The sequence below is a fragment of the Spirochaeta thermophila DSM 6578 genome (assembly GCF_000184345.1).
Classification (GTDB): domain Bacteria; phylum Spirochaetota; class Spirochaetia; order Winmispirales; family Winmispiraceae; genus Winmispira; species Winmispira thermophila.
In genome coordinates this window covers 1,032,948-1,260,405 of sequence record NC_017583.1, presented here as the reverse complement: position 1 = coordinate 1,260,405, position 227,458 = coordinate 1,032,948, and the positions used below count along the sequence as shown (strand labels likewise).

Below are 227,458 nucleotides of genomic sequence, written 5' to 3'. Positions count from 1 at the left end.
GTCTCTTCAAGAGCTCAAACAGGTCTATGAGACAAACGGACATGGGATCGACCTCTACATCTCCTCCGATGAGGTGTTTCTCTCACCCCACAAGCGCTTCTGGAGCGCGCTTCGCCCTCGATACGGGAAGAAACATCGTTCGAGGTTGAGCCGTGCGGCCCTGGAAACCCTGGCAATCATCGCCTACAGACAACCTATCACCCGGGCGGAAATCGAGGCCATAAGGGGGGTATCCTCCGACGCCATGATCAGGATGCTCCTCTCCCGAGAATTGATAAAGGAAGTGGGCCGTAAAGACCTCCCGGGAAGACCTGCCATGTACGGTACCACCCCAGAATTCCTTCGCATGTTCGGACTCAAGAGCATCGCCGATCTCCCGAAACTCCAGGAAGAAGAGGCGGAACGATTTGAACTCAAATAGTGGACAGAGACATCCCGGCTCATCCTCGCAACTGCGGCTCCACGTCTTCCTCGCACGGTGCGGTGAAGGCTCTCGGCGGGCATGCGAGGAACTCATCAAGAAGGGACGGGTGAGAGTGAACGGCAGGGTGATAACCAATCCCGCCCATCGCGTGGACCCGCAGGAAGACCGCGTGACCCTGGACGGGAGGGATGTCCACCTCGTCGGAAAGTTCCTCTATCTTGCATTTCACAAACCCCCGGGATATCTCTGCACCCGTTCCGATCCGCAGGGAAGGCCGCTCGTCTATGACCTCATAGATCCCGTCCTGCCGTATAAGGTATTCTCCATCGGACGGCTCGACTTCCTCTCTTCCGGTCTCCTGCTTCTCACAAACGACGGTGAGTTTGCGGATATCGTGATGCATCCCAAACACCGGGTCGAGAAAGAGTATCTCGTGGAAACCAAACGACCCATCCCCAGAGCACTCCTCGAATCCTACCTGAAGGGAATACGGATCGAAGGGGAACGATATGTGCTCAAAGCCTATAAATCGAAAAGCCCCCACAAGGTCCATCTCATTCTCGAAGAAGGAAAAAACAGGGAGATAAGGAAGGTCTTCTATTCCTCTCATCTCCCCATCGTGAGGATACACCGCATCAGGATAGGGCCTGTCCGGTTGGGTCGGCTCAGGCCCGGGCACTTCCGGAATCTCACCAAGGAGGAAATCAGACTTCTACGGGAAGGGAGAGGACATGATGATCATAGCCATTGACGGACCAGCCGGGGTGGGCAAGAGCACGGTAGCGAGATGCATCGCAGAGCGGCTCCACCTCCCCCATGTCAACTCGGGAGATCTCTACCGTGCGGTCACGTACCTTGCCATCATGGCGCAATACCTCTCTCCTCTTCGGGAAGAAGCCATCATTCTCCTGGCTCGAGACCTCACCTGCAGGATCGTCGAGGGCGTTCTCGACATCGACGGCATTCCCTCCCTTTCGGAGCTCCATACGGATCAGGTGGACAGGTGGGTGGCTCAGGTCTCTTCACTCCCCGAGGTGAGGAACCACGTCACGGAAAAGTTGAGAACCCTGGTACGAGAATCAGGCGGCGTCGTGGAAGGACGGGATATCGGCACAGTGGTCTTTCCCGATACACCCTACAAGTTCTTCCTTGACGCCACGCCGGAGGAGAGGGCACGAAGACGCTTCCTCCAGGGGACATCCTCGCTCCCCTATGAGGAGCTTGTGAAGGAAATCCGGAGAAGAGACGAGATCGACAGGAACAAACCACTGGGAGCCCTCAAGCAAGCGCCCGGTGCGGTCTATATTGACACCTCCGACTTGACCAGCGAGGCGGTTTGTGAGAAAGTTATACAGATCATTCGGCAGATATCGGAGAACAGGAGTAGGACTGACATGATGAACCATCAGAACTCAACGCTGGACCCCCAGATGAATACCTCCCCCGACCCATCCGTGCCAGAACAGGAGGAACTGCAGGAAATATATCTCAAGACCCTGGAAGAGGTGGAAGAGGGGTCTCTCGTAGAAGGCACAGTGATCGAGATCAACAAAGATTATGTATACCTCGACGTAGGCTATAAATCCGAAGGCCAGGTTCCCATAAGCGATTTCGATACCCTTCCGAAAGTAGGGGATACCGTCCCCGTGGTCATCCTCCGCAAGGAGACGGCCGACGGTCACATTCTCGTGTCCAAGAAAAAGGCGGATCAGCGGCTCTTCTGGAAGACATTGAAAGACGCCTTCCAGGAAAAGAAGCCTATCGAAGGGAAGATAGTACGGGAGATAAAAGGCGGCTTTGAAGTGGACCTGGGACACGGGTTCTCCGGTTTTCTCCCCAGGTCTCAGACCGACATCGAGCGTGTGGAGGACGTGAGCCCCTACATCGGGCTGGAAACCCGCTTTCTCATAGAACGTCTCTTCTCCAACAGAAAGGTGAACATCGTCCTTTCGAGAAGGAGGTGGCTCGAGGAGGAACGGGAAAGGAAGCGGACCGAGTTCTTCGAAACGAGAAAGGAAGGCGACATCGTAGAAGGTGTCGTGAAATCCTTCGCACCCTTTGGAGCCTTCATAGATCTGGGAGGATTCGACGGACTCCTCCATCTTCAGGACATGAGCTGGGGACGGGCCGTACGACCCAAGGATTACGTGAAAAAGGGTGAAAAGGTCAGGGTGAAGATAATCAAGATGGACAGGGAGCAGCAGAAGGTGAATCTCTCCCTCAAGGCACTCAAAGAAGACCCATGGACCCACTTTGAAGAACGTTACCACAGGGGAGATGTGGTAGAGGGGGTGGTGACCAAACTCATGCCCTTCGGGGCCTTCGTGGAAATAGAAGAAGGCATCGAGGGTCTCGTCCATATCTCCGAGATGTCATGGGTGAAGACCATCGAGCATCCCAAAGAAGTCCTCAAACGCGGAGCGAGGATCCAGGCCAAGATCCTCGACTATGACATCGAAGAACGACGACTCTCGCTGGGTATTCGTCAGCTCCAGGCCAACCCATGGGAGACTCTCCACGAACGCTATCCTGTGGGGATGAGGTTGACCCGTCCTATCACGCAGATCTTCCCGCACGGCGCGGTGGTGGAACTCGAAGAGGGAATCGAGGCCTTTCTCCCGGCAGAGAACATCTCCTGGACCGAAAGAGTGGAGGATGTTACAACCCTCTTTCAGCCGGGACAGGAGATCGAATTCTGTATCACCCGTATCGACAAGAAGAGACGCAGGATCCAGATCGGGATAAAACAGCTCTCCGAAGATCCGTGGAAAGCCCTTGCCAAGGCCTTCCCTGAAGGAAGCGAGATCGAGACCAAGATCCTCAGGAAGGAACCTCAGGGAATCGTAGTGGAGGTTCAGGGAGGAATAGAGGGCTTCATCCCCAATCGTCAACTGTGCGATCCGGCTGTGGAGACTCCCGAGAACGTCCGCGATCGGCTCAAGGAAGGCGACACCATACGGGCACTCGTACTCGAGCTCAAACCCTCGAAGAGGCGGCTTATCCTCTCCATCCGGGAGAAGGAGAGGAAAGAGCAGGAACGCGAATTGAGCAAGTACCTCCATGAAGGGGAAGGGGAGACAACCTTCAGCATAGCAGACCTCCTCTCTTCAAGCCAGGAGGACGAGTCGGAATGATATGATCTTTTCCTCGGAGATCATCGACAAGAGGAAATTGGAAAAGCTTCTCGAGATCAACCTGAGGATCAACTCGAGGTATCAGGACGTACATACCCTTCTGGAAGAGATCCTCTCCTCGGCAATGGAGCTCACGGAAGGGGAGGCTGCCTCGCTCCTCGTTTTGAATCGAGAGATGAATCGCCTCTATTTCGAAATCGCTCTCGGTCCCAAAGGGCCGGAGGTGAAACGCTTCTCCCTCAAGCCGGGAGAAGGTATCGCCGGATGGGTGGCGAAACACAATCGTTCACTCATCGTCAACAGCGTGGAAGATGATCCTCGACATTTCCCTGAAATCGATCGTGAGACGGGTTACAGGACGCGCTCGATTCTCGCCGTACCCATGAGGGTCAAGGAAGAGTGCGTGGGGGTCATAGAGGTTCTCAACAAGAAGGGCGACAAAGGATTCACCCAGGAAGATCTCGAGTGGCTCGAAGTCTTCGCGAATCAGGCCGGAATCGCCTTTCAGAACGCGCGCTATCTCCAACGAGTCCACAATGAGATAGAGCACCTCCAGATCCAGATCACCACCGCACAAGGTTTCCACCCTCTCATCGCGGAGAGTCAACTCATCAAGGAAAAACTCCAGCTCGTGGACAAGATAGCCCAGACCGACTCTCCGGTACTCATCCAAGGGGAGAGCGGAGTCGGGAAAGAACTCTTCGCCGAACAGATCCATCTGAGGAGCAAACGCAAAGACGGACCGTTCGTGCGAGTCAATTGCGCGGCACTTCCGGAGAGTCTTCTGGAGAGCGAGCTCTTCGGACATGTGAGGGGGGCCTTCACCGACGCCGTCCAGGATCGCAAAGGCAGATTTGAACTCGCCCATGGAGGCACGATATTCCTCGATGAGATCGGGGAGCTCCCCCTCACACTCCAGGCGAAGTTTCTCAGGGTCCTCCAGTACAAGACCTTCGAGAGACTGGGGTCGAGCGAGCCCATCCAGGTCGACGTGAGAATCATAGCCGCTACCAATCGAAACCTGGAGAAGGCGGTGGCGGAAGGATCATTCAGACAGGACCTCTACTACAGACTCAATGTCATTCCTCTCTATATTCCCTCCCTCAGAGAACGGGTGGAAGATATACCTGTCCTGGCCGAATTCTTCCTGAAGAAATATACCAGAGAGATGAACAAACCCATAAAGGGTTTCACCCCTGAAGCCTTCGAAGTCCTCCTTGGATATACATGGCCAGGCAATGTGAGAGAGCTCGAGAATGTCGTGGAACGTGCGGTGGTGATATCCCAGGAAGAGTACATCACCCCCGAGGATCTCATGATCTCCCGACCGTCCGAGTACTCTGAGCTCTATCAGCAGAAAGGCCTGAAAGAAGCCGTAACCATCTTCAAACGGAACTTCATCCAGAACGCGCTTCGTATGAACAGGGGGAACCAGACCCTCACCGCAAAAAAACTGGGGATCCAAAGAACCTATCTTGCGAAACTCATCAAAGAGTATGATATCAAAATCTAATGCGATGCAAGGAGAGAGACGATGCCACCAGTAGTACAGGAAAGAGAGGTGAGTACCACACCGCGAGTGGAAAGGTTCTTCAGCCGGTTCCGATGGGTGATCCTGGGAACGCTGCTGCTCGTGATCGCCGTGCTCACCGGATTCTTCACCTATCAACAGAGAGAGGCGGCGCTCCTCGATAAGGGAACCTACGAAGTCGAACAATTGGAAGAGCGTTTCGCCCGCCTACAGACGAGTGACAGAGAACAGGTCGGAGATGAGGAGGTGCTATCCCTCGAAGAGGATCTCAAGGGGGTCGTCGACACCTATGGAAAGGCCTATCCCTCCCAACGCGCGATGTACCTCCTTGGACACCTCGCCTTCTGGCAAGAAGACTGGGATGACGCTTCGATCTGGTTCGATCGTCTTGCAAAGGAATTCCCCCGCAGTTATCTTGCTGCAGTCGCACTCCTCGACGCCGCGGCAGCACGAGAAAACCTCGGCGATACAAGCGGCGCCACGACGCGTTATGAGAAAGTGATCGAAGCCGGTTTCTCCGTCCTGAAACCGCGGGCCCTCTTCTCGCTCGGAAGGCTCAAGGAGTCCTCCGGAGACAGAGAGGGAGCCCGACAGATCTATACTCAGCTCTTGGAGGACTATCCCTCATCCCAGTGGAGTCATCTCGCACGTGACAGAATGATATTCCTCCAACTCCAGGAATAACACCCAAAACCACGGAAGGAGGAAGAGGATGAAACGGATCAAAACAGGATGTGCCGGCTTTCTTATCGCCACAGGGATTTTCCTCCTCTTCCTCCTCCTCAAAGAGACCACGGCGATCTTCGACCGATGGGAACTCAAGGTACTCGATACCCATTTCAAGCTCAAGACTTTGACCACCTCCCGGAAGATAAAAGAGGGAGTAGAGGTCCGCGCCCAGAATCCCAACATATCCCCCGACATACTCATCATAGGAATCGATTTCCGAACCTTGAGTGACATCGGCAGGTGGCCTTTCGACAGATCCGTCCATGCGAAACTGGTGAGCAGATTCGCTCGTATCAGGGATCAGCAACAGAGGGAACGGGCGGTGTTCCTCGACATCTTCTTTGTAGAGCCGCAGGAAGAGGCCTTCAACGACGCCCTCCTCGTAAAGAGCATCGAAGAGAACGGCCGCGTCTTCCTCGACACCGTGCTTGAACTCAATCCTCCGCCTCCTGCCTATGAGGAGGTCCTCCACAGACGGCAGGAGACACTTTTCGAGGAATACGGGCTGATCACACGGATCGAGGGAGACTGGGAATCCATCCCTGCCTTCTACGGGCTTCAACCACCTCTCATCCCGTATGGCAAAGCCGCAAAAGGATACGGTCATGCGAATTTCGTGGAAGACTATGACAAAGTGTTTCGTCGCCAGCCGCTCATAGCCAAGCAGAGCCGGCTGGTGAGGCTCATCCCCCTCCCAGAACTCACCACGGATTTCTCGATCGACAGGTCCAAATTCGAACGTCTCGCGTGGGTGGATACGGAGGGGAGGGAACATCCCATCCCTTATCCTCTCACTGAGGAGATTCTGCAGAAATTGCAGGTGGAGATGGAGAAAAAGGCCCCGCCCAAGGAAATAGATCTGGATGGAGACGGCACCATCGACGGAGAATTCTTCGTGGTAAGATACTACAGGGACTATTTCCTGCCGGCGATCACCCTCTCACTCGCCCTCGAGTACATGCACAAACGGCCCTCGGATGTGGAAGTGGTACTCGGCGAATACATCAGGATACCTGATCCTCAGAAGTACAATCCGAAGACAGGGGAGTGGGAGCCCTATACCATCGTAGCGCGTCCTGCGGAGACGGACGAGAACGGCCGGATCGTGAAACCCGCGGAGGAGAAGACGATCCACGAACTTCGGATCCCCATAGATGAATGGGGCAATATGATCATAAACTACATGGGTCCCCCGTCCTCTTCAGATGGATACCAGACATTCCCGGTCCGCCCCTATGTGGGGTACGTCAAAGGTGCCTTACCGGAAGATCCTTCAAAAGGCCCGCGGGCGATAGCTCCGAATAAGATCATCATGGTGGGGCCCTTCGCAAAAGGGATGGCGGCCGATGAGAAGCCCACTCCGCTGGGATTGATGTATGGAGTGGAAATCCATGCAAACGCCCTGAACACCATACTCATGAGTCAGTTCATCGTACCCATTCCCTGGTGGGCGGACATCGTCTTTCTCCTCGGAATCATATATTTCATCGCCTTCCTCAGCAGCCGGAAATCGATCCTCCTTTCAGCGATACTCACCGTTTTGTTCCTCCTCGTCCTGTTCCTTGCGATCACCGTGGCATTCGATCTGTCCGGCGTACTCGTCCCGTTCTCCTCCACGGGTACCGCAGGGCTCTTCACCTTTTTTGCAATCGTCGTATATCGTGTGATGACCGAGGAGCGTGATAAGCGACGGATAAGAGAGATGTTTTCAAAATACGTGAGCCCCCGTGTCGTGGATCAACTCATAGACATGGAATCCCTCCCGGAACTGGGGGGAGTAGACAAGGAACTCACCGTCTTCTTCTCCGATATCAGAGGGTTCACCACGCTCTCTGAGACCATGACCCCTCAGGAGCTCGTAAATCACCTGAACGAATATCTCACGGTGATGACCGACATCATCCTGGACCTCGAAGGAACGCTCGACAAATACGTAGGAGACGAGATCATGTGTTTCTGGGGGGCCCCGATCCCGCAGGAAGATCATGCCCTCAGGGCCTGCATATGTGCCATCAGGCAGATGAAAGCCTTGGAGGAACTCAACGCGAAATGGCCTCCCGAAAAACGACTCAACATCGGGATAGGAATCAACTCGGGGATCATGACGGTGGGCAACATGGGTTCCCCTGGACGGATGAACTATACACTCATGGGCGATAACGTGAATCTCGGAGCACGCCTCGAGGGTACGAACAAAACCTATATGACGAATATCATCATAAGCGAATACACCTACAGCCTCGTAAAGGACAAAGTAATCGTACGAGAACTCGACAATATCAGGGTGAAAGGGAAGAACAAACCGGTACTCATCTATGAACTCATCGACGTACGAGACGATAGCTAGGAAGGCATCTCCCCCCGAACGAGGGAAAAAAAGGAGGAGAGCAGGGGAGTGGACACTCCTGTTGTTCCTGCTCGGCGTATACGCCGGATGTGGGCTTGAGACAGGCGTGATCCTTAATCCCATAGAGAGCGGACACCTTCTCTATCCAGGAGAAGACACCAAAACGGGTTTCAGGTATGACGGAGAGAACAGCGTATATGAAGCCTATTTCAAGGGTGTGGAACTCTACTACAAATTCTACGCGAGCGACATCTCCGATCGACAGACGTTCTTTGTCGACGACGCTTCATTCACATCCGACAAAGAGGACATAGAGGATATCCTGTACAACCCCGTCTCCTCGCTCACGAGCAAAGGGTACCGACGCGTCTATGCTGAAGGCTCTGAAGAGCTTCCTCTCATCCCCTTTGGATACCCCGATGGCACATACACCGTCACCATCACAGTGGACACCAGCAATGGTATCAGCAGGTTCGATGTAACCGGAAAAGAGACGAAGACCTCCACCATCATACGCACCGTCGAAAACGACGAACCATTCTCCTCTGCAGACAGGGACGACATCGACGTCCCCAATTCAGGAACGCATGTCTATCTCGTATTCGTCGCCGTGTGTTTCGGAGTGGACGACGAACTGAACAATCTCTACAGTGCCGCAAGGGTCCTCTATCCCATAAAAGTGGAAGTCCAATGATGAGCGAAATTCTTTTCTATCATACGAAAATGCTTCTCACACACCTTTCGGGAGCAGCGATCCTCACATGGGCCTACTACTTCCTTCACTTGAAAAAAGTCATGAGGTCTCACGAGGTCCGCATATGGTGGTCCTTCCTCGTCGCCTTCATCGGGAGCATTGGAGGAGGGACCCTCCATGTGGTCTTCACCGCGGTCTCCGGACGCATACATCCCATCATCTTCATCCTGGGAGGTGCGGGGGTGGCTCTGCTCATATACCATGCGAGTCGGCAGATACTCCACAAGGAAGACTTCTGATAATATATATTCTGTCTACTTGAACGAATAGCATCGGAGGGTGTATGAAGAACGAACCCCGGAAGACCAAGGAAGCCATCGTAAAGGAAATTCTTGCCATCCCCCTCCAGGAAGGAGCACCTCTCGCATCTCGCGAGGAACTGTCTTCTTTATTATACGACATCATAAAGTTTCTCAGGAGTCCCGAAGGTTGCCCCTGGGATCGCACACAAACCCTCATCTCCGTGCTCCCGAATCTCCTGGAAGAAGTATATGAACTCTGGACCGCTCTCTTTGCCGAACGCACGGAAGAAGTCGAAGAGGAAATCGGAGACGTCTATCTCAACGCCCTGATGTTCATGATCATCGCAGAGGATCTGGGATACTTCTCCTCCGAAGAGGTCTTGTATAGAGTGATCCAGAAACTCTATTCTCGTCATTCACACGTCTTCGGGGAAGCGAAAGCCGCCAATGCCGAAGAAGCTCTCGAGAACTGGAACAGCGAAAAACGTAAGGAACACAAGCCTCCCTCCTCGGTCTCACCGGATGAACTTCCTCCCCTCTCCACTTCCCACGTCAAAGAACATCTCTCCGGCATTCCCCCTTTTGATGCTGCGTACCTTTTGCAGAAGATTCTTGCCGAGTACAACTTCGATTGGCCTACCTACACCGGACCCCTGGAAAAAACAAAAGAGGAGATCAATGAGATCGAGACCGTTCTCGAAAAAGCACCTCATGACAGAGAGAGTCTGAAGAAAGAGGTTGGAGACCTTCTCTTCTCTGTTCTCAATCTCTCACGAAAACTCGACATTCACCCATCCGAAGCCTTACTGTCAACCCTTGAGAGTATTTTCTCCAGACTGGAGTCGATGGAGAGGATGCTCAAGGAAAAAGGGATCTCATTTCAGAAAAGCTCACCAGAGGAACTCGACTCCCTCTGGGAGGCCGCCAAAGCAGAGCTTGAAGGTTGAAACGTCCAGGGAGATCATACACGGAGAAACATCGTCCCGCATCTCGCAGGAGCATGTCCTCACGAAGGATGGCAAGCCCCTCGTGAGGGTGCAGTTCGGACAGCAGGGCCTTCAGATTCACCCCCCCCTCCACGGGAATGTACAGGAGAATGTCGCCCTCGACGAGGGAGAATTCGGGAAGCACCTCCGGAGAAGAGGCACCTCTCTCAGCGTGTTGTATCTTTTCCAAGACATGCTCAAGTTGTTTGTGATCTATGCCGCTCAATCTGTAGAGCTCTCCTGCATAGAGAGGAGTGAGAGATCCGGAAAAATTCTTTTTCACTATACCCCACACATCGATCCCTGGAGGAAAACTGTCTGCCAGGGTCCCATGATCGGGTAGTGTCGAAAGCGCAGCACGAAGTCTCACCACTTCACATAGCGAAGAGACCGCAACCGGAAGAGGCCTCAGGAATTCCATCCTTGGATGCGGGCTGAAACCTCTGGAATACTCTATCCTCATCCCGGCCCTGATAAAGGATCGTTCGAACACTCCAAGCATCGCTCGATGAGGAACATAAGAAAGCCCCCCTTTTTTCTCGAAGAAAATCAACACTTCTTCCAAGTCGTCCGAATGATGAGGCTTGTAGGTGGACGCTATCCCGATGTCTTCCGTTGAAGAGACTCGAGCATTCGAAGAAGGCTGGAGAGGTTCTTCCGGGGTATGTTTCAGATGGACCTTTCGAGAGCACACCCCACACGCATGATCACAAGGCACATCGCAAGGAGCGGTCATCTCACCCTTCTGCGCTCGTTTCCACTCCCTCTTGAGAAAGTGACGACTGACTCCCAGGTCCACGCATCCCCAGGGGAGCTCACCACTTTCCGGACGTCCTCTGAGCACCTCCTCTACAAGCTGTTTTTCCCGTTCGAGGAGGCTCATCCAGAGTTCTTCGTTCAGATACTCATCCCATGCTTCGAAGCGGGCACCCCTCTCCCATGCCTCCAGGAAGAGAGCCCCTACCCTTTCATCACCTCTGGAAAGAAGCCCTTCAAGTACTGACTGAAGCGGATTGTGGAAACCCACTTTCACCCACTTGTATCTCTTGAGACGGTCCCTCACCTGGAAGATCCTTCTCTTCGCCTCCTCATAGGAGAGCTGAGGAGCCCATTGGAAAGGTGTATGGGGTTTGGGGACAAAGGTGCCGATGTTCATATGAATGGAAATACGCGTTGCACGAGAGATCGTTTCTATGTATTCCACGATTCGCTCAGCTTCTCTCTCGTCTTCGATCGAATACGGGAGCCCTACCATGAAGTAGAACTTCGCCAACCGCCATCCTTTCTCCTTCGCTCGCTGGAGTATGGAAATCACTTTCTCCAACTCAACCTCTTTGTTGAGCCCCCTCTGTCCCTCAGGATAAGGCGTTTCTACGGCAAACGTGAGTCCACTCTTTTTGCCCTTTCCTATCTCTTCGAGCAGCTCCAGGGCAAATGTACTGACCTTCAAAGAAGGCAGGGAGAAACTGAGATGTCTCCCTGCAAACTCCCGATTGAGTGACCTGACGAGGTCGAAGATCCCGGGATAATCCCCGCTGCTGAGAGAAGCAAGGGTGATCTCCCTGTAACCGAGATTTTCGTGGAGATGTCTCACCTCCTCATGGATCGCGGAAGGAGACTTCACCCTCTGGGGCCTGTAGAAGATCCCTGCATGGCAAAACCTGCATCCCTGTGGGCAACCCCTCATGATTTCCACCACTGCATGATCCTGCACCGCGGGTATATTCGGAACAGGTCGATACGAATAGATCCGGGGTTCTCCGAATCCCATCCAGATCGCACGCTTTGCCTTCTGCTTGCCCGGCATCCACACGTGGGGGTCCTCGCCGAGGACCTGCAGAATGGCATCTCTGTCTCCCCCCTTTCTCTTCTCGTCTCTGAGACGATAGAGGAGATCAGGATAGATGGCCTCGAATTCGCCGATGAACACAGCATCGACCAAGGAAGCAAACGGAAGGGGATTCGTGGCTCCAGGCCCCCCCATGAGTATCACCGGATCTCCGGCAAGACTCCGGCGTGCTCCTTCTACAGCCACACCACCCGCTCGAAGTATGGTAGCTATATTGGTGAAACCGAGTTCGTATCCAACAGATATCGCCACGATATCGAACTCTCGAAGAGGGGTACGTGTCTCGAGGCCGTACAAGAGTAATCCATGATCCGAAAGGGATCGCTCAAAGTCAGGGGCGGGTGCAAAGACCCTCTCACAGTGCACACCCGGGATGCGATTGAGGAGATCATACAGATAGTATATAGCGGTATTGGACATTCCGATCTCATAGAGATCGGGGAAACAGATGGCAATGGTGAGATCATCCGGAGAAAACTCCTCCGTGATTGCACCGTATTCACCACCGACGTATCTCCCAGGCTGCCGCACAGAGTGAAGCGCTTTTCTCAAACGATCGAAGGCATACCCCATGTCAGGCAGTATATCTGTTCCTGTAGATATTGAGAACCATGCCCACAGAGATCAAAGCGGTCCAGAGGGAAGATCCCCCATACGAGACAAGGAACAGAGGGATACCCGTAATGGGCATGATGCCCAATGTCATCCCCACATTGACCATGAAATGGAACAGGAACATCCCCCCGATCCCTGCCGCGATCAACCTCCCAAAAACGTCAGGGGCAAGGACCGCCGTCCTGAAAATCCGTACGAGTATCACGAGGTAGAGGAAAAACAGACCGACCGCTCCCACAAATCCCCACTCCTCCGCAAGGATCGAAAATATGAAATCGGTACTCTGTTGGGGAAGGTATTGATAGTGACTCTGGGTTCCCTGAAGGAATCCCTTGCCCCAGATTCCTCCGGATCCTATGGCGGTCAAGGATTGTATGATATTCCATCCGGCTCCTCGTGCATCGACATAAGGATCGAGAAAAACGATGAGGCGCATGATCTGGTATTCCTTGAGGAATCCTCGGACGGGAAAAGAGAGGACAAGCGGGATCAGCAACAGCGCACAGAAAAAGCTGCCCCAATAGAAGGCCCGCGACTTTGTAATGAAATACCCTGCCAGAAGGAGAAGGAGTACAACTCCTGTTCCGAGGAGAATGAAGGGACTGAGGGACCCTGCGAAGATCTCGGCATAGAGAGGAGAGAGATGGAAGATCTCGACCATCCATGGGAAGACAGTCCAGAACAGGGAAAGCACTCCTACGAGTCCCCAGAATACGATATAACGGATGGGGGTACCCGCTACGAAACTCATCGTGAGGAAGATGGGGATGTACACCATCGCAGTTCCAAAATCGGGCTGCAGCAGTATCACCACGACGGGAATCATCACAATGAGAAACGCCTGTCCGAACACCTTCAACGATGTGACTTCGCCAGCCCTTTCCTCGAGGAAGTGGGCGAGCACAAGGATCGTTGCCACCTTCATGAACTCGGACGGCTGAATCCCCAGATCCCCTATTCCCAACCACGCTTGTGCCCCTTTCACCGATTTTCCTATGAAAAGGGTGAGCACCAAGAGGAACAGCAGACTCAGGAAGATGACGAAGGCGAGATTCTTGTAGATTTGATAGTCAAGCATGGAAAAGACGAGGAGCAGACCAATTCCTGAAACAGCCCATACGATTTGGCGTATATACTCATCGTTGTATCTCTCACCGGTCGAGGTGATCCCGCTCGAATAGATGAAGAGTATACCAATACAGACGAGGATCTGCACCGTAACAAGGAGAACCCAATCGGTATATGCCCACTGTCCCTTTATCAACCTTCTCATCGATCCTCCAACGCGGGAAGATACCATCGGGCAGGACCTTGCCTCAGTTCTCTGACGGTATCTTCATACGACAACCCTGAGAAGATACCATGAAACACGATGTTCGCCGCCTTCGGCGCCCACCATTCCCAGTCATTCGTGGCCTCCACCAGCACCGACACCACGACCACTTCCTCGGGATCCAAGGCATCGTAAGGAGCATAACCTACGAACCAGGAGGTGTATCGGTTCTCCAGGCCCACCTCTCCCGTTCCGGTCTTCCCCGCCACTTCCACAATCGGTGTCGTGATGACAGGGAGGGCGGTTCCATGGGTAACGACTCCCCGCATTGCTGCACGAACAGAGCTGAACACATCTTCCGTGATATTGGACGTTCGCAAGAGGGAGGGGGATATATTCTCCAGGACCTCTCCCGTCGTGGGATCCCGGACCTCCTTCAATACATGAGGCCTCATGATGAAGCCTCCGTTCACCACCGACGCCACTACGTCCGCGAGCTGAAGCGGGGTGACGCTGAGGAAGCCCTGACCTATCGACATGTTGACCGTATCTCCTCCCACCCAGGGATAGTTGTAGGTCTCCATCTTCCATCTGGGTGTGGGGACGATCCCCCTCACCTCTCCTGGAAGGTCGATCCCCGTGGGCTCCCCCAGTCCGAACTCCTTCGCATAGGCCGCTATCCTGTCCACCCCCAGGTATTCCGCCCCGACCGTGTAGAAGTATACATCACACGATTGAGCGAGCGCGTCTTCAAGGGCTAGGGGACCATGCCCTGCTTCCTTCCAGCACTTGAAAACCCTATCTCCATAGCGGTACTCACCCCTGCAGACGATCGTCCTATCCGGAGGAAAGACCTTTTCCATGAGAACAGCTGCAGTCATGACGATCTTGAAGGTGGAAGCCGGGGCATAACTCGACTGGATGGCCCTGTTGATGAAGGGAAACGACTTGTCGAGACTCAATCGAGTGAAGTAGGCCCTCCCCTCCTTGGGATCATAGAGAAGATTGGAGTCATAAGAGGGATACGAATAAAGACCGAGGATCTCCCCTGTGGAAGGCTTCAATACCACGATGGCCCCGTTCCTTGGTCCAAGAGCCTTCTTTATCAACGTCTGTATCGCGGGGTCGAGGGTGAGCACGAGTGTCTTTCCGTTCTCAGGAAAGAACACCACCTGCTCATCGAGGATCTGTCCCGATGCATCGACTATTCTATGTTTCAATCCGGTCTTTCCTCGGAGGAGTTCGTCGTACACCTTCTCCACCCCTGACTTTCCTATGAGGGTCCCCTGGGTATAGCCCTTGTTGTAGAGGGCGGTGAGCTCCTCCTGAGTGATCTCCCCGATGTATCCGACCACATGGGCGAAGAGATCCCCATAGGGATAATACCGGGATGGTTCACGCTGCCATCCGATCCCCGGGAACTCTGACAAATGTTCAGCGATCCCTACGATCTGCTCGTATCCCACGCCCTGAGCGAGCACCACGGGATCCGAGGCCGAGGATTCAATCTTGTCCAAAAGGCTACGTGCTGAAACCCCAAGGTGCCCGCCCAGTCGATCCACAAGAGGCGGGAGTTGTTCTTTTCCCACTTCGGATCTGAAAAAGAGCAGGGTGAAACTGTCTCTGCTCGTGGCCAGGATGCTCCTATAGTCCCTCGCAAAGACGTCTCCCCGCCGGGCCGGGATGAGCACCGCCCGCTGAATCGTCTTCTGCGACTGGGCGGAGAACAGCTCATTCTCCACCACCTGTACGGAAAAGAGACGGCCTATATAGAGAAATACAATCACGACGCTGAGGGCGATGAGAATGGAAATCCTCTGATTCGAGGAGGTTTTGCCGTATTCCTTCACGTTCATGTCTGCTCTTCACTGATGAGGCGAAGCCTTCGTAATCCTCCCCACAGGAGAGGCAGAGAGATCAAGGTGTATACGATATTGAGAAGGTATTCGACAGAGAGGAACTTCATGGATGGTCTCATCTGGACAACGGTACCCAGTCCGAACACGAGGGCCGTGTGCAGCAGAACCGCCAGGAGATAGACCCACACTCGCATCCCACGGGCTATATTCGAGATATTCCTCATGAACAAGAAATAGAGAACCTCAGTGAGGCGGATGATCGCAAAGAATCCCAGAGGGGTGCTGCCAAGGACATCCTCGAGGAGTCCTATACCCACTCCCAGGAGTTGAGCTGCTTTCCATGGATGGGTAAGGGAGAAGGCCCCCAGAAGAACCATCACAAGATCGGGGGTTCCACCGATGACTCCTGCGTATCGATGGAGGATCCCCATGAGAAAGACTCCAAATACTGAAATGAAGGCCCATATGAGATAGTGCCTCATACTCATGACTCGTCCTCATCATCAGGAAGGAGCACAAAGACATCGGTGAGGACATGAGGATCCATCGAAGGCCGAAGATAAAGCAGAAGAGAGGACTCGTGGGGATATGATACGATTTTCTCCACTCTTCCGATCTCGATACCGGGGGGAAACACTGTGGAGCGATGGGAAGTGACAACCACCTCTCCTACACTCACCCTGTGTTTCTCCGTCTTGGGAATGTATTCCATCACCACCGTCCCCTCCCCTGCCCCATGGACGAGCCCCTGTAAGCCAGTCTCCACGAGTTCAGCGGCGACATAGAAATTCCGTCGAAAGAGGGGTATGACCCGGGATGTAGAGCCGCCCACCTCATCGATCTTCCCTATGAGTAACAGTCTGGAACCCTCGAGGGTCACCACGGGAAGCCCCTTCTGTATCCCTGTGGAGCGGCCTCGATCGATTATGAAACCGCTGAAGAGAAGCGAGGGCTCGTCGGCCAGTACCCTTGCCGCCACGGAGCGATAGCCCAATCCCTCCTGAAGTCCAAGCACGGCTCTGCTCTTCATATATTCTTCTTTCAAAGCGAGATATTCGATATACAAACCTCGATATCGGTCGAGCTCCCTTCTCAACGCCTCATTCTCCTTGAGCAACCGGTCTCTGGAGCGGATGTTCGAAAGCGTAGAGGTTACCGTCTCCCCTATTTTCCCTCCAAATCTATATAGATACGAAAAAAAACCAAAGGACAGCGTCTCGCCCATTCCCAGAGAAGACAACAACAACACCAGGAGCACTCCGTAGAGTCCGCCCGTGAAGAAGAGGCGATCCCGCCACTTATCGGTCTTCATGGATTCCCGAGCCTACTCTTCTGCATGGCCTTTTCATATTCAAAATAGAGACCAGCCCCTATCGCCACACATTCGAGAGGGTTCTCCGCCACGAACACCGGAACCCCGGTTTCCTTTGCGACCAGTTTGTCGAATCCTTTGAGGAGAGCCCCCCCACCGGTGAGGACGATCCCTCTCTCCACGATATCTGCGGCCAGCTCAGGAGGAGTCTCACCGAGGGTCTTCTTTATCTCCTCGATGATGGCCACCAGGGGTTCCTGAAGCGACTCTCTCACCTCAACACTGTCGATCTCAAGGCGTCGGGGGAGACCGGTGATCGCATCGGTCCCCTTGATTTCCATCTTTTCTATCTTCCCTTCCGGCATGGCATTACCGATATTCTTCTTCAGGGACTCCGCAGTCTGTTCTCCGATTATGAGGTTGTGCACGTTTCTGATATGCTTGATGATGGCCTCATCGAACTCATCCCCACCTATACGTATGGCATTGGTGACCACCATGCCACCCAGAGAAATCACGGATATTTCGGAAGTCCCTCCCCCGATATCGCATACCATATGGCCTGCAGGTTCATAGATGGGTATATCGGCGCCTATCGCGGCTGCAAGAGACTCCTCGATGACTTTCACTTCACGCGCGCCTGCTTTATAGCCACTCTCCTCGACCGCCTTCCTCTCCACCTCGGTGATACAGGAAGGAACGCCTATGACCATCCGCGGTTTGATGAGCCATCGCTTCGAAAAGACCTTCTCTATGAAGTAACGGATCATCTTCTCGGTGGTCTCGAGATCCGCGATCACCCCATCCCGGAGCGGTCGTATCGCCACGATCTCTCCGGGAGTCTTCCAGAGCATTCTCTTGGCCTCTTCCCCCACCGCCAGAAGTCTCTTCGTTCCCCGTTCCACGGCCACCACGGAGGGTTCGTTGATGACGATCCCCTTCCCCCGCACATAGATCAGCGTGTTACAGGTTCCCAGATCGATTCCGATATCGGGAGAGAGATTCTGAAACAGCCTGGACATTCCCATAGAAAGACCCCCATGTTAATGAGCACTCAACCTCTCAAGAGAGAGGAGGTGGTTAGGATTTATTTGTAACGCTTTTCGCCAAAAAGATCGAGCCTTTATCTGGTCTCCCGCATGCGAGGCTATCTCTCCGAGATAGAAATAGGCCTCCGCGCTTTCCTGTATCTGGACGAGCTTCTCGAGGTAATCCCTCGCGTCCTCGTATCGCTGAGCACGATAGTGCAATTCCCCCAGGAGGAGGAGTGCTTCCACCTGATACTCTCGGTTCGATTGCTCAGCGAGAGGTGAAAGCAGGTCATGCGCACGATCATAGTCACCGAGCTCTATGAGCGATCGAGCGAGTGCGAGGTCGAGGAGTGGGGAATCCTTACCCTGATCCTTCGCGCGAAGGAAGAACTCACTACTTTTCGAATAATCCCCTTCTCGTGCAGCGGAAAGTCCCAGATATTCCAGAAGGTCTGCAGCCTCGTATCCCTTGGCAAGGGCATAATCCAGGTAGTATGAGGAAAGGTCGGCATAGAACTCCCCTTTATGGAAATAGGCCTTGCCGAGCATATAGGCTATTTCAGGGGTGAGGGGCCTCAGGATGAGGAGTTTCCGAAAGGCTACAATCGAGGCGTCAAAAAACTCCTGACGCTGCTCTTCCTCTATCTCACCCATTCCAAGCATGAAGTTCGCATATGCATTGAGGAGAAGTGCATGTTGATCTATCGGATTCTCCTCGAGGATTTCCTCGGTCTCGTCTTTCAGGGCGATATAATCGCCTGCCTCGAGGAGACTCCTCAAGGATTGAGACATCGTTTCTTCATTTTTCCAGAAAAAGAAAGCCCCCCCTGCCAGGATGAGGCTGAGGAAAACCCCTATCCCTATAAAGAAGAACGATCTCCGCCCGCGTCGTCGTCCAGAGGATCCAGATACATACAGCGCACTCATCGGGTGCGCTCATTTAATTACAAAAGCAGAAAAAAGTCAATGAAAAAGCCGGCAGGCCCGTAAGCCGGGTTCTGTTCTAGGCCATCATTTATCTGGTCGCCTTGAGGCTGGAGCGGTCCACCCGCGGGTTGTACGGCCGAGCAAGCCCCCGCTGCTTGACCTTGCTCCGGGTAAGGTTTGCCCTGCGCCCACTGTTACCAGCGTGCCGGTGGGCTCTTACCCCACCATTTCACCCTTACCTGCCAGAGGGGCAGGCGGTATCCTTTCTGTGGCACTTTCTGTCGGAGATGGTATCGCATCTCCGCCCAGATGTTATCTGGTACCCTGCTCTATGGAGCCCGGACTTTCCTCCTCCATGAGATCAGGAGGCGATGGCCCGACCTGCCGGCACTATACAATGTGCTCAGTCTTCGTCATATTCGTCAATATCTTCGTCGATCTCCTCCTCTTCCTCCTCTTCTTCCAACTCGTCCACCTCATCCTCGATATCGATATCTTCCTCCTCGAGTGGATGATCCAGATCTTCCTCGTCCAGATCTTCTTCAATCTCTTCCTCGGGTGCTTCCTTGTGCTTGAGGAGGGTCGAAGGCGCGATGGTTTCTCCTTCTTCCTCCTCCTCTCCGAGAAAGTCGATGGAGTCCTCGTCGTCGATCAGATCATCTTCAAAAAGCTCATCCTCGTCCACAAGATCCGAAAGCTCACCGAAGGACTCCTCCTCCTCCTCTTCCACTTGGGGCACCTCTTCCGGAACCTCCTGGAAAAAGAGAATCCTGGAACAATGGGGACAGAAGATGATCTCCTCTCCCCGACGTATCCTGTTGACGAACTCCCGGGGAAGCAGCATGAAACATCCTTGACACACGTCTTTGATCACCGGAACGATCCCGACCCCCTCTTTGCTCTGGATGATTCGAGAGAATTTGAACACCATATCGGGATCCAGAAGGGGACCGATCTTCTCTTCCTCTCTCTTGAGTTCCTCCAGGACTTTCATCTTCTCCTGTAGGGAGGACTGGATTGCTTCTTCTTCCTTCGAGATCTCCTTCTCCTGTTCCTCGATGAGCAATCTCTCCCGCTCGAGTTCCTGCTTTATCTCCTCCATCCTCGACTCCTCGCGTTGCAGATCCCTGCGGATCTGCTGTTCCTTCTCCGCCGCCATCCTTATCTCTTTGTCCTGCGCCTCGAACTCCCGCTGGGTTTGCAGGAACTCCATCCGGGCCTCCAGCTCCGCCCGTTTCTGTTCGGCTTCGGCGAGCTGTTCCCGGAGCTCCTTGACTTTCGATTTCACCTGTTCGTACCGCTGGTTCTTCTGAAGGAAATCTTCCTTGAGTCGAACCAGCATCTCTTTCTTCGCGGTAAGGGTATGGGGAAGTTCTTTCATTTCCTTTTGCAACTTGAACTTTTTACTGAGAACTGTCTGTAGCTCTTGGAGTGTGCTCAGGATTTCCGTGATGTTCATGTCCACCTCTCCATACAAAGGTTATTCTTCGAGATAGTCTTTGAGACGGCGGCTCCTCTTTGGATGGCGGAGACGCCGGAGGGCTTTCGCTTCTATCTGTCTGATCCTCTCCCTGGTGACGTTGAAGTACAGACCCACCTCTTCCAGGGTGAGGGAGTAACCATCTTCCAGACCGAACCGCATCTTCAACACCTCCTGTTCCCGTGGAGGAAGAGTTGCGAGGACATCCTTGATCTGTTGCTGGAGGAGCGCATAGGCTGTCTGATGGGAAGGATTGACCGCCGTCTTGTCCTCGATGAAGTCCCCCACGCTCGAATCCTCCTCTTCCCCTATGGGACTCTCGAGGGAGATGGGCTCACGAGCCACGTTCTTCACCGACTTCACCCTGCTGAGAGGCCATCCCAGACGGTCGGCGATCTCCTCATCGGTGGGTTCTCGACCGAGTACTTGCATGAGCTGTCGCGCCTCCCTCTGCACCTTGTTGATCTGTTCGATCATGTGTACCGGTACCCTGATGGTTCTCGCCTGATCGGAAATCGAACGTGTGATCGCCTGACGGATCCACCATGTCGCATAGGTGGAGAATTTGTAGCCTTTTCTGTATTCGAACTTCTCCACAGCCTTGATGAGTCCGATGTTTCCCTCTTGGACCAGATCGAAGAAGTGAAGTCCCCTGTTCGTATATTTCTTTGCGATACTCACCACCAACCTGAGATTCGCCTGGATGAGTTTGTCCTTCGCGGTCTTCATCAGATGATGTCCCCGCGCGATCTCTTTGCTCATCTCCAGGATCTGGGGGATGGTGGCCTCAAACTCGATCTCAAAGGCCTTGAGCTTCTTTTCAGTGAGTTGGAATTGGCGGATCGTCTCTTTTATGTCTTCAGCACTCATATTGAGCCGTTCTTCGATCCTCTTTCGTTCATCGGCAGAGGCGAGCCCCCTGCCAAGCAGACGCAGTTCCCGGACATCCTTCACCCCGAGACGGCGTTCGATGGATTCCTGCTCCCGTCGGTATTCCTCTATCTTGCGCGCGGTATCGAGAAACTTCTGCTGAAGTTGCTGTATCTCCTCTTGCTGGAGAGGGATCTCAGCGGCTTTCAGAAGAAGGTTATCCCTTGTCTTCAGGAACTCCTCGTGCTCAAGGATATTTACTCCCCGCTGCAGGAGCCGTCGCTTCTCCTCATGGTATTGTTTGAGGGAGACGGCGATCTTCTTGAGGAAATCCCTGTACGCCTGCTGAAGACGCTTTTTCTCAGCTAGATATTCGGTAAGTTCTTCCTTCGTGAGTCCCAGATCCTCGGGATTCTTTTTCGAAAAGATCTTCTGAGCGACCTGGTAGAAGAGGGAGAGGAGGACACCTGAGTGCTTGAGCACCTCTTTGATGATATTCTCCCCTTCCTCCATCTGTTTGGACAGGGACACCTCTTCTTCGGCGGTGAGCAGGTTCTCCCGTCCTATTTCCCTGAGGTAGAGCCGTATGGGGTCATCCGTACTCCCTTCTCGTTCGGTGATCACCACCCTTCGCCGGTTCTTCGCCTTCGATTCTCCTCCTTCCGAATCATCCTCCTCCACCACCTGGATGTGCGCCTCTTCCAGAACAGCGAGCACCTCCTGAATCTTCTCTTCGGAATCAGAGATCTCCTCCGGGAGGAAATCGGAAAGATCGTCGTATGTGAGGATCCCCTTCCTCTTCCCATATTCTATGAGTTTCTGAACCGAAGGGTGCATGGTCGTGGATGGAGTATTATTCTGATGTTTTTCCATATCGCTCATACCCTCTCAATTTCTCGAGTTCCTTGTCGAGGTACATCTTTTCAAGAAGGAGTTCCTGGATATCCCCTCCCTCTCGCTCGTACAAGGCTATCTTTCGCTCTATCTCCCTTCTTCGTCTGTGGAGCCACTGTTCCCTCCATCTGAACACCGCCTCTCTCACCGCCTCGAGAGGCACCTCGAATTCCCCGGAGAACACGGCCTCCAAGGCGAGCTCCCGGGCCTTCTCGTCGGTCACGTGTTCGAGCACCGCATCCGGCCGATCCATGGTCCCCGCCCTCAGACATTCCTCAAGCGCAAAAAAAAGCTCCTTTGCAGAGGCATCCTCCAGGGCGTCCTCCTGGATGAGAGGTCTCACCACGGTATAGTACTCCGGATGGGCGCAGAGAGCCTGGAAGAGGAAGACCTCGGTGGTCCTCCTGCGATCCCTCCCCATACCCATAGTAGTGGACAAGGGAGCGGAGTTCCTCTCCGACGATTGAAAGCGGTCGAAATCCTCTTTTATGGCCCCCAACGAGACACCCATCGATTCTGCCATTTCCTCCAGAAGCCGTTCCCGCCTCATGGTGCTCTGAACGGAACGAATGTATGAAAACATGGACGTGACGAACTCACGCATATCGGTTTCGGAAGACGTCAGTATACCTTCTTTCACTCTTCTTTCCAAGAGGCACTGAAACACGTCTTTCTCTTCCATAAGGATCTGCCGTACTTCTTCCGCTCCCTTTTTCTGGAGAAAGGATGCAGGATCCTCTCCCTGCGGTGGTACCACCATCCTACATGGGAAGTCCACTGCTTCACATATCATCCCGGCACGCTGGGCAGCTCGTTCCCCGGCAGCGTCACCATCAAAGAAAAAGATAATACTATCGGCGTAACGTTTCAACTGAATCGCCTGTTCTCGGGAAAAGGCCGTTCCCAGGGGAGCGACCACGTTCATGATACCATGCTGGTGGAGAAGGAGGACATCGATATACCCTTCCACGAGGATCACCTTCTTCGTCTTTTTGAGTTCCGGAAGTGCCCGATGGAGCCCGTAGAGGAGTCTCTTCTTCTTGAAAAGAGAGGTTTCCGGGGAATTCAGATACTTGGGCTGCTGATCCTCACGAAGCGCTCTTCCCCCGAATCCCACGACCTTCCCGCTCACATCGTAGATGGGGAAGATGAGTCTATGAGAGAATATGGCGTACCCCTCTCTCTTGGCTGAAAAGAGCCCGGAGACATGGAGGAGCTCCTCCGAATATCCCTTCCTGCGGAGGAAGCGATAGAGCCAGTACGGGTCGTGTGGTGCGTACCCCAGGTGAAAGGTATCTCGTGCCCACGAGAGGTCGATCCCTCGGGAAACACAATACTCCCTCGCGGCTCTCCCCTCCTCCCTCGAATGGAGAAAATGTTCGAACAGGCCCACGAGACGGAGATTGAGATCCTGAAGCGCCCGTTCCTTCTTGAAGGAGGCCTCTTCCTCAGGTGTGACCTTCGCTGTGATCGAGACACCGGCTCTCTCCGCAAGTCGCTCCACCGCCTCGTAGAACGTACAGTGCTCCACCTCCATCACGAACTGAAAGATATTGCCTCCTTTGTGACATCCGAAGCAATAGAAGAGTCCTTTCTCGGGATCCACGGAAAAGGAAGGATCGGAATCCGCATGGAAGGGACAGAGCCCCATGTAGGAGTTGCCGGCTCTTCGAAGAGAAGTGTATTCCCCCACCAGAGAGAGCACATCCACCCTTCTCTGGATTTCTTCGATGATCTCTTGCGGTATTCTCGCCATGGTCTCTCGATATCACCCTAGGGTGAAACGGGCTTGAGATAGAGGTACTTCGCCTCGACGTGTTCTTCGAACGACCGGGAGAAATAATGTCTGCCGTTCTGCGGATCCTTCAACACGAAATACAGATAGTCGGTCTTGGCCGGCTCGAGCGCCGCCCGGATGGCGACAAGGCCGGGGTTGGAGATGGGGTGCGGAGGGAGTCCCATCCGCCGGTACGTATTGAAGGGGGAGTCAACCTGGAGATCGTCATAGGTGAGCACGCTCCGTGGCGGCTGTCCAAGTTCCTCCGTGAGGACGTATTCCACCGTGGCGCACGACTCAAGAGGAATGTACCTCTCGAGACGATTGAGGAACACCGAGGCGATGAGAGGGGCCTCCTCGGGGTCCCTGTACTCCCGTTCCACGATCGAAGCGAGGATGAGACGCCGATAGAACCAGGACGAAGAGATGCTCTCTCCTTCAGGCAAAAGCGGGGTGACACGTCTCTTGAACGTTGTCACCAGAGCCTTCACGATCTCTCTCTGCGAGGTGCCATACGAGAAAAAATAGGTTTCAGGGAAAAGGTATCCCTCCAGCGTGGTCGCATCCACACCCAGCTCCGCAATGAGGCCAGGATCCTCGATGAAACGGAGGAACGCCTCCTCTGTACCGAACCCCTCTCTTTCCAAAAGTCTCCCTATCCGCGAGGCCGTCCATCCCTCGGGGATCGTGATGCGTGCATACGTTTCCCCACCAGATGTCAGCTTCTCGTGGACCTGGAAGAGCGACATGGAGGGAGAGAGAAGGTAGCCCCCGGCCCTGATCCGATGGGCGGTATTCGTGAGATAGAGAAGGAGTTCGAACGCCAGCGCGCTGCGTATGTAGCCCTGATCCGCCAGGCGCGTCGATACACTCTTGCCCGTATCGCCTCGATACACGATGAAGAGTGAAGAGGAGGTATCATCCCGAGTGGTGGGGAGGGAGAGGTATATCGCCCCTCCCCCCACCACGAGAAGCAGGATCATCACGAAAAGGAGCATCAGACCTACCGAGCGGAGGAAACTTCTCACGGTTCTCTTCATGCATCCCTCATTTCATCCCTTCGGTGCCTCACCACGCTATTCCTTGAGAAGGATGAACTCCACCCTTCTGTTCTTCCATCTGTTCTTTTCGTCCGTATGGGGTACGATGGGGAACCTTCCCCCCATGCCGGCGGTGGTAATCCTCCCCGGGTCGAGCCCCATGGCCACCAGGGCCTGCTTGACAGCCTCGGCACGGGCGAGGGAGAGGGGAACGAGCTCTTCCCGTTCCTCACGCTCGGTACCGGAGAGGTTCACGGCATGTCCCTCGATCCTGATCTTGTACCGCCGGTACTTGGTGAAGATCTGAACGAGCCGCTCGATGATCGCGCGGTTCTTCCGACCTTCCTCGCTCTCATCCAAGATGAGGTCCGCCTTGTTCGGTGGGAAGTGGATGCTCGAGATCTTGATCTTGAGTTTGTCACCTTCCCGTATCACAAGGACATCCACGCTCACCTTGGTTTCGAACCGGGCGGTATTTCCGACCCTATCGGTCGCGGTAAAGATGAGGGGATAGTCTTCTGCCGAGGAGACGAGTTCCCCGGAGAGGGATCGGCCGTCCCAGATGATCTGTGGAGCGGGAGAGCCCTGCCCTCCGAACCGGGTGAAGGGATTCCCATACGGATCCGTGATCACGATCTCCCACGTCTGAATCCCGGTCAGGTCACGGGCTCGGATGGAGATGGCGAGCTCATCGTCCACACCGTCATTGTCGGGGGAGAAGGGCGTCGGGGAGAGGGATATCGACAGTTCCGGAGGCTGCACATCGAGCACGAAGGGCGACGATTCCACCGTCATCTCATCACCCCGGAGGTATTTCACCGTATAACGAACCACATAGGTGCCTTCCCGGTAGTCACCCGCATCGCTCCTGCCGTCCCAGTTGAGGGAGTACTCCGAGGCGATCTCCTTCCCGGACAGTCGCTTCTCCACCTTTCCGTCTCTCACGAATTCCAGGGTCCACTCCTCGATCCCATCCGAGGGTGAGGTATAGACCTTGATCGGCTGGACGTCCAGGTTGCCGTCACCGTTGGGGGAGAAGGCCGGGTGGGTCACCGTGAGGAAGACCCTCACCGGTCGGGTGTCGAGAACGATCTCGTCCACCTTCCGCACCACCTCGTTCTCCGCAGCATCCCTTCCTGTGAGGAGGTACGTGTAGGTCCCGTCCTTCACCTTGTTCCCCGCGCTATCGGTGCCATCCCAGAGGAGGTCGGTGACAGTCCCCTCCCATCGGAACTCTCTGAGTATCTTCCCCTGTGTATCACGGATGTGGGCCACCCACACCGCACTGTCAGGGGAGCTCTGTCTGAAGATACACGCATCCTTCTTGCCGTCCCCGTTGGGTGAGAAGATGCGATTCTCCACCGTGAAGGTGAGCGCGGGCGCCTTCGTGTCCACCACGAAGCGAGAGACCTTGGCCGATGCAATGTTCCCATTGGTAAACTCAGCGGTCAGTTCCGCAGTGTACCCTCCATCGGGAACCGTCTCTCCCTTTTCATTCCTGCCGTTCCAGACGATCTGTTCGGGTATTCTGTTTCCCCCGGTGAAACTCCGAACCACCTCCCCCTTCTCTGAGAGCACCTTCAGCGTATAGCTCCTGAGGAGGGAGGTCTCCTTTATCTGAGGATAGAAGATGAGGCTGTCCCGTCGGCCGTCGCCGTTGGGAGAGAAGATGTCATAGTTCACCGAGAGGAGGACCGGTGTCTGCTCCGTGGAGAGCGTGAAAAAGACCCGCTCGGAGGTGAAGGAGTTGCCGGCCTGGTCGGTGGCTTCAACGAGATAGTAGTAACGTCCATCGAGCGCAAGACCCGTGCCCTCGGTACGACCGTCCCACTCGAACCGCTCGGGCAGACCGTTCTGCCAGGAGAAGGTACGCACGAGAACACCATCCTCCCTATGGATCGAGGCCTCCCAGACAGGATCCTTCGTGGCATTCTTGTGGATGATGGGGAGCGTGTCCTTTCTCCCGTCACCGTTTGGAGAGAAGATGGGGTCGGGGATTTCCACCATCACAGAGGGAGGCGTGACATCGAGTACGAACGTGGGCGTTCCCGCCTCGGGGCGGTTGCCGTTCTGATATTCGACCATGAGGAGGGCCTGGTATTCGCCTTCGGGGAGCACCCTTCCGTCGGCGGTCTTGCCATCGAAGACAAACGAGGCAGGAGGAACATCGGTGCCTTCCCGTCTGTACACCGTGTTCCTGGATGGAATCTCCACGATCTGGAGCGACCACCTCACGATACCTCGCTTCACAGGAACATCGAGCTCGAAACGGATCACATCCTTCACCCCGTCCCCGTTCGGAGAGAAATAGGCAGCGTCCACTTTGAGGGCCACGGGAGTCGGCTCGGTACTTATCACGAGGTTCGTGATGGTGGCCTTCACGGCATTTCCGGCCCTGTCCTTCGCAGCGATCTCATAGGAGTAGACACCATCCGGACACAGGGTCCCCTCGTCGTCCTTTCCATCCCACACGATGGTCTGGGGGGCTGCATCCTTCCACTCGAAGCGTCGCACCACCTCCCCTTTCTGGGTGAGGATACGGCCTTCCCAGCGTTCCTCGACAGAGCCTTCCTGGACGATCTCCACCTCGTCCTTGAACCCGTCGCCGTTCGGGGAGAAGATCTTCGCATCCTCACTCGCTACCTTCACGTCCACACGGGGCGGCGTGGCGTCCACCACCACTCTGTAGGGCTCGGTGGAGATGGTGTTCCCGTTGTCGTCCCATGCCTCGAGGTGCACGAAGTACGTCCCATCGGGGACCACCCCTCCGCTCTCGCCGAACCCGTCCCATCTCAGACTCTCCGGAACCGGGATGCCCGATTTGGGCCTCACGAGTTCCTTGAAAAAGGTCTTCACGTCTCGTTCGGTGGGGCGTACTTCCTTGTTCTCTATTCTGCGGACTTCGGATCCCTGTTCATCCTCGACCACGAGCGTATACCCCATCACGAAACGCTCATCCGTGATGGAGAGCGGGAGGAGGAGCTCGTCCTGGACTCCGTCGTTGTTCGGAGAGATGTAGGGGTTCTCAGGATACGAGATCTCGACCTTCGGGGGATTCCTGTCGATCACCCCGAGCGGTACGTTCACCCCTCCGGAGAAAAGCCAGAGTCCCCGGTTGAGCGGGGCGAGGGCGAACCGCGGCCTGAGCTCGCTCTTCGTCCACCCCTGTTCCGCCAGGAGTCCCTTCGACTGCTGGAGCTCGACAGGGAAGCTCGCCCCCACCGAGATCGAGGGGTACACATGCTGAAGAGGGACATCCTCGTCGAGCCATTCCCGGGCATTCACCACGTATCCCGTGTAGATCTCCACCACCTCGCCGAGACCAAGTCGGAAGCCGGTCTTGAGAATCGCATTCTGAAAGGAGGGGAAAGAGAGTCCTGCGCCCACCCGCAGAGAAGCCATCGATCCATCGAAGAGGAGCCCGTCGAAGGTGATCCCCGGCGTAAAGAGAGGGGGAAACGCTGCGATATCAGTAGAAGGCGAATACCCCTTGCCGAGTCCGGCCAAGGTGACTCCGAGCCTCGCATCCTTGAAGAGCCCCACCTGTTGGAGGAGGAAAAGCGCCCCGAGATCGCCCCCTGCTCCCACGTCGTAACGGTCCGCATTGCCGAAGAGGACTCTGAGTCCCATCCCCACCCACACATCCTCGAACACGTCCTTTGCCGCGGTGAGGGACACGCCGAACGTCGATCCCACCGGTATCTCATCCATACCGGAGCCCACGTACATGAGGGCCGGCGAGAAGACACCATATCGTGTAGGAAAGGCCATCCCCAGAGAGAAACCATGAAGCGCATAGCCGTTCTCGGAAGAGATCCCCCCGGTATAGCCAAGCTCCAGGGTGGTGCGCTGTTCTCCCGCCCCCGCGGCCGGGTTCACCATGCCGGTTGAGGGGAGGTCCCCCGAGAGGAGGAGCGCATCCGTTCCCACCAGGACGGGAGAGGAGAACACGGAGAACGACTCTCCAAGAGGAGAGGGCACATATTGGCCCACCAGCGCAAGACCGCTGCAGAGGATGAGGAGCGTGACGGTCCTGACATACTGTTTCATAATTGTTCCCCCTCTTTCAGTGCAAGGTAGACTCTTTCGACATCGCTCATCTCTTCGATGGATAACCGCTCGAAGAGCCACTTCTCCATCCTGTGCTTCACACGGGAGAGCACGGGATCCAGTTCCTCTTCATGTCTCCTCAATAAAATATACAGTGCGAGACGTTCTTTATCATTCAACAGAAACATAATGGATTTCCCCCTCCTGGGCAAGCCGAATATCCAGATCGCCCCCCTGATGGGCCGCATACTCCCTGGCGGCTTCACAGTTGTGGAAGAGGAACTTGTCGTCGTAGAGGGGCTCATGATGGAAGAGGAGTACGCGCGGGATCTTCCAACGAACCGCAAAATCCACCACAAGGGTGAACGAGGAATGCCCCCAGTTGATCTTCTCTATCGCCTCACCAAGGGTATACTGACTGTCGATGATGAGGAGATCCACCCCGGAGAATCTCCTCCGGTTCTCCGGGGTCGGGAGGAAGTCCTCATCCGCCAGTTCCACATCCGTGGCGTAGAGTACCGCCTTTCCCCCTTTCTCGATCCTGTAGGCATAGCTGCCTCCGGGATGCGTCATGGGAATGGGGGTCACGAACCCGCGACCCACCCGATACGGCACGTCCTCCTCCAGCACGATGAACTCCTTGTCCGCCCTCATCGCCTCCATGGTCACCGGGAAGAATGGCGGGCTCATGAGAACCTCCAGATACTCCCGGAAACGACGTACAGGAGAATAGAGACACACCCGCACCCCGGGATCGTAGAGAGGGGTGAAGAACGGGAGACCGATGATGTGATCCCAGTGGAAATGAGAAAAGAACAGATGATACTCCCGCTGCTTCCGGGGCCTCCTCATGATCTCGGTGGCGAAATCCCGGATCCCCGAACCGGCATCGAAGAGGAGGATATCGGCACCGGATCTCACCTCCACACATGCGGTATTCCCCCCCCATGTACCGAAAAGCCACTGAGGAAGGGAGGCGAGGAAACGTTCCTTCGCCTCCATCGAGCGCATGTCTTCGGAGGAGGCACGAGAGATCACGGCGGCTATCTTCTCCCTGACGGTTTCAGGGGCGAGAGGGGTGGGAAGAGATCCCCTCACCCCCCAGCATCTCACCATGAAATCACAGGACGATCGGAGGGTGCTCACGGCGTATTCTTCTCAGCTCCTCTATTTCCTCGAAGGTGTACAGCCTTCCTTTGTTCACCCCCGGGCAGGAGAGCTCGAGCGATCTCCACGTCTCCTCATCTCCGAGGTATTCTTCCCAAAAGGGGTAGGTTCGACACTGGATGGGGCGTGCCCGGTAGATGCTGCATCCTCCATTCTCCCAGAAGATGCAGTCGAAATTGGGTTTCTCCTTGAGGGAAAGCCGTCTGAACCCATTTATGTGGACATCCCTGCAGTATCGATCCACCGTTTCCGAAATATCGAGACCCAGGAAACGCGCGATCTCCTTGAGATCATCCATCGAGAGGAAGACATATCCAGGCTCATGTCGACAGCATCTCGAACAACGAACACAGGAGAATCTCAGGCCGTTTCTGTAGAACTCCGTCTCCATGCGTACTACCCTACTACGGAATCGAAGAATGGGAAAGTATCACCCCATGGACAGCCTAGAGGAAGAGATCCTCCCTCAGGAGATCATCCCCATACTGGCGCCTCCCCAGGGTGAGGATCTCGGTATGATGAGGAAAGACCGCCACGGTGTGTTCGAACTGCGCCGTTTTGGATCCATCCCGCATGCGGAAACCGCCTGTTCCGTCTTTAAACACCTCCGGGCGTCCAAAGGTTACAATGGGCTCTATGGTGAAGACCATCCCAGGCACGATTTTGAGGCCGGTACCGGGGATACCGTGATGATAGATGAGAGGCTCTTCGTGGTAGGCCCTTCCTATACCGTGGCCCGCGAAATCGGGGATCACCGAACACCCCACCCTGGACGCCTCCTCCTCTATCGTCGCCCCTATGTCACGGACGAAGCCGCCAGCCACCGCAGCACGGATCCCCGCCATGGTACACCTCCAGGCGGCACGGACGAGGGCCCTCCCCTCCTCGTCCACCTTCCCCGATAGGTATGTCCAGGCCCCGTCACCATGCCACCCCTCCAGGGCCACCGTGATGTCGATCGTGAGCAGATCGTTATCACGAAGTACATAATCTGCAGGCATGCCGTGGGCCGCCACATCATTGAGGCAAAATGAGACGGGATAGGGGAATCCCGCATCGAGTTCCAACGACGGGCGCACCTTCTTCCTCGCCATGGCCAACTCGCAGATACGCAAGAGCTCTTTCATGTTCACACCGGGACGCACCATCGGCTTGATATGCCTGAAAAGGACCTCGATGAAACGGCAGGACCTACGTATACAGGTGACCTCCACCGGGGTCTTGAGCGGGCCATACGAGAGATGCCGCATCTTCCTCATACTCCTCTGAAAAGGAGATCGAGGAGGAAGAGCCCTCCCAGCATCACGAGCCCCAGAGTGAAGCCAAGGAAGGCCCACACACGCAGGCCGATCGAGTGGTGGGCCCTGGGATGAAAAGAGAAGACGAGCAGGAGAAGACTCGCCGCAACCACCCCGCCGAAAAGCACCTGCATGAGTGCGAGAAGCAAGTTCTGTGTCTCCTCCGCGAGCCCCTGGATTCCCCCTGAGAGGAAAAAGATCCCCGTATAGAACAGAAGCACGAGATCGAGGAGGAGAAGCAGCAGAAGACTCTGTTCGAACAGTCGGCGTATCTTCATATCTCTTGCATTATCGGCGCCTCTATAGTATCACTATCACATGGATCGTGTGGAGGGTAGTCTCTACTCCGAAGGATTGTACCGACGGGCGGAACTGGTCTTCCACAGGTATCTGACCCCGCTCGAGCCACATCCGACGGACAGGGATCCGATTCTCCCCGAGTCCCTCCCGATAAAGGCGCTGCTGTTCGACGTATACGGCACCCTCTTCATCTCGGGAAGCGGCGATATCGGGGTGGTGCAGACACAGAACCCCGAGCATGCCATGCGGCGGGCCATGAGGGAAGCCGGGTTCCCTCTCATGGAGGAAGATGCCTCGTATACCTCGATCTTCTTCTCGCTCATCGAGAAACATCACGAGGCACGCAGGAGGGAAGGCATCCTCTTTCCCGAGGTGGATATCCTGGAGATCTGGAAGGAGTTCATCGAAGCTTTGATCGAAGAAGGACGCTTCGAGGGCGAAAGCCCCTCCGAAGAGGATCTCCCCCTCCTGGCCATCCGGTACGAGCTCATCTCGAATCCGGTCTTCCCCATGCCCGGGGCGGAGGAGCTCCTGTCTTTCCTCCGGGAAGCAGGCTTCACCTTGGGTATCATCTCCAACGCACAGTTCTACACACCCCTCCTCTTCAGGCACTTCTGGAATCACTTCCCCCCCTCTCTGGGATTCAGGAGCGACCTCTGCATCTACTCGTTCCTCTGTGGTGAGGCGAAACCTTCTCGCTCGCTCTTCGAGAAAGCGAGGAGTCTGCTCGAAACCGAAGGTGTCGATCCCGATCAGGTGCTCTATGTCGGAAACGATATGAGGAACGACATCGCCCCTGCCGCCGAGGTCGGGTTCCGGACTGCGCTCTTCGCCGGGGATTCCCGATCACTGAGAACGCGGGAGGAGGATCCGTCGTGCCGGGGAGTGGTTCCGGATTGCGTGATCACGGATCTCAGGGAACTCCTCTCTCCGATAACCGCCACGAAGGAGGTGCCGCGATGAAGAAGTTCATCATCGTGCTCGTCATTCTCTTACTGATCGGAGGGGCGATTTTCTATGCGGGATGGATCCAATTCTCACTGGACGAACATGAATACGGCGTGATCTTCACCAAGACATCCGGATGGGCCTCACGGGTAGTCGCCCCTGGTGAATTCGTGTGGCGGTGGGAACGACTCATCCCCACCAATCTCACGCTCCACGCATATCCCGTGACCACGCGGGCCACGGACATCGTGGTCGAAGGAGGGCTTCCCTCGGCCGATCTCTTCTCGGAAATCCTTCCTACCTCAGCCGAGTTCTCCTACCGGCTGGTCGTCCACCTCTCCTATCGCCTCCGCCCCTCGTACCTGCCCTCCCTCGCCCGAGAGGGGATCCTCCCGGATGATCTGGAGGACTGGTATGAGAACCAAGAGGTTCGAATCCGGGACCTCACGGAACAGACATTCTCCCGGGTGATCTCGGATACATCGCTCGACATGGATGCTTTCGGACCGAAGCTCTCGGAACGTTTCCGGGAAGAGATGCCGGCCTTCGAACTACTCACCCTTTCCGTCGATCTCGAACGCCTTCCGGACCTCGAGATCTACCGTCAGGCCCGACAGCTCTACGAGGAGATCCTCAAGGCCCAGGCAGAGGCACGAAGGGCTGCGGTAAGGGAGCGGGCATTCAGAGAGGAACGGGAGAAGATCCTCCTCGAACGGATGGAACGGTACGGAAAGGTGCTTCAGGAGTATCCCATCCTCATAGAGTACTTCAAACTCGACCCTTCGAATCCCGACCCTTTGGGGATTCTGGAAGGCCTCGAATAGTGGCGTTGCCATGGCCTACTTCTTCGTCTTCAACAAACTCGGTTACGTACAATCACGGACGACGGACAAGGGATGCATCCTCTGTCACATAGCCCAACACGACGGTACGGTACCTGAACTCGTTCTCTGGGAGGACGAGACGTTCATGGTGTCGGTCAATCTCTACCCCTACAATCCCGGACACCTCCTCCTCTTCCCTCGCCACCACACGGAGGACATACGAGACCTCACGGGGGAACAGCAGGTCCGTCTCATCGATCTCACAAGGGCGTGCCTGACACTCCTGGACCACACCTATCATCCCTCCGGCTACAATGTGGGATTCAACATGGGGCTGTGTGCAGGAGCGTCGATCCCCCACCTCCACCAGCACATCATCCCCCGCTTTCCGAACGAAATCGGAATAGGAGAGCTGCTCGGAGGCAACCGTATACTCGTGGAAGACCCGCGGAGGACCCTCGATCGGCTCAAGGAGACGGCGAGAGAGAAAGGACTCTTTCCTCCACCCTCCTGACCTTCGGCCATCCTTCACACGGGGGCGAGGTTCCTCACCCAGAGGTACCGTCCCTCCACCACCATGACCTCCACGACATCCTCCACCGCCTCGTTGCTGATACCCATATCCCCCGGCCGCCACTCGAGGGAGTCCAGCGGCCACCGCAATCCTCTCGTGACGGCACGGCACCTCCTGCAGGAGAGAGGAAAGAGGGAAATGATGTCACCCCTCTGCACGTCGATCCTGTATCTGCATCCTTCCCGGAGCACCCGGATCTCCTCGCGGTGGGTGAGCCACACCTCAGGATGAAAGTCGCGGATGCACAGGGAGACAATGCCGAGGAACTGATCGGCACGTCCCCCTCCCCCTCCAAGGAGAAACCAGCGATGCACCCCTCTCTCCCTGAGAGCCTCTATCGCGAGTTCCGTATCGGTATAGTCCTTGTCCCTGGGGAATATCCTCACCTCGGTACGAGGAAAGGCGTGGAGCACGCTTCTGTCCGGGAGGGAATCGAGGTCTCCCACGAAGAGGTGGGGGGTCAGCCCATACTCTCTGCACAGGAGGAGACCGGAGTCAGCGGCCACCACGAAGATCCGATCCGGATCCTCCGTCCGCGACAGGAGAGATGCGACGAGCTCCTTTTCCGGTCCGAGCCCTCCCGTACAGACGACCCCCACGTCCATGGGTCTATGTAACGAAAAACCAGAGGCATCTGTCAACTACGGGAAAAATGATAAAGCGCCTGCAGAGGCATCCGACAATTGAAGAGAGGTCTCGTCGAGACCAGGGAACAGGGAGGTTCCCACAATCTATCACGGAGGATAGCACATGATTATCAATCACAACATCAGTGCCCTCTTCGCTCATCGTCAGAACAAGTTCAACGGGATTGACATGGACAAGAGCATGGAAAAGCTCTCGTCCGGTCTCCGTATCAACAGGGCCTCTGACGATGCATCAGGCCTTGCCGTCTCCGAGAAGATGCGTTCCCAGATCCGGGGACTCAGGCAGGCCGAGAGAAACGCCGCCGACGGCATCTCGTTCATCCAGACCGCCGAGGGATATCTCCAGGATATCCAGGACATCCTCCAGCGGCTGAGGGAACTGGCAGTTCAGGCCGCCAACGGCATCTACTCGGACGAGGACAGGATGCAGATCCAGGTCGAAGTCTCCCAGCTGGTGGACGAGATCAACAGGATCGCATCCCACGCCCAGTTCAACGGCATGAACCTCCTCACCGGAAGATTCGCGCGGGAGACCGGAGAGAACGTGGTCACCGCCAGCATGTGGTTCCACATCGGAGCCAACATGGATCAGCGCGAGCGAGTCTATATCGGGACCATGACTGCGCAGGGCCTCGGTATCCAGAGCACCAACGGACTCCCCCATACCGCCAGTTTCTTCACCCTCGGCACCCCGGAGGATGCCAACAGGGCCATCGGTCTCATCGACAAGGCCCTCCTCAAGGTGAACAAGCAGAGGGCCGATCTCGGTGCGTATCAGAACAGGCTGGAGTACTCCCGAAAGAGCCTCTCCATAGGCGCCGAGAACCTCCAGGCCGCAGAGTCGAGGATCAGGGACGCGGATATGGCTGCAGAGATGGTGGAGTACGTGAAGAAGCAGATCCTGATTCAGACCTCCACCGCCATGCTCGCCCAGGCCAACCAGAAGCCTCAGTCGGTACTCGAGCTGCTCAGGTAGTCCCGTGACACCTGTATCGAAAGGCCCCGATCCTCGGGGCCTTTTTATTGACAGAACTCCCCCCATCCATATACTTGGCTCCATGGAAGCGCGCAGAGCACCGTTTCCTCTCCCCCGTTTCCCCGGAACGCTCCTGCTCGTCTGCAGGACACTGAGGAAACACGGATTCTCCTGCTATATCGTCGGGGGCGCCCTCAGGAACTTGGCTCTGGGTACTCCCCCCGAAGACTACGATCTTGCCACGGATGCCCCCCCTCGAGAGGTGATGAAGCTCTTCAGGAGGGTCATTCCCACGGGGATCCAACACGGCACCGTCACGATCGTGTTCAGGGATCACTGCTACGAGGTCACCACCTTCCGGGTGGAAACATCCTATTCAGACGGCCGGCACCCCGACGAAGTGCGGTTCACCACATCCCTCGAGGAGGATCTCTCACGGAGAGACTTCACCATCAACGCCATGGCACTCGATCCTCTCACCGGAGAATTCTTCGACCCGTTCGATGGGTACAGCGATATCAAGAGGAGACTCATAAAGGCCATCGGAAACCCTGAGGAGAGGTTCGAGGAGGATGCACTGCGGATTCTCAGGGCCATACGCTTCGCCACCCAGCTCTCATTTTCGATAGAACAGGAGACCTATACAGCCATAGGGAGGCATGTGGAGCACCTGAGACGTATCTCCTGGGAACGGATACGGGACGAGCTCTCCAAGATCATGGAAGCAGTCCGTCCTTCCCGAGGATTTCTGCAGATGGAAGAGACCGGGATACTCTCCATCGTACTCCCGGAGCTCGAGAAGTGCAGAGGTGTGCTTCAGTCTCCTCCCCACAGGTTCGACGTCCTCGATCATCTCCTTCACACCTGTGACGCACTCCCCCCCTCCGATCCGCCACTCAGGTGGGCGGGGCTCCTTCACGACATCGGGAAGCCCGAGACCCTCAGTGAGGACGATCTCGGTGGCATCCACTTCCATCGTCACGAACACGTATCGTCTCATCTGGCTCAACGCATACTGAAGAGGCTGAAGTTCCCCAACGCCGTCATCCAGGATGTGAGCCACCTGATCAGACACCACATGTTCGACTACACACCCGACTGGACGGACGCAGCAGTACGCCGTTTCCTCCACCGTACGGGTCCGGAGTATTTGGAACGACTCATCAAGCTCAGGATCGCGGACCGGATAGGGATGACGGGGGAGACGGCTCCTTCCCACGATCTTGCGGGACTCAAAGCAAGGGCGGAGCGCCTCCTTGCCGAAAACACCCCCCTCAGCATAAAGGACCTTGCGGTGGACGGACACATCCTCCAGGAAGACGCCGGTATCCCTCCCGGTCCCTGGATGGGGAAAACCCTCAGATTTCTCCTGGACGCGGTACTCGAAGACCCCTCTCAGAACACCCGCGCGCGCCTCACAGAGCTCGCACGGAATTTCTATACCCAGAGGGGGAAACAACACGTCTGAACGGATTCAATCCTCGTCACCGACGATGGCCCTGTAGGCGATGGAGGCGGCACTCTGCTCGGCTTCCTTTTTGTTCTTCCCCTCCCCAGGGCCGTACTTCTTGTCACGGATCTGCACCTCGATCCTGAAGGTACGGTTGTGTTCAGGGCCGAGTTTCTCCACCACCCTGTAGCGAGGGTAGGTCTTGAAATTCTTCTGCACGTATTCCTGAAGGAGGGTCTTGTAGTCTTTCTTGTGGCGGTTCTCGACGACTTTCTCGATCTCCGGCACCACCAGCCGGAGGACGAAGTCCCTCGCCGCCTCGAACCCTGCATCGAGGAAATACGCCCCTATGATTGCCTCCATCGCGTCGGCGAGGAGGGCCTTCTTCGTCCTCCCCCCGGCATACTCTTCACCCTTGCTGATGAGGATGAAGTTGTCCACCTTTATCCTTCGGGCGATCTCGTAGAGGGTGTCCTCGCTCACCACGAACGACTTTATGCGGGCGAGTTCCCCTTCCTGTTTCTCGGGAAACGTCCTGTACAGGTAATCGGCGACCGCCAGTCCGAGCACCGCGTCACCAAGGAATTCGAGGCGCTCGTTGTCCCCCATCGAAACACGCTCGTTTGCATAGGAACGATGGGAAAACGCCAGGTTCAGAAGCTCGAGGCTTCTGAACCTGATCCCTACCTGTTTTTCGAAGAGTCGAAGCTCTTTCTTTCGATCGTCAGAAAGGGGAGAATCAGCCCGTTCATTTCTTCCAGATGTCTTAAGAAACCACACAGGTGCTTATTTCTTCTCCAATTCTGCCTTTATGAATTCAAGCGCATCGCGCACCGTCTCAAACTCATTGGCCTTTTCGTCAGGGATGGTGATCCCCAGTTCCTCTTCGATGGCATATACGAGCTCGTACGTATCGAGGCTATCCGCCCCAAGATCCTGACGGAAAGAGGAATCCAGGGTGATCTTGTCTTCCTCGATCTCGAGCTTTTCGGCGATAAGTTTCTTCATCTTTTCAAAGAGTTCGTCCATGATGCGATCTCCCTTCTCCTTTAGGATTGATCAGGCCATCTCCTCTGGCTCTAGGACCTGCTGATCCTTGTAGTGTCCGCACTTCGGACACACCCTGTGCGGCCGCACCTTGCTCCCACAGTTGGGACACACGCTCAGCCCCACTGGCGAGAGCTTCATGTTGATCGACCGACGCCGCCTCGAACGGGCTTTGGAAGTCTTATACTTTGGTACCGCCATCTGTGCTCCTATCTCCTGTACTCGAATGCTTCAACACTATCGTAAGAATGAAAAAAAGTCAACCCTCTTGTGATTTTCTCATATCCTCTTCACTAAAAGTGAGTTAGAAATCGGCTGAGAGCCGAATACTACTGGAACCTGGTGAAATAGAGCAGGACGATGTATCCCGTATAGAGCAGGAGAAACCCTGCCCCCGCTGGTCTCCCCACACGCCCCCTCCGCTTGAGGAGAACCACGAGGAGAGCCGAGGAGAGACACATCATTCCATAGTCGTACCAGAACTCCGGGAGGGAGACATGCAGGGGCGACAGCACGGCACTCACCCCGAGCACACCCATCACATTGAAGATATTGCTCCCCACGATGTTCCCGAGTGAGATCTCGTTCTCGTCCTTCGTACTTGCCACGATCGAGGTGACGAGCTCGGGAAGACTCGTGCCTATCGCGATCACCGTGAGGGAGATGAAACGTTCCGAGACATGCAGCACCTCCCGGGCGAGCCATGTGCTTCCACGGATGAGGGCTTCGGAACCGAGGAGGAGGAAGGAAAGACCGAGAAAGAGGCGGACGACGATGCGGGAAAGGGAGACGGTTCTCTCGTGCACGTCTTCCACGAGACCTTCGGCCTTGAGAAGCTCCTCCTGGAGTCGCTGTTCCTTCTTGCTCTTCCTGTAGAGCAAGGTGAGGTAGGCCGCAAGGGAGAGGAGGAGGAGCCCACCCGCCCACCGTGCAAAGGCGCCATAAGACGAGGGGTAATACACGATCACCCCAATGAAGACGAGCAAGTACGAGAAGAAGAGCCATGGGAAGTCGAAGGTGAAGAGCTGTGCCTCCTTCATGACGGGAGCCAGGAGGGAAGCCACCCCGAGGATGAGCAGGACGTTCGCCACATTGCTCCCCACCACGTTTCCCACGGCGATACTGGGATGACCCTGGAGGGCTGCGAGAAAACTCACGAAGAACTCGGGAGCAGAGGTGCCCATCGCCACCACGGTGAGCCCCACCGCGAGAGGCGAGACCCGCAGACGGGTCGCGAGGAGCGAGGCGCCCCGTACGAATTCGTTCCCCCCGTAATAGAGGGCCCACACCCCTCCCACCACTCCGAGGAGGGCGAACAGGAGGTGGAAGGTCATCGCCTCCCCTCCTCCCCCAATCTCTCGCGGAGTGCTCTTTCCACGGAGGAGGGAACCAGGGAGGAGACATCCCCTCCGAACGAGACGATCTCCTTGATGGCGGACGATCGAAGGACGAAGTATTGCGGGTCGGTGGGTATGAATATGGTCTCGACTTCGGGATCGAGCCCTTTGTTGAGCATGGCGAGTTCGAACTCATGTGCGAAATCACCGAGGGCACGGACCCCTCGTATGATCACCTGTGCACCCGTGGCCTTGGCATAGTCCACCACCAGCCCATCCCACACCACTATGCTCACGTTGGCCATACCGCGCACGAGGTCGTCGAGAAGGGCCTTCCGTTCGTCAGGGGAGAAAGTAGACTTCTTCCGCGGATTCACCGAGATCACCACTTCCACGGACTCGAAGATACGGGCCGCTCGCTCGATGATATTGAGATGCCCGTACGTGGGAGGATCAAACGAACCCGGATATATCACTTTGGGCATAGGGCGAGTATATCCCCCCCTCCTCCGTTTGACAACCGAGAAAAATGGTGTAGAGTGTACAGTAGGGATGAAACGGGAAGGTTTCCTGCTCTGGTGTCTGTTCGTCTCCACGCTGACGGCTCAGACCGAGCCCGACTGGATACTCGAGACCCGCAGGAAGCCGGATTTCCTACTCTTCGAACAGGAGATGCGTTCTGGGGATCCCATACTCACCTCTCATCTCCTCTCCAGCCTCGAGAAGGAGATGGAGGAAACCTCACCCCACTTGAACACCCAAGAGATCCTCTACCTGCTTGAAGGGGTCCTCATGCGAGGTGAGGGAAGAAGGGATCACCTGACTCTCCAGAAGGTGACGAACCTGCTCTCCAGGATCGACCCTCATGAGCGGACCCCTGTCATCCTCCGTATACTCTCCGAAGAAGGAGAAAGGCGCTCCGTGCTCCCCCGTTATCTCCTGCCCCTGATTGCAGACGAGGGTTCCCCACTCACTCCGCAAGGGGTCTCGGTACTGGGGAACCTGCTCGAATACTATGGGGTGATCGAACCCGATCTCTCACTCTTCTCCCTCGTCCTGGCCTGTGCAGAGGTACACGCCCGAAGGACCCCTCTCCTCTTCCAGGATGAATCCTTTCTCTCGCCCCTCATGCTCTCCCTCGAAGGCCCGTTCCCTCGAGGAACGACCGAGAGGGTGTACGCCCTCCTCGAGGGGATCCTCTACGGATGGGAAGAGTGACAATGCTGAGGATCACGGCTCAGGGTGAGAGGTGGAGCTGTTTGCGCCAGTCCTTCCTCTCCTGAGGTTCGAACTCGATGCGCTTTCTCACGAAGAACCGTACGGGACTCGGTGGACTCTTGCGTAATACGATCCCGAAGCTCCCTCCGCCGAGGTAGCAGATTTCCTCTCCTTCCCGAAGCTGTTCCTTTTCCTTTATGAGCGATACGGCGCATTCGAAATGGATGGGGTCTCCCGTATCGGGGTGGGAGATGGCCTGGAGCACGTCGGCGATGGCCTCACCGCAATGGGAGCACGTGAACACAGGTAACGCGTGTTGGGACGTCTTCTCCTGAGGGGGTGATGTCCGGGAACGATTCCCGCTGTCGTCAGGCCTGCGGTTGCCTCTTCTCCGTCTCTTCCTGCTCATGGACCGCCTTTCCTCTCTGGATGAGCTCTATGGTAATGATCGTGGCGATTCGGTCAATAGCCTCCTCCAGATAGTGCTCATCCTGGATCTTCTTCTTGAGATCCTCTATCCTGCGTGGATCAATCTCCCGAGCAATCCGTACCATCTTCCGTCCCGTCAAACGCTGCTGGTATATGACGGACCTCTCCCGAGCGTCCTATGAAGACTACATCGAATCGGATGTCGAACCTCTCCTCATCGAATCCTCCACGCAGGAGGAACTCACGAGCGGTACGCACGATGCGTTCCTTCTTCCTGGGGGAGAGTGCGTATTCAAGATCGGACATCCCGAACCCCTTCCAGGATTTCACTTCGACGAAGACGAGCGTTCGTCCCCTTACAGCTATAATATCGACCTCTCCCGCCGATCCTGTAAAATTTCTTTCCAGAATCCGGTAGCCTTCGGCGAGGAGATAGGAGACTGCCTGTTCCTCCCCACGCGCGCCTTGGGCCCGTCGGTTCATCGCGACACGAGCCGTGACTTGATCTCCTGGGGCTCCACGGCCTTCACGATGAAGAGGGAACGGTTCTTCTCGAGATCACACGCTGCCTCGTCCCTCCCTCCAAGTTCGCGGCCCTCCGCCGACACGAGGAGGCGGAGTCGCGGTCTGAGAGGTGCCCGGGGGTTGGTCTCCACCACCACCCCCACCGCCCCGTTATTGAGGACCACCAGACTCCCCAAGGGGTAGATCCCCACCGTACGGATGAAGGCCTTCAGGATCTCCGGGTCGAAGCGCTTTCCGTTCTCGCTGAGAATCGATCGCATGGCCGTGTACCCGGTGAGAGGGCTCCGATAGGGTCTGTCGCTCACCATGGCCTGGAAGGCATCGGCGACCGAAACGATCCTCGCGAAGGGGGAGATCTCGTCCCCTACCAGACTCTTCGGATACCCACGGCCGTCCCAGCGCTCGTGGTGCTGGAGGGCCACGAGGGCCACTTCCTCGGGATAGCCCAACTCGTTGTGGATGATGCGGTAGGCGTGCACCGGATGCGTCCTCATCAGATGAAGTTCGGTCTCCGTGAGGGAAGAGTCCTTGTGGAGGATGTGTTCGGGGATGCGCAACATGCCCACATCGTGGAGAAGCGCGCCGGTTCCGAGAGAGAGACGCCGATGCCGAGGCACCTGGAGCGTCTCCGCGAGGAGGAGGGAGAGGAGGGTGATGCACACCCCGTTCGCCGGCAGGTCATAGACATCGACACCGCTGTAGAGTACGAAGTGGAGCACCTCCTGTCCAAACCGCTCCACGATGGAAACGAGACCATCCACGATACGGTCGATGTGGTCTCGCTGGACCGATGACATCTCCGCTATACGGTCGAAGACCTCCTTTGTCTCTCCTATGACCCCCTTCAACCGCTCGTAGAGCTCCTTCTGATGCGGGGTGTGGAACGAGGAGAGAAAGAGCATGAGATCCCTCGTGTTGTCGGGATCGATGGCTTCCCCTTCGGAGTAGACCTCCTCTATGTTCCATTTGATGAGTTTCTGGAGGTCCTTTCCCTTGAGGGGCACGTCGGCGGGAAGGAAGAGGCTCTTTTTCTCCTTGTCGAGGTAGACCGGCGAGGTGAAGCGGATCCCCGGTTTCAACTCATTGATCGCTATCACTTTCATCTTTTCGTACACTCCGTTTTTCTATACTATACACAAACGCGAAAATCGTCGCTACCACTTCATAGAGATCCTCTGGAATATACGTCCCCGGGAGGAAGAGGTCATACCCTTCGCGCGCGATACGATGCTCCACTATCGGGATGCGATGTTCCCGGGCAAGCTCCAGTATGAGATCGGCGGTCTTCCCTCTTCCCTTCGCGATCACGAAAGGAGCCGGGAGCTCGGGAGTGTACTTCATGGCGACGGCGGCGGACGCGCTCCGCCTCCTGTCCTGATCCTTCTCCTGTCTCATACCGAGAGATCCACCTGCATCCCCCTGCCGGGAACATGGATCTCGAAGCCGTCGAAGACGTCCCTGGGGAGAGGGTTGACGTGACAGGGAAACCCCTGTCCCTCGAGCCGGCGCTTCAGGCCGGCGATGAGGTCTCCATGGGGCTCGAAGACTTCCGGTGAGAGGAAGACATCGATCCTCCGGGAGGGAGCCCTCCAGAGAATGAAGACGTATTCGGCGTGTCCCTTTAGGTGAAGCGTATAACGCTCGATGGGGGAAGCCGCCTCCCGTCTCTCATAGGAGAGACACCCCTCGATCGAGCGGTCCTGTGCGAGGAAAAAGCGGAACGGGACGATCCAGGCCGTGTGATCGGGGCCTTGGAGGGAGTTGAAGAAGGGCAGCACCCCCGGTCTCTGTTCCTCGTGCCCCCCGAGTGAGGGGAAATAGACACAGGGGGTCTCCATCTCTTTCGGAGCCGGGAAAGGGAGGGAAAGTTCGGAGAGGAGTCGTTCGAGGAGCTCGGGTTCGGGTGCGAGGCCTTTGAGGAGCGCCCTCACGATGAGGCCGAGTTCGCGGGCACCCAAGGCGCCTTCGTCCGCCTTTGTCTCAAGGAACCGAAGGAAACGGGGGGGGATGAGGTATGCGTACTTCGTCAGCAGGAACCGGGAGAGAGGAGAAAACGGGTCCCGAAAGGGGGGGGAGAGGATCCTGAGATAGATCACCCCGTGGCGTCGCTCGACTCTCGCGGTGTAGCGAGCCCCCTCTTCGAGGGGGAGGCTGCTCTTCACCACGTAGTGGTGTGCTCCCACACGGGCTTCCCAGAGCCCGGAGCCAGCCTTTCTCAAAACAAAAAGGGATACGACCGAACCCTGTCGTATCCCCTCTACCCTCGCAAGTGGATGCTGTCGTTGGACGTCCCAGACGAACATCGTCTACTTCTTCGTGGGAAGTTTCTCTTTCACCCGGGTGGCGCGCTTTCCGATGCGATCGCGCAGGAAGTAGAGCTTCGCACGTCGGACCTTTCCTCTCCTCACCACTTCGATCTTCTGAATGCGGGGCGAATGGAGGGGAAAGATGCGCTCCACTCCCACCCCATAGGAAATCTTACGCACGATGAACGTCTCCCTGAGGCCGCCGTGCTTTTTCGCGATGACGATACCTTCGAAGACCTGAATCCGTTCATTCTGGCCCTCGACGATGCGGAAGTGGACACGTACCGTATCCCCCACGTTGAAGTTGTCCCGCTCGTCCACCATCTGCCTCGCTTCAATCGCCTGTAGCTCGTTCATCTCCTCTCTCCTCTAAGATGATCTTGAGAATGCCTTTTTCCTCTTCTGTGAGCGCTTTATTATGCAGTAAATCGGGACGCCTGTCCAGAGTCCTCTCGAGGCTTTTCCTGAGCCTCCACCTGCGGATCTCCGCGTGATGTCCCGAGAGAAGCACCTCGGGAACGGACATCCCTCGGAACTCCACGGGCCTCGTGTAATGCGGATACTCCAGGAGACCGGAGGCATAGCTCTCCTCCTCCAGGGATTCCCGGGTGATGACCCCTTCCCGGAGGCGGATGACGGCGTCGATCATCACGAGCGCGGCGAGTTCCCCGCTGGAGAGCACGTAGTCGCCGATGGAGTACTCCCGCGCTCGATAGAAGTCGAGCACCCGTTGGTCCACCCCTTCGTAACGGCCGCAGATGAAGATGAGGGTCTCCTCGCGGGAGAGGTCCCGAGCGACCTGCTGGGTGAACCGGTATCCCGCGGCACTGGGATATACCACGGTGTGTGAAAGGGCGTCCACGCTGTCGAGTGCCTCGGCGAGAGGTTCGGGTTTGATCACCATTCCCGCTCCCCCGCCGTAGGGTGCATCGTCACATGTCCGATGACGATCGTGGGCGAAGTCCCGGAAGTTCACGAGGGTATAGGAGATGAGTCCTCGTTCCACCGCCTTGGCGGGAATGGAGGTGGTGAAATAGGGCTCCACCAGCTCCGGAAAGAGGGTGAGTACCACGATGTTCATTCGAGGATCCATGGAGTCTTGAGCTCGATTCTTCGCCTCAGGATGTCGACTTCGCCGACGAAGTGATCCTGAAAGGGAATCATGGCCCGCCCTCCGCCCGAGAGGGCCACCTCGAGAAGGAAGGCGTGCGGCGCTTCGATCACGGCGACGATCGTCCCATGGAACACCGAACCCGCTTCTCCCCTGCTGTACACCTCGCACCCTTCGAGATCGGCGATGTAGTACTCCCCTTCCCTGCAGGGGGCGGCCTTCTCACGCGACACCCAGATCTCCCACCCCTGGAGACGCTGGGCGGCTTCCCGGGTATCCACTCCCTTGAGCTTCAGGAGAAGGGTGGGATGTGTGCCGAAGACGCCTTCCACCTCGTACTCGCGTTCGATACCGCGATAACGGAGAGTGAGCCGCTCCAGCTTTCTGAAGTGCTCACTCTCCCCCGAAAAGCTGTGTACTCTGAGGGCACCGTTGGTGCCATGGGCGGACCGGATGTACCCTATGGCAAGCCGATCCTTCATCGACTCAGTCGAGGATCTCGAGGATCACCCGCTTGCCCGTCTTGGTCGCAGCCGCGCCCAGTATGGTACGGATCGCCTTGGCGATGCGGCCGTGTTTGCCGATCACCTTCCCCACGTCGTTGGGATCCACCCTGAGTTCGAGGATGGTGGACTTCTCGCCTTCGATGAGGTTCACCTCGACGCTGTCCGGATTATCGACCAGGGCCTTCGCGATGTAGGCGACGAGTTCCTTTTCCATTACCCACCTCTCATTTCACGGTGATGTTCTTTTTGTTGAGAAGGCGCTTCACCGTTTCGCTCGGCTGTGCACCCTTCTTCAGCCACTCCCGGACCTGCTCTTCTTTCACCACGATCTGCTTCTCCGGGTCCTTTTCGATGGGGTGATAGAGTCCCACCTCATCGAGTACCCGTCCATCGCGCGGGTTCCGAGATTCGGCGACCACAATCCGGTAGTACGGCCGCTTCTTGGTACCGAATCGCTTGAGTCTGATCTTGACCACCGCTATCCTCCTCCTGTGCTAGCTCATCCACGACGTAGGCATGGACTGCTGCATTCCTTTCTGTTTCAGCATCTTCTTCATCATAAGACGCGTTTTTTCAAAATTTTTCAAGAGGCGGTTGACCTCGTAGACCGAGGTGCCGCTCCCTCGGGCGATACGCTTCTTACGGGAGGGGCCTATGATCCGGGGGTTGCGTCGCTCCGCAGGCGTCATGGAAAGGATGATAGCTTCCTCCCTTCGTATGGCCTTCTCGTCGATCTCCTGCCCCCCGAGGGCTGCCTCCATCCCGGGGACGAGTTCGGCGAGCTTCTGTAGACTCCCCATTTTCTTGATTTTCTGGAATTGTTCAAGATAGTCCTCGAGCGTGAAGGTGGCCTTCTTGATCTTCTCCTGAAGCTTCTCGGCCTCCTCCGCCTCGGTGAGCTCCCGAGCCTTCTCCACGAGGGTGACCACGTCACCCATGCCAAGGATACGGGAAGCGATGCGGTCGGGATAGAAGGGTTCGAGGTCGTCGACCTTCTCGCCGACGCCTATGAACTTGATGGGCGCGCCGGTGATGGTTCGTATGGAGAGGGCTGCGCCGCCCCTGGTGTCGGAGTCGAACTTGGTGAGTACGACACCGGTGATGCCCACGGCCTCGTTGAAGGCTTTGGCCACGTCCACGGCCGTCTGACCGGTCATGGCGTCGGCCACGAGGAGGGCCTCGTCGGGGGAAAGGTCTCGGACGAGGCGGGAGAGTTCATCCATGAGCTCCCGGTCGACCTGATGGCGACCCGCGGTGTCCACGATGAGGGTGTCGACGGCCTGCCGCTTCGCGTGCGAGAGGGCGCGCTTCACCACCGCGCGCGGGTCCTTCTGGGACCGGTCGGTATAGACGGGTACGTCGATGGAGGCGCCCAGGGTCTCGAGCTGGTCTATGGCGGCCGGCCTGGCGAGGTCGGCTGCCACCAGAAGGGGGCGCCTCCCCTTCTTCTTGAGATGGAGCGCGAGTTTCGCCGCGGTGGTGGTCTTTCCCGACCCTTGGAGGCCTGCGAGGAGGATGATGCTCAGGGTGTCGGGACCTTTGAGTGTGAGGTCCTGCCGTTCGTCGCCGAGGAAGGAGACGAGCTTGTCGTAGAGGATCTTCACGAATTGCTGGCCCGGGGTGACGGACTTGAGGACGCGTTCTCCGGTGGCTTCCTGGATGGTCTGGTTGACGAATCGTCGTACGACGCGGACATGGACGTCGGCCTCGAGGAGGGCGTACTTTATCTGTTCCACCGCTTCCTCGATGTTTTTCGGGCTTATGGTGGCCTTGCCGGTGATGCTACGGACGATGTCCTGAAAGGTTGCGCTTATGCGATCAAACATGCATCTCCCCTTCTGCCAAAGGCAAGCTCTATGTATAACGAAATCCCCGGGAAAAGTCAAGCAAACTGTTTATCTCACATAGAGATAATGTCGCTCGAGATGGCGCATCCGGGAGAGTATCTCTTTTCTCCTCTGGGTAAGGGGATAGGTCTCGAGGATGCGTCGATAGAGGTCATAGGCATCCTCGATCCGATGGGGAGGGGCTTCCTCGTAGTAGCGGGCGCGGTAGTAGAGGAGGTCTTCGCGCTGGGCGGGAGTGAGGGGGGCCTGGTCGAGGGTCTCGAGAATGGAGGGGATGGGGGGGTAGGTGTGGGTGTCGAGGAGGAGGGTGAGGGCGTCGAGGAGGACGGGGGGGGAAAGGAGGGAGGCGGCTTCGACGTGGCGGGCGATGAGGTCGGGGGTGCGGGTGAGGGTCCCGAGGCGGAAGAGCTGGGCGCGTATGGGGAGGGTGTCGTCGGGAGAGGCGGAGAGGAGGGTCTGGAGGGTGTCGAGGGCCTGGTCGTAGGCGCCTCGATCGATGAGAGCGAGGGCTTCCCGGAGGGTGGGGGAAGGGAGAGGGGATGCCGGGGTGGAGAGAGGGGCAGGGGTGGAGACGGGGGTGGGGCCGGGGGACGCGAGGGGGGTGGTGAGGCCGCGGGGGGTGGAAGGTGGGGTGATCTCGAGGATGAGTTCTTTGATGCGCATGGTGCCGTCGTAGGGGTTCTGTTGCTGGAAGAAGAGGGTGTAGGTGCCGGGGGCCGGGAGGGCGAACTGGAAGATGGTGGTGCTTCCGGTGGAGAGGCGATCCTCGAGGGTCACGGTGCCGCCTTCACGGGCGCCGGCGAATATCCAGCCCGGGCCTTCGAGCACGACAGGGATGATCTCCTGGTAGGGGATGGTCTGGTGGTCGGTTTCGTCGGGCTGGAGGGTGGTGGGGAGGAGGGGGGCGGTGGGGGTGGGGGTGGGAGTGGGAGTGGGGGTGGGTGTGGGTGTGGGGACCGGCGAAGGGCTCGGGGAGGGAGCGATCATGGGAGTCGGAGAATGACCGGTCTCCGGAGAAGATGTCATCCGCTCTGCACTCCTCTCCTCCCCCTCCATGAGATCCGGGAGGGGGTCGAGAAGGAGGAGTTCTTCGAGCTTCATCCAGCCCTGCTCCGGTTCATCCGACGGATCGGCCAGCAGATCAAAGGGGAGATCGAATGCGAGCTGAAGACCTGGGAGAGGGGCCAGGCAGAGGGAAAAAGCGGCGACGATCGTCCTCCAGAACCGATTCAGCATCATGGGATATGCTCCAGAATCGTACGAATTTCACGACGGACACGTGCCCGATAATCCTCGCTTCCTTCGACCATCATCCACCACTCTTCCAATTCATCGGATGTCCAGGCGTCCGCTGCATTCCGAAGGGGGAAAAGCCGGAACTCAGTGATCCTCCGGAAGAGATCGGGTATCAGGAGATCATCAACGCTATAGAATGAAGCGATGGGAGAAGAAGAGACGGGGGCAGGAGACTCCGGTGCCTCGTCTGGACCTGAGGGAATACCGCTCCAGACCCACACTGCGATACCTATGCCCAGGAGTCCACCGGCAAGGAGTGAGAGTAGTACGTGGAGAGGGAGTCTTTTAAACGATATCCTCCGCATATGAGGGCTCTTCCTTCCCCAGAAGTCGTATGGTCACTATCTTGGAGATCCCGGACTCTTCCATGGTGACCCCGAGAAGGTTGTCGGCTCCTGTGATGGTCTTCTTGTTGTGGGTGATCACGATGAACTGGGAACGCTCGCTGAACTCCCTGAGGAGCTCCACGAACCTTCCGATATTGTTCTCATCAAGAGGGGCATCTATCTCATCCAGGATACAGAAGGGAGATGGTTTCACCATATAGATGGCGAACAATAACGCCACCGCGGTGAGCGATCGTTCCCCCCCTGAAAGCAACCCGATGTGCTCGAGCTTTTTACCGGGAGGCTGTGCGAAGATTTCGATACCCGACTCGAGAGGATCGGAGGGATCAAGCAGTTTGAGCTCTGCCCTCCCGCCACCGAACAGACGTCGGAACACCTGATGAAAGTTCACCTTGATCTTCTCATAGGTGGCGAGAAAGAGTTCCCTCGATTCCCTACGGATCTCCTGGAGCACAGTGGTGAGGTTTTCCTTTGCCTTGTTCAGATCGCTGAGTTGGGACACGAGGAATTCATAGCGGTCCTTCACGTCCTTGAATTCCTCCGCAGCCATGAAGTTCACGTTACCCAGTCGCCTCCGTTCCTCTCTCTTCTCCGCCAACACACGGGCGAGATCCCCTGGATTCTCCTGCACTTCCATCTGAAGGAATTCCCTCAGGCTCCTCCCGTGCTGGTCCTCGAAATACGTCTCCAGTCCCTTGATCTCCTCTTCATACCGCGCGACTTCCACCTGGAGCCGCTCCACATCCTCCTGGAGCCGGGAAAGCTCCCCCATCTTTTGTTTTATTTCATTTTCATGAGAAGAGATAGCAGAATTCTTCTCCTTGATGTTACGCTCTATCTGGACGATCTTTTCTCTACAGGAAGCCTCCTCCTGGAGGAGGGCCTTCTGCTCCCGTTCGAGGGCATGGAGGGAAGCCTTCACGGTATCGAGTCGTCGGTTCGAAAGATCCACCTCCTTCTGGATCTGGTTGATCAAGGAGAGCGTCTCCTCCTTGTCCCTCAGGAGGGCATTCACGGTCTCACGGAGGGCTTCCGCCTGAGTCGCGATCCTGGTACTCGTCAATCGCAGGTCCTCGAGGGATTTCCGCCGCTGTTCGTTTCTGGTACGGACCTCACGGATGCGGGTCTGGAGCTCGGCTATCCTTTCCCGAGAAGACTGTATTTTTTTTGTTACATCTTCAAGTAAATTATCAATAGCCCGTTTCTTGGTGATGATCCCCTCGGGAGCGGTGAAGGCCTCGAGAAATGAAGGTTCCGTGGCCAGATACGCGGCATAGAGGTCTCTCGCCTGCTCCACCGCCCGGGCCATCTCTTCCAGCCATTCCTCAAAGGGGGGGTCGGGATTCCCGAGCCGCTTGAAGTCCTGCAGGATCTCCCGTCTGTGACGGATCCTGGCAAGGAGGTGATCGAGGGACTCACGGAGCGCGTGCGAGAGTGAGACTCGTTCCTTTGCGGAGAAATTGCTCCTCTTCAAGCCTTCATCGAGCTCCTTCACAATCTCTTCCGTGAGATTCGCGAGCTCTCCATGGAGGTGTTCTCGTTCCCGTTCCAACTCGCCGATCATGCCTTCAGAATCAGCGATTTCCTGCTCGAAGGCGATGATCTGACGCTCGGAAACAGCGATGCTCTCTTCCCATTCCTGTATCTGGCTCTGGATATGTCGCCGCTCCTCGAGAATGCGTTCGTATTCCTTCTCTTTCTCCACAATACTCGATTCGATACGGAGGAGACGATCACGAAGGTGTTGCTCCCTCACCCGGTCGGTGGAGATCTTTCCTTCGATCTCACTGATCTGTTCAGAGAGGAGGGTCATCTGGGAGGAAAGGCTGTGTCGCTTCACCTCTAGTCCATATACCTCCCTTTGATAACGTGCGAGATCGTGTTCCAACGAGCCCATGGTATCAAGGCTGTCCTCCACCGAATCGTTCAAGCGATGTATCTGCTCTTTCAGCCTGCTTCTCTCCTCCTGTCGCTCCCGGAGCCTCTCCCGGTGACGCACGAGGGCCTTCTCTATGCGCCGATACTTGAGAAGAGACTGTTTTATCTCGATTTGGAAGATCTCCTCCGAGAGTGCACGATACCGTTCCACCTTTTCGGCCTGCGCCTTGAGGGCATGATATCTCTTTTCCACTTCACGAAGTACGGATTCCACGTGAACCATGTTCTCTTCCGTCCGGAGGAGTTTCTGGTTCGCTTCGACTTCCCGCTGGCGGTATCTGGTGATCCCCGCGGCCTCTTCGAATATCTGTCTTCGATCCTCTGGACGTGAGGAGAGGATCTGGTCGATCTTCCCCTGCTCCATGATGGAATACGCGGATTTACCTATCCCCGTATCGAAAAAGAGCTCCTTCACGTCCCTGAGGCGCACAGGAGCATTGTTGATCGCATACTCGCTCTCCCCCGAGCGATACACCCTCCTCCTTATGGCGATCTCATCGAAGTCGAGAGGAAGATGCCCCTCGTTGTTGCTCAGGATGAGCGTCACTTCCGCCACATTGAGAGGTTTTCTGTCCTCGGTTCCATTGAAGATGACCTCCTCCATGGAAGAGGTACGAAGAGTCTTGGTGCTCTGTTCGCCCAACACCCATTTGATCGCATCCACGATATTACTCTTCCCACAACCATTTGGGCCAACGATGGCCGTCACTCCTTCCCGGAACTCTATTCTCGTCTTCTCGCCGAAGGATTTGAAACCGAAAAGCTCAACCGCCTTGAGTATCATGCACCGTCCTGATCAGATAGTAATGATGGGGAATCATAGCAGGAGAAAGGTGGGCTGTAAAGGGAAAGCCTTGCAAGGGGATAGGAACCCCTGGTAAGATGGGACTCACCCCATGGATACGGTATGCGGCATCGACGAGGTAGGCAGAGGCCCTCTCGCCGGCCCGGTGGTGGCTGCAGCGGTGGTTCTCACGCCTGGAACCTCCCTGCCCGGGCTCAAGGACTCAAAAAAACTCTCCCCTGAAGAGAGGGAGCGTCTCTTTCCTCTCATACAGGAAGCGGCAGCAGCCGTCGGGGTGGGATGGGCGTGGCCGCACGAAGTCGATCGTCTCAACATCCACAACGCCACGCTCAAGGCGATGGAACGGGCCTACGAAATGTTGATACAGAAGCTATCGCCGTCCCTCGTTCCCACCGAAGTAGTGATAGACGGGAGGCACGCCCCCCCGTCCATCACTCATGCACGGGCGGTAGTAAAAGCAGACACGTTCGTACCTGAAGTCATGGCTGCATCCATCGTGGCTAAAGTCTTCCGGGATGAATGGATGAAGATCTATCATAGGTTTCTGCCAGAATACACCTTTTCACAGCACAAAGGTTACCCCACCCGGCTTCACAGGGAACGGATTCTCACAATCGGAAGCTGCCCAATTCATCGTCGGACCTTTCTTGTTCGAGCCGCTCGATCTCCTTGAGCGCTTCCCTTAGGCCGTTGAGGAAACGGTAGAGATCTTCCCTGTAGACCACCACCTGATCCCTCTCAAACCCTTCCCCCAGCTCATCCTTTCTGCTCTCCACGATTGCGAGGAAGAGTTCTCCATACCGGTTCTCTTTCACATTGAAGAAGTAGGTCCTCTTGCCTGCGAATACCTTTGATGAAAAGAGTTCTCCTCTTGTCCCCATACTCACTCCTTCTCTACGTATCATTGATGAGGTTATACCTCAAAATCTCTCATCGTGCAAGTGGATATTTCTCCTCGAGCAGGAATTTCCAGATGAGAGTGCGACACCCTTTCCTGGCTGGCGCTCTTGATTGCGTTTCCATTGATAGAAAAAGAGAACTCCTTCTTGATTGTTTCTCCTTCCAAGAAACATTCGCCGAGTGTCGCCGCCTCGAGGGCATGAGCGAGATAGTCGGAGAGATGGACGAGACTGTAGAGCAGTACATCCGACATGCGACCGGATCTGAGGGCATGGAGGAGACATGCATCGACGAACAGAAGGACATCGGCGATTTCTGCACACCCACACTCAAGGAAACACAGGCAGAGCTCTCGGACGATCTTCTGGATCCTGACGAGCACCGCATCCATGCTCGTCGTCGAAGGGGCAAACTCGGTAAGGGCATGAAACGTTCCAACGAGGGTCCTGAGCCGTTTCCTTCGTGGAGCCTCGATCATCCCTCCCCCTGGGAAGCGTTATGTGCTCCTCTTCTCATCCTACTCCTTCCTCCAGGAAAAATCCAGCCTCCGGAAGCTCCTGTGGGGACTACAATATATTGGAGAGAGAGAAGGAGGCTGCGAGCTGAAGATAGGCATCGAGGAATCCTGATGTGCGCTTCTTTATATAGAGTTGAACGGCCAGATATTCGTCCTCTCGATTCACCACCCATTTCTTGAGCGTAAAGGGATCGTTCACGGAGATACTCGCCTCATCTGCGATGCTCCCCGGGTATACCCGAACAACTCTGTAATTCTCCTCCCACGGCAGGCCTCCACCCACCTTTTCCACTCTCATTCCAAAAAGGACCGAAAACACCACGGGACGCGGGGCCCGGTTGAGGATCCATTCCGCCACTCTCTCCGGCCGTTCCCCAAGTGCCGTGATGATACGTCCCGGTTTATCCTCATGCAGGTAGTCGAGAGAGACAAGCGTTCCCGGACCGAGGTCGAGAAGCACCCGCTGGGCCTCCCTGAGTGTGTGCACCCTCCGTCCATCTATCGATGTGATGACGTCGCCTGGGCTCAGGGGAAATCCATCGAGGGGTCCACCGGGGATCACCTCCACGACCTCGATCCCACTCTCCCCTTCGTACAGTGAGAGTCCCAGCCACGGGTACATCACCCTCCCTCCCCCATACAGGCGAGGGATGATGAGAGGAAACCAGTACCCCGGAATGGCGAAGTTGATACCTTCGAAATCCTCCACCCCGGCGAATATCACCCCTACCACCTCCCCTCTCTCGTCCAGGAGCGGACCTCCGCTGTTTCCGGGATTCACTGGTACATCCACCTGAAGGACGTCCCCCAGTTCGAGGAAGGGCCGGTGGAGGGCCGAGATGATCCCCGAGGTGAGGGTGCTCTGAAGACCTCCGGGAGAACCCACTGCAAAGAGCTTCTCTCCCGGGGAGAACCCTTCTCTCAAGGAAAGAGGAAGCACCACAGGGACGTCGACCTCCGTCTTGAGAAGGGCGAGATCGAAGACAGTATCATACGCGAGGACCTTTGCGGGTATCTTCTCCTCCGGTCGTGAAGGGAGACGGACGAAGACCCTCGAATAGCCCTCGTAGGAGGGATCGACCTCCGAGTGGATCACATGATAGTTGGTGAGCAGGTGGCCCCGGTCATCGATGAAAAAACCGCTTCCTATGGCCCGGTCGGGCACTCCAACCCCTTGGCGGATGGAGATTCCTCTGTCCACCCAGATGGTCACCACCCCTCCTACATATCGGGTCAGAAGATCGGAGGATGGGGAAAGGCTCTCACCCCCATCGGGCGAAACCTTTGAAAGCCAATAGGAGTACTTCCACTTTTTCGCCTGTGAGATATATGGTTCAAGGGCCTCACGAGGAGGGGAGTATCCCTCCTCCACCGCTCGATAGAGCATCATCAAGGCGGGAACCCAGCAATGCTCCTCCCGCAGGACTTCCGCCTCCTCGAAGAAAAGGCGTCCTCTGCTCCACTCGGGCAGTTCGACCCCAAGCGTCGTGAGACTCACGAAGAGCTCGCGGGCTTTCCCGAACTCTTTTTCCTCGATGGCCTCCGAAAATCCCGCCTTCATCATCTGGAGGGCCCGCTCCCTCAAATGAACACGATCATCGTCCGAAAGGGCGGCGCCTCCTCCTGCCTCCATGAGGGAGAGAAGCGTAAGCACACGCTCCGGTTTTCCGTCATCGAGGAGGGATTCGAGCATGGAGATCGTCACCTCTTCCACAGGGGGAATGGTCTCCTGCGCCCTTCCGGATTCGGTGACGCAGGACGAAAACACGAAAACCGAGAGAGAAATCCACAGGAGGATCCCCTTGAGATGTTCATTTCCCATGATCATACAGCTCCTCACACATGCTGATGAAATCGAACGAGTCACCCAACAGTGAGGGCGTCCGCAGAGTGGGGGTGGGTCCCCCATTCTCCATGAACCAGCGATATTCCGCCTCTTCGTAGCGATAACCGAGATTTTCTTCCGACACCGTGCTTTCCACGAGATTCCCTTCGGCATCGAAAAGGTCCTCGATCTCGAAGATCCCATCCCCATCGGGATCGCGCTCGCCCTTGAACGGAACGCCCCCACGATACCATATACGAACATCCCATCCCTCTTCCCCGTAGAGGCGAAGCTCCTGTTTGAGTATCTTCCGGCCCTCCAAGGTAAACTTCCGCCAGGGCAACTCATCGGAGATCCTGATTTCCTCAAACGAGACGGCATGGCGCCAGAGCTCATCGAGGGAGAAAGAAAAGGAAGGACGGCTCCCACCCCAATCGGCGAGATACCAGTCGGCACCGCCGTGAGGGATTCCCCTGATGGGCAATTCCTGAGAGAGGCTGGAGAGCGAGAGGATATACTTCCCAGTGTCGGTGTTCCAGGAGCATCGTGAGATGTACGGGTACGGAGCGAACTCCACGGAAAAGAACCGTTCCCTCACAGGATATACAGCGAGGAAGGAAGGATTCCCATTGAGATAGACCACTTCCAGTTCCGGTGCACCGTCCTGATTCTCGTCGTACGAGAGCCGCACAGGACTGCCCCTCTCCATCTGAATCGAATATTCCGGCATGCCGTCCATGTTGGTATCCCAGAAATACCAGGGACTTCCCTCTATGAATGCACGCAGGGAGACACGTTCCTCTTCCGTGAGGGAGGCCCCACGGGTGCAGGACAGGAGGAGTTCCCTCTGCCTATAGCCCCCTTCATGGAGGAAACCTTGCCACAGGAGAGGATCCCGAGGACGTTGTCGTGCCAGCTCGAAGGCCGAGAGGAGGGAGGATGCCTCCCCGTTCCTCCGCCACCGTGTGACCAAAGGACGAAGAAGCTCGACACGCTCCTCTTCAAAGAACAACCGTACGAGACTCTCCAGGTGAGCGATATCCCCACCTTCAGAGAAGACCATCCGCGAAGGGGATCCCACACCCAGGAGTGCGGAACCTATGATGAACCATTCCTCCGAAGGGTACAGGTGCAGCGCTCGCGTGAACCATGCTTCCAGGTCGGGGTCATCCGTCCGTTTCATGGCCATGAGCAGGAGCCTGTACCATTCGGAAGGAACCCTCTCCCGGGAGGCGACTTCATCCCGGAGAAGACGAGCGAGCAGGTGGTACTCCTTCTGCATCCAGAGCACATTGAAATAGAGGGTCTCTATCCGTTGGGGTTCCACGTATACAGGCGCGAGAGGGGCACTCAGGGCTTTCACCAGTGCATCCCGCACCTCCCATCCCCTCCCCGCCCGGTCGAAAAGAACGGCTGCCTTGACGAACCAGAGATCGGGGAGATCCTGGGAGAAGTCCAGGCCCCTCAACGCGATCTGAAGTGCACTCTCCAGATGTCCCTCATCGTAGAGATCGACCGCGGTCCGGGCATATATCTTCGCCACCTTCGAAAAGAGGGGCTCTTCCTCCGAGAAAAGGGAACCACACAACCCTCCCCAGAGCAGGAAGAGGAGCAACGATCTGGATTTCACCCCCGTCCACGGCCTCCTTCGCTCAAGCTTCTCCCGGAACCCGCCGGGGCCTCATATTCAGGAGCTCGCATATATCCTCTTCAGTGAGGGTCTCTCTCTCGATGAGAGTTCTCGCGAGCACGTCGAGTTTTTCCTTGTGTTCCCCCAGGAGATTCATCACCTCGTTCAAGGCAGAGGTGAGGATGTTCCTTATCTCCTCGTCTATCTTGCGGGCGGTCTCCTCCGAATAGTCCTTATGCCGAGCGATCTCCTTGCCGATGAAGATGGGCTCCTCCTCCTGTCCAAGGGCTACGGGCCCAAGGGTTTCACTCATCCCCCACTCGCACACCATCCTTCTGGCGATCTCGGTGGCCTGTCTGATATCCTCTTTCGCCCCCGTGGTCGTCTCATTATACACGATCTTCTCGGCCGCATAACCCCCGAAGGCGACTTTTATGCGATCCATCAGCCAACTCTTACTCTTGGAGTACTCGTCCTTTTCCGGAAGGGAGACCGCCATTCCCAGCGCCCTCCCCCTCGGGACGATGGTCACTTTGTGGAGGGGATCCACGTGCTCGAGAAGGAAATGGAGGAGCGCGTGACCGGACTCGTGATAGGCCGTCTTCTCCTTTTCTTCCCTGCTCAATACTCGAGACTTCCTGGCGACTCCCATGAGGATCTTGTCCCGCGCTTCCTCGAAGTCTTCCATTTCCACCACACCTTTGTTCTTACGAGCGGCGAGGAGGGCTGCCTCATTGACCAGGTTCTCGAGATCGGCCCCGGATGTCCCCGCCGTCCCGCGAGCGATCCGCTCGAAGTCCACATCCTCTCCGAGCGGAACCTTACGGGCATGAATGCGCAATATCGCCTCCCGCTCCTTCACATCGGGCATGTCCACCACAACCTGACGGTCGAAGCGTCCCGGCCTGAGAAGGGCCGGATCGAGGACATCGGGGCGGTTGGTCGCCGCGAGCACGATCACCCCTTCCTTGCTCTCGAATCCATCCATCTCGACGAGAAGCTGGTTGAGGGTCTGTTCGCGTTCATCATGTCCCCCCCCATATCCTGCCCCCCGCACCCTTCCCACGGCATCCAACTCATCGATGAATATGATGCAAGGGGCATGCTTCCGTCCTTGATCGAAGAGGTCCCTCACGCGTGCGGCACCCACTCCCACGAACATCTCCACGAAATCCGAACCGGACATATGGAAGAACGGCACTCCGGCTTCTCCGGCCACCGCACGGGCAAGCAGGGTCTTCCCCGTCCCGGGCATCCCCACGAGCAGCACTCCCTTGGGGATACGGGCGCCCATACGGGTAAACTTGTGAGGATTCTTGAGGAACTCCACCACTTCCTGGAGCTCGTTCTTCGCCTCCTCCTGGCCGGCGACGTCGGCGAACATCACCTTCTTGCCGTCCTGATACTGGCGCGCCCTGCTCTTCCCGAAGGAAAAGGCCTTGTTTCCTCCCACCTGCATCTGTCGGAACATGAACCATATGAACAGAAACCCGATGATCCATGGGATGAGTTCGAGAACGATACGGAGTGGAGAGACCCCCTTCACGTCCCCAGAGACTCGGACCCCTTTCTCCCGGAGCTCGCGCATGAGCATATCGTCATAGTAGGGAATCTTGGTGGTGAACAAGGTCCTCTCACCATCCCTGCTCTGGAGTGTACCACGTATCTCGAACTGGTCGAGAATGGTGACCGAATCGACCCGCCCCTCTTCCAAGTAGGAGAGGAAGGTGGAATACGGGATCTCAAGGCCCGTGTTCTGGCTCGAAAAGAAAAAGCTGATGATAAAGAGGGTAATGAGGGCAAAAAGAAAGATGAGAGCAAAACGATTGCTATTGGGATTGAACTGGAACTGTGGCTGTTTAGGATCGCGTTCTTGATTCACCGCTCAATGCTCCTTCCCACATGGTGTAATCGGATATACAGTACATCCTCGTCTCCTTTGAAAGGGACAGGGTTCGGATCGGCAAAGATATCCTCATATCCCGCCCATCCCCCGAGTATCGCTACGATACCCTTTCCTGGAGCTTCCAATACGGGAATACTACATCTCAAGTGAGGAGGAAGGTTCCACATCTGGAAAACCTTATGCACACTCCTTCTGAGAGACCCCCTCGCCACCGCATCTCCCGCCTTTCTGGATCGGCACACATACGTTCCCACAGGCAGAACCATCTCATTCGCTCCAGGCCTTCCCTTCTCGAAGGGAATGTGTCGACCACATCGGACCTCCATCCTCAACTCGTCGGTAAGTCGAAACTCACCTTCTTTTTCTATCACTACAAAATACCCATTTTCTCCATGAAGGACAACATGGGACCGCACCACGAGATACTCACCCTCCCGCCGCATCATGACCCCTCTCCCCACCACTATCCCGTCCCACAGGGATTCCGGATGCCATACATACGGACGTATGTGCCAGAAAGGCAATTCCTCACCCTCGGATGACCCCTCTCGACTCATGAACACCTGGTACAACCTGTAGAAGAGGAGGTAACGCTCGAGGGGATCGGCCATCGACACGAGGTGGAAGGGAACCCTGAGTCCGGAAGGGATCTCCTCGATGGGGATTTCCCCGACAGGAACTCTTCTCTCCAGATAACGATGATACAACTCGGCCTTCTCGCTCAACGCCACGACGGCCTTCGTCCATCCGGGGAATCGCTTCTCGAGGAGCGGGAGGACATGGATCCTCAAGAAATTGCGATCGTAGGAATCCTTCTCGTTTGAGGAATCCTCGAGATAAGAGAGCCCCTGCTCCTGCAGGAAGGAAAGAACCTCACTCCTCGAACAGGAGAGAAGAGGACGGAGATAGCGGTCGCGTACGGGTGACATCCCCCTCAAGGCGAGAGGATCCGATCCCCGAAGGAAGCGAAAGACGACGGTCTCCACCTGATCATCCCGCGTGTGACCGAGGGCCACGTAGTCTCCTTCGCCTTTCGAGAGGAGTTCCTCGAAGAAGGCATAGCGCTCCTCCCTGGCCACCTCTTCCACACTCTTCTTCGAAGCCTTCGCACGATGGAGGATCCATCCTTCGGGGAGCCGCTTGATATGCGAGGGGAGGTCACGGGTCTCCGCCAGAGACATCACGAACCGATACTCCTGATCCCGCTCCGACCGAGGGCGTATCCCGTGATCGAGATACACCACCTTGAGAGTCAGGTTCAATCGTTGGCGAAGGAGGAAGAGGGAGTGGAGGAGCGCGGTACTATCAGGCCCTCCCGAACAAGCGACGAGGACCACCGCTCCTTCCACGTGATCGAATCCCTTGAAAAAGGTGTACACTTTTTCGAGCATCAGTAGTACCGCCGGTTGAGGACCTCCATGACACTCTCCACCTCTTCCTCGATGAGACGGGGAAGATGCTCCACAAAACGGAGTACCGTTTCCTCGATCCTCTCCCTTTCTTCCCGCGGAGGCACAGAGAGCACATAGTCCGCGAGGTCCTCCCCTTCTGGAGGACGTCCCACCCCCACATAGTACCGGACGAAGTCAGGAGAACCGAGGTGCTGAATGATCGATTTGAGACCGTTGTGTCCTGCGTGTCCCCCTCCGATCCTTAACCTGCCGTTTCCCGGCGTGAGATCGACTTGATCGCACACCACGACGAGATGCCACGGAAGCCACGTTCGATCAACGAGCAGATGTGAGAAGATCGCACCGGATCTGTTCATGTAGGTGAGGGGTTTTATGAGGACCACCTCCCGCCCCTTGATCGTCCCTCGGGCCTCAGCCCACAGAGCTTTCTCCTTGAAAGGGGCATGCAGATGGGTGGACGCTATGCGCTCCACGGTCCACCACCCTACATTGTGCCGTGTGAGCGCATAACGCCTACCGGGATTACCAAGACCGACGATATAGTACGGCGGAGCCAGGGTGCTCGCTCCTCAACTCAGTCCTCGGATTCCTCGGAGACAGCGGCACCGCCCTCTTCCTCGACCGCTTCAGGTGTCTCGACGACGACTTCGCTCACCGCGTGACCGACAGCCACCACCGTCTGATCCGGAGGATTGAGGATCTCCACGCCATCCGGGGCCTGGATATCCTGTACATGGAGGGAATCGCCGACTTCGAGAGACGAGATATCCAGTACAATCGCCTCGGGAAGATCCTTCGGAAGACAGGTGACTTCCAGTTCCTGCACAAAGAATTCCAGGAGTCCTCCCTTCTTCACCCCTTCGGGGGTGCCCTCGAGGTGGATGGGAACATGTGTCTTGAGTTTCTTCTCGGGATTGATCTCCATGAAATCGAGATGAATATACTGCCCTCGGATCGGATCGTACTGATAATCCTTTATGAGGACCTGCCGCGTCTCTTTGCCTTCCAAGGAAAGGTCCACGATGACATTCTCGGCAACGGTTCCGTGAAAAGTCCTATGGAACTCCCTCGCATCGAGCGCTACAGGCACCTGATCCTTTCCCCCATAGATCACGGCAGGGATCTTACCCTCCCGCCGAAGGGCTTTTGCCTCGGTCTTCTTCTGTGCCGTTCGCACGATCGCAGTCAATTTGGTCTTTTTCACGACTCACTCCCTTCTTCGAAATTACATAATTGATTGAGTACTCACATGTACACTACTGCAGAAAGCTGGGACGGCAGGATTCGAACCTGCGAATGCCGGGACCAAAACCCGGTGGCTTACCACTTGCCGACGTCCCAGAGATGAGACACGTATGGAATATAGTCCTATACTCCCGCCTGGGGAGCTTCATCTGCCATCGAGATCTCCTCACGCTCCCCCATCCGCTCGTACATGGAGAGGATATCGGCCTGAAGCTTCTCCCGGAAATCGGCCTTGATCGGATGAGCTACATCCTTATACTCCCCGTTCCGCGTCCTCCTGCTCGGCATGGCGATAAACGTCGCAGTCCTCCCCTCGATGACCTTTATGTTGTGCACCACGAAGCAATCATCAAAGGTGACCGTGACGTACGCCTTGAGTTTCCCTCCCCCCTCCACTCTCTTTATCCGGATGTCAGTAACTTCCATAGAGCCACTCCTTATGCTGGATCATCGCCCGATCACATCAGGCGCACCATACACGAGGCAACCGTTTCAGGGGGTGAGCTCGATAGGTTTCATAACCCTGTCGAACCATCGCAGCATCCGCCCTCACGAGATCGGCAAAGGAGGGGAAAACCCCGTACACCACACTCCCACTACCTGAGACGTTCGCGTAGAGGGCCCCTAACTCACCCAAGCCCTGCACGATATCTTGGAGGAGAGGATATCGGGGAACGAGTACGTCGAAAAACGCATTGCGAAACCCCCATTTTTCTGGAGCGTACATCTCATAGGACTTCACGATCCGCCTCGGGGACAACCCCTCGTGCATCACGACCTCTTTCCGTTCATCGTAAAGTGCGTACGCCTGCACGGTGGATATGGGAAATCCAGGTGCCACACACAGGAGCCAGAAGTCGTCTCTGGGTTTCACCGGACGGATCACCTCCCCCCTTCCCTCCACGAGGGCGGCCGGAGCACGACAAAAGAAGGGAACATCGCTGCCCACCTCCAGTCCGAGTTCAGCGAGTCGCTCTTCTCCCAAACCGACTCCCGTGAGGGTATCGAGCACCCTCAGCACGGCAGCAGCATTGCTCGAAGCCCCGCCGAGACCTGCCCCGGAAGGGATGCGTTTTTCCACCTTGACATGAACATATCCTCTCCACCCCGTCGCCTCTCTGAAGATCCGGACTGCCCTGTGAACAGTACTCTCTTCAGGAGTGGCCGGAACACCATCCACTACATCTTCTTCCGCGTCTGTCAAAGAACGAATCCATATCCTGTCGAATATGGATATCGTCTGGAATATCGATCGTATATTATGATAACCATCCTCCCTCGTGTCAAGTATTTCGAGGTGGAAGTTCACTTTGGCAGGGGAGAGTACCAGGGCATCCCAGAGCTTTCCACCTCTCGTCCTAGTGCTCCACATAGTGGCACCCTACCGATACCTGCTGAGACACCGCCGACTGGGCGATGATTCGAGCCACGAGAACCGCATTCCGCAGTTCGACGATATCCCTTCTCACCTTCGCCTTCTTGTAAAAGCTTTCGACTCGATGCTGGAGGTAGTTGATATCGGCGAGCGCCCTGTTGAGACGCTTGGATGTCCGGATGATCCCCACATAGTGCCACATCAGAGACCTGAGGTACTTGAGATCGCTCTTCACCAGCACCGGATCCACGTCCTCCTCTTGAGGGGGGAACACCCAATCAGGTATGCTCCTCTGAAGGCGTCGAGAGGGGCGGGAATGTCGACGGGCGATGTCCTTACCGGCACGGATGCCGAAGGTGAGCGCCTCCAGGAGCGAAACAGAGGCCAGCCTGTTGGCTCCGTGAACCCCGGTGCAGGCGCACTCCCCCACGGCATAGAGTCCCGGAAGTTCCGTCCGCCCATCGAGATTCACCTTCACTCCTCCACAGAAATAGTGGGCTGCAGGGACCACCGGGATGGGGTCCTTCGAGATGTCCAGTCCGAGCTGCAGACAGGATTGATAGATGTAAGGGAATCGCGTCCTCACATCCACGGAGAGGTCTCTCGCATCGAGGAACACATACTCCGTCCCCTCCCTCTCCATCTCCCGGTAGATGGCCCGGGCCACTTCATCCCTGGGAGCCAGATCCTTGAGCGGATGTATGCGCTCCATGAAGTACTCGCCCGAATGGTTCATCAGGCGGGCACCTTCCCCTCGAAAGGCCTCTGTGATGAGCATTCGCTTGAAGTCCCTATGATACAGCACAGTGGGATGAAACTGGATGAAATGGGCATTGATCACCGGGACTCCCGCACGGGAGGCCATCGCCACTCCATCACCCGTGGCTCCCGGAGGATTCGAGGTGTGAAGAAACAGATTACCGACCCCGCCGGTGGCAAGTACCACCGCCCCGGTGAAGACGAGATCGACCCCACCTTCCGGATTCAGAAGATACACTCCTACCACCCGGGATCTGCGATACCGTTCCTCGGGGTCCAGAGAGTTGTGGCTGTTCGTCACGAGATCGATTGCCGTGTAGCCGGAGAGGAATTTCACGTGCGGATTCGAACCCACATAGGCGAGGAAGTGCTCCTGGATGCTCTTTCCCGTCTCGTCCTTCACATGAAGAATACGCCTCAGAGAATGGGCCCCTTCCTTGGTGAAATCGAATCCGTCCGTTGTGGTGTCGAAAGGAACATCCGCCCGTTTTATGAGATACTCTTCCACCATCTTGGGGCCTTCTTCAGCAACCAACCGGACGGCCTCCTTGAGATTGTAGTAGGCCCCTGCTTCAAGGATATCCCTCATGAGAAGGTCGGGAGAATCGTTCTCCCCCCGGTATACGATCCCCCCCTGCGCCAGGTATGTGTTCGATTCGAGAGGATTATCCTCCTTGGTGACCACAAGGACATCGAGACCTTCCTCGGCGGCAGCCACGGCGGCACTGAGCCCTGCGAGCCCCGATCCCAGCACCACCACATCCACATACTCCCTGTTCCAGACACCCATCCGTACTCCTATCCTGCGGCGACTACTTTCATGGAGAAATCGAACGCAGGGGCTGAATGTGTGATCCTCCCCACCGAGATATAGTCAACTCCCAGTTTCGAGACTTCGGCGATTTTCGGAAGGTCCATATCCCCCGAACACTCGAAGAGGACCTTTCCCCTCCCCCGGCGTATCGATTCCTCCATCTCACTCGGTGACATGTTGTCGAGCATGATGATGTGTACACCGGCACCGAGGGCCTCTTCCACCTCCTCCACGGTACGACACTCCACCTCTATCTTGAAGCGATCCCCCCATCTCTCTCTGACCCGCTCCACCGCCTTGGTGATGGATCCCGCCCCATCTATGTGGTTGTCCTTGATGAGCACCATGTCATAGAGACCCATCCTGTGGTTTTCCCCGCCCCCGATCCTCACCGCGTACTTCGAGAGGCGTCGGAATCCGGGGAGGGTCTTCCGGGTGTCGAGGATCACCGTGTGTCCCGACTTCCCCGCCTCCTTCACGAACTTCGACGTATAGGTGGCGATCCCGGAGAGAAACGCCAGGAAGTTGAGGGCGATCCGCTCCCCCGTGAGGAGGTCCGCCATCGGGCCGGAGAGCTCAGCGACCACATCTCCACGGGAAAGCACATCCCCGTCCTGCCGGAGGAACGAAACCGAGATGCGCTCGTTGATCTTCCGAAAGACCCTCTCGAACACGAAATCACCAGCCAGTATCCCCTCCCCTTTACTCACCACGCGGGCGGCACCCTCCGCCTCGGGAGGAAAGATGGCCTTGCTGGTGACGTCACCTTCCTCTCCCAGGTCCTCCTCCAGGGCGAGGGAAATCAAATCCTCCAACTCTCTTTGGTACATCTCCTGAAGGGACTTCATCCTCGATCGCATGAGGCTATGCTATCGCAATGTATACAAAAAGACAAGAGAAGACATTCAAGAGCCTTTTGCGCTGTACTGCTTTTTTTAGTAACCCAACGGGAATCCTGGGCAACAACGCTCTGTAATGTCTGCTTAGGGTGTCAACGTTACCGTATTCTCATCCGGAATAGTACTCAGAACGGTACACTATGCACGATGGTTTGCTCGCGTTCACTCCACCACGGCGGTTCTGTATCCGAACTGGACACACCTTCCCTCAGGATTCCTCAAGGGAACGTGGATACGGGGGATCGGTTTCGGTAAGACCGCTCGTTAGGCCGCAGGCCTGACCAGGGAGCGCATCTGGTTCGGCTGGTTCTCTCGCACTCGTCCCAGGGCAAGGGCACTCATGACAGAAAACACCAGCGTGAGGTGAACCGACAGTTTCTCCTGCCCCCGGATCGTGTGGAGTTCCAGGCTAAAGCTTCGATCCAGCCGGCTGTGGATCCGCTCCAAGGCCGTTCGCTTGGCATACTCCCGCTTCCACCGATACGAAGATCGGGCGAGAGGCGTGAAGACTCTGCGGTCCGTGGAGAGGGGGATCCGAATACAGGAGGCCAAGGGACAGGAGGCTTTGCCTGCACACTCATACCCATAGTGCACCGCAGGACAGCCGTACTTCAACGTGCCCCGCTTCTCTTCAAATCCCCGGTAGGCCATCTCCCGCTGCGTCCCCGTGGCCATACAGACACAACTCACCGTCCCCTGGTAGTCATACACCACGTTCGGTGTCCCTGCCACCAGCTTCGTCTCCTCTCCATCTTTCCACAGGTTGCGAATATCGATGACCGGTTTGATCCGGTGCTCGTGCCACAACAGATCTATCAACGTGCCATCATCATAGCCCCGGTCGGCCGTGAACACTTCCGCCGCCTTGAGTATATGCGGCCTATGGCGATCCAGGGACCGAATCAGCTTTCGCATCACCGGCACCTCGTGCTTTGAGGCCCGACTCACCGTAAAGGCCACCGGCAGTTCATACTCTGTATCCGCAAGGAGGTGCACCGTAAACCCGAACCATTTCTTTACCGACTTCTGTACCTCCCCCCGTTCATTCTGATACACATACTCATGACACCCCCAGTCCGCATCGTGCTCCCCTCGCCGGTCTCCGGCACCCTTCCCCCTTCGACGGGCAACGCTTGCTATCCCCTTCCCATCGGCTCCCAGCCGCCGCCCAAATCCAGGCAGCTCCCGGTAGCACTGATCCACCAGGCTGGTAAACACCCTTACCAGTGCTTCCCGGATACTCCGCTTCCTCAAGGTGGAAAGAAACCGGCTGTACGCGCTGGCACTGGGTACCGCATCGCTTCCCCGGGTAGGATCACATCCACACAGGTCCCTCAGTTGCCCGTTCCGCAAGAGCTCCCGGCGTAGCTGCTCGATGCTCGGGTGCTGAAACACTATCCCCGCAACGAGCGAGTTCCACATCGCCCGTACCGGATATTCATTCCGGCCTCTCCCCCGCCTCTGTTCCAGCTGCTGCATCAGTTCCTCATCCGGCAGGTTCTCCAACACCAGCCGAAGCCGATGTAAATCCCCCAATGCTTCTACATCGTGCCAGCAAAAAAGTGATTTCTGTGCTATACTTGCCATGGGCCCCTCCGTCGGTTTTCTGCTACCATGATTCTATCATGGAAAAACCCGGGGGCCCTCTTTTTTGGGGTCAATTTTTCAACTCCGACCTCGTTTTCCCCTTACTATCGCACCGTTGGACCGCTTTTTTGGGGTAAAATAAATCCCCACCCGCTTGTAATGTCTTTACCTATCGTTGCGTGAAAACAGCGCAAAAGGCTCGGAAGACATTCAAGGGGTACTTGATTATCACACCCTCTCTCCTGCACACTATGTCCTGTCATGGATCTTACAGAAATCCGTTACGCACTTGAAGATGCGATCAGCGAGTTGTTCCAGGAGATAGGGCCCCTTCACGCGAGTATAGCCGCGGTCTCCTCAAGGGATTGTCAAGGGGGAGTGTTGAAATTGAGCTGGAGCTGATAAGGGGTGCGTCTCCCCACCTCTTGTATCACCTGCATGCCCACCACGTAGAGGCCTACCACCTCATCTGCATGGGCATGGCTCATATACCCAGGATACCTCCGTAGAAAGCTTCTCATGTGCCGAAACATGTTCTCCGCAAGGTTGCTCGTCCTCACCTTCTCCTTCCACTCATAGGGTAACTCCAGATAGGAGAAAAGCCGGTCCTTCCGCCACAGGAGGGAGGCCGTCATCCGGGGAGCCTTCGCCGCCCACTTCTTCACGAATGCCTCCAACGCACGTGCTGCGTCCTCCTTCCCTCCTGCCTCAAAGAGCTTCCAGTACTCCGCTCGAAAAGCTCGCCTCTCCTTCTGGAGGTCTGCGTTCTTCCCCTTCCGTTCCCCCATGTCCTGCAGGAGCTTCTGCTCAAGCGTACCCTGCAGGTGCCAGAGGCATACCTGCTTCTTCGCCTCAGGATACACCGTCTCCACGGCCTGCCGGATCCCCTCAGCCTCATCGGCCACCACCAGCTCCACCTCATGAAGCCCTCGCTCATAGAGCCTGGTAAGGAGTCGCTCGTAGCTCGCCTGGTCCTCCTGCTCCGCAACGACCCAGTCGAGGAGCTCATGAGATCCGTCCTCCTTCACCCCCACGGCACTCAGGACAACCAGCTTCTTCTGACCCCTCCCACGCCTCTTTGCCCACACTCCATCCAGCACAAGGGCCTTCACTCCTCTAAGGGACCTCCTCCGCCACTGCTCCTTCTCCTCACGAAGACGCTTTATGAGCCGCAGGAGTGTCTGCGGGTGAGCCTCGCCTATCCCCAGCTCCCGTAACAGGATGGCCCACGTCCGCGCGCTCATCCCTCCCACATACCCGAGAAGGAGCTGCTCGGCGAGGGCCACGAGCCTCTGCTCGTAGGTCACCAGCTTTACCTCCTTCCCCCCGCCGGTGCGAATGCGGGGCACGCGTACCTCCTCGATCGGCCCCCAGGGGGTCTGCACGCTCTTCCACTTTCTGTAGCCGTACCGGTAGTACTGCCCTTTCTCAGGCTCCCCTCGTGCATATCGTGGTCGTCCTACTGCCTCCTCTCTCAGCGTCTCAAGGAGGTGTTCCAGGTACGTCTTGTAGGTGTGGCGCACCTCCTCCCGTAGCTGGTCTTCCACTTGTTTCATCAGATCAGAGAGGGTATACTGTGTCTCAATCAGTGTGCGTGTGTTACCACGCTTCATGGGGTATCTCCTCCTTGAAAAAAGGATTAGTGTGGTGGGAGATACCCCTTATCTTTTTTCCCCGCCTTTTTCAACACTCGATGTTACAGTCCCTCTCCTCAACCCCGTCGGTGGAGATAGTGAGTTCGCTCGGTCTGGTCGGAGGCATGAAAGGATACGGATTTCTCCTCTTCTCACAGAGAAACGCCCTCCTCTTCACCTCCACCGTCTCACGGGCGCTCGGGTATGCGATAGAGGGGGAGGAGCTCACGGAGCTCCACAGATCGTTTCTCCTCGAGTTCACCAACCAGATCTTCGGAAGGACCGCAGGCAAGTTCTCACGCTTGGGCATCGATGTGCGTATCACCCCCCCCTCCCTGCTATTGGGGAAAGGGGTCTCGCCTCTCTTCTTCCACGAGGCCGCACATCTCCATCTCTCCATACAGGGGACGTTCGGGACCTTTCTCCTGTCTCTCATCCTGAAACATCCTTTGAGATAAAGACACTATTCCCATCCCGGGGGGCCGCCATGGACCGGAGACACGAATACCACGACGACTACGAGACCTTCCTCAACGAGGAGGACGACGAAGAGGATTTCCTCGAAGAGGAGGAAGACGAAGGGGATCTGTTCGAGGATGAGTACGAGGACTTCGAAGACGAAGATCTGGAGGAGGACGACTGGGAGGAGGACTGGGAAGAAGATGCGGAAGAAGATGACCTGGACTACGACGATTTCGAGGAAGATCCGTAGATCACAGGAGCCTCGTGCCAGAGCTTCTCGAGCTGGTAGAATCCTCTCAGTCGCTCGCTCATGAGATGTATCACCAGCACGCCATAGTCGAGCAGGACCCACTCGCTGTAGGACAACCTTCCCGTTCCCGACAACGGGAAGAGGGCCTTCTCCTCGCAAAAGGTCGTGAGCTGCCCCAGCAAGCCTCTGAGATGTCCCTCGCTCTGGAACGTGGCGATCACGAAGAAATCCGCAATCGGGGATATCCCCCTGAGATCGAGGGCCACGACGTCACGTGCCTTGTGGTCTTCCAGGAATTCGGCGATCTCCCGTACATCCAGTTCATTCTTTACAGTACCTTCCATCGAAATCCCTCCCAAGGATGATAGTGATATCCGCTGGTGGATCAGAATCCATGAGCGACTCAACTCTCGTGCAGTGAATAATACGGGCTACGTTCTGAGCCCTTTCGGGATCCCCCCTCCTGTCGATGATCCTCGTATATTCCTCCTGATCGGATTCTGCATTCCCGATACTCACCACCTCATACCCGAACCCTTCAAAGAGGGTTGCGGTACGACGGGCCAAGCCCTGCACCGTGGTACCGTTGAGTATCTGCAGCGTCACCCTCCTCTCGATGGGAGAGAGAGCGGAATCCTCCTTCAAGAGCCCGACAAGATGTTGGACGGTCTGGCGAAGCAGATCCCCCTGGAAGTGGGGAATGAGGAGATCCTGTTCCTCCACGCGCGAGATCTTCCCGAGCACCCGCTGGGTGACGATCCCGGCGAGATGCGCATTCCCCAGGACGTCCCTGAAGTGTCGGAAGGAAGAAGCGTTCATGCTGCTCGAAAAGAGGGAGAGGAACAATCTCACCACCTTGTCATGGTGGAGGAGTGGATGCTGGGCACAGGAAGAGATGAAGGATTGAAAGAACTGCTGACGCAGAGAAGTCGCTTCAGGATCCGATGGGGGTGACCCTTTCCCCCGGGCAGCATAGAGAACCAACTGCCGTGCCTTTGCTCCATCGAGTCGCACATTCCCTGAAGGGAGAAGCACCCTGTGCGGTTCCTTGATGGAGATCTCCTCCGGAATGAAGACCTCGATACCCTCCAGGAGATCCACCACCTTGCCCAGGTTCTCAAGTGAGATCTCAAACACGAAATCCATCTCCACGCCCAGGAGAGATTCCACGTACTTCTTGAGATAGGAGATCCCCCTCTGCCTGTATGCATAATCGAGAGAGTCTATCCGTTCCAATTCGGCGAAGAGCATCCCGGTGTTGAACGGCACGTCGAGAAAGGCGAGGTTGCCACGCGAAGGATCGTAGAAGAGGACTTCCGTCATCAGACCGCCTTCCTCATCGTATACCACCCAGAGGAAAGAGATCACCTCCTTCTGCCCGGCTTTCATCGTGAAATCATCCACCCTCACATGGGAGTAGACGAGGAACCCCACAGCAAGGATCGTGAGGACGATTCCCCCCAGTATGAGCCCTACGACCAGTCGGGAGGAGCGCATACGTGTGTCATACATGAGCATTGACCCTCTCTTCCCTCAACGCTCGATACATCTCCATGGTGACCGGGTGAACCGGGAACCCGGATCGCTCCATGTGCTCGACCACCGCACATACCATGTCGGGAAGGGGAAGAGAAAGGATCCTCCCGGCTTCTTCCCTGGATATGTGCGTACGCTGGGGTTCAAGGTAATCGGCACAGAAGAGTATCTGTCCGAGCGGACCAAGACCGGGAGCCCCGAGGGTATGATGCCGAACGGCCTCCAGGATCTCCGGGATCGGAAGGCCATAGACATGTGCAAGGAGGTGGGCGGCCACAGCTCCATGGAGGAGAACAGGATGTTCCACCTCGTGTTTCCCTACATCCTCGAGGCACGGAACGAACGCGACGAGCACATCCCGGGGAAGGTCCCTCGCGAGATCGTGGGAAAGGCCTGCCACGTGGGCGGAAACGATCGAGACCCCCTCCCTCCGGGCGATCTCCCTGCAGAGGGTCGCCACCCGCAGGGAATGTCGATAACGAGCAGGGCCGACAAGCCGCTTGAGGCCACCGTGGACCTCTCTCATGAGGTGCCTATGATCTATAGAGTCCGTGTTCCACGATATACTCATACACCGGTTCAGGGACAAGATATCGAAAGGCCTTTCCTTGGGCAACCCTTTCACGAATTTCCGAAGAGGAGATGTGAATGATGGTGTTGGTGATATAGGTGTGACGCCATGGCACCTCATAGGGTGAGGAAGAAGTCCTCCGTGCGATCACTATATCGACGAGTTCCGGAAGGATATCGGCATGCTTCCACGAGGAAAAGCCGGGGACCAGGTCGTCTCCTATGAGGAGGCCAAGTTTCCCCGTCAACGGCAGAGTCTCCATGAGATATGTGATCGTGTCGAGAGTATACGAAGTCCCCTGCCGACGTATCTCGCAATCATCCACCGTGAATCGAGGGTTGCCTGCAGTCGCGCGTTCGACCATCTCGTACCTGTGCATGGGATCGTCGTGGTCTGCAAGGACCTTGTGGGCAGGACGGTAGGCAGGCACGAAGATCACCTTCTCATACCCAAGCTCTACACAGGCTTCCTCTGCGACAAAAAGGTGTCCTACGTGAATGGGGTTGAATGTGCCTCCGAAGAGGAGGACCCTCATAGGCCGCCCTCCTCCGCCGCCCGACGCTTGAGATCGAGAAAGGCTTCCCCGAGCTCCCGGAGCCCCTTCCGCTGGACTGCCGAAATCCCGAGTACAGGGATCCCCGGATGCATGGACCTGAGGGCCCTGAGTCGTTCCTCGGTACCGGGGAGATCGATCTTCGTCCCCACGATGATAGAGGGTTTCTCGGCAAGGCCCTGCCCATAGGTCCTGAGTTCGTTCATGAGGATGTCGAATGCACCTTCCCACATCTCATCCGCGAGGTCTATGAGAAACGCGAGACCGGCGGTTCGTGCGATATGCTTGAGGAATCGGAGACCGAGTCCCGCGCCCCTGCTGGCCCCCTCGATGATGCCGGGGATGTCCGCCAGAATGAGCTCGGTCTCGTGGATATACATCACACCGAGGTGGGGGATCCTGGTGGTGAAGGGATACGAGGCGATACGGGGGTGCGCATTGGTCACGACACTGAGGAGGGTGGATTTACCTGCGTTCGGGAAACCGACCAAGCCGATATCGGCGATCAGTCTGAGTTCGAGGATGATCCTCCGTGTCTCACCGGGGCGGCCCGGTTCCGCATGACGGGGAGCCTGATTGGTGGGAGACTTGAAATGGACGTTTCCCCGTCCTCCCCTCCCCCCCCTGAGGAAGACCCACTTCTCCTCAGAGGAGAGAGAGGAAAGATCCTTGAGCACCTCACCGGTGGCGGCATCCCTGACCACCGTGCCGGGAGGCACTTCGATAACCAACTCCTCTCCGTTCTTGCCGTGCTGCTGCTTCCCTCGTCCAGGCTCACCGTTCCCGGCTCGGTAGACAGACCTGCGCCTCAGATGCACGAGGGTTTTCAGATTGGGACGTATAACGAAGACGACATCTCCCCCTTTGCCTCCATCGCCTCCGTCGGGACCGCCCCTGGGGACATACTTCTCCCTCCGGAACGAGACACAACCATCCCCCCCCTTCCCGGAGGATACCTCTATCTCCACCTCATCGACGAAACGTTCCACACCCTCTGCCGCATCCGACATGAAGCTGAAAGAGGATCATACCGAGACGGGAAGCACATCGATGAGCTGCTTCCCCCTGCGGATCCTGAAATTGACTCGTCCCTCGACCTTCGCATAGATGGTGTAATCCTTGCCCAGCCCCACATTGAGTCCGGGGTGGAACTTGGTACCACGCTGTCTCACGATGATCTCCCCGGGTTTCACGATCTGCCCACCGAATCGTTTCACCCCGAGGCGCTTCGACTGAGAATCCCTTCCGTTCTTCGAACTTCCGCCACCCTTCTTATGTGCCATATGTCATTCCTCCCTGTAGTCGATGTCTTCGGGATACTCCCGAGCCAAATCCTCGAAACCCTTTTTCAGGAAGGCGGTCACGCCCTCCAACCACTCGCGATCTGTCGCCACAAAAGGGATCCGGATCCAGAGGCTTCCCTCCTCGCTCGCCTCGCCTTCCAGAAGCCCACCCAACCGCTCTTCCAGGAGTCGGGCCGCCGTCCTCGCAAGTATACTCACCCCCGCACAGGGGATACTCAGGCTCCCCCTCCGTGTCGCATGCCCCTCGACCTCGAGCGTCCGCAGAACTCCTTCCTGCACCTCAAGGAGGACCCGGATCATCCCGCTAGGCCTGTATCTGTTCCACCTTCAGGAGGGTGTACTGCTGCCTGTGGCCCTGTTTCCTCCGGTAGTTCTTCCTCCTCTTATACTTGAAGACGATCACCTTCCGATCTTTCCCGTGCCCGGAGACCACGGCCTTCACCTTTGCACCTGTCACATACGGCGCACCCACTTTTATCCCGGCATCGTCCCGCACCATGAGGACGGTGTCGATATCCACCGGCTGCCCCTCATCTGCATGGAGCCGTTCCACCTTGAGGAACTTCCCCTCTTCAGCCTTGTACTGCTTACCACCGATTTCTACCACTGCGTACATAGTCCTACCCTCTCTGAAATGTCCTGGTGTGTATACCATATAGGCGCTGCATGGTCAAGGTCTCATCCTGGGCAGAACACTCTCTCCCATGAGGAACCGGTCCACTTCGTATGCAGCTTCACGCCCTTCATGGATGGCCCATACCACGAGGGATTGACCCCGCCTGGCGTCACCTGCAGCGAACACCTTAGGATGCGAGGTGAGGAAGGAGCCGTAAGGTGCCGCTATGTTGCTCCTCGGATCCCTCTCAAGGCCGAGGATTCCAGGCACGTCCTCTTCCGGCCCCAGGAAGCCCAGGGCGAGAAGGACGAGATCGGCCTTCCAGATCTCCTCAGTGTCGGGGATCTCTTTCATCACATGACGTCCCTGTTCGTCCTTCTCCCACTCCACCCTGACCGTGCGGACGGCCTTCACATGTCCGCGTCCATCCCCGATGAACTCCTTGGTGAGGATGCAGTATTCCCGCGGATCCCTTCCGAATTTCGCGATGGCCTCGGCATGGCCGTAGTCCACCTTGAACATCCGCGGATAGAGGGGCCACGGCGCCGCTTTCTCCCTCTCTTCCGGAGGCTTGGGGAGAAGCTCGAAGTTCGTCACTCCTGCACAACCGTGGCGGATGGAGGTGCCGATACAATCGTTCCCGGTATCGCCGCCTCCTATGACAATCACGTGCTTGTCCTTGGCCGAAATGTAGGTGCCGTCCGAGAGATTCGAATCGAGGAGGCTCTTGGTGTTGGCCTTGAGGAACTCCATGGCGAAGTGAATCCCCTTGAGATCACGTCCCGGCACGGGGAGATCCCTCGGCCTGGTCGACCCTATGGCGAGGATCACCGCGTCGTATTCGGCCACGAGCTTCTCCGGATCCACATCCCTTCCTACCCACGCGTTCGTGACGATCTCCACCCCCTCCTGGACCATGATGTCGATCCGCCGTTGCACGAGCCCCTTGTCCAGCTTCATGTTGGGGATCCCGTACATGAGAAGCCCACCGGGCCTGTCATCACGCTCGAATACCGTCACCTGATGACCCGCTTGATTGAGCTGGTCTGCGGCGGCGAGTCCCGCCGGTCCGCTCCCCACCACGGCCACCCGCTTCCCGGTGCGTACCTTCGGCGGGCGGGGCACCATCAGCCCCATCTCATAGGCCCGATCGATGATCGTGCACTCGTTGTCCTTGATGGTCACCGCGGGCTCGTTGATCCCGAGCACACAGGCCGTCTCACAGGGGGCGGGACAGACCCGTCCGGTGAATTCGGGGAAGTTGTTGGTGTATTTGAGGCGATAGAAGGCCTCTTCCCATTTCCCCTTGTAGACGAGGTCGTTCCACTCCGGGATGAGGTTGTGGATCGGACATCCATAGGAGGTGTGACAGAAGGGAACACCGCAGTCCATGCAACGGGCCCCCTGCTGTCTCCGCTCCTCCTCGGAAAGGTGGATGTGGAACTCCTCGAAATCCCTTATCCGATCAAGAGGATCTCTATCGACGATCCCCTTGCGGGCATATTCCATGAATCCAGTCGGCTTACCCATGTGTCACCTCCACGAGCGGCAATCCCTTCTTCTTTCTCTCAAGGACTCGTTCGTATTCTGGAGAGATCACCTTGACGAACTCGTTCCTGCGCTCCTCCCATGTCTCGAGGACATGAGCGGCCACCGTGGAACCCGTGTACGAGAGGTGATTCCTCACCAGCCTCAGGATGTTCTCTTCATCCTCGGGGAGGAGATCCCTCACGTTCACCATGTCGTAGTTCACCTTCTCCCTGAACTCACCATCCTTGTCCCACACGTAGGCGATACCTCCACTCATCCCCGCACCGAAGTTCCGACCCGTAGACCCGAGGATCACGGCGGTCCCCCCGGTCATGTACTCACATGCGTGATCGCCCACGCCTTCCACCACGGCGTGGACGCCGGAGTTCCTCACACAGAAACGTTCCGCCGCCATGCCGCGGAAATAGGCTTCACCGTAGACGGCACCGTAAAGCACCACGTTCCCCACGATGATGTTCTCCTCCGGGACGAAATCCGACTCGGCAGGCGGGACGACGACGAGTTTCCCTCCGGAAAGTCCCTTACCCACATAGTCGTTCGCATCACCTTCGAGGATGAAGGTAAGCCCCTTCGCGAGCCACGCTCCGAAGCTCTGACCCGCAGAGCCCTTGAAGCGGACGATGAAGCTGTCGTCCTCCAGGGCATCGGCTCCCAGTTCCTTGGTGAGGGAATGACTGAGCATGGTGCCGGTGGCCCGGTCGGTATTACGGATCTGATAGAAGAGCTCCTTCTTCTCCCCACGTTTCGCCGCAGGGACGATATCCTCGATGAGCCTCCGATCGAGCACCGTATCGATACCATGGTCCTGCGCCTGCATACAGTAGACTCCCACGTCCGGACGAGGCCTGAGGGGCTGAGCAAGCACAGGGGTGAGATCCAGACCTGCCGCCTTCTCGGGGATGGCATCCTCGTCCACCTCCAGCAGGTCGGTGCGTCCGACCAGCTCGTTGAAGGTGCGGACACCGAGTTGGGCCATGATCTCGCGTACTTCTTCGGCCACGAAGTAGAAGTAGCGTTCCACGTATTCGGGTTTGCCCCTGAACTTCGCCCTGAGCCGCTCGTCCTGGGTTGCCACGCCCACCGGGCAGGTGTTCTTGTGGCACTTCCTCATCATGATACAGCCCATCACGATGAGCGGGGCGGTTGCGAACCCGCACTCCTCCGCACCGAGGAGCGCGGCGATCACCACGTCCCGTCCCGTCTTGATCTGACCGTCGGCCTGGAGCACGGTGCGGGAACGCAGATCGTTCATCACCAAGGTCTGGTGCGTCTCTGCGATACCGAGCTCCCACGGGAGGCCTGCGTGCTTGATACCGGTGAGCGGTGACGCCCCGGTGCCCCCGTCGTGTCCAGAGATGAGGACATGATCAGCATGGCCCTTGACCACTCCTGCGGCGATGGTACCCACCCCCACCTCGGAGACGAGCTTCACGCTGATGCGGGCGCCCGGATTCGAGTTCTTGAGGTCGAAGATGAGCTGGGCGAGGTCCTCGATGGAGTAGATGTCGTGGTGAGGGGGAGGACTGATGAGACCGACGCCGGGTGTGGTATACCGGGTTCGGGCGATGATCTCGAAGACCTTGTGCCCGGGAAGCTCTCCCCCCTCCCCGGGCTTGGCCCCTTGGGCGATTTTGATCTGGATATCGTCGGCATTGGTGAGGTAGTTGATGGTCACTCCAAAACGGCCCGATGCCACCTGCTTGATGGCCGAGCGCTTGGAATCCCCGTTGGGGAGAGGGAGGAAACGCTCGGGCAGTTCTCCACCTTCACCCGTATTCGACTTGCCGCCGAGTCTGTTCATCGCGATGGCGAGTGTCTCATGTGCCTCCTGCGAGATGGAACCGAAGCTCATCGCCCCGGTAGCGAAGCGCTTCACGATCTCCGAGGCAGGTTCCACCTCCTCGATAGGGATGGGCGTGGTCTTCTTGAACCTGAGGAGTCCTCTGATCGTGGCCTGTTCCCTGGAACGTTGGTTCTGCCGCTCGGAGAATCGCCGATAGGCCTCCGGATCGTTGTACCAACATGCGTGCTGGAGGTTCGCGATGGACTCGGGATCCCACATGTGCTTCTCACCGGCATAGCGGTAGTGGAAATCCCCGGGATTGGGGAGGTCGTCCCCTATGGGTTTCGGACGGCGGGGATAGCCCAGGCTGTGTCTGAGGAGGGCCTCGTCCGCCAGGGTCTCGTATCCCACCCCGCCGAGTCTGCTCACCGTACCGGCGAAGGAGCGCTCCACCACCTCCTGGGAGAGTCCCACGGCCTCGAAGATCTGGGCACCCTTGTAGCTCTCGAGGGTGGAGATCCCCATCTTACCGAAGACCTTGAGCATTCCCTTCTCGAGGGCCTTGATATAGCGATTGAGAGCAGTCTCATCATCGTACTCGTGTTCTCCCTCGCGTCCCATCTGCCAGATGGCCTCATAGGCCAGATAAGGGTTGATCGCATCGGCTCCATAACCGACCAGCATGCAGAAGTGGTGCACCTCGCGGGGTTCGCCCGACTCCACTACGACGCCGATCTGTGTCCGCAGGGCCTTTCTCACCAGATGATGGTGAACCGTACCCGTGGCGAGGAGAGCGCTCACCGGTACCCTGTCCGGACCCGCGTTCCGATCGGAAAGGATGACAAGGGAGCACCCTTCCCTGATGGCCTCTTCCGCCTCCTTTTCGATACGATCGAGGCATGCGAGGAGACCTGCCCTCCCATCCCGTCTTGGGAAGGTGATATCGATCACCTTCGATCGCCACCCCCGGTAGTCGAGATGCTTGAGTGCCGCGAGTTGCTCGTTGGTGAGAAACGGCGAGGGGAGATGGAGCCTATGACAGTGCTCGGGCGTGGTCTCGAGGAGATTCCGCTCCGGCCCGATGAACGTCTCCAGGCTCATGACCTTCCACTCCCGGATCGAGTCGATGGCCGGATTGGTCACCTGCGCGAACAACTGCTTGAAATAGTCGTACATGAGACGTGGCTTGTTCGAGAGAACCGCGAGCGGTGTATCGTTCCCCATGGACCCCAAAGGCTCCTTCGCATCCTGCACCATGGGCTTGAGGATCATAGAGAGATGCTCTCTCGTGTATCCGAACATCCGGAGCCGCTCTTTGATCGTCTCGGGGTAGAAGCCATGAGGTTCGACTTCGGTCTTGAGCTCATCGAGCTCGATCACCTGATCCTTGAGCCACTCCCCATACGGGCGGGCATTGGAGATCTTCTTCTTGATCTCCTCGTCATCGACGATACGCCCTTCCTGGAAGTCGACGAAGAACATCCGGCCCGGTTGAAGGCGCCCCTTCTTCACCACCTTGGCCGGGTCCACGGGGAGGACGCCCACCTCACTCGCCATGATCACGAGGTCGTCCTCGGTCACGTAGTACCTGCTCGGCCTGAGACCGTTCCGGTCGAGTACCGCACCGATCACGCGTCCGTCTGTGAAGGCGATGGAGGCCGGGCCGTCCCACGGCTCCATGAGGCAGCTCATGTACTTGTAGAAGTCCCTCTTGTCGTCCTCCATCTTGTAGTTCTGCCAGGCCTCGGGAATCATCATCATCACGGCCTCGGGAAGGCTCCTCCCTCCCATCATGAGGAGCTCGAGCACATTGTCGAAGGTTCCCGAGTCGGAGAGATCCGGCTCGATGATGGGGAAGACTTCCTTGAGCCCGTCTCCCAAGAGATCGCTCTTGAGAAGTCCCTCTCTCGACCGCATCTTGTTGATGTTGCCTCTCAGGGTGTTGATCTCTCCGTTATGACTCATGTAGCGACACGGCTGGGCCCGGTCCCAGCTCGGGAAGGTGTTGGTGGAGAACCGGGAATGCACCATGGCGATGTGCGAGGCAAAGTCGGGGGACATGATATCAGGATAGAACCGGAAGAGCTGTTCGGGGGTGAGCATCCCCTTGTAGACGATCACCCGGGGGGAAAGACTGCAGACATAGAAAAAGTCGTCGGGATCGTGCTCCTTTCCCCGGAGCATGTGGGTCGCCTTCTTCCTTATGAGGAAGAGCCTGCGTTCGAAAGTGTCGATATCGATCCCTTCTTCCGCGCCTACGAACAACATCTCGATGACCGGCTCGGAGGCCTTCGCCGTAGGGCCGATCATGTCGTCGACCACCGGCACCCTCCTCCAGCCGAGCACCTTCTGCCCGTAACGAGCGGTCACTTCCTCCATGACGACACGACAGGCCTCCCGTCTCTCTTCCTCCCGGGGGAAAAAGACGAGCCCTGCGGCATAGCTCCCCTCGGGGGGGAGATCGATGCCCAGGTCTTCCTTTGCGACCCGTGCGAGGAAGGGATGAGGGAGGGACACCAGGATGCCGGCGCCATCGCCTGTGTTCTTCTCACTGCCCACCGCACCGCGGTGCGTCATATGGATGAGGATGTCCTTCGCGTGCTCCACGATCGTGTGACTCGGTCGCCCCTTGATGTTGGCGACGAATCCCACACCGCAACTGTCGTGTTCGAACCAGGGGTGGTACAAGCCATGCGGACCCGGTCTCTTCTTGAACGCCATACACCTCTCCATCGCAGAAATTTCGGGACTAATATTTATGCAAAGAACGTACCAGATTTGTAATATTTATACAATACCCGAGAGTAGAATAAGTACCGGGGTGGGAGGGACTACCGAGATACCGATTCACGCCTCCACCCCTCTCACCCTCATGATCCACCAAAATGTAGGTTTTCGAGAGAAATTTTCTACATTTTTGTAGATTCTTACATCTTCTCGAGGAACGGGATGTTCACCAGTCTGAATCCGTTCTCCAACACTTGTCGGATCCCTCGGGCGAGCGCGAGCCTTGCCCGGGCGGTATCTTTATTCGGATGGGTGATGATGGGGTTGTCGTGGTAGAAGCTGCTGAAGGTCTTTCCCAACTCGTAGAGGAAGCCTATGACCAGAGACGGGTTGTACTCCCTGGCAGCCGATTCCACGACCTCGGGGAACTGGGAGAGGAGCACGATGAGCTCCCATGAGGCATCGTCGACAAGCTCGGCCGTCGGCACCTCCTCCACCGGCACCCCGAGGGAAGGATCGGCCTTCCGCTCCATACTACAGATGCGGGCGCCCATATACTGCAGATAGGGTCCGGTGTTGCCGGTGAGGGAGAGCGACTCCTTGGGGTTGAAGATCATGTCCTTGTTGGGCGAGACCTGGAGGAGGAAGTAGTGAAGGGCGCCCAGGGCGATGGCCTCCGCCGTACGATCGATGTCCTCCACCTCGTCCACACGCCCCTTCTCCCTGATCTCCTCGCGGGCCATCTCCACGAGCCGATCGAGGAGGTCGTCCGCATCCACCACCGTCCCCTCACGGGACTTCATCTTCCCTTCGGGGAGATTCACCATCCCGTACGAGAGATGGTAGAGGTTCTTCGCCCAGGAGAAACCGAGCTTTTCGAGGACGTAGAAGAGCACCCTGAAGTGATAGTTCTGTTCGGAGGCCACCACATAGATGAGGAGATCGAAGGCCCAGTCCTGGTACCGGGCCACCGCGGTTCCCAGGTCCTGGGTGAGGTAGAGGGATGTCCCGTCGCTCCGAAGCAGCACCTTCTTGTCCAGACCGATCTCCGAGAGATCCACCCAGACCGAGCCGTCCTCCTCCTGGTAGAAGACCCCATCCTCGAGTCCCTTCAACACCAGGTCTCTGCCGAGCAGATAGGTGTCACTCTCATAGTAGATCTTGTCGAACGAGATCCCGGTGCGACGGTAGGTCTGTTCTATGCCTTCGATCGCCCAGCGGTTCATCTTCTCCCAGAGGGCCCGCACCTCGGCATCCCCATCCTCCCAGGCTCTGAGCATCCTTCGCGCCTGTTCCTCGGCCGTGGAGTCCGTCTTCGCCCACTCGTTGAACTTCACATAGAAGTCGCCTACGAAATGATCCGGCTTCTTCCCCACCTCCTCGGGTGTCTTCCCCTCGCCGAACTTCTTGTAGGCGAGCATGGACTTGCAGATGTGGATCCCCCTGTCGTTGATGAGATTGACCTTGAGGACATCCGCACCCTGGGAGGCGAGGATGCGGGAGACACTCTCTCCCAGGATGTTGTTACGCATGTGCCCCAGATGGAGGGGCTTGTTGGTGTTCGGGCAGGAGAATTCCACCATGATCCGCTTGTCCTGGTGAAGGGTTCCGGCTCCGTACCCGGGTCCGGCATGTGCGATATCGGAGAGCACCGAAAGGGCGAACGCCTCTCTGTCGAGGAAGAGATTCACATATCCCCCCGCTCCCTCAATCTTCCTCACAGCTCCCTCTGGAAGAAGTCGCGCCACGACCTCCTCCGCGATCTTCTGGGGTGCGGTCCTGAAGACCTTCGCGAACCCGAAGAGGGGAAAGGCGACATCGCCGAACTGCGACGAAGGAGGACGCTGGGCCACGAGGCCGACCTCGTCGAGGAGGAGGCCCTTCTCCCGGGCCAGATCGAGGAGCACGGTTCGGATCCGTTCGGTCCACTCTCGTTTCAACTTCGTCAGAGCCCATTCTCTCATCGTACGTCTTCCTCTCCTTACCTGAACGTAATGGGAAACGTCGATCACCCGATGCGTGAGCCATCTAAAGGTGCGCGATTTTTCCGATTATGGCAAGCATGTGCGTAAAGTGCGTTCCCTCCCGCCTGAACGAACCGAAGCGCGTATCACAGGCGGTACATGCATCCACGACGAACACCCTCGCCCCCGCCTCCCTGCAGAGCCTCCGGTTCACCGCAGCCAGGTCCAGATAAGGCCCCTCCTCCCTCCACACCACCGCCCCCTCGCCCCACGCCCGTTCGAACCACCTCGCCCGCTCCTCATCCACCCGGTAGCAGCACGCCCGTATGGACGGCCCCACCACCGCCACCACCCCCTCACCCCCCAACCGCCGCACCAGCTCCCCCGCGATCCCCGTCCCCCGCCACCCCGAGTGCGCCACCCCCCACACCCCCCCATCCATCCGCCACGCCCACACCGGCACGCAATCCGCCACCGTGACTCCGCACACCACCTCCTGCGCCACGAGCCCGTCCGCCTCCACCCCCGCCTCCCCTGCATCCACCACCCGCCGTCCGTGCACCTGCCGCACACACCGCACCTTCCCCACCCCCACCTCCCTGCACCACACCTCCCTCGCCGGCGTCCCCTCAATCCCCGTCCCCATATCCCCCGCCGCAGCCAACGAGATCGCCGCCCTCACCCCACCCACCGGCTCCCCTGCACCATCCTCCACCCACACCCACATCACCCGCTCCCCGGTCTTCACCACGAGCCGCATCGCTCCCCCCCTGGCATCACCCTGCCCACGCCCCATGGCGCCTCACGCCCTCACCTCGTAGTCCACCACGCACCGCCCGGTGAGCCGTTCACCGAGGAAGGCCTTCACCTCCTGGTGGTAGGGGTGCACCTGGTAAGCATCCAGACCCTCCCAATCCGCGTGTCTCGTCACGAGCACCACATCGTACGCATCCGGATCCGGCCTCCCCTGGACCCCCACCTCCACGTCCAGAACCTGTGGGATCCGTCCCTGCATGGAGAGGAGCCGCTCCCGCACCTCCCGGAGCACCTCCTCCCGACGCGAGGCATCGGCCAGCCTCCACATCACGACATGGACCACCATACACACCTCCGCGAACACATACCCTGTGGGTGTACACCGAACCTCCCCGCCCCATCAACCCCTACGGACGAGTCGTCTCCCGGGGGATGATGTGCGTATCCACCACGAAGTGAGGGGGCACGTTCTCCTCCTCGTCGAGGTGGGCGATGAGGAGACGCGCGGCGTGATACCCCAGATCATAGGGATGGATATCCACCGTGGTGAGAGACGGCCGATGGAACTGCCCCTGTACCGTGTTGTTGAACCCCGTCACTCCGATATGGCGGGTGATCCCCAGCTCCTCGATCGCCCTCACCACCCCGATCGCAAGCAGATCGTCCGTGGTGAGAATCCCATCCACGGTGCGGTCCCTCGAGAGAAGTTCACTCGCACACCGATACCCCTCCTCCTCGGAAAACCCCTTTGCATAGAGCACCCTCCCCTCCCTGAGAGGAAGCCCCCTTATCCTGAGCGCCTGTTCGAACCCTGCACACCTATCCTGCGTCACCATCAGTTCGGCAGGCCCCCCAAGGAAGGCCAGCTCGGCGTATCCCTTGTCCACCATCCAGTTCACCAGCCGATACATCGCCTGGAAGTTGTCGTTGTCCACCCAGAGCACGCCCTTGAGCCCCTCAGGGTGCCCTATCACCACGAACGGGATCTGCTGTTGCTTCATGAACGCGAGACAGGCATCGTTCCTCCGCACCGTGAGGGCAACCACCCCATCGATCCTCCGTGACCGATAGAGCTCCTCGATGAAGGAGATCTCCTCCTCCTCGTTGTTCGAGAAGGCGTAGAGGATGAAGTACCCCCGCGACTGGGCGTGGATGCTCAATCCCCGCAAGGCGTGGATGAAAAAGGGATTGAGAAAGAGGTCATCCTCCCCGTTGGGAAGGATGACCCCGAGCGTCATGGTCCGCTTGTGCACCAGGGCCCGGGCCGCCGCATTCGGGTAGTAGCCCAGCTCCTCCATGGCCCGGAAGATCCGCTCCTTGGTCTCGGGCTTGAGCTTCGCGGTCGAATAGATGGCCCGGGACACGGTGGAAGGAGACACCCCGGCTCTCGAGGCCACATCCTTGATCGTCACCTTCTTCCTCATCAGCCTTCATCCAGATCGATCTCGGTACGTCCCCCCCTCACGGGAACCGACAGACTCCTCCACGCTCCCCCGGGGAGAGGAAGGAGGACCCGAACCTCTTCGAACCGCGTCCCGGCCTCCCAGTGTATGATAAGCCGGTTCCGGTCCCTTGTAAATCTGTGCACCAGAGCAGGAGCGGGCGTCTCCCCATCGTCCTCGTGGAAGACCCCCTCGGCCTCGCCATCGGGCCACACCTCGAGAGAGAGAACCCTCACCTCCCTCTCCCCGGTATGAGCCATGGCCGACGGATACACCGGGATGACCGCCCCTGCACGGACGAACACCGGGATGTTGTCGATCGGGGTCTCCACGATCGAATACCCCGACGCCCACCTCTCGTGGGTGTGGTAGTGGAACCACTCACCCGGCGGGAGGTAGACCATTCTCCGCCGCATCCCCCGCTCGAGCGCAGGTGCCACCACCAGGTCCCCCCCCAGGAAGAACTCGTCGTTCCTGAGTGCATCCGGGCTCCTGTCGTACCAGAAGAGAGGACGCCACACCGGCGCACCGGTAGCCGCCATCTCGTGGAAGCGCTCATACACATAGGGGAGGAGGCGGTACCTCAGACGTATGGCCTCCCTGCAGAGATCCGTGACCGAACCATCAAAGGCGAACGGCTCCTGCGGCACGAACCCCTTGGCGTTGTGCCCCCTGAAGAAGGGGTAGAAGGCCCCGAGCTGGTACCACCGTACCAGGAGCTCAGGCGTCACATTCTCACCGAACCCTCCCACATCCGCACCCACGAACCCCACCCCGGAGAGCCCCATGTTGAGGATCTGCGGGATCGACATGCGCAGATGCTCCCAGGTGGAACGGTTATCACCCGTCCAGACCGCCGCATACCGCTGGATCCCCGCAAACCCCGCCCTCGTCAGCAGAAAGGGCCTCCTTCCCGGACGGAACCGCTCAAAGGCCTCTCTCGTCGCCATCGCCTCCAGCAGGGCGTAGAGGTTGTGCATCCTGTCCTGTCCCGACCACCGCCCCTCGTCGTACATCCGCACCTCCTCCGGAACCGTCTTGCTCTCGAAGACATGATCCGAGAGCAGGGCCGGCTCGTTCATGTCGTTCCAGATCCCCTCCACTCCGGCCTCGAAGTAGACCCTGTGGAGCCCGGCCCACCAGGACCGCACCTCCTCCCTCGAGAAGTCGGGAAACTTCACCAGACCGGGCCACACCCTCCCTTCGAACTCCGACCCGTCGGGCCTGCGCAGGAAGAACCCCCTCTCGCTTCCCTCGTCCACCGCCGGATACACACCCGGGGAATCGGCCTTGAGCCCCGGATCCACGATCACCACCGGCCTGAACCCCAGTTCCTTCACGGCCCTGAAGTGTTCCGCCGGATTCGGGAAGCGTCCCCTGTCGAAGGTGAAGACACGGTACCCATCCATGTAGTCGATATCGTACCACAACCCGTCACAGGGGATGTCGAGCTCCCGGAACCGCCTCGCCACTCCGAGTGCCTCCTCCTCCGACATGTAGCTGTACTTGCACTGCTGATACCCGAGGCTCCACAGGGGAGGAACTTCGTGCCTCCCCGTCAGCCCGGTATAGAGGGAGAGCACCTCGTGAGGGGCATCCCCGGACATCACGTACACCGTGAGGTCGTCACGGAAGAGGCGCACCGTGAGTCTCTCGGGATCGGCGTTCCCCACATCGAAGAGCGACCTGTAGGGCGAATCGAGGAAATACCCCCACCACGGGCCGCCCCCCAGCCGCCCTCCCAGCATGAACGGGATGCTGCAGTACATGGGCCGGGATGCCTCGGTATGGGGGAAGTTCGCATCCGTGTTCCAGTTCTCTATCACATAGCCCCGCCGGGAGAGGGGCGTCATCTGTTCACCCAGCCCGAACACCTCGTCCTCCGGCCCGAGTCGGTGCCGATCCTCCATCCACTCCACGTCCCGGAAGACCCCCTCCGACTCCCAGAGGAAGACCTCGCTCCGATACCATGAAGCCGCACCACCATCCTTCACCACCACCCGGAGCATGCCGTCCCCCACCTCCACTCCTCCCTCGAGCTCACGCACCTCGAGCTCCACGGGCCGCGCACTCCCCACCACCGAAAGGCTCCGGTACTCCCGGAGCGGACACGACCTCCCGAACCGTACCCTGAAGATTCCTTTCGCATGCGACGAAATTTCCATGACACCCCGTTCGAATTCGAACCTGACGGTGGAGCCGTCCACCACGACCCACGATTCACACCTTCCTGCAGACACCATACTCTCTCCTTTCCGAACACTCGATGTCACATCCGTAGACCGCTACGACAGACCCCAGGCTAGTCCCCCTTCACCGAACCCAGGGTGAGACCCGAGATCAGATATCTCGAAGTATAGAGGAAAAGCGCTACCACTGGAATCGCCACCATGATGGAAGCCGCGGCGAACATCCCCCACGAGGTCCTGAACTGCCCCTGCAACTGCTGGAGCCCGAGCGGCCAGGTGAAGAGGAAATCCTTCTGGAGCATGATCCTCGCGAGAAGGAAGTCCTTCCACGCGCTCATGAAATTGAAGAGAAAGGCGATGGACAGCCCGGGAAGCGAGAGCGGCAGTATGATCCTGTAGAAGGTCTGCATCCTGGTGGCTCCATCTATCATCGCAGCCTCCTCCAGGGAGGCGGAGATGGAGTCGTAGTAGCCCTTGAGTATCCACACGCTGAACGGAATGGACCCCACCGAGTAGGCCAGGACGAGCCCCCTGTAGGTGTTGAGGAACCCGAGCCGTGCCGCAAGGATGTAGAGAGGGATCATCATCATGCTCGCCGGAATCATCTGGGTGGCGAGGAGGAAGACCAGGCCCGTCTTCTTGCCGGGGAAGTTCCAGCGGGAGAACCCGTAGGCTGCGGTGGAAGCGAGCATGAGCCCGATGAAGGCCGTGGTCACGCTCACCACCAGGCTGTTCCACAGCCACAGGAAGAAGTCCTTCTTGAAGAGCACATTGTAGTAGTTCTCGAGCGTCGCCCCCTCGGGGACGATCCTGAGCGAGGTGGAAAGCAGTCTGTCACCCGGTCGCAGAGACACGGAGACGATCCGCAAGATGGGGAAGAGGGCGATCACACAGGCTACTATGAGCACCGCATGGGTGAACACCCTGAACCACAGAGGATCCCCACCTATGGTAATACGCTTCATGGATCTCTTCATCACATTCATTCCTTCACCCCCTTCAAGCCGCCGGTTATTCTTATGTACCAGAGAGAGAAGAAGAGCAAGATGAGGAACACCACAAAGGCGAAGGCCGCGGCGAATCCGTACTGGTTGTATTCGAACGCAGCTCTGAAGAGCGCGGTCACCAGGAGGTCGGACGATTCCAGCTCGTTCTGATTGATGAAATAGGGGACGTTGAAGTTGTTGAAGGTCCATATCACGCCGAGGATGACCGCCGGCGTGAGGATGGGCTTGAGAAGGGGAAGGGTCACGTACCACAGCTTCTGGGCGCTCGTTGCGCCGTCGATCTGGGCAGCCTCGTAGTATTCCTTGGAGATACTCTGGAGACCTCCGAGCGAAATCACCATCATGAAGGGAACACCGAGCCAGATGTTCGTGATGTTCATGGCGACGAAATTCCAGAGCGGATCCGACTTCCAGGGGATGGGATCCGCACCCAGACGTGTGAGAATGATGTTGAACACCCCGTACTCGTAGTGGAACTCCCCCCGCCACGCCAGTCCTGAGATGATGTCCGGTATCGCCCACGGGAGGATGAGGAAGGCCTTGTAGATGTTCTTGAGGAACATGGGCCGGTTGAGGAGGATCGCAAGCCCCAACCCCAAGGTGACGTGGGCGCTCACCTGGATCACCGTCCACAGTACCGTTCTGAAAAAGATGGGGAAGAAGTACGTCTGCTTGAGTACCGGCCGGGTGAAGACCCGTACGAAATTGTCGATCCCTTCCTTTATCCCGAACGTGGGATGTTTGAACGTGCGAAGACTCATGTTGCTGAAGGCCAGGGCCAATTCGAACACCAGGGGATAGACCACCAACAGGATGAGTCCCACGATACCCGGAGCCAGGAGCATGTAGAGGAGCATGTTCTTCATCCTGAAGGCACGTCCCACCCCCCAGAGAAGCACCTCGAGGAGGAGCACGCCCCCCAGGATGAAGAAGATGGTCCCCCCCACCTGTCCCAGCGAGGTGGCTATGATGCCTGTTCTCATATCGCCTCCATTCGACCAAAAAGGGGGGAGGGTTCCTCCCCCCTTCCTCAGTGTATCACAGGCCTGGAGAAACTCCCTACCTGAGTGCCTCTATGCCTGCCTCCGCGGCCCCCTGCATGGCAGCAGCCGCCTCCTCGGGGGTCTTCTGATCCGCGAGTACCGCATTCATCTCCGGCTTCATCGCATCCCACACCGCCCTCATCTCGACCACGGAGGGCATGGGCGTGCCCACGGCCATCTGGTCGGCGGAGGCCTTGAGAATCTCATCGTTCTTGATGAGGGGATCGTCAAGCGCCGCCTTCAGGCCGGGCAGACGACTCAGCGTCTTCACCATCCGGATCTGGTTGTCATAGTTCGTGGCATACTTTATGAATTCCACCACTGCAGAGAGCTTCGCACCGGAGACTTCCTTGGGGATCATGAAGTACTTTCCACTCGTATAAGGCGCAGGCCAGAGCCCTGTGGCGCTCACCTTGGGGATCCGGGCCACACCGAGCTTCTCACCCATGGCATCCCTGTAGCCGCTCAGCGACCAGTCGCCGTTGATGATCATCGCGGCCTTCCCCTCCTTGAAGAGGGTATCCGCACCGTCGTAGTCGGACTCGGGCGGGAGTAGTCCGTGGGTGAACTTGAGCTCGTGGAGGAACTTCAAGGTCGCCACCATCTCCTTCGTATTGAGGGTCGGGGTCACCCCATCCGAAGCGAAGACCTTTCCACCGAAGCCTCCGAGCCAGGGAACGAGCCAGAACGGCTCGGTCTGGTTGAACACGAGAGGAATCACACCCTTTGCCTTGAGCTGAGAGCCAATCTTGATCAGCTCGTCGGTGGTCTTCGGTGGATTCGGCACGAGGTCCTTGTTGTAGAGGAGCATGAGGTGGTTGCCGCTCGAGATGGGCACTCCCCAGACATGACCTTTCATCTCCACCGAGGGGACATACTTCGAAAGATCCACCAGGTTCTCGACGGGCTGGATGAGATCGGCGACGACGAACGGACCGGCATGGTCGTTCACGGTCCACAGAAGATCGGGTGCAGCCCCGGCGAGACTCGCGGTCTGGAAGTCCTCACGAAGGGCCTCGGTGTCCTTGTTGAGCACCTCGATAGTCACACCCTCATGGGTTTCGGAGAACTCTTGAGCAAGCGTTTGCACAAATTGGAAAGCTCCTTCTGCTTCACCTTCCTGGGTCCAGAGGGTGATGAGCACTTCGCCTGCTTCTCCGGCGGCCTCACCCCCACCTTGTGCCATCAGGAAGGGGGCGCCGACGAGAAGCAACATGAAGAGAGAGGCAACATGACGTCTCATAACGCGACCTCCTCATAAGGTTATACGCTCGCTATGCAAGCGTTTTCACGAAGAGTATACAACATCTTCCCATATCTTGCAAGTTTTTCTTTCACCTACCTGCTAGAACGGAAGCTCGAACTGAAGCGGGGAGGTGCTCGATTCCCCTCGAAGGTCTTTCCTTCCGCGGCCCTCCCCCACAGATCTGCCTCCATGGAGCGGGGCGTTCACTCGTTCGTACTCCATCGCGGCGCTCACATCCGCTTTCGGCTGGAAGGTCTCCTCCACCCAACGTGTGAACGCGTGTAGCTTCTGGAGCGAAGCACGCTTCTCCGAGCGATCCGCCTTCATTCTCCCCACCAGGATGTCGAGCTCTTCTATCACCCTGTCGTAGACCCCGGTGAGTACCGGGAACGGATGGCCGTCCTTTCCTCCGTGTGCGAACGAGAAGCGGGCCGGATCCGTAAAGCGCACCGGCGCACCATAGACCACTTCCGCCACCAGGGCGAGGGCCTGCAGCGTCCGGGGACCCATCCCCTTGAGGAGGAGGAACTCCGAGAACTCCCTGAGTGAGGCCTCATGGGCCACGGCGAGTACGGCCCCCAGCCGAACCGGGTCTACATCCAAAGGAGCGACCTGGTGACGGGATGGCATGCGCACGCAGTCCACGGCCCGGGCGAGCTCCCCGAGCTGGGTCTTCAGGGGTTGGGCCACGAAGTCGAGTATCCCCTCTCGGGCTGGGGCCGCCCCGGAGGCGGCAAGGTTGAGGATCCGGCCCCTGTGCGGCCCCACCACGGCCGTGTGGGGATCGGCGAAGAAGTCGCTCACCTTCTGGGAATACCAGTGGTAGCGCCTCGCCGTCCGTTCCTGGGGATTCATCCCCTGCTGGATCACCACCCACTTTCCCGAGCGGGTTACCACAAAGGCATGGAGGTAGAGCTGATACCCATCCTGCACACAGGTGTTGTCCACCTTGGCAACGAGACGAGATGTCTTCACGAGGACCTCGCCCTCGAGTCCGGTGCGTTCGGCGAAGGCGAGGAGCTGCTCGGGAGTCTCGCGGGAGAATCTCCCCCTCCCGCCGCACACCTCGATACCAAGTTCCGGACGCTCGTCGAGGGCCCGTTTGAGGGCGTAGAGCACGGAAGTGGTCACCCCGGAAGAGTGCCAATCCATACCGAGAAGCGCGCCGAACCCCTGGAACCAAAGAGGATCCGCCAGTCGAGAGAGGAATCCCTCCTCTCCGAACTCGAGGAGGATGAGTTCTGCAAGCGGACCGGCGAGACGCCTCATCCGCTCGGCGAGCCATGCAGGAACGCGTCCCGTGTGGAGAGGAAGGTCGGCACTCCCTGTCTTTCTCATACCGCTCTCATTGACGAAACCTCGATCTTTGCGAGATAGTATATCCCATATGTCCGAAACACACCACCTCTACGAGCATACTTCAGCGAAGGACGTTCAGTGGGAATCGCTCTCCTTCACCGAACGAGCGGTGCTCTGTTTTGTCTTCGAGGGCGAGCGGGTGCTCCTCATCCACAAGAAACGCGGTCTTGGAAAGGGGAAGATCAACGCCCCCGGAGGAAGGATTGAACCAGGGGAGACGGCCCTCGAGGCGGCAGTGAGAGAGACCCAGGAGGAGGTCGGGCTGATCCCGATCCAACCCCAGGAGTGCGCCCGTCTGCACTTCCTGTTCACCGACGGCTACTCCCTTCACGGCACGGTCTTCAGGGCCTTCTCCTATAAGGGTACACTCAGAGAGACAGAAGAAGCCACCCCGCTGTGGAGTCCTGTGTCCTCCATCCCCTACGATCGTATGTGGGAGGACGACAAACTCTGGATTCCCCATCTCCTGGAAGGCCGCTACGTGGAAGGATTCTTCATCTTCGACGGCGATACCATGCTCGACGCTCACGTGGTGACCGGAACGCTTCTCCCGCCGCCCAGATAGCGGGCGAGGACAAAGAGGTAGTCGGAAAGTCGGTTCAGGTATCGCTGTCCCTCCGCGAGATCGGTCATCCCCCGCTCACGGATATAGCGAACGAGCGAACGCTCGACCCGTCTGCAGACCGCCCGGGCGAGGTCGGCATAACCGGAGGCGAGGTTCTCGCCCGGAAGGACGAATCCTCTGAGGGGAGGGATCTTTCTCAGGAGATCCGCTTCCTCTTTCTCGAGTTCTTCCACATCGTCGGGAGAAACCGAGCGTCTGTGATCCCCTTTACCCACTGAAGCAACCTGAGCCCCCAACACGAAGAGCCTGCGTTGAATTTCCTCCAGGACATCTGAGAGCCGGAACTCGCTCCCCGCCAGCGATGCCTTCAATACGCCGAGCCAAGAGACCAGCTCGTCGAGATCGCCGAGCACTTCGAAGACCAGATCGTCTTTCGGCCTTCTTTCCCCAGATGCGAGGGAGGAGACTCCTTCGTCTCCCCCCCGAGTGGTGATCGTTGAAAATTCCATACCGGACCTTCAGGTATAATGACGAAAATCTCTGATGAATCCCATCTCCCTCAGCTTGGCCAGGGCCTTCTCCTGGATCTGCCTCACCCGTTCCCTCGTGATCCCGAGCAACTTCCCGGTCTCTTCCAGGGTGAGCGGTCCTTCACCGTTGAGCCCGAAACGAAGGGAGATGACGTTTCTCTCGCGCTCACTGAGATCGCTGAGCGCCTCGAGGAGGACGTCACGGAGGTACCGATGGAAGACCTTTTCGAAGGGGCCCTGATCCTCGTCGTCGGAAACGAGGTCCCCCAGTGTGGTCATGTTCTCTTCATCGACCGTGATATCCAGGGAGGCCGTTTCCTGTGAGACCTGCATGATTTCCGCCACCCGCCTGTCCGGAAGCCCGGTGTATCGGGAGAGCTCCTCTTCCGTGGGATCACGTCCCAGTTCCTGGGCAAGCTCCTTGGAGAGCATGAACACGTTCTTTATGGTGTTGAGCATGTGGATGGGAATGCGGATCACGCGGCTCTTGTCGGCGAGCGACTTCACGATGGCCTGCCGAATCCACCATGTACCGTAGGTGGAGAACCGGCATCCCTTGGTATAGTCGAACCGTTCCACGGCCTCGATGAGCCCTATGTTCCCTTCATCTATGAGATCGAGAAGGGAAAGGCCTCTGTGCTGGTATTTCTTCGCAATGGACACCACGAGACGCAGGTTGGCCGTTATCATTCTGTTCTTGAGTTCACGGAGGCGTTGATCGAGCCGTCGTTCCTCCTCGAAATGATGAGCCCGTTGCTCCTCGGGGAGCGAGGAGAGCTCCCGCAATCGGAGTTTTATCCTCTGTATTTCCCCCCCGATCCAGTGCTCTTCCTCCGGAGTGAGGAGAGGATACGAGGAGATCTGTTTGAGGTAGAGCGCGAGGGCATCCGCATCGGAGAGTTCATCCTCCCGTGCTGACACATCTCTCGTGCTTCTTCTCTTCGCTGGGTGGTTCACCTGCTGCTGTTCATGGGACATGGAATGGATGTGTTGTTTGTGTTCCATGGGCCTATCTCTAAGAATAATAGCCGGGTACGCTCGAGTCAAGGAAATGGAAGAAATTTCCTCATGAATTTGCACGAGGAGCCTTCTCGGGATCCACCGGTTGTCCGTCCCTGTAGACGAAGAAGAAGACCGACACCGGGTTTCCCAAGGGTGTCTTCCCTGCAGTTCCGAGATTCGTACCCTTCCCTACCATTTCCCCAGGGGATACCTGTACCTCCTCGAGTCCCCCATAGACGTAGATGTACCCCCGGAACTCCACCATCACCACTTTACCGAAACTCCCGTACGGTCCCACCCAGATGATTCGTCCTCCGGTCACCGAGATCACGGGATCCCCCATCGATGCCCTGATGCTCACCCCTCTCACCCTTCCTTCGAGCGGAGATCTCTCTCCCGGATGGGGCCACGTCCCTCCCGCCTCATACACGACAGGGGACGGGGCTTCACCCTCCGGCGTCTCTTGTTCTCGAGAATCTTCATTCCGGAGGACCGGTATCCCCTCCACAGGGAGGTAGAGGAAATCCCCCGCCTTGATCACGTTGGAAGTGAGACCGTTCACCTCCTTCAGGGTTTCGAGAGGCACATTCCACCGTCGTGAAAGGCTGTAGAGGGTATCCCCCTTTTGTACCCTGTAGACCCCCGGGAGGAGGAGTTCCTGTCCCGGCTTGAGATTCCTCTCGTCCACCGTTGGATTGCTCGAGAGGAGGACTTCCAGAGGAATATGAAACGTCCGGGAGATACCGAACAATGTATCCCCCGGACGGACCGCATACCGTGTGACCGGAACATCTTCCGCGGTCATCACCGCGACACACACCAGTATCCATGCTGTGACGCCGAGTGCTCTCTTCACATTCATGCGTTCTCTGTATCGGCACCACGGGGCTAAAATCTTACCACCCTCACTCGAACATGAGAGCCTGGACGGGATCGAGACGGGAGGCCCGATACGCGGGATAGAACCCGAAGAAGATGCCCACGAGTGCGGAGAAGACGAACGCGAAGAATACCGCAGGCACGTTGAGGACGAAGGACCACTTCATCAGGGAAGTGATGAGGAGCCCGAGCCCTATTCCGAGTCCCACCCCCGCTGTGCCGCCTACGGCACAGAGGGCCACCGCCTCCAGGAGAAACTGCCCTCTGATCATGAGAGGTGTGGCTCCCAGGGCCTTCCGAATACCTATCTCCCTCGTTCGTTCAGTCACCGAGACGAGCATGATATTCATGATCCCGATCCCGCCCACGATGAGAGAGATGGCGGCCACCCCGCCGAGGAGGAGGTTGAGGGTGCCGGTGGTCTCGGAGTATACCTCCGCGATGGTGGCGGGAGAGATCACCCGAAAGGCATCGGAATTGCCGGAAGCCTTCTGGGTGAGACGGTTCTCTATCCGATCCGCGAGTTCCACCACGTCCTCTCCCTCCTTCACCAGGAGGAGGTAGCTGCTCACGTTGTCCGTCCGCTCGAGTCTCGTGGTATAGGTCTGATACGGCACGAAGATACTCGTATCGAAGGACACTCCTACGGTATCCGATCGCGACTTCATCACCCCGATCACCCTGAATCGCTTCGCTTGACCACGAAAGATCCTGATGTACTTCCCGATGGGATCGGTATAGGGAAAGAGAGCCTCTGCGACCTCCGATCCCAGGACCACTACCTGTTTCCTCGCATCATCCTCCTCTTTGGAAAAGAAACGGCCTTCCTCCGCCTCGTAAGAGAACATGGAAGCGAACGAGGCAGGAACCCCCATCACCGTAGCGGAGGTGGAGGAATGTCCGTACGTGACGAGGAATTGACCACGCTGAAGGGCCACCCCCTGCTCGATGGTGGGGAATTCGGACGAAAGGTCGTCCACCAGATCCGGAACCGCAAGCCGGACCGCCTCCTTTTCCGAGAGCCGGGGGAATATGGAGATCACATGCAATCCCGCCCGGGCGATCTGTTCCTCCACACTCGCGGTGGCGCTTTTACCCAGAGAAGTGATCATGATGACCGACGCCACACCGATGATGATCCCCAACATGGAGAGGAACGTCCTCCCCTTGTTGTGCATCATGCTGAGAAACGCGAGTCGTATATTCTCCCAAAAAAAGGTCATACCTCCTCCTCTATGAGCCCGTCTCGTATACGTATCACGCGCTGGGCCTCTTGCGCCACCTCGGGATCATGTGTCACTATCACCAACGTACGCCCTTCCTCATGGAGCTCCCGGAAAAGATCGAGGATTTTCCTTCCGGTCTCCGTATCCAGGGCTCCGGTGGGTTCATCGGCGAGTATGATGAGAGGCTCGGTCACCAAGGCCCTGGCGATCGCCACCCGCTGACGTTCTCCTCCCGAGAGTTCCGTGGGTCGGTGGGAGAGGCGATGCGAGAGGCCGACTCTCTCGAGGGACCCTATCGCCCGTCTCCGCCGCTCCTTGGAGGGGACTCCTGCGTAGATGAGAGGAGTCTCCACGTTTTCCTCTATGGTGAGCCGGGGAAGGAGGTTGAACTGCTGGAAGACGAAACCGATCTTCCTGTTCCGGATCCTCGCAAGCTCCCGCTCAGAGAGCCTTGAGACATCTTCCTCCTCTATGAACACCTTCCCTCGTGTGGGGACATCCAAACAGCCGACGAGGTGCATGAGCGTGGACTTCCCCGATCCGGAAGGCCCCATGATCGCCACGTACTCTCCCTTCTCGACCCCGATACTCACCCCCCTCAGTGCGGGGACTACCACCTCGCCCATCCTGTACTCCTTCATCACTCCTTCGGCCCTAACCACAAAGCGTGCCATACACTCACCGCCCTCCCTCACGTCTAGGTGCACCTCCCGGAGGAGGGCCAGGTGCACCTCCCGGAGGAGGGCCCCCCACACCAGGCCCCACAAAAAACATGCGTGATCCACCTCCTGATGATCCCGAGGTCTCCGAAGATGAGAGGATGAGGACCTCGTCCCCTTCCTCAAGTCCGGAGAGCACTCGAACGCGATCCTCATCGAACTCTTCCACCTGGACTTCCTGGGGCATAGGCCTCGCGGTCCCCTCGGGGGATACCCTCATAACGATGGTCCTCCCCTCTCTCGTGATCACCGCGCGTTTATCGAGAAGCAGGAGTTCCTCCGCCTCCTTCACCACGATCTGGCCGGTGAACGAGAATCCGGGCTTCACCCCTTCCGGAGGATCCGGGATGAGAATGTCCACATCACACACCGCGATCCCCTGCGAGTCAACCGTCGCAGTCTCCGATATGTCTTCGACCCGACCTTCGACCTCGACATCAGGGAAAGCATCGAAGAGGATCCTCACCTTTTGACCTATATTCACCTTCCCAAGGTCGAGCTCATCCACCTGTACCGTTGCCCTGAGGAAATCCGTGCGGATGATTCGACCCAACGATTGAAGCTCATTGGAGACGAGTCTATCCCCTGGCTTCACCGCAAAATCCACGAGGAGTCCCGAGAGAGGAGCGATGAGTACACGTTCCTCAAGAGCCTTCTTCGCGAGCTTCACTCTCATCTCGAGGAGTTGTTCTTCCCGAGTGGAGATCGTCCCTTTCTTCTGATCAAGCTCGTACACTGCCTGCTGGTACTCATACTGCTCCTCATCGTCGTCCAGCCTGAGAATCACCTCTCCCTTCTCCACCATGTCTCCCTCTTCTACATAGACTTGCTTCACCTCTCCCCCGCTCGTCATGGTAAGGGTTTGTTCTTCTCCCGGCTCTACATTCCCCGAAACCTCCACCACCTCATCCTGGACGACCTTCTCCACTTTCACCCTCTGCGAGGTAACCTCAGCTGACTCTGTGCTCTCCTGTCTCAGAGAGAAAAGTACGATCACCCCTCCCAGTACTATGACGACCGATGACATGCTAATAATGAAGCCTCTTCTCGTCACGATATCCTCCTCACTCTTCAGATACGAAAGATGCATGTATACTGGAATCGAGAAGCAGGAGCTTCACGGAAAGGAGCTCCTCTTCGATGGTAATACGATCCATTGCTCTCTGCTTCTCCTTGAGCTCTTCCTGAGAGATGATTCCCTCCTCATACCGTGCGAGTGCCACTTGGTACTCCCTCTCAACGAGAGGCTTTTCATCTCGAATGTCTTCGAGGTTCATCAGGTACTCCTCAAGCTGGAGGCGCCAATCCTCAATCTGAGAAATGGCATCCCTCACCTCAAGTTCCTCCCTAAGGTGTGCAAGAGAAAGATCCAGCTCTTTGCTCACCCTTTCCCGGGAGGAATCACCAGGGGAGATGTTCCAGCTTACCGCTGTCTGAAGGGTGAGCGTTCTCTCCTCTGGAGTAAATCCCACCCGGGCAGAGAGGGCCCCACCTCCCCACGAGAAGGAGAAAAGCCCACCAAAGGAGAGCCGAGCCCCTTCCACGAATTCTGAAAGCGGTACATAGGAGAAACCTCCCACCTTCAACTCAGGGAGAGGGGAAACCTCATCCTGATATCCGATCTCTTCCAGTTCCCGTTCTCTTTCCGCCATGATCACACTGGAAAACCCACCATAGCCTTCAGGGATGGCTATGGTGATGTCAGCAGGAGCGGGAAGATCCGGAAGCTCTCGTACTCCTGTGAGACTTCGATACTCCTCGATATATCGCTCTTCTTTCATCTCCAGGAGCTTCAGAGCCCGCTCCGTGCTTCGCAGTTCCACTCTTGTTCTCTCCAGTTCCAGGGAATCCTCTGGATAGCCGAGGTCCTCGTACATGGACAGGGTCCTGAGGACATCGTCCTTCTGGGCCTCCAGATCCAGGCGATCACGCCTCACTTCGTAGATATTCCTCACGATCTCCAGGAGTTCACGGGTCACCTCATACCTCCTCTGGAGGAATGCCTGATAAGCATTCTCACGTTTGTACTTCACCTGGAGGGTCTGGACACGAGAAGTGGAGGGATACCCCGACAGCGGATGAAGAATCTCGAAAGAGACGAGGCCTTCCCTCTCTTCCGAGGAAAACGAGGTCTCTAACCCCATCCCGATCTCGGTACCGAGTGGATAGGGAAGCACCAGAGAGAGTGAAGGTGAGAGAACCGTGTGAGAGCCACCCTCGGAAACATCAAAGGACAAGATATTGCCCCCGCTGCCGCCGCCATGAATATCCAACGAAAGACCGGGTCGGAGGGAGGACTCTTCCAGTTCGGCCTGATCCAGTTGTATCCCGAGTATGCGATACGTCACATCCTCTTTGAGAGCCATACCAACCACTGCATCAAGGGACAACCTCTCCTCCGCCGCAAGATCCCACATCACAGGGAGAAGCATGCACATAAGAGCTGCACGATAAGAACTTCTCATTTCATACTCCCTCACATAGAACTCATAGTATTCGACCATGAGACTCAGCTCTGTATTCCATGAGCGAGTCCCACATGCTACGTTTGGAATATGATCGTGTATGAGATGGTCAAATAACTATGGAAGATGGTGGTGGAACAGGATCGCAGGCTCTCTCACGAGAGGGAAGGTGGAGCGGAAGGGCTCGTCGATGCCGCACGAAACGGAGATCATACGGCCTTCCGTAGACTGGTCGAGATGTACAAGGACAGGGTGGCCCGAACAATAGTGGGTATCCTCGGCCCGGTCCCCGAGGTGGAGGACATCGGGCAGGAGGTCTTCCTCCGCTTCTACAAGTCGCTTCCGAAATTCAGAGGGGAGGCGTCGGTGGGCACCTATCTCACCCGGATCACCATCAACCTCTGTCTCAACGAACGGAAACGACGTTTCCGGGCACCACTTCCCCTCGAAACGGCGAAGGAACCGGAGATGGATCCCCCGGACGAGCGAACCATCACCACCCTGGCTGTCCACGAAACACTGGCAGATCTCTCGGTAAAGCACAGGGTGATACTCACTCTCTTCTACCTCAACGAGCTTTCGGTGGAAGAAATCTCACGGTCCCTCGAGATCCCGGTGGGCACCGTGCTCTCGCGGCTCAGCAGGGCCCGGGATGCATTCGAGAAGGCATATACTCGTCGTATGGGAGAGACTCATGAAACGGCGTGACGATCCGATCAAGGAACTCCTCGAACCTCTGAAGAGCTACACATTCAGCCCTTCGTTCGTCGACAAGGTCATGGAGCGTGTCATCTCGGGGCGGTCCGAGGCCCACGTGTGGGCCTATCTGCTCGCATGGAGGAAACCGCTCCTCGCGGGCCTCGCCGGATCCCTCGTGGCTTGCCTCTTTCTCTTCGCCTTCTCCGTGTTCCCGCCCCGCCAAGAGATCGACATCACCCAGATGGCCTCACATCAGGTGGTCATCTCCATGCTTGAGGACCTGTTCTAGGAGAAAGGAGAAGAGAACGTGAAACCTTCGGTCAAGGCGTTTCTGCTCGTGGCACTGGTCTTTCTCATCGGGGCTGCCATGGGAACAGGAGCGACGCTCCTCTACATGAAAACCCATCCCCGCTCCTTCAGGGCATTGTTTTTTCAAGCTCCTCCACAGACTTCAGACATCATCCGCGAGGAGTTCACGAGACGTCTCCGACTCGATCCCGAGCAGGAACGGAAACTTCTGGACATATGGGATCGCTACAGCAAGCGCTTCCAGGCTATCGAAGACGAGTTCAAGGACGCTCTGCGTACGGAACTCGAGCAGATGAGGGAGGAGATGGCCCCCTATCTCACCCCCGAGCAACGGGAGTTCCTCTTCGAGAGACTCACCCGACCGCCGCGACACCCCCTTCCCCCACCCCCCGCTCCACGCTAGGCTACTCCCACTCTATGGTGGCGGGTGGTTTGCTCGAGACATCGTAGACCACCCGGCCTACATCCTTCACCCGGTTCGTGATGAGCGCAGCGATTTCCAACAGGTCCGCCGTGGGAAAGGGATAGGCGTCGGCCGTCATCCCGTCCTTGGAGGTGACGGCACGGAGGGCCACCACATACCCGTAGTTGCGGTCGTCCCCTGTCACCCCCACGGTCCGTACCGGCAGAAGGACACAGAAGGCCTGCCATATCTCGTGGTACAGGTGACGCCTCTTCAGCTCGTCGATGAAAATCGCGTCGGCTTCCCGGAGGATGTCGCACTTCTCCCTGGTCACCTCCCCGAGTATCCTCACCGCGAGGCCGGGTCCAGGAAACGGGTGGCGCTCGAGCACCTCCCGGGGTACACCGAGATGAGCCCCCAGTCTGCGCACCTCATCCTTGTAGAGCATGGAGAGGGGCTCGATCACCCTCCCTTCCTTCCGCTTCCGCTCGATGAGAGGGGATCGCACATTGTGATGCGATTTGATGACCTTCGCCTTGTTCCCCACGCCTTTCCCTGATTCGATGAGATCGGTGTAGAGGGTACCCTGGGCGAGGAAGGCCTGATCGGGGATCCTTCGACGTCGAAGCTCCTCCTCCTGGACCTGGATGAACACATCCCCGATAATCTGACGTTTCTTCTCGGGATCCACCACCCCCTTGAGGGCCGAAAGGAACCTCTCCTCGGCATGGACGATATAGAGATTGCTGGCTCCAAGGGTTCGGAGATTGGCCTCCACCTCCTCGGTCTCGTTCTTCCTCATGAGGCCGGTATCGATGTAGAGGAGATGGACCTGCTCGGGTGGAAATGTCTTGAGCAGGAGGGCGGCCACCACGGTGGAGTCCACCCCTCCCGAAATGAGGAGGAGGAGAGGATCATCCCCCACTTGTGTCCTGAGGAGCCCCTGGACATCCTCGAGGTACGAGGCCATGGTCCACGTCTTCCGGGCCCCACAGATACGTACGGCGAAGTTCTCGAGCACGGTGAGGCCGTACGCGCAGTGGGTCACCTCCGGATGGAACTGGATCCCGTAGAGCGGGAGTCGCTCGTGGGTTATGCCGGCCACCAGGTTGTGCTCCGAACGTGCGATCACTCGAAATCCCTCGGGCACCTCCACGATGGTGTCACCGTGGCTCATCCACGAGACGAACCCTTCCGGGACGCCCTCGAAGAGCGGCGAGGCTTCGGTGAAGAAGAGTCTACTCCGACCGTACTCGCGGTGATCGAGCGGGGCCACCTTCCCCCCGAAAAGGTGCGCGAGCTGCTGCACCCCGTAGCATATCCCCAATATGGGGATACCCAGGGAAGAGACGCGCGGATCGACCTTCGGCGCCTCCGCATCGTAGACCGAGTAGGGAGAGCCCGAGAGGATGATCCCCTTCACGCCTTCAAGGGGCAGGGATTCCACCGGCGTATCGCCGGGAACGACCTCGCTGTAGACCCCTATCTCACGGATCCGCCTGGCGATGAGCTGGCAGGTCTGACCTCCGAAATCGAGGACTAGGATCTTTTCCATGGGTCCTTCCGGATGATGGTCTCCTCCCTCTCACATCCCACCGATACGATCTCCACCGGAGTGGAGGTGTACTCCTCTATGAGATCCACATAGGCCCTCGCCTCGGACGGAAGGTCGTCATAGGATCGGCACTCCCGTAAGGACCGCTTCCACCCTTTGACGGTCCGGATGACAGGTTCGGCATCCTCGAGCGCCGAAATGGAAGAAGGGAACTCGGTGATCACGTCTCCCCCTATCCGGTAGGCGACACACACCCCGATCTCATCGAACGTATCGTAGACATCGAGGTGTGTGAGGTGGAGAGCCGAAAGACCTCCCGCCTCACAGGCGTACTTCAATGCCACGAGGTCGAGGTAGCCGCACCTTCGGGGACGTCCTGTGGTGGTGCCGTACTCGTGCCCTATCTCACGGATCCTGTCGCCCAGGCCCGCCTCATGATCCCGGAACTCGGAGGGGAAGGGCCCATACCCCACCCGTGTGGTGTAGGCCTTGCAGACGCCGTACACCGCATCGAGGTCACAGGGTCCCACGCCGCCCCCCAGGGACGCACCCGCAGGAGCGGAGACGCCGGAGGAGACGTACGGATAGGTGCCCACGTCGAGGTCCAGGAGGATACCCTGTGCCCCTTCGAAGAGGATATTCCCGGACACACGGCCTCGCATGAAGGAGACGAGGTTCACGAGGAGGGGCTCGAGGCGGGAGAGATAGGGTTCGACGAACCTCTTCTCCTGAGGGGTGAGGCGGGAAAAGAACTTATCGTCGAAGAGGTCTATCATCCGCACCCCGTCCCTGAAGGCCTTCTTCGCATACGCCACCCCTATCCCCCTCCCCGTCGTCCCGATAGGGTAACGACGCTTCTCGTCTACGGCCTTGTCCTCAGCCTTGTAAGAAGGAAATACCAGATGCGCCCTGTCCGAGATATAGAGCCTCCCCTTCCAGTCCACCCCGAGGGCTTCGATCTGGGAGAGTTCCAGGAAGAGTGCCTCGGGATCGATCACCATCCCCGTGCCGAGCACCACTTCCGTGTCCGGGTACACGATCCCGGACGGAACGAGATGGAGCTTGTACGAGACACCGTCGTGCACGATGGTGTGTCCCGCATTGGCTCCCCCCGAATACCTCACCACGAGATCCGCCCGGCTCGCGAGCACATCCACGATCTTACCCTTCCCCTCGTCCCCCCATTGAGCTCCTACCACCACTATGTTCATCGTCGCTCCTCTCTCTTTTTTCTCGTGCTATCGGGAATAGTTCGGAGGCTCCTGGGTCACGGTCACATCGTGGACATGACTCTCTCTGAGCGCCGCATGTGTGATCTTCACGAATCGGCGATAGGATCTGAGATCCTCGAGGGTACGGCACCCGCAATACCCCATCCCCTTCTTCAGACCAGATACGAGCTGGTGGAGATAGGGGGCGAGTTCGCCTTTGTAGGGGACTCTCCCTTCCACTCCTTCGGGCACCGGCTCCTCTCCCTCGCCGATCTGATACCGATCTCCCGAACCTTCCCTGATGGCACCGAGAGATCCCATACCTCTGTAGCTCTTGAAGATACGTCCCTCGTAGATGATCTCCTTGCCCGGAGCCTCTTTGAGCCCGGCGAAGAGGTTCCCGATCATCACCGCATGGGCACCGGCCCCAATGGCCTTCACGATATCCCCCGAATACTTGATACCCCCGTCCGCTATGACAGGGACGCCGTGCTTCGCAGCCTCCTCCGCACACTGGAGTACGGCACTGAATTGCGGCACCCCTATCCCCGCCACGATTCTCGTGGTGCAGATGGAACCGGGGCCGATACCCACCTTCACCATGTCGGCGCCGGCTTCGATGAGGGCCTTCGTCCCTTCCACGGTCGCCACATTTCCCGCGATCACCGGGATGTCCCATTCTTTTTTTATTGCCTTCACGGTCTCGACGACGTTGCGTGTATGTCCGTGCGCCGTATCGATCACCACCACGTCAACCCTGTTCTCCACGAGAAGCGGGAGGCGCCGTCTGAAGTCCCCCGGAGAGACCGCAGCCCCCACGAGAAGACGGCCGTGACTATCGAGGGCGGCACGAGGATGTTTCTGATGCTTCTCTATATCCTTGACCGTCACGAGACCGATCAGCTTCCCCGTCTCGTCCACGAGGGGGAGCTTCTCCACCTTGTGTCGGTCGAACGCCTCCTGGGCCTGGTCGATAGTGGGTCTTCCCCGCTCCACCACCGGGTCCGGGGTCATCACCTCTTCCACCTTCAGCCGTTCGTCCTTCACGAACCGGAGGTCCCGACCGGTGAGAATGCCGCACAGGGTCCCTTTCTCGTCCACCACCGGGAGGCCGGAGATGTTGTACTGCTGCATCAAGGCCTTGGCCTCCCTCACGGTTTGTCCCTTCCGGACGGTGATAGGCGACTCTATGATCCAGTTGAGGTAGCGCTTCACGGCCGCCACCTGGCCGGCCTGCTCCTCGGGAGAAAGATTCCGGTGGATGACCCCCAACCCGCCTTCCAGGGCCAAGGCGATCGCCATCTCCTTCTCCGTGACCGTGTCCATCGCAGCAGAAAGAATAGGGATATTGAGCCTGAGCCGCGGATGGAGTTCCACTTCAACCCTCGCCTCGGAGGGAAGGAAATCCGCGTATCCTGGGAGGAGAAGGATATCGTCGTAGCTGAGTCCTTCGAACATCTGCATCTGATTCATAGGCGCTCCTCTATCTCGTCCATGAGCCGTGAAAACTCGCGTGCGAGCTCCCGGGCACGTTCCGGGGCCTTGCCGCGATACCTCCATGGTTCTGCAAAGAAGGTCTCGGGCTCCTCGCCCACCGTCTCCGCAAGCGAGGAGGACAGTTTCTCCCAGACCATCCGATCCTCGGCGAGCACCTGGAGGAAGGACTTGCCCGTGCGTTCCGCCTCGAGGGTCGCCCTCCTTACGATCTCGTGACCGTTCCATTCGCCCGCCCGGGCAAGGAGGACATAGGCGGCCTCGGCCAACATCGCTCCCCCACCCTCCTTCAGGTGCTGGAGCATCCGGTCCCTATGCACCTTGAGCCCTGCGAGGATACGTCGCATCCTCTCGGCTGCGGCCACGAACCCCGCCACGTACTCGGTCACGAACCTCGCCGAAGCGGAATTGGTGAGATCCCGCTGATGCTCGGAGATCTGATCCAGGTAGAAGGTGAGGACCCTGGGGGCGAAAGCCTTCCAGAGGCTCTTCACATGTTCCGAGTTCCAGGGATTCCGCTTGTGCGGCATGGTGGAGGAACCCACCTGCTTCTCCCCAAACGCCTCCTGGACCTCACCTATCTCGGATCGTTGGAGGTGCCTGAGATCATCCGCCAGATTGGCGAGGATCCCGAATGCCACGTTGAGCTCGAGGAGGAGACGAAGGAGGTACTCAGGCTCCACGAGCTGAGTGGCATGGTCGGTGGGGAGGAGCCCGAGTCTCGAAAGGACACGACGCTCGAATCCCCGGGGATCCCTCACCAGAAGGCTCGTGGCGTTGTAGGCACCCACCGCGCCTGAGAGTTTCCCTCTCAGATCCCTGGAGAGCTCTTCCAGGCGGAGGATGGACTTCCCGAGCCGGGAGACGTATTCGGCGACGGCATATCCGAAGGTGATGGGCACCGCATACTGCCCATGTGTCCTCCCCACCTGAGGAGTCTCGGCCTCATGTTCGGCAAGCTCGATGAGCCTCCGCTCCACCTGGAGGAGGAGTGGGAGGACCACCCGCCGCATCGCATCCCGATAACGGAGCGCCGCAGCCGTATCCATGATGTCGACCGAGGTGGCCCCGAGGTGGACGTAGGGTCGAACCTGTTCGGGGAGATGACGCACGTAGACGTTGACGAGGGCGCGGATGTTGTGCTGTGTCTGCGCCTCTTCCTCATACACCTCATCCGGCGTCACCTCCTCGGCGGCCTTCCGTACCGCCCGTTCGAGATCGGGGTCGAGCACCCCTGCTTCCTCCAGATGAGTGAGGAGCAACGCCTCCTCCACCCTGAGGAGATACCAGACATTCCCCTGCTCGCTCAGGTATCGGGAGAGTTCGTCGAAGAGCTCCCTGTTGGCCAGGTAATACCTGTGGTCGAGCGGGGAGAGATTGAGGTAGAGGGATTTCTCCTGCGATGACATGGGGGAATCATTGCAGATTTGAGAGGCTTTGTCAAAGACTCCCTTGGCGAAGGCTTCTCCAGTCCGTAGAATAGCCCCATGCACGCCACGAGACTCCTGCAGATCATGTCGCTCATCGTCTTTCTCCTCCTTCTCTCCTGTGCCCCCACGCCGGGCGGAAGGAGATCCTCACCAGGATCCCTCCCCATTCTCGAGCAGGAAACACGCTTCGTCTCCCTCTCTCCTCAGGAGCACCCGAACGAACAGGAAAGCGAAGGCCTCTTCGCCAAGCCCTACATCTCCCTTCCCGAATCATCACAGGTCATCACCGTGCTCACTGTACAGCTCGATATGGATGGTGAAGAGGAACAACTCGTGGCATACAAGACCAGCCCCCAACCGGCCACCCCCATCACCCTCTCGGTCGCGGACTACGACAGTATCCGTGATGTCTACCGGGAAGTGTGGAAGACCTCGCTTCCCATGACGAGTCCCTACTTCTTCTCGATGGAGGCAATCGATCTCACGGGAGACCACACCCCCGAACTCGTGGTCCAGGGTATCACGGAAACAGGAGACCTCAATCTCCAGATCTTCCGCAGGACCCTCTCTCCGTGGGGGCTCTCCCTCTCTTACAGATCCGTCCTTTCCATCACCACTCAGGGAAAGGTGGAGATAGTGCGCCATGAGCGTTCCACGGCCTACGCCGAGGGTCAAACCACCGGCCAGGCCTTCCCGGTACGTGTGACCACGGAACGCACCGACGAGGGCGGCACGATCATCCAGACCATCACGACGTACGAGTGGGATGTCTTCCAGGAGGTTTACACCGTGCGCGCCACGGAAGAACGAGCCCTGGAGCACCGGGGCGATACCTCGGAAGAACTCCGACGCCTCTTCGAGGGAACCGCCGAAGCCATCGCCACTTTCGTGGCCGGGCCGTGGTTCAAGGAAGAAACCCACGAGGAAACATTCCTCGTGCTCGACTACGAGAACAGGGAGATATCCTTCTATCGCGAGGACATCCAGGAGATCTACCTGTGGCAGAACTCGATCAAGAACTTCTACCGGGGGATCTCCATCATCGCACAGAACAAGACACTCCCTGGCCTTTCCATATCGATCTACCTCTCACTCCAGGATGCGAACACCATACAGATATCGATCACCACACCCGAGATACGGGATCCATCCCCCTGGAACGGGACCTATTCCCGCTTCACGGAAGGACTCCAGAGGGCCTTCTTCTCCCGCTCTCCCATCTCTCCTCGTCCCCTGCACCTCTCCGGTGTGTTCACGAACGAAACCACGGGAGGACAGGTGATCTTTTCCGATCCCTCCCGTCTCACATGGCACACCGAAGACAAGAGCCTCTCCGGATTCTTCACCACCTATGCGATCAAGGAACACACGATCCTCGAGTTCCTCCTCTTCGAGGAACGACATACCCCCCCGACGCACAGACTATTCCTCGTGACATCATCGAAGGAAGAGACCGTGCCGCTGGGCGTGAAGAAGGAACTCGTGCTCCTGCCCATCCGCCTCACCCCCTTCGGGGTGGAACCACTCCCCTCCGCCGTTCCCATCACCCTTCAGCAGATCATCAGGGAACAGCGGGAGACCCCTGCCCCCACCCCTCAATAGAACACGACGAACCCCTCGATGCGCTGGTCCTTGAGGGAGACCAGGATCTCCTGGGCTCTCTCCTGGGTGAGAGAGGGAGTCTGGGCCTCCACAGGAAGGAGCACGCGGAAGAAGGTCCTCCCATCCCTCACGGCCTCGACTATCAGTGCCGTGAAGCCCTTTTCCCCGAGGATGTCCACCATCTCCTGAGCGTTCTTTCGTTCGAGGAAGGACCCCACCTGGATCCCAACCCGCAGCCCTCCCTCCTCATCCGTAGTCGCCTGCTCCCCGGTGCTCCCGGCGGGGGACATGGTCACCCCTTCGCCCAGGGAAAGCATGTACGAAGGATACCAGGAAATCTCGGCGTGTGAAGCGGAAAGCCCTCTCACGAGCACCGACTCGGGACTCTCCGGAAACAGCTCTTCCAAACGGTCCCTGATCCTCTCCGCCGACGTCCCCTCACCATTCAAGAGGCTCGCGAGAAAGGCCGTATACAGGAGAGCGGGGGTAGGATCGGACAGATCGAGAAGGGCCGTCGTGAGGGCATGGGCATCCTCGAAGCGCCCCGTGGCGAGATAGATATGAGCGAGGAGCAAGAGCGCATCCCGTTTGATCACGGTGGAGACATCCTGAGAGAGGAGTTCCCGCGTCCTCGATTCCGCAAGGACGAAATCCCCCAGCTCGTAAGTGAGGCGAGCTATCCCAAAGAGATCGACAGGATCGCGGGAGACCGAATACCTCCGAGTGAGGGCTGCGAGTGCTCCTTCCAGATCGCCCGAGAGCTCCAGTGCAAGAATCTGCTCCCGCGAAACCGCACCCACTCCCTCGGCAGGCAACAGCCCCCCCGGTGGGACGCACCAGAGGAGGAGTCCCAGCACAAGAGTGTACAGCCTACCTCTTCTCCGGAACCTCGCCGGATGTCTCCTTCCTGGAATCATCGCCTGAACTCCCCTTCTTCTCTTTTCGGCCCCGCCGGAGAAGAGTAAAGGGAATCGTCACCACGACACCCAGGAAGAAGGCGAAACTCAAAGCGAAGGCCACCCGTACATCCTCCAGGGTGTACACGCCGAACGAGATCGTGGTCCTGTTGTCGAGGTTGAGACCTACGAACACGAGGACCAGGATGAGGAGCACTATCGTGAGGATGAATCTCCAAGGCATCGTATCACCTCCTTGGCTCTGAATGTGTTTCCCTCAAGGGACACGAGTTGCACGTGGGCGAAACGACCGATCCTCTCAGGGGGAGCCGGGAAGACCACCATTTCGTCCTGCTCCGTCCGGGCGAGCACCTCGTCTTCCCGCTTCCTGCTCACCTCTTCCACCAGGACATCCACCATCCGCCCTATCTTCCTCTGCTTCCACTCCAGGGAGAGCTCCCTCTGAAGTCTGATCACCCGACCCAACCGTTCCTTCTTCACCTCGAGAGGGATGGGGTCTCCCCATTCGTACGCCCGGGTTCCCTTCCGTGGGTTGTAGTAGTACGTATATGCATCGGCGAAGCGAACCCGACGCATGAGGTCGAGGGTGAGCTCCAGATCCTCCTCCGTCTCCCCCGGAAAGCCCACGAGGATGTCCGTAGTGAGGGCTATCCCGGGCATCGCGGTGCGGATCCTCTCGACCAGGTTCAGATAGTGCTCCCTGGTGTAGCGGCGGTTCATGGCCCCGAGGATCCGGTTGGAGCCGTGCTGCACAGGCAGGTGAAGGTGTTTGCAGATAGAAGAAGAAGCGCTCATCACCTCGATCAGCTCCTCGGAGAGATCCTTGGGATGTGAGGTGAGGAACCTGAGCCACGGAAGCTCGGGGAATCTATGGACGATCTCCCTGAGGAGGCCGGCAAATCGCATCTCTTTCCCCTCCCACGTGAAGCGGTAGGAGTTCACGTTCTGACCAAGGAGCGTGATCTCCCTCACACCCTTCTCGAGGAGGGCCTCTATCTCCTCAAATATCTCGGAAGGGCGCCGCGAAATCTCACGCCCTCTCACATAAGGGACGATGCAGTATGAACAGAAGTTGTTGCACCCGTGCATGATGGGGACGAAGGCCTTGAACCCCAGTCCGCTGTGATGGAGCTTCTCGAAGCTGTACTCGTCCTCCTCGGTGAGGAGAAGCTGCTGGAGGAGGGTGAGATCCTCGGCCCGCTCCCTGAGGAGCCGGACGAAGGAGTTCTTCTGGAAGGTACCGACCACCACGTCCACATGGGGGAACGCTTCGAGCACTTCCTCCTTCATGCGCTCCGCCATGCACCCCATGAGGACCAGGATGAACCTCCCGTGCTTCTTGAGATACCTGTAGTAACCGAGCCGCCCCGCGATTCGTTCCTCAGCGGTCTGGCGCACTGTGCAGGTGTTGAGCACCACCACGTCTGCCTCTTCCGGAGCTGAGGCACGTCCCCATCCCGCCTCCTCGAGATCCCGTATGAGGGCCTCGGACTCGGCCTTGTTCATCTGGCACCCGTAGGTCTCCACCCAATAGGTTCTCATCTCGCTCCCCTAGTGGCGGAAACACCGCTGGCCTGTGAAGACCATGGTAACCCCCGCCTCGTTGCAGGCCTGGATCACCTCATGATCCCTGAGCGAACCACCGGGCTGGACCACACCGGTGATCCCCTCGCGGATCCCCACATCGACTCCATCCCTGAAGGGGAAGAAGGCATCGGACACCATGATCGCCCCCTCGAGGCCACCCCTCGCCTCTTCCACCTCCTCCCAAATTTCGCGGCGTTTCGTCTCGTCGTCAAGCTCGTACCAGCTCACTCCGAACCGTTGCCAACAGAGCCGGTCGGCCATCTTCACGTAGGCCTTGTCCCTGGCGATCATCGCCACCCCCACCCTGTCCTGCTCACCGGTCCCTATCCCCACCGTGACACCATCCTTCACATAGATGACCGAATTGCTCGTCACCCCGGTCTCCACGAACCACCCGAAGAGCATGTCCTCGAGCTCCTTTTCGGTGGGTTTTCGCTCGATCTCGTAGCGCACCCCCTGATGCTCGGCCACCGCCGGGAAAAAGTCCTCGGCGGTTCGAACGGAAGAAGCGAAAGAGGCCTGGAGGATGAGCCCTCCGTCCAGAAGTGAGGTGAAGTCGATGTATCGTCTGAAGGCGAACTCCCGGAGATTCTCCATCCTCGAGATGCGCATGATCCGCAGGTTCTTCCGGGTCTTGAGAAGGTCGAGGGCCTCACCCTCGTAGTCGGGCGCCGCCACCACCTCGCAGTACGTACGGGCGATCTCCTCGGCCGTCTGGCGATCGACGGCTCGGTTGAGCACCACCGCTCCACCGAAGGCCGCGATCCTGTCCGCGAAGTAGGCCTTGGTATAGGCCTCCGCGAGGCTGTCGGCCACCGCCACGCCTGAAGGATTGTTGTGCTTCACGATCACGCAGCACGGCCTCTCCTGGAGGTAGCGGAGGATGTGGAGGGCGCTGTCCACATCGGTGATGTTGATCTTGCCGGGGTGTTTCCCCGACTGCAGGAGCTCCACGTCGCTCGAGAGCCATGCACCGTCGGCGAACACCTCCACCGACCCGAGGGAGACCGCACCGTTCACGAGGCGGTACATGGCCGCAGGCTGATCGGGATTCTCTCCGTACCTGAGGCCTCGGTCCTCGCCCTCTATGGTCCAGCTCACCTTCTCGTAGATGAGGGTGTACCGTTCCCCCTCATTGACGAAGGCGAGCTCTATCCGAGGCGGGAAGGGATCCTCCTGAATCGTTCGATACATCCTCTTGAGTTCACGGTAGTCCTTCATGCCTCCGGCTCCTCGTACGGGGAATCCTCGAAGGTTGCGGGCACATGCTCAAGAAACCGGGCAATGGCCCGATCATAGGCCGAGGTGCGGGCGAAGACCTCACGTGCGAGCGAGAGCCGGAGTTCGTAGCTGGTCGCCCCTGTGTGGACCTCGAGGTCCTCGAGCACGCGTCCGTACTGTGAAGGATCGCTCACCGCAGCCACCCGGAGGAAGTTCTTGGCCGCGGCCCTGAGCATACAGGGGCCGCCGATGTCGATGTGGGTCCTTCCGTCCTCTAGCGTGGCCCCTGCCTCGGACACCGCCTTCTCGAAGGGGTAGAGGTTCACCACCACCATATCGAAAGGGACCGCGCCGGTACGGGCCATGTCCTTCCGGTGCTCCTCGTTGTAGGTCTCCGAAAGGAGCCCCATGTAGATCTTGAAGTCGAGGGTCTTCACCAACCCTCCCTGCATCTCGGGCTGCCCCGTATACGAGGAGATGGGGACGAGATGATGGGAGGAGGCTTCCCCCAACACCTCGGCTACGAGACGCGCGGTCCCTCCTGTCGAATAGATGCGCACATCGGGTGCGAGGCGGACGAGCGCCCGAACGAACTCCGGAAGTCCGCTCTTGTCGGCCACGCTGATGATCACGTGCCGTACCGGGACCAGTCTATGCACCAGGTTCACACGATTGAGTTCCATACCGATCGCTCCCTCTTTCCACGCTCTATGCAGGCATAGGCGTTGTGGTTATGGATACTCTCCATGTTCTCCACCTCCACCCTGAACCAGGGGAAGGCGGCGAATCGCTCCACCCGGAGGACCACCTCTCTCGCCACGTCCTCCACGAAGCGGGGATGCTCGTAGCCGTGTTCGGTGATGAACTTCTCGTCCTCACGCTTGAGGAGGGTGTAGATCCCTGCGGAGGCCGAGGCCTCTATCTCTTCGATCATATCTTCTATCCAGAAGAAAGGCCCCAGCTGGACCGTGAGCCGTACCATCCCCCTCTGGTTGTGGGCGCCGAACCGGCTTATCTCCTTGGAACACGGACAGACCGTGTTGATGGGCACCTCTATCCCCACGAAGAAACTGCGGTGTTCCCCGTTGAGCTCCCCTATGTAGCTGCACCGATACTCCAGGAGACTCTTCTGGCGGGAGACCGGGGCTTCCTTCTCGATGAAGTAGGGGAACGAGAGATCCACGAAGGCCGCCTCTGCATCGAGCGCCTTGCGGACATCCTCGAGCATGGAGAGGAACCCCTTCATCTGGATGTTCTTGTAGTGTGCCTGAAAGACCTCCACGAATCTGCTCATGTGCGTGCCGCGAAAGTGATGGGGAAGGTTGGCGAACATGTTCACCGTGGCCACGGTGTGTTGGATCCTGTGCCTCTTGTCGAGCACAGTCACCGGATAGGTGAGGCCCTTGATACCCACCTTGTCGATGGGGATGTTCCTGTCGTCGAAGGCGCTCTGGGTGTCAACCACCACGACGCTCCTGTGCGAGACGGGCGGCCCGCACCGTGTTCCAGAGGAGCATGGCCCGGGTGACGAGGCCCACCCCTCCCGGCACGGGCGTGATCAGGGAGGCCTTCCGGGCGACCTCCTCGAAGGCCACATCGCCTATGAGCCGATATCCCCTGGGGGAGGACGGATCCTCCACCCTGTTGATCCCCACGTCGATCACCACCGCCCCTTCCCTCACCATATCGGCCGTGAGCACACCGGGACGGCCTGCCGCCACCACCACGATATCGGCCTGACGTGTGAAGGAGCCGATGTCGGGCGTGGCCGTGTGGCACACCGTGACCGTGGCGTTCCCCCCCTCCCGCTTCTGCAAGAGGAGGTTCGCCAGGGGCTTGCCCACGATGTTGCTCCTTCCCACCACGACCACGTGGCGACCCCTCACCTCCACCCCCGCGTGGCGCAGCATCATGAGGATACCGTGCGGCGTACACGGCAGGAACGTCTCCTGGCCGAGGACCATCCTCCCCACATTCACCGGATGGAAACCGTCCACGTCCTTCTCCGGGGCGATCCGCTCGATGATGGCCTCCTCATCGATGTGGGGAGGCAACGGAAGCTGGACGAGTATCCCGTGCACTCCTTCCTCCCGGTTGAGCCGGTCGATGAGGGCGCACACATCCTCCTGCCCGGTCTCCTCCGGGAAGGTGTGTTCCTCCGAGAGGATCCCCACACGCGCTGCATCCTTGCGCTTTCCCCTCACATAGGCCACACTGGCAGGATCATCCCCCACCCTCACTACGGCGAGAAACGGCCTGCATCCCGAGCGTGCGAGCGAATCGACCTCCTTCGCCACATCGGCGAGGATCCGATCGGCCACCTCTTTTCCGGAAAGGATCTGAGCAGGCATGCTTTACTCCTCGGAGCTTTTCACGGTATGATGTGTACCAGGCTTTGTAGCACAAAAACGACCGGAACGCAAGGAACAGGCCGATGGACTTCGAAAGGAGCGTTGCATGAAATCCAGAATCAGAAGGCGTGTGTGGGCAGGTCTGCTCTTCTCCCTCTTCATCCTCCAGTGGACGGGGGCCCAGGAACTCCCCACGAAGGAACCTGGAGCACGACCCCGTCCCACCTATGGACTGGGCGATCAGAGTCTCTCCCTCTCCGCGGGTGTGCTCCTCCCCCTCTTCTTCCAGTTCACCGAAGACTTCAGGACCGCCCCCACCAACCTGAGTCTGGGGGGCACCGCATCACTCAAGTGGTCGGGATATCTCTCCGATGCCACCAGGCTGGGGTTCGACTTCGGCGGGATGTTCGCCTTCAGCCCGAACTCGAGGGCCCTCTACATGGTCCCCTTTCTCTTCACGTTCGACTACATCGTCTACGCCTTTCCCTTCGAGGTGCCGCTCCATGCGAGCGTGGGACCGTGCTTCACCCAGCTCGAAGAGCTCTTCCACATAGATCCCATGCTCAAGATCGGGGCCACGATCCTCTGGGACTACGACCCGGCCTGGTCCTTCGGGATGAATCTCCACTACTGGTGGATCATGCAGCTCTACACCAGTAATCCGGATACCCCTCCACCATCCCACTCGGCCTTCGGGAACTTTCTCGAGATCAGTCTCGTAGCGGAATACAGGATACGATAGGAGGCACCATGAAGCGTATCGCCCTCTTCATACCCCTGTTTTTCCTCCTCGTCTCTTGTACGAGGGGGACTGTCGGCATCTTCTACAGCCTCTCCATCGAGGAGAAGATACTGGACCTCTCCAACCTTCCCAATGATCTTCGGGTAGAACGATTCGCCGCGAGCTCAGACCGGTATTTCGTGAGCGAACTCAAGATCTTCTACCGTGATGCGGACTCCTCCGAGTGGGAGACCATCCCCTCCCCCGAGGGGCGGCCGATGAACACCTCACTCGCGGTCTTCGGAGGATATCTCTACGCAGGGTTCACCGACGCAGAACTCACGGAGAAGGGGCTCTACCGGGTGGATGCGAGCGCCTCCTCGTACGATGCAGCCTCCTGGGAGGAGGTGGGCTCCTCGGACCTTCCCTCGGGCACCATCACACGGCTCTTCGCGGCGGGCTCGGCCCTCTTCGCCTGTATCCACGATGGGGGCTCCTATCGGCTCTACTACTCCACCGACGGCACCTCCTTCAGCGATACCGGGCTTTCCCCCTCCGCCCCGGTACAGGGCGTCGCGTTCTTCAGCTCCACCTACTATGTGCTCGCCGAGGACGGGGTGTACGGAGGCTCCTCTCCAACCGGCCTCTCTCAGATCTCCGACTCCGCCTTCGATCCGATCGATGCCTTCACCTCCATCTACACCGACGGGACGACCCTCTACCTCACCGGCATCGATCTGGATGAGGACGGAGACGTGGTGAACGGATACCTCCTCACATACGATACGTCCACCTGGGAGTCTTCCACCGGCTATGATGGAGAGGGCTTCACCTCTTTCACAAAGGAGGGGACCTCTCTCATAGTAGGGACCTACAGCGGTATCCTCACAGGGAACGACATCGATTCCCTCGATTCACCTTCGGACGGAAACTATCTCTCCACCGAACTCCCCGGCCTTCACATCTCCACCCTCTATTACGATTCCAGTACTCAGACACTCTTCGCAGGAACCTTGGGGGGAGGGTTGTGGCAGAGAACCGAAGGGGAGTGGAACAGGGAGTAGCTCCGCACTCAAAGTAGTGTGCCACAAGATGAGGGGCTTCCCGTCGGGAAGCCCCTCATGCGTCCGTCCGATCAGCAGGTCCCGGCCTCAATCCCCCCAGGTGAGCTCAAATCCGATCTCCTGTCCCTCCCTGACCACAGTCAGGCCGAGCGTCCCTGTCTCCTTCAACCGGCCGAGCTGCACGTAGAAGTCCTTCAGGCTCTGTACAGGGTTTCCTCCCACCGCAGTGACGATATCCTCCGCCTTGAGCCCTGCCGTCGCAGCCACGCTTCCCTGCTCCACCGAGGAGACGATGAGACCTCTGAGGCCCTCCGTGTCCTCGGGAAGATGACGGCGCACCTCGTCGGTGAGTGGGTACACACTGAACCCCGGCCAGAGGTGCTTGTTGAGGGTTCGGATCGCCTCCTCGGCAGGTCGCTGGCCGATCCTCACTTCCACCACCATCTTCTCCCCCATCCGTAGCAACGTGAAGTCCGTCTTCTCGCCTGGCCGCAGGTCTCCCACCCTGAGGACGAGTTCGTCCGCATCCCTTATAGCCGCCTCTCCCACCTTGACGATGTAATCACCGGGCAGGATGCCTCCCTCATAGGCAGGACTTCCCCTGAACACCTGGTACACGAACGCACCCCTGTGCCCCTCGAGCCCCATCTCGTCTTTCACCGCGTCCGCGGGATCCCCCACGCTCACCCCGAGCCACCCGTACTCCACCTTGCCCTTCTCGATGAAGTCACGGATCACCTTTTTCACATTGTTGATGGGGATCGCGAACCCCAAACCGATGCTCCCACCGGTGGGCGAGGTGATCCAGGTATTGATCCCCACCACTTCCCCTTTGAGGTTCACGAGAGCTCCTCCGGAATTCCCCTTGTTGATGGCGGCATCGGTCTGTATAAAGTCGCTGATGTTCCCGTCGGGGCCTCCCCTTCTCCCCAGGGCGCTCACGATCCCCGCCGTCACCGAGAAGTCGAATCCGAAGGGATTTCCGATGGCGAGCACCCAATCCCCCACATGGAGGGTGGAGGAATCGCCGAGGACCGCTACGGGTATGTCGGTGCTATCGGCCTCGAAGGAGAGGAGGGCGAGATCCTTACGCTCGTCACGACCCACGATGGTGCCGGGGAAGGTCCTGTCATCGTAGAGATGTATCGTGATCTTCTCGGCCTTGCCTATCACGTGGTTGTTGGTCAGCACATAGTAGGTCTTCCCCTTTCGATCCACGATCACCCCCGATCCCAGGGCCTCGCTCTCATACGGCTGTGGCTCCCCCTCCTCGGGTTCGCCGAAGAAAAAGAAAAACCAGGGAGTCCCTTCCTCGGGAGAGGGCTGCTGCTTCGTCTCCACCACGCTGATCTCCGTGACGATCGGAAGCGCCTGCTCGGCCACCTCCCGGAACGAGTTCTGGAGAGTCTCCAGATCGATGGCGGCCTCTGTGTGTGGTGGAGGGGTTGCAGAGGCCCCTGTGGAGCACGAGAAACCGAGAAGGAAGATCATCCCCCCCAGGAAACCCATCAAAAACACGAAAAGACCTTTCATCGTACGAGAATAACCCCTCATACTTCTCCCTCCTGTTGCTTCGATAGTAGAGGAACGCGTTCCTCGCCCCAATCGGTGAGTATCTCGGGTCCTTCCGGAAGAACGGCGATCGTGTGCTCGAAGTGGGCCGAGAGGCTCCCGTCCACCGGCACCACGCTCCACCCGTCCTCGAGGATCCGTACGTAGTCAGCCCCCAGGGTGAACATCGGCTCTATCGCGAGGACCATCCCCGGCATGATACGGGGGCTTCGCCCTTTCCCCACATAGTTGGGTATCTGCGGTTCCTCGTGGGGCGAGAGTCCCACCCCGTGACCACAGAACTCCCTCACCACCCCCAGCCCGTGGGCCCGAGCGTGCCGGTAGACGGCGCGTGAAACATCATGGATGCGATTTCCCGACCTGGCCTGGGCTATCCCGAGATACAGGCTTTCCTCGGTGACTTCGAGGAGCTTCCGCACCTCTTCCGCCACCCGTCCCACCGGTACCGTGAAGGCGGCGTCGCTGAAAAAACCCTCATAGTCGACCCCGCAATCGATGCTCACAATATCGCCTTCCTTCAGGCGTCTCCCGTCGGGTATCCCGTGGATCACCACCTCGTTCACCGAGATACAGACCGCAGCGGGGAAATCCATGTAGCCGAGAAAGGCCGGTCGCGCCCCGAAGGCGGCGATCTCCTTCCTGGCGATCCGGTCGAGCTCCCGGGTGGGTATACCCGGCCCTATCGAAGCCCGCAAGATCTTGAGCACCTGAGAAAGGATGCGCGCCGATTCGCGTATCCCTTCCAGTTCCCTTTCGCTCTTGAGAGGAATCATGCTATACTCCTTCGCTCCCGTTATAGCAGCTTTAGGCCCCTCACTCAAGCTTTCGCAGGAGCACCGCTGCATCCACGGTCCCCGGATTCACCGAGAGCACCTGCCGGAGGAGGGCCCTCGCTTCACCCGTGGAGCCCGAGGCGGCAAGGAGCCACGCCCTGAGTGTGAGAAGGTCCAGCTGTTCTTCCTTGGCAAACGTCTCCAGCGGTGCACGGGTCAGGAGTTCGGCCCCTTCCCGATATCGCCCTTCCTCCCCAAGGATGAGGGCGAGATCGTAGAGAGCTGCAGCCCTGTAGTCCCCCTCGACCTCGGACAGGAGCCTCTTCGCTCCCTCCCTATTGCCCCGTTTCAGAAGCACCAGGCCCCTGTAGAATCGGTACCAGGTTCTCCCCTGCCAGAGGCCGAAACCGCTCTCCAGTAGTTCCTCCAGATCATCCCACAATCCGTGCGAAGAAAAGAACCACGCTCCATATTCCCAGGCCGCCTCTTCCCCCCTATGACCTTCGATCATCTCCCACACCTCCCCCCTCAGGAGGAACGGCTCATGGGTTCTTCCTTCAAGGAGAAGGGAGACAATACGGGCGAACGGATCGTCCAGTGATGCAGCCAGGATGCGCGCTTCATCCTCCTCCCCCCGAAAGAGGAGCACTCTCACCCTGTCCCTCAGGAGGAGACCATCACCGGGAAAGGCGCGCAGACCGGCCTCGAGGACCTCCTCAGCCTCCTCCAGTCGCCGTTCCTCGAGAAGGGAAACCAGGAGATTGTGATACGCACGGGGCTCGTGACGTGGGAAAGCCGCGATCAGATGGCGATAGAGCGCCGAGGCCTGGGTGATCCGACCTGTGTGCCAAAGGCTTTCCGCGACCAGATGGAGTCGTTCAGGAGTGGGGACACGGAGAAAGTCCTCGGACCTCTCCACCACCTCCTCGTAGACTCCGGCGTCATAGAGGATATAGACCAGCAGATCCCGCGCCGTCTCTCCCGAGAGATCGGCCAGGATACGAGCCGCCTCATGGTAGGCCCGGTCCCTCTGAAGGAGGAGCAGCACTCCCCGCATCGTGAAGGACTCGTCATCGAGCTCTTCCCCGAGGGAGAGATACACATCCGGATCCAGGAGGAAAGGGAAGAGGCTCCCCATCCGCTGGATCCGACGGATCGAGAACTCCTCGGCATGCTGTTCCAGGAGAGCGTGCCAGAGAGACTGAAAGACATACCGGTAGTCGGAGGGCGGCAGGTGGCGCCAGGCCACTTCCATGGCCTCCTCCGGCCGCCCCGCCGAGAGCAGGGCGTGGATGAGGAGGAGCCATATCCGGGCCTGCCCTGGATATTTGCTACCCGCTTCCCGGCCCAGCTCCAGGAGTACCGAGTAGTCTCCACCCATCTCCTCCACGAGGTAGGCCCGCTTGAGCACGCGGAGCCATCCGGCCGACGTCCGGGGGAGATCCCTGTCCATGTTCGCGAGGATCGTCGCGGCGGCCACGGTTTTCCCCGAGGAGAGCATCTCATCCACACGATCGAGCAGGTCCTGGAACGACCGCTCGTCCTGCCATGAGGTCACGTCTCTCCACACGAAGAAGACCGCGAGGGAGAGTCCCGAGAGCACCACGAGGAGGAGTGCCAGGGCTCCGACCCAACGTATCCTCTTCATGTCCTCCCCAGTGTCTTCCGGATCGCATCGAGGACACCGTTGACAAAGCGATAGGAATCCTGCGTACCGAACTGCTTCGCGATCTCCACGGCCTCGTCGATGATCACTCGGGCGGGTATCTCCTTCTGGTAGAGGAGGGCGTAGACACTCATCCTGAGGATGGCGCGATCGGTCCGCGCGATCCTCCCGAAATCCCAGTGCTCGAGGTGCTTCTTGATGAGATCGTCCACCTCCGGAAGGTGTTCGAGCGTTCCCCTCAGCAGGAGCTGGGCAAAGGTCCTCACCTCCTCCGGAATCTCCCCATCCGCCCATGGGAAGGAGAAGACCTCCAGTCCGTCCCCTCCCCCACCATCACTCGCAAAGAGCGCCTGGAATGCGAGTATCCTCGCCTTTCTCCTGAGGCCCATACCACCTACCAGGAAAGGTTCTTCTCATAGATCGAGACATCGGCCTGTGACCTGAGCTCTTCTATGAGCTTCTGAAGCGCTTTCTGGTATGCCTCCTGCCGCTTCTGACCGACGAGGAGCGCGGTGATCTGATCCCTGACGGTCTGCTTGCTGTTCGGGAGGAGTCTGTCGTCGAGACCGAGAAGCCTCGGTTCGTGGTGCTCGGTGACCACCACAATGTGGTATCCCACATTGGAGGCGAGTACATCGCTCACCTTGTTGAGGGGGAGGGAAAAGATTTTGGAAAAGAACTCTTTTCCGAGAAAGGATTCACGCTGCTTATCCGTTCGCAGGAGGTATCCCACATCACCTCCCTGATAGCGGGAGGCCTGATCGTCGCTGTATTTCTCCACCGCTTCCCGAAACTTCTCGAGGCTTCCATCCACCTCTTTCTTCACCTGAAGGACGCGGTTGTACGCCTTCTTCTTCTCCTCATCGGAGAGACCACGGGTGTCGATGAAGATATGTGAATACCGCACCATCTCCGGGGCCGTGAAATTGCTTATGTTCTCGTTATACACCCTTCGTATCTCTTCCTCGGAAGGAGCGGGTACGTTCTGAATCTCCTGCCCCTTCTTCTGGTAGAGGTACTTCTCGGCGATGAGCCGCTTCTTCATCTGCTCCTGGAATTGCTCCCATGTCATCCCTCCCTGGGACTCGATCAGTCTTCGGAATTCTTGATCCGAGACATTGGGAGCCACACTTTGCTTGTACTGCGCGATCGCCTGGGAGAGTTCCTCCTGGGTCACCGAGAGATATTCCTTTTCCGCGGCCTGATAGATGAGGATCTCACCGATCCGGGCATCCAGGAGCTGTTTCCGCTCCTCCAGGGAAAGCTGTCGTCCCAGCTGTTTCTCGAGGAGTTCCACGTCGGCCTTGAATTGACGCTGCGTGATCACCTCGAGTTTGGTGAGTTTCACCCGTGCGACGGGCGCATCTATGATCTGTCCGAACGCGGGAAAGAGTCCCATCACCACCACACCCAGTACGATCTTCCAGAGTCTCATACGCTTTCCTCCTGTAAAATCTTCTGATAGAGGCGAGAGGCATCCGCACGTCCGCCGTTCCGCACCAGTGCTCTCTGAAGATAGAATCTCGCCTGCGTCCTGTCCCCTCTCCTGAGCGAAAGCTCGGAAAGCCGCTTATAGAAATAGGCCTCATCCCTCGGGCCCAGTATCCCGAGACCGATCAACTCCACAATATATCGCATCCGCCGTTCCATCTCAATCTCGGAACCGCCCGCCCATCCGAGAAAGTGCCTGAGCTTCGCGAGCACCTCCTCGAAGAAGTGCCTGAAATACGGCTTCTCCTTCTCCATGGAGCTCACCGCGAGGAGATGGACAACCGCCTCCTCGAGCTCACCCCTCTTCTCATAGGCCTCGGCCACCAGGAAGAGACAATCCATGGCATCCTCGCGATCCAGATACTCCTCCAGCCGGAAGTCCCCTTCTTGCCGAAGCCGTTCGTACAGGGATATCGCCTCCTCCTCCCTGTCGTGGAGGAGATCGAAGAAGATCAGCTTGGCCTGACTGTGGAGATCGTCCACCCTCTCTCTGAGGAACTCCCGGTAATCGAAACGATACCTCTTTTCCCGAGGATGGCAGGTGAGGATGCACCGGTCATAGTCTTCCCTCTTCCGGGGATCGCTGAGGGTCTGATAGGCGAGGAGGAGCTCCCTCATACGCGCGAGATCCTGCTCGGAGGCATTCTCGTGCAGATCGGGATGCATCTCCTTTGCCTTTCTCCGAAAGGCACGCTTGATCTCCGGGAGACCGGCGTCCCGGGGTACGCCCAGGATCTCATAGTACGTACCGCTCATCTGTGTCCGCTCACTCCTCACGAGGACGGGTGGAGAGGTGGAGGTGTTCTCCGAGGTACTCGGCCTCTGCGGGAGAGGAAATCACCGCGGAATTCTTGAGATAGAGTCCCTCGTGTTCCATCGCAGCCATGAGTTTGAGGAGGGCCTTCGCCGCGAACATGCGCTTCGGAACGAAGGCAAACGCCCGTTTTCCCGCGATCTGTCCGGCCCTCGCGAGAAACTCCTTGAGCGCCCCGGGAACCTTGGGCCGGAACAGCGTCTCAGACACCATCCCCACCACGAGGTAATCGTACAGGGTGAGTTTCTTCTCCCGATCCACAGCCACATCCAGGAGATCCACCTGTACCTGGACCCCTTGACGTTCGATCCCCCGTGCGAGAGCCCTCGCGAGGTCCTTGAGCTGGTCCGACCTGCCCGATCCATAGAAGACGACTGCTACTCTCATTTCATTCCCTCAGGCTCATAGTACCTCGATTTTCCTCGATTGACAACGCAGTCCGAAGAAAAACGGGGAGAGGTCACCCTCTCCCCTGTGCTTCATCCTCACGAGAGCGCCGCCTCGTCACTCGGACGAAGAGGCCCCGGTCCCGCTCTCCATCTCCTGCTCTGCGGGCACTGTCGCCTCCTCACCGGCGGGGAGTTCCTCCTCCCACCACCTTACCCCCTGCTCCATCTTCTCCTGACGGGCCGTGGTGAGGACGCTCTCGGCCTCCGGAGTCCTGTAGACCCAGGCGATCCCGATCACGCAGAGGAAAAAGATCACACCGAGAATCTTGGTCCCCTTACTGAGGATGTTGTCGGACTGGACTCCGAAGACCTGGGAGGCCCCTCCTCCACCGAATATACCGCCGAGCCCCTCACCCTGCTCATCCTGGAGCAGGACAAGGAGTATGAGGAGGAGAGAGGTGATGACGAACACCACGATCAGAAAGACACCCAGTATTGCCATGGTATCACTCCAGATGAAAGTTTACGATGGGCAGGAAGTTCTCCGCGGAGAGGGAGGCGCCGCCCACCAGCGCCCCGTCGATATTCTCCATCGCCATGAGCGCCTTGATATTGCTCGGCTTCACGGAGCCCCCATATTGGATGATGAGGGCCTCCGCCGCATCCGTACCGTGTAGACTTGCAACGGTCCTGCGGATGTGCCTGTGCATCGCGTCGGCATCTTCAGGTCGCGCGGTCCGCCCCGTCCCGATGGCCCATACCGGTTCATACGCGATGGTCACACGGGAGAGATCCTCCGGGGCCACTCCATCGAGCCCTCGCTTCACCTGCTCCTCGACCACCTGTTCTGCCTTGCCGGCCTCCCTCTGTTCGAGGGTCTCCCCCACGCAGAGGATGACCTCCATCCCCTCTTCGAGCGCGAGGCGTACCTTTTCGTTGATGAGCCTGTCGGTCTCTCCATAGATGAGACGTCGTTCGGAATGGCCCAGTATCACCACCGAGACATCGAGATCCTTGAGCATGAGGACGGAGATCTCACCGGTGTGGGCGCCCTCCCTCACGGAACACATGTTCTGTGCCCCCAAGAGGATAGGGGATCCCTTCAGCACCTCCCGCACCGCGGAGAGGGCAGTGAAGGGAGGAGCGACCATCACCTTGTGGGGGCAGTCCTTGAGGTTCTCCACAAGGGCCTCCGCAAGGGCACGAGCCTCCCCTGTCGTCTTGTGCATCTTCCAGTTTCCTGCGATGAAAGGCCGTCTCTCAGTCACGGTACTGCTCCTTACTTCTTCAACACTTCGATACCGGGAAGGGGCTTGCCCTCCAGGAATTCCAGAGAGGCTCCACCACCGGTGGAGACGTGGGTCATCTTGTCGGCCACACCGAAGGCATTCGCCGCCGCCACCGAATCACCACCGCCCACCACAGTGGTACCTTTGCACTCGGCGATCGCCTCGGCCACCTTTCTGGTGCCCTCTGCAAATGCCGGGAACTCGAAGACCCCCATGGGACCGTTCCACACCACCGTCTTCGCCCCACGGATGCGCGCACACGCCTTCTCCACGGTGCGGGGGCCGATGTCCATGCCCACCTTACCCTCAGGGATATCCACCGCATCCACGTACTCCGCCTTCGCCTGCTCAGAGAACTCCGAGGCCACCAGGTGATCCTCGGGGAGGATCACCTCCACCCCCAGCTCCCCGGCCTTTTCGAGGAAGGAACGTGCGGTGTCGGCGGACTCCTCCTCGTAGAGCGAGTTCCCGATGGAGTGGCCCTGCACCTTGAGGAAGGTATAGGCCATGCCTCCGCCGATCACCATGGCGGTGCACTTGGAGAGGAGGGATTCGAGGACACCGATCTTCGTAGAGACCTTCGCCCCGCCGATGACCGCAACGAACGGCTTCTCGGGATTCTCGAGGACGTAGGAGAGAAACTTGACCTCCTTCTCCATGAGGAATCCCGCCGCCGCGGGAAGGAGGTGAGCGACCCCTTCGGTGGAGGCATGGGCCCGGTGCGCACTCCCGAAGGCGTCGTTCACATACACCTCACCGAGAGAGGCGAGCTTTTTCGCAAAATCGGGGTCGTTGCTGGTCTCTTCCTTGTGGAATCTCACGTTCTCGAGGAGGAGGACTTCACCCGGCGTGAGCGCCTCGGCCATCCGCTCCACCTCCGGCCCCACGCAATCCGGCGCCATTTTCACCTCCCGGCCAAGGAGTTCTCCGAGACGCTCGGCCACGGGGGAAAGGCTGTACTCCGGCTTCCTCTCACCCTTCGGTCTCCCGAGATGACTCATGACGATGAGCGCAGCCCCCTGGTCGAGCAGGTACTGCAGGGTGGGAAGCGCAGCACGAATGCGGGTGTCGTCGGTAATCACTCCGTCCTTGAGAGGCACATTGAAGTCCACACGCACGAGGACCTTCTTGCCCCTCACCTCTATATCCTTCACGGTCTTCAATTCCATGGTGTTCCCTCCTCTCTCGGAAATGGACATGCGCGCTTCATGGCGCACGAAAACAAAAGAAAAAAGGAACGCGGGGGACATCCCGGGAGGGACGTCCCCCGATAGGTTTCAGCAGTAGGGTTCGAGCTTCTTCACGAGGTCGACCACCCGGTTGGAGTAACCCCACTCGTTGTCATACCAGGAGAAGACCTTCACGATGTTGCCACCGAGCACCATGGTACTCTGCGCATCGAAAATGGAAGAATGAGGGTTGTGGACGATGTCGGCCGAGACGATCGGATCCTCGCAGTACTGGAGGATGCCCTTGAGCTCGCCCTCGGCGGCCTTCTTGAAGGCATCGTTCACCTCTTCGACGCTCACGTTCTTCTTCAGAATCGCTACGAAGTCGGTGATGGAGCCGGTGGGCACGGGAACCCGGAGGGCCACTCCGTCGAGCTTGCCCTGAAGCTCGGGAATCACCTTGCCGATGGCCGCAGCGGCACCCGTGGTGGTGGGGATGATCGAGACCGCGCACGACCTTCCCCTCCGGAGGTCCTTGTGGGGCATGTCGAGGATCACCTGATCGTTGGTATAGGCGTGCACCGTGGTCATCATACCGGACTCGATCCCGAAATTCTCGTGAAGCACCTTCACGAGGGGAGCGAGGCAGTTGGTGGTACAGGAAGCGTTCGAGATGCACTGATCCTCGGGCTTGAGGTCGTCATCGTTCACCCCGATCACGATGGTCCTGTCGATCTTGTCCTTCGCCGGCACGGTGAGGATCACCTTCTTGGCAGGATACTTCTCATTGAGGAGGTGGTCGCCGTAACCTCCCTTCTCGCCCGACCTCGAGCGGAATACGCCCGTGGACTCGATCACCACGTCCGGGGACTCGCCCCACGGTATGTTCTTGGGATTCCGCTCAGCGGTCACGCGGTACTTCTTCCCGTTCACGATGAGATGCTGATCGTCGTAGTCCACGGTTCCGGGGAACTTGCCCTGAGTGGAATCGTATTTGAGGAGATACGCGAGGGTCTTGGTATCGGTGAGATCGTTGATACCGACGACCTCGACACCCTTCTCGAGCGCAATCTTGAATACATTCCGCCCGATCCTTCCGAATCCGTTGATAGCGATCTTCATCAGTATTCCCCCTCGACTAAAGGTTTATGGATAATTCTTTACATATTCGACTATACGGAAAACGACATTCCGTGTCAATGCTCCCCCTCACGGAAAGAAGAGCTGGAAGATGCGGTAGAGGAGAGGGTCGGGCGGGGCGGGCGGCTGCTCCTCTTCGGCCTCTGCCACAGGGGGAACCACCACCATGTCACCCCGGTTCACCCTGTCGTATATCGAAGAAAGCGTGAGGGTCCCCTCACTCACCAGATCGCTCACCGCCTCGACCTTCACCCTTCCCAGGACACCTTTCGGATCCCAGGTGAACCCTCCTCTTACCCCTTCGAGCCGTACCGTAACAGGATCGAGCACCAGGAACTCCATCCCCTCCTCCACCCCATGGACGCGTCCTATGTTGAGAAGGACCGAAGAGAACCTCCGGTCCGCGATCGTTCCGTAGAGAGGAACGGCTGCAGAGACCTCCTCGGCCACCCGGAGGAGGGATTCTTTCAGGCGGTCGTTCCCGGACTTCCGTATCCTGAACTCCTTCTTGAGCAGACCGCTCGAACCGATATAGAGTCTGGCCCTCCACTCTACCACCCTGTCGGTCTCCACGCAGTCGAGGAGAAGGAAAAAGTCCGCCCCATCCCCTCTGGCCCGGCCGAAGGCCTCCTCCCAGGAGAGAGGATGGTCGTCCTCCACCTCGACCGTGAGCCGCTCATCGACTCCCAATGCGAAACGCAACCCGGCGAGGACGTAGGGGAGGGAAAACGGGTGCAGATCCGTGGACCTGGAGGAAAGACCCACGAGTATGCCGATGGAGGGAGGGGTGAGGTCGAAGGGGTTCACCCCCCAGCGGGAAGGGACGTCCTCCTCGAGCATCCGGCGGGCCACTTCCAGACGGTCCTCCACGTGTTGATCCGCGATACCGGAAGAGACCATGAATTCGAGCCTGTCCACGTACTTGTGGGGGAATCCCATCCTCCGCTGAAGTTCCGCAAACTCGAGATTCGCCTCAGCGTCGTAGGGGAAGAGGCGCAACCCCCTCCTCAGGAAGTGATAGGCCCTCTGGAAATAGAACTTTTCGGCATACTCCCCTGCCTGCGTGAAGTGATAGTCCGCCGCCGTCCGTCTCTCAGGGGCCGAGGCGGGAAACCGCTCGAGCAATATCCTCTCCATGGCGTAGCGCGCCACCTCGTCGTCGGGATATCGCTCCAACACCTCCCGGAAGGCCCTGAGACTCTCCTCAGGACGATCGAGTCGGTCCAGGACCACGCCTTTGAGGTACCATCCTTCCCGGGAGTCCGGTCGAGCGCCGAGGAAACCGTCGAGGTGATCGAGTGCCTCTTGAAACCGTCCCTTCCCCGTGGCGACCTGGGCGAGGAGATAGGAGGCCTCCACCGCATTCTCATCGAGGGTGAGGGCGCGTCGGGCCTCCCTCTCGGCCTCGTCCCATTCCTCCTTTCTCAGGTGGGAGGAGGCGGCGAGGAGGTGCACCTCCGGATCCGATGGATAGAGACGAAGGGCCTCTTCGAGATACGAAGCGGCCTTGTCCCGTTCCCCTCTATACTCGTAGAGAAAGGCGAGTATGGTGAGAATCTTCTTGTGTTCCGGGAACATCCTGAGGGTGCGCTCGTACTCCCTCAGCGCTGAGGCCACCTGCCCTCTCGCGAGCGAGAGCTCCGCGATCCCCATGCCGGCCTCCACGTTCTGAGGTTCCCGGGAAAGGATGTCACGATAGATACGCTCGGCCTCTTCGAGTCTTCCCAGTGCAAGAAGGCACCGTGCATAGAGGAGGTGGCTATCGGTGGAGCGGGGATCGAGGCTCTTCGCCTTCTCCGCTCCTGCCAGGGCCACCTCGTACTGACCGAGGGAGAAGTACGCTTCGGCCAGTCCCTTGTAGGCCTGGACGAACGCCGGATTCTTCTGGATCGCCTGTTGGTAGAGTTCGATCGCCCTGTGGTAGTCTTCCTGGATCCGGGCCTCTTCCCCCTGTCGGAAAAGCTGGAGGGATGTCTCTTCCCCTCCCAGAGGAGAGACGATCAACATGAACAGGAGAAAGAGCCGGTACCTCATCCATCCTCCCCCCGCGCGTCCTTTCCTCCCGACCTTCCCGGGAGCACCACCTTCACTTTCTTGATCTTGTGCCCCTCGAGGTCCTGCACGATGAACTCTATATCGTTGTAGATCACGCGTTCATAGCGCACCGGGATCTTACCGAGAAGCTCGAACACGAACCCCCCGAGGGTATCGGTCTCAGGGCTCTCCAGTTCGATTCCCAAGGTATCGCCGAGCTCCTCGAGGAGGATACGAGCGTCACAGAGGAAGGTCCTCTCGTCGAGTTGAACCACCTCCTCTTCTTCATTGTCGAACTCGTCCTGTATGTCGCCCACGATCTCTTCTATGATGTCCTCCAGGCATACGATACCCGATACACCACCGTACTCGTCGACCACGATGGCGATGTGAACCCTCCTTCGCTTCATCTCCCTGAGGAGGTCATCGAGGCGTTTGCTCTCCGGGATGAAGTAGGCGGGCCTTACGAGCTTCCCTATCTCGATGGGTTGGTTCTTGACGAGGAGCTTCAGGATATCCTTCACATACAGGATCCCCACCACGTTGTCGATCGTCTTCTCGTATGCCGGGAGACGGGAATGTCCGGAATCGGCGACCCTTTCGAGCAGCTCCTCCAGAGGACTCTCTATGTCCACGAAGACCACGTCGATACGGGGGACCATCACTTCCTTCACGGTGGTCTCGGAGAGTTCCTCTATACCTCTGATCATGTCCTGTTTTTCAGCCTCCACCTCGGGCGGCGGCTGTTCCCTCTTCTTCGGGCCGAAGAGAGAGAAGAGAGAAAAACCCCTACGTTCGGATTTCAAACCGGTACTCCTCCTTGACACGTGAAAGGATATCCTCCTGGTATACGAGCATCGGCTCTGAGGGATCGGTGCTCATATGGTCCATGCCCGAGAGGTGGAGGAGCCCATGGAGAATCACCCTCAGAAGCTCCTCATGTGCAGGCACACCCCAGTCAGCGGCTTGATGCACCACCACCTCCGGCGCGATCACGATATCTCCCTGGATACGAGATCCCCCCTCGGAATCGGGGAAGGAAAGCACGTCGGTGGGTTCGTCCTTTCCCCTGAACGTCCTGTTGAGTTCCTGAATGAACTCCGGGGAACACATCACCACCGCGATGTCTCCGGACTCCTTCCCCACTTCCTCGAGCACCCGTGCGACGAAGGAAGGGACCACCTCTTGCCACGGGGAGGTAGGGATATCTTTCCATATCACCACGATCTCACTCACTCCGGCGATCCTTCTTCGTATCGGGATATTCTATCCTCGTATGGACGCTGGCGGCAAGGATTCTCACGAACGTCTCCTCTATGCGGGTGAGGTCCTTGACGGTGAGAGGGGCGTCGTCGAGTTGGCCGTTCTTCAACTTCTCGAAGATGACCGCGTGCACTCGCTTTTCGATGGCCGCATGCGAAGGTTTGCCCGAGAGGGCGCGTACCGCAGCCTCCACTGCATCGGCCAACATCACGATGGCCGCTTCTCTGGTGAGAGGCCGATCTCCTGAATACGAGTAGTTCTCCCTGCTCACCTCTCCCCCATTCTTCTTTACGGCCTCCTGATAGAAGTACTTGATGAGATCGTCTCCGTGGTGCTGGGCGATGATATCGATCACCGCCTGTGGAAACCCCATCTTCTTCGCGATCTCCACCCCCCGCTTTGCATGGGCCTTGATGACCGCGGAGGAGAGCGAAGGATTGAGGTCGTCGTGTCGATTCGTTCCTCGTTGATTCTCGACGAAGTACTCCGGCTGTTCGATCTTCCCTATGTCGTGGTAGTAGGAGCCCACCCGCGCGAGAAGGGGGTTGGCCCCCACCACCTCTGCGGCGGCCTCGGCCAACTGCGCGACCATCATGCTGTGGCTGTAGGTACCCGGGGCTACGGCGAGCATCCGTTTGAGGAGGGGTGTGTTGAGATCCGAGAGCTCCAGGAGTCGGAACCTCGTAGGCGCGTTGAGGAGGTGCTCGACGAGCGGGAGGAGCATGGTGACGAGCATCCCCGAAACGAGGACGTTCGCCGCACCATATCCCATGAACGTCCCCACCTCCGTGAGAGAGAGGGAAGCGAGCCCTCCGAGCACCCCGGTGACGGGAATGCTCACCACGGTGAGGATCAGGGAGGACCGGATGAGATCCATGCGTTGTCTCACCCCGTGCACGAGAAGCACCCCACCCATACCCATGGCGAGCGAGAAGAGATAGGCATGCATATCGAACCCGAAAAAAGGAAGGAAGAAGACAGAGAGGAATCCCACGGCAAGAAGCGATCGCTCACGGCCCCAGAACACGGGGAGGAACAGGGCGCAGACTGGGAGGAGGAGAAGCACTCCGGGAGAGACGCCCTCTGGAGGGGGGAAGAGGATCCGAAGTCCGAACCCAAGGAGGATGAGAAGGACGAGGAGGACGGAAAAGAACCCCCAGAACCCTGCGGCAGCGCTGGACTGGAGATCGGGAGCCGTGCGGAGGAGGAGGAATCCCAGGAAGAGGACCGCCGATGAAAAGACGAATTCCCAGAGAAACGAACGGGGGACCGTAAAGACGCGGTATCTCTTGAGCAAGTTGAGAGTGGCCACATCGTCCTCTGTGAGCACGAATCCCTTCCTCACGATCACGTCACCCTTCTTGAACTCGCGTACTACGGGTTCCACATTGCTCAATAGTGCATCGCGCTTCTCCTCCGATGCCCTCCTGTCATACACCACGTTTTCCCGGACGAACCTCGAGACGAACAGATCGAGAGCCTCCACCTCCCGATCCGTAAACCCATACCCGGTCCGGTACTCCTCGATCACCTCGGAAAGCCGGGATCTCGTGAGAACGTCTCCCATACTCCGGGAGAGGGCCCGGAAGGTCTCGCCTTCTGAAGGGATGCGGAGTTCCACGGTATCCGCGTACCCGAGCACTTCCGAGTCCGGGAGTCTGAACACACCCTGTTCCTCCACCCGCTGCATGAGGGAGGAGAGGGCCTCCCTCCATCGAGGATGTGCGGCCGCTTCGAACAGGAGCGTGAACTCCTCTTCAGAGAGCATCCCCGGGAGTCGGGCTTGGAAACGGAAGTACGCCCCCTTCACATCCGCCTCGGAAGAAAGCCCCCTGGACGCAGGATCCAGGACGAGCTCCCGTACAGCGGCGAACTCCCTCTGCATGGTCTCCGTGACCTTCCTGTCGAGGACGAAGACAGGGGGAACCAGTCTCTCCATGGCGCTGAGCCTTATCGCAGTGGCCTTCTCGTCCACCACCATCACATCACGGTCCAGCACCACATCCCGCTCCGCCACTCTGCCCACCTCGAAATCGTCGTATGAAGGACGCTCGAGGAGGTCGAGCACACGCAACCCTCCCACCTGGATGAGCGAGAGACAAAGCACGACGGCCGCGCCCCCGAGGACATCCAGCGGGAGACGTCGAAGCCGTCCCACCACCCGAAAAAGAAACGAGAGGAATGCGCTACGAGGGGTCTCTTTCATATGCCTCTATGATCTTCTTGACAAGGGGATTCCGCACCACATCCTCCCGCGTGAAGTAGGAGAACCGTATCTCGTCTATCCCCTGCAGGATGGATTCTGCATGGAGGAGCCCGGACCTTCCGGGGTCGGGGAGATCTATCTGGGTCACGTCACCCGTTATCACCGCCTTCGAATTCTGACCGAGCCGGGTGAGGAACATCTTCATCTGTTCCCTGGTGGTGTTCTGGGCCTCGTCGAGGATGATGTAACTGTTGTCGAGACTCCTCCCCCTCATGTACGCCAGAGGGATGATCTCGATCATCCGTTGTTCCTCCATCTTCTGGTACATATCGAGGGGGATGAGGGCATCAATGGCATCGTAGAGCGGTTTGAGATAGGGATTGATCTTCTGGAGGAGGTCACCGGGAAGGAATCCGAGCCGCTCTCCTGCCTCCACCACCGGACGGGTGAGCACCAGTTTCTTTCGTTTCCGCGAGATGAGCTCCTCGAGGGCATGGGCCACCGCCAGGAAGGTCTTCCCCGTACCCGCAGGTCCTATGGCGAAGACCATGGTATGCTCCCGCATCGCCTGGATGTACACCGCCTGATTGTAGGTTCGGGGGAAGATGGTGGTCTGTCCTCCTCGTATGGAGATGGAGACGTCCTTGAGGAGCTGGGTCTCCTCCTCGGCATCTCTGAAGGCCGAATCGAAGAGGGATTCTATGAGATATCTTCCCGGGAGATGCCCTCTTTGCACGTGGTACCGGAGTTCCTCCACCACTTTTTTGAGGGCGCGGATCTTCCCGGCATCGTCGGAAAGGATGGTGATCTCGTTGCCCCTCGTGCGGATGGGCGCATCCAGGATGTGCTCGAAAAGCACGAGGTTTTCATCGTGGGCCCCACATATTCCTGCGAGGAGGGCGTTGTCCTCCACGACGATGGTGTAACCCTTTTTGGATCTCTCGTTTACCATCTTCTGTTTGATCCTACATAGTAGGCAGAAGCGCTCACCCCGTCAAGAGGAAGGCCCTTTCCTTTCCGGAGAAAGCAATCTGCCGAGATCAGGGAGTTTCCTCGGGTGATACCTGCAAGAGAGCACGTGAAAGGCAAGATCGAACGCCTCCCCTACACGGGAGAGGACGGCGGAATCACTCGTCGCGATGAGCACACCGGCACGCTTCAATTCGTAATCCGCCGAATCACACACCGAGACCTCGCCTGCAAGTCCTCGGACATCGAAACGCCGCTGAAGAGCGGAAGCCAGGTCGCCGCTATGGGAGACCGGTCTGTCGAGGAGGATGTGGATCCCCACCCCGGGGAGTTCCGCCTCGAAGAAAGAGAAAAGGGCTTCCACCACCTCCTCGAGAATCTTCACGTGGTGGATATGGCCGTGGATGCCGCCTATGTCCCTGAGGAAACCATCGGTGGAGAGAAAGACAGGCCTCCCTAGGCGATACGTGAGGAGCGTGAGGAGTATGTTGTATCCGTCCACGAGGAGGCTCCCCCTTTCCAGGATCCGCACGAGAGGCACCTGCTTCTCCCGGTGGGCCTTGGAGACGGAACTCGGCAGTACACCTCGGTAAAGGATCATCCGTTGATCCCGGGAGAGGCGAAACCGATTCCCCACGAGCCTCGCCACATCTCCTTCGGGATACCCCCTGTCGAGCAACCAGAGGTAGTCCCGTGCCGCTTCGAGAAAGGCAGGGGAAAAGAGATCCTCGAAAGCATCGTTCATACTGATCCTCGCATACGGGGGGGACTCCACGAGCTGAACACGGCATAGATGTCCTCTGGGCGTTCGCTCACACACAGGAGATCCCTGAAAGAGGGTTTGAGAAAACCTTCTTCCACCATCCTCTCGATGAGTGAGAGGAGAGGGTCGTAGAACCCCTGGAAGTTGAGGAGCATGACAGGTTTCGCATGCTGTTCCAGCTGGAGGAGGGTGTATACCTCGAAGAACTCGTCCATGGTACCGATCCCGCCCGGAAGTACCACGAACCCGTCCGCCTTCTCCTCCATGAAGATCTTTCGTTCGGCCATCCCCTCCACCACCACATACGTCACTCCCTCCATCCGCTCCACCCACCCCTCCATGAACCGGGGGAGCACCCCGGTGACCCGCCCTCCTTTCCTCAGTGAGCCCCGGGCCACCGCTCCCATGAGCCCCACGTCCCCACCACCGTATACGAGTTCAAGGCCCTCTTCCGCAAGCACCTCGCCCACCCGCTCCGCGAGCCGTCTATACCCGTCCGCTCTCCCTTCGGAAGCCCCGCAGAAGACAGCCACCGTTCGTACGGGATACATGAATCCTCCACGATATCGTTTCTCGTAGGTTTACCACAGAGCCGCGGTAAGGACCAGTACACCCCCCATGAGGGCGAGACCATCCGGTCGGGCATCCCCCTCGGACATTCCCCATGCACAGGCGGCCCAGGCCACCCCCATCCAGGTCGCCACCACATCCCGCCACTCCACATCGCCCCCCGAGAGCCCGTCCCACACCTCTTTCCCGATCGCCGCACCGATCCCCATCCCCACACCCAGAGGGAGCCCAGTTCCATCCCAAAGCCCTCCCATGCCTCCACCGAGCAGGGTGAGCCCCGCTCCCATGCAGAAGTGACGCCCCTTGTCGGTGAACGGAGATCCAGTGATACCCTCGAGGCCAGCCACCGATCCTGCCGTGAGCATCAGGAGAAGGACGATCCGCACTCTCCTCACGATACAGGAGTATATCCCCATCCGCGAATGAAGACCACCCCCGTATTTCCATCACATCTCCCCTGTGGTATCGTTGGCGTATGAGCATCACACCTCGCAAGGCGCTCCAGGACGTTCCACGGATCATCCACGGAGGACTCCATGGAGGATCCTCACGCCTCCTCGACTTCAGCGTGAACCTCAATCCCTTCCCCATCCCTCGGGTGATACGGCGTGCGGTCATCCGGGGCATACGTCACGCGTATCCGGACACCGCCGCGGCCCTCCTCGTCGACGCCCTCAGCACCCATCTGTGCGTCCCGAGCGATTGGCTGATGGCCCTCAACGGTACCTCCGAGGGGATACTCCTGCTCTCCCTCTGCTATCTCTCACCGGGGGATTCCGTCCTCATCGTGTCTCCCACGTATCAGGAATACGAGCGGGCTGCGCTGCTCATGGAAGCACGTGTCCACCATCATCGCCTCGAGGAGACACACCTCTTCGTGCTCCAACCGGAACGTCTCGAGGACGACATCCGTAGGATCCGCCCCCGGCTCCTCTGGATCGGCAGCCCCAACAACCCCACCGCCACACACCTCTCCCCCAAACAGGTGCGCGAAGTCCTCTCGGTCTGTGAATCGACGGGCACGCTCTTCATCCTCGACGAGGCGTACGCCAACTTCCTCCCCTCAGGCCCCCTTTCGCCGCTCCAACCCTTCGTGCGGAGCGGTCATCTTGCAGTACTCCGATCCATGACCAAGGACTATCTCCTCACTCCCCTGCGCCTGGGCTACATCGTCGCCCATCCGGACATCATCTCCACCCTCAGGAAGGCGCAACCCCCCTGGTCGGTGAACACCCCTGCCCAGGAAGCGGGACGTGCCGCCATCCGGATCACGGATGTCTTCACCAGGCAATGGCGGGCCACGCACAACCTCGCCCGCGATCTCCGGCACGCCATCGAGTCCCTCGGATATCCCACCATACCCTCGGAGTGCAACTTCTTTCTCACACGCGTGGGAGATTCTTCCGGGATCACCGCAGCCCTCCAGGAACATGGAGTGCTGGTGAGAGACTGCTCGTCCTTCGGCCTTCCTTCCTACATACGCATAGGGACGAGAACGGCCCGCGACAACGCCCGCCTCCTCCGGGCCCTCCGCCACGTCGGGAGAAAACGGCTGTAGACGAGCAGAGCCCACCCGGAGGGGTGGGCTCTGCGTCTCCGGAGGAAGGCCTAGAACTTGATGAGCACTCCGATGAGGCCTGAACCGTACCACCCATAGTAGCCGCCTTCCACATTGATCGCGAAGTTGGGGGTGAGGAAGTAGCTCACACCACCGAGCGTCCCGAGTCCGATCCTGAACTCGGTTTCCCGGTCCCCTGTCCATCCCCACGAGTATGAAGCAAACTGCGGGCCGAGCCCCACATACCAGTCCGTGTTCGCGAGGAACTTCAAGTTTTCAGGGGCGCTCTCCTCGGTGAACCCCAGATGGGCGGTCGCAAAGACCCCTCCTCCAAGGTAGGCGTAGTGATAGTCGTCTCCCCAGTAGTCATCAGTCCACCCATAGTACGAGATCCGTGCGGCACCACCAAAGGTGAGGGGCACCTTTTCCCCGAGATCGATCTGATGGAAGATCATCTCCACCCCACCCGAGACATCGACGGCGCCCCAGAAGAAACCCCACCCCACCCCTGCATAGATCCCGAAATCACCCGGCGCCATGAGCGCCTCCATCGGTCCACCCGTATCCTGGGCGAAAACCATGCCTCCTACGAGGCACAAGACCACCAAGAAAACACCATACCTTCTCATCATTGGCCTCCTAAGATCAGGGATGTTACCCTACAACATAGCACACATCGGCTTGCAATTCAGGGCAATTTCTCCACATCGGTGGACACGCGGGTTCCTGACGGGAAGCATCACCCTATCTCCGAAGGAGGTCCCCCCTCGGGAGGCCGACCTTGCCTCAAATAGGAAAGGAAGAGGCGGAACTGCTCACGGTTCATGGAGGCGATCTGGGCATAGGAGAGGGAAGCGACATGCCCCGATGAGGGGAGTCGTTCCAGATCTTCCAGATACATCTTTCCCAGATCCCTCATCACCTCCTTTTCGAAGAGAACCTTCCCCCCCTGGTATCCGGTGAGCCTCGTCACACCAGAGGAAGGATCCATTGCAAGATGGAGGATCTGGAGATGCTGGAAGGAGGGGATGAAGAGGTCGATGTTGAGGGCGAAGAAATTCCACGAGGTGAGGAAGTGATAGACGAGGCGCACCTGATCATGCTTGTAGATCACACTGAGGTTGAGGTACTCCACATCGAGGACACCCGAACGGGTATGTCCATCGTCCCTCAGATTCGAAAACTCGATGAGAGGAGCGAACGATCCCGGTCCGCCTCCCCGGGGGGGCCTCACCGTCTGCCGTATGAAATCGTATACCTCGGTTTCATCCCTGAACGCTGAGACTGAAAGCACGTTCGTAACCCATCCCGACATATTCCCAGTATACCACCTTTCAGTGGTTTGTCCAGAGAAAGAAACCGCCCGTTTCCCGGACGCACACAAAGACAGCCACCCCTCGGGGTGGCTGTCGGATACCGATCTCGCGTATTCCGATCGTGGACTATCTCACTGGGTCTGCGTCTCGGCCCCGGCCTCCGTACCGGCCTCGGCATGCATCTTCTTCCGCTCGAGATAGCGGAGCACCTGGAGGTTCCCGAGCCTGCGGAGTTCGGCGTTTCTACGCGCTTCTTCTCTCGACTGGAGGATACCCCAGATGGCCTCGTGATCGATGTCCTCTTCAAGATCGAGCACCGCCTTGTCGTAGACCACGCGGACATCCTTGATGTAGGTGATGAAATCACCACCCGCCATGCTCCCATCCTTGTAGATCCTGAACCCGATGAGCTTCACGAGAGGCCGCAGGTTGGGATAGAGAGGATAGGTCTTGAGTTCCCGCTTCCTCACATCTTCGATGTAGTTCGGGTTCTCCCACACGAGCTCCTTCCAGCCATCGAAGTTGAGATAGCCGAGGAAGATCTCCTGCTGCTCACCGTTCTGATCCTGGAGGATGAGAGAGAGGCCCTGTGGGAAGTTGAGTCCGCGGACGTTCACATGGACCGACTTCAGGACACCCACGTTGGTGACCACCCCGTATCCATGGAATTTGGTCCCCTTTCCTACTTCCTCCTGCGGCACGCTGAGGGTCCCGTCAGGGTTCACCTCGGTCTTGTCCGCATAGGCGGGAATCTCGAAGGGCGGCTGGACGATTGCCCAGGCGTTGTAGGGGGTATCCGGGAAGCTCACCCGCACGCCCATCACCGTCTCTCCGGCGTACTTGGGAGCCGTGTCCTTCACCCTCGCCTCTCTGACATAGGAGTTCACCTCGGTGACCACGAACCTGGCCGAAGAGTTGAGGTGGACCTCCCAGTTGTTGACCGCGAGCGAGGTCTTCATGAGGGCCTTATCCTCCTCGCTGAACCCTGCACCCGCAGAGACACTGTAGTCCACGAGGGTGGCACTGTTCTCCGTGGGATTATCCGCGGGATAATCAGGCGTGAGGGTGGAAAAATCTATAAGGACAGCTTCCTCTGCAAGGACCTGCAGACTCCCCAGAACCAGAAGACTCATCGCCAAAAGCATAAAGATCCGTTTCATCCCGTGCTCCTTTTTCATAAAGGCTTACTAATTAGAATTATACGTATCACGTTTGGTTTGTCAATGTTTTTTTGGCAAAGACAAAAAAAAATTTCACATTTCCTTCTCCAGATCGCCGAGGAAGGGCGACTCATAGGGAAGCTGACCCTCGATCGTTATATTCATTTCTTTTATATATCGAAAATTAAAGAATACGTTCTTCCTGAGGGCCTCCAGACTCTGACGGAACGACACCTGCAATCTCTCCGTGGAGAAAAAGGCTTCCTTGCTGAGATCGAGATAGACCGTGGTGTCGGTGACGATGAGGCTCAGTATACGTGTGTCGTGGGTGAAGAGAGGAGTGTGTGTCACCTCCTTGGGGCCGAGGAAGAGGTGCCGGATGAACTCCTCCACCTGCTCCTCCCTCGTCTCCTCCCGGGGGAGGTAGTGTACCTCGCCCTCGAGGCGCGGCGTGATCACCCCGGGGAAGAAGGTCACCACCCGTACATCTTCGGGAGGGAATACCCGGTAGAGGAAGACGGAGAGGACGAATGCCACGATATACGCTGCGAGGGCATACTCAGACCTCGTGAGGATGTTCCTTCGCACGGATCCTTCCTTGCACGACATCAGAATGAGAGCGATTCATAGTGTTCTATGAATCGGGCGACGCCATTATAGAGGCCCCTCGCGATATCCTGCAAGTAGGCAGGGGAGGAGAGCAGCCTTGCCTCCTCGGGTTCGGTGACAAATCCCACCTCCACCAGAACCGCAGGCATCCGCGCGTTCCTCACCACGTACCACTTCTCGGCCTTGAGCCCCCGATTGGGACTCACCTTCCCTATTGTTGCATCGAGGCCATCGGAGATCATCCGGGCCAAGAGGGCGCCCTCAACGAAGAGCTCCTCCTCTTTCATGCTGTTGAGGATGGGAAAGACCTCCTCCGCCTCGACCTCCTTTGGATCCACCACCGTCCTGCGATAGTCCTCGGGAAGATACCACACTTCGAAGCCTTTCGCTTTTCGATTGAGAGAGGCGTTCGCATGAATCGAGATGAAGAGAACGGCATCCTCCCGATAGTCGCTCAGTACGGTGTTGGCGAATTCAGTGCGCTCTTCCAGCGAGAGGTAGCGATCGGATTCCCTGGTGAGGAAGATGCGCTTGTCGGGATACGCATTCTCGAGAAGCTCCCTCAAGCGGAGGGAGATGGAGAGCACCACGTCCTTCTCCTGGAGCACGAGCTTCTTCCCATCGGACAGGGCGTGGGTGCCTATGGTTCCCGGATCCTTGCCCCCGTGTCCGGGATCGAGGATGATCGCGGCGATCCGGGGGCCCCGTTCCTCCTCGAGGAGGGAGAGAAGGCGATCCTTTGTCTCGTCGGTGAGGAAAATCGTGCCGTTCCGTTCGGTGAATGCGGCCTTCACAGGGGTACGGTAATCCAGGTAGGCTACGGGGCTTTCCAGCGAGAAGGAGAGTATATGGGAGGATGTGGAGATGAGGCCTTTCCTCCCAAGGGGATCCCAATAGAGATGGCCCCCTACATCATGGAGGAAGGAGAAGAGTGGATACGTTTCCGGACCTGCATTCCCTTCCTGACCGAACACGGCAACGAGAGAAACGAGGAACACGATAAGGAAAAGGACCCTTCTCTTCATCCCACGGGCTCCAGAGTTCTCGGATCAACCCCCCCGCGCAGGGTGTCCACGTACCACCTCGCGCCCTGCCAGCCACCTTTGAGAAGAGCAGCCCAGAAGTCCCGCCCCAGAATCCACGGGAGAGGAGACACCGAGGCGAGGTATGTGTCCATCTCTTCCAGGATCTCCCCTATGGTGTGATAATACCAATCCCGATCCTGTTTCACCCTGAGGGGGAGGATGTCCACATAGGCGTTCAGACCCACCTTCCTCACCCGATAAGGAGGAGAAACCCGAGGTAAGCTGCGATACAAAGACGAGAGACGAGAGAGGTGAACCTCCTCCTGGGGATCGAGACTGAAGGCGGAAGGGAACGAGGTGTCTTCGAAAAGGAAGGAGGAGGTCTCCGCATCTCCGGGGAGGAGTACGAGCCTCACCCGGGACACGCTCTCTTCTGCACGTGAGACCGCCTCTTCCCGAGTCCCCCCAAGAGCGAGCACGTTTCCGCACTTCTCCACATTGTTTGTCGGGAAGCGTACCCTGTCTCCGGGAGAGATCCTGAGGAAGGTCTTCTTCACCCCCGGCTCGAGCCTGAGGAGGTGGAAGCCTTCTATGTCCCTGATCACACCTGGTATGGAGAGAAAGGCCCGCTCGGCGCACACCCGCTGCCACCGGGGGGAAAGATCTCCCGGCGGGAGGCCCACCGCGATACGAAGGGCGGCCTCGGTGACATCCACCCCCGAGGCATAGGGATAGGTCCACCCCGACATGTAGCCGCCCGAGAGGCGGGCCGCGATCTCGCCGATGACAGGGCCGCGGCCGGTGTAGAACACGTCGCCCTTCGCCGCACCCTCGGTGATCCCCAAGGCCTTCACGGCCCGGACAAAGACCTCCTCGAGCTCGGCCCTCACCGACGGCGGGATATCCGTGGGCATGGTGTGGCCCATCTCCACGAAATAAGGAGGGAAGAAGATGTGCCTGTCGGCGACGCCGCAGATGTGCACCTCTCCCTGCCACACCACGGCGTCGATACTGAACTCCGGACCCTCGAGAAACTCCTCCAGCACCACCTTTCCCGAAAGGGAACAGGCTGCAGCACTCTCGACCGCCTCCTCAAGCTCAGGAGTGTCTCTCACCAGCCGCACCCCACGGGCCCCCATGTTGTCCGCAGGTTTCACCACGAGGGGAAAGGGGATGCGACGTCCCTCCTCGAGGAGGCGGTTCGCTCTCTCCTCACGTGAGAGCACCGCATATCGGGGTACCGGGATCCCCGCACGGTGGAGGTGCTCCCGCATGAGCGCCTTGTCCTTGGCCCTCAACGCCACCTCGTAGGGTATGCCCGGGAGCCCCATCCTCTCGGCCACGTAGGCCACGCTCGTGGAGAAGTCGGTGCCTGCGGTGAACACACCGTGGAGCCCTCCCTCTGAAGCGAGCTTCCGGGCTGCAGCGAGGAGCCCTTCGGTATCCTTGAGATCGACGTGGAAGAAGAGATCCGCAAGCCGTGCCCCTGGGGCAGAGGGGTCGGCGTCGGCCACAGCCACCCTCCATCCCAGGCGCCTGGCGATCTTGATCGCGGGAAGCTGCATGACCCCTGCACCGAGGATGAGTACGGTCTTCTGGTCTTCCATGATCCCCTCCCACACTACACCTCTTACTCCAAGAATCGGCACATCTTCAGCTCGCATGAGGATGTGAGGAGGGGACACTCATCTGTACTTCTTGGCATAGATCTCGATAGTATCACCGAGCCCCAGGAGACCCAGGAGCCGGCCCGTGATCCTCCATCTCAGCGTCCCCGGGGGAAAGAGGCGTCCCAGGACCGGGATACGTTCCGGGTGGAGGCCTGTCTGTCTCACGGCCACCACCTTCATCCCCCACCGTCCGAGGAGACGGCGCATCACCCCCACCGAAAGGAGGAGGTGATGATCACGGGGGCTCTCCCGATAGAAGCGATCCCTCCTGAGGAGCCAGGAGAGGCCGCGCGCGTTCGGGGTGCCGAAGGCGAACATCCCTCCCTTTTTGAGGAGGCGGGCCACCCTGTCGAGGACCTCCGAAAGCCTGCGGAAGTGTTCTATCACGAACCACATGGTGAGGGCATCCCACTCCCCCTCCTCCTCCCACTCCTCGAACCGCCCCACCCACGCCCGCACCCCCAGCTCCTGCCGCACATAGGCCACCGCATCCTCCCCCACATCCAGACCCGCCGGCACAAACCCACCCTCCCTCGCCGCCACCAGGAACGGCCCATACGCACACCCCACATCCAGCACCCTCCCCCCCTCCGGCACCCACCTGCGCAGGACCCTCACCCGCTCCCTCCCCCGCTCCACTATGGACGCAAAATCCTCCAGGTACGTCCTCCCGTACTGGGCGCGGTACTCCTCGAAGAAGTAGGCCGGCCCGTACTCCCGCTCCCCCGGCCCCAACCCCAGCACATACTCCAACCCACACCCCGCACACCGCACCACCGTCCTCTCCTCCCCACGCCACACCGCCCGCCTCCCCCGCTCCCCACACCCCGGACACCCCACCCCGCCCCACCCCTCCACCACCCCCCTCACCACCTCCACCGCACTCCTCCCCCGCCCCCTCCCCCCACACCCCCTCCTCTCCGCCCCTCAGCACACGCCCGAGCAGCCTCACCCACCCCCGCCCCGGCCGCCCCCCCGCAAACCCCGCCCGCCTCCCCAGTCCCGCGTGGTAGGCCGTAGGGTTGAGGAGCAGGACCCCCACCCCCGCCTCCCGCGCCTCGTACGCCGTGAGCCCGAACGAGGTGATCACCAGATCGTAGTCCCCAAGGCGCTCGTGGAGCGGCCCGGAAGGTCGCACCACCCGCCACCCCGTGCGCACCTCCCTCCCGAACCTCGGCCCCACCACCACCTCCACCTCACACCCCCCCCACACCCCCTCATCCAGACCGCACACCCACTCCGTGAGCCCCCACGGATCCTCCCCCCCGAAGCTCACCAGAACCCGCTGGATCTCACGCCCCCTCCCCTCCCGCCGCGGCACCTCCCACCACACCGGCGCCACCCGCACGTTCACCCGTTCCCGGTGCGCCTGCGGCAACCCTGCGAGCACCACATCCGCCTCCCGGGCGAGCACGGGATCCGGATCGAGCGCCACCACCACCCCCTCCTCCTTGAGCGCCCTCACCCACCCACGCCCCGACCGCCGCACATCCACCACCCACACCACCTCCCCCCTCTCACCCTCCCACCTCCCCCCATCCCACACCCGCACCCCTGCCTCAACCCCCTCTTTCCGAAGCCCCTCCGCGAGCCGCTCCATCCTGACCCTGTGTCCCGTCCCCACCCCCCTCCCCTCCTGGGCCACACACACCACCCTCACCCCCATCACCGCACCCCCTCCACCACCGCATCCCGCGCCTTCCCCCCCCACCTCGCCACCAGGTCTTCGATCTCCACATCCGGATCCTCGCTCATGATCCGACACACGAAGAGGAAGTCATCGAGGGTGTCCACCGTGACCCTGAGGTGCGGCGCAGCCCACGAGGGAGGCGGGTCGACCAGGTTCACCACCAGCCCCCCCTCCCCACGGCGCACGTACGGCGTCACGTGCTCCCTGTCGTAAGGGTCGACCGTCTCCTCCGCGGCCCGGAAGAGAGCCGACGCATTCACCACCTCCACCCCCGTGCCCAGCGGCAGGTCTCTGAACCCCGTATAGTCGGCCCCCTCCCGCCGGTGGAGCGCGAGCGCCGCCGAGGCCGCCACCGCAGAGACGAGCGGGTTGTCGCCCGTGGCACGGACCACCGTACGCACCCCATAGGCCCTGGCCGCCATGACGTACCGTGCGAGCACATCATCCCTCGGCCCTGCAAAGACCGCGAACCCACGGGCCCGGGCATAGGGAGCGAGAAAAGGAAGGCTCGCCTCATCCGTGAGCAGCACGTACACATCGGCCGGCACCCGCCTCAGCCGCACCATGGCGTGCTCGATGAGGGTCCTCCCCCCCAGCGCGAGGAGGGCCTTGGCCGGAAGCCGCGAAGAGTCGATCCTGGCCTGGAGGAAGATGCCCGTCATACCTCCTCCACCTCCCAGGAGGCCACCAGGGTGACGGCGTCCTGTCGGAAGAGGCCCTCCGTCTCCTCCAGCCACCTTCGCACATCCCGGAACTCCCTCACGGCCCGCTGCCACCCCACCCCTGCCCGGATCCCTGCGTGGAGCGCCCTCCACAGGGAGAGGTGCATCCTCCCCTCCTTCCTCCTCGGTGCGAGCACCTTGAGGAAAAACCTGAAAGACGAACTGTCGGGCGTGAGATCCTCCGGTGCGGGCTGGGAAAAGAGCTCCACCTCGACGTGTGGGTAGTAGAGGAGCCTGTAGCCGAAGAGGAAACACCTGAAGGCGAACTCGAGCCGCTGCCAGTAGGGATGTGGGATCTCGGGGTCGAACCCGCCCACGGCTTCCACCAAGTCACGACGATAGAGCCCCGTGTAGCCGGGCATGAGGATGGTGGGAGTCCCCCCTGCAGGCCTGCCCAAGGGGAGCACCTTGAGGAGCCGCCGGGAGAAGGCAGGGGCGTAGACCGAGGGGAGGGGCTCTCCTGCGAACCGTAAGGCCGGGACCGAGACCACCACATCCTCCTCAGGCACGGGAAGGCGCCTGGGGAGCCTGAGATCGTGCACCGGCCCATCGAGTACGAGCACGTAATCGGTGGCGGCCTCTGAGAGGGCCACCTCCACCATCTGCCCCCGGGAGACCTGCTCCTTGAAGTAGAGCACACGGAGTTCTGGGTACGTGCTCACCAGGGCATCCACATCGTAGTGCACGGGCCGCTCCTCGAGGAAGAGGATGCGGGCCGGCTGCACCCGTCGGGCGGTGCGGGCGAGGTCCTCCCGCGAGGCGAGGAGCCCGCGCACCATGAGGGCCACGGTGAGGCCCGAGTGGTTCGGGACGGTGCCTGATCCTTCTCCTACCACGGTGTACGGTACGGTCATGCGCATCCCTCTAGAAGTTGAAGTTGAAGTACTCGGTGCACCTCGCGCAGAGCTCGGGATACTCCTCCCGTACGTGACGTTCGTACCACGGCCTCCCCCGCTCCCATAGCTCCTCGAGCTCGTCCTCCCAGACGTTGCCGAGGGCGTGCGCCGCATCGAGGTCTTCACGGCAGAGGGGCACGGTGCCGTCGAAGAGGATCACCATGTCCCGGGCGAGGTGCCAGCAGGGGATGCGGGTGAGGGGCGAGATGTCGACCACCATGCGGTCCGGGAGCCTACCGCAGAAGGAGTCGTACTGCTGGAAGATCACCTTGTACCCGCGGTCGGTGAGGGTCTGATAGAAGGTGCGCAGGTGGGCGTCGTTCTCCTTCATGCGTACGGCCTGGACATAGGTGTGGGCCGGGACGATACGGTGGAGGGTCTCGACGGTGCGGAGGGCCTCCTCGAGCCCGTCGCCGCGGAGGGTCCGATAGAGGGAGGGCTCTACGGCATCGAGGGAGACGATCCACATGAGCCTGCCGGTGGTATCGAGGGAGGCGGTGCGTTCGAGTGCCGCAGGGCCCCAGCCTATCCCGGAGGTCTCGAGCAGGAGGGAGAGCCGCGGGTGGGCGAGGACATGGGCGGCGAGTTCGGCGATGGCGGGGTGAAGGCCGGGTTCGCCCCAGAGGGAGAGGCCGATCACCGCATCGTCGGAGAAGGCGGCGATGCGGTCCACCAGGCCGGCGAAGCGCTCAGGCTCCATGAAGGCACGCACCGCACGCACGTCCTCCTTGAGGGGATAGGGGCAGTAGGCGCAGGACTGGGGACAACCGCGCACGATCTGCACCTGGTAGTAGGCCGGGAGGGTGCGGAGGAGCTCCTTGTGGGAGAGGAGGTAGGCGGTGATCTCGTCGGCGTCCTTGTCCCAGAGGGGAAGGGCGGCGAGCCGGTCGCAGAGGAGGTGGGTGCGGCGGGTGTCGGCGAAGAGGGGGATGCGGAGGAGCCGGGCGTCGTGCGACGAGAGGATGGTCTCTATGTCGAAGGCGTTGATGTCCTTCTGGAGGATCGGAAAGAGGTCCTTGCGGGTGACAGGTTCGTCGCCTGCGAGCCGGGTGAGCGCCGAGAGGGCACGGCGTGAGACCACCTCGGGCGCGAGCCCGTCGGGGTGGCCTTCGGCAAAGGTGTAGTCCGCAAAGTAACGTTCGTGCTGATCGAGGAGGCGGGTGGCGAGGCCGTGGTGGGTGAAGGGGGCGTCGGCGTGGAGGATGAGAAAGGCCTCGGCGTCGGTGTGCGCGGCGAGGGTGGCGAGGGCTTCGGCGAGGCCGCGCTGGGTGGGGGGGGCGAGGAGGGGGGTGGGGGCACCGTCGGGGAGGGGGGGGTGGGAGGGCGGGAGGAGGAGGTGGAGGCGGGGGGAGAGGCGGCGGGCGAGGTCGAGGGCGCGGGCAAAGGCTGAGGGCCCAGAGGCGAGGGGCTTAAGGGCGTATTCGGTGAACTGCAGGCCGGTGAGCACCACGTCGTACTTCATTGTTCACATTATCGTCACCAACCCGCAGGGGGTAAAGAGGTCTCCCTTGCCCCGTTGGGGGAAGATGAGGTACTCTTGGTCCAGCACGTATGAGCATACCGCAGAAGGTCTTTTCCGTCTCAGAGATCACTTCCCTCATCAAGGGCTACCTCGAGGATGCCTTTCCCTACGTGGCGGTACAGGGAGAGATCTCCAACTGCCGGCCTTCGTCCACCGGGCACCTCTACTTCAGCTTGAAGGATGAACGGGCCGTACTCAACGTGGTAATGTTCCAGAGCAGGTATCGCCGCCTCTCGTTCCAGCCCAAGGACGGCATGATGGTCCTGGCGAAGGGCGCCTTGAGCGTGTACGAGGCGCGAGGCGCCTACCAGCTCGTGTGCGAGGAACTCGAGCAGGTGGGCGTGGGCGCTCTCCTCGAGATGCTCGAGAAGCGAAAACAGAAGCTCGCGGCCGAGGGACTCTTCGACAAGGAACGCAAGAGGCCCATTCCTCTCTTCCCTTCCCGCATCGCAGTGGTCACCTCTCCCACGGGCGCCGCCGTACGGGACATCATCAACGTGCTCACACGGCGCAACGCAGGGGTGGATATCGTGGTGGTACCCGCCCCTGTACAGGGAGAGAACGCCGCTCCCATCATCGCCGAACAGATCCGCAGGGCCGACGCGTGGAAGCTCGGGGACGTCATCATCGTGGCCCGCGGTGGAGGCTCCATCGAGGACCTCCTCCCCTTCTCCGAGGAAGTGGTGGTGAGGGCCATCGCCGCGTGCGAAACCCCCGTCATCTCAGCCGTGGGACACGAGATCGACTACACCCTGAGCGACTTCGCGGCCGACCTACGCGCACCCACCCCTTCGGCTGCGGCGGAGATGGTGAGCGCCCACAGGGAGGAACTGCTCCAGCGGGTGCACCACGCCCACCTCACGATGGTTCGAGAGATACGGAGTCTCTGCGAGCGCCTCAGATTCCGCCTCGGCAAGGTGAGCGAGGAACAGCTCGCCCGTCTCTTCACCCTCTACCGGGCACCCTATCTCCAAAGGTGGGACGAGGCACACCAGTCCATCGTTCGTACGATGCGGGAATATCTCCTCAAACTGCGACACCGTATCGAGATGGCACGCGAGATCACCCAGGCACATTCTCCTCGGGCCGTCCTCTCACGAGGGTATGCCATCGTACGGGACGCTGCCACGGGGGACATCCTGCGGGACACCCGCGCCGCCTTCGAGGGGCAGAGGCTCTCCATCACCCTCGCACGGGGGGAACTCGAAGCGCGTACCACGCAGGTGGCCCCGCCGGAAGACGAGTCAGCGACAACGGAGGTGCACGATGCCTAAGAAGGACTTTGAGACCAGACTCTCGCGCCTTGAAGAGATAGCCCAGCGTCTCAAGGAGGGGGATCTCCCACTCGAGGAGGCAACCGCTTGCTTCGAGGAGGGGATCACGCTCGCCCGTCAGCTCGAGAAGGAACTCGCCGCGGTGGAACGGAAGATCGAGATCCTCCTCAACAATCCGGAGGATCCCGAGAGCGCACCCGAGCGGAAAAAACCCGAAATGGGTCTTTTCGACTTCGAAGGCTGACGGCTACTGCCTGAGCCGCTCAGGCAGATGGACCACGTCTCCTGCCCTGATACCGTGCATATCGAAGAATCCCTCTTCCACCTCGAGGGCGTACCGTACAGGGACCGAGGCCTGAACGGGCACTGTCGAAAACGGCACGAGGTGGTGGATCTCCCGGATCACCCCCGCCTCGTCGATGAAGGCCACCGAGAGCGGGAGGGGGGTATCCTTCATCCAGAAGGCCGCCCGGTACGCCCTGGGGAACACGAAGAGCATGCCGTCATAGGGCGCGAGGGTCATGCGGCCCATGAGGCCCCGCTCCCGTTCCGCCGGAGTATCGGCAACCTCCACCTTGAGCGATATTCCGTCGATCCTGATGTGTGCCATCTCCCCTCCACCGCATCCGAACAGGACGGAGAGCGCGAGGACCAGGCTGGCCGCCTTAAAAGAGATCCATGAACGCTTCACGGGCCATGTCCTCCGTGCTCTGAAGTACCGCCTTGCCTTGGGTGAGATCCTCATGGGAGGTCCGGTCGATGTATTTCACGGTGAGCGGTCGCTCGAGGATGAGGATGGTCTTCTCGTCCGACCAGCGTGCGAGCGAGGGGCTGAACTCTTCCGGGTCGCCGTATTTCTCCACGAACTTCCGGTACATACCGAAGTAGTCGAGCTGTGTGGTATCGAGCTGGAGCACGATGAGCGAGAGTCGCTCGTTGTAGAACTGGAACTGGGCGTTCGTGATATACTTCCAGGCCCTCGTCTGGATGATGATGTCGTCCCGACCGGGGCTGAAACTCACATCAAGCTCCTCTCTGTAGAGAAAGAAGGTATCACGTTTGAGCTTCTCCTTCACCACCTCCACAGCCTCACTCAGTTGGATGCCACGGAACCCCCGCTGAATGGGCTGGGGAGGCGGCGCCTCCTGGGGAACGATCCAGAGGAGGGACAAGAACATCACAAGGAGGCCGTACACCCTCATGACACCTCCTAGAGAGAGAGATAGAAGTAGATGAGCACCAGAAAGGTGGCACCCAGGAGGAGCATGATGATCCAGAAGAGCGAAGCGGGAAGGGAGTCCTTCTTCTCGAACATCACGAAGGAGCTGGTTCCATCCGACGGTTCCTCCCGTCTCTCCTGCGGGTAGTGCACCTCACCCAGGTAGCCGCAACTCGGACACCCCTTCAGGAACTCCTTCACCCCCCCGGTGTACCCACACTCGGGGCACCTCACATCGGTGAAGATCCTTCCGCAATGGGGGCAAATCCTGTCCCGCGGGCTCACCTGCTGGTGACAATACTCACAGTAGAACGTGCTCCTCTTCACGGCGAAAGCTCCACCACGTCTTCGGCCTCAAGCACGGCGATGAGGAACTCCTCGTAGGAGGCCTCCTGCTGGTAGTAGGTGGTGATCTCCCACCGCCGGGGCGTCTCCTCGTCCACCGGCCAACGCGCCTCGATCACCTCAGGCCCTGCACACCAGACCCCTGCAGGTTCGGCTCCTCCCTCCCAGGAAGCGAGGTATCCGTAGGATCTGCCGGAGAGGGGAATCTCGAGCACCCGGATCGGCACTTCGTCCCGACCGTAGGCATAGACGAAAAGGGAGAGTCCGTCTTCGGCGGGGAGACCTGAGACCGCGAGGTACCAGTGGGTGTGATTCCGTGCCAGCCAGATCCGCTCGGGGAGGAGATCACGAGTCCTCCAAAAGCGTGCGTCCTCAAGGGGGATCTCCTCCTCCCTCTCACCCGTGCCCCTGAAGGCGCGCAGGGGGAGACCGTCGTCAAGAGCCTCCCAAGAGGGCGGGTATCTCTTCCAGTCCCGGATCGCGCCGTCGAGGAACACCGGCGAGAACGGCACCGGCACACTCCAGAGGGGGAGAACCACGGGAGCACCGTCCTCACTGAGGAGCACTTCCTCGCTGAGGGGATACCAACCGGGTGTGGACGGAAGGAGAGCGCGGAACAACCTCACCTGGAAGGTCTCACGATCGATGAGGTACCCTGTGACCAGGGCGGGCACCTGTCTCATCTCGACCCATTCCCCTGGGGCGAGGAGCTCGATCTCGTCCCCCCTCTCCTCGAGGAAGGAGAGGAGATCGGGGATCGAGGCGGCCGAGAGGCGGGCGATCTCCTCCTCGTTGTGCACAAGAAGGAAGCCTGCCGGCTGGGTGGAGGCGTTGTAGAGGACCACCTCATCCCTGAACTCGCTCGAGTTGAGGGCGGCGAGCACGGTGGTGAAGAGGAAGAGGAGCACGTAGTGGCGTATCTTCATCCTTCTTCCTATCGGCATGGAAGGCTCCGTTTTTCAGCGGAAACAGGAGACAGTCCCGCGCGCATGCCTACCCCTTCCTCTGGAGGGCCATCACGGTGAGGTCGTCGTACTGCTCGTCCTCCTTCAGATTCCTATGGAGGAGGTATTCCGGCCGCTCTGGATCAGGCTCGGAATCTGTGAAGTAGAGACCGTACTGGAGGAAAGTCCGTTTGAGGCACTCATCCACAGCGCGATCCACTACGACCACGTCCGAAGGCCCGGTCGAAGGATCGCGGTAGATGCGAAACATCTTCTCCACGGCGAGGAGTCCCAACACCATGTCCCTTGCCGTACTGGAAAGGGAAGAGAAATCGAAGACGAGCTCCACGGGATCAGGATCGAGCACCCGGATGAGGCGGTAGGTTCCCCTCCGTGCAATCGTCTCCACCACCGCTCGGATCCGTTCGAGACCGAACTCTTCGGTCTCCTCTCCGGGACGCAGGTGTGAGGGCACCTCACCAGAGGTGATTTCCTCTTGGGTGACGGTATGTGGTGTGAAGTCAGGATTCTTGAGGACCCGTTGGGCCTCCTCGAGTCCATCGGTGAAGAGGATGAGGATGTCGCCGGGCGAGAGCTGGAGCGAAATCTGCTTGAACCCGCCTTGCATCTCCACGAGGGAACTGTCGAAGACCCCGGCCGCCGGTGCGGTGGGGAGCCGTATCTCCTTGAGACGCCTCTCGGCGGCACTGAAGTAGTGAAGAAGGGTATCCCCCGCGTTCGAGACAAAGCACCTCCCCGTCCGCTCGTTGTAGAGCCCCACGGTCATGGCTGCGAACCGACCTTTGAACTCTCTCCCTGCGATGAGATCGTTGATCTCCGAGAGGAGCCTGTCCAGGTGCACCCCATCTCTCCGTACGTCGAGGTTCTGGCAGTAGTTGAGGAAGATGGTGGCAACCTCCACCATGATGAGGGCCGCCGGCACGCCCTTGCCGGCCACGTCGCACTTGAGGAATGCATAGTGATCCCTGTCCACCTTCTGGTAGTAGAAGTAGTCCCCCGAGACCCCTTTGGCACCCTCGTAGTACCCGAAGATGGAGAGGCGTTCGTCTTCCTCCTCGGCGGTGGTGAGCTTGCGCCCGGCCTCGTCCTTCTTCAAGGGGATGAACATCTTCTGGACCTCCTTACCCACGATGAGCTCCTTGTTGGCTGCCGCGGCCTTCACGAGCCCCTGGGTCATTTCGTTGATGGTCTCGGCGAGAAGGGCGAGCTCGTCACGCGACTTCACCTCTATCACGTGGTCGGCGAGCTTCTCCTTGTCCTCGGTGTCCCGTATCACCTCCACCCCCGCGACGAGCTTCTTGATGGGATTGACGGTGATGGCCGAGAGCAGGAGGGCCCCTCCTATGCCCAGGAGGAGCGCCGCCACGGTTATGAGGGCCGTGATCCTGATGAGAGCGGCCCGGGAAGAGGCCACCTCCTGGATGATCCTCTCGGTGGAGATCGTGAGCCGCACCATCCCACGGACATAGGCGTCCTCCCCCCGCACCCTGTAGAGCACGGGCTTGAAGAAGGTGTACCTGGTGGTACCATAGTCCAGGTCTTCGGGGTCGAAGGTGGGGACGCTCCCCACCACATTGCCCACCTGCTGGAGCACCGCACGCATGCGGGCGTCGAGTGTGCGGATGGTCTCCTGGAGGTCCTGGAGCCTCACCCGCGAGGCTTCGTCGGTGCGCGTGGCGAGGGCGAGGGCCTCACGACCAAGACTGTCGATCTGCCGGGGGAGATCACCCAAGGCCTCACGCGCCCGCTCGTTCAGGGTACGGACGAGCTCGATCCTCAAGGGCGTGATATCGTCGGTGATCACCGACTCTCCGGGCACGAGCTCGGCGGTATCGATCATGGAGGCGATCTGGGAATCGTTGGAGGCCCATACGATCTCAGGGGCGTCGGGTTCGAGACCCGCGAAACCCGTGATGGTGGCGGAGAGGGCCTCCTCCATGGCCGAGATCTGGGCAGGCAGCTGGAGCAATTCGAGGGTGCTCTGCGAGGGAAGGTAGGTGCGGGCTCCGCTGGCGAGGCTCTCCAGGAGCACCTCCGTGCGTTCCTTCAGGGCGCGCGCGAGGCTGCGCTCCTGTGTGGAGATCATGTAGGCCCCGAGCGGGATGGCCACCAGGAGCACCACCGTGATCACGAGTACGGTGAAAAGGAGGGTGAACTTCACCCTGAGACTCATTCCTCTTCGTCGCATACGCACCACCTCCTGTTTCGTCAGACCCGGCAGCCGCATCCCCTTCACGAGAGCACGGGCCTGGGCGGTGAGGAGGGACTGCTCCCTCATCACCCCTGCGAGTTGGAAAACCGCCACCCCACTCACCACGAGGAGGGCCAGCATCACGAGGACTACCGCGACAGTGCCCGAGGAGATACTGTAGCGAGGAACCGGGAGGAGGGTCACCGGCAGGGAGTAGTCACCGAAGTACCCGATCTTCACCGTGCCGCCCGGCTCCAGAGCGATGAGAGGCCGAGGGGTGATCGAACGGCCACGCGTGGGGTGGATGACCCCCACGTAGTAGTGCCCTTCATCGGGGTTATCGATCACAGGGCCGGCGATCACCCTGTCCGACCTCACGGTAAACTCACCCCTCTCCAGCGAAAAGACGTAATGGTAGGGCTCCTTCCCATCCTCGTCGAGAAAGATCGTATGTACTTCCCCTCCCTCCGCGAATCCCCGGCCGTGTATGGTGAGGGCCACACGCCCGAGATCGTCCTTGCTCGCATCCACATAGGTGATGTAGGTGACCGGCACGTACTTGTTGAGCCGAAAGAAGACCACCTGCGGAGGACCTGCATTGCCCACGGTATCTATGGCCCGTACACTCAAAGCCCACAAGCCGTTGTCGAGATTGCGGAAAGAGAGGATAGGATTTTCGGTCATCACATAGGCGGGAGGGGGCGAAGGGCTCCACCCTTCCGGAAGCTCGGGCTCCATCCAGCGGACAGGTTCCTCATCTCCCGGCTGCACCCCCTCTCCGAAGGATACCAGCTCGTCAGGTCGATTCGGACGCACGTACTCGAGCCGGTAGGAATAACCTGCCACGGGCTCGTCAGGTGGGGGAGTCCAACTCACGCTGAACGTATTGGAGGGCAGGAATCCCTCCTCGTCGTAGGGGAGTGGCTCGAAGACCACCTTACCTGGAGGCGAGGTATCAAGCACGTAGGAAAAAGTAGCAGGCTCCGACCAGTTACCGGCGTAGTCCTGGGCGATGATCCTGAAGTACCACGGCCCGTCTTCGGATGCCTCCACCGTGACCTCCGTGGTGTCCTCAAGGACCATGAGCCTGTGCGGCACGGGTGCCGAGGGATCCTGCGACCATACGTAGCTGAAACCGGCTATCCCAGAGGAATCGAAAGGAACACTCCACCGGATACGCACTCTCTTCGTCCGCGATCGGGCGCCCTCGCGTACCCCTTCGGCCTCTATCCTGGGCGAAGGGACGCTCCTGTCAGGCTCGAGGAAGGCGATGCGCGAGCGCGCACCCTGACGCTGCTCCCAGAAGACGAAGAGGTCACCGTCGATCAGGAGGGGAAAGGGGAAGAAGGCCCGCACCCCTGGGGGAGAGAGATCACTCGATCTCCAATCCAGGCCCACCCTGTAGGCAAGCCTCACGTGCTCTTCCCCCTTGCCCGTGTCCAACCACAGGACGTAAGGCTTCCCTTCATAGGGGAAGATGCGAGGGGCATAGTGGGCATAGTCTCCCGAGGAAATCCGTTCCATGGGACCGGCGGGAGTGCCATCGGAGGAGAGCTCAAGGAGGTAGATCTGCGTGGGGGTGCGAGCGTAGGTGCGCTCCCAGACCAGGTAGAGCCTGTCGTCCACCACGGCGAGGAAAGGCCTCTGATTGTCGAAGACCTGGAAGGCGGCGTCGGGCACCTGTGGATCTTCCCCATGGGTGAGGGGAACGGCAGGAGACCATGTCCTCCCTCCGTCGGTACTCACCTTGCAGTAGAGTTGGTAGGTCCCGCGCTCCGAGAGACCGAACGACTGGTAGACCACGTACTCTTTCCCTCGCCAAGAGGCATGAGCGGGGAGAAAGTTGAGCTCCAACTCCCTTCTCTCCTCCAGCTTCGTGAAGGAAGACCACGTCCGCCCATCGCTCGAGCGGGCATAGAACAGGCTGAGAGAGTCCTCGATGGACTGGTTCACGAAGAGGAGATACCCTCCGTCCTGGGTCTCGAAGAGGCGCGGCCCCACCGAGACATCGAAACCGGCCCCCACGTCGAACGAAGAAAACGAGGCACCCCCGTCCTCGGAGATGAAGAGGCGTGTGGTCCGTTCGTCATACGTGAGGGCCACGAACACCCTTCCCCGCCCATCCACGAGGAGGGAATAGATGGCGGCCTCATCCCCCACGAAAGGGATTTCCGTGACGAGGGAAGGCTCGCTCCACTGCCCCCCTGCGCGAAATGCACTCACGAACACCCCTATCACACGGGAGGACCCTCTCCGATAGAACTCCTCCCATCCGATCACCGCGAGGCCCCCACCTGTATCCCCCTGGATGAAACGCGCACCCTCTCTCCCCATGAGATGGGGAGCCTCCCAGTAGAGCTCCTGAGCCCCCATACTCCAGGTAATGAAGAGGATCACCGGCAACACGCAGAGCGGGAGGAGACGTCTCATAGCCTGGATTCTATCCTCCGTTTGAGCTCCAAGAGGGGAGGATACCTTTTCGCCCTCTCATCGGCAAGAAGTTCCTGGACGATGGCCAGGGCCTCGTAGTATCTCCCCTCCACATATTTCTGTTCGGCCTCCTTGTAGCGCCTGAGCGCGTAACTGGGGAGGGTGACCGTAGTTTGAGCCCCCATGGCAAGCTGGATCCGGTCCTTGAGGGCGACGGCATCCTGATTGTCAGGATCGAGGGTGATCGCCTGGTTGAGCTGCTCAAGGGCCACAGGGAAGTTCGCCCGATCGTTCCGGTTGAAAATATCGAGGGCCTGTACGTAGAGTTCCTTCGCTCGAGCGATATTTCTCGGATCCGGAGGAGGCACCCGTACTCCCAGGGTGATCTCGGCCCGATAGATCGCATCCTTGAGCCCCGGAAAGTCGGGACGTATGGCAGCCAGGTCCTGGAGCTCCACGTAGGCCTCCTGCGGCGCCGTATTCAGCTTTGCAATCGACTCGTCGATACGCCTCCTGAAAAGCGCATCGAAGTTGTCGGGATTTCTCAACTGTTCGATCCTCAGGAGGAGTATGCTCGCATCCCTGTTGAGGGGGAAGGCCATCCTCACCCTGAGCAGCTTCTCCACCGCCTGATCAAGGAGTCCCATCCCCTCGTCCCGTCTCCCACCCTCGATAAGAGTCGAGGCCCTCTGGTAGTCCTGACGCGCGAGGTTGAGAAGCTGGGTGATCTCGCTGTAGAGAGGGTCGGTCTCCGAGATGGTCCTGCCCCGCTGGATGGCGAGGGCGGCCCGGACGAACTTGAGCCAGTAGACCACCTCTTCGTTGTCCTCGGTATGGGTCACCCGCCATCTGGCCTGAGCCCGAAGCAGGAGTCGCTCCGCCTCCTCGAAGTTACCCAGGAGGTACTGCTCCCTCCCCTGGGTGATGAGGGATCGTACCTCACGGATGATCCGCTGGTTCTCCTCACTCACGATACGCTCCGACAGGGCGATGAGCCTGGCATCCACTTCCCTCCTCAGCTCCATATCTTCCTGATACGAGAAGGATGTGGCGAAGAGTTCGCCGGCCTCGGAAAGGAGAGTCCGGGCTTCCTCGTAGGCCTCTCGATCGATTGCACGCTCCGCGTCCCGTAGTTTCTTCAGCCCCTCGTTTCGGTATCGTTCCGCGAGGAGAGACTGCTCACGGGCCTGTCCCTTGAGTCCCTGGAGCGTCTCGAGGAGAGCACGCGCTTCCTCTGCGCTCGAGTCGAAACCCGCAACGAGCCTCTCCACCCCCTCATCGGTACGAAGGTACTCCTCCATAGCGGCGTACACCCGGCTGCGGGATGCATGGAACGACAGGTATCCCTGCAGCGCCTGCTCCGCCTCCTCCGCCAGGGCAAGGGCCTCTCGAGGATACTTCGCGAGCACGGTCTGGAGCGTACCCCCCACCTCCACCTCCTCCTCCCTCCCCTCGAGCAACTCCCGCACGCCCTGCACCATCGCCGCCACCTCCCTCACCCCCTCCTCCATCCTCCCCACATCCCCCGCCAGGGCCTCCACCACCACCCGCACCGCCCGCCTCTCCTCCTCCCCCGCCACCCCCTCGAGGTACCGCACCGCACCCTCCACCACCCGTGCCGCATCCCGTCCCCCGAACGCCCCGAACCGCCCCTCGAACACCCCCGCCATCTCCTCGAGCTCCCCCATCACCCCCCACACCCCGGCCACCCGCTCCCGCACCGCCGCGAGCCGCACATCCACATCCCCCTCAAGCACCCCCACCCCCAGCACCTCCCTCAACCGCCCCATCGCCCCCGCCACCGCCCCGTACGCCCTCCCCACCAACACGGTCCTCCCCCCACGCCCCACGATCTCCCGCTCCCAATCCCCCATACCCCCCCTCTCCCATACCCCCGAGGCACCCCAGCACTCCTGCAGCCGCACCATCACCCCTGCGAGCCGCATCGCATCCTCCCACACCTCCGCCCCCCCGAACCCTTCCTGCACCACACCCTCGAGTCTCCTCTCGAGCCCCGCCGACACCCCCCCGAGCCCCTCGAGCAGAGCCCGCTCCAGGGCCCCCACCACCCCCTCCCGTTCCCGCACCTGCACCCGTCCCAGGACGAACCGCTGCATGAACCCCAGGAAGAAATCCTCCCGCTCCAGTCCCGCACTCTCCATCACCCGAAGGTTCTCCCACGCCACCACCCGCCCCAGGCGGAAAACCTCCCTCCTCGCAGCAGCCAGCCGGAACGCAGCCTCTCTGAGAGCCGCATACCCCTCCACCACCTCATCCACCCCACCCCCTTCGACCACAGCCGCATACCCCTTCCAGGCATCCTCAAAATCGGCCAGCACCTCGGAAAGCCCGCCTGCGACCCCCTCCAGGCGCGAGACCACCCTGCCCACCTCGTCGAGTATCACATTCCCGTACTGCGAGGAGAAGAACTCCTCCCGGTAGAGCCCGAACCCCTCCTGATAGAGCCGGACCGCCTCGGCGTACCTCCCTGCATCGAGAAGCCGGGCCCCCTCCTCCATGATCCCCCTGAACCGATCCTGATTGTACACGAACCGGGCCGTCTCCTTGGCCCTCGCGAGCGACTCCCTCACCGCCGGATCCGGTTCCTCGTCCATTCCTTCGAGCTCTTCGATGATCTCGAGAGCCCGCTCGACATCCCTCTGGACATAGAGCACCTCGATGAGCTCGGCATACAGGGCGTTGAAATCCCCCCGCACCATCCGCACCCGTGCGAGAAGGGCCTCCGCCTCCTCCATCCGATCAGGATCCTCCCTCATTACCTGGGTGATGATCTCTATCGCCCTGTTGTACCGCTTCTCCTCGATGAGACGCCGGGCCATCTCGAGCTCATCCTCCCCCTGCCCACCTGCATACACCACCCCCCCCACCAGGAAGACGAGGAGACACCACAGGAGCAGCCTCACACCCATGTACCTCACGCGACCTGCCTCACCATGCCAAAGTATACCACCCCTTCCACATCCTCACTGCACTGGAAGAACCTCCCCCGATGAAGTATATTGAATATGGAATGAAACACCCACTCCTGTATACTCTCATCCTTCTCCTTATCGGCACAACGCCCACGGCCCTTTTCCCGGAAGAATTCTCCACCACCTACGGCAACATCGCCGAAACCCTCTCCTCCCTCTCCGATCCGAACACCGGGCTCACCATATTCCCCTTGCTCAGCATCCCCATAGGCGGAGAATACCAGGCCATGGGTACCGCCTACACCGCCCTCACCCGTCACGCGAGCTTCATCGACGCCAACCCCGCCGCCTCCGCCGCGCTCCCTCTCACCGAACTCGCGCTCTACCACAACGACTGGATCGCCGACACGAACATAGAAGGCGTCGTCTACACCATCCGCTTCGACGACCTCGGCATCGGCGCTGCAGGCAAGTTCCTCTACGTCCCCTTCACCCAGTACGACGCCTGGGGCAACCGCCTCGCCACAGGATACTACAGCGAGACCGTGATCGGCTTCAACGTGGCCTACAACTTCTTCTCTTCCTATGATTTCTTCGGCATCGCAGCAGGCATCACCCCCAAGATCGCCATCAGATCCATCCCATCGGTCTTCTACGCCGACCAGTCGGCCCTCGCCTTCATGGCGGACATAGGGATTCTCACCAAGGTCAACTTCCTCAAGTTCTACTCCTCCCGAAACAGGAACCTCTCTTTCGGACTCGTGATCAAAAACCTCGGGATCGAGATACTCGCCCCCACGAAGGAACCCCTTCCCACCGCTCTCACCACAGGACTGGGCTACTCACCCATACGACCCCTCACCATCGCCTTCGACTTCACCCTCCCCTTCAACCTCATCCCCGACGTACCCGCCGAGGCCCCCTTCTACGCCACCGGGGTGGCCCTCACCCTCACCGACTTCCTCACCATGCAGACGGGCCTCCTTCTCAAAGGAGGCAATCCCCGCATCTCCATGGGCACCCTCTTCACCATGAAGGACCTCTCCATCCAGACCACCTATGTGCTGGACATGACCACCCAGTTCGTCCCCCTCGACAGGCTCAGCGTGAACCTCACCCTCAACCTCGGCGACAACGGGAGGGCCGCACTCCAGGCCGAAGTCGACCGCTACTATCTCCAAGCCCTCGAAGCCTACGCCCGGGGCGACCTCGAGACCACCATAGCCCTCTGCGAGAAGGCCCTCGCCCTCGACCCCGACTTCACCCCGGCACGAAAGACCCTCCTCCTCGCCGAAGAGAGCCGCGAGCTCCAGAAACGTATGCTCGAACTTCAGCAGATCGAAGGCTAACGCCCGTTCACACCTCCCCTCACTCCGCCCGGCTCCTCGATCGCCACGTGGAGGAGGAAGAAAGGCCCGTCCTTGCTCTGAAGGACCTTCCGCACCCTGCGTGACAGGCCCCCTCCCCCCGCCAGATACGAACGGAGACTCCTGCGCACCAGCTTCCACGAGAACGAGGCAAACCTCCCACGGAGGAACGCGTTCAGATCCGAGAGAAGCCGATCTTCCGTGTCCGACCGATCCCTGAGAAGGAGACTCGCCTCCTCCAGGGCATCGGGCCCCTCCTCCTCGAGCCGCCAGAGCGCCGACTCCACCTTCCTGAGGAAAGGATGCTCCTGGAACCGGATCCCGTCCACCTTTTTCCTGAGCCGCGCCTTCCGCTCGAGCACCTCGAACGACCTCAACTCCCTTCTCAGCAGAAACACGAACGTCGCCACCGAAAGTCCGAACGCAACCACCGCCTCGTCCACCACCGGGAGCGGATCCCTGATGGCAAAGGCAAGGACGAAGTAGCTCACAAGGAACACGAGAGCCGAGAGGAGAAAACGTACCACGAAACGGTTCTCCTGCACCCACTCCTTCACCCCATCATCGACGAGCCCGTAGAGGTGGTTCCTGAAAGCCGTGAGCGCCGAGACGTCCGGCTCGTTCCCGAGGAAGCCCTCCACCTCGACCGTCTCGAGGAGGAAGACATCCTCAGGCCGATTGAACGGATGGAGGAACCGGCTCGAGCCGTCTTTCATGAGGAGATGGAAGATAGGGGATACGTCACGCCTTCTGGAAGTCATATTCCCTCTCCTTGATCTTCCGTGCGAGATCGTGATAGCGGAAGAGCTCTGCATACCTGCGGGCAGTCATCCCGAGCGAATCCCTCAGCGTGACATCCGCGCCCCGGTCCACCAGCAGCTCGGCGATATCGAGGGCCCCCTGACCGATGGCAAGGATGAGCGCCGTCTGCCCGTTCTTGCTCTGCACGTCGAGGTCCGGGTCCTCCTGGAGGAGACGCACCACGATCTCCCTGTTGCCGTCCGCGGCCGCATCCATGATCGCGGTGTTCCCCCTGTCGCCGGAGACCGCATTCACATCGGCCCCGTGAGCGAGGAGCAGGTTCACCATCTCGAGCGATCGCACCCTCACTGCATGACAGAGGGCCGGGACCCCCTTTCTGTCGCACGTATCGGGAGAGAACCCCAGGAGGAAGAACTTCTCCAATGCCTCGATCCTCTCCTTCTTCACGCACTCCATGAACCCTTCCGCGGAGAGGGGAATGTCCTGCTCCTTGAGGAAAAGCCTCGCCTTCTCCTGTTCCTGTTCGGCCAACCACTCCTCTTTCCCACGAAGGAACGCCGAGCGTACCCCCTCCAACGAGGTGATCCCCTCGATGCTCCGGAGAAAAGGAGGGACGTGCACCCTCCCTTCGAGCACGAGATAGTAGACGTATCGGGTCTTGGCCACGCAGAAACCGGCGAGGAAGAACAACCAGGAGAGATCGCCACTCCGCTCGTCTATGGAGGGGGGGACGACCAGAAGGATGTGCGTACTCGCATTGAGCACGCCGAGGAGCCTGTCCGCCGCATCATCCTTCCACCAAGGATGGATCCTGTAAGCCGCTCCCGAGATGCCCAGATCCTTCATCACCCTGAGCACCTTCGTGGCAATCTCCTCGTCCCCCGGGTGAAAGAACACCGCCACTCTCATACCTGACATTCCTGCTCTCACATTCCACATTACTGTAAAACGCTCGGCTGTGCAAGTCTTGAAGAACCTTCACCTTTTCCCTAGGCTTCCCCCATGGAGTCGTTCATCACGATCTTCCTCTACTCCTTCCTCATCGCCCTTCCGCTCCTCCTCATCCCCCTCCTCATGCGGTTCCTGGTGAGCACCGTGGTCCTCCTGAGGGCGAGGAGGAAGTTCTTTCCCCTGGCGGAGTCCCGACTGGAGACGGGATGGAACGAGGAAGACCGGATCCTCCTTCATAAGATGGAACAGTACATCCGAGAGAGAATAAAGACCTACTCCCTCCTTCCGTTCAACCTCCTGCAGGACATCAAGGAACTTCTCCTCACCATCGAAACGCACTACCACCCCGACATCGAACGGTCACGAACTCCCCGGACCCTCCGCTACTCCTTCTCCATCAGGAGACTCCTCGAATGCACCTACCTCGCCCTCGACGACCTCATCCTCAGGAGCAGGAAGACCCTGTGGTTCTCCACCATCAAGAGGATCAGGCTCATCTGGTTCTACCGCACCCGTCACGTCCAGGCCTTCTACTCCGCCCTCATGAAGTGGAAACCGATCAGGATACTCTGGAGGAGCCGCATCCTCGGAAAGATCATCGCACTCACCTTTCTCCTCCTCGCCTTTCCGGTGATAGGACTACCGGCGATCCTCCTCTACAGCATACGCTCGACCGTCTCGAGTCTCCTCATCGAGGGAATGTACCGGCTCTTCTACGCCTCCCTCCTCTACCAGATCTCCTACTACGGCCTCTTCCTCTACGGTCGGAAGAACCCCCTCATATCCGATCGGATAGAGAAGCTCTCTCCCCAGACCCTACGCGAACAGGCGAGGCGCATAGAGGAGCGACTCGCCACCTTCTGGAAATCGGAAACCACCCCCATCTTTCCGGAGGCTCTCGAGACCTACCAGCGCACACTCAAGGAGATAGGACTCCCCGAGGACCCCGTGTTCACCCACAGGGAAGCTCCTTCGTTCTTTCAACACCTCTCCACCACCCTGCAGTCCCTCCTCCACTCCGCGGGCAAGGCCTATCAAGAGATGATCATCCCCCCGCAGGAGAGCCGCTCCTATCTCGACGAACTCCTCCTCATCTACTCCCGGACGGGATCCCTCTACGCCCCCAGCGGAGTGGAACCCCTCTTCCACATCAGGATCGGCCACCTGCTCACAGGAGCACACGCCCTCTCCGTGCTCCTCCTGAGTCTCCTCTACGGCATCCCCGGCGGGAAATTCCTCTCAGGAAGCATCACGGTGGAATTCATCGTGGGTGTCCAGGAGACCATACAACGTCCCCCGGTGAAGACCGCCATGGACGTGGTCACCGGCAACCTCAGACAGTTCGGTCTCCTCCGAAAGGTGGGCATCCTGCGGCAAGGCATACAAGGGCTTAGGAGACTCGGTCACGTGGTCACGGAGTTCGTCCTTCCCCCCGCCTTCAGGTTCATCCAGGACGTCTTCCGCCAGGAGATATACTACAGGACGGGGAGACTCCTCCTCTATACATGGGAGGAGAGCTCCCTCAAACACCCGCCGCTCGCCCTCTTCGACCTCTTGCCCCGGTGAGCCCTACCCTCTATAGTAAGACCATGATCGGTTTTCTCATCAAAAAGGCATTCTTCGACACGTGGGATCATCTCATCACCGTGGTGGTGCTCAACCTGGGTTTCCTGCTCTCCTTCGCCATCCCGACCGTGGTTCCCGAATGGGTAAGCCCGCTCGGCCTTCCGGTGGTCACCGCCGTGGTGGTGGTAGGGCTCGTCATCACCTTCCTCTATCTGGGCATGCTCGCCATGGCCGCGAAGGAAATCGCCTTCTACCGCACCCCCTCGTTCGACGACCTCCTCTCCTACCTCACGCACACCTGGAAGGGGTCCCTCGTCTTCGGCGGCCTCACCGCCCTCGCAGTGCTCATCCCCTTATTCTTCTTTCCCTTCTACGCATCATGGGGAGGCGCCATAGGATTCATCGGCATGGTGATCCTCCTGTGGGCCCTCATCGGGTGGTCCCTCATGAGCGTGTGGTTCTATCCCCTCCTCTGTCAGATAGAACCGAAGGTGAGGAAAGTCCTCAAGAAGTCCTTTCTCCTCGCCTTGGACAATCCGGGCCTGAGCATCGTCTTGATCCTCTCGACCCCGGTGATCCTCTTTATCTCCATCTTCACCGCCCTCCTCGTCCCGGGACCTGCCGGCCTCATGGTATGGCTCCAGGATGCTCTCAAGCTCCGTATGTACAAGTACGAGTATCTCGAGGCGCACCCCGATGCTGACCGAAAGAAGATCCCATGGGAGACCCTCCTCATTGAGGAGAGGGAACGGGTCGGCAAACGGACCCTCAAAGGCATGTTCTTCCCGTGGAAGGAGTAGTATCCTAGAGACCGAGCACTACTCCTCGGGGACGAGATCTCGTCGCTTGAGCCAGACGGCAAGATAGAGGAAAGGCGTGTCGAGGGCAGCCACGATCCACTTGAACAGATACGTGGTGACGGCTATCTCCACCACCACCCCAAGCGGGTACACCCCTGCAAAGGCGAGGAACGAGAAGATCGCGCTGTCGAGGAGCTGACTCACCATGGTGCTCGCGTTGTTCCTGAACCAGAGCCAGGAAGGGAACCGCTCCTTCCAGAAGTGAAAGGCCCACACGTCGTGGAACTGGGAAACGAGGTAGGCCACCAGGCTCGCAAGGACGATCCTCGGCATGAGGGAGAAGATCGCCTCCAAGTGTTCCTGCGAAAAATCGTCCGGCCCGGGCACGAACCAAAGGGCGAACTGGGTGAGCACGATCATACCAAGCAGGCTCACGAAGCCCATCACCACCGCCTTCCGCGCCTCCCGTGTACCGTAAATCTCGGAGAGAATATCGGTGACGAGGAAGGTGGAGGCATACACGATGTTGCCGAGGGTGGCGGTAAGCCCGAAGAGCGTGATCGTCTTCACCACCTGGATGTTTGCGATGATCACGCTCACCGGAATCCATAGGAAGAGCCCGGCCTTCCCCATCGTCCGGTAGAGGAGAATGACGAACACAAAGGTGAAAACGAGCATTGCACACCAGAGGAGTTCGTTTGTCATGGAAGGCTCCTTGTTTTGGTGAGGCGGGTTGCTGCGACCGCCGTATCCGCAACGCGGATACACTCAGGACGTTTCCGCCACCACAGGGTTGCGGAGTACGCCGATTCCCTCTATCTCCACTTCCACCACATCCCCTGGATGGAGGGGACCCACCCCCTGCGGGGTGCCGGTGGCGATGATGTCCCCTTCCTCCAGGGTCATATGACGGGAAATGAAGGAGATGATCTCAGGGATCCTGAAGATCATGTCTCCCGTGGACCCGTCTTGGACCACCTTACCGTTGAGACGACACTGAATCCGAAGGGCGTGGGGATCCGGGATCTCCCGAACGGGCACGATCACGGGGCCGATGGGGCCGAAGGTGTCGAAAGACTTGCCACGCCACCAGCCGGACTTGTCCCGCTTCTGGATGTTCCGTTGGCTCACGTCGTTGAAACACGTGTAGCCGAAGATCACCTCTGTGGCCTCCTCAGGAGGGATGTTCCTGCACTCCCTGCCGATGATCACCGCGAGCTCGGCCTCGTAGTCGGTGCGCTCAGGATCGTCTGGGGTCGCATAGCGGCTCGCCATCGCAGGGAGTACGATCGCATCCTCGGGTCCGACAAGCACATTAGGGGTCTTGTTGAAGAGGATGGGCTCCTCCGGCAGATCCTGTGATTTCACTATCTCAGCGGTGATATTCTCTGCAATATGCTCCCTGTAGTTGAGTCCCAGGGCAATGATCTTGGAGGGACGGAGGGTGTAGGTCTCATTCGTCCCCGCAACGGGTAGCACGACCTTCTTCATGGGAGGCCCCCTTGTCACATGAAAAATCCCCCTCACGGGGGGATGGGCGATAGTGGATTTGAACCACTGACATCCTGCTTGTAAGGCAGGCGCTCTCCCACTGAGCTAATCGCCCATGGACGTATCGACGTCAAGGCCGATAGTAGTATGAACAAAACCATATGTCAACACGATCGGCTCTGCGGCTCTGTGTACTGCGCCCATTACGTCAAGACAAAAAGGGTAGAAGCCTTTTGCGCTGTTTTCACGCAACGATAGGTAAAGACATTACAAGCGGGTGGGGATTTATTTTACCCCAAAAAAGCGGTCCAACGGTGCGATAGAAGGGGAAAACGAGGTCGGAGTTGAAAAATTGACCCCAAAAAAGAGGGCCCCCGGGTTTTTCCATGATAGAATCATGGTAGCAGAAAACCGACGGAGGGGCCCATGGCAAGTATAGCACAGAAATCACTTTTTTGCTGGCACGATGTAGAAGCATTGGGGGATTTACATCGGCTTCGGCTGGTGTTGGAGAACCTGCCGGATGAGGAACTGATGCAGCAGCTGGAACAGAGGCGGGGGAGAGGCCGGAATGAATATCCGGTACGGGCGATGTGGAACTCGCTCGTTGCGGGGATAGTGTTTCAGCACCCGAGCATCGAGCAGCTACGCCGGGAGCTCTTGCGGAACGGGCAACTGAGGGACCTGTGTGGATGTGATCCTACCCGGGGAAGCGATGCGGTACCCAGTGCCAGCGCGTACAGCCGGTTTCTTTCCACCTTGAGGAAGCGGAGTATCCGGGAAGCACTGGTAAGGGTGTTTACCAGCCTGGTGGATCAGTGCTACCGGGAGCTGCCTGGATTTGGGCGGCGGCTGGGAGCCGATGGGAAGGGGATAGCAAGCGTTGCCCGTCGAAGGGGGAAGGGTGCCGGAGACCGGCGAGGGGAGCACGATGCGGACTGGGGGTGTCATGAGTATGTGTATCAGAATGAACGGGGGGAGGTACAGAAGTCGGTAAAGAAATGGTTCGGGTTTACGGTGCACCTCCTTGCGGATACAGCGTATGAACTGCCGGTGGCCTTTACGGTGAGTCGGGCCTCAAAGCACGAGGTGCCGGTGATGCGAAAGCTGATTCGGTCCCTGGATCGCCATAGGCCGCATATACTCAAGGCGGCGGAAGTGTTCACGGCCACCGGGGCTATGATGATGGCACGTTGATAGATCTGTTGTGGCACGAGCACCGGATCAAACCGGTCATCGATATTCGCAACCTGTGGAAAGATGGAGAACAGACCAGGCTGGTCCCGGGGACAAGAAATGTGGTGTATGACTACCAAGGGACGGTGAGTTGTGTCTGTATGGCCACGGGGACGCAGCGGGAGATGGCCTACCGGGGATTTGAAGAGAAGCGGGGCACGTTGAAGTACGGCTGTCCTGCGGTGCACTATGGGTATGAGTGTGCAGGCAAAGCCTCCTGTCCCTTGGCCTCCTGTATTCGGATCCCCCTCTCCACGGACCGCAGAGTCTTCACGCCTCTCGCCCGATCTTCGTATCGGTGGAAGCGGGAGTATGCCAAGCGAACGGCCTTGGAGCGGATCCACAGCCGGCTGGATCGAAGCTTTAGCCTGGAACTCCACACGATCCGGGGGCAGGAGAAACTGTCGGTTCACCTCACGCTGGTGTTTTCTGTCATGAGTGCCCTTGCCCTGGGACGAGTGCGAGAGAACCAGCCGAACCAGATGCGCTCCCTGGTCAGGCCTGCGGCCTAACGAGCGGTCTTACCGAAACCGATCCCCCGTATCCACGTTCCCTTGAGGAATCCTGAGGGAAGGTGTGTCCAGTTCGGATACAGAACCGCCGTGGTGGAGTGAACGCGAGCAAACCATCGTGCATAGTGTACCGTTCTGAGTACTATTCCGGATGAGAATACGGTAACGTTGACACCCTAAGCAGGCATTACAGCGCGTTGTTGCCCAGGATTCCCGTTGGCTTACTAAAAAAAGCAGTACAGCGCAAAAGGCTCCTACCCTTTTTGTCTTGACTTAATGGGCGCAGTACACGTTATGACCTCTTTCCACATTCTAGCTCCCTCACCCTGGTCCTGTCAAATTTTTCCCCTCCCGCTATGAAAAAACATGCATACCCGTCACGTCGCTTCACCTCACACCAGGCTCCACTCCCTCTCTCCCGGAACATACGAAGCTACCATATGTGAGAGCCCCACCGAGACCAACCTGAGGATACCGAACACCACCTCCCCCTTATCCTTGCCTCCAGAGGCTCAGCATCCTCAAGCTATAGCTTCACCCTCCCCTCCAGTCGAGACCGAAGCCCCCTCCACATCGGCTATCACACGGTACCTTCGACGCGTGGAAGACAACCCCCTACCCATCCAGAGAACCTCAACATCCCTCCTCACGGGACTGTAACATCGAGTGTTGAAAAAGGCGGGGAAAAAAGATAAGGGGTATCTCCCACCACACTAATCCTTTTTTCAAGGAGGAGATACCCCATGAAGCGTGGTAACACACGCACACTGATTGAGACACAGTATACCCTCTCTGATCTGATGAAACAAGTGGAAGACCAGCTACGGGAGGAGGTGCGCCACACCTACAAGACGTACCTGGAACACCTCCTTGAGACGCTGAGAGAGGAGGCAGTAGGACGACCACGATATGCACGAGGGGAGGCTGAGAAGGCACCGTACTACCGGTACGGCTACAGGAAATGGAAGACCGTGCAGACCCCCTGGGGGCCGATCGAGGATGTACGCGTGCCCCGCATCCGCACCGGCGGGGGGAAGGAGGTGAAGCTGGTCGCCTATGAGCAGAGGCTCGTGGCCCTCGCCGAGCAGCTCCTTCTCGGGTATGTGGGAGGGATGAGCGCGCGGAGATATGCCATCCTGTTACGGGAGCTGGGGATAGGCGAGGCTCACCCGCAGACACTCCTGCGGCTCATAAAGCGTCTTCGTGAGGAGAAGGAGCAGTGGCGGAGGAGGTCCCTTAGAGGAGTGAAGGCCCTTGTGCTGGATGGAGTGTGGGCAAAGAGGCGTGGGAGGGGTCAGAAGAAGCTGGTTGTCCTGAGTGCCGTGGGGGTGAAGGAGGACGGATCTCATGAGCTCCTCGACTGGGTCGTTGCGGAGCAGGAGGACCAGGCGAGCTACGAGCGACTCCTTACCAGGCTCTATGAGCGAGGGCTTCATGAGGTGGAGCTGGTGGTGGCCGATGAGGCTGAGGGGATCCGGCAGGCGGTGGAGACGGTGTATCCTGAGGCGAAGAAGCAGGTGTGTCTGTGGCACCTGCAGGGTACGCTTGAGCAGAAGCTCCTGCAGGACATGGGGGAACGGAAGGGGAAGAACGCAGACCTCCAGAAGGAGAGGCGAGCTTTTCGAGCGGAGTACTGGAAGCTCTTTGAGGCAGGAGGGAAGGAGGACGCAGCACGTGCGTTGGAGGCATTCGTGAAGAAGTGGGCGGCGAAGGCTCCCCGGATGACGGCCTCCCTCCTGTGGCGGAAGGACCGGCTTTTCTCCTATCTGGAGTTACCCTATGAGTGGAAGGAGAAGGTGAGGACGAGCAACCTTGCGGAGAACATGTTTCGGCACATGAGAAGCTTTCTGCGGAGGTATCCTGGGTATATGAGTCGTGCCCATGCGGATGAGGTGGTAGGCCTCTACGTGGTGGGCATGCAGGTGATACAAGAGGTGGGGAGACGCACCCCTACGGGCTCCAGCTCAATTTCAACACTCCTCCTTGACAGTGCCGCGCCTCACGCCACCCTTGACTTTTTCTCCATCCTACTCTACAAGAACTACAATGATGTGGAGAAATGCATCCACCGGCATCATCATCCTCATTATCAGCTCGCCCTGAGGGCGGGTGGTGATGCCTCTGGGTGCACAGCCAGCCGTCCTCTCGGGTCGAGGGGACGGCTCATTTTTTATGGAGGAGTGAACCATGACCCATGAGCAGAAACCCTTCGTCGTGATCTACGACACCACCCTCCGGGACGGCATGCAGGGGATCGAGATAACCTACACTGTCGAGGACAAGATCCAGATCGCCCACAAACTCGACGAACTGGGGGTCGATTACGTGGAAGGGGGGTTCCCCCTCTCCAACGAGAAGGAGGCGGAGTTCTTCAGGAGGGCACGAGATGAACACTTCGATCACGCAAAGATCGTGGCCTTCGGGTCCACCAGAAAGCCGGGCCGGAAGGCGGAAGGAGACCCTCACATCGAGGCCCTCCTGGAGGCGGAGACCGAAGCCGTCATCGTGGTGGGTAAGGCGTGGACGGAACACGTGACCAAGGTGCTCAAGACATCCCTCGAGGAGAACCTCGAGATGATCTACGACTCCATCTCCTACCTGCGCTCCAAAGGGAGGATCGTGTTCTTCGACCTCGAACACTTCTTCGACGGGTACAAGGCCGACCCCGACTACGCCCTTAAGGTCCTCAGAGCAGGGACCGAGGCCGGGGCCGAGTGTCTCGTGGTCTGCGACACCAACGGCGGCACCCTCCCCCACGAGGTCGCGGAGATCATGGGGGCCCTCCCCCAGAAGGAACTCGCCCCGCTCGGGGTCCACTTCCACAACGATACGGGGAACGCCGTGGCCAATTCCCTCATGGGCATTCTCTCAGGGGCCATCCACGTACAGGGAACCATAAACGGCTGGGGTGAACGGTGCGGCAATGCCAATCTCTGCAGCATCATGCCCACCCTGCACTACAAGATGGGGTATCCCATCACCGCAGGGCCGCACCTCACCAAGCTCACTGCGGTCTCGAGGTTCGTAGCGGAGAAGGCGAACATCATCCCCGACAAGAGGCAGCCCTATGTGGGAGAAGCGGCCTTCAGCCACAAGGCCGGCCAGCACGTGGATGTCCTCCTCAAGGCCGAGCACCTCATGGAGCACATGGACGCCTCGCTCGTGGGGAACGAACGACGCATCCTCATCTCGGAGCTCGCGGGCAAATCCACCATACTCAAGAAACTCTCCCGTTACGGTTCCTTCACGAAGGACTCCCCCGAGGTGGAACAACTCACCCGACTCCTCAAGGAAAAAGAGGCCGAAGGCTACGAGTACGAGGCGGCGGAGGCATCTTTCGAGATCCTCATACTGAAGACATTGGGGCTCTACAAGCCGCTCTTCGAGTTCGACAACTATCACCTCGAATCATTCAAGGCCGGCTCCGCCGACTCCAAGACCGTGGGAAAGCTCTTCCTCTGTGCCGAGGACAACGAAGTGATGGGGGCTGCGGTGAAGGTGGGACCGGTGGAGGCCCTGGACGCCGCACTCAGGGACGCCCTCCTTCCCTACTACCCCTTCATCGAGGAGATCTCCCTCACCGACTACCGCGTACGCGTCCTCAACCCGGAGAGGGCCACCGGTGCCAGGGTACGGGTCTTCATCTCCTCCCGTAACCACAACGGCCATACCTGGGACACGGTGGGCGTCCATGAGAACATCATCGAGGCCTCGTGGCAGGCCCTGGTGGACAGCTACGACTACTACTACAACATCTTCGTCCTCAGTCAAAGGAATACGCAATGAAGAGACCCAAAGTCATCTACATCACCGGATTCAGACAGCACGCGGGCAAGACGATCACCGCGCTCGGGCTCATCGGTCTCCTCCAGAAGAAATGCCCCCCCGAAGAGCTCGGCTACATGAAGCCGGTGGGACAGGAGCTCGTCCCCTTGGAGGACGGGACGATGATCGACAAGGACGCCCGTATCCTCCAGGAATTCAGCGGGATCCCTGACCTCGATCCGCGCGTGGTCTCCCCGGTCAGACTCGGAAGCGGGTTCACCAAGGAATTTCTCGATTCTCCCAACAGGAAGGCAGAAGAGGAAAAACTCACCAGGAAAGTCCTGGACTCCCTGGAAGCCCTCTCCCACAAGAAGATCATCGTGGCGGAGGGAACCGGTCATCCCGGCGTGGGGGGCATCGTCGGCCTGTCCAACGCCCGCGTGGCTGAGATCCTGAGCGCGGAGGTCGTCTTCCTCTCGGGGGGAGGTATCGGGAAGGCTCTCGACATGCTCGAAGTCGACCTCCACTACTTCATGTGTCAGGGCGTCAATGTGAGGGGAGTGGTCTTCAACAAGCTCATCCCCTCGAAGATCGATCAAGTGCGCCACTACATCACGGAGGAACTCCTCCAGGAGCGGTTCCCCTTCTTCACCCCGCCCATCCGGATCCTCGGATTCCTCCCCATGGTGGAAGACCTCTCCAAACCCACCATGCACCTTCTCAGCACCATCTTCCCCGGTACCCTCGCCATAGGCGACGTGAACCGGGAGGAGTGGCACAGGCCGTGCGGGAAGATCATCATCATCACCCAGGACAAGGACCACCTCCACCCGGACCACTACCTCTCGGACCGGGCGCTCTATCTCATCGGCGCAGGTTCCCCGGACAGGGTGGCCCTCATCGTGGAGGCACACCAAAAGGCGGGAAAACCGATCGGAGGATTCATCCTCACCTGCGGGGACACCACACCTCTGGAGGACAGGACCGTCCTCACCCTGGAGCAGGAACACATCCCCGCCATCTACGTGCCGTTAGACACCGCCACCGTGCGGGAGAAGATAGAGGACGTGTACGAGAACCCGAAGCTCCAGATCCAGGACATCGGAAAGGTGACGAAGATCCAGGAGCTCTTCGAAGAATACTTCTTCTGGGACCTCTTTTGCGAGACAATGGACATATAGTCCTCTCCGCGATATACTTTGTCTCAAAAATCGTATGGGAAAGGGGGACCGATGCTCAATGTACTGATCAAGGGAGGGCCTGTCCTGTGGGCCATCATCCTTCTCGCCTTCATCGGCACCGCCATCGTGATAGAACGGATCCTCTACTTCAGGAAGATCCGGGTAGACGAGGAAAAGCTCTTCCGCAGGATAAAATCCTCCCTGGAAAAGGGACACTTCGATGAGGCGCTCTACATCTGTGACACCAACTATTCCCCCCTCAGCGTACTCATCAAGGTGGGGATCGAGCACAGGGACCATCCCGAGCACATCCAACGGGAGGTGATCAAGGACGCGGCGAACCAGGAGGTTCCGCGCCTCGAGAAGAACCTGTCGGGCCTCGGGACCATCGCCCACATCGCACCGCTCCTCGGCCTTCTGGGTACGGTGACCGGTACCATGAAGACCTTCGGCGTGCTCGGTCAGTTCGGCGCCGTCACCGACCCGGGCATACTGGCGACGGGTATCTCGGAGGCCCTCATCACCACGGTGGCAGGTATCCTGGTGGCAGTCCCCGCGGTCATCTTCTACAACTACCTGGTGACCAAGGTCAATCTCCTGCTCATCAAGATGGAAAACCAGGTCAACTCCCTCATCCTCATGATCAACGCGAGCAAGAAGCGGCAGGGGGCGTCATGAGACTGGAACGTCGGCTCAGCCCGCAGGTGAACGTAGATCTCACTCCACTCATCGACGTAGTCTTCCAGCTCGTCATCTTCTTCATGGTCTCCAGTGTCTTCAAGACCACTCCCGGGATCTCCCTCGAACTCCCCACTGCCGGGACAGCCGAACCACTCACCGTACAGGAGCTCGTGATCACCGCCATCGCGGAGGACGAGATCTACGTGAACGAGGTGAGGACCACACTTGAAGGCGTGGAGAAGCTCCTCGCATCCTGGAAGGACGAACATCAGGATGCCGAGATCCAGGTGATCCTGGAAGCCGACAAGGAGGCCCAGTACCAGCTCGTGATATCGCTCCTCGACGGTCTCCGGCGGCAGGGGTTTCAGGACGTGGGTCTCCGTACCAGGATGAAACGATAAGGCGATGAGGACCGATCTCAGACTCCGCGAAGACAGGAAGAGAGCCGCGCTTTCCCTCGCACTCACGGTGGCGATCTATCTCCTGGTCCTGATTGGGTTTTGGATAACCGGACTCCTGAGGCTCGAGGAACTCTCCGACGTGGCGGGACCTGTGAAGGTACACCTCACCACGAGGGGGCAGCAAGAGAGCCCCGCATCCACACCCCGTCCCCTCGAGACACCTCCACCACCATCCCCCGCCCCCACACCACTCCCCACCCAACCGCCAGCAGCGACCCCCACCTCCGCCCCCGCCACACCTCCCGTTCCTCCCACCACCCGACCCGCCGCTACCACGACTCCGAGCACCCCCCCGTCTCCCACGCCGGCGGTGATCACCGGGAGGGAAGAGGGGAACACCTATACACTCGGCTTCTCCGAAGCAGCAGGGAAAGTGGGGAGGAGCATCTACGTGCCGATCTATCTCTACATGCCGCTCCCCTCACAACTCCCCCGTTTCGTGGGTGAGAACATGGTGAAGGACCTTCGCTCGAAAGCCCTCTTTCTGCGCTACTACCAAGAGGCCGGTGGGGCCTTCTCTCTCGTCGAGCAACCTCCTCTCGATGACCGCCCTGACCTATGGGATGCGCTCAAGCGGGCCGGTTACGACATCGGTCACGCCGAATACAGACACAGACCGGGTCTTCGCCCCGTGACCATCCAATTCTCGGTGGATTCCCATACCAGGGGGAGCACCCTCCTCTCAGTGACCCTCGTGAGTTCCTCGGGCTACTCCGACATCGATGAAGCGGTCCTCTACGGTTTTTCCCGTGCCACCTTCTTCAACAACACCGACAGACCCATCAAAGGGTCGTTCACCTACCGCTTCTAGCGATCCTTGAGGAACACGGTCTTCTCGAGGGATATGATGAGATCCACCTCCCCCACCGTGAGTCCGAGCTCACGGGCGATACGCTCAGGAGGATGACCATTCCTGTAGAGGGAGAGGACCGTCTCCGAAAGAGGAGAGAGCCCCTTCTGGCTCTGCGGATCCCGCACGGAGTTCGGCTCCCGAGGAGAAGGGATATCTCCCTGTACCACGACGGGTTCATTCGGGGTATCGGATGAGCGTGTGGTACCGGCTGCATCCACCTCCCCCGAGGATCTCTCTGTCTCTGGAGGAGTGGTCCTGTCCCTGGGTTCCCCCGCCTCTCCGCTTTCAGGCACGGCGCGGGGCGCGAGATCCTCTGACCGCCGTAGCAGATCCTGAAGGACCTGGATACGCTTGTCGGCACGGTCCACGAGTTTCCTGAGGCCCGAGATCCTGTGCTCGAGGATCGAGACATTCCTGTCGGTCGTCTCGTTACAGCTTGCCAGGATCTCCTCGAGCTCCCGTCGCACCCTGTTCATGAACTCGAGCGTCTCCACTTTCTGTTCGATCTTCCGGTTTATGAGGAAGACCGACCACAGGGTCCCGCCGATGAGTCCACCAAGAAACCACAACCACTCCATATGTCACCTTACCCCAGGAGATCCACGTGGCGTCCGATGTCGGGGTCTTCCACGACTTCGGGTGAGGAAGAGGTCGCTCTACGGGACGCTTCCCGCTCCTCCTTCGACCGCCCCTTGCCCTGCCCCTGTTCGCGGCCTTTCTCCTCCTTCACTTTCTCCACCCCTTCCCCCACCTGGCGCGTCTCATTCACCGATCGGCTTTCCTGCTGCGCCCGCTTCACCAGCTCCTCACCCTGCACGGTCTGATGATGCACCGGTATCTCACGCACACCCCCCTGCTCCCGTCCAACCTCGTGGAGCCTCGTGAACATCGTCTGCAGGTCGATGGGATGGAGGGCCATACCCTACCTCTCGAGGAGATCCAGTTTGTCGAGATCCTCCGGTTCCTCGTACTTCGTCACCTTCACCATATTGGCCTCCGAGATGAACGTGACCGCCTTGAACTCGTTCTTCACCTGGAGCACCGCATCCCTGATGACGATCTTGACGCCCGGAAACACGGTCCCCGAAGCCGAGATCCTCCCCTTGGTCTTGAGCTGAGACAGATAGGCGCGGGTATCCTCTATCTCCTTCTGCAGGTTCTCCACCTTGAGGGAGAGCTCCCTCCGACGGAGGAGGAGCTCTTTGTACACCTTGAGTCTCTCCTCGGAAAGCTTCTGGGTCTTACGCTGGTTCTCGAGCGTTCCGAGGTTCAGCATGATCTCCTTGAGCTCATCCTGCAGTTTCTCGAGTTCCTGGGAGAGATGCTCCTCCTTTTCCTTCGCCCTGGGATCGTATCCCACCTCGAGGATCGTCTCTATGCCGCCCACCGAGCCGAGGTTCTTCGCCACGATCTCTTCCGTGGCGATGAGCTTTCCTCCTACTATACTCGCCCGACGACCATGGCAGATGATCTTCTTGTTCGCCGAGACCGTACAGTTTATGATCCCATCCGAGACGAGCACGAATTCCCCCGCCTCCACCCGCGCGTTCTCGATGAAACGGGAGACCACGTTCTTCCCGGCCCTGATGAGAGCGGCCGACTTTCCGGCGATCCCCTGGTGGACCACGATATCACCCTCTGCATCCAGCTCGCACTTTCCCACGCTCCCTTTCACCTCGATATTGCCGCTCGCCTTCACCGAGAATCCGTCCTCGACATTCCCCTTCACGATCACCGTACCGAGGAAGAGGATGTTCCCGGTCTTCAGGCTCACATCCCCTTCCACGGTGTACACCGGTTCCACGGTGATCTTTCCGCCCGTGATCATCACCTGGCCGTTGATCTCGGCCACCGCCACCATCCCATCCTCGGAGAGTTTCACATTCTTGCCCACGGGGATGGGCAGATCCTTCCCATCGCGTGCGGGGAGGAGTTTCCCCGTGACCGTCTTGCCGGGCACGCCCTTCCCGGGAGGGATCTTCTTCGCGAGCACCTGACCCGCCACTACGTTCTGGACGAGGTTGAGGTCCTTGTAGTCGACCCGTCCGTCGCGCTCCTTGAGACGGATCCGAGAGGGGTTGGTCTCGAAGTTGTACACGATCTTTGCATCCTCGCCATGCCGCGGCGGCGTCCCCTCCGCGATCAGTATCTCCTGTCCATAGCGCGGATTCCTCTCGAACTCCTCTATCACATCCTCCTTGAGACCGTATTCCACTCCGTTCATCTTGAGGAAATCCCGGATCATCTCCGCGGTGGGATCGGTACCGCCCTCCCGAGGGGGCTGAGCGAGGAGATAGGCCCTCATCTCCCCATCGGTTATGTTCACACTGAGAACCGCATCGTGTGCGGGATTGTAGCTGTGAGGAGCGATCCTCACGAACTGCCCGTCGGCCTTCCGTACCACCTTGCTCACGAGGTTCACGTCTACGGAGGCGTCCGTCCTCCGGGCGATCGCCTCGAGCGCCGCCCGTTCCGTGACCGGTTTTCCCTTCCCCTCGGGAGGGATCACACAGAGATACACACCGTCGGGGGAGAGTCTCACGAAGGCCTGTCCATCCCGATCCTTGGGAACCGGAGCCATCTCTTCGATGCCCAGTCCGGCTTCCTCTTCACGCACCTCTTCCTTCACCTTCTGTACCGCCAGGGAGGCCACGACGAGCCATGACTTCTTCCCCATACCCAGGAAACCGGACGATCCTTTCTCTATGACCTCATATTCCAGATCCTTTATCCTGCAACCGAGTTCTATCGCCGCCTCCTGGAGTGCCTCCTCCAATGTCTGGCCCGTGACCTGGACGAGTTTCCTCCTCTTGTCCTCTTCCAGTTGTGTCTTCATGTAATCACGGAGTTGATCAAGGGAAATCACCGGTCCCCCTAGAAGATACCTTTACGTATGTTCCTCAGCTTCACCCTGAGCCGGCTGATCGCCTTGGTATGGAGCTGAGACACTCTGGACTCCGTCACATTAAGGATAGCCCCGATTTCCTTCAAAGTCAAATCTTCGTAGTAATAGAGCACGAGGACCTTCTTTTCCTTTTCAGGAAGCTCTTTTATGGCTTCCGCCACCACCCGCTTTATCTCCTCGCGCTCCACGCGGGCGGCCGGATCATAGGCCTGGGGGGCTTCGAGCATATCCGCAATGGCCACCCGATCGTTCTCGTCTCCTGTGTACCAGAGTTCCTGCAGGGAGAGGATGGAAGTGGAACTGATCTTCTGGAGTGTCTTCTGGAGCTCACGCGAGCTCATATTCATCTCCCGGGCGAGTTCCTCGTCGGTGGCGGCCCTCCCCAGGGAACTCTCGAGCCTGTGGAGGGCGTCCTCTATCTCCTTGCTCTTCTGCCGTACCGAACGAGGGACCCAGTCCATTGCACGGAGTTCGTCGTAGATGGCGCCTCTTATCCTGGTGACCGCATAGGTCTTGAACTTCACATGCTTTTCGGGGTCGAATTTCTCGATCGCATCGAGGAGTCCGAACGTTCCGAAGCCGATCAAATCGTCGAACTCCACGCTGCTGGGAAGCCCCACCGCGATCTTTCCCGCAACGTATTTCACGAGTGGGGCGTACTGTTTGATGAAGTACTCACGGATCTGGGGATCCCTTGTCTTCTGATATTCCTTCCAGAGCTCGTCTTCTGTCCTCTGCGCCAGGCTGCGTTCATCCATGAACCATTACCCTTTCTCATCTTTTTTCAATAGGGTGCGTATCGCCTGAGCGATGACTTGTGGATCCTGATCCCCCATGCCTCCTCCGCCCCCCGAGATCGACTGAGAAGACTCGAATGACAGCGGATCCGTACCATCCTCCTCCGGGCCCTCCTCCTCGGCGGACACTTCTTCGAAGAAATCCTCTTCCAGATCATCGATCTCGGGGAACTCGTCGAGTCCCCCATCCTCCCGATCCGAATCGAGGGTGGAGGCGTCCGACATCCCTTCCCCGTGCTCCTGGCTTTCCCCCTCTCCACCCCTCTCCCCGAAGGATCGGACCGATTCTTCGGTATCATACTCCCTTCCGCTCCCCATCTGTTCCCCGGAAACCGTCCGTGGGGACGGGGAGGCTTCGTCCTCGAGCACGATATCGACCACGTGGTCCTGTTCCTCCTCCGATTCCTCAGGGAGCGGCGAAGGGGCGGGCTCCTCCCCCTGAACCAACTCCGGGAGGAACCGCCGCACCACCTCCCAGACGACGTACAGCACCCCGCCGAAAAGGACTCCACTTCCCAGCGCCCGGAGCATCGCCACCCCGAGAGGATTACCGGAGAAGAGTCCTATGAGGAGGGACAAGGCCGCCACACTCCCTCCTCCCGCCAGGGCATACGTTATCTTCATATAAATCCAACCGTTACCAGGTTAGACGAAAACGGTGCCTCCGTCAAGCAAAGCCCCCTCACCCCCTGCCGAGGAGATTCCGCAAAAAGCCTCCGAGTCCTTTCCCCTCACGGTATTCCACCTTCTCCAGTCTGCTCACGAGGTGTTTGACACATATGGAGGCCTTCCCCCTGGGATCGAGGACGATGAAGGGGCGTTGTTTCAGCACCGCATCCTGTACCGAACCGTCTTCGTACACGAATCCGAGATAGTCGATCTTCACGTTGAGGAACTGTCCCGCGATGGTGGTGACCCGCTCCGCCACCCGTCGTCCCTCTGCCACACTCTTCACCCGATTCACCACGAGCTTCAGTCCCATGTTGATGTTCTCTATCTCGGTCGCGATGATCTTGATGATCCCGTAGGCGTCGGTGATTGCGGTGGGCTCGGGGGTGGTCACCACGACCACATCGTCGGCAGCCGCCACGAAGGATATCACGTTCTGGGTCACCCCCGCGCTGGTATCGATGATGATGACATCGGCGAAGGAGAGTCCCACCAGTTCTTCGATGAAATGCTCACGCTCGTCGTCCGAGAGGTTCGCGATCTTCGCGAATCCCGATGCCCCTGCGATGATCTTGATACCGTACGGCGTATCGACGATGATCTCCTCCAGGGTCTTCTGCCGTCTTATGAGGTGATAGAGGTTGTACTTGGGGATGATGCCGAGCACCACGTTCACGTTCGCCAGGCCCAGATCGGCATCCATGAGTACCACTTTCTTCCCCAGCTGGGCATAGGCGATGGCGAGATTGGTGGCGACGTTGGTCTTCCCCACCCCTCCCTTACCGCTGGTCACGGCGATGATCCGTGTACGACTCTGCGAGAGAGGGACCATCCGACCTCGCATCAACTCCCGTAGAGATTCGGCCTGGTCTGCCATGATCTACTCCATATCTTCCAGTATGAAGCCGCGTACTGCAGCCAGAAGTTTGGCCGGTGTCGCCGCCGCGATGTCGTGGGGAACCGCCTGTCCGTTTGTGATGAAGGATATGGGTTTTCCCTTCTCCTCCAGCACGCTGATGATGTTCCCCACCGTGGTGGTCTCATCGAGCTTGGTGAGCACCACCGACGTGTAGTTGAACGGCTCAAACTGCTGCAGGACGGTATATATATCGGCTGTTTTCGTGGTGGCACTCAAGGCCAAATGTGTCTGGGCACGGCTGCCGCAGGCCTCGAGCATGTCCTTCATGTCGGCGAGTTTCCGGTAATCACGGGGGCTCTTTCCTATGGTGTCCACGAAGATGATGTCCACATCCTGGAAGAGCCTCACCTGGCGTTCGAGTTCTTCGTAGCTTTCCACACAGGCGACGGGGATGCCCATGATGTTGGCATAGGTCTCTATCTGTTGGCGGGCGGCGATCCGATAGTTGTCGATGGTGATGATCCGCACGTCGTAGCGGATGTTGTCCTCGAGCCCCAAGCCGTACATGGCCGCCAGTTTCGCGATGGTGGTGGTCTTCCCCACCCCCGTGGGGCCCACCAGGATGAAGATCTCAGGTCTCCTGGTGAATTTGAGCGGGTAGATCCGTATCGATTCCCTTACCCACTGAACGACGAGTTTCTGGAGGAGGGCGAAATCCTCGATCTGCTGGAGGGTGAGTTCGTCCCTGATCCGTCGGATGGTCTTCTCGATGTAGCGATCGGTGAATTCCGCTTCCTCGAGCATGGCCCGAAGACGTCTGATGTGTTCATGTTCCTTCTCATCCTCTCGTACCGTCCCCCTCTGGATGTTCTCCTTGATCTGGGCGAGCTCCGAGAGCACCTTCTCGAGGATCTGGTCACGGGGAGACTGCTCAGACTTCGCGAGCTCCAGGATTCGCCTCCGCTCCTCGTCGAAGGAACGCCTCGGTGACGAGGGGGTACGTACTCCCTCAGGGACCACGTAGCCGGTGATCTCCACCCCTTCCCGGGGAAAGAGTCCGAGAAAGCCCCCAAGGCGTACGGTGCGCTGAGAGAGGATTCTCACCCTGTCCCCGTACTTGGTCCTGATTTTCTGGAGCGCCTCCGCTCGGGTGGGCGCCTGCTCGGTGAAAAATTCCATAGGAATATCCGCCTCCTCAATCGATCCTGATCTCACCCAGTGCCTCCACCCTCACCTCCGAAGGGATCTCCGGGACCGAGAGCACCACCAGATCGGGGACGTCCCGGAGGGTGCTCTGCTTCACCAGGGGCCTCGCGGCCTCCTGACAGAGGACGATGGGAAGGTATCCCTGCTCCTGGACCTGCCGCACTGCGTTCATGACCGCATTGATCCACTTTCGATAGACCCCGGGTTCGAGGGCGGCCACGATCCCCCCTGCGGTCTCCACCCTTGCATCGATGATCATCTGTTCGAGCGCGGGATCCAGGGTGAGGACCCGCAACACACGGTGCTCGTCAGTATATTGTGCGCAGATCTGTCTGGCAATCGCCTGTCGGGCCTTCTCTATGAGGAAGGTGACATCCTTCGTCATGCGGGCGTAGTCGGCGATCGTCTCCAGAATGCTCACGAGGTTCCGGATGGAGACCTGCTCTCTGAGGAGGCCCTGGAGCACCTTCTGGATCTCACCGAGAGTGAGCACCTCCTGGACGTCATCCACCACCGCGGGGTAGTCCTCCCTGAGGGCGTTGAGCATCGACTGGACCTCCTGGCGTCCGAGGAGCTCGGCCGCGTGCTGTTTGATGATCTCGGTGAGGTGCGTGGCGATGATGGAGGGAGGATCCACCACCGTGTAACCAGCCCGTTCGGCCCTGTCGCGGTCCTCTTCCTTTATCCACCTGGCCGGAAGCCCGAAGGCGGGATCCCGGGTCTCCTCTCCGGGAATCTCCTCGGTCACTCCCCCGGGATTGATACACAGGTAGGCCCCCATCTTGATCCTTCCCCGGCCTACTTCCACCCCTTTGATCTTCACGCAGTACTCGGAAGGTTCGAGCCGCATGTTGTCGACGATGCGTATCCTCGGGATCACGATCCCCAACTCGAGGGCCGTCTCCTTTCTGATGCGGGTGATACGCTCCAGGAGCTCCGCCCCCTGCTCACGGTCCACCAGGGGAATGAGGGCGTAGCCTATCTCAAGGGCGATGGGGTCGAGGGGCACCACCGGGGATATCTCGGGCTGCTGAGGGACGGGACGGGCGGCCGCCGCCTCGGCAGCGGCCGCTTCGGCCTCCCTCACAGGGCGTTGTGCGAGCCTGAAGCCCACGAAGGCGAGCAGGCCCGCCATGGGGACGAGCACGTACCAGGGGAAACCGGGCAGGAGCGAGAGGAAGACGAGGAATCCCGCGGCCATCCAGTAGATCCTCCCCTCCTGGGAGAACTGGGAGGAGACATCCTGGCCGAAGGTCCCATCGGAGATGGCCCGGGTCACGATGAGGCCCGTGGCGGTTGAGACCAGGAGGGCCGGAAACTGGGAGACCAGGCCGTCACCTATCGTGAGCGAGATGTAGGTGCGGAGGGCCACGTCGAGCGGTTCCCCGTGAATGGCCATCCCCACGATCATCCCTCCGAGGACGTTGATGAAGGTGATGAGGAGTCCCACCTTCACGTTCCCGGACACAAACTTGGAGGCACCGTCCATGGCCCCGTAGAAGTCGGCCTCCCTCTGGAGCTCCGCCTTCTTCCGGGCCGCCTCCTCCTCCGTGATCGCCCCCGAGTTGTACTCGGCCTCTATGGCCATCTGCTTCCCGGGGAGGGCGTCGAGGGTGAACCTGGCCGCCACTTCCGCCACCCGCGTGGCCCCCTTGGTGATGACGATGAACTGTACGGCGATGATGATGATGAAGATGATGAACCCCACCACGAGACCTTCGGCCCCCGCGGATCCGACCACGAAGGTGCTGAACGCCCGGATGAGCCGTCCCTGGAACCCGCTCCCCTGGGTGAGTATGAGCCTGGTGGAAGAGACGTTGAGGGCCAGTCCGAACACGGTCAACACGAGGAGGAGGGTGGGAAACACCGAGAACTCGAGGGCTCGCCTCACGGAGAGGACGATGAGGATGGTGAGGAGGCTTATGACCAGGTTGAGGGCCATCAGGGTGTCGAGGAGGACGGCGGGCATGGGAATGACGAGCATCATCACCACCACGATGACCCCGATGGCTACGAGCACATCGGATCGTTGGGTGATGAACACGTTTCTGAGCATCTGCTGGACATCGGCCATAGCAGCCTCCCTTTACATCACCTTCTCCCGCCGGCGGGCATCCACGGCGTACACCTTCGCGAGAATGGTCGCCACCACGGCGTAGTACTGTTCCGGGATGGTATCACCCACCTCCACGTCCTGGTAGAGGGCCCGCGCGAGGGGTCTGTTCTCGACCAGAGGGACTCCGTGTTCCCTCGCGATGGCCCGCATCCGGAGGGCGAGTTCGTCCGCTCCTTTGGCCACCACCGTGGGCGCCTCCATCCTCGCCCGTTCGTACTCGAGCGCCACGGCGTAGTGGGTGGGGTTGGTGATGACCACATCGGCCTCCGGCACCCGGCGGATCATGTTCCTGGTGAGGATCTCCCTCATCCTCTGTCGGAGACGGCTCTTCACGAGGGGATCCCCTTCGTACATCTTCCGTTCCTCCTTCAATTCCTCCCGGGACATCTTGAGGGACTCGAGGTGTTGCCGTCTCTGGAAGAGGTAGTCCACGATCGAGATGGCGAGGAAGACCACCGTGGCCTCGAAGAGGATCCGGAACACGAGCGCACCCAGGAACCTGATCCCCTGGAGGAGCGGAACACGGAGGAGGTTCACGAGCCGTGGAAGCTCCATCCGGATATTGAGATAGGCGAGGAACCCTATCGCGGCCACCTTGAGGATCGTCTTACCCAGGTTGAAGAGGGCTTCCGTCGAGAAGAGCACTCTCTTGGCGAACCGGGAGAAGTTGGGAACGATGCGCTGGAGATCGGGGGTGATGGGTTTCACCGTGAAGAGGAATCCGACCTGGAGCACGTTTCCCGCCACTCCGGCAAACAGGGCGACCACGAAGAAGGGAAGCGTGAGTTTGAGGAAAAACTGGAGGAACAGGACGAAGAACCTGCCGGTATGGGTGGGCTCCGGAGAAGAGATGCTCGAGAAGAAGGTCTGGAACATCGAGACCATAGTGGAGAACAGGTAGGAAGAGAGGAGGGCCAGTGTGATGAGGGTGAAGAGCATCACCAAGGTGGAGGGGAGCTCGGGTGTCTTGGCCACCTTCCCCTCTTCGCGTGCCTTGCGGATCTTGTGCTCGGTGGGTTCCTCGGTTCGCCCCTCGTCCTCCGCCGCGAACCATTGGAGGTGCACGTGTACGAAACGGGAGATGGAAGCGGCATCCTCTTGCCACATCGCCTCGAGGGCGGTCTGCCTCATCATGAACCACCTCCCGGCGAGAAAAGTTCCACCAGGGCATAGAACATGTAGTCGAATATCCTGCTCATCATCTCCGCCACGAAAGGCAGGACCACCAGGAGGAGGATGAACCCCACCCCGATGGAGATGGGAAATCCCATGAGCAGGAGATTCATCTGGGGGGCGGCCTTTCCGAGCAGGCCCATGCTCACGGAGACGAGAAGGAGCACCGAGATGAGCGGAAGGGCAAGGACGAATGCGTACTGGAAGATACCCGCAAGCCCATGAAGGAAGACATCGAAAAGATCCTCCCTGTAGACGAGGATGTCCGCGGATCGGAAGGCCTTGATCGAATAGTAGACTCCCGAGAGGAAGAACTTGAGGAACCCGCCGGTCACGAGGAACACGAGCACCGCCACGTTGCTCATGACCTGCCCCATGAGGGGGAGCTCCTCCTGGGAGAGAGGGTCGTAGACCGAGGCGGCGTTGAAGCCCATCTGGAAACCGAAGAATTCACCCGCGATCTGGAAGAGCGAAAAGTAGAGCAGTACGAAAAAGCCGGTGATGAGTCCCACGAGCACCTCACCCAGAAGGAGAAACGCATATCCCAAACCGGTCTCCGGTATGGTGTAGAGAGACGAGGCCCAGGGGAAGACCGCAGCACTCGTAAAAAAGGCGAGTCCCACCCGGGCAATACCGGGAATACCCGAGGAGGAGAAAAGAGGACTGATCGCAAGAAGAGTGAACACCCGTGCGAACACCAGGAGAAAGACCTCGGCACGGACGACAAGATCAGTGAACACCCGTCACCTCCTCTATCCTCCCATCTCCGGGATCATCTGGAAGAGATGGACCGTGAACTGGGAGAGAGAAGAGAGCATCCACGGGCCGAGCAGGAGGAGCACCAGGAGTATGGCGAGGATCTTGGGGACGAAGGTGAGGGTCTGCTCCTGGATGGAGGTGGTGGCCTGGAAGATCGACACGATGAGGCCCACCAGCATACCCACCAGGAGGAGGGGCGCCGCTATCACGATGAGTTCGTAGATCCCGCTCCTGAGCAAATAGATCGCCTCTCCCAGTCCCATCTCTCACCTCCTCAGACGAAACTTCCGAGCAACTGCTGTGTGATGAGCGTCCACCCGTCCACGAGTACGAAGAGGAGCAGCTTGAACGGGAAGGAGATCATCACCGGCGGGAGCATGATCATCCCCATCGACATGAGGGTCGAAGCGACCACCATGTCGATGATGATAAAGGGGATATAGAGTATGATCCCTATCTTGAAGGCCACGGTCAGCTCATGGAGGATGAAGGCAGGGATGAGGATGTGGGTGGGCACATCCGCCAGGGTATCGGGCCTGGGAAGACCGCTCATCCGCATGAAGAGTCGTATGGGCTCCACGTTGTTCTGCATCTGCCGGTACATGAAAATCCTCAAAGGGCCGACCGCCCTGCCGTAGGCCTCCTCTACATCTATCTCTCCCCTCGAGAGAGGGACGAAGGAATCGTCGTACACCTCCTGGAACGTGGGCCACATCACGAACAGTGTGAGAAAGAGGGAGATCCCCATGAGCACCTGTGTGGGCGGCACCTGCTGCAGACCGAGGGCCCTTCGGATGAAGTCCAACACCAGGGCGATCCTCAAGAACGAGGTGGTAAGGACGAGGATGGACGGGGCAAGGGTGAGTATCGTAAGCAGGAGGAGGAGCTGGATGGAGAGCGCCACCTCCTGATCGCTCTGAGGCTCGCGGATGGTGAGATCGACGAAGGGGATATTGAGTGCTTGGTCCTCTTCAGGACCCAATTGCGCCACGAGCCCGAGCGGACCCGGAAGGACGAGCATGAACACGACGAGGAACCCTATCCGTTTCACAGCCGTTTCAACCTCTCTCTCTGTTTCTCGAGAAAGGTCATCGCCCGGGGAGCCGGCCCCTCCTCCGAAGATGCAGGATGCTTCGGCGGGAAGAGACGGTCGAGGAAATCGGAGAAACGCCCTCCTCGCCCCGTCTCCTGCCTGGAGGCGATGAGCTCTATCCGGTCGAGGGTCTCCTTCTCCTCGATTCGGGCGATGAGCGTCACACCGTTCTCACTCGACCCCACGAGGAAATAGCTGTTCCCCACCCCGATCACATGAACCGCACGGGTCCCCTGGAGGACCCTGGTGTCCACCACTCTGATGAGATCCTCCCCGCTCCCGCGGGCGACACTCATCTTCCGAAGGAAGTAGAACACCGCGTATATGGCTGCGAGCACCACCCCGAGCAGAAGGAGCATCCGGACGCCATCCCAGAGGGTGAAGCCCACCACAGGTTGAGGAGAAGGTGCGCCACCCCCGGTCTCTCCCACCTCGGGCGCCTCAGAGGGAAAGACGAGTTCCGATTCGGAAACCTCCTGGGGGGCCGGGGGAGGAGTGGTCGTCTCCTGTGCAGGGAGAAAGGTCGTAGTGAAGATCAGCGTTGCTACTATACCACCTATCAGTCGCTTCACATGGATCGGATGAGACTTCATCTGTTCTGTTCCCCTCCCAGTATGAAGTAGTCGCTACGTCAGCTCATTGAGACGCTCCAGCGGTGATATGATCTCCGTGACCCGCACACCGAAGTTCTCGTCTATGACCACCACTTCACCACGTGCAATGAGCTTGTGATTCACGAGTATGTCAACCGGCTCACCGGCCAGTTTGTCGAGCTCGATGATCGTCCCCTCGCCCATGGCGAGGATTTCCTTCACCATCTTCTTGGTCCTCCCGAGCTCCACCGTGAGCTCCATGTATACATCCATGAGGAGCGAGATGTTCGCCTGCTGTTCGGGACCAAGGGCCCCCTCCGGAAACGAGGGAAACTGCACCTGCTGGACCTGAGGAGCTCCCGGCCCCCAGACCGTTGGTTGTCCCTGTGACTGCGCCATGGTAGCCCCCTGTGCAGAAGTAGAAGCCTGGTTTGCAGGTTGAGAGGGAGAAGGTCGAGAGGGATTCACCAGAGATCGCACGAATGGGACGTCGAAGAATTCGATCACCTTGTGCCCAACCCCGTCGATGACCACCGGATACTCCGCCGTTACGACCTCCGGGACGTCGAGATTCAACTGATCCCTGGAAAATTCGGCTCCCTGCGCAGGGGCGGTCAGGATGGTCATCCCCGACACGTCACCCAGCGAGGTGACCACTGGCCCGTTCATCTGGGAAAGCCCCTCCTGAAGGGCGGAGACGGCGGCCTCGGTGAGCTCCACGTTCTCCTGTCCCATGAGCAGGCCGGCGATGAGGGTGGACACCTCCCTGTCGAGCACATACCCGTGAGCAGCTCTCGTACCCTCGGTGAACGGTATGTCCACCTTCACCACCTGCTCCGGGAGCCCTCGTATGAAGGTCTCCGCCTGGACCGCCTTCACCTCCGGAGGCTGGACCTCCACCTGTTTCCCCGTGAGCATGGAGAGATTGGCCGCCTGCGAGGCCACGGTGTTCTGCAGGAGCGCCCTGAACTTCCGGAGTTCCTCGGGGGACAACGAAGGGGCAGGCCCCCCCTCGGGCGTCGAGAAGTTCACGCTTCCCTGGAGAAGGGCATCGATCTCTTCCTGTGTAAGGGAACCATCACTCATAGTTCCTCTCCTTCCGCAGTCAGCTCCTCGACTTCCTGGGACTCTTCGATCTTCTCCACGAGCTGGACTGCAAGTTTTTTCCCGACACGCCCCGGCCTGCAGTAGAACTTGGGACGGTTCTCAATCTTGAGGACGAGCGGCTCCTTCACCCTCGTGGGAAGCATGATGACATCCCCCTTCTGAATGCTGAGGATGTCCCGCATCTTCAGGTTCATGGAACCCACCTCCACCACGAGGTTCACCTCGACGCTGGAGATACGTTCCTTGAGGATCGCGAGGTTCTCGGTGGTGCCGCCCTTTCTCACCGAGGAATACCAGTACTGTGCCGAGAGTTTGGAGATGATGGGCTCGATCGTGAGGTAGGGGATGCAGAAGTTCATCATCCCCTCCACGTCCCCCACCTTCGTCTCGAGGGTGACCAGGACCACCATCTCCGTGGGGGGAACGATCTGGGCAAACTGGGGGTTGGTATCGATCTGGCCGAGTCTGGGTCTCAGATCTATCACCTGACTCCAGGCCTCCCGCATGTTCCCCAGGATGCGGACCATGATCCCCTCCATCACCGTGGTCTCTATGTCGGAAAGGTCCCGATCCCGGGGGACCACCGAGCCGTCCCCCGGTCCCCCGAAAAGCCTGTCTATGATGGAATAGGTGATGGTGGGGTCTATCTCGAGGATCGCGGAACCCTTGAGGGGATCCATGTTGATGATGCCTATCGTGGTGGGATTGGGGATGGAACGTATGAACTCCTCATAGGTGAGCTGATCGACCGAGGCCACGTGGACCTGGACGAGGCTTCGCAACTGGGCGCTCAGAGAGGTGGTCGTGAGACGGGCGAAGGTCTCGTGCATGATCGAGATGGTACGAATCTGCTCCTTCGAGAACTTGTCGGGCCGCTTGAAGTCATAGATCTTTATCTTTCTCTGCTCGGGAATCCGCTGGACTTCCTCCGTTTCTATCTCCCCAGCAGAGATCGCCGAGAGAAGCTGATCTATTTCTTCCTGCGAAAGGACCTCGGTCATGTACGTTCCCCTCCTCCCGTCATCCCTTCTAGAATTCTACCAGAGTAAAGGTATCGAATACAATATCCTGCACCATACCACTCGTGAGGACATCGTTTATCTTGGCCTTGAGCTCTTCCTTTATCATCTCCTCGTACTGGGGGCGCAGTTCCTCAGCCCGCTTGGAGGAGAAAAACCTCCGGATGAGGTCACGCAGATAAGGTCTCCGCTCGTTGAGTTCGGTCTGAAGGGCCTTGTCGTTCACCTTGTAGCCCAGGTAGACGACCGCGAGCAGGGTGTACTGGGCCTCGTCCGAAGTCCGAGCCCGTATCTCTCCTATCTCGTACCACGCGAGCACGGGAGGGGCGGCCTGGTACTCGGGCGAAATCTCGGGAGGATTCTGCGACTGGCTCGAGACGTTCAGGACCCGCAAGGTGATGATGACCACCGTGACCACGAAGACCGTGGCGAGCAGCCCGAGTGCCACGTACTTGAGGATCTGGATCACGATACTGGGAAGGAACCCCACCTGTTTCGATTCCGCCTCTACGGCTCCGGGTTCCTGCGTTTCATCGTCGAAGATGTCGCTCACCTTCCCCTCCTATCTTCAAATTCTACCAGAAAATCAGAGAATTGAAAAGGTTTTCTACAGATGTCCCTCCGAGAGTATGACTATGTCGATCCTCCGGTTGTAGGCCCTCCCCTCGGGAGTGGAGTTGTCTGCGAGGGGTACGGTGTCGGCGAGCCCCATCACCTGGAAGTGATTCTCGTCCACCCCGTAGTCGGAGAGAAAGTGGAGTACGTTGATGGCTCTCGCCGAGGAGAGTTCCCAGTTGCTGGGCCACGGCCCCGCGGGATCGGTGGGCACATCGTCCGTGTGGCCCTCTATGCGGATCTTCCTCCCCTCCAGCTCCGGGGAGGTGAGGAGATTGGAGAGTTTTATGAGGGTCTCCCGGGCGGCCTCTATGTTGAGCTCGGCACTCGCACTCCTGAAGAAGGCGTCGGCCGCCAGGGTGATCACAAGCCCCCGCTCATCCTGCTTCACCCGCACGGTCTTGGCCCGTATCTCGGGCTGGAAGGCCGAGATGGCCTTCTTCCTCGCCTGGTCAAGGGCCCGCCCACGTTCCATGGAGGGAAGGCTCATCACGGTGTTGCCGAGCTCGGCAAGACGGCCCACCGAGAGGGTGTTCCCTCCCTCCCGGCTCCCGAGCCCGGGGAACGCGGAGAGGATGAGTCTGAGCTGATACCCGTCGATCGTCGCAGTGGTGAACATCATGACGAAGAAGGTGAGGAGAAGGGTCACCATGTCACCGTAGGTGAGCATGTAGTCGGGAGCCCCCTCGTCACACTTCTTCTTTTTCTGCATCTCCTTCGCCACCTTAGTCCCTCCCCACCTCCTGGCGGACCGCCTCTCGTTCCTTCGGCGGGAGGAACGAGAGGAGTTTCTCAAGGAGGACCCTCGGATTGTCTCCAGCCTGGATGGAGAGGATCCCCTCTATCATGATCTCCCTCACCAGGGTCTCGTCCCGGTCCCTGTCCATGAGCTTGTTCTTGAGAGGGATGAGGAAGAGGTTCGCGAAGAGCGAGCCGTAGAGCGTGGTGATGAGGGCGGTGGCCATTCCCTGCCCGATCGCAGAGGTATCCCCGCCTGCAAGGTTCTTGAGCATCGCGATGAGACCGATGAGGGTCCCTATCATCCCGAAGGCGGGCGCGATCTTGGACCAGTCGTCGAAGACCTTGGCCCCCACCTCGTGCCGGGACTGCATTTCGTTGAGCTCGGTGTAGAGCACGGTTTTTATGATCTCGGGATCGATCCCGTCCACCACCAGCTGGAGCCCTTTCCGCATGAACTCATCCTCGATCTCGTCGAGGTTGTCTTCGAGGGCGAGGAGTCCCTCCCGTCTCGCCCGCTCGGCATAGGCCACCAGGTCGTTGATCACCCTCCCCTCCTGCCAGTTGGGGACGTTGAGGGCATGTGACACGTACTGCATGATCCCCAGTATCCGCGCGAGCGGGTTTCCCACGAGCATCGCTCCGAACGAACCGCCGAACACGATGAGGACCGAGGCGATGTCCATGTACACACCGAGTGGCACCCCCGCCACCACAATACCGAAGACCACGAGTCCGAGTCCCACGACGACGCCAAGTATCGTACCCAGATCCATTCGTCACTCCTCGTTGAAGAACAGGCCGATCTTCCTTCGATATTCGATGATCCTATCGAAAATCGTCTGGTAGTCCTCACGGACCACCAGACGCTTGCCCGAGAGCATGATGAGGGTGGTGTCGGGATTGAGCTCGATGTATTCGATGTGGTGAGGATTCACGTAGAAGACCGTGCCATCGAGCTTCGTGACCTTGATCATACCCCTCCTATTCTACGCCTCTATCGTTTGAGCGTCAGCAGCTCCTGGAGCATCTGATCGGACGTGGTAATGGTTCGGGAATTGGCCTGGAACCCCCTCTGCGTCACGATCATATCGGTGAAGGCCTCGGCGAGGTCCACATTGCTCATCTCGAGTGCCCCTGCGATGAGCTTACCCTTTCCGGCAAAGTTCGGCGGTCCCACGTTGGGATCCCCGGAGTTCAGGGAGACCCGGAACATGGTCTCACCCTCCTTCTCGAGACCGCCCGGGTTCACGAACGTGGCAAGCGCGATCTGACCCAGCGGACGGTTGTTGCCGTTGGAGTAGACCCCGGTGATGACCCCATTCTGATCGATCTTGAACCCTTCCAGATACCCCATGGTGTAGCCGTTCTGCCGGAAGACCTTGGTGGAGCTGCGTTCCGCGAACTGGGTCACGGCGTCCACCACGCTCCCCACCTGACCGAGATTGAGGTTGAAGGTCTGCCGTACGGCCGCCTCACCCGGCGGGATCGTGGCCTCGGGCACATCGAACCCCACCTGCACCTGGAGAGCCCCTGCATCGAGGACGTCTCCCGCCTCGTCCTCCACGGACTGAATCGTCCCAAGATTGTCGAACTGGATGATGAAGGTATTGGTGGCATTGTTGGTCTCACCCACGTCCACCAGGGTGTTCGTGGGCGTCTCTGCATCGGGATCCACCGTGACCGTCGCACGCCACCGGTTGGGTTCACCCACCACCTTGGTGAACTCGATCCTGAGGGTATGCGGATTACCGAAACTGTCATAGATGTCGTAGGTGGCCACCCAGGTGCCTTCACGCACCGTCTCGGGACCGGCGCCGGGAGGAATCTCGGGGAGCCGCTTGTCGAGGTTACAGGCGAGGAAGACCTCCGTAGTGGCGGACGCGGGGTCCTTGCTCCCCACCGGGATGATGAGGTCCTGGAGGGATCCGGTGGTATTGATGAATGTCTGTCCGTTCACGGTCTCGGCCCTCCATCCCTGCACGCGCAGCCCGTTGGCGGGATTCACCAAGTATCCCTCTTCGTCGAGGCCGAAGACCCCCGCCCTGGTGTAGAAACTGCGGTCACCCTTTCGAAGGATGAAGAAGCCCTCACCCTGGACGGCCACATCGGTCATCACGCCGGTGGTCTGGAGGGAGCCCTGGGTGTGGATGGTGTCGATGCTCGCGATGGTCATGCCGAGCCCCACCTGTTTGGGGTTCACCCCACCCACCTCCTCGGTGGGGCGGGCTGCACCGGAGAGAGTCTGGGAGATCATGTCGTGGAAGTTGACCCTCCCCTTCTTGAATCCCGTGGTATTCACGTTCGAGATGTTGTTACCGATCACGTCCATCCTGATCTGATGGTTCTGAAGTCCGGACACACCGGCATACAGGGATCGCATCATGGTCTACCTCCTACTCCATCCTCACGCTTTCTATCTGATTCATGTCGAAATATCTCCCGTTCACCAGGAGCTGTGGGAACTCCCTCCCCCTCACCTCCTCGACCACACCGGAGATCTCCTCGTCCCCGTTCTTGATCACCACCGTCTTCCCCAGGAGAGAAAATGCCTGGGAACTCTGGAGCCTCAGTGCGAGTTTCGAGAACTCCTGGCTCATATTGGTCATCTGCTCCAGTGTGGAGAACTGGGCCATCTGGGCGATGAACTCCTTGTCCTCGAGAGGCTGGGTGGGGTCCTGGTGGGTAAGTTGTGCAACGAGCAGCTTGAGAAAATCGTCCTTCCCGAGCTCCTGCTTCACCTGCCTGCCCTCGGCGAGAGACTTGTTGAGGGCGTCCACCTGGGCGGCCACCTTGGCCTTCTCCACATCGTTCATCACAAGGGAGATATCCATACCTGTCTCCTACACGGTAAGGTTGATCGTCGTCGTCTCATATACCTCATCGGCAGCAGGTACCGCATGCTCAAGCACTCCGTGAGGAACGACCACCCTCATGGGCCCGGCTTCCGGCTCCTCGGAAGACGGGTCACGCTGCGGGGAGAAGGAACCGTTCCCTCCCTCCACGTCCACGAGAAACTGCCCCACCTGGAAGCCTTGGGACTTGAAGTGCTGAAGGAGGTCGTTGAGGTTCTGCTGAAAGGCCTCCTTCACCACCATGTTCTCCACCAGGATCCTCCCCGAAAGCCTCCCCTCCGTGACTTCCACGTGAATACGCACGCGTCCGAGGCTCGGCGGTCGGAGTACCAGATGGATGTCTCCCTTCTCCTGATCACGAAGGACGAGCCTCGCCTGGCGCACGATCTCGTCGTTTCCGGCCTCCCTGAGCGAAGAAAGAAGTTGTCTCTGAACGATCGAGAGATCGGAAGGTGAGGGGTTCTGGGGCGTCCGGATCTGCTGGAAATCCCCCTCCTTACCCCTGAACACAAGGGGATCGAGGATGGGGTCCTCCCCCGAGGGGAGATGTTCGCGGGAAAGGGCACGGAGGTCCTCCTGTGCAGCCTTCGAAGGCGCTTTCGAGGAAGGTTCCCCCTCGGCCTTCCCCGCCACGCTTCGTTCCCGGATCACCTCTATGACTATCGGCTTGATGCTCCGAGGCTCCTTCACAGGGGCGGCCCCTTTGGTACGGACGTCTTCCCCTTCCTTCGATCGGGGCAACGCCTTGTCCGAGGAGGAGTCCGCGAATGCTGGTCCAACGGAGACGAACGAGGAGGCGACCCGATCGGCATGCGGTGACTTCGTGTTCTCCGTGCGCCCCTTGTCTCCGCTGCGGCTCTCATCACCTCGCTCTGGAGCGGGGGCATCCTTAAGGAGTGCGCTGTGACGAAGGGACACGGGTTGCTTCGGCTTCTCCCCTTTCGTGGAACGAGGATCCATCGGTACTTCACGGTTTTTCGCCGCATCCTTGCGTATAGGGGGCTTCTCCCCTTTCTTGCCCACCGGGACATCCTCCCCCATCCGCTCCTCCCTCCCCTCACTCCGGACCCGGTCCTCTCCCTTCCTCGGTCTTCGGGCTTTCATCTCCCCGGCAGAGGGAGATTTCTCATCCACCTCATCGCCCCCCCCCTCTTCGGAAGAGGCCGTCGGCCGGCTCTCCCGCACCCCCTCTTCCCCCCTCTCAAGGTGCTCCTCCAGGATACGGGCGAAGGTATCCGAACGCGGCCCTCCGGGAGTCCTGGTCTGCTGGGAGGAGGGCTGAGGGGAGAGGTCGACCTCGGAGAGGATCAAGGCCTTCATCTAGGGCCTCCGCACCATCTTGCGCTGAAGCCTGGCCGCACGATCCGCCGGCATGAGAGAAAGCCAGTACGGTACGATCGAATCCTCTCCCGTCTCCGCTGCGATTTCGTCAACCATCCAGAGGATATCGATGACATCCTGATCGTCCTCCATATTCAGAAGAATCTCCACGGCGCGGTCGGGCGGCATGTTGATGAGGTACTGGGCCGTCTGCCGTACGATGGCCCTTTTATTTTCGTATTGTTTCATCTGTTCATTGAACGATTTTTGTTGTTCCTCCAACGCCTTCTGCTTCTCCTGGAGCTCCTCCCACATGCTCTCGAGTTCCGCTTCCCGCTCTCCAAGACGCCGTTCCCACTCTTCCAGCTCGGCCTCTCTGAGTTTGAGGGCCTCCCGTTCCTTCTCGATCCGGGCGCTCTCCAGGAGGGTGATGCCCGGAAGGGCCGCGGCGGGCTGGGGGCGTTTCACCCCGATGAGATCGAGCAACGGGGAGAGTTGCTCCCTCACGTCTATCACCCCGAGATACGTGAGCCAGAGCCCTCCTCCCAGGAGGAGCAACACGATGAGAAAGACGAGGGCGAAGATACGGAGACCCGGCCCCACACGGGTATAGTTTTCAGGCATCGTGATCCTCCCTCACATGCGTGGCGGCATACTGTATCCCTGCCGCTTCGTCAACGGCCTTCTGGTCCTCTTTCATCCACTCCTTCCGGTACGCCTGGAAACAGCGGTCCCTCAGACGCTCGAACACCTGCGTCTCGGCCCGAGCCTTGAGGAATTCTTCACGGGCCCGGGCTTCCTCGTCCTCCAGGCGACCTCTCCTCGCGAGAAGCTCGTCCCGCTCTCTCTCGAGCCTCTCCCGGTAGAGGGCGGCTGCCTGCATCGTCCACAGATCGAAGGTCCCTCCCTCCCTCCCCTGGCGGAGGGCCCTGACCGACTCAGCCACCACGTGTCGGATCGCCTGGTCCACCTCCTGTCGTTCCTGTACCACCTTCCCGAGCGCTTCCTTCTTCTGCTCTTCCACATGTTCCCTCAACCTGAGCATGCGGGCGAAAGGGAACTTAAACCGTCTCATCGTCGCCGGATTCCTCCTCCGTGGTCTCCATCTCCGCAAGCCCAAACAGGCGGTGAATCGTCTCGGCGAGAGGGGCCCGCTCCTCGATCTCCTGCCTCAGGAAGGCGTTGATATCAGGCAACTTCTCTATGGCCTTGTCCACCTCCGGGTTGCTCCCCCTCGCGTAGGCTCCCACGTTGATGAGGTCCTCGGTCTCCTGATAGGCGGCGAGCCACCTCAGGACTCTTCTCGCCGCCTCCCTCACAGGAGGGGTGGTGATCTTGGGAGCCAGTCGCGAGACCGATGAGAGGACGTCGATCGCAGGATAGTGCTGCCGCTGGGCGAGTCTCCTCGAGAGCACCACATGGCCGTCGAGGATACCACGCACGGCATCGGACACGGGCTCGTCCATGTCGTCCCCCTCCACGAGGACCGAGAAGAACCCGGTGATGGTCCCTTTCTCCGATGTTCCACATCGCTCGAGAAGCTTGGGGAGGGTGGAAAAGACCGAAGGGGGATAGCCCCTCGTCGCAGGAGACTCCCCCAGGGCGAGCCCTATCTCCCTGAGGGCCCTCGCGAACCGGGTGACGGAGTCGAAGAGGAGCATGACGTCCTTCCCCTGATCCCGGAAGTACTCGGCTATGGCGACCGCCACGAACGCCCCTCGATAGCGCGCCACCGCAGGGGTGTCGGAAGTGGACACCACTACGACCGAGCGCTTCAGCCCCTCCTCTCCCAGATCGTGCTCTATGAACTCCGCGACTTCCCTCCCCCGCTCGCCGATGAGGGCGATCACGTTCACGTCCGCGTTGGTGTTGCGGGCGACCATCCCCAGAAGGGTCGACTTTCCCACCCCGCTCCCTGAAAAGACACCCACACGCTGTCCCTTGCCTATGGGGAGGAGGCCGTCGAGAGCCCTGATCCCCGTGGCGATCTGCTCTTCTATGCGTCTGCGCTTGAGTACGTGCGGAGGTCCCCCCTGCACCGGATACCGTATCCCTGGAGGGAGGGGCCCCTTGTCGTCTATGGGCATGCCGCGGGCATCGAGTACCCTGCCGAGAAGACCTTCGGAGACCCGTATGGAGAGGGGCTCACCCATCGCCTCTATCACATCCCCCACCTGGATCCCCTCAGGGTCTTGGTATCCCATGAGATAGACGGTCGATCCCTTGAGACCTATCACCTCGGCCCATATCCCGGCATCAGGATCGTCCGGGGGATGGATGCGGCAGAGTTCACCCACCACTGCGAGGGGGCCCTGCCCCTCGATCCTCATACCCTGTACGGCCTTCACCCTCCCCCTGCATTTCACCGTCTCGGTCTTTTCCACCAGGGCCAGATACTTTCCGAACATGGACTACTCCTGTATTCGTTCCCTCTCGACGATGGGAACGGTCTCCAGGATCTTCTCCTCTATCTGCTTGAGTTGAGTGGAGATTCTCGCATCTATCTGTCCGAAGTCGGTCTCGACGATACATCCGCCCCTGTCCACCGTATGGTCTTCCATCACCGTCACGTTGCCCACGTGCTCTATCTTCTCTATGATCTCCTTGAGATGCGCCGAGGTGACCTCGAGGTCCTCGAGGTTCACACGGATGATCACGTCGGTCTTGGACTTGAGCTTGCGGAGGGCCTGGACCACGTTGTTGATCACGATGTTCTTCTGGTGCTCCGAGAGCACCTTCACCACCTTCTGGGCGATGAGAAGCACGAGCTGGACGATCTGGGCCTCGGACTCCGCGAGAACCCGTTGCCTCGCCTCGATCACCTTGGAAATCATCAGATGAAGCCTGTCTATGAGACGATCCACCTCGTCCTTACCTCTGCGGAACCCCTCCTCTCTTCCCTCGGCATACCCCTTGTCGTAGGCGGCCTGCTCGATCTCCTCGGCCTTCTTCCGGGCCTCTGCAACCAGGTCCTCCACCCGCTTCTGCGCCTCGGTCACGATACGCTCGGCCTCCTTCGAGGCCTCTTCCTTGAGCCGGGCAGCCTCCTCGTTTCGCTTCTTCACCTCCTCGAAGGCGACCTGTTCCGCCTCCTTGATGATGCGGTCGGCCTCGACCTTGGCCCCCGAGATGATGGCCTCCCGCTCCTTCTCCCACTGCTTCCGGAGTTCCTCCTCTTGGCGGTGCAGGTGTTCGAGATCCACCTTCTCGACCACCTCTCCCTCCGCCTCCACCGTCTCCATCTCTTCCACCGTCTCAAGGAGACGCGGCTCCTCCTCTCTCTGTGCGTGTTTCGGAGGAGGTGTCCCCCGCCGTACCGGTTCGGGTGAGGGGAGCACGATCCTCGTGGAGAGGGGGGTGATCTCCCCTGCCTTGAAGATATACTTGGCCACCGGTCTGTCCTCCCTCGTCTAGGGGCCTATACCACGATCTCATCCTCACCGCCGCGCGCGATGACGATCTCGCCCTGCTCCTCGAGTTTCCTGATGATGGAGACGATCTTCTGCTGGGCCTCCTCGACGTCCCTCATACGGATCGGCCCCATGTACTCCATGTCCTCCTTGAGGAGGGTCGCCGCACGCTTGGACATGTTGCGGAAGATCTTGTCCTGCACCTCGGCATCCACGGCCTTGAGGGCCTTGGCGAGCTCCTGCGTGTCCACCTCGCGGAGCACCTTCTGGATCGCCCTGTCGTCCAGGAGCACGATGTCCTCGAAGACGAACATCTTCTTCTTGATCTCCTCGGCGAGCTCAGGATCCTCCTCCTCGAGCGACTCGATGATGGACTTCTCGGTGGAACGATCCACCATGTTGAGGATCTCCACGATGGCGTCCACCCCTCCGGCCATGGTGTAATCCTCGGAGGCCAAGGTGGAAAGCTTCTTCTCGAGCACCCGCTCCACCTCGCGCAAGACCTCGGGTGAGGTGCGGTCCATGGTGGCGATCCGTTTCGCCACCTCGGCCTGGATGTCGTGGTCGAGGCTCGCGAGGATCACCGAGGCTTTCTGGGGATCCAGGTAGGAGAGGATGAGGGCGATGGTCTGCGGGTGCTCCTGCTGGATGAAGTTGAGGAGCTGTGTGGGATCGGTACGCCGCACGAAGTCGAAGGGCCGCACCTGGAGACTGCTCGTGAGCCGGTTGATGATGTCCACCGCCTTCTGGGTACCGAGGGCCTTCTCGAGGAGTTCGCGGGCGTAGTCGACCCCGCCGGTGATGATGAACTCCTGGGCCATCATGAGTTCCTGGAACTCCATGAGGACCTTGTCCCGCTCCTCCGAATCGATCGTCTCGAGACGGGCGATCTCGAAGGTGAGGCTCTCTATCTCGTCCTCCTTGAGGTGTTTGAAGATCTCCGCCGAGAGCTCCGAACCCAGCGTCACCAGGAGGATGGCCGCTTTCTGCCGGCCGGTGAGCTCTCTCTTCACCCCCGGCTTCTTCACCTGATGCCCGGAAGCGGGCGCTGCGGTCTTGGTCTTGCCCATGTCATTCCTCCATCAACCAGGTTCGTATGAGCTGGGCCACCTCTTCCGGATGCTCCCGTGCCATGTTGATGGCCTGCTCCTGGAGCTCCATCCTGGCCCTTTCCTCGACCGACATCTCCACGGCCGCCGCCTCTTCCTCCGCGCTCCGCAAGGCGGCCTCCCTCATGGCCTGATGCTGACGGGCGAGCTCCTCCTCCTTGAGACGCCGCCGCCTCTCCATCTCCCTCGCGATGAGCCTGAAGATGATGAACGCCACGAGAAGAGCGGCCACACCCAGGAGGGAATAGAAGACAGTCCGCTCGAGCTGGCGTCTCGCCCGGAAGGCCGCATCCTCTTCGGCGAACTGGAGCGTCCTGTCGAACTGGATGTGCTGCACCGTGATCAGGTCTCCTCGTTCCCTCTTGTAGCCCACCGCTCCTTTGATCAGCTCCTCAGCCTTCCTGAGGTCCTCGTCCGAGACGGGGAGGTACGTCCGCTTGATGGAACCATCCGGATTGAAGACCACCTCCCCCTTCTCATTATACTCCCACTTCCACACCCCGTCGAGTGCGACGGCCACGCTGATGCGCTTGATCTCCCATGGGTCCTTCCGCTCGGTGATGTTCCTCGTATTCACCACCTCGTTCTGTATCAACGAATTGCGGGAGTACTTTCCTACCAGGCCTTCGAGATCCTTGTACGCGGGAGGTGTCTGCCCCTCCTGTCCCGGAGGGCCTTCGGGGTTGAAGCCCGTGCCTTCGAACTTCTCGTCCTGGATCTCCTTGGAGAGGGTGATGGAAGGCACCACCTCGCTCTCGTCGTAGGGCGTCCTGGGGTTGTCCGGTTTCATCGTGATGGGGAAGTGCTCCTCGGTCTTCACCTCCACGTCGCTCATGTCGAGCTCGATGTCCAGGTTCACGATCTCGACCCTGTCCGAGCGGAAGACCGTACCGAGGGCGGATAGGATCCGCTTCTTGTACTCGTTCTCGAGTTCCTGTTTGGTCTTGAGCTGCCTCCGGGCGAGTTCGAGACGATCGAACTGCTCCATACCTTCGAAGTCGTTGAGCACCACTCCCCGCTGATCGGTGATCGTGATGTAGTCGGGATCGAGGCCCTCCACGGCGAACTGAACCAGCTTCACGATCCCCTCTATCTTCTTTCGATTACTGGTGATGTCCGATCCCGGCTTGGGCACGATGATGATGGAGGCGCTCGGCGGTTCCTGATCCTCGGCGAAGAGGGCCTTCTCGGGCAGCACCAGGGTGACACTCGCATCATCGATGTCGTCCAGGGCCTTGAGGTGTTCCTCGACGGTCCTGGTGATGGCCCTACGCAGGTTCACGTTCCGTTCGAAGTCGGTGATGGTCCACCGCTCGATGTCGAAGAGCTCCCAGGGATCGGTCCCCCGGGGAACGAGGTCCTCCCGCACGAGGATGGCCCGCATCCTGCGTGCGGTCTTCTCGTCCGAGACCAGGATGCGGTTGTCCGCCGTCACCTGGTAGGGGACGTTCTCCTCCTCCAGGCGGGTGGTGATGTCCTCGAGCACCTGTGGATCGGTGATGGCCTTGTTGAGGAGCGGAACCATCGAGGGCGCACCGCTCAGGCTCGCGAGGAAGACGAGGCTTCCCACGAGCACCACCACGATCGATATGAAGATGATCTTCTGGACGAGCGACCACTTACCCCACGCGTTCTTCACGCGCTCCAGAACGTTCTTGAGCCACTCATTCATGTTCCCCTCCCAGTACGGTAGATCCTATCCGCGTCAGCGCAACGACAGGATCTCCCTGTATGCTTGTACGGCCCTGTCCACCACCGACTTGGTGATGGAGAGGGCGAGATTCGCCTTGGCCATGGCGATGGTCACGTCGTGCGGGTCCAGGGAGTCCGGATCCGTGATCATCTGCTGGCTGAGGAGTGCGCTCTTCTGTTGAAGGCTGTTCACTCCGTCGAGCGCCTCGAAGAGGAGTCGGGAGAAATCGTCCGGATCCACAGGCTTTTCCTCGGGCTTGTGGCCCTGGAAGTGGCGTGGATCAGCCTTCTGAAGGGTGATCTTGTGTCCTACGGCCGCGGTCTCTGTCAGGAACTGCATCTAACTCACCTCCCTATCTCCAAGGCTTTCAGGAACATGGTCTTCGACCCGTTCACGACGGCCAGGTTCGCCTCGTACGCCCTCGAGGCATCGATGAGGTCGACCATCTCGTTCACGATGTTCACGTTGGGATACTCCACATAGCCCTTGAGCGGTCCCGACTTGATGGCGTCCGGATGGGTGGGATCGTACACGAGTCTGGTCTTCGCGTCGTAGTCCTTCTCCACCTTCACCACCCTCACCCCCTTGCCGAGACCGTTGTCGAGCGGCTTGGGGAGGAACGGACTCCGCCAGTAGGGCTGCTCCACCCGTGGTCTGAAGACCACTCTGCTCCGTCTGAAGGGGCCCCCTTCGGTGGTGCGGGTGGTGGTGGCGTTCGCGATGTTGTTGGAGATCACATCCATCCGGAGACGCTGGGCCGTGAGCCCCGTGGCCGCTATGTTGATCGGTGTAAAGAGCCCCATCCCTCACCTCCTCACCTGAGCACCAGCTGGACCTGGGAGAACTGGTGGGAGACCGTCTGCACCATCATATTGTAGAGCAGTTCGTTGTTGAGGAGGTCCATGGTCTCCTGCTCCAGGTCCACGTTATTGCCGTTGTTCTTACTGGTCGTCCAGAAATCGAGGATCTTCCTCGGCCGCACCGTGCGGTAGTCCACCGGTCTGTTGAAAGGGATGTGCCGGGGGTCGGTGATGAAGGCAGGCAGCTTCCTCACCTTCTCAGACTCGAGGGCCTTCTTGAGGGAGCTTTCGAAATTGAGCTCACTCCGCTTGAAGTTGGGGGTGTCGGCGTTAGCGATATTGTTCGCGATGATCTGCCGGCGTATGAGGTTCACGTCCATCTCACGATGGAGGATATCGAGCGTCTTTCCGAACGTGTTGCCGATAAACATCACTGCGCCTCCCTGAACTGGAGAGATTCCCTCTCTTTACCTATCGGCCGCCTCCTCGTGGAGATTACGGATTTCTCCATGCCTAGAGGATGTATCGTGTGATATCTTCATTGACGAGCACCTTCGCCAATCGTTCTTTCACATAGTCGGCGGTGATGGTGATCTTCTGTCCCTGGATCTCGGGACCTGCGAACGAGACCTCCTCCAGCACCACCTCCATGATGGTATGCAGCCGGCGGGCTCCTATGTTCTCGGTACGTGTGTTCACCTCCTCGGCGGTCCGGGCGATCTCCTCGAGCGCCTCCTGGGTGAAAGAGATCTCCACCCCCTCGGTCTTGAGGAGTTCGGTGTACTGTTTGATGAGGGCATTCTGGGGCTGGGTGAGGATCTTGAAGAACTCGTCCCGTGCCAGGGGCTCGAGTTCCACACGAAGGGGAAACCGGCCCTGGAGTTCGGGGATAAGATCGCTCGGTTTGCTCATGTGGAAGGCCCCGGCCGCGATGAAAAGGATGTGGGAGGTATCCACGATGCCGTATCTCGTATTCACCTTGGCTCCCTCTATGATGGGGAGGAGATCCCGCTGGACGCCCTCGCGGGACACATCCACACCACCCGTCTTGCCTTCCTTCACCGCGATCTTGTCGATCTCGTCGATGAAGACGATACCCATCTGCTCCACCCGCTGTCTGGCGATCTCCGCCACCTGATCGGTGTCGATGAGCCGCTCCATTTCCTCGGCGAGAAGCAACTCCTTCGCCTGTCGCACCTTCACCCTCTTCCTCTTCTCCCCTCCGAAGAGGTTGGCGAGCCCGCCGAGACTCATACCTATCTCCTCGAACCCCGTACCGGAGAAGACCTCTATGGAGGGCATGAGCGGACGCCGCACGCTCACCTCCACCATACGGTCGTCGAGCTCCCCTTTTTTCAGCATCTCCCTGAACCGTTCCCTCGTGCCGGGCGAGACACCCGACTCGCCGGTGGCAGTCCTGCTCCCGGGGAGGAGCAGGTCGAGGAGACGTTCCTCCACCCTCCGTTCCGCCTCTTCCTGGACTCCCGCCTGCATCTCCGATTTCACCATGGCCACCGCCACGCTCATGAGGTCCCTGATCATCGATTCCACGTCGCGACCCACGTACCCCACCTCGGTGTACTTCGTGGCCTCCACCTTGAGGAAGGGTGCCCCGGTGAGGCGGGAGATCCGCCGCGCAATCTCGGTCTTCCCCACGCCCGTAGGACCGATCATGATGATGTTCTTGGGTGCGATCTCGTCCCGCAGCTCGGGGGGAAGCTGCTGCCTGCGCCACCGGTTGCGGAGGGCGATGGCCACCACCTTCTTGGCCTGCCCCTGACCCACGATGTACTTGTCGAGTTCCTCCACGATCTGCCTGGGCGTGAGGTCCTCCAGCTTCCGCTTCACCCCTTCACTCATGAGAGCTCCTCCACTATGATCTGTTCGTTGGTATAGATGCAGATGGATGCGGCTATCCGCAAGGACTCCTCGGCGATCCGCCTGGCGGAGAGGTCGGTATGGGAGAGCAGGGCCTTCGCCGCGGCATGGGCATACGGCCCTCCCGATCCTATCGCGAGGACCCCGTCTTCAGGTTCCACCACGTCTCCCGTGCCCGAGAGGAGGAGCATCCGCTCCCTGTCGGCCACGAGGAGCAACGCCTCGAGTCGCCTCAACATCCTGTCGGTACGCCAGTCCTTGGCCAGGGCCACCGCACTCCGGAGTACGTCCCCCGAGAACTCCTTGAGCTTGCCCTCGAACCGCTCGAAGAGGGTGAAGGCGTCGGCCGTGGCACCGGCGAACCCCACCAGGACCCTCCCGTCGTAGAGGGTCCTCACCTTGCGAGCGTTTCCCTTCATGATGGTGGTGCCCATGGTCACCTGGCCGTCCCCCGCCATGGCCACCACGCCGTTCCTTCGAACCGCGATCACCGTGGTGCTCTTCACCTCGCTCATGAATCGCTCCTTTCCGCATGAGGGTGCGCCTTCCGGTACATCCGCTTGAGGGCGGGAAGGCTCAAGTGCGTGTACACCTGGGTGGTGGAGAGACTCGCGTGGCCCAACATCTCCTGCACCACCCTGAGGTCGGCCCCCCTCGAGAGGACGTGCGTGGCGAACGAGTGCCTGAAGACGTGGGGGCTTATGCGCTTCTCCAGTCCCTTCTCCCTGGCCCGCCGTTCGATGATGTAGGCCACGCCCCTGGTCGTGAGCGGGCTCCCCTTCTGGTTCACGAAGAGCGCCCCCTCCTCACGTCTCCCCATCCGCTCGAGGAGGGCCTGCCGAAGGGGGAGATAGGCGGCGAGGGCCTTGCGCGCACCCAAGCCGAGGAAGAGGAGCCGTTCCTTGCCGCCCTTCCCCTTCACCACACACCACCCCCGGGAGACCTGCACACCACTTATGGTGAGCGAGACCAGCTCCTGCACCCGGCACCCGGTGGAATAGAGGACCTCGAGGAGGGCCCTGTCCCTGAGGCTCGCGAAGTCGCTCCCCTCTATGTCGAGGAGACGATCCACCTCGTCCTCGAAGAGAAACGAGGGAAGCCGCTTCCCTGCCTTCACCGAGGAGATCCCCTCCATGGGCGAGTCGATCCTCACCCCTTCCCTCCTCAGGAAGCGGTACCAGCTGCGGAGCGAGGAGAGCATGCGGTTGATGGAGGAAGGGGCCTGGCGGGCGAGCGTGTACTCCGCCACGCAGTGGCGTATGTCCTCGCGCGTGGCGGAGACCAGATCGGTTCCCAGCTTCTCCAGGAAGGCCCCCACCTTCACCAGGTCGTTCCGGTACGATCTCACGGTGGCTTCCGAGAGTCCCCTCATGTGCGAGAGGTGGGCGAGAAACCGATCGATGAGTGTCTCCTGGTGGAGTGTGCTCACGGATCCTCCCTCCATGGTCATTCCTCGCTCCCCACGGTGGAGATCTCCAGCTCGGAGGTGTCGCTTCCATCGATCACCACCGGCACCTCCCCCTCCCGTTCGTGGAGATAGCTGCACGAGGGATTCACGCAAAGCTTCACGCTCCCCTCCTTCGAGGTCTTCTCCATGAGCGGCCAGCCGCACATGGGACACGAGGTCCCGCTGGGCGGATAGGGGCTGGTGAACGAACACTCGGGATAGCGCGTACATCCGTAGAAGACCCTCCGTCTCCCCCGCCTTCCCCGCCGCTCCACGATCTTCCCGTCACACCCCGGCATGGGGCAGTCGGCGAGGGGGAGGGGACGTGCGTTCCTGCACTCGGGGAACCCGGAACAGGCGAGGAAGTAGCCGAACCGACCGAGCTTCTTCACCATGGGACGACCACACTTCTCGCAGGTCTCCCCGGTCTCCTCCTCGAGCGTGCCCTTGATCGACTCGAGGTGTTCCATCACATGGTCCACCTTCTCCCTGAACGGCCCGAAGAACTCCCGGATCATGCTCACCCACTCGACCTTCCCCTCCTCGATCTCGTCGAGCTGGGCCTCCATCCGGGCGGTGAAGTCCACGTCCAAGATGTCGGGGAACGATTGCACCAGGATGTCGTTCACCACCTTTCCCAGCTCGGTGGGGACAATCTGCCGCTCCTTCCTCACCACATAGTAGCGGTTGAAGAGCACCTGGATGGTGGGGGCGTAGGTGGAAGGTCTGCCGATCCCCAGCTCCTCGAGGGCCTTCACGATCGTGGCGTCGGTGTACCTGCTCGGCCCGGTGGTGAAGTGCTGCGAGGGGATCCACTCCTCGATCGTGAGCTCTTGTCCCTCCTCGAGCGGAGGGAGCTTCTTGCTGGTATCCTTCGGTTTGAGGACCGAAAGCACGGAGAGGAAGCCCGGCTCCACCACCTGTGTGGCGCTCGCCCTGAGGACTCCTTCCCCCACCTCACACTCCACAGTGACGGTCTTCGTGACCATGGGTTTCATCTGGGACGCGACGAAACGTTCCCAGATGATGGAATAGAGGCGCCACTCGTCCCGGGAGAGATGCTGTTTCACGTGATCGGGCGTGTAGTCCACCACGGTGGGTCTGATGGCTTCGTGGGCATCCTGGGCGCCCTTGCCCCGGGCATAGCGCACGGGGGCATCGGGAAGGGCCTCCGGATGATGGGTCTGGATGTAGTTCCGCACCATGGAGAGGGCCGATTCGGCCACCCTCGTGGAGTCGGTCCTCATGTAGGTGATGAGACCGATGCGGGTGCCGCCGAGGTCCACACCTTCGTAGAGACGTTGGGCGATCTGCATGGTCTTCTGTGAGCTGAAACCGAGGCGATTCGCCGCCACCTGTTGGAGCTGGGAGGTGGTGAAGGGAGGTTTGGGCCGCACCTGCCGGGACGTCTCCTTGAGAGACTTCACCCTGCAGGGGTGTTCCCGGAGGAGGGCAATGATCTTGCCGGCTTCCTCCTCCGTCTTGATCTGGGGCTTCTCACCTTTGTAGCTCACGAGCTCCAGGTCGAGCGAGGAACGCCCCACCACGGCGCGAGCAGCGATGGTCCAGTATTCCTCCGGGACGAAGGATTCCACCTCCCGCTCCCGTTCACAGATGAGCCTGAGGGCCACCGACTGGACGCGCCCGGCGGAGAGGCCGTTCTTCACTTTCTTCCAGAGGAGGGGGGAGAGATGATATCCCACCAGGCGGTCGAGCACCCGCCTCGCCTTCTGGGCTTCCACCTTGTGGATGTCGATGGACCGGGGGTGCTCCACGGCCTCCCGTATCGCCTGGGGGGTGATCTCGTTGAACACGATCCGCCCTATCTCGAGATCCGGATTCTTCTTGAGGAGGGCATCCCTGATGTGATAGGCGATGGCCTCCCCTTCCCTGTCGTTATCCGAGGCGAGGAGGACCTTGGAGGAGGCGTTGGCCTTCTCCTGCAGGGCCTTCAGGATGGGAGCCTTGCCCCTCACCACGATGTAATCCGGTTCGAACGAGCCCTCTATGTCCACCGCGAGCCGTGACTTCGGCAGGTCTATGAGGTGTCCCTTGGACGCCTCCACCTTGTATCCCTTCCCCAGATACTTCTCTATCGTCTTCGCCTTTGCAGGAGACTCCACCACGAGGAGGGTGTAAGGATTGGTGTTCGTGTCACGCTTTTTCTTCATGGCTTCCTCTTTATGATCGATCCACCGTGTCGAAGGATGTGTCCCTCGAGTTCCGCCTCCATGAGGCGGGCCACGGTCTCTCCGGGGCGTCCCCGGTCCTCGGTCCGGGAACCCCCTCCCCCATCGGCCGGGGCCTCCCTCTGCGAAGGGATACCCCAATCCTCCAGGATGTCCGCAATCCCGCCTACGGCCTTCGCCCCCGAGTCGGCGAGGGCCCGTACCCCCTCTCCCTGAGGCGAGGAGAGGAGATCGCCGTGGACGAAGACATCCCGCCCCTCGTCCAGGGCGTACTGGGCGGTGATGAGAGCGCCGGAACGCGCCGGTGCCTCCACCACCACGGTCCCCCTCGTGCATCCCGCGATGATCCTGTTCCGCTCCGGGAAGTGGTGCTTTCGTGCCGGTACGGAGGGGGCATACTCGGAGATCAGGGCTCCTCCCGCCTCTACGATCCGGATGGCGAGGCGGCGGTGATGCCGAGGGTACAGCTCGCACAGGCCCGATCCGAGCACCGCCCACGTGGGACCTCCCGCATCCACCGCCCCCTTGTGGGCTGCACCGTCTATACCTCTCGCGAGCCCCGAGACCACCACACCCCCTTCCTGGACCGCGTCACACCCGAGAAGATAGGCCGCCCGGCTTCCCTCGAGGGTGGGATGCCGTGTACCCACCACCGAGACGAAGAAACGGGGTTCCTTTGGCTCCAGATTTCCAATATAGTAAAGAAGGAAGGGAGGGTCAAAAGTCTCTCCAAGCAGGGGAGGATAGAGCCGCTCCCCCCTCCGACACACGGAGATACCCTTCGCCTCGCAGAGCCGCACCTCCTTCTCTGCAGCCTTCAGGGCCTCCGCCGGAGAAAGACGGGCCCGAGGGATGATCCTGCCGATCATCCTCTCTATCTCGCCCTGAGTGAGACGGGCGAACTCCTCCACAGAGGAGAGCGAGGCGAAGACCTTCTCCTTCTCCTTCCCCGAGAGAGCGGGGAGCAGGTCCACTGCAAGGGCGAGCGGATTCACCTTCACTCCGTGCCTCCTGAGAGCTGGAGGATATGCTCCTGGGCCCTCGTCTTGATCTCACGATCCCGGGCGTGTTCCACCACGTAGCGGTACTCCTCCTTGGCCTCCTCTATCCTGCCCACCTCCACATAGGCCCTCGCGAGCACGAAATACGGCTCCATCCAGCCCGGATCGATTTCCACGAGCTTCCTGAGATGTGGAATCGCATCCTCCGGCCGCCCCATCTCGAAGACATAGAGGATGGCGATCCCGTAGAGGCTCTCCTTGAGCCTGGGGTCGAGATCAAGGGCCCTGAGGTAGTAGGACTCGGAGAGTTGGAGATACCGATCGCGCTCCACGGGATCCATCTGGGCCTTCGCCATCCGGCCCGCGCAGATTCCCGCCATCTGAAACAATACCGGATTCTCGGGATAGATGGTGATCGCCTCTTCAAGGGCCTCGAGCGCGAGACCGAACATACCCTGCTGCATGTAGGCCTCGGCCAGGAGCTTGTAGTAGACCCCGAGCTGTCCTGCGGCACGGACCTTCTCCTGGACCACCTGCCTGTACTTCTCTATACCCTCCTTCAGCTCGGCGATACGTTCGGGGTCCTGCTTCGTCTGCTCAGGTTCGGGCTCGAAGACGAGGAGTCGCTCGAGCATGGCCTCGGTATCGTCCTTCCTGCACCCTCCAAGGAGAAGCAGAGGCACCAGAATGAGGAGGACACGAGCTCTCATGGCTACCCCCTTGGGTGGTACATGTGATGGTAGGATGCGAGGCGACGGGCGTCCACATGGGTGTAGATCTGCGTCGTGGAGATATCGGCATGCCCAAGGAACTCCTGCACCTCCCTCAGATTCGCCCCTCCGTGGAGCAGGTGGGTGGCGCACGTGTGTCGAAACGTGTGGAGCTTTGCGTCCACCCCGCTGGCCGCGACGAGCCTCTTGAGTCGGATCCAGGCGCCCTTCCGCGAAAGACGTCGTCCCCATCGGTTGAGGAAGACCGCCTGCTCCCGCGAGCCAGGACGGCGTGCCGCCAGGACCGGTCGCGCCTCGGAGAGGTATCGCCTCATCCAGTGCCCGGCCTCCTTTCCGAAGGGCACGAGACGCTCCTTCTCCCCCTTGCCCCGCACCTTCACGAACCCCTCGGAGAGGAAGATGTCCTGGAGGTCGAGTCCGCACGCCTCGGAGACCCGAAGCCCGCAGGAATAGAGCACCTCCAGGAGGCATCTGTCCCGCATCCCCTCGGGGGGGGTGGTATCCACCGCTTCGAGGAGGATCTCCACCTCCTCTTCCTCGAGGACGCGGGGCAGGGTCCGCGAGATCCGGGGCGCATCCATCTCCTCGAGCGGGTTGTCGGGCCGCACCCCCTCGAGCACCAGGAACCTGAAGAACGATCGGAGGGCGCTCATCTCCTTGGCGATCGTGCGGGTTTCCTTGCCTTCCCCCCGCTCGTCGACGATGAACTCCTCACACGTACGGCGGGAGACCGTCTCCACCTCCAATCCCCTGCACTCCAACCATGCGCAGAACCGTTCACAGAGAGGTAGATACGTCTCCTCGGTGAGGCGCGAACGCCCCAGCTCTGCAACGAGATGCGTCCGGTATCGGCGCAGCAGGCGCTCATGCCCGGTAGTCATAGACCTTCCTCACTGTCCCTTCCTTCGCTGATACCTCAGGACAGCAGGGATGCCCAACTCGTCCTCGCTGGGGAAGAGCGACCGTGGAACCATCCGTTCTTCCTTCTTCGGGGCCCCCCCCTTCCCGAGTATCCTGTCCCACTCGTCCACCGAGAGGACTTCCTTTCGTTCCTGGGCGGGCTTCTCCTCCTCCACCGCCCTCACGTGCTGGAATCCGGTGGCGATCACCGTGACCACCACCCAGTCCTCCATCTCGGGATCCTCGGCCGTGCCCACGATGATCTCGGTCTCCTCGTCGGACTTGGAGTTCGCATTGATGATGTTCATCACCTCGCTGTACTCCTGGAGGGTGAAGTCGGGCCCCGCCGTCACGTTCACGAGTATTCCTTTCGCCCCTTCGATCTGGATGTCGTCGAGGAGGGGGTTGTTGATGGCGGTGGTGGCGGCGTCGACGGCTCGATTCTCACCACGACCCCTTCCGACCCCCATGAGGGCATCGCCCCTTCCCTTCATGATCTTGCGGACGTCCGCGAAATCGATATTGATGATACCCGGCCTGGTGATGAGGTCGGAGATGCCCTGCACCCCCTGCCTGAGGACATCGTCCGCCACCTTGAAGGCCTCTCTGAGGGGGGTGTTCGGTTTCACCACCTTGAGCAGGTTCTCGTTGGGTATGATGATGAGGGTGTCCACGAACTCGCGCATCTTTCGGATCCCTTCCTCGGCGATCCGAGCCTTCTGTCTGCCCTCGAAACCGAAGGGCCTGGTCACCACCCCCACGGTGAGGATGTCCAGCTCCCTCGCCACACTCGCGATCACCGGCGCCGCCCCGGTCCCCGTCCCTCCCCCCATACCCGCAGTGATGAACACCATGTCCGCACCGGTGAGGAGATCCCGTATGGTGTCCCTGTCCTCCTCGGCCGCCTTTCCCCCCACTTCGGGATTCCCTCCGGCTCCCAGACCACCGGTGAGTTTCTTACCCAGGGGCACCTTGGTATCGGCCAGGGAGAGCCCCAGGGCTTGCACGTCGGTGTTCATGGCGACGAAGTCCACGTGCTGCACCCCCGCCTCTATCATGCGGTTCACGGCGTTGCATCCGCCTCCGCCCACACCGATCACCTTTATTCGCGTGGGGTTCTGTGAAAACTCGTCGATCAATTCGATATTCATTTCCCCTCCCTTCGCCTCAAGGGCGTCATTCGAAAAAGTTCTTGAGCCACTGCCCGATCGAGGAGAACCACGACGATCTCCTCTGGGACAACGGCCTCACACCTTCCTCGAGGAGCACTTCCTTCCCGAAGAGGAGGAGACCCACCGCGGTGGCGAACTCCGGCGTCTCGAACTCCGGAGGAAGCCCCTTGACCCCCATGGGATACCCCACACGGGCGGGCTTGCCGAAGACCTCCATGGCGAGCTCGGAAGCCCCCTCGAGGAGGGCGCCTCCTCCTGTGAGCACCACCCCCCCACCCACGTGGGGGAGATAGCCCTTCTTCTGGATCTTCTCGAGTATGAGCTCGTAGATCTCGGTCATACGAGCCTGTATGATGTGCACCACCTCGGCCCTGCTGGTCGCGAGGGGAGGCCGTCCCCCCACCCCCGGGATGATGACTTCTTCGTCCTCCACGAGGGGGAGGAAACAGCACCCCGATTGGCGTTTCAGCCGCTCCGCAGCCTCGAACGGAGTCTCCAGCATGATGGAGAGGTCGGAAGTCACCTGGGAGGCCCCTATGGGGATGGCTCCCGTGAGGTACGGCGCTCCACCCAGATACACCACCACATCGGTAGTGCCTCCTCCGATGTCGATGTGGACGACTCCCAGGTCCTTCTCGTCCTCGGTGAGGACCGCCTTGCCCGCCGCAAGGGCTTCGAGGAAGAGGCCGTGCACGTCATACCCTGCCCGCTGGACGCACTTGATGAGGTTTTGGGAAGCCGTGACCGATCCGGTGATGATGTGCACGTCGGCCTCCAGCCGCACACCGAGGATGTTGAGAGGGTCCTTGATGTGGTCCTGCTCGTCCACCTTGTACTCCTGGGGAATCGCATGGAGGATCTCCCGGTCCATGGGGAGCCCAAGGGCCTTGGCCGCATCGAGGACCCGCACGATATCCTCCTGAGAGACCTTCCGCTCCTTGCCCTTTGGAGAGACGGCCACCACTCCCTTCGAGTTGATCCCCTCTATGTGTGTGCCCGCGATCCCGGTGAAGACATCCTCCACCTCCCTTCCCGCCATCATCTCGGCATGCTCGATCGCCTCACGCACCGCCTCGAGGGTGGCATCGATATTGATGACCACCCCGCGGCGCAGACCAGGAGAGACGGCCCTCCCCACCCCTGTCACCTCGAGCTCCCCCCTCTCGGAAAGCTCGGCGATGAGACTCCTCACCTGTGTGGTCCCTATATCCAGTCCGACTACCACGGGATCCATCAGACACCACTCCTCTTCGTATACGTAATACGCCCTCCTCTGAAATCCACTTCAGACATCCCCTCCAGGAGGCCCTCCTCCGAGAGCACATCGAGAATCATGAGGGCATAGTGCACCTTCTCCTCGGTGAGATGGCCCTCGAACCTCACCGGCACCCGGTAGCCTCTGAAGAAGACCTGGATGTCGAAGAGGTATTCCCCGCGGGCCACCAGCCTGAACTCCGAGATCAGCCCCAGAGTCCGGGGACTCGTCTTCCGGAGTTCGTCTACATCCTTCAGGAAGGCCCGTACCGCCTCAGGCACCCGGGCCCCCACCATGAACTTGGAGAACCGCACACCGCTGAGCACGGGCAGGTCCACAGCGGGGACCTGCTTCCCCGCGAGGAACACCACACCCTCCTCGTCGCACACCGCAGGGACGAGGACCCCGTCCCGATCGACGAGAAGATACACGAGCGGCGTGCGAGAGGCAAGGCTTATCCTCAATGTCCCGGGGAAGACCTTCTCCACCTCCACGTGGGCCACCACGGGCCAGGCCTCGAGTCTCCGCCGGATCTCCTCGGTCCTCACCGTGAAAAGGATGGGATGTCCGACATCGAGTCCCGCCCGCTCGAGGATCACCTCGGAAGACGCCGGGAGATCCCCCTCCAGGATGATCCTCGTGATCCTGAGCCGGGGGAGGAGCACCACCTGCACTACGAGGTAGAGGGCGCCCGCCAGCAAGGAGCAGGCAAGCACCCACCAGATCCACCGCCCTCTCGATCCCCGTTCCTTCGCAGGGGTCAGGTATTCCGCATAGAGCATGTGGTCAGCCATGCGGGTCCCTCCCCCTCCGTGACAGATTTCCAAGGAGTCCGCAGAACATGAGGGTCACGAGGGCCGCCGACCCTCCTGCGGAGAAAAACGGGAGCGGCACCCCGGTCGTGGGAAGCAGACCGCACACCACCGAGAGGTTTATGAGCACCTGGAGGGCGAGGGTGGTCGTCACGGAAAAGGCGAGCAGCCTGGGGAAGTCCTCTCCCTGGCGCATCCCTATCCGGTACCCTTCCAGGACGAGCATCGCGAACAGGAGGCAGATCCCCACCACCCCCACGAATCCCAACTCCTCCCCCACCGTGGCGAAGATGAAGTCCGAATGGGCTTCGGGCAACACCCCATACTTGTAGGTGCCGTTTCCCATGCCCTTGCCCCAGAAGCCCCCCTCCGAAAGGGCGCGGAGCGAGGCCTGTATCTGGTATCCCACACCGTCGGGATCACGGGACGGGTCGAGATAGGCCAGGAGTCTCAGCACGCGGTGTTCCCTGGTGAACAGAAGGATGAGGAAGAGCGGAACGCCCACCATGAAGAAAAAGGCGAAGTACCTGAAGGGCACCCCTGCCGCGAAGAACACGTACATCCCCGAGAAGAGGAGGAAGATGGCGGTGGAGAAGTCGTTCTGGAGATAGACGAGCAACACGAAGGAAAAGAGGACGACCGCGGGCGGCACGATGGAGACCCCCGGATCCTCGAACCTGTCACGTTTCCTGGAGAGGATGTAGGAGAGGTAGAAGACGAGGACGAATTTGGCGAGTTCCGAAGGCTGGAAGGAGACGCCGGCTACCACGATCCAGCGGTTCGCACCGAAGAACGACACCCCTATACCGGGCACGAAGGTGAGGAGGAGGAGCCCCAGGGTGCCCAGGACCATCCAGGGCACGGTGCGCTGCAGGACCTCGAGGGGGATGAGGACGAGGGCTCCCGCCACCACGAGACCCACCGCAACCCTCACCGCCTGTTGGAGCACGAAGTAGTAGGGGTTGCCCACCAGGACTTCCGAGCGATAGTGGGAGGCAGAGAAGAGCATGGAGAGCCCCACCGAGAGGAGGAGCACCACCAGCAACGGGAGGAAGGTGCCTCTCGAGGAGTCGTGGACACGTTCGGGTGCGAATCCGCCTCTCATGGTACCCCTTACTGGATCTTGAGCGTGGAGAGCCCTATGATCGCAAACAGGCCTCCGAGTATCCACATGCGGATCACCACCTTACTCTCGGGCCAGCCCGAGAGCTCGAAGTGGTGGTGGAGCGGCGCCATCCTGAAGATCCGCTTCCCTCCCCGAAGCTTGTAGGAGAGGACTTGGAGGATCACGGACGCGGTCTCGAGGACGAACACCCCCCCCACGATGAGCAGAAGGATTTCCTTCTTGAGGAGGATACCCAGGACGGCCAGGGTTCCCCCCAGGCTGAGGCTCCCCGTGTCGCCCATCATGACCTCGGCGGGATGCGCGTTGAACCAGAGGAAACCGATGCTCGCCCCCACCAGGGCCGTGGCGAAGACCGCGAGCTCTCCACTCCCGGGAAGATACGGTATCTGGAGGTACTCCGAGAAGTCCACACGACCGGACAGGTAGGCGAAGACCGCCACCGCCAGCCCCACCATGATCACCAGGCCGGTGGCGAGACCGTCGAGCCCGTCGGTCAGGTTCACGGCATTGGAATACCCGACGATGAAGATCACGGCGAAGGGAATGTACCAATACGAGAGATCGAGGACCGGATTCTTGAAGAAGGGGATGTAGAGGAGGGTGGTGTACTCGTTCCCCTGTCTGAGGATGAAGAAGAGGATGAGAAGGGAGAGGACGATCTGTCCTATGAACTTCACCCCTGCCCGCAATCCCGTACGGTTCTTCTTGAAGACCTTGAGGTAGTCGTCGACAAAACCGAGAAGACCGAAACCCACCACCGAGAGGAGCATGATCCAGGTGTAAGGATTGCGAAGATCTTGCCAGAGGAGCACCGAGATCAGGATGGAGAAGATGATGAAGGTTCCCCCCATGGTAGGTGTACCCGACTTCGCCCGATGGGTGCTCGGGCCGTCCTCTCTCACCTCCTCCCCCGCTTTGAGTCGACGAAGCCAGTCGATCACCATGGGCCCCAAGACGAAGGAGATGAGGAGCGCGGTGACAGCGGCGTAGGCCGCCCTGAAGGTGATATACTGGAAGATATTGAAAGGCGTGAAGTACTTCACGAGCGGATAGAGTAGTTCCTTAAGCATGATACCTCCCCTCGAAGTCCTGGATGATCCGTTCCAGGCCCAGTGCCCTCGAGCCTTTGAGCAGCACGAGATCCCCTTCCTGAACGATCGAAACGAGGAGCGAGGACGCCTCCTCCACGGTCCTCATCCACCAGACCCCGCTCCGCCCCTCGAGCACAGCAAAGGCGGCTTCCATCTCCTCACCCACCAGCAGCACCACATCCGCCGGATATCCGGCGAGATAGTCCCCCAGCCTCCTGTGCTCGGACGGAGCGGCATCCCCCAGCTCACGCATGCTCCCGAGGACCACGATGCGCCTCCGGACCCCCTTGAGACCCCGCACGCCCTCGAGCGAAGCCCTCATGGACTCGGGATTCGCATTGTAACAATCCACGAGGAACCACACCCCCCCGATCTCCTTGAGCTCCCCTCTCCCGAAGAGCGGACGGTAGGCCTGGAGCCCCTCCGCCACCATCGAGGGAGGAACACCCAGGTGATCGGAGAGACGGATCACCCCCAGGGCATTCCTCACCATGTGTTCCCCGTATCCCTGGAGCGGTATACGCAGCCCCTTCCACAAAAGGATCACGCCTTCGAGCCCCCGACTCTCCCACCCCTCGAAGCCCTCCACCGTGGCAGGTCCGTAGGGGAGGAAGGTTCCACGCCACCCCTCCACCAGGACATGGAAGAACTCCTCGTCCTCGGGGATGAAGCCCACCGAGCGATCGTCGAAAGAGGAGAAGATCTTCGCCTTCTCGCGTGCGATGCGCTCCCTCGTGCCAAACCGCTCCAGATGCGCACTCCCTATCCCCGTGACGACCGCGAGATTGGGCTTCACGATACGTGCGAGCACGTCCATCTCCCCGACATGATCGATACCCATCTCGCAGATCACCACCTCAGGCTCCTCCCGGATACCGAGGATCGAGAGCGGCACGCCTATTTCCGAATTGAGGTTCCCTTCGGTGGCCCACACCCTCGAATAGTGGAGGGAGAGCACGGCTCTGAGCATCTCCTTGGTGGACGTCTTCCCGCTGCTCCCGGTCACCCCTATCCGAATCGGAACCCGGAGGGACGAAAGGTACCACTCGCCCAGGGTCTGAAGGGCCTCGAGCGTATCGGGCACCACGAGGAGGGCCCCGCGGGTCTGGACCACGTGTTTCAGGAGGGCCGATCCCGCTTCAGAGAACACGGTCTCCTGCACCAGGGCTGCAGACGCGCCTCGTTGGAAGGCCTCTCCCAGGTAGAGGTGACCATCGGTGAAACGACCCCTGAGTGGGACGAAGAGCACACCTTCTTCACACTCCCGGGAATCGATCGTGACCCTCCGGATCGGGGGACGTTCTCCGGATGGGGCGACGAGGCGAGCTCCTACGATGGAAGCCAGCTGGTCCAGGGAGAGGGCGGGAAGGGTACGGGCGCTCATTCCCCCCCTCCTTCCACCTCGATGACGAGACGGTCTCCCACGGGCCCGAGGCCCAGGGATTCCTCGCCGAGGCGCTCTATCCGCTGAGGATGTCTGAGGGCCTCCACCGCGGTGATGAGCTTCTTGTTCTCCTCCACCATCCGTTGCTGCTCCAGTTCGAGCCGCCGGAGTTCCTCCTTGAGGGCCGCATACCGGTACCCCTGCCAGATATTGAGAAAGAAGAGGAGAGAAAAGAGAAACACACCGAGCCACCTAAGGTAGCGCATGTCCCTCCTCCCTGAGGTGCGCCGCATCCCGGACCTTCTCGAGCACCCTCAGCCTGGCGCTCCTGGAAGCCGGGTTGGTCCTCACCTCCTCTTCGCCGGGACGGACCGGCTTCTTCGTGAGCACTTCGACTATGCCCTGTCCCCCACACCTACATATCGGCTCTTCCGGGGGGCAGGTACAGGCGCTGGCATAGAAACGGAAGAGACGCTTCACGATCCTGTCCTCGAGGGAGTGAAAGGAGATGACCGCCATCCTCCCCCCCGGCGCGAGGAGTCTCACTCCCGCCCTCACGGCCCTCTCCACTCTCTCCAGCTCCTTGTTCACCACGATCCTCAGGGCCTGGAAGACCCTCGTGGCCGGATGGATCCGTCCACGCCGTGCCTTGGGAGGCACGGCCTTCATCACCACCTCAGCCAGGTGATCGCTCGTGGTGATGGGCATCTTCCTCCTCTCGCTCACGATCGCCCGTGCGATCCGCCTCGAGAAGGGCTCCTCCCCGAACCGGGAGAAGACATCCACCAGCTCGGTCTCGGAATAGGTGTTCACCACGTCGGAGGCCTTCATGGGGAGATACGGAGAGAGCCGCATGTCGAGCGGCTCTCTCCGGAGAAAAGAGAAACCCCTCCCAGACTTCTCGAGATGATACGACGAGATGCCCAGATCCATCAGGATCCCCACCGGTCTGTCTTCCGCAGGGAAGGACTCCAGGACCTCGTCGAACCACCCCTGGACGAGGCGCACCCGATCCCCGAACCGACTGAGACGCTCGCCAGCCCGGGAGAGCATGATGGGATCCGCATCCACCCCGAGGAGCCGGATGCCGGGATGAGATTCCAGGAGGGCCTCGCTGTGTCCGCCCTCACCGAGCGTCGCGTCCACCACCAGACCGTCCCGCACCGAAAGAAAGGCGCCCACCTCTTCCCTCAATACCGGTACATGTACTATCTCCATGCTCACCATCTCGTCTCCTCCTTTGTTCAGAAGAACACCATCTTCCCCAGGTCCTCGGCCGCCTCCTGGAACTCTTCCTCATGGAGTTCCCAGTACCGTTCGAGCTCCTCGGCGTCCCAGAGCTCTATATACTTCTTGATGCCCAGAATCACCACATCCCTCTGGAGCCCTGCGAACTCACGCATCGCCTGGGGAACCGTGATCCTCCCCGCCTTGTCGATCTCCACCTCCTGGGCGGGAGCGACGATCCTCCGCTGGAGGAGCCGGGCCTTCTGCTGGAAGGGAGAGATGCTCGTGAGCAGGTTCTCGGAGATACGGGCCCACTCCTCAGGGGGAAAGAGCCAGAGGCATCGATCGATCCCACGCGTGAGGATCAGAGAATTGCCGGGGAGCTCGACCCTCATCTTGGAAGGGAGGAGGAGCCTGCCTTTGTCATCCAGCGTGTTCCTGAACTCCCCGGTGATCATGTTCCACTTTCCCCCTAAAATTTCCCACTTTTTCCCACTTATTTCCCATACTACCGCATTTTTGAGGTTTGTCAATAAAAAAGACTCAAGGTGAGACGGGATTCTGCCGATAAAAGGGGCTCATCTCAACACATGTTGAGATAGGAAGAGGTGATGACGAGGCTTTCAGAGGATGTAGAGGGACGGACTCACCGGCACGTTCGCTCGAGCGAAGACACGATAATCCATATCTCCGAAGAGAGGATACCGCCGCTCCCTCCCGGTGATGAGATCCGCAGGGAGCGCCCCCCGGGCAAACGCGTCGTAGATCTTTCTGAAATAGAAGAGGTGTTCCTTGATCCTCCGGAGCGCGTAGGGGACCATGGTCCCGTTCCGGATGATGAAGGGCCAGTCCGAGGCCTGCGCGAGGAGGAGCTCCCTCGCCGCCTGATTGAGGGCCCGCCGCCGCAGCCCCTCGGCATCGGAGAAACGCTCCACGAGGTCTTCCATCTGCTCCACGGCCGCATGGAGGTGTCGATAGATCCAGTCGTTCCGACCGTCGAGCCACACCTCCGAATAGCCCTTGGTCCCCCAACTGGAGAACGAGGGACGATTCTCCTGGAAGGGATACCCCTCTTTCAGGTAGTCGGAGGGACGTATGAGGGAAAGGGTCTCCTCCTCCGCCACCTTCCTGATCATCGCCTCGAGCCAGGCGGGTCCCTCGAACCACCAGTGGCCGAAGAGCTCCGCATCGTAGGGACAGACGATCGCAGGAGGAAAGGGCATGTGCTTGGACACCTGCCGCACCTGCTCCGCCCGCTCTTTCACGAAGTGCGCGGCATGCTCCTCCACCCGGGCGAGGGCCCGGTCCGGATCGTAGATCTCCTTCTCTCCCGAGCGGCCCGTGATCGCATGGTACTTGTAGCCCGTGAAGACCCGGTTCTCCCCGTCGGGGAGGAAGAACGCAACGTCCTCGAGGGGGAGCTCGTACCCCACGTCCCGGTAGAAGTCCCGGTAGACCGGATCGGCCGGGTAGCCGTCCTCGGACGACCACACGGCGCGTGCCGCTGCAGGATCGCGACCGAAGGCCACCACGCCGGACGGGGTTCGGACCGGTGCGAAGATGCCGTACTCCGGCCGCCTCTCGGCAAAGAGGATGCCATGGGCCGCGGTGAAGAAGTAATCGATCTGCGCGGCGTGGAGGTACTCCTCGAGACCCGGCTCATACCCGCATTCAGGGAGCCAGAACCCCCGGGCCGGAAGCCCGAAGGTGGACAGATGGGTGCTCATCCCCAGGGAGATCTGGGCCCACACCGCAGAGGGATAGATGGTGAAGAGGGGAAGATAGGCATGCGTGGCCGCCGTGGGGATGATCTCGAGATATCCCTTCTTGTAGAAGTAATCGAAACCCTTTACGATGTTGCGAGCGTATTTCGATTCGAAGTCCTCGAGATTCGTCCGGTAGAGGTCGAGGTACATCTCCACCACGCGTTCGAGTGCGGCCTTTCCCTGGACCCGCCGCTGCTCCTTCTCCCCCAGCTCGAGGAGGAGATGGAGATGATGGACGTAACGTTCCTGGAGGAGGGGGTCGGTGAGCATGGAGATGAGGGTCGGGGACACGGACATCGAGAGGGAAAACGGGACTCCGTCCTTCTCCAGGCGTTCGAAGACCCTCAGGAGGGGGAGATAGGTCTCCGAGATGGCCTCGTAGAGCCAGAACTCTTCCAGAAAACGCGGGTGTTCGGGATGACGGACAAAAGGGAGATGTGCGTGGAGGTGGAAGAGCAGGTATCCCTGGGTCATACGTCACCCACCATAGTAGGAACTTGAACTCGTACTATCAACCCCCCCATCGGGGAAGAAGAGCTCCTCGCGGTTGTGGAGGGCCGAGATTGAGATGAGGATGTCTGAGTTGAGACTCACCTCGCCGGGTCGTTTCGGTTTCACCTGCGGTACGGGGACGTGTACCACGTTGGACCTGCAGAGCAGCACCTCGCGATCCTTCTCCATGGTGATGAGATCCACGCGGTAGGCCGCTCCCTGCACGGGGATGTTGATGTACCAGGAGCGGTCCTGCAATTGTACGGGAATCACGAAGCTCTCCTCGGAGAGGAACCCCTCTCCATCCATCGTTCCCCGATGTACTCTCAGGAAGAGCCCCCCGAACTCCTCCTTCTTGAGGCGAACGAGGAAGGTCTGAGGTATCTCCCAGTAGCAGAAGGCCCAGGAAGGATCCCTCAGAAGGAGGTAGATGCCTGTCCGGTTGTATTCCCGCGGGAAGGGGAACTCCTCCTCGCCGTAGTCGATCTCCTCGTCGAGCGAGATCTCGTACTTCCGCTGCTCTATCCTCATGGGATGGTTGGTGAACAACTCGCGTTCCTCCCTCCTCTCCTCGTAGAAATCCAGGAGGATGTCCACCAGCTCGTCCTTCTCCGCATCCTCGGGGAGGCGCACCCCTTCCCTGTTCGCGAGGCGCTGCAGTTCCGCGACCGAAAGCTGCTCGAGTCGCTTTCTCAACATAGGTCTATCCTAGGGAAAAGCTTTTTCACCTGTCAAGTAACGCACCCGTCTTCCTGGAAAGGACGATCATCACGTCGCCGAACCCCCACCACTTCGCCAGCACGTCCAACGGGCGCTTGAGATACTCGGGGGCGAGGCCCTTCGCGATCCCCCCCCAGGTCTTCCACCGCACGGGAGAGAGCCCCGCCCGGACGAGGAGACGGGAAAGATGTCGCTTCGTGAAGAGGAAGACGTGATCGGGGATGGCCGACCTCCAGCGCTCCTTGAGGAGACGGGCCTGGAGGCCCTCCCGGTTCGGAGTGACCAGGATACACCAGCCTCCCGGCACGAGGAGCGAATGGATGCGTTCGAGAAAGCTCACGGGATCCGGGACGTGTTCGATCACGTGCGAGGAATGGATCACCGAGAAGGATTCGGGCTCGAAGGGAGCTTCCTCGAGGGTCCCCTCGAAGACGTCCACACCATGGTGTTCCCGCGCGTGACAGACCGAGTGATGACAGATCTCGACCCCCTTCGTCTCCCATCCCCTGGAGGAGAGGTGGGCGATGAGGCGACCCGTGGCACAGCCGATGTCCAGGAACCGACGGACGGGCAGGGTCCGCTCGAGCCAGAAGAATCCCACGTCCCGGAGCCCCTTGAGCATGAGCTGGAAGAAGTTCTCCTCGTTCTCCAGCTCATACTGGAAGTACCGCTGGTCGTACCGGGCATGGAGGGCCCGAGGCACCGGTTGGGGATACTGGTACACGAACCCGCACGCCCTGCATCTCACGTAACCGAAGCCCTCTCCCTTCCAGAAGGGGAGGCGCTCCTCCGATCCGCACACGTAACACGGGATTTCTCGTACGGGCTCGTCTCCAGGGATCGAGGAATACGTCTTCATCACACACTCCTATCGTACGACCAGGGGATACACCCGGGAGGAGAGATTTCCGGCAAGATCACGGGCCACAACCCGAAGCTGCTGTCGGCCGGGGAGGAGCCTGAACGCACCGAGAAAGACCAACCCGTCCCCGGTGTAGACAGGCTCTCCCGGCACGCTCCCCTCGGGGAGAAGGGCCTTCTGGACCAGGGAGAGACTGCTCCACTCGATCGTCGAAAGCTCCACCCCTTGGAGGAGGAGTGAACACCGGAACCAGAGACCCTCTCCCAGGGGCCCGGGATCATCAGCCCGCAGGAAGAACCTCCACACGCCGGGGGGTATGACGGTCTCCCCCCCGGAGGGGAGTGAGATCCGTTCCCTATCCCTCTCCATAACGAGGTCCAGGATACGGGGGGGACGGGTATCGGGAGGATCGACGGGGGGAAGGACGATGAGGGGATTCACAATCTTTTGCCGCCGGAGATCGAAGAGCTCGAAGTACCACGAGGTCCCTTCGATATCGGCGAGAGGAGTGATCGGCCCCGCCACAGGAGGCAGGGGAGAAGGGGGAAGCCCCTGATAGATGGAGAAGAAGTCCTCCTCGTGTGCGATCACCACGAGAGAGGACGTCCACAGGGGAAGGGAACCTGCATCCCCGGCCTCTCTCGTGAAGACCACCTCACCGGCCGCCACCGGCGACACCGTCCCCCGTGAGGTGAAGATGAGCCCGGGGAGCGTCATCCCCTCGACATGGCTTCCGAACCCCATGGAAAGGAAGGAGGGATCCACGGGCCACTGATAGGCCCAGAGAGGAGACGTCAGAAAGGAGAACAGCACCCCCAGGAAGGGAAAGAGGGCCTTCCTCATACGTCATCCTCCAGTGACAAGGAGAACACCCCTCCCGGATGGCGGAGGAAGACCCTCCGTCCTTCGGAACCGGAGAAGGCAGGAGGAGGAAGGGGAAGGGAGAAGAGGACCGCATGCATGAGGGATGAGATGAAGGAGAGCATCCTCCCCGGACCATCGCCGTGGTCCACCAGGTGGAGATCCGCACCCAGGGCGGCGGTGAGGCGGGGAGAGGAGAGAGGAAGCGTCCAGATCTCGCGGGTCCTCAGATCAACGAGGAGGAACCCTTGCGCCGATTCCACACCCAGAAGGGTGTCTGAAAGAAAAGAAAGGAAGACCGGACGTCTGAAGGAGGAGTCGAGGACGAAGCGCATACGCTCCTCGAGGCCTCCGTCGATGCCGAGGAGTACCACCTGCTGGGGGTGGAGCCCCACCACCGCCGCACAGAGGGAGAGATTCGGGCTGAGGGCCACACCGTACACCACTCCCCCCCCCTCCCACACCCCCTCACCCCCCCTCCCCCGGACCACCACTCGCCCCCCCACCTCTCCCGCCGCCATCACTCCCCCCCTCACGTCCAACGCCGTGAGCATCCCCGCATGGACCCACATCCCCCGCTCCTCCCCGTCGGTCCCCCACTCCCAGACCCTCCTCCCGAACCGCCCCACCATGAAGAGCCGATCATCCTTCACGAACGGCACCCCTCTGTCCGGGAGCCGCCCCTGCACCCTCCCGTCCCACCCCCGCACCACCCAGCCATCCCCCTCCCGCGCCACCACACCCCACCTCCCCCCCACCACACCCTCCCCCCTCACTTCCCGCCACCCCTCCTCCCCCACCGCCCCCACGACCCCCGGTCCCCCGTACACCCACACCACCCTCCCCACATCCCCCCCCTCCCCTCCGCCCCACTCCGGCACCAATCCCACACCCGTCCTCACCCTGTACGGGAAGACGACGAACAACACCACCGAAAGCACCAAGATCCAGAAGACACCTGCTCGACTCACTTCCCACTCCCGGGACTATCCTATAAAATCGGAAGGAAGACTGTCAACAAAACCGGATCCGGAGGCCCTCATGCCCCTCGACCCCCGACACATCGAGGCACTCCTCACCGCCGCACGCACCGCCGCCGGCCTCGCCTACGCCCCCTACTCCCACATCCACGTAGGCGCAGCCCTCCTCTGCGACGACGGCACCATCGTCCAGGGAGCCAACATGGAGAACCGATCGTACGGCCTCACCGTGTGCGCCGAACGCACCGCCCTGTTCCGCGCCCTCCTCGAAGGCCGACGCGCCTTCACCGCCCTCGCCATCTACAGCCCCGACGTCCCCACCCTCCTCACCCCCTGTGGAGCCTGCAGGCAGGTCCTCAGCGAGTTCCTCCCCCCCGAAACTCCGATCGTCTGCCACGATCCCGAAGGAGAACCGAGGGTATTCACCCTGGGCGAACTGTATCCCCACGACTCCCTCCGCCATCTCAACCCTCAGGCCCCCTGAGGCTGTCCCCCGCCCGCAGCGCCCCTCTGCTGCATCTTCTTCTCGTCGTCCTCCATCTTGTTACGCCACACCTCGATCTTCTTCGACACCATCTCCACCTCCTCGCGTTCACCCAGGAGCATCATGAGCCGCTTGTAACTCTCGAGATAGAGGATCGCCTTCCTGAAATCCTCGAGCCTGTGGGTGGCCAGCTCATAGCGCTCCCTGTAGCGCTCCGCCGCCTGCATGAGGAGGCGCTTCACGAGCTCCAGGTACTGCACCCGCTCCCTGTACCCCTCCACCCGGGGATCGAGCTTCTCCACCAGGGTGCGCAGGTCGAGGATATTCTTTGCCACCGTGGCGAATCGAGCCTCCATATCCACGAAGGCCCACTTCCACTTCGAGCCCTCACCGAAGGCCTCCCTCACGCTCTCCAGGGCGAACCCCAACTTGTGGATGAGGCGGAACCGCTCCTTCTCATCCATACCGCTTATGGCATCCAGCCTGTCCTTGAGATCGGAGATGGAAGGATCGATGAAGTCGGAGACCACCTCCTCGATCTGGATCACGCTCTGTGACCACACCTTTCTCGCCTCGTTGAGGAACCCATCGTTCTTCACCCCCAGGAGCGTCTCCGAGAGCGCGTCCATCACCAGGTACAAGGAGACCTTGTTGAGAAGAAGTTCCGCGAGGGCGAGCTTCTGCACCTCAAACCCCGAATCGGCCTTCGAGACGATGGCCGACAGGTTCCGCTCCCTCGCCGAGAGCTGCTCGAGCCTGCTCGTATACTTCCGAATACGCTCCGTGTAGCGCGCCCGTGCCTCGGCGCTCACCTTAGCCACGCGTGGATCCTCCGTACTTCATGAGTAGCTCCCGTGCATGCTCCCGCGAGACCCTGCTGTCCACGTCCCCCGAGAGCATGCGCGCTAGTTCCTCCTCCCGGTCATCCCCTTCCACATATTCAATATCGGCCATAGTCTCGTTTCCCTCAACCCGCTTGCGCACCACCAGGTGATGATCCCCCCTAGCGGCGATCGATGCGATGTGCGTGATACAGAGCACCTGCTTGTATCTCGCCACCTCGTAGAGGTACTCGCCCACCGCGAGGGCCACCTCCCCCCCTATACCCGTATCCACCTCGTCGAACACGAGGGTGGCGATGGGATCGCTCTGCGCCGTGAGGGTCTTTATGGCGAGCATCACCCGAGAGATCTCACCACCAGAGGCGATCTTGCGGAGAGGCTTGAAGTCTTCACCCGGATTGGGGGCGATGAGGAACTCCACCCGGTCCATACCCGAAGGGGTGCACACGGGCGCCCCCCGCTCCGAGAGACGCTGCTCCACCTGGACGGAGAACCGTGCCTTCTGCATCCCCAGGGAGCGGATGATCGTCTCCACCCTCCGGGCGAACTCCTCGCCCACCCGGACGCGGGCCTCCATGAGGGCCTTTGCCCGTCGGAGCACCTCCCGCTGGAGCTCCTCCACCTCCATCCTGAGACGGGCCGTCTCCTCATCGTACGACTCGAACCTCGAGAGCTTCCGGCGCGCCTCCTCGAGGAAGGATAGCACCTCCTCCACGGTGTCGCCGTACTTGCGCTTGAGGCGCTGGATGAGCGCGCTCCGCTCCGCCACCGCCTCGAGCCGCTCGGGAGAGAAATCGAGCCCCTCCCGATACGACCTGATCTGCTCCGTCACATCCTCGAGCTCGTAGTAGGCGCTCTCGAGACGTGCCCCCAGGGGCTCCACCCTCCTGTCCACCCGCTCCACCTGACCGAGGAGCCTCCGCATCTGTTTGAGGGCGGGAAGCACCGCCTGTGGCCCCTCGGTCGCGAGGGAGAAGAAGTCCTTGAGGTCCTCGGCCACCTGCTCGAGGTGGGAAAGGAGGGAGAGCTCCTGTTCCACCTGTTCGTCCTCGCCCGGTGTGAGCCGTGCCGCCTCGATCTCCTCCACCGCATGGGCGAGGAGCTCCCGCTCCCGTACGAGGTCCCGCTCCTTGGAGAGGAGATCCTCGAGCTCACGCCGCCGCTCGGTGAGCCGCCTGAAAACCTCGGCGTACGCGGCCGCATCCCCCTCCAACCCGCCGAAGGCGTCCAGGTACTGCCGATGCAACTCGGTTCGGAAGAGCGACTGGTGCTCGTGCTGACCGTGGATATCGAAGAGGAACCCCGAGAACTCCTCGAGGTCCGCGACCGTCACCGGCGCGGCCTGGATGAAGGCACTCGACCGACCGGAACTCCTGACCACCCGCCGTACCACCACCCGGCCGTCCTCGGGTTCAATCTCGCGCGCCCCGAGCCAGGCCAGGGCCTCCCGATTGCCCTCCACCACGAAGACCCCCGCCACCTCGGCCTGCTCCTGCCCGGCGCGCACCACATCCGCATCCGCCTTGCCCCCGCCGAGGAGCCCCAACGCCCCTATGAGTATGGACTTCCCCGCCCCGGTCTCACCCGTGAGGACCGTGAACCCCGAGGAAAAGTCCACCACGAGCTCACGCATGATCGCATAGTTACGCACCGAGAGCTGCTCAAGCATACACCGGTCCTCCCGACCATCCGAGTTTGGTCCGGAGCACGTCGTAGAACGTCCACCGCGGAGACAGCAGGAGGCGCGCCCTGATCCCCGCATCCTCCACCCGCACCTCGTCGCCGGGAGCGAGCTCCACCACCTCCTGCCCGTCTATGGTGAGGATCACCCCCGTACGCAGGTGCTGATGCACCCGGGCGATCACCGGCTCGGAAGCAGGGGTCACCACCGGCCTGCTCGCGAGCGAGAGGGCACAGATGGGCGTGACGATGAAGGCCGGCACCTCGGGATGGAGGATGGGGCCTCCGGCCGCGGCCGAGTAGGCCGTGGACCCCGTGGGAGTGGCGATGATCACCCCGTCGGCATGATACTCGCCCATGGTACAGGAGTGCATGACCACCGAGAGACGCACGATCTTCGAGATACCGGACGAAGAGATCACCGCATCGTTGAGCCCGATGCACGAGGCGACCACCTCCCCACCCCTGGAGACCGTGGCCCTGAGCATGAGACGCTCGCTCACAAGGGCCTCCCCCTCCTTCCAGGAAGAGAAGACCTCGCTCCACTCCCCCTCGCCGAGCTCCGCGAGGAAGCCCAACCTCCCGGCGTTGATCGGCAGAAGCGGTACCCCGTGGGAAGCCACGAGCCGCGCGCTGTAGAGAACCGTACCGTCGCCTCCTATGGAGATCGCCAACCGCGCGCCGTCGAGGGAGGCTTCGGGGAGTGACCCCTCCAGACCGACCACGCGGTACGAAAGCCCTTCCCCCCTGAGACGCTCCTCCACCTCATTGAGGATACGAGGGGTACGCGGCTTCTCGAGATTTGCGATCACCACGACATCTGGCATACGTCCACCCGGATTCAAGGGAGGGAGGCGATCACACGCGCCACCCGTTGGACCCGCTCCTTGGACATGATGGGATAGAGCGGGAAGATGAGACAGCGACGGAGGAGTTCCTCCGCTCCCGGACACGACCTTCCCACATCGAAGCAGGCGATGAGCGTATCCTCGAAGGCCTCGCCCGCCTCCACCCCCTGTTTCTTCGCATACTGGAAGGCCGCCTTCCGTTCCGAGGAGAGGAGGACGGGAAAGGTCCAGGGCACCGAGACGGCCCCTTCATGGACGGAGGAGAAACCCGAATGTCGGGACCTCATGAGGGCATCGAGATAGACCTCCCAGATCCCCCTGCGCCGTTCCATGAATTCGTCGAGCTGGGCGAGCTGAGTCATACCGAGAGCGGCGTTCATGTCCGAGAGGAGGTTGCCGAAATGGATCTCCGTCCTCGCCCGGACAAGGGCCTGGGCCTCCTTCTTTCCGCATCCGCCGATCACCGCACCGCCTCCGGTGGTGATGATCCCATCCGACTCGAGACTCACCACCACATATCGGGCGAAGCTCCCCACCGGTGCGCCTTCCCACGAGGCCCCCACCCCCTGGGACATATCCAACACGAGCGGTACCCCCAGGGAGGCGAGCGTCCCCATGTGCGGCACCACCCCCAGGGGGAGATTCCAGAAGACCGCCCTCACTCCGTCGACGAGGTCCTCGAGCCCCCGGGGATCACCCGTCCGCGGATCCACGTCGGCCACCACCACATCCACCCCTAACCGCGCCCACACCTCACCGTACACAGCGGGAAGGAGGGGCGAGGCAAGGATGCGGTCACCAGAAGAGAGCTCGAGCACCCCCATCAATGTGAGGAGGGCACGCTCGTACTCCCGAAAGGCCACTCCGTCGACTGCACCCAGGACCCTCGAGAGATCCCTCGCGAAGGTCCTGGAGACCTCACCCGGGGCGAGGCGTTCGTCGACCATCTGTGCGAGTACGGCCTCCATGTCTCTCCGTCGGATGGAGGGACGGAACAGAGGAATCGACATGTCGGCTCCCTTACCTTGCAATGGTGCGTTCAATCTGCCTGAGCTCCTTGGGGCTGAAGAGTCTGTGGACATCCAGAACGATGAGGTACCCATCCTCCTGCTGGACCACCCCCTCGATGTACTCGGTACCGATACCGGTGAAGACCTCGGGAGGAGGCTGTACCTTCTCATGGGGAATGGACACCACCCTGAGTACCTTGTCGATGAGGACCCCTATCTTGTTCCTGTCTATCTCGAGAATGAGTATCCCACTGAGCAGGCGATCCTCCTCCGAGAGTTCGGGTTCCGGGATGTGGAACCGCCTATGGAGGTTGATCACCGGGATGATATCCCTCCGCAACTTGAAAATACCCTCGATAAAAGGAGGGGCGTTGGGAATGGGACGGACCTCTTGCCTCCGCTGGATCTCCCTCACATCGAAGATATCCACGCCGTAGATCTCGTTCCCGAGCTGAAACGTCACCAGTTGGAGTTGATCCTGTTCGGCCATGCTTCCCCCTTCCCCATAGAATAAGGGAGGATATGGTATTGTGCAAGAGGAAACCCTCGAGGTTATGTATCCGACAACTCCTCGAGACGCCGCTGTTTGGTCTCGAGCAGGGAACGGAGACGCGAGAGCTCCTCGAGATGATCCCGTATCGCCGGGGATTCGGCGGTGATGGTCTTCTGTCCCTTCTCGATGAAGGCGTGGTACACCTCCGCCCCGAGCAGGGTGCTCACCTGCTTGGCCTTCTGCTCGAGTTGATAGATCTCGACCCTGAGCGCACCCTTCTCTCCCGCCTCCTCGGCCTTGGCCTTGGCCTTGGCGAGGAATTCCGCCGACACGTCTACCCCCCTGTCCACCAACTCCCTGAGTTTTGCAAGAAAATCCATACACACCTCCTGTTCCATACTAACCCATTCCCGACCGCTGTACAACATGCTTGTCATACAACGTGTTCCATGGTACATGAGAGCCATACATCCACGACGGGAAGGAGCATGCTGATGCGATTGGTATTCCTCGGCCCCCCCGGGGCGGGTAAAGGTACGGTGGCAGCCATCCTGAAGGATCGGCTCGGGATCCCCCACATCTCCACCGGGGACCTCTTCAGGGACGCCATCTCCCGGAAGACCGATCTGGGAAGAGAGGTGGAAGGGATCCTCGCCCGGGGGGAACTGGTACCCGACGAGCTCACCGTGGCCCTCGTCCGGGAGCGGCTCAAGGCCCCCGATGCCGGACACGGATACATCCTCGACGGATTCCCCCGTACCATCCCCCAGGCGGAAGCCTTGGAGGCCTTCTCGCCGCCGGAGAAGGTAGTCAACTTCGTGATCGACGACGAGGAAGTGGTGAAGCGCCTCTCGGGGCGAAGGGTCTGTCCCTCTACGGGGAGGGTCTACCACGTCATCTACAACCCCCCGAAAGTGGAAGGGAAGGACGACGAGACCGGGGAAGACCTCGTCATCCGTCCGGACGACAGGCCCGAGGCCATACGCCATCGCCTCGAGGTCTATCGGACCCAGACCGCACCCCTCATCACCTACTACGGCAAGAAGTCCAGGCTGGTGGACATACCCTCCGATCGTTCGATAGAAGAGGTGGTCCACCTCGTCGAACAAGCCGTACGAGGCCTCTGACACCTCATTCCTGGGGGAGCATCCCTTCCGGAAGGAGATCATGCTCCTCCAGGATCCCCTTCACCTCATCCACAGGGACGAGGAAGGGAGAGGAGAGGAGCTCCTCTGCCCGTTCCCTGTCGGAGAAACCCAGTTCACAGGCCTTCCGGAGGT

Annotated in this window: 225 protein-coding genes, 2 tRNA genes, 1 other RNA gene and 2 pseudogenes (2 of these 230 only partly in view); 41 read left to right on the top strand and 189 right to left on the bottom strand. The window is 59.4% G+C overall.

The features are described from left to right. The 9 genes in view from scpB to mazG are tightly spaced (at most 44 nt apart) and all read left to right on the top strand, a layout consistent with a single transcriptional unit that may run on beyond the window. On the top strand, window positions 1-421 hold the 3' portion of the coding sequence (scpB, locus tag SPITH_RS05730) for an SMC-Scp complex subunit ScpB (RefSeq protein WP_013313885.1). 116 nt of this gene lie to the left of the window's left edge; the window shows 421 of its 537 coding nt (coding positions 117-537); its start codon lies beyond the left edge, outside the window; it ends in the stop codon at window positions 419-421. Next, entirely contained in the window at window positions 408-1,175 is a 768-nt protein-coding gene (locus SPITH_RS05725; protein WP_014624744.1) for a pseudouridine synthase, read from the top strand. The genes scpB and SPITH_RS05725 overlap by 14 nt, the downstream gene beginning before the upstream one ends. Next, the gene (locus tag SPITH_RS05720) at window positions 1,159-3,558 is read left to right on the top strand and encodes a 30S ribosomal protein S1 (protein ID WP_041624040.1); all 2,400 of its coding nucleotides are present in this window, start codon (window positions 1,159-1,161) and stop codon (window positions 3,556-3,558) included. Before SPITH_RS05725 ends, SPITH_RS05720 begins: the two co-directional genes overlap by 17 nt. Window position 3,559: 1 nt before the next feature. After that, window positions 3,560-5,071, top strand: a complete 1,512-nt coding sequence (locus SPITH_RS05715) for a sigma-54-dependent Fis family transcriptional regulator (protein ID WP_013313882.1) — start codon at window positions 3,560-3,562, stop codon at window positions 5,069-5,071. 21 nt (window positions 5,072-5,092) lie between these two features. After that, a complete protein-coding gene (locus SPITH_RS05710; protein ID WP_014624742.1) occupies window positions 5,093-5,773 on the top strand; it encodes a tetratricopeptide repeat protein in 681 nt (226 codons plus the stop codon). A 28-nt stretch (window positions 5,774-5,801) separates the two neighbouring features. Next, window positions 5,802-8,165, top strand: a complete 2,364-nt coding sequence (locus tag SPITH_RS05705) for an adenylate/guanylate cyclase domain-containing protein (RefSeq protein ID WP_014624741.1) — start codon at window positions 5,802-5,804, stop codon at window positions 8,163-8,165. Further along, window positions 8,134-8,859 carry a hypothetical protein gene (locus tag SPITH_RS05700; RefSeq protein ID WP_014624740.1) on the top strand — a complete coding sequence of 242 codons (726 nt, stop codon included), beginning with the start codon at window positions 8,134-8,136 and terminating at the stop codon, window positions 8,857-8,859. The genes SPITH_RS05705 and SPITH_RS05700 overlap by 32 nt, the downstream gene beginning before the upstream one ends. A gap of 29 nt (window positions 8,860-8,888) precedes the next feature. Further along, entirely contained in the window at window positions 8,889-9,158 is a 270-nt protein-coding gene (locus SPITH_RS05695) for a hypothetical protein (RefSeq protein ID WP_245523472.1), read from the top strand. Between the two features lie 44 nt (window positions 9,159-9,202). Then, entirely contained in the window at window positions 9,203-10,108 is a 906-nt protein-coding gene (gene mazG / locus SPITH_RS11960) for a nucleoside triphosphate pyrophosphohydrolase (RefSeq protein WP_014624738.1), read from the top strand. Here the strand turns inward: mazG and SPITH_RS05680 are convergent. From SPITH_RS05680 to SPITH_RS05600, 18 genes are all read right to left on the bottom strand, one after another. Continuing rightward, window positions 10,020-12,569 carry a TIGR03936 family radical SAM-associated protein gene (locus tag SPITH_RS05680; protein ID WP_014624737.1) on the bottom strand — a complete coding sequence of 850 codons (2,550 nt, stop codon included), beginning with the start codon at window positions 12,567-12,569 and terminating at the stop codon, window positions 10,020-10,022. The genes mazG and SPITH_RS05680 overlap by 89 nt on opposite strands. 1 nt (window position 12,570) lies before the next feature. Next, window positions 12,571-13,884 (bottom strand): rod shape-determining protein RodA, encoded by a 1,314-nt coding sequence (gene rodA / locus SPITH_RS05675; RefSeq protein WP_014624736.1) that lies wholly within the window; start codon window positions 13,882-13,884, stop codon window positions 12,571-12,573. Then, the gene (mrdA, locus tag SPITH_RS05670) at window positions 13,881-15,740 is read right to left on the bottom strand and encodes a penicillin-binding protein 2 (protein WP_014624735.1); all 1,860 of its coding nucleotides are present in this window, start codon (window positions 15,738-15,740) and stop codon (window positions 13,881-13,883) included. Before mrdA ends, rodA begins: the two co-directional genes overlap by 4 nt. Beyond that, entirely contained in the window at window positions 15,737-16,225 is a 489-nt protein-coding gene (locus tag SPITH_RS05665) for a rod shape-determining protein MreD (protein ID WP_245523471.1), read from the bottom strand. Before SPITH_RS05665 ends, mrdA begins: the two co-directional genes overlap by 4 nt. Before the next feature lie 2 nt (window positions 16,226-16,227). Then, window positions 16,228-17,055 (bottom strand): rod shape-determining protein MreC, encoded by an 828-nt coding sequence (gene mreC, locus SPITH_RS05660; RefSeq protein ID WP_014624733.1) that lies wholly within the window; start codon window positions 17,053-17,055, stop codon window positions 16,228-16,230. Continuing rightward, window positions 17,052-18,083: a rod shape-determining protein gene (locus SPITH_RS05655; RefSeq protein ID WP_014624732.1), complete on the bottom strand. Its 1,032-nt coding sequence runs from the start codon at window positions 18,081-18,083 to the stop codon at window positions 17,052-17,054. The genes mreC and SPITH_RS05655 overlap by 4 nt, the downstream gene beginning before the upstream one ends. A gap of 15 nt (window positions 18,084-18,098) precedes the next feature. Then, window positions 18,099-19,013, bottom strand: coding sequence for a tetratricopeptide repeat protein (locus SPITH_RS05650; protein WP_014624731.1), 915 nt, complete (start codon window positions 19,011-19,013; stop codon window positions 18,099-18,101). A 44-nt stretch (window positions 19,014-19,057) separates the two neighbouring features. Next, an RNA gene (gene rnpB / locus SPITH_RS11865) (RNase P RNA component class A) lies at window positions 19,058-19,401 on the bottom strand. Window positions 19,402-19,416: 15 nt separating this feature from the next. Next, the gene (locus SPITH_RS05645; protein WP_245523470.1) at window positions 19,417-20,394 is read right to left on the bottom strand and encodes a zinc ribbon domain-containing protein; all 978 of its coding nucleotides are present in this window, start codon (window positions 20,392-20,394) and stop codon (window positions 19,417-19,419) included. 99 nt (window positions 20,395-20,493) lie between these two features. Continuing rightward, window positions 20,494-22,200 carry an RNA polymerase sigma factor RpoD gene (rpoD, locus tag SPITH_RS05640; RefSeq protein WP_014624729.1) on the bottom strand — a complete coding sequence of 569 codons (1,707 nt, stop codon included), beginning with the start codon at window positions 22,198-22,200 and terminating at the stop codon, window positions 20,494-20,496. Window positions 22,201-22,216: 16 nt separating this feature from the next. After that, the gene (gene dnaG / locus SPITH_RS05635) at window positions 22,217-24,013 is read right to left on the bottom strand and encodes a DNA primase (protein ID WP_014624728.1); all 1,797 of its coding nucleotides are present in this window, start codon (window positions 24,011-24,013) and stop codon (window positions 22,217-22,219) included. Between the two features lie 17 nt (window positions 24,014-24,030). Beyond that, complete coding sequence (gene mltG, locus SPITH_RS05630; RefSeq protein ID WP_014624727.1) at window positions 24,031-25,074, bottom strand: endolytic transglycosylase MltG; 1,044 nt, start codon at window positions 25,072-25,074, stop codon at window positions 24,031-24,033. 36 nt (window positions 25,075-25,110) lie between these two features. Next, window positions 25,111-29,124 (bottom strand): FlgD immunoglobulin-like domain containing protein, encoded by a 4,014-nt coding sequence (locus SPITH_RS05625; protein WP_014624726.1) that lies wholly within the window; start codon window positions 29,122-29,124, stop codon window positions 25,111-25,113. Beyond that, entirely contained in the window at window positions 29,121-29,312 is a 192-nt protein-coding gene (locus tag SPITH_RS05620) for a hypothetical protein (RefSeq protein ID WP_013313864.1), read from the bottom strand. The genes SPITH_RS05625 and SPITH_RS05620 overlap by 4 nt, the downstream gene beginning before the upstream one ends. After that, complete coding sequence (locus SPITH_RS05615; protein WP_013313863.1) at window positions 29,296-30,240, bottom strand: MBL fold metallo-hydrolase; 945 nt, start codon at window positions 30,238-30,240, stop codon at window positions 29,296-29,298. Before SPITH_RS05615 ends, SPITH_RS05620 begins: the two co-directional genes overlap by 17 nt. A 4-nt stretch (window positions 30,241-30,244) precedes the next feature. Beyond that, window positions 30,245-30,682: a YkgJ family cysteine cluster protein gene (locus SPITH_RS05610; protein WP_014624725.1), complete on the bottom strand. Its 438-nt coding sequence runs from the start codon at window positions 30,680-30,682 to the stop codon at window positions 30,245-30,247. Between the two features lie 55 nt (window positions 30,683-30,737). Next, window positions 30,738-31,550, bottom strand: a complete 813-nt coding sequence (gene map, locus SPITH_RS05605) for a type I methionyl aminopeptidase (RefSeq protein ID WP_245523468.1) — start codon at window positions 31,548-31,550, stop codon at window positions 30,738-30,740. After that, window positions 31,547-31,867: a hypothetical protein gene (locus SPITH_RS05600; protein ID WP_014624723.1), complete on the bottom strand. Its 321-nt coding sequence runs from the start codon at window positions 31,865-31,867 to the stop codon at window positions 31,547-31,549. Before SPITH_RS05600 ends, map (SPITH_RS05605) begins: the two co-directional genes overlap by 4 nt. A gap of 40 nt (window positions 31,868-31,907) precedes the next feature. Between SPITH_RS05600 and SPITH_RS05595 the strand changes: the two genes are divergently transcribed. The 3 genes from SPITH_RS05595 to SPITH_RS05585 are packed head-to-tail and all read left to right on the top strand — an operon-like array spanning window position 31,908 to window position 34,175. Continuing rightward, window positions 31,908-32,852, top strand: coding sequence for an HAD family hydrolase (locus tag SPITH_RS05595; RefSeq protein WP_014624722.1), 945 nt, complete (start codon window positions 31,908-31,910; stop codon window positions 32,850-32,852). Continuing rightward, the gene (locus tag SPITH_RS05590) at window positions 32,849-33,661 is read left to right on the top strand and encodes an SPFH domain-containing protein (protein WP_014624721.1); all 813 of its coding nucleotides are present in this window, start codon (window positions 32,849-32,851) and stop codon (window positions 33,659-33,661) included. Before SPITH_RS05595 ends, SPITH_RS05590 begins: the two co-directional genes overlap by 4 nt. Window positions 33,662-33,671: 10 nt before the next feature. Next, window positions 33,672-34,175 (top strand): HIT family protein, encoded by a 504-nt coding sequence (locus SPITH_RS05585; RefSeq protein ID WP_013313857.1) that lies wholly within the window; start codon window positions 33,672-33,674, stop codon window positions 34,173-34,175. Between the two features lie 14 nt (window positions 34,176-34,189). On the opposite strand, the gene SPITH_RS05580 is transcribed toward SPITH_RS05585, so the two are convergent. Then, window positions 34,190-34,840: a thiamine diphosphokinase gene (locus SPITH_RS05580; protein WP_014624720.1), complete on the bottom strand. Its 651-nt coding sequence runs from the start codon at window positions 34,838-34,840 to the stop codon at window positions 34,190-34,192. A gap of 145 nt (window positions 34,841-34,985) precedes the next feature. Between SPITH_RS05580 and SPITH_RS05575 the strand changes: the two genes are divergently transcribed. Beyond that, window positions 34,986-35,858: a flagellin N-terminal helical domain-containing protein gene (locus SPITH_RS05575; RefSeq protein WP_014624719.1), complete on the top strand. Its 873-nt coding sequence runs from the start codon at window positions 34,986-34,988 to the stop codon at window positions 35,856-35,858. An 82-nt stretch (window positions 35,859-35,940) separates the two neighbouring features. Then, complete coding sequence (locus SPITH_RS05570) at window positions 35,941-37,326, top strand: CCA tRNA nucleotidyltransferase (RefSeq protein ID WP_014624718.1); 1,386 nt, start codon at window positions 35,941-35,943, stop codon at window positions 37,324-37,326. 6 nt (window positions 37,327-37,332) lie between these two features. Here the strand turns inward: SPITH_RS05570 and rnc are convergent, their stop codons facing one another. The 5 genes from rnc to coaD all read right to left on the bottom strand — a co-directional run bounded on the left by rnc (window position 37,333) and on the right by coaD (window position 40,177). Beyond that, a complete protein-coding gene (rnc, locus tag SPITH_RS05565; RefSeq protein ID WP_014624717.1) occupies window positions 37,333-38,088 on the bottom strand; it encodes a ribonuclease III in 756 nt (251 codons plus the stop codon). Between the two features lie 6 nt (window positions 38,089-38,094). Then, the gene (gene acpP / locus SPITH_RS05560; RefSeq protein WP_013313852.1) at window positions 38,095-38,337 is read right to left on the bottom strand and encodes an acyl carrier protein; all 243 of its coding nucleotides are present in this window, start codon (window positions 38,335-38,337) and stop codon (window positions 38,095-38,097) included. 30 nt (window positions 38,338-38,367) lie between these two features. Then, the gene (gene rpmF, locus SPITH_RS11955; protein WP_014624716.1) at window positions 38,368-38,556 is read right to left on the bottom strand and encodes a 50S ribosomal protein L32; all 189 of its coding nucleotides are present in this window, start codon (window positions 38,554-38,556) and stop codon (window positions 38,368-38,370) included. Window positions 38,557-38,684: 128 nt separating this feature from the next. Next, the gene (locus SPITH_RS05555) at window positions 38,685-39,689 is read right to left on the bottom strand and encodes a calcium/sodium antiporter (RefSeq protein ID WP_014624715.1); all 1,005 of its coding nucleotides are present in this window, start codon (window positions 39,687-39,689) and stop codon (window positions 38,685-38,687) included. Beyond that, a complete protein-coding gene (coaD, locus tag SPITH_RS05550) occupies window positions 39,686-40,177 on the bottom strand; it encodes a pantetheine-phosphate adenylyltransferase (protein ID WP_014624714.1) in 492 nt (163 codons plus the stop codon). Before coaD ends, SPITH_RS05555 begins: the two co-directional genes overlap by 4 nt. A 67-nt stretch (window positions 40,178-40,244) precedes the next feature. Here coaD and SPITH_RS05545 point away from each other — a divergent pair, with 67 nt between their 5' ends. Then, a complete protein-coding gene (locus tag SPITH_RS05545) occupies window positions 40,245-40,910 on the top strand; it encodes a hypothetical protein (protein ID WP_014624713.1) in 666 nt (221 codons plus the stop codon). Between the two features lie 19 nt (window positions 40,911-40,929). Here SPITH_RS05545 and SPITH_RS05540 read toward each other — a convergent pair whose 3' ends face one another. The 14 genes from SPITH_RS05540 to SPITH_RS05470 form a co-directional block, all read right to left on the bottom strand. Further along, on the bottom strand, window positions 40,930-41,319 hold the full coding sequence (locus SPITH_RS05540; protein ID WP_014624712.1) for a hypothetical protein: 390 nt from the start codon (window positions 41,317-41,319) through the stop codon (window positions 40,930-40,932). Then, entirely contained in the window at window positions 41,279-41,464 is a 186-nt protein-coding gene (locus SPITH_RS05535; RefSeq protein ID WP_014624711.1) for a hypothetical protein, read from the bottom strand. The genes SPITH_RS05540 and SPITH_RS05535 overlap by 41 nt, the downstream gene beginning before the upstream one ends. After that, on the bottom strand, window positions 41,439-41,822 hold the full coding sequence (locus SPITH_RS05530; protein WP_014624710.1) for a YraN family protein: 384 nt from the start codon (window positions 41,820-41,822) through the stop codon (window positions 41,439-41,441). Before SPITH_RS05530 ends, SPITH_RS05535 begins: the two co-directional genes overlap by 26 nt. Further along, window positions 41,819-42,967 (bottom strand): HD domain-containing phosphohydrolase, encoded by a 1,149-nt coding sequence (locus SPITH_RS05525; RefSeq protein ID WP_014624709.1) that lies wholly within the window; start codon window positions 42,965-42,967, stop codon window positions 41,819-41,821. The genes SPITH_RS05530 and SPITH_RS05525 overlap by 4 nt, the downstream gene beginning before the upstream one ends. After that, entirely contained in the window at window positions 42,945-43,259 is a 315-nt protein-coding gene (locus tag SPITH_RS05520) for an EscU/YscU/HrcU family type III secretion system export apparatus switch protein (RefSeq protein WP_014624708.1), read from the bottom strand. Before SPITH_RS05520 ends, SPITH_RS05525 begins: the two co-directional genes overlap by 23 nt. Beyond that, complete coding sequence (locus SPITH_RS05515; RefSeq protein WP_245523467.1) at window positions 43,256-44,047, bottom strand: hypothetical protein; 792 nt, start codon at window positions 44,045-44,047, stop codon at window positions 43,256-43,258. Before SPITH_RS05515 ends, SPITH_RS05520 begins: the two co-directional genes overlap by 4 nt. A 123-nt stretch (window positions 44,048-44,170) precedes the next feature. Next, complete coding sequence (gene rplS, locus SPITH_RS05510; protein ID WP_014624706.1) at window positions 44,171-44,527, bottom strand: 50S ribosomal protein L19; 357 nt, start codon at window positions 44,525-44,527, stop codon at window positions 44,171-44,173. Then, window positions 44,505-45,251, bottom strand: a complete 747-nt coding sequence (trmD, locus tag SPITH_RS05505) for a tRNA (guanosine(37)-N1)-methyltransferase TrmD (protein ID WP_014624705.1) — start codon at window positions 45,249-45,251, stop codon at window positions 44,505-44,507. Before trmD ends, rplS begins: the two co-directional genes overlap by 23 nt. Then, window positions 45,248-45,763 (bottom strand): ribosome maturation factor RimM, encoded by a 516-nt coding sequence (gene rimM, locus SPITH_RS05500; RefSeq protein ID WP_014624704.1) that lies wholly within the window; start codon window positions 45,761-45,763, stop codon window positions 45,248-45,250. Before rimM ends, trmD begins: the two co-directional genes overlap by 4 nt. Window positions 45,764-45,767: 4 nt before the next feature. Further along, window positions 45,768-46,001 carry a KH domain-containing protein gene (locus SPITH_RS05495; protein ID WP_013313840.1) on the bottom strand — a complete coding sequence of 78 codons (234 nt, stop codon included), beginning with the start codon at window positions 45,999-46,001 and terminating at the stop codon, window positions 45,768-45,770. 10 nt (window positions 46,002-46,011) lie between these two features. After that, the gene (rpsP, locus tag SPITH_RS05490) at window positions 46,012-46,263 is read right to left on the bottom strand and encodes a 30S ribosomal protein S16 (RefSeq protein WP_014624703.1); all 252 of its coding nucleotides are present in this window, start codon (window positions 46,261-46,263) and stop codon (window positions 46,012-46,014) included. A gap of 18 nt (window positions 46,264-46,281) precedes the next feature. Further along, a complete protein-coding gene (ffh, locus tag SPITH_RS05485; RefSeq protein ID WP_014624702.1) occupies window positions 46,282-47,613 on the bottom strand; it encodes a signal recognition particle protein in 1,332 nt (443 codons plus the stop codon). Window positions 47,614-47,682: 69 nt separating this feature from the next. Beyond that, a complete protein-coding gene (locus SPITH_RS12225; RefSeq protein ID WP_014624701.1) occupies window positions 47,683-48,873 on the bottom strand; it encodes a hypothetical protein in 1,191 nt (396 codons plus the stop codon). Window positions 48,874-49,215: 342 nt separating this feature from the next. After that, the gene (locus tag SPITH_RS05470; RefSeq protein WP_014624700.1) at window positions 49,216-51,999 is read right to left on the bottom strand and encodes a chromosome segregation SMC family protein; all 2,784 of its coding nucleotides are present in this window, start codon (window positions 51,997-51,999) and stop codon (window positions 49,216-49,218) included. A 112-nt stretch (window positions 52,000-52,111) separates the two neighbouring features. On the opposite strand from SPITH_RS05470, the gene SPITH_RS11950 reads away from it, so the two are divergent. Beyond that, on the top strand, window positions 52,112-52,693 hold the full coding sequence (locus SPITH_RS11950; protein WP_014624699.1) for a ribonuclease HII: 582 nt from the start codon (window positions 52,112-52,114) through the stop codon (window positions 52,691-52,693). Here the strand turns inward: SPITH_RS11950 and SPITH_RS05465 are convergent. The 15 genes from SPITH_RS05465 to SPITH_RS05395 all read right to left on the bottom strand — a co-directional run bounded on the left by SPITH_RS05465 (window position 52,629) and on the right by SPITH_RS05395 (window position 68,502). After that, window positions 52,629-52,901: a DUF3276 family protein gene (locus tag SPITH_RS05465; RefSeq protein WP_013313833.1), complete on the bottom strand. Its 273-nt coding sequence runs from the start codon at window positions 52,899-52,901 to the stop codon at window positions 52,629-52,631. The two genes, SPITH_RS11950 and SPITH_RS05465, sit on opposite strands and share 65 nt — an antisense overlap. Before the next feature lie 32 nt (window positions 52,902-52,933). Beyond that, entirely contained in the window at window positions 52,934-53,398 is a 465-nt protein-coding gene (locus tag SPITH_RS05460; protein WP_014624698.1) for a hypothetical protein, read from the bottom strand. An 88-nt stretch (window positions 53,399-53,486) separates the two neighbouring features. Beyond that, window positions 53,487-55,259 (bottom strand): trypsin-like peptidase domain-containing protein, encoded by a 1,773-nt coding sequence (locus SPITH_RS05455; protein ID WP_014624697.1) that lies wholly within the window; start codon window positions 55,257-55,259, stop codon window positions 53,487-53,489. Beyond that, window positions 55,249-56,892 carry a tetratricopeptide repeat protein gene (locus SPITH_RS05450; protein WP_014624696.1) on the bottom strand — a complete coding sequence of 548 codons (1,644 nt, stop codon included), beginning with the start codon at window positions 56,890-56,892 and terminating at the stop codon, window positions 55,249-55,251. Before SPITH_RS05450 ends, SPITH_RS05455 begins: the two co-directional genes overlap by 11 nt. A gap of 22 nt (window positions 56,893-56,914) precedes the next feature. Further along, entirely contained in the window at window positions 56,915-58,774 is a 1,860-nt protein-coding gene (ftsH, locus tag SPITH_RS05445; RefSeq protein ID WP_014624695.1) for an ATP-dependent zinc metalloprotease FtsH, read from the bottom strand. Next, window positions 58,771-60,189: a tRNA lysidine(34) synthetase TilS gene (gene tilS, locus SPITH_RS05440; RefSeq protein WP_014624694.1), complete on the bottom strand. Its 1,419-nt coding sequence runs from the start codon at window positions 60,187-60,189 to the stop codon at window positions 58,771-58,773. The genes ftsH and tilS overlap by 4 nt, the downstream gene beginning before the upstream one ends. Further along, entirely contained in the window at window positions 60,189-60,749 is a 561-nt protein-coding gene (gene pth / locus SPITH_RS05435) for an aminoacyl-tRNA hydrolase (protein ID WP_155816512.1), read from the bottom strand. The genes tilS and pth overlap by 1 nt, the downstream gene beginning before the upstream one ends. A 35-nt stretch (window positions 60,750-60,784) precedes the next feature. Further along, window positions 60,785-61,414, bottom strand: coding sequence for a 50S ribosomal protein L25 (locus tag SPITH_RS05430; RefSeq protein ID WP_014624692.1), 630 nt, complete (start codon window positions 61,412-61,414; stop codon window positions 60,785-60,787). Between the two features lie 65 nt (window positions 61,415-61,479). Then, window positions 61,480-61,551 (bottom strand) — tRNA-Gln (locus SPITH_RS05425). A 27-nt stretch (window positions 61,552-61,578) separates the two neighbouring features. Further along, the gene (spoVG, locus tag SPITH_RS05420) at window positions 61,579-61,881 is read right to left on the bottom strand and encodes a septation regulator SpoVG (RefSeq protein ID WP_014624691.1); all 303 of its coding nucleotides are present in this window, start codon (window positions 61,879-61,881) and stop codon (window positions 61,579-61,581) included. Between the two features lie 37 nt (window positions 61,882-61,918). Then, entirely contained in the window at window positions 61,919-62,827 is a 909-nt protein-coding gene (gene ispE / locus SPITH_RS05415) for a 4-(cytidine 5'-diphospho)-2-C-methyl-D-erythritol kinase (RefSeq protein WP_014624690.1), read from the bottom strand. Further along, window positions 62,814-64,379: an L-aspartate oxidase gene (gene nadB, locus SPITH_RS05410; RefSeq protein WP_014624689.1), complete on the bottom strand. Its 1,566-nt coding sequence runs from the start codon at window positions 64,377-64,379 to the stop codon at window positions 62,814-62,816. The genes ispE and nadB overlap by 14 nt, the downstream gene beginning before the upstream one ends. Before the next feature lie 8 nt (window positions 64,380-64,387). After that, window positions 64,388-65,263, bottom strand: a complete 876-nt coding sequence (nadC, locus tag SPITH_RS05405) for a carboxylating nicotinate-nucleotide diphosphorylase (RefSeq protein ID WP_081467732.1) — start codon at window positions 65,261-65,263, stop codon at window positions 64,388-64,390. Window positions 65,264-65,566: 303 nt separating this feature from the next. Continuing rightward, the gene (locus SPITH_RS05400) at window positions 65,567-66,889 is read right to left on the bottom strand and encodes a transposase (protein ID WP_014624687.1); all 1,323 of its coding nucleotides are present in this window, start codon (window positions 66,887-66,889) and stop codon (window positions 65,567-65,569) included. Between the two features lie 368 nt (window positions 66,890-67,257). Continuing rightward, complete coding sequence (locus SPITH_RS05395; RefSeq protein WP_014624686.1) at window positions 67,258-68,502, bottom strand: IS256 family transposase; 1,245 nt, start codon at window positions 68,500-68,502, stop codon at window positions 67,258-67,260. Window positions 68,503-68,612: 110 nt separating this feature from the next. On the opposite strand from SPITH_RS05395, the gene SPITH_RS05390 reads away from it, so the two are divergent. Together SPITH_RS05390 and SPITH_RS05385 are read left to right on the top strand one after the other, a co-directional pair. After that, window positions 68,613-68,981 (top strand): chemotaxis protein CheX, encoded by a 369-nt coding sequence (locus SPITH_RS05390; RefSeq protein WP_245523465.1) that lies wholly within the window; start codon window positions 68,613-68,615, stop codon window positions 68,979-68,981. 29 nt (window positions 68,982-69,010) lie between these two features. Further along, window positions 69,011-69,235: a hypothetical protein gene (locus tag SPITH_RS05385; protein ID WP_013313820.1), complete on the top strand. Its 225-nt coding sequence runs from the start codon at window positions 69,011-69,013 to the stop codon at window positions 69,233-69,235. On the opposite strand, the gene rsfS is transcribed toward SPITH_RS05385, so the two are convergent. The 19 genes from rsfS to SPITH_RS05290 form a co-directional block, all read right to left on the bottom strand. Continuing rightward, window positions 69,208-69,579 (bottom strand): ribosome silencing factor, encoded by a 372-nt coding sequence (gene rsfS / locus SPITH_RS05380; RefSeq protein ID WP_013313819.1) that lies wholly within the window; start codon window positions 69,577-69,579, stop codon window positions 69,208-69,210. The two genes, SPITH_RS05385 and rsfS, sit on opposite strands and share 28 nt — an antisense overlap. Next, complete coding sequence (locus SPITH_RS05375) at window positions 69,557-70,747, bottom strand: LCP family protein (protein WP_014624684.1); 1,191 nt, start codon at window positions 70,745-70,747, stop codon at window positions 69,557-69,559. The genes rsfS and SPITH_RS05375 overlap by 23 nt, the downstream gene beginning before the upstream one ends. Beyond that, window positions 70,740-71,297 carry a bis(5'-nucleosyl)-tetraphosphatase (symmetrical) YqeK gene (gene yqeK, locus SPITH_RS05370; protein WP_014624683.1) on the bottom strand — a complete coding sequence of 186 codons (558 nt, stop codon included), beginning with the start codon at window positions 71,295-71,297 and terminating at the stop codon, window positions 70,740-70,742. Before yqeK ends, SPITH_RS05375 begins: the two co-directional genes overlap by 8 nt. A gap of 7 nt (window positions 71,298-71,304) precedes the next feature. Beyond that, on the bottom strand, window positions 71,305-71,877 hold the full coding sequence (gene nadD / locus SPITH_RS05365) for a nicotinate (nicotinamide) nucleotide adenylyltransferase (RefSeq protein ID WP_014624682.1): 573 nt from the start codon (window positions 71,875-71,877) through the stop codon (window positions 71,305-71,307). Further along, window positions 71,874-72,905 (bottom strand): GTPase ObgE, encoded by a 1,032-nt coding sequence (gene obgE, locus SPITH_RS05360; protein ID WP_014624681.1) that lies wholly within the window; start codon window positions 72,903-72,905, stop codon window positions 71,874-71,876. Before obgE ends, nadD begins: the two co-directional genes overlap by 4 nt. A 15-nt stretch (window positions 72,906-72,920) precedes the next feature. After that, entirely contained in the window at window positions 72,921-73,178 is a 258-nt protein-coding gene (gene rpmA / locus SPITH_RS05355; RefSeq protein ID WP_013313815.1) for a 50S ribosomal protein L27, read from the bottom strand. Between the two features lie 3 nt (window positions 73,179-73,181). Further along, complete coding sequence (locus SPITH_RS05350) at window positions 73,182-73,499, bottom strand: ribosomal-processing cysteine protease Prp (protein WP_014624680.1); 318 nt, start codon at window positions 73,497-73,499, stop codon at window positions 73,182-73,184. Between the two features lie 4 nt (window positions 73,500-73,503). Beyond that, a complete protein-coding gene (rplU, locus tag SPITH_RS05345; protein ID WP_014624679.1) occupies window positions 73,504-73,815 on the bottom strand; it encodes a 50S ribosomal protein L21 in 312 nt (103 codons plus the stop codon). 54 nt (window positions 73,816-73,869) lie between these two features. Next, entirely contained in the window at window positions 73,870-75,345 is a 1,476-nt protein-coding gene (locus SPITH_RS05340; RefSeq protein ID WP_014624678.1) for a glutamate synthase subunit beta, read from the bottom strand. Further along, a complete protein-coding gene (gene gltB, locus SPITH_RS05335) occupies window positions 75,338-79,870 on the bottom strand; it encodes a glutamate synthase large subunit (protein ID WP_014624677.1) in 4,533 nt (1,510 codons plus the stop codon). Before gltB ends, SPITH_RS05340 begins: the two co-directional genes overlap by 8 nt. A gap of 206 nt (window positions 79,871-80,076) precedes the next feature. Next, window positions 80,077-81,840 (bottom strand): arginine--tRNA ligase, encoded by a 1,764-nt coding sequence (gene argS, locus SPITH_RS05330; protein ID WP_014624676.1) that lies wholly within the window; start codon window positions 81,838-81,840, stop codon window positions 80,077-80,079. Window positions 81,841-81,904: 64 nt separating this feature from the next. Continuing rightward, window positions 81,905-82,636, bottom strand: a complete 732-nt coding sequence (locus SPITH_RS05325) for a purine nucleoside phosphorylase YfiH/LACC1 family protein (RefSeq protein ID WP_281047845.1) — start codon at window positions 82,634-82,636, stop codon at window positions 81,905-81,907. Window positions 82,637-82,642: 6 nt separating this feature from the next. Next, window positions 82,643-82,942: a Dabb family protein gene (locus tag SPITH_RS05320; protein ID WP_014624674.1), complete on the bottom strand. Its 300-nt coding sequence runs from the start codon at window positions 82,940-82,942 to the stop codon at window positions 82,643-82,645. A 61-nt stretch (window positions 82,943-83,003) separates the two neighbouring features. Next, window positions 83,004-84,020: a LacI family DNA-binding transcriptional regulator gene (locus tag SPITH_RS05315; protein WP_014624673.1), complete on the bottom strand. Its 1,017-nt coding sequence runs from the start codon at window positions 84,018-84,020 to the stop codon at window positions 83,004-83,006. After that, window positions 84,020-86,281: a glycoside hydrolase family 31 protein gene (locus SPITH_RS05310; RefSeq protein WP_014624672.1), complete on the bottom strand. Its 2,262-nt coding sequence runs from the start codon at window positions 86,279-86,281 to the stop codon at window positions 84,020-84,022. The genes SPITH_RS05315 and SPITH_RS05310 overlap by 1 nt, the downstream gene beginning before the upstream one ends. Before the next feature lie 59 nt (window positions 86,282-86,340). Further along, a complete protein-coding gene (locus tag SPITH_RS05305) occupies window positions 86,341-87,204 on the bottom strand; it encodes a sugar ABC transporter permease (protein ID WP_245523464.1) in 864 nt (287 codons plus the stop codon). A gap of 5 nt (window positions 87,205-87,209) precedes the next feature. After that, on the bottom strand, window positions 87,210-88,217 hold the full coding sequence (locus SPITH_RS05300; protein WP_014624670.1) for a carbohydrate ABC transporter permease: 1,008 nt from the start codon (window positions 88,215-88,217) through the stop codon (window positions 87,210-87,212). Window positions 88,218-88,293: 76 nt separating this feature from the next. Continuing rightward, window positions 88,294-89,520 carry an extracellular solute-binding protein gene (locus SPITH_RS05295; RefSeq protein ID WP_014624669.1) on the bottom strand — a complete coding sequence of 409 codons (1,227 nt, stop codon included), beginning with the start codon at window positions 89,518-89,520 and terminating at the stop codon, window positions 88,294-88,296. 102 nt (window positions 89,521-89,622) lie between these two features. After that, window positions 89,623-90,861, bottom strand: coding sequence for a DUF763 domain-containing protein (locus SPITH_RS05290; RefSeq protein ID WP_014624668.1), 1,239 nt, complete (start codon window positions 90,859-90,861; stop codon window positions 89,623-89,625). Between the two features lie 49 nt (window positions 90,862-90,910). Here SPITH_RS05290 and SPITH_RS05285 point away from each other — a divergent pair, with 49 nt between their 5' ends. Beyond that, the gene (locus SPITH_RS05285) at window positions 90,911-91,447 is read left to right on the top strand and encodes an 8-oxo-dGTP diphosphatase (RefSeq protein WP_014624667.1); all 537 of its coding nucleotides are present in this window, start codon (window positions 90,911-90,913) and stop codon (window positions 91,445-91,447) included. Here the strand turns inward: SPITH_RS05285 and SPITH_RS05280 are convergent. The 7 genes from SPITH_RS05280 to SPITH_RS05250 form a co-directional block, all read right to left on the bottom strand. Next, the gene (locus SPITH_RS05280; RefSeq protein WP_014624666.1) at window positions 91,408-91,956 is read right to left on the bottom strand and encodes a cob(I)yrinic acid a,c-diamide adenosyltransferase; all 549 of its coding nucleotides are present in this window, start codon (window positions 91,954-91,956) and stop codon (window positions 91,408-91,410) included. The genes SPITH_RS05285 and SPITH_RS05280 overlap by 40 nt on opposite strands. A 9-nt stretch (window positions 91,957-91,965) precedes the next feature. After that, window positions 91,966-92,982: a sigma-70 family RNA polymerase sigma factor gene (locus tag SPITH_RS05275; protein ID WP_014624665.1), complete on the bottom strand. Its 1,017-nt coding sequence runs from the start codon at window positions 92,980-92,982 to the stop codon at window positions 91,966-91,968. Window positions 92,983-93,043: 61 nt separating this feature from the next. Then, complete coding sequence (locus SPITH_RS05270; protein WP_014624664.1) at window positions 93,044-93,841, bottom strand: M23 family metallopeptidase; 798 nt, start codon at window positions 93,839-93,841, stop codon at window positions 93,044-93,046. A gap of 43 nt (window positions 93,842-93,884) precedes the next feature. After that, window positions 93,885-95,081 (bottom strand): ABC transporter permease, encoded by a 1,197-nt coding sequence (locus SPITH_RS05265; protein ID WP_014624663.1) that lies wholly within the window; start codon window positions 95,079-95,081, stop codon window positions 93,885-93,887. Next, window positions 95,078-95,758, bottom strand: a complete 681-nt coding sequence (locus tag SPITH_RS05260) for an ABC transporter ATP-binding protein (protein ID WP_014624662.1) — start codon at window positions 95,756-95,758, stop codon at window positions 95,078-95,080. The genes SPITH_RS05265 and SPITH_RS05260 overlap by 4 nt, the downstream gene beginning before the upstream one ends. A gap of 4 nt (window positions 95,759-95,762) precedes the next feature. Next, window positions 95,763-96,737, bottom strand: a complete 975-nt coding sequence (locus SPITH_RS05255) for an RND family efflux transporter (protein ID WP_245523463.1) — start codon at window positions 96,735-96,737, stop codon at window positions 95,763-95,765. A 130-nt stretch (window positions 96,738-96,867) separates the two neighbouring features. Next, on the bottom strand, window positions 96,868-97,980 hold the full coding sequence (locus tag SPITH_RS05250; RefSeq protein ID WP_245523462.1) for a TolC family protein: 1,113 nt from the start codon (window positions 97,978-97,980) through the stop codon (window positions 96,868-96,870). Between the two features lie 27 nt (window positions 97,981-98,007). Between SPITH_RS05250 and SPITH_RS12410 the strand changes: the two genes are divergently transcribed. From SPITH_RS12410 to SPITH_RS05235, 4 genes are all read left to right on the top strand, one after another. Continuing rightward, a complete protein-coding gene (locus SPITH_RS12410; protein ID WP_245523461.1) occupies window positions 98,008-98,331 on the top strand; it encodes a hypothetical protein in 324 nt (107 codons plus the stop codon). Between the two features lie 63 nt (window positions 98,332-98,394). Beyond that, complete coding sequence (locus SPITH_RS05245) at window positions 98,395-98,976, top strand: RNA polymerase sigma factor (protein WP_014624659.1); 582 nt, start codon at window positions 98,395-98,397, stop codon at window positions 98,974-98,976. Continuing rightward, window positions 98,963-99,256 (top strand): hypothetical protein, encoded by a 294-nt coding sequence (locus SPITH_RS05240; protein WP_014624658.1) that lies wholly within the window; start codon window positions 98,963-98,965, stop codon window positions 99,254-99,256. Before SPITH_RS05245 ends, SPITH_RS05240 begins: the two co-directional genes overlap by 14 nt. An 18-nt stretch (window positions 99,257-99,274) precedes the next feature. After that, window positions 99,275-99,679, top strand: coding sequence for a hypothetical protein (locus SPITH_RS05235; protein ID WP_014624657.1), 405 nt, complete (start codon window positions 99,275-99,277; stop codon window positions 99,677-99,679). Window position 99,680: 1 nt separating this feature from the next. On the opposite strand, the gene guaA is transcribed toward SPITH_RS05235, so the two are convergent. The 4 genes from guaA to SPITH_RS05215 are packed head-to-tail and all read right to left on the bottom strand — an operon-like array spanning window position 99,681 to window position 105,348. Next, the gene (gene guaA, locus SPITH_RS05230; protein WP_014624656.1) at window positions 99,681-101,234 is read right to left on the bottom strand and encodes a glutamine-hydrolyzing GMP synthase; all 1,554 of its coding nucleotides are present in this window, start codon (window positions 101,232-101,234) and stop codon (window positions 99,681-99,683) included. Next, window positions 101,219-102,445 carry an adenylosuccinate synthase gene (purA, locus tag SPITH_RS05225; protein WP_014624655.1) on the bottom strand — a complete coding sequence of 409 codons (1,227 nt, stop codon included), beginning with the start codon at window positions 102,443-102,445 and terminating at the stop codon, window positions 101,219-101,221. The genes guaA and purA overlap by 16 nt, the downstream gene beginning before the upstream one ends. 27 nt (window positions 102,446-102,472) lie before the next feature. Next, the gene (gene guaB / locus SPITH_RS05220) at window positions 102,473-103,918 is read right to left on the bottom strand and encodes an IMP dehydrogenase (protein ID WP_014624654.1); all 1,446 of its coding nucleotides are present in this window, start codon (window positions 103,916-103,918) and stop codon (window positions 102,473-102,475) included. Then, window positions 103,915-105,348, bottom strand: coding sequence for a lyase family protein (locus SPITH_RS05215; protein ID WP_014624653.1), 1,434 nt, complete (start codon window positions 105,346-105,348; stop codon window positions 103,915-103,917). The genes guaB and SPITH_RS05215 overlap by 4 nt, the downstream gene beginning before the upstream one ends. Window positions 105,349-105,426: 78 nt before the next feature. On the opposite strand from SPITH_RS05215, the gene SPITH_RS05210 reads away from it, so the two are divergent. Next, on the top strand, window positions 105,427-106,971 hold the full coding sequence (locus SPITH_RS05210; RefSeq protein ID WP_014624652.1) for a pallilysin-related adhesin: 1,545 nt from the start codon (window positions 105,427-105,429) through the stop codon (window positions 106,969-106,971). Here the strand turns inward: SPITH_RS05210 and SPITH_RS05205 are convergent. The 7 genes from SPITH_RS05205 to SPITH_RS05175 are packed head-to-tail and all read right to left on the bottom strand — an operon-like array spanning window position 106,965 to window position 113,047. Continuing rightward, window positions 106,965-107,828: an SPOR domain-containing protein gene (locus SPITH_RS05205; protein ID WP_245523460.1), complete on the bottom strand. Its 864-nt coding sequence runs from the start codon at window positions 107,826-107,828 to the stop codon at window positions 106,965-106,967. The two genes, SPITH_RS05210 and SPITH_RS05205, sit on opposite strands and share 7 nt — an antisense overlap. 13 nt (window positions 107,829-107,841) lie before the next feature. Next, window positions 107,842-108,111: a hypothetical protein gene (locus SPITH_RS05200; RefSeq protein WP_013313784.1), complete on the bottom strand. Its 270-nt coding sequence runs from the start codon at window positions 108,109-108,111 to the stop codon at window positions 107,842-107,844. Then, window positions 108,084-109,430, bottom strand: a complete 1,347-nt coding sequence (gene miaB, locus SPITH_RS05195; protein ID WP_014624650.1) for a tRNA (N6-isopentenyl adenosine(37)-C2)-methylthiotransferase MiaB — start codon at window positions 109,428-109,430, stop codon at window positions 108,084-108,086. The genes SPITH_RS05200 and miaB overlap by 28 nt, the downstream gene beginning before the upstream one ends. A 9-nt stretch (window positions 109,431-109,439) precedes the next feature. Further along, window positions 109,440-110,696 carry an AICARFT/IMPCHase bienzyme formylation region gene (locus SPITH_RS05190; protein WP_014624649.1) on the bottom strand — a complete coding sequence of 419 codons (1,257 nt, stop codon included), beginning with the start codon at window positions 110,694-110,696 and terminating at the stop codon, window positions 109,440-109,442. Beyond that, window positions 110,693-111,379, bottom strand: coding sequence for an MGS domain-containing protein (locus SPITH_RS05185; protein ID WP_014624648.1), 687 nt, complete (start codon window positions 111,377-111,379; stop codon window positions 110,693-110,695). Before SPITH_RS05185 ends, SPITH_RS05190 begins: the two co-directional genes overlap by 4 nt. Further along, window positions 111,361-112,161 (bottom strand): GTP cyclohydrolase FolE2, encoded by an 801-nt coding sequence (folE2, locus tag SPITH_RS05180; protein ID WP_014624647.1) that lies wholly within the window; start codon window positions 112,159-112,161, stop codon window positions 111,361-111,363. The genes SPITH_RS05185 and folE2 overlap by 19 nt, the downstream gene beginning before the upstream one ends. Continuing rightward, complete coding sequence (locus SPITH_RS05175) at window positions 112,154-113,047, bottom strand: bifunctional 5,10-methylenetetrahydrofolate dehydrogenase/5,10-methenyltetrahydrofolate cyclohydrolase (RefSeq protein WP_014624646.1); 894 nt, start codon at window positions 113,045-113,047, stop codon at window positions 112,154-112,156. The genes folE2 and SPITH_RS05175 overlap by 8 nt, the downstream gene beginning before the upstream one ends. A gap of 106 nt (window positions 113,048-113,153) precedes the next feature. Between SPITH_RS05175 and SPITH_RS05170 the strand changes: the two genes are divergently transcribed. Both SPITH_RS05170 and SPITH_RS05165 read left to right on the top strand, forming a co-directional pair. Next, complete coding sequence (locus SPITH_RS05170) at window positions 113,154-113,789, top strand: TP0733 family outer membrane beta-barrel protein (protein WP_014624645.1); 636 nt, start codon at window positions 113,154-113,156, stop codon at window positions 113,787-113,789. A gap of 8 nt (window positions 113,790-113,797) precedes the next feature. Then, complete coding sequence (locus SPITH_RS05165; RefSeq protein ID WP_014624644.1) at window positions 113,798-114,832, top strand: hypothetical protein; 1,035 nt, start codon at window positions 113,798-113,800, stop codon at window positions 114,830-114,832. An 87-nt stretch (window positions 114,833-114,919) separates the two neighbouring features. On the opposite strand, the gene SPITH_RS05160 is transcribed toward SPITH_RS05165, so the two are convergent. The 19 genes from SPITH_RS05160 to SPITH_RS05070 all read right to left on the bottom strand — a co-directional run bounded on the left by SPITH_RS05160 (window position 114,920) and on the right by SPITH_RS05070 (window position 133,335). Continuing rightward, window positions 114,920-116,365, bottom strand: coding sequence for a Do family serine endopeptidase (locus tag SPITH_RS05160; RefSeq protein ID WP_245523459.1), 1,446 nt, complete (start codon window positions 116,363-116,365; stop codon window positions 114,920-114,922). Between the two features lie 17 nt (window positions 116,366-116,382). Further along, the gene (map, locus tag SPITH_RS05155; protein ID WP_014624642.1) at window positions 116,383-117,177 is read right to left on the bottom strand and encodes a type I methionyl aminopeptidase; all 795 of its coding nucleotides are present in this window, start codon (window positions 117,175-117,177) and stop codon (window positions 116,383-116,385) included. A gap of 40 nt (window positions 117,178-117,217) precedes the next feature. Then, window positions 117,218-118,825 carry a tetratricopeptide repeat protein gene (locus SPITH_RS05150; RefSeq protein WP_014624641.1) on the bottom strand — a complete coding sequence of 536 codons (1,608 nt, stop codon included), beginning with the start codon at window positions 118,823-118,825 and terminating at the stop codon, window positions 117,218-117,220. After that, window positions 118,822-119,232: a transcription antitermination factor NusB gene (nusB, locus tag SPITH_RS05145; RefSeq protein ID WP_013313773.1), complete on the bottom strand. Its 411-nt coding sequence runs from the start codon at window positions 119,230-119,232 to the stop codon at window positions 118,822-118,824. The genes SPITH_RS05150 and nusB overlap by 4 nt, the downstream gene beginning before the upstream one ends. A gap of 5 nt (window positions 119,233-119,237) precedes the next feature. Continuing rightward, window positions 119,238-120,278, bottom strand: coding sequence for a peptidylprolyl isomerase (locus SPITH_RS05140; RefSeq protein WP_014624640.1), 1,041 nt, complete (start codon window positions 120,276-120,278; stop codon window positions 119,238-119,240). Next, complete coding sequence (locus tag SPITH_RS05135; RefSeq protein WP_014624639.1) at window positions 120,275-121,090, bottom strand: J domain-containing protein; 816 nt, start codon at window positions 121,088-121,090, stop codon at window positions 120,275-120,277. The genes SPITH_RS05140 and SPITH_RS05135 overlap by 4 nt, the downstream gene beginning before the upstream one ends. 10 nt (window positions 121,091-121,100) lie before the next feature. Beyond that, a complete protein-coding gene (locus SPITH_RS05130; RefSeq protein WP_013313770.1) occupies window positions 121,101-121,535 on the bottom strand; it encodes a hypothetical protein in 435 nt (144 codons plus the stop codon). Between the two features lie 117 nt (window positions 121,536-121,652). Next, on the bottom strand, window positions 121,653-122,039 hold the full coding sequence (secG, locus tag SPITH_RS05125; RefSeq protein WP_014624638.1) for a preprotein translocase subunit SecG: 387 nt from the start codon (window positions 122,037-122,039) through the stop codon (window positions 121,653-121,655). Window positions 122,040-122,043: 4 nt separating this feature from the next. Next, a complete protein-coding gene (gene tpiA / locus SPITH_RS05120; RefSeq protein WP_014624637.1) occupies window positions 122,044-122,805 on the bottom strand; it encodes a triose-phosphate isomerase in 762 nt (253 codons plus the stop codon). Between the two features lie 11 nt (window positions 122,806-122,816). Beyond that, entirely contained in the window at window positions 122,817-123,995 is a 1,179-nt protein-coding gene (locus SPITH_RS05115) for a phosphoglycerate kinase (RefSeq protein WP_014624636.1), read from the bottom strand. Between the two features lie 108 nt (window positions 123,996-124,103). Further along, entirely contained in the window at window positions 124,104-125,117 is a 1,014-nt protein-coding gene (gap, locus tag SPITH_RS05110; protein ID WP_013313766.1) for a type I glyceraldehyde-3-phosphate dehydrogenase, read from the bottom strand. A gap of 87 nt (window positions 125,118-125,204) precedes the next feature. Next, window positions 125,205-127,169 (bottom strand): tetratricopeptide repeat protein, encoded by a 1,965-nt coding sequence (locus tag SPITH_RS05105; RefSeq protein ID WP_014624635.1) that lies wholly within the window; start codon window positions 127,167-127,169, stop codon window positions 125,205-125,207. Beyond that, window positions 127,166-127,900 carry a hemolysin family protein gene (locus SPITH_RS05100; RefSeq protein WP_245523486.1) on the bottom strand — a complete coding sequence of 245 codons (735 nt, stop codon included), beginning with the start codon at window positions 127,898-127,900 and terminating at the stop codon, window positions 127,166-127,168. Before SPITH_RS05100 ends, SPITH_RS05105 begins: the two co-directional genes overlap by 4 nt. A gap of 58 nt (window positions 127,901-127,958) precedes the next feature. Continuing rightward, a complete protein-coding gene (ybeY, locus tag SPITH_RS05095; RefSeq protein WP_014624633.1) occupies window positions 127,959-128,405 on the bottom strand; it encodes an rRNA maturation RNase YbeY in 447 nt (148 codons plus the stop codon). Next, entirely contained in the window at window positions 128,398-130,590 is a 2,193-nt protein-coding gene (locus SPITH_RS05090; RefSeq protein ID WP_245523458.1) for an HD family phosphohydrolase, read from the bottom strand. Before SPITH_RS05090 ends, ybeY begins: the two co-directional genes overlap by 8 nt. 28 nt (window positions 130,591-130,618) lie before the next feature. Continuing rightward, a complete protein-coding gene (locus tag SPITH_RS05085; protein ID WP_014624631.1) occupies window positions 130,619-131,590 on the bottom strand; it encodes a PhoH family protein in 972 nt (323 codons plus the stop codon). Window positions 131,591-131,632: 42 nt separating this feature from the next. Then, window positions 131,633-132,352: a DUF434 domain-containing protein gene (locus SPITH_RS05080; RefSeq protein WP_014624630.1), complete on the bottom strand. Its 720-nt coding sequence runs from the start codon at window positions 132,350-132,352 to the stop codon at window positions 131,633-131,635. Next, window positions 132,349-132,921 (bottom strand): LOG family protein, encoded by a 573-nt coding sequence (locus tag SPITH_RS05075; protein ID WP_014624629.1) that lies wholly within the window; start codon window positions 132,919-132,921, stop codon window positions 132,349-132,351. Before SPITH_RS05075 ends, SPITH_RS05080 begins: the two co-directional genes overlap by 4 nt. A 30-nt stretch (window positions 132,922-132,951) precedes the next feature. Further along, on the bottom strand, window positions 132,952-133,335 hold the full coding sequence (locus SPITH_RS05070; protein WP_245523457.1) for a hypothetical protein: 384 nt from the start codon (window positions 133,333-133,335) through the stop codon (window positions 132,952-132,954). 80 nt (window positions 133,336-133,415) lie between these two features. On the opposite strand from SPITH_RS05070, the gene SPITH_RS05065 reads away from it, so the two are divergent. Continuing rightward, window positions 133,416-134,498 (top strand): pyridoxal phosphate-dependent aminotransferase, encoded by a 1,083-nt coding sequence (locus tag SPITH_RS05065; RefSeq protein ID WP_014624627.1) that lies wholly within the window; start codon window positions 133,416-133,418, stop codon window positions 134,496-134,498. A gap of 50 nt (window positions 134,499-134,548) precedes the next feature. On the opposite strand, the gene SPITH_RS05060 is transcribed toward SPITH_RS05065, so the two are convergent. The 10 genes from SPITH_RS05060 to SPITH_RS05015 form a co-directional block, all read right to left on the bottom strand. Next, complete coding sequence (locus tag SPITH_RS05060; RefSeq protein ID WP_245523456.1) at window positions 134,549-135,079, bottom strand: hypothetical protein; 531 nt, start codon at window positions 135,077-135,079, stop codon at window positions 134,549-134,551. A 158-nt stretch (window positions 135,080-135,237) separates the two neighbouring features. Continuing rightward, entirely contained in the window at window positions 135,238-135,813 is a 576-nt protein-coding gene (locus tag SPITH_RS05055) for a hypothetical protein (RefSeq protein ID WP_014624625.1), read from the bottom strand. Window positions 135,814-135,945: 132 nt separating this feature from the next. Beyond that, the gene (locus tag SPITH_RS05050) at window positions 135,946-136,974 is read right to left on the bottom strand and encodes a flagellar filament outer layer protein FlaA (protein WP_014624624.1); all 1,029 of its coding nucleotides are present in this window, start codon (window positions 136,972-136,974) and stop codon (window positions 135,946-135,948) included. Between the two features lie 93 nt (window positions 136,975-137,067). Further along, window positions 137,068-137,562: a GerMN domain-containing protein gene (locus SPITH_RS05045; protein WP_155816510.1), complete on the bottom strand. Its 495-nt coding sequence runs from the start codon at window positions 137,560-137,562 to the stop codon at window positions 137,068-137,070. A 20-nt stretch (window positions 137,563-137,582) separates the two neighbouring features. Next, window positions 137,583-138,608: an N-acetylmuramoyl-L-alanine amidase family protein gene (locus tag SPITH_RS05040; protein WP_014624622.1), complete on the bottom strand. Its 1,026-nt coding sequence runs from the start codon at window positions 138,606-138,608 to the stop codon at window positions 137,583-137,585. Next, window positions 138,605-140,215, bottom strand: a complete 1,611-nt coding sequence (locus SPITH_RS05035; protein WP_014624621.1) for an ATP-grasp domain-containing protein — start codon at window positions 140,213-140,215, stop codon at window positions 138,605-138,607. The genes SPITH_RS05040 and SPITH_RS05035 overlap by 4 nt, the downstream gene beginning before the upstream one ends. Before the next feature lie 78 nt (window positions 140,216-140,293). Beyond that, window positions 140,294-141,157 carry a class I SAM-dependent methyltransferase gene (locus SPITH_RS12735; RefSeq protein WP_052296262.1) on the bottom strand — a complete coding sequence of 288 codons (864 nt, stop codon included), beginning with the start codon at window positions 141,155-141,157 and terminating at the stop codon, window positions 140,294-140,296. Between the two features lie 786 nt (window positions 141,158-141,943). Next, window positions 141,944-142,630 carry a cytidylyltransferase domain-containing protein gene (locus SPITH_RS05025; protein WP_014624620.1) on the bottom strand — a complete coding sequence of 229 codons (687 nt, stop codon included), beginning with the start codon at window positions 142,628-142,630 and terminating at the stop codon, window positions 141,944-141,946. Continuing rightward, the gene (locus SPITH_RS05020) at window positions 142,627-143,544 is read right to left on the bottom strand and encodes a glycosyltransferase family protein (RefSeq protein WP_014624619.1); all 918 of its coding nucleotides are present in this window, start codon (window positions 143,542-143,544) and stop codon (window positions 142,627-142,629) included. Before SPITH_RS05020 ends, SPITH_RS05025 begins: the two co-directional genes overlap by 4 nt. 10 nt (window positions 143,545-143,554) lie before the next feature. Then, window positions 143,555-145,048: a spiro-SPASM protein gene (locus tag SPITH_RS05015; RefSeq protein ID WP_014624618.1), complete on the bottom strand. Its 1,494-nt coding sequence runs from the start codon at window positions 145,046-145,048 to the stop codon at window positions 143,555-143,557. A gap of 89 nt (window positions 145,049-145,137) precedes the next feature. Between SPITH_RS05015 and xseA the strand changes: the two genes are divergently transcribed. After that, window positions 145,138-146,382, top strand: a complete 1,245-nt coding sequence (xseA, locus tag SPITH_RS05010; protein WP_014624617.1) for an exodeoxyribonuclease VII large subunit — start codon at window positions 145,138-145,140, stop codon at window positions 146,380-146,382. Then, window positions 146,375-146,626 (top strand): exodeoxyribonuclease VII small subunit, encoded by a 252-nt coding sequence (xseB, locus tag SPITH_RS05005; protein ID WP_014624616.1) that lies wholly within the window; start codon window positions 146,375-146,377, stop codon window positions 146,624-146,626. Before xseA ends, xseB begins: the two co-directional genes overlap by 8 nt. Before the next feature lie 3 nt (window positions 146,627-146,629). Here xseB and SPITH_RS05000 read toward each other — a convergent pair whose 3' ends face one another. From SPITH_RS05000 to SPITH_RS04975, 6 genes are read right to left on the bottom strand one after another with little or no spacing between them, the layout of a single operon-like run. After that, the gene (locus SPITH_RS05000; RefSeq protein ID WP_014624615.1) at window positions 146,630-147,073 is read right to left on the bottom strand and encodes a DUF192 domain-containing protein; all 444 of its coding nucleotides are present in this window, start codon (window positions 147,071-147,073) and stop codon (window positions 146,630-146,632) included. Next, window positions 147,048-147,584, bottom strand: a complete 537-nt coding sequence (locus tag SPITH_RS04995; RefSeq protein WP_014624614.1) for a hypothetical protein — start codon at window positions 147,582-147,584, stop codon at window positions 147,048-147,050. The genes SPITH_RS05000 and SPITH_RS04995 overlap by 26 nt, the downstream gene beginning before the upstream one ends. Window positions 147,585-147,592: 8 nt before the next feature. Then, window positions 147,593-147,928, bottom strand: a complete 336-nt coding sequence (locus tag SPITH_RS04990; RefSeq protein WP_014624613.1) for a double zinc ribbon domain-containing protein — start codon at window positions 147,926-147,928, stop codon at window positions 147,593-147,595. Beyond that, window positions 147,925-148,890, bottom strand: a complete 966-nt coding sequence (locus tag SPITH_RS04985; protein WP_245523455.1) for a hypothetical protein — start codon at window positions 148,888-148,890, stop codon at window positions 147,925-147,927. The genes SPITH_RS04990 and SPITH_RS04985 overlap by 4 nt, the downstream gene beginning before the upstream one ends. A gap of 49 nt (window positions 148,891-148,939) precedes the next feature. After that, window positions 148,940-153,532 (bottom strand): SpoIIE family protein phosphatase, encoded by a 4,593-nt coding sequence (locus tag SPITH_RS04980; RefSeq protein WP_014624611.1) that lies wholly within the window; start codon window positions 153,530-153,532, stop codon window positions 148,940-148,942. Beyond that, window positions 153,529-156,462, bottom strand: coding sequence for a tetratricopeptide repeat protein (locus SPITH_RS04975; RefSeq protein WP_014624610.1), 2,934 nt, complete (start codon window positions 156,460-156,462; stop codon window positions 153,529-153,531). The genes SPITH_RS04980 and SPITH_RS04975 overlap by 4 nt, the downstream gene beginning before the upstream one ends. Before the next feature lie 101 nt (window positions 156,463-156,563). On the opposite strand from SPITH_RS04975, the gene SPITH_RS04970 reads away from it, so the two are divergent. Beyond that, window positions 156,564-157,814, top strand: coding sequence for a UPF0164 family protein (locus SPITH_RS04970; protein WP_245523454.1), 1,251 nt, complete (start codon window positions 156,564-156,566; stop codon window positions 157,812-157,814). Here SPITH_RS04970 and SPITH_RS04965 read toward each other — a convergent pair. Then, the gene (locus SPITH_RS04965) at window positions 157,811-158,548 is read right to left on the bottom strand and encodes a hypothetical protein (protein WP_245523453.1); all 738 of its coding nucleotides are present in this window, start codon (window positions 158,546-158,548) and stop codon (window positions 157,811-157,813) included. The genes SPITH_RS04970 and SPITH_RS04965 overlap by 4 nt on opposite strands. A 25-nt stretch (window positions 158,549-158,573) precedes the next feature. Further along, on the bottom strand, window positions 158,574-159,503 hold the full coding sequence (locus SPITH_RS04960; RefSeq protein WP_014624607.1) for an ankyrin repeat domain-containing protein: 930 nt from the start codon (window positions 159,501-159,503) through the stop codon (window positions 158,574-158,576). Between the two features lie 93 nt (window positions 159,504-159,596). On the opposite strand from SPITH_RS04960, the gene SPITH_RS04955 reads away from it, so the two are divergent. Further along, entirely contained in the window at window positions 159,597-161,111 is a 1,515-nt protein-coding gene (locus tag SPITH_RS04955) for a hypothetical protein (protein ID WP_014624606.1), read from the top strand. A 23-nt stretch (window positions 161,112-161,134) separates the two neighbouring features. Then, window positions 161,135-161,911, top strand: coding sequence for a YesL family protein (locus SPITH_RS04950; protein ID WP_041624018.1), 777 nt, complete (start codon window positions 161,135-161,137; stop codon window positions 161,909-161,911). 18 nt (window positions 161,912-161,929) lie between these two features. On the opposite strand, the gene SPITH_RS04945 is transcribed toward SPITH_RS04950, so the two are convergent. From SPITH_RS04945 to SPITH_RS04935, 3 genes are all read right to left on the bottom strand, one after another. Beyond that, complete coding sequence (locus tag SPITH_RS04945) at window positions 161,930-162,616, bottom strand: queuosine precursor transporter (RefSeq protein WP_014624604.1); 687 nt, start codon at window positions 162,614-162,616, stop codon at window positions 161,930-161,932. 63 nt (window positions 162,617-162,679) lie between these two features. Beyond that, complete coding sequence (locus SPITH_RS04940) at window positions 162,680-163,402, bottom strand: fumarylacetoacetate hydrolase family protein (RefSeq protein ID WP_014624603.1); 723 nt, start codon at window positions 163,400-163,402, stop codon at window positions 162,680-162,682. 43 nt (window positions 163,403-163,445) lie between these two features. Continuing rightward, window positions 163,446-163,517, bottom strand: a tRNA-Val gene (locus SPITH_RS04935). 311 nt (window positions 163,518-163,828) lie between these two features. On the opposite strand from SPITH_RS04935, the pseudogene SPITH_RS12935 reads away from it, so the two are divergent. From SPITH_RS12935 to SPITH_RS04900, 7 genes and pseudogenes are all read left to right on the top strand, one after another. After that, window positions 163,829-165,150, top strand: a pseudogene (locus SPITH_RS12935) (transposase). Window positions 165,151-165,893: 743 nt separating this feature from the next. Beyond that, window positions 165,894-167,137, top strand: a pseudogene (locus tag SPITH_RS04925) (IS256 family transposase). Between the two features lie 200 nt (window positions 167,138-167,337). Then, window positions 167,338-168,936 (top strand): citramalate synthase, encoded by a 1,599-nt coding sequence (gene cimA / locus SPITH_RS04920; RefSeq protein WP_014624601.1) that lies wholly within the window; start codon window positions 167,338-167,340, stop codon window positions 168,934-168,936. Next, entirely contained in the window at window positions 168,933-170,096 is a 1,164-nt protein-coding gene (locus tag SPITH_RS04915; protein ID WP_014624600.1) for an AAA family ATPase, read from the top strand. The genes cimA and SPITH_RS04915 overlap by 4 nt, the downstream gene beginning before the upstream one ends. A gap of 51 nt (window positions 170,097-170,147) precedes the next feature. After that, complete coding sequence (locus tag SPITH_RS04910) at window positions 170,148-170,774, top strand: MotA/TolQ/ExbB proton channel family protein (protein ID WP_014624599.1); 627 nt, start codon at window positions 170,148-170,150, stop codon at window positions 170,772-170,774. Further along, window positions 170,771-171,178 carry an ExbD/TolR family protein gene (locus tag SPITH_RS04905; RefSeq protein WP_013313727.1) on the top strand — a complete coding sequence of 136 codons (408 nt, stop codon included), beginning with the start codon at window positions 170,771-170,773 and terminating at the stop codon, window positions 171,176-171,178. The genes SPITH_RS04910 and SPITH_RS04905 overlap by 4 nt, the downstream gene beginning before the upstream one ends. A 4-nt stretch (window positions 171,179-171,182) precedes the next feature. Beyond that, window positions 171,183-172,049 (top strand): energy transducer TonB, encoded by an 867-nt coding sequence (locus SPITH_RS04900; protein ID WP_014624598.1) that lies wholly within the window; start codon window positions 171,183-171,185, stop codon window positions 172,047-172,049. Here SPITH_RS04900 and SPITH_RS04895 read toward each other — a convergent pair. The 52 genes from SPITH_RS04895 to SPITH_RS04640 all read right to left on the bottom strand — a co-directional run bounded on the left by SPITH_RS04895 (window position 172,046) and on the right by SPITH_RS04640 (window position 220,812). Beyond that, window positions 172,046-172,669 carry a hypothetical protein gene (locus SPITH_RS04895; protein WP_014624597.1) on the bottom strand — a complete coding sequence of 208 codons (624 nt, stop codon included), beginning with the start codon at window positions 172,667-172,669 and terminating at the stop codon, window positions 172,046-172,048. The two genes, SPITH_RS04900 and SPITH_RS04895, sit on opposite strands and share 4 nt — an antisense overlap. A gap of 8 nt (window positions 172,670-172,677) precedes the next feature. After that, the gene (locus SPITH_RS04890; protein WP_013313724.1) at window positions 172,678-173,010 is read right to left on the bottom strand and encodes a hypothetical protein; all 333 of its coding nucleotides are present in this window, start codon (window positions 173,008-173,010) and stop codon (window positions 172,678-172,680) included. Window positions 173,011-173,013: 3 nt separating this feature from the next. Then, window positions 173,014-174,927, bottom strand: coding sequence for a FapA family protein (locus SPITH_RS04885; protein WP_425358084.1), 1,914 nt, complete (start codon window positions 174,925-174,927; stop codon window positions 173,014-173,016). A gap of 38 nt (window positions 174,928-174,965) precedes the next feature. Next, window positions 174,966-175,754: an RNA polymerase sigma factor WhiG gene (gene whiG / locus SPITH_RS04880; protein WP_014624595.1), complete on the bottom strand. Its 789-nt coding sequence runs from the start codon at window positions 175,752-175,754 to the stop codon at window positions 174,966-174,968. 6 nt (window positions 175,755-175,760) lie between these two features. Continuing rightward, a complete protein-coding gene (locus SPITH_RS04875) occupies window positions 175,761-176,381 on the bottom strand; it encodes a hypothetical protein (RefSeq protein WP_014624594.1) in 621 nt (206 codons plus the stop codon). A gap of 94 nt (window positions 176,382-176,475) precedes the next feature. Beyond that, a complete protein-coding gene (locus SPITH_RS04870; protein ID WP_013313720.1) occupies window positions 176,476-177,339 on the bottom strand; it encodes a MinD/ParA family protein in 864 nt (287 codons plus the stop codon). A 3-nt stretch (window positions 177,340-177,342) separates the two neighbouring features. Further along, entirely contained in the window at window positions 177,343-178,500 is a 1,158-nt protein-coding gene (flhF, locus tag SPITH_RS04865; protein ID WP_013313719.1) for a flagellar biosynthesis GTPase FlhF, read from the bottom strand. A 16-nt stretch (window positions 178,501-178,516) separates the two neighbouring features. Next, window positions 178,517-180,601 (bottom strand): flagellar biosynthesis protein FlhA, encoded by a 2,085-nt coding sequence (flhA, locus tag SPITH_RS04860; protein WP_014624593.1) that lies wholly within the window; start codon window positions 180,599-180,601, stop codon window positions 178,517-178,519. A gap of 12 nt (window positions 180,602-180,613) precedes the next feature. After that, window positions 180,614-181,777, bottom strand: a complete 1,164-nt coding sequence (gene flhB, locus SPITH_RS04855; protein WP_014624592.1) for a flagellar biosynthesis protein FlhB — start codon at window positions 181,775-181,777, stop codon at window positions 180,614-180,616. Further along, window positions 181,774-182,556 (bottom strand): flagellar biosynthetic protein FliR, encoded by a 783-nt coding sequence (gene fliR, locus SPITH_RS04850; RefSeq protein WP_014624591.1) that lies wholly within the window; start codon window positions 182,554-182,556, stop codon window positions 181,774-181,776. Before fliR ends, flhB begins: the two co-directional genes overlap by 4 nt. A 12-nt stretch (window positions 182,557-182,568) precedes the next feature. Continuing rightward, entirely contained in the window at window positions 182,569-182,838 is a 270-nt protein-coding gene (gene fliQ / locus SPITH_RS04845; protein ID WP_013313715.1) for a flagellar biosynthesis protein FliQ, read from the bottom strand. Window positions 182,839-182,849: 11 nt separating this feature from the next. Next, the gene (fliP, locus tag SPITH_RS04840) at window positions 182,850-183,626 is read right to left on the bottom strand and encodes a flagellar type III secretion system pore protein FliP (RefSeq protein WP_014624590.1); all 777 of its coding nucleotides are present in this window, start codon (window positions 183,624-183,626) and stop codon (window positions 182,850-182,852) included. Beyond that, window positions 183,623-184,261: a flagellar biosynthetic protein FliO gene (locus SPITH_RS04835; protein WP_014624589.1), complete on the bottom strand. Its 639-nt coding sequence runs from the start codon at window positions 184,259-184,261 to the stop codon at window positions 183,623-183,625. Before SPITH_RS04835 ends, fliP begins: the two co-directional genes overlap by 4 nt. A 33-nt stretch (window positions 184,262-184,294) precedes the next feature. After that, window positions 184,295-185,347, bottom strand: a complete 1,053-nt coding sequence (gene fliN, locus SPITH_RS04830) for a flagellar motor switch protein FliN (protein ID WP_013313712.1) — start codon at window positions 185,345-185,347, stop codon at window positions 184,295-184,297. Beyond that, window positions 185,344-186,369, bottom strand: a complete 1,026-nt coding sequence (gene fliM, locus SPITH_RS04825) for a flagellar motor switch protein FliM (protein WP_013313711.1) — start codon at window positions 186,367-186,369, stop codon at window positions 185,344-185,346. Before fliM ends, fliN begins: the two co-directional genes overlap by 4 nt. Window positions 186,370-186,397: 28 nt before the next feature. Further along, a complete protein-coding gene (locus tag SPITH_RS04820) occupies window positions 186,398-186,940 on the bottom strand; it encodes a flagellar basal body-associated FliL family protein (protein WP_013313710.1) in 543 nt (180 codons plus the stop codon). A 54-nt stretch (window positions 186,941-186,994) separates the two neighbouring features. Further along, window positions 186,995-187,714, bottom strand: a complete 720-nt coding sequence (gene motB, locus SPITH_RS04815) for a flagellar motor protein MotB (RefSeq protein WP_014624588.1) — start codon at window positions 187,712-187,714, stop codon at window positions 186,995-186,997. 13 nt (window positions 187,715-187,727) lie between these two features. Next, window positions 187,728-188,516 carry a motility protein A gene (locus SPITH_RS04810; RefSeq protein WP_014624587.1) on the bottom strand — a complete coding sequence of 263 codons (789 nt, stop codon included), beginning with the start codon at window positions 188,514-188,516 and terminating at the stop codon, window positions 187,728-187,730. A gap of 3 nt (window positions 188,517-188,519) precedes the next feature. Next, on the bottom strand, window positions 188,520-188,717 hold the full coding sequence (locus SPITH_RS04805; protein WP_013313707.1) for a flagellar FlbD family protein: 198 nt from the start codon (window positions 188,715-188,717) through the stop codon (window positions 188,520-188,522). A 20-nt stretch (window positions 188,718-188,737) separates the two neighbouring features. Further along, window positions 188,738-190,126 (bottom strand): flagellar hook protein FlgE, encoded by a 1,389-nt coding sequence (flgE, locus tag SPITH_RS04800; protein ID WP_014624586.1) that lies wholly within the window; start codon window positions 190,124-190,126, stop codon window positions 188,738-188,740. A 10-nt stretch (window positions 190,127-190,136) separates the two neighbouring features. Further along, window positions 190,137-190,574: a flagellar hook assembly protein FlgD gene (flgD, locus tag SPITH_RS04795; RefSeq protein ID WP_014624585.1), complete on the bottom strand. Its 438-nt coding sequence runs from the start codon at window positions 190,572-190,574 to the stop codon at window positions 190,137-190,139. 9 nt (window positions 190,575-190,583) lie between these two features. Continuing rightward, window positions 190,584-191,915 carry a flagellar hook-length control protein FliK gene (locus SPITH_RS04790; protein WP_014624584.1) on the bottom strand — a complete coding sequence of 444 codons (1,332 nt, stop codon included), beginning with the start codon at window positions 191,913-191,915 and terminating at the stop codon, window positions 190,584-190,586. Continuing rightward, window positions 191,916-192,539 carry a periplasmic-type flagellar collar protein FlbB gene (locus SPITH_RS04785; RefSeq protein ID WP_014624583.1) on the bottom strand — a complete coding sequence of 208 codons (624 nt, stop codon included), beginning with the start codon at window positions 192,537-192,539 and terminating at the stop codon, window positions 191,916-191,918. Then, the gene (locus SPITH_RS04780; protein ID WP_014624582.1) at window positions 192,532-192,990 is read right to left on the bottom strand and encodes a flagellar export protein FliJ; all 459 of its coding nucleotides are present in this window, start codon (window positions 192,988-192,990) and stop codon (window positions 192,532-192,534) included. Before SPITH_RS04780 ends, SPITH_RS04785 begins: the two co-directional genes overlap by 8 nt. Beyond that, window positions 192,977-194,323 carry a FliI/YscN family ATPase gene (locus SPITH_RS04775; protein ID WP_014624581.1) on the bottom strand — a complete coding sequence of 449 codons (1,347 nt, stop codon included), beginning with the start codon at window positions 194,321-194,323 and terminating at the stop codon, window positions 192,977-192,979. The genes SPITH_RS04780 and SPITH_RS04775 overlap by 14 nt, the downstream gene beginning before the upstream one ends. A 3-nt stretch (window positions 194,324-194,326) precedes the next feature. Then, window positions 194,327-195,307 (bottom strand): flagellar assembly protein FliH, encoded by a 981-nt coding sequence (fliH, locus tag SPITH_RS04770; RefSeq protein WP_014624580.1) that lies wholly within the window; start codon window positions 195,305-195,307, stop codon window positions 194,327-194,329. Window positions 195,308-195,333: 26 nt separating this feature from the next. Further along, window positions 195,334-196,395, bottom strand: coding sequence for a flagellar motor switch protein FliG (gene fliG, locus SPITH_RS04765; protein WP_013313699.1), 1,062 nt, complete (start codon window positions 196,393-196,395; stop codon window positions 195,334-195,336). Window position 196,396: 1 nt separating this feature from the next. After that, the gene (gene fliF / locus SPITH_RS04760) at window positions 196,397-198,106 is read right to left on the bottom strand and encodes a flagellar basal-body MS-ring/collar protein FliF (protein WP_014624579.1); all 1,710 of its coding nucleotides are present in this window, start codon (window positions 198,104-198,106) and stop codon (window positions 196,397-196,399) included. Between the two features lie 33 nt (window positions 198,107-198,139). Beyond that, on the bottom strand, window positions 198,140-198,466 hold the full coding sequence (fliE, locus tag SPITH_RS04755; protein ID WP_014624578.1) for a flagellar hook-basal body complex protein FliE: 327 nt from the start codon (window positions 198,464-198,466) through the stop codon (window positions 198,140-198,142). Window positions 198,467-198,471: 5 nt separating this feature from the next. Continuing rightward, a complete protein-coding gene (flgC, locus tag SPITH_RS04750) occupies window positions 198,472-198,930 on the bottom strand; it encodes a flagellar basal body rod protein FlgC (RefSeq protein WP_013313696.1) in 459 nt (152 codons plus the stop codon). Window positions 198,931-198,941: 11 nt separating this feature from the next. Beyond that, on the bottom strand, window positions 198,942-199,358 hold the full coding sequence (gene flgB, locus SPITH_RS04745; protein ID WP_014624577.1) for a flagellar basal body rod protein FlgB: 417 nt from the start codon (window positions 199,356-199,358) through the stop codon (window positions 198,942-198,944). 82 nt (window positions 199,359-199,440) lie between these two features. Continuing rightward, window positions 199,441-200,787: an ATP-dependent protease ATPase subunit HslU gene (gene hslU / locus SPITH_RS04740; protein WP_014624576.1), complete on the bottom strand. Its 1,347-nt coding sequence runs from the start codon at window positions 200,785-200,787 to the stop codon at window positions 199,441-199,443. Continuing rightward, window positions 200,784-201,320, bottom strand: coding sequence for an ATP-dependent protease subunit HslV (hslV, locus tag SPITH_RS04735; RefSeq protein ID WP_014624575.1), 537 nt, complete (start codon window positions 201,318-201,320; stop codon window positions 200,784-200,786). Before hslV ends, hslU begins: the two co-directional genes overlap by 4 nt. After that, entirely contained in the window at window positions 201,317-202,234 is a 918-nt protein-coding gene (locus tag SPITH_RS04730) for a tyrosine recombinase (protein ID WP_245523450.1), read from the bottom strand. The genes hslV and SPITH_RS04730 overlap by 4 nt, the downstream gene beginning before the upstream one ends. Before the next feature lie 17 nt (window positions 202,235-202,251). Continuing rightward, window positions 202,252-204,423, bottom strand: coding sequence for a type I DNA topoisomerase (gene topA, locus SPITH_RS04725; protein ID WP_014624573.1), 2,172 nt, complete (start codon window positions 204,421-204,423; stop codon window positions 202,252-202,254). Further along, window positions 204,420-205,442, bottom strand: coding sequence for a DNA-processing protein DprA (gene dprA / locus SPITH_RS04720; RefSeq protein WP_014624572.1), 1,023 nt, complete (start codon window positions 205,440-205,442; stop codon window positions 204,420-204,422). The genes topA and dprA overlap by 4 nt, the downstream gene beginning before the upstream one ends. Further along, the gene (locus SPITH_RS04715; RefSeq protein ID WP_014624571.1) at window positions 205,439-206,152 is read right to left on the bottom strand and encodes a tetratricopeptide repeat protein; all 714 of its coding nucleotides are present in this window, start codon (window positions 206,150-206,152) and stop codon (window positions 205,439-205,441) included. Before SPITH_RS04715 ends, dprA begins: the two co-directional genes overlap by 4 nt. 2 nt (window positions 206,153-206,154) lie before the next feature. Then, window positions 206,155-207,054 carry a tyrosine recombinase gene (locus SPITH_RS04710; RefSeq protein ID WP_014624570.1) on the bottom strand — a complete coding sequence of 300 codons (900 nt, stop codon included), beginning with the start codon at window positions 207,052-207,054 and terminating at the stop codon, window positions 206,155-206,157. A gap of 9 nt (window positions 207,055-207,063) precedes the next feature. After that, on the bottom strand, window positions 207,064-208,224 hold the full coding sequence (gene ftsZ, locus SPITH_RS04705; protein ID WP_014624569.1) for a cell division protein FtsZ: 1,161 nt from the start codon (window positions 208,222-208,224) through the stop codon (window positions 207,064-207,066). A gap of 25 nt (window positions 208,225-208,249) precedes the next feature. Next, complete coding sequence (ftsA, locus tag SPITH_RS04700; protein ID WP_014624568.1) at window positions 208,250-209,479, bottom strand: cell division protein FtsA; 1,230 nt, start codon at window positions 209,477-209,479, stop codon at window positions 208,250-208,252. Continuing rightward, window positions 209,479-210,294: a cell division protein FtsQ/DivIB gene (locus SPITH_RS04695; RefSeq protein WP_014624567.1), complete on the bottom strand. Its 816-nt coding sequence runs from the start codon at window positions 210,292-210,294 to the stop codon at window positions 209,479-209,481. The genes ftsA and SPITH_RS04695 overlap by 1 nt, the downstream gene beginning before the upstream one ends. Then, window positions 210,287-211,417 carry a putative lipid II flippase FtsW gene (gene ftsW, locus SPITH_RS04690; RefSeq protein WP_014624566.1) on the bottom strand — a complete coding sequence of 377 codons (1,131 nt, stop codon included), beginning with the start codon at window positions 211,415-211,417 and terminating at the stop codon, window positions 210,287-210,289. Before ftsW ends, SPITH_RS04695 begins: the two co-directional genes overlap by 8 nt. Before the next feature lie 8 nt (window positions 211,418-211,425). After that, a complete protein-coding gene (gene mraY / locus SPITH_RS04685; protein WP_014624565.1) occupies window positions 211,426-212,508 on the bottom strand; it encodes a phospho-N-acetylmuramoyl-pentapeptide-transferase in 1,083 nt (360 codons plus the stop codon). Continuing rightward, complete coding sequence (locus SPITH_RS04680) at window positions 212,501-213,913, bottom strand: UDP-N-acetylmuramoyl-tripeptide--D-alanyl-D-alanine ligase (RefSeq protein ID WP_014624564.1); 1,413 nt, start codon at window positions 213,911-213,913, stop codon at window positions 212,501-212,503. The genes mraY and SPITH_RS04680 overlap by 8 nt, the downstream gene beginning before the upstream one ends. Next, window positions 213,910-214,179: a hypothetical protein gene (locus SPITH_RS04675; protein ID WP_013313681.1), complete on the bottom strand. Its 270-nt coding sequence runs from the start codon at window positions 214,177-214,179 to the stop codon at window positions 213,910-213,912. The genes SPITH_RS04680 and SPITH_RS04675 overlap by 4 nt, the downstream gene beginning before the upstream one ends. Beyond that, window positions 214,166-215,131, bottom strand: coding sequence for a 16S rRNA (cytosine(1402)-N(4))-methyltransferase RsmH (rsmH, locus tag SPITH_RS04670; protein WP_041624190.1), 966 nt, complete (start codon window positions 215,129-215,131; stop codon window positions 214,166-214,168). The genes SPITH_RS04675 and rsmH overlap by 14 nt, the downstream gene beginning before the upstream one ends. 26 nt (window positions 215,132-215,157) lie before the next feature. After that, complete coding sequence (gene mraZ, locus SPITH_RS04665; protein WP_013313679.1) at window positions 215,158-215,598, bottom strand: division/cell wall cluster transcriptional repressor MraZ; 441 nt, start codon at window positions 215,596-215,598, stop codon at window positions 215,158-215,160. Window positions 215,599-215,763: 165 nt separating this feature from the next. Next, window positions 215,764-217,380: a glycoside hydrolase family 57 protein gene (locus SPITH_RS04660; RefSeq protein WP_014624562.1), complete on the bottom strand. Its 1,617-nt coding sequence runs from the start codon at window positions 217,378-217,380 to the stop codon at window positions 215,764-215,766. 3 nt (window positions 217,381-217,383) lie between these two features. Continuing rightward, window positions 217,384-218,097 (bottom strand): DUF4912 domain-containing protein, encoded by a 714-nt coding sequence (locus tag SPITH_RS04655; protein WP_014624561.1) that lies wholly within the window; start codon window positions 218,095-218,097, stop codon window positions 217,384-217,386. 25 nt (window positions 218,098-218,122) lie between these two features. Beyond that, complete coding sequence (locus SPITH_RS04650; protein WP_014624560.1) at window positions 218,123-218,977, bottom strand: class I SAM-dependent methyltransferase; 855 nt, start codon at window positions 218,975-218,977, stop codon at window positions 218,123-218,125. 9 nt (window positions 218,978-218,986) lie between these two features. Further along, window positions 218,987-219,823 (bottom strand): hypothetical protein, encoded by an 837-nt coding sequence (locus SPITH_RS04645; protein ID WP_014624559.1) that lies wholly within the window; start codon window positions 219,821-219,823, stop codon window positions 218,987-218,989. Further along, the gene (locus SPITH_RS04640) at window positions 219,820-220,812 is read right to left on the bottom strand and encodes a hypothetical protein (protein WP_014624558.1); all 993 of its coding nucleotides are present in this window, start codon (window positions 220,810-220,812) and stop codon (window positions 219,820-219,822) included. The genes SPITH_RS04645 and SPITH_RS04640 overlap by 4 nt, the downstream gene beginning before the upstream one ends. 70 nt (window positions 220,813-220,882) lie before the next feature. Here SPITH_RS04640 and SPITH_RS11945 point away from each other — a divergent pair, with 70 nt between their 5' ends. Then, a complete protein-coding gene (locus tag SPITH_RS11945) occupies window positions 220,883-221,305 on the top strand; it encodes a cytidine deaminase (RefSeq protein WP_014624557.1) in 423 nt (140 codons plus the stop codon). Here SPITH_RS11945 and SPITH_RS04630 read toward each other — a convergent pair. The 6 genes from SPITH_RS04630 to SPITH_RS04605 form a co-directional block, all read right to left on the bottom strand. Beyond that, window positions 221,293-222,126: a butyrate kinase gene (locus SPITH_RS04630; protein ID WP_014624556.1), complete on the bottom strand. Its 834-nt coding sequence runs from the start codon at window positions 222,124-222,126 to the stop codon at window positions 221,293-221,295. The two genes, SPITH_RS11945 and SPITH_RS04630, sit on opposite strands and share 13 nt — an antisense overlap. Then, window positions 222,119-223,816 carry a DNA repair protein RecN gene (gene recN, locus SPITH_RS04625; protein ID WP_014624555.1) on the bottom strand — a complete coding sequence of 566 codons (1,698 nt, stop codon included), beginning with the start codon at window positions 223,814-223,816 and terminating at the stop codon, window positions 222,119-222,121. The genes SPITH_RS04630 and recN overlap by 8 nt, the downstream gene beginning before the upstream one ends. After that, window positions 223,809-224,654: an NAD(+)/NADH kinase gene (locus tag SPITH_RS04620; RefSeq protein ID WP_014624554.1), complete on the bottom strand. Its 846-nt coding sequence runs from the start codon at window positions 224,652-224,654 to the stop codon at window positions 223,809-223,811. Before SPITH_RS04620 ends, recN begins: the two co-directional genes overlap by 8 nt. Before the next feature lie 14 nt (window positions 224,655-224,668). Continuing rightward, entirely contained in the window at window positions 224,669-225,685 is a 1,017-nt protein-coding gene (locus SPITH_RS04615) for a DegT/DnrJ/EryC1/StrS family aminotransferase (RefSeq protein ID WP_014624553.1), read from the bottom strand. Between the two features lie 10 nt (window positions 225,686-225,695). Continuing rightward, the gene (locus tag SPITH_RS04610) at window positions 225,696-226,175 is read right to left on the bottom strand and encodes a chemotaxis protein CheW (RefSeq protein ID WP_014624552.1); all 480 of its coding nucleotides are present in this window, start codon (window positions 226,173-226,175) and stop codon (window positions 225,696-225,698) included. Between the two features lie 62 nt (window positions 226,176-226,237). Then, window positions 226,238-226,558, bottom strand: a complete 321-nt coding sequence (locus tag SPITH_RS04605) for a hypothetical protein (protein WP_014624551.1) — start codon at window positions 226,556-226,558, stop codon at window positions 226,238-226,240. 114 nt (window positions 226,559-226,672) lie between these two features. Between SPITH_RS04605 and SPITH_RS04600 the strand changes: the two genes are divergently transcribed. Next, entirely contained in the window at window positions 226,673-227,305 is a 633-nt protein-coding gene (locus SPITH_RS04600) for an adenylate kinase (RefSeq protein WP_014624550.1), read from the top strand. Between the two features lie 4 nt (window positions 227,306-227,309). Here SPITH_RS04600 and SPITH_RS04595 read toward each other — a convergent pair whose 3' ends face one another. Then, window positions 227,310-227,458, bottom strand: partial view of a tetratricopeptide repeat protein gene (locus SPITH_RS04595; protein ID WP_014624549.1) — the 3' end only. 769 nt of this gene lie beyond the right edge of the window; only the last 149 of its 918 coding nucleotides appear in the window; its start codon lies off the right edge, out of view — the gene reads right to left on this strand; it ends in the stop codon at window positions 227,310-227,312.

Bases quoted from the DNA above. Each gene is read 5' to 3' on its own strand.
- SPITH_RS05720 (WP_041624040.1), top strand. From the start codon at position 1,159: ATGATCATAGCCATTGACGGACCAGCCGGGGTGGGCAAGAGCACGGTA.
- SPITH_RS05715 (WP_013313882.1), top strand. From the start codon at position 3,560: ATGATCTTTTCCTCGGAGATCATCGACAAGAGGAAATTGGAAAAGCTT.
- SPITH_RS05710 (WP_014624742.1), top strand. From the start codon at position 5,093: ATGCCACCAGTAGTACAGGAAAGAGAGGTGAGTACCACACCGCGAGTG.
- SPITH_RS05705 (WP_014624741.1), top strand. From the start codon at position 5,802: ATGAAACGGATCAAAACAGGATGTGCCGGCTTTCTTATCGCCACAGGG.
- SPITH_RS05700 (WP_014624740.1), top strand. From the start codon at position 8,134: ATGAACTCATCGACGTACGAGACGATAGCTAGGAAGGCATCTCCCCCC.
- SPITH_RS05695 (WP_245523472.1), top strand. From the start codon at position 8,889: ATGCTTCTCACACACCTTTCGGGAGCAGCGATCCTCACATGGGCCTAC.
- mazG (WP_014624738.1), top strand. From the start codon at position 9,203: ATGAAGAACGAACCCCGGAAGACCAAGGAAGCCATCGTAAAGGAAATT.
- SPITH_RS05680 (WP_014624737.1), bottom strand. From the start codon at position 12,569: ATGGGGTATGCCTTCGATCGTTTGAGAAAAGCGCTTCACTCTGTGCGG.
- rodA (WP_014624736.1), bottom strand. From the start codon at position 13,884: ATGAGAAGGTTGATAAAGGGACAGTGGGCATATACCGATTGGGTTCTC.
- mrdA (WP_014624735.1), bottom strand. From the start codon at position 15,740: ATGAACGTGAAGGAATACGGCAAAACCTCCTCGAATCAGAGGATTTCC.
- SPITH_RS05665 (WP_245523471.1), bottom strand. From the start codon at position 16,225: ATGAGGCACTATCTCATATGGGCCTTCATTTCAGTATTTGGAGTCTTT.
- mreC (WP_014624733.1), bottom strand. From the start codon at position 17,055: ATGAAGACCGATAAGTGGCGGGATCGCCTCTTCTTCACGGGCGGACTC.
- SPITH_RS05655 (WP_014624732.1), bottom strand. From the start codon at position 18,083: ATGGGAATGTCCAGGCTGTTTCAGAATCTCTCTCCCGATATCGGAATC.
- SPITH_RS05650 (WP_014624731.1), bottom strand. From the start codon at position 19,013: ATGAGTGCGCTGTATGTATCTGGATCCTCTGGACGACGACGCGGGCGG.
- SPITH_RS05645 (WP_245523470.1), bottom strand. From the start codon at position 20,394: ATGAAAGAACTTCCCCATACCCTTACCGCGAAGAAAGAGATGCTGGTT.
- rpoD (WP_014624729.1), bottom strand. From the start codon at position 22,200: ATGCACCCTTCGGTTCAGAAACTCATAGAATATGGGAAGAGGAAGGGG.
- dnaG (WP_014624728.1), bottom strand. From the start codon at position 24,013: ATGGCGAGAATACCGCAAGAGATCATCGAAGAAATCCAGAGAAGGGTG.
- mltG (WP_014624727.1), bottom strand. From the start codon at position 25,074: ATGAAGAGAACCGTGAGAAGTTTCCTCCGCTCGGTAGGTCTGATGCTC.
- SPITH_RS05625 (WP_014624726.1), bottom strand. From the start codon at position 29,124: ATGAAACAGTATGTCAGGACCGTCACGCTCCTCATCCTCTGCAGCGGT.
- SPITH_RS05620 (WP_013313864.1), bottom strand. From the start codon at position 29,312: ATGTTTCTGTTGAATGATAAAGAACGTCTCGCACTGTATATTTTATTG.
- SPITH_RS05615 (WP_013313863.1), bottom strand. From the start codon at position 30,240: ATGGTGAGATGCTGGGGGGTGAGGGGATCTCTTCCCACCCCTCTCGCC.
- SPITH_RS05610 (WP_014624725.1), bottom strand. From the start codon at position 30,682: ATGGAGACGGAGTTCTACAGAAACGGCCTGAGATTCTCCTGTGTTCGT.
- map (WP_245523468.1), bottom strand. From the start codon at position 31,550: ATGAGGAAGATGCGGCATCTCTCGTATGGCCCGCTCAAGACCCCGGTG.
- SPITH_RS05600 (WP_014624723.1), bottom strand. From the start codon at position 31,867: ATGAAGATACGCCGACTGTTCGAACAGAGTCTTCTGCTGCTTCTCCTC.
- SPITH_RS05595 (WP_014624722.1), top strand. From the start codon at position 31,908: ATGGATCGTGTGGAGGGTAGTCTCTACTCCGAAGGATTGTACCGACGG.
- SPITH_RS05590 (WP_014624721.1), top strand. From the start codon at position 32,849: ATGAAGAAGTTCATCATCGTGCTCGTCATTCTCTTACTGATCGGAGGG.
- SPITH_RS05585 (WP_013313857.1), top strand. From the start codon at position 33,672: ATGGCCTACTTCTTCGTCTTCAACAAACTCGGTTACGTACAATCACGG.
- SPITH_RS05580 (WP_014624720.1), bottom strand. From the start codon at position 34,840: ATGGACGTGGGGGTCGTCTGTACGGGAGGGCTCGGACCGGAAAAGGAG.
- SPITH_RS05575 (WP_014624719.1), top strand. From the start codon at position 34,986: ATGATTATCAATCACAACATCAGTGCCCTCTTCGCTCATCGTCAGAAC.
- SPITH_RS05570 (WP_014624718.1), top strand. From the start codon at position 35,941: ATGGAAGCGCGCAGAGCACCGTTTCCTCTCCCCCGTTTCCCCGGAACG.
- acpP (WP_013313852.1), bottom strand. From the start codon at position 38,337: ATGGACGAACTCTTTGAAAAGATGAAGAAACTTATCGCCGAAAAGCTC.
- rpmF (WP_014624716.1), bottom strand. From the start codon at position 38,556: ATGGCGGTACCAAAGTATAAGACTTCCAAAGCCCGTTCGAGGCGGCGT.
- SPITH_RS05555 (WP_014624715.1), bottom strand. From the start codon at position 39,689: ATGACCTTCCACCTCCTGTTCGCCCTCCTCGGAGTGGTGGGAGGGGTG.
- coaD (WP_014624714.1), bottom strand. From the start codon at position 40,177: ATGCCCAAAGTGATATATCCGGGTTCGTTTGATCCTCCCACGTACGGG.
- SPITH_RS05545 (WP_014624713.1), top strand. From the start codon at position 40,245: ATGAAACGGGAAGGTTTCCTGCTCTGGTGTCTGTTCGTCTCCACGCTG.
- SPITH_RS05540 (WP_014624712.1), bottom strand. From the start codon at position 41,319: ATGAGCAGGAAGAGACGGAGAAGAGGCAACCGCAGGCCTGACGACAGC.
- SPITH_RS05535 (WP_014624711.1), bottom strand. From the start codon at position 41,464: ATGGTACGGATTGCTCGGGAGATTGATCCACGCAGGATAGAGGATCTC.
- SPITH_RS05530 (WP_014624710.1), bottom strand. From the start codon at position 41,822: ATGAACCGACGGGCCCAAGGCGCGCGTGGGGAGGAACAGGCAGTCTCC.
- SPITH_RS05525 (WP_014624709.1), bottom strand. From the start codon at position 42,967: ATGAAAGTGATAGCGATCAATGAGTTGAAACCGGGGATCCGCTTCACC.
- SPITH_RS05520 (WP_014624708.1), bottom strand. From the start codon at position 43,259: ATGAGACAGGAGAAGGATCAGGACAGGAGGCGGAGCGCGTCCGCCGCC.
- rplS (WP_014624706.1), bottom strand. From the start codon at position 44,527: ATGAACGAGCTACAGGCGATTGAAGCGAGGCAGATGGTGGACGAGCGG.
- trmD (WP_014624705.1), bottom strand. From the start codon at position 45,251: ATGAACATCGTGGTACTCACCCTCTTTCCGGAGCTGGTGGAGCCCTAT.
- rimM (WP_014624704.1), bottom strand. From the start codon at position 45,763: ATGAAGGATCGGCTTGCCATAGGGTACATCCGGTCCGCCCATGGCACC.
- SPITH_RS05495 (WP_013313840.1), bottom strand. From the start codon at position 46,001: ATGGAAAAGGAACTCGTCGCCTACATCGCGAAGGCCCTGGTCGATAAT.
- ffh (WP_014624702.1), bottom strand. From the start codon at position 47,613: ATGTTTGATCGCATAAGCGCAACCTTTCAGGACATCGTCCGTAGCATC.
- SPITH_RS12225 (WP_014624701.1), bottom strand. From the start codon at position 48,873: ATGATGCTGAATCGGTTCTGGAGGACGATCGTCGCCGCTTTTTCCCTC.
- SPITH_RS05470 (WP_014624700.1), bottom strand. From the start codon at position 51,999: ATGATACTCAAGGCGGTTGAGCTTTTCGGTTTCAAATCCTTCGGCGAG.
- SPITH_RS11950 (WP_014624699.1), top strand. From the start codon at position 52,112: ATGGATACGGTATGCGGCATCGACGAGGTAGGCAGAGGCCCTCTCGCC.
- SPITH_RS05465 (WP_013313833.1), bottom strand. From the start codon at position 52,901: ATGGGGACAAGAGGAGAACTCTTTTCATCAAAGGTATTCGCAGGCAAG.
- SPITH_RS05460 (WP_014624698.1), bottom strand. From the start codon at position 53,398: ATGATCGAGGCTCCACGAAGGAAACGGCTCAGGACCCTCGTTGGAACG.
- SPITH_RS05455 (WP_014624697.1), bottom strand. From the start codon at position 55,259: ATGGGAAATGAACATCTCAAGGGGATCCTCCTGTGGATTTCTCTCTCG.
- tilS (WP_014624694.1), bottom strand. From the start codon at position 60,189: ATGCTCGAAAAAGTGTACACCTTTTTCAAGGGATTCGATCACGTGGAA.
- spoVG (WP_014624691.1), bottom strand. From the start codon at position 61,881: ATGGAAGTTACTGACATCCGGATAAAGAGAGTGGAGGGGGGAGGGAAA.
- ispE (WP_014624690.1), bottom strand. From the start codon at position 62,827: ATGTGGAGCACTAGGACGAGAGGTGGAAAGCTCTGGGATGCCCTGGTA.
- nadB (WP_014624689.1), bottom strand. From the start codon at position 64,379: ATGGGTGTCTGGAACAGGGAGTATGTGGATGTGGTGGTGCTGGGATCG.
- nadC (WP_081467732.1), bottom strand. From the start codon at position 65,263: ATGCGATCGAGGATGAAGTCCCTTCAGGAGATGTACCAAAGAGAGTTG.
- SPITH_RS05400 (WP_014624687.1), bottom strand. From the start codon at position 66,889: ATGGCAAGTATAGCACAGAAATCACTTTTTTGCTGGCACGATGTAGAA.
- SPITH_RS05395 (WP_014624686.1), bottom strand. From the start codon at position 68,502: ATGAAGCGTGGTAACACACGCACACTGATTGAGACACAGTATACCCTC.
- SPITH_RS05385 (WP_013313820.1), top strand. From the start codon at position 69,011: ATGGACCGGAGACACGAATACCACGACGACTACGAGACCTTCCTCAAC.
- rsfS (WP_013313819.1), bottom strand. From the start codon at position 69,579: ATGGAAGGTACTGTAAAGAATGAACTGGATGTACGGGAGATCGCCGAA.
- SPITH_RS05375 (WP_014624684.1), bottom strand. From the start codon at position 70,747: ATGTATGACACACGTATGCGCTCCTCCCGACTGGTCGTAGGGCTCATA.
- yqeK (WP_014624683.1), bottom strand. From the start codon at position 71,297: ATGAGAGAGGTCCACGGTGGCCTCAAGCGGCTTGTCGGCCCTGCTCGT.
- nadD (WP_014624682.1), bottom strand. From the start codon at position 71,877: ATGAGGGTCCTCCTCTTCGGAGGCACATTCAACCCCATTCACGTAGGA.
- obgE (WP_014624681.1), bottom strand. From the start codon at position 72,905: ATGTCGGATGCGGCAGAGGGTGTGGAACGTTTCGTCGATGAGGTGGAG.
- rpmA (WP_013313815.1), bottom strand. From the start codon at position 73,178: ATGGCACATAAGAAGGGTGGCGGAAGTTCGAAGAACGGAAGGGATTCT.
- SPITH_RS05350 (WP_014624680.1), bottom strand. From the start codon at position 73,499: ATGATCCGGGTCCTCCTTGAGGTGCAGGAAGGAGTTCTGCGGACGCTC.
- rplU (WP_014624679.1), bottom strand. From the start codon at position 73,815: ATGTACGCAGTGGTAGAAATCGGTGGTAAGCAGTACAAGGCTGAAGAG.
- SPITH_RS05340 (WP_014624678.1), bottom strand. From the start codon at position 75,345: ATGGGTAAGCCGACTGGATTCATGGAATATGCCCGCAAGGGGATCGTC.
- gltB (WP_014624677.1), bottom strand. From the start codon at position 79,870: ATGGCGTTCAAGAAGAGACCGGGTCCGCATGGCTTGTACCACCCCTGG.
- argS (WP_014624676.1), bottom strand. From the start codon at position 81,840: ATGAGAGAATGGGCTCTGACGAAGTTGAAACGAGAGTGGACCGAACGG.
- SPITH_RS05325 (WP_281047845.1), bottom strand. From the start codon at position 82,636: ATGGGGCGTGGGCAGGGTGATGCCAGGGGGGGAGCGATGCGGCTCGTG.
- SPITH_RS05320 (WP_014624674.1), bottom strand. From the start codon at position 82,942: ATGGTGGTCCATGTCGTGATGTGGAGGCTGGCCGATGCCTCGCGTCGG.
- SPITH_RS05315 (WP_014624673.1), bottom strand. From the start codon at position 84,020: ATGAGGAAGAAGGTGACGATCAAGGATGTGGCCTCGAGAGCCGGGGTG.
- SPITH_RS05310 (WP_014624672.1), bottom strand. From the start codon at position 86,281: ATGGTGTCTGCAGGAAGGTGTGAATCGTGGGTCGTGGTGGACGGCTCC.
- SPITH_RS05305 (WP_245523464.1), bottom strand. From the start codon at position 87,204: ATGAAGAGATCCATGAAGCGTATTACCATAGGTGGGGATCCTCTGTGG.
- SPITH_RS05300 (WP_014624670.1), bottom strand. From the start codon at position 88,217: ATGAGAACAGGCATCATAGCCACCTCGCTGGGACAGGTGGGGGGGACC.
- SPITH_RS05295 (WP_014624669.1), bottom strand. From the start codon at position 89,520: ATGAGACGTCATGTTGCCTCTCTCTTCATGTTGCTTCTCGTCGGCGCC.
- SPITH_RS05290 (WP_014624668.1), bottom strand. From the start codon at position 90,861: ATGAGAAAGACAGGGAGTGCCGACCTTCCTCTCCACACGGGACGCGTT.
- SPITH_RS05285 (WP_014624667.1), top strand. From the start codon at position 90,911: ATGTCCGAAACACACCACCTCTACGAGCATACTTCAGCGAAGGACGTT.
- SPITH_RS05280 (WP_014624666.1), bottom strand. From the start codon at position 91,956: ATGGAATTTTCAACGATCACCACTCGGGGGGGAGACGAAGGAGTCTCC.
- SPITH_RS05275 (WP_014624665.1), bottom strand. From the start codon at position 92,982: ATGGAACACAAACAACACATCCATTCCATGTCCCATGAACAGCAGCAG.
- SPITH_RS05270 (WP_014624664.1), bottom strand. From the start codon at position 93,841: ATGAATGTGAAGAGAGCACTCGGCGTCACAGCATGGATACTGGTGTGT.
- SPITH_RS05265 (WP_014624663.1), bottom strand. From the start codon at position 95,081: ATGACCTTTTTTTGGGAGAATATACGACTCGCGTTTCTCAGCATGATG.
- SPITH_RS05260 (WP_014624662.1), bottom strand. From the start codon at position 95,758: ATGGCACGCTTTGTGGTTAGGGCCGAAGGAGTGATGAAGGAGTACAGG.
- SPITH_RS05245 (WP_014624659.1), top strand. From the start codon at position 98,395: ATGGTGGTGGAACAGGATCGCAGGCTCTCTCACGAGAGGGAAGGTGGA.
- SPITH_RS05240 (WP_014624658.1), top strand. From the start codon at position 98,963: ATGAAACGGCGTGACGATCCGATCAAGGAACTCCTCGAACCTCTGAAG.
- guaA (WP_014624656.1), bottom strand. From the start codon at position 101,234: ATGGAAAAGATCCTAGTCCTCGATTTCGGAGGTCAGACCTGCCAGCTC.
- purA (WP_014624655.1), bottom strand. From the start codon at position 102,445: ATGAACATAGTGGTGGTAGGAGCTCAATGGGGGGACGAGGGGAAGGGT.
- guaB (WP_014624654.1), bottom strand. From the start codon at position 103,918: ATGAATCAGATGCAGATGTTCGAAGGACTCAGCTACGACGATATCCTT.
- SPITH_RS05215 (WP_014624653.1), bottom strand. From the start codon at position 105,348: ATGTCATCGCAGGAGAAATCCCTCTACCTCAATCTCTCCCCGCTCGAC.
- SPITH_RS05210 (WP_014624652.1), top strand. From the start codon at position 105,427: ATGCACGCCACGAGACTCCTGCAGATCATGTCGCTCATCGTCTTTCTC.
- SPITH_RS05200 (WP_013313784.1), bottom strand. From the start codon at position 108,111: ATGCCTTGGAGATTCATCCTCACGATAGTGCTCCTCATCCTGGTCCTC.
- miaB (WP_014624650.1), bottom strand. From the start codon at position 109,430: ATGAGAACCTATTGGGTGGAGACCTACGGGTGCCAGATGAACAAGGCC.
- SPITH_RS05190 (WP_014624649.1), bottom strand. From the start codon at position 110,696: ATGAAGGACTACCGTGAACTCAAGAGGATGTATCGAACGATTCAGGAG.
- SPITH_RS05185 (WP_014624648.1), bottom strand. From the start codon at position 111,379: ATGGAACTCAATCGTGTGAACCTGGTGCATAGACTGGTCCCGGTACGG.
- SPITH_RS05175 (WP_014624646.1), bottom strand. From the start codon at position 113,047: ATGCCTGCTCAGATCCTTTCCGGAAAAGAGGTGGCCGATCGGATCCTC.
- SPITH_RS05170 (WP_014624645.1), top strand. From the start codon at position 113,154: ATGAAATCCAGAATCAGAAGGCGTGTGTGGGCAGGTCTGCTCTTCTCC.
- SPITH_RS05165 (WP_014624644.1), top strand. From the start codon at position 113,798: ATGAAGCGTATCGCCCTCTTCATACCCCTGTTTTTCCTCCTCGTCTCT.
- SPITH_RS05160 (WP_245523459.1), bottom strand. From the start codon at position 116,365: ATGAAAGGTCTTTTCGTGTTTTTGATGGGTTTCCTGGGGGGGATGATC.
- map (WP_014624642.1), bottom strand. From the start codon at position 117,177: ATGATTCCTCTCAAGAGCGAAAGGGAACTGGAAGGGATACGCGAATCG.
- SPITH_RS05150 (WP_014624641.1), bottom strand. From the start codon at position 118,825: ATGAAGAGGATACGTTGGGTCGGAGCCCTGGCACTCCTCCTCGTGGTG.
- nusB (WP_013313773.1), bottom strand. From the start codon at position 119,232: ATGGGCCTCAGGAGAAAGGCGAGGATACTCGCATTCCAGGCGCTCTTT.
- SPITH_RS05140 (WP_014624640.1), bottom strand. From the start codon at position 120,278: ATGAGACTCTGGAAGATCGTACTGGGTGTGGTGGTGATGGGACTCTTT.
- SPITH_RS05135 (WP_014624639.1), bottom strand. From the start codon at position 121,090: ATGAGCGGTACGTACTATGAGATCCTGGGCGTACCCCGGGACGCCGGT.
- SPITH_RS05130 (WP_013313770.1), bottom strand. From the start codon at position 121,535: ATGAGAGTAGCAGTCGTCTTCTATGGATCGGGCAGGTCGGACCAGCTC.
- secG (WP_014624638.1), bottom strand. From the start codon at position 122,039: ATGGCAATACTGGGTGTCTTTCTGATCGTGGTGTTCGTCATCACCTCT.
- SPITH_RS05115 (WP_014624636.1), bottom strand. From the start codon at position 123,995: ATGGAATTGAAGACCGTGAAGGATATAGAGGTGAGGGGCAAGAAGGTC.
- gap (WP_013313766.1), bottom strand. From the start codon at position 125,117: ATGAAGATCGCTATCAACGGATTCGGAAGGATCGGGCGGAATGTATTC.
- SPITH_RS05105 (WP_014624635.1), bottom strand. From the start codon at position 127,169: ATGAGGTACCGGCTCTTTCTCCTGTTCATGTTGATCGTCTCTCCTCTG.
- SPITH_RS05085 (WP_014624631.1), bottom strand. From the start codon at position 131,590: ATGGTAAACGAGAGATCCAAAAAGGGTTACACCATCGTCGTGGAGGAC.
- SPITH_RS05080 (WP_014624630.1), bottom strand. From the start codon at position 132,352: ATGAACGATGCTTTCGAGGATCTCTTTTCCCCTGCCTTTCTCGAAGCG.
- SPITH_RS05075 (WP_014624629.1), bottom strand. From the start codon at position 132,921: ATGTATCCCGTACGAACGGTGGCTGTCTTCTGCGGGGCTTCCGAAGGG.
- SPITH_RS05065 (WP_014624627.1), top strand. From the start codon at position 133,416: ATGAGCATCACACCTCGCAAGGCGCTCCAGGACGTTCCACGGATCATC.
- SPITH_RS05060 (WP_245523456.1), bottom strand. From the start codon at position 135,079: ATGGTTTTCGCCCAGGATACGGGTGGACCGATGGAGGCGCTCATGGCG.
- SPITH_RS05055 (WP_014624625.1), bottom strand. From the start codon at position 135,813: ATGTCGGGATGGGTTACGAACGTGCTTTCAGTCTCAGCGTTCAGGGAT.
- SPITH_RS05050 (WP_014624624.1), bottom strand. From the start codon at position 136,974: ATGAAACGGATCTTTATGCTTTTGGCGATGAGTCTTCTGGTTCTGGGG.
- SPITH_RS05040 (WP_014624622.1), bottom strand. From the start codon at position 138,608: ATGAAGAGAAGGGTCCTTTTCCTTATCGTGTTCCTCGTTTCTCTCGTT.
- SPITH_RS05035 (WP_014624621.1), bottom strand. From the start codon at position 140,215: ATGGAAGACCAGAAGACCGTACTCATCCTCGGTGCAGGGGTCATGCAG.
- SPITH_RS05025 (WP_014624620.1), bottom strand. From the start codon at position 142,630: ATGACGGGCATCTTCCTCCAGGCCAGGATCGACTCTTCGCGGCTTCCG.
- SPITH_RS05020 (WP_014624619.1), bottom strand. From the start codon at position 143,544: ATGACCGTACCGTACACCGTGGTAGGAGAAGGATCAGGCACCGTCCCG.
- SPITH_RS05015 (WP_014624618.1), bottom strand. From the start codon at position 145,048: ATGAAGTACGACGTGGTGCTCACCGGCCTGCAGTTCACCGAATACGCC.
- xseA (WP_014624617.1), top strand. From the start codon at position 145,138: ATGAGCATACCGCAGAAGGTCTTTTCCGTCTCAGAGATCACTTCCCTC.
- xseB (WP_014624616.1), top strand. From the start codon at position 146,375: ATGCCTAAGAAGGACTTTGAGACCAGACTCTCGCGCCTTGAAGAGATA.
- SPITH_RS04995 (WP_014624614.1), bottom strand. From the start codon at position 147,584: ATGAGGGTGTACGGCCTCCTTGTGATGTTCTTGTCCCTCCTCTGGATC.
- SPITH_RS04985 (WP_245523455.1), bottom strand. From the start codon at position 148,890: ATGCCGATAGGAAGAAGGATGAAGATACGCCACTACGTGCTCCTCTTC.
- SPITH_RS04980 (WP_014624611.1), bottom strand. From the start codon at position 153,532: ATGAGACGTCTCCTCCCGCTCTGCGTGTTGCCGGTGATCCTCTTCATT.
- SPITH_RS04975 (WP_014624610.1), bottom strand. From the start codon at position 156,462: ATGGGTGTGAGGCTGCTCCTGTGGTGTCTCCTCGTCTTCCTGGTGGGG.
- SPITH_RS04970 (WP_245523454.1), top strand. From the start codon at position 156,564: ATGAAACACCCACTCCTGTATACTCTCATCCTTCTCCTTATCGGCACA.
- SPITH_RS04965 (WP_245523453.1), bottom strand. From the start codon at position 158,548: ATGAAAGACGGCTCGAGCCGGTTCCTCCATCCGTTCAATCGGCCTGAG.
- SPITH_RS04960 (WP_014624607.1), bottom strand. From the start codon at position 159,503: ATGAGAGTGGCGGTGTTCTTTCACCCGGGGGACGAGGAGATTGCCACG.
- SPITH_RS04955 (WP_014624606.1), top strand. From the start codon at position 159,597: ATGGAGTCGTTCATCACGATCTTCCTCTACTCCTTCCTCATCGCCCTT.
- SPITH_RS04950 (WP_041624018.1), top strand. From the start codon at position 161,135: ATGATCGGTTTTCTCATCAAAAAGGCATTCTTCGACACGTGGGATCAT.
- SPITH_RS04945 (WP_014624604.1), bottom strand. From the start codon at position 162,616: ATGACAAACGAACTCCTCTGGTGTGCAATGCTCGTTTTCACCTTTGTG.
- SPITH_RS04940 (WP_014624603.1), bottom strand. From the start codon at position 163,402: ATGAAGAAGGTCGTGCTACCCGTTGCGGGGACGAATGAGACCTACACC.
- cimA (WP_014624601.1), top strand. From the start codon at position 167,338: ATGACCCATGAGCAGAAACCCTTCGTCGTGATCTACGACACCACCCTC.
- SPITH_RS04915 (WP_014624600.1), top strand. From the start codon at position 168,933: ATGAAGAGACCCAAAGTCATCTACATCACCGGATTCAGACAGCACGCG.
- SPITH_RS04910 (WP_014624599.1), top strand. From the start codon at position 170,148: ATGCTCAATGTACTGATCAAGGGAGGGCCTGTCCTGTGGGCCATCATC.
- SPITH_RS04905 (WP_013313727.1), top strand. From the start codon at position 170,771: ATGAGACTGGAACGTCGGCTCAGCCCGCAGGTGAACGTAGATCTCACT.
- SPITH_RS04900 (WP_014624598.1), top strand. From the start codon at position 171,183: ATGAGGACCGATCTCAGACTCCGCGAAGACAGGAAGAGAGCCGCGCTT.
- SPITH_RS04895 (WP_014624597.1), bottom strand. From the start codon at position 172,669: ATGGAGTGGTTGTGGTTTCTTGGTGGACTCATCGGCGGGACCCTGTGG.
- SPITH_RS04890 (WP_013313724.1), bottom strand. From the start codon at position 173,010: ATGGCCCTCCATCCCATCGACCTGCAGACGATGTTCACGAGGCTCCAC.
- SPITH_RS04885 (WP_425358084.1), bottom strand. From the start codon at position 174,927: ATGAAGACACAACTGGAAGAGGACAAGAGGAGGAAACTCGTCCAGGTC.
- whiG (WP_014624595.1), bottom strand. From the start codon at position 175,754: ATGGATGAACGCAGCCTGGCGCAGAGGACAGAAGACGAGCTCTGGAAG.
- SPITH_RS04870 (WP_013313720.1), bottom strand. From the start codon at position 177,339: ATGGCAGACCAGGCCGAATCTCTACGGGAGTTGATGCGAGGTCGGATG.
- flhF (WP_013313719.1), bottom strand. From the start codon at position 178,500: ATGGAATTTTTCACCGAGCAGGCGCCCACCCGAGCGGAGGCGCTCCAG.
- flhA (WP_014624593.1), bottom strand. From the start codon at position 180,601: ATGGCCGATGTCCAGCAGATGCTCAGAAACGTGTTCATCACCCAACGA.
- flhB (WP_014624592.1), bottom strand. From the start codon at position 181,777: ATGATGAGGCAGACCGCCCTCGAGGCGATGTGGCAAGAGGATGCCGCT.
- fliQ (WP_013313715.1), bottom strand. From the start codon at position 182,838: ATGGGACTGGGAGAGGCGATCTATTTGCTCAGGAGCGGGATCTACGAA.
- SPITH_RS04835 (WP_014624589.1), bottom strand. From the start codon at position 184,261: ATGAAGTCTCATCCGATCCATGTGAAGCGACTGATAGGTGGTATAGTA.
- fliN (WP_013313712.1), bottom strand. From the start codon at position 185,347: ATGAGTGATGGTTCCCTTACACAGGAAGAGATCGATGCCCTTCTCCAG.
- fliM (WP_013313711.1), bottom strand. From the start codon at position 186,369: ATGACCGAGGTCCTTTCGCAGGAAGAAATAGATCAGCTTCTCTCGGCG.
- motB (WP_014624588.1), bottom strand. From the start codon at position 187,714: ATGCAGAAAAAGAAGAAGTGTGACGAGGGGGCTCCCGACTACATGCTC.
- SPITH_RS04810 (WP_014624587.1), bottom strand. From the start codon at position 188,516: ATGGATCTGGGTACGATACTTGGCGTCGTCGTGGGACTCGGACTCGTG.
- SPITH_RS04805 (WP_013313707.1), bottom strand. From the start codon at position 188,717: ATGATCAAGGTCACGAAGCTCGATGGCACGGTCTTCTACGTGAATCCT.
- flgE (WP_014624586.1), bottom strand. From the start codon at position 190,126: ATGATGCGATCCCTGTATGCCGGTGTGTCCGGACTTCAGAACCATCAG.
- flgD (WP_014624585.1), bottom strand. From the start codon at position 190,574: ATGGATATCTCCCTTGTGATGAACGATGTGGAGAAGGCCAAGGTGGCC.
- SPITH_RS04790 (WP_014624584.1), bottom strand. From the start codon at position 191,915: ATGAAGGCCTTGATCCTCTCCGAGGTCGACCTCTCCCCTCAGCCCTCC.
- SPITH_RS04785 (WP_014624583.1), bottom strand. From the start codon at position 192,539: ATGCCTGAAAACTATACCCGTGTGGGGCCGGGTCTCCGTATCTTCGCC.
- SPITH_RS04780 (WP_014624582.1), bottom strand. From the start codon at position 192,990: ATGAGACGGTTTAAGTTCCCTTTCGCCCGCATGCTCAGGTTGAGGGAA.
- SPITH_RS04775 (WP_014624581.1), bottom strand. From the start codon at position 194,323: ATGTTCGGAAAGTATCTGGCCCTGGTGGAAAAGACCGAGACGGTGAAA.
- fliG (WP_013313699.1), bottom strand. From the start codon at position 196,395: ATGGGCAAGACCAAGACCGCAGCGCCCGCTTCCGGGCATCAGGTGAAG.
- fliF (WP_014624579.1), bottom strand. From the start codon at position 198,106: ATGAATGAGTGGCTCAAGAACGTTCTGGAGCGCGTGAAGAACGCGTGG.
- fliE (WP_014624578.1), bottom strand. From the start codon at position 198,466: ATGCAGTTCCTGACAGAGACCGCGGCCGTAGGACACAAGATCACCCTT.
- flgC (WP_013313696.1), bottom strand. From the start codon at position 198,930: ATGGGGCTCTTTACACCGATCAACATAGCGGCCACGGGGCTCACGGCC.
- flgB (WP_014624577.1), bottom strand. From the start codon at position 199,358: ATGTTTATCGGCAACACGTTCGGAAAGACGCTCGATATCCTCCATCGT.
- hslU (WP_014624576.1), bottom strand. From the start codon at position 200,787: ATGAGTGAAGGGGTGAAGCGGAAGCTGGAGGACCTCACGCCCAGGCAG.
- hslV (WP_014624575.1), bottom strand. From the start codon at position 201,320: ATGAGCGAGGTGAAGAGCACCACGGTGATCGCGGTTCGAAGGAACGGC.
- topA (WP_014624573.1), bottom strand. From the start codon at position 204,423: ATGAAGAAAAAGCGTGACACGAACACCAATCCTTACACCCTCCTCGTG.
- SPITH_RS04715 (WP_014624571.1), bottom strand. From the start codon at position 206,152: ATGAGAGCTCGTGTCCTCCTCATTCTGGTGCCTCTGCTTCTCCTTGGA.
- SPITH_RS04710 (WP_014624570.1), bottom strand. From the start codon at position 207,054: ATGACTACCGGGCATGAGCGCCTGCTGCGCCGATACCGGACGCATCTC.
- ftsZ (WP_014624569.1), bottom strand. From the start codon at position 208,224: ATGAATATCGAATTGATCGACGAGTTTTCACAGAACCCCACGCGAATA.
- ftsA (WP_014624568.1), bottom strand. From the start codon at position 209,479: ATGGATCCCGTGGTAGTCGGACTGGATATAGGGACCACACAGGTGAGG.
- SPITH_RS04695 (WP_014624567.1), bottom strand. From the start codon at position 210,294: ATGGCTGACCACATGCTCTATGCGGAATACCTGACCCCTGCGAAGGAA.
- ftsW (WP_014624566.1), bottom strand. From the start codon at position 211,417: ATGAGAGGCGGATTCGCACCCGAACGTGTCCACGACTCCTCGAGAGGC.
- mraY (WP_014624565.1), bottom strand. From the start codon at position 212,508: ATGCTTAAGGAACTACTCTATCCGCTCGTGAAGTACTTCACGCCTTTC.
- SPITH_RS04680 (WP_014624564.1), bottom strand. From the start codon at position 213,913: ATGAGCGCCCGTACCCTTCCCGCCCTCTCCCTGGACCAGCTGGCTTCC.
- SPITH_RS04675 (WP_013313681.1), bottom strand. From the start codon at position 214,179: ATGCGCTACCTTAGGTGGCTCGGTGTGTTTCTCTTTTCTCTCCTCTTC.
- rsmH (WP_041624190.1), bottom strand. From the start codon at position 215,131: ATGGAGATAGTACATGTACCGGTATTGAGGGAAGAGGTGGGCGCCTTT.
- mraZ (WP_013313679.1), bottom strand. From the start codon at position 215,598: ATGATCACCGGGGAGTTCAGGAACACGCTGGATGACAAAGGCAGGCTC.
- SPITH_RS04660 (WP_014624562.1), bottom strand. From the start codon at position 217,380: ATGACCCAGGGATACCTGCTCTTCCACCTCCACGCACATCTCCCTTTT.
- SPITH_RS04655 (WP_014624561.1), bottom strand. From the start codon at position 218,097: ATGTTGAGAAAGCGACTCGAGCAGCTTTCGGTCGCGGAACTGCAGCGC.
- SPITH_RS04650 (WP_014624560.1), bottom strand. From the start codon at position 218,977: ATGAAGACGTATTCCTCGATCCCTGGAGACGAGCCCGTACGAGAAATC.
- SPITH_RS04645 (WP_014624559.1), bottom strand. From the start codon at position 219,823: ATGAGGAAGGCCCTCTTTCCCTTCCTGGGGGTGCTGTTCTCCTTTCTG.
- SPITH_RS11945 (WP_014624557.1), top strand. From the start codon at position 220,883: ATGCCCCTCGACCCCCGACACATCGAGGCACTCCTCACCGCCGCACGC.
- recN (WP_014624555.1), bottom strand. From the start codon at position 223,816: ATGCTTGAGCAGCTCTCGGTGCGTAACTATGCGATCATGCGTGAGCTC.
- SPITH_RS04620 (WP_014624554.1), bottom strand. From the start codon at position 224,654: ATGCCAGATGTCGTGGTGATCGCAAATCTCGAGAAGCCGCGTACCCCT.
- SPITH_RS04615 (WP_014624553.1), bottom strand. From the start codon at position 225,685: ATGTCGATTCCTCTGTTCCGTCCCTCCATCCGACGGAGAGACATGGAG.
- SPITH_RS04610 (WP_014624552.1), bottom strand. From the start codon at position 226,175: ATGGCCGAACAGGATCAACTCCAACTGGTGACGTTTCAGCTCGGGAAC.
- SPITH_RS04605 (WP_014624551.1), bottom strand. From the start codon at position 226,558: ATGGATTTTCTTGCAAAACTCAGGGAGTTGGTGGACAGGGGGGTAGAC.
- SPITH_RS04600 (WP_014624550.1), top strand. From the start codon at position 226,673: ATGCGATTGGTATTCCTCGGCCCCCCCGGGGCGGGTAAAGGTACGGTG.